Source organism: uncultured Lacinutrix sp., from assembly GCF_947500605.1.
In the GTDB taxonomy this organism is placed as follows: Bacteria; Bacteroidota; Bacteroidia; order Flavobacteriales; family Flavobacteriaceae; genus Lacinutrix.
Map to the genome: position 1 here is coordinate 519,044 of NZ_CANMSJ010000001.1, position 193,152 is coordinate 712,195.

General features: G+C 31.5%; 172 protein-coding genes and 2 tRNA genes (1 of these 174 running past the window's edge). 80 read left to right on the top strand and 94 right to left on the bottom strand.

Features of this window, described 5'->3' with window-relative positions; translation table 11 throughout:
* Positions 1–1,856, bottom strand: the 5' portion of a protein-coding gene (gene katG, locus Q0935_RS02395) for a catalase/peroxidase HPI (RefSeq protein ID WP_299382047.1). It extends 337 nt beyond the left edge of the window; 1,856 of the gene's 2,193 nt are visible here — the first part of the coding sequence; it begins with the start codon at positions 1,854–1,856; the stop codon falls past the left edge of the window.
* Between the two features lie 221 nt (positions 1,857–2,077).
* Positions 2,078–2,590, bottom strand: a complete 513-nt coding sequence (locus Q0935_RS02400; protein WP_299382335.1) for a fasciclin domain-containing protein — start codon at positions 2,588–2,590, stop codon at positions 2,078–2,080.
* Positions 2,591–2,892: 302 nt separating this feature from the next.
* On the opposite strand from Q0935_RS02400, the gene tpx reads away from it, so the two are divergent.
* The 6 genes from tpx to ribB all read left to right on the top strand — a co-directional run bounded on the left by tpx (position 2,893) and on the right by ribB (position 10,738).
* Complete coding sequence (gene tpx, locus Q0935_RS02405; RefSeq protein ID WP_299247263.1) at positions 2,893–3,399, top strand: thiol peroxidase; 507 nt, start codon at positions 2,893–2,895, stop codon at positions 3,397–3,399.
* On the top strand, positions 3,392–3,760 hold the full coding sequence (locus Q0935_RS02410) for a diacylglycerol kinase (RefSeq protein WP_299247262.1): 369 nt from the start codon (positions 3,392–3,394) through the stop codon (positions 3,758–3,760). Before tpx ends, Q0935_RS02410 begins: the two co-directional genes overlap by 8 nt.
* A 96-nt stretch (positions 3,761–3,856) precedes the next feature.
* Complete coding sequence (locus Q0935_RS02415) at positions 3,857–6,304, top strand: DNA translocase FtsK (RefSeq protein WP_299382050.1); 2,448 nt, start codon at positions 3,857–3,859, stop codon at positions 6,302–6,304.
* A gap of 17 nt (positions 6,305–6,321) precedes the next feature.
* Positions 6,322–6,963, top strand: coding sequence for an outer membrane lipoprotein carrier protein LolA (locus tag Q0935_RS02420; RefSeq protein WP_299247260.1), 642 nt, complete (start codon positions 6,322–6,324; stop codon positions 6,961–6,963).
* A gap of 9 nt (positions 6,964–6,972) precedes the next feature.
* Positions 6,973–9,483, top strand: a complete 2,511-nt coding sequence (locus tag Q0935_RS02425; protein ID WP_299382053.1) for an LptF/LptG family permease — start codon at positions 6,973–6,975, stop codon at positions 9,481–9,483.
* 103 nt (positions 9,484–9,586) lie between these two features.
* The gene (gene ribB, locus Q0935_RS02430) at positions 9,587–10,738 is read left to right on the top strand and encodes a 3,4-dihydroxy-2-butanone-4-phosphate synthase (protein ID WP_299382055.1); all 1,152 of its coding nucleotides are present in this window, start codon (positions 9,587–9,589) and stop codon (positions 10,736–10,738) included.
* A gap of 153 nt (positions 10,739–10,891) precedes the next feature.
* Here ribB and Q0935_RS02435 read toward each other — a convergent pair whose 3' ends face one another.
* The 3 genes from Q0935_RS02435 to Q0935_RS02445 form a co-directional block, all read right to left on the bottom strand.
* On the bottom strand, positions 10,892–12,085 hold the full coding sequence (locus tag Q0935_RS02435) for a DegT/DnrJ/EryC1/StrS aminotransferase family protein (protein ID WP_299382057.1): 1,194 nt from the start codon (positions 12,083–12,085) through the stop codon (positions 10,892–10,894).
* A 99-nt stretch (positions 12,086–12,184) separates the two neighbouring features.
* On the bottom strand, positions 12,185–12,649 hold the full coding sequence (locus tag Q0935_RS02440; protein ID WP_299382059.1) for a thioredoxin family protein: 465 nt from the start codon (positions 12,647–12,649) through the stop codon (positions 12,185–12,187).
* A gap of 74 nt (positions 12,650–12,723) precedes the next feature.
* Positions 12,724–13,353: an NAD(P)H-dependent oxidoreductase gene (locus Q0935_RS02445; RefSeq protein WP_299382061.1), complete on the bottom strand. Its 630-nt coding sequence runs from the start codon at positions 13,351–13,353 to the stop codon at positions 12,724–12,726.
* Between the two features lie 90 nt (positions 13,354–13,443).
* Between Q0935_RS02445 and Q0935_RS02450 the strand changes: the two genes are divergently transcribed.
* From Q0935_RS02450 to Q0935_RS02460, 3 genes are all read left to right on the top strand, one after another.
* The gene (locus tag Q0935_RS02450; protein ID WP_055436963.1) at positions 13,444–13,833 is read left to right on the top strand and encodes an acyl-CoA thioesterase; all 390 of its coding nucleotides are present in this window, start codon (positions 13,444–13,446) and stop codon (positions 13,831–13,833) included.
* A 96-nt stretch (positions 13,834–13,929) separates the two neighbouring features.
* Positions 13,930–14,014, top strand: a tRNA-Ser gene (locus Q0935_RS02455).
* A gap of 165 nt (positions 14,015–14,179) precedes the next feature.
* Entirely contained in the window at positions 14,180–14,350 is a 171-nt protein-coding gene (locus tag Q0935_RS02460; protein WP_299382063.1) for a hypothetical protein, read from the top strand.
* A gap of 113 nt (positions 14,351–14,463) precedes the next feature.
* On the opposite strand, the gene Q0935_RS02465 is transcribed toward Q0935_RS02460, so the two are convergent.
* The 4 genes from Q0935_RS02465 to nirK are packed head-to-tail and all read right to left on the bottom strand — an operon-like array spanning position 14,464 to position 18,692.
* Positions 14,464–15,732, bottom strand: a complete 1,269-nt coding sequence (locus Q0935_RS02465) for an alginate export family protein (protein WP_299382065.1) — start codon at positions 15,730–15,732, stop codon at positions 14,464–14,466.
* 10 nt (positions 15,733–15,742) lie between these two features.
* Complete coding sequence (locus Q0935_RS02470) at positions 15,743–16,459, bottom strand: SCO family protein (protein ID WP_299382067.1); 717 nt, start codon at positions 16,457–16,459, stop codon at positions 15,743–15,745.
* Positions 16,460–16,463: 4 nt separating this feature from the next.
* Positions 16,464–17,237, bottom strand: coding sequence for a formylglycine-generating enzyme family protein (locus Q0935_RS02475; protein ID WP_299382337.1), 774 nt, complete (start codon positions 17,235–17,237; stop codon positions 16,464–16,466).
* 9 nt (positions 17,238–17,246) lie between these two features.
* Positions 17,247–18,692: a copper-containing nitrite reductase gene (nirK, locus tag Q0935_RS02480; protein ID WP_299247248.1), complete on the bottom strand. Its 1,446-nt coding sequence runs from the start codon at positions 18,690–18,692 to the stop codon at positions 17,247–17,249.
* Between the two features lie 159 nt (positions 18,693–18,851).
* Between nirK and Q0935_RS02485 the strand changes: the two genes are divergently transcribed.
* Positions 18,852–19,685: a universal stress protein gene (locus Q0935_RS02485; protein ID WP_299247246.1), complete on the top strand. Its 834-nt coding sequence runs from the start codon at positions 18,852–18,854 to the stop codon at positions 19,683–19,685.
* 14 nt (positions 19,686–19,699) lie between these two features.
* Here Q0935_RS02485 and Q0935_RS02490 read toward each other — a convergent pair whose 3' ends face one another.
* From Q0935_RS02490 to Q0935_RS02520, 7 genes are all read right to left on the bottom strand, one after another.
* Positions 19,700–20,338, bottom strand: a complete 639-nt coding sequence (locus Q0935_RS02490) for a hypothetical protein (RefSeq protein ID WP_299247245.1) — start codon at positions 20,336–20,338, stop codon at positions 19,700–19,702.
* 7 nt (positions 20,339–20,345) lie between these two features.
* Entirely contained in the window at positions 20,346–20,789 is a 444-nt protein-coding gene (locus Q0935_RS02495; RefSeq protein WP_299382069.1) for a hypothetical protein, read from the bottom strand.
* A 51-nt stretch (positions 20,790–20,840) separates the two neighbouring features.
* Positions 20,841–21,698, bottom strand: a complete 858-nt coding sequence (locus Q0935_RS02500; RefSeq protein WP_299382071.1) for a universal stress protein — start codon at positions 21,696–21,698, stop codon at positions 20,841–20,843.
* 17 nt (positions 21,699–21,715) lie between these two features.
* A complete protein-coding gene (locus Q0935_RS02505; RefSeq protein WP_299382074.1) occupies positions 21,716–22,564 on the bottom strand; it encodes a universal stress protein in 849 nt (282 codons plus the stop codon).
* A gap of 85 nt (positions 22,565–22,649) precedes the next feature.
* On the bottom strand, positions 22,650–23,489 hold the full coding sequence (locus Q0935_RS02510; protein WP_299382076.1) for a universal stress protein: 840 nt from the start codon (positions 23,487–23,489) through the stop codon (positions 22,650–22,652).
* A gap of 97 nt (positions 23,490–23,586) precedes the next feature.
* Positions 23,587–24,642, bottom strand: coding sequence for a response regulator (locus Q0935_RS02515; RefSeq protein ID WP_299382078.1), 1,056 nt, complete (start codon positions 24,640–24,642; stop codon positions 23,587–23,589).
* A gap of 5 nt (positions 24,643–24,647) precedes the next feature.
* The gene (locus tag Q0935_RS02520) at positions 24,648–26,159 is read right to left on the bottom strand and encodes a PAS domain S-box protein (RefSeq protein ID WP_299382080.1); all 1,512 of its coding nucleotides are present in this window, start codon (positions 26,157–26,159) and stop codon (positions 24,648–24,650) included.
* A gap of 99 nt (positions 26,160–26,258) precedes the next feature.
* On the opposite strand from Q0935_RS02520, the gene Q0935_RS02525 reads away from it, so the two are divergent.
* The 4 genes from Q0935_RS02525 to Q0935_RS02540 all read left to right on the top strand — a co-directional run bounded on the left by Q0935_RS02525 (position 26,259) and on the right by Q0935_RS02540 (position 29,057).
* Positions 26,259–26,681 carry a hypothetical protein gene (locus Q0935_RS02525; protein ID WP_299382082.1) on the top strand — a complete coding sequence of 141 codons (423 nt, stop codon included), beginning with the start codon at positions 26,259–26,261 and terminating at the stop codon, positions 26,679–26,681.
* Positions 26,682–26,720: 39 nt separating this feature from the next.
* Entirely contained in the window at positions 26,721–27,596 is an 876-nt protein-coding gene (locus Q0935_RS02530; protein ID WP_299382084.1) for an RsiV family protein, read from the top strand.
* A 138-nt stretch (positions 27,597–27,734) separates the two neighbouring features.
* On the top strand, positions 27,735–28,208 hold the full coding sequence (locus tag Q0935_RS02535) for a DinB family protein (protein ID WP_299382086.1): 474 nt from the start codon (positions 27,735–27,737) through the stop codon (positions 28,206–28,208).
* A gap of 81 nt (positions 28,209–28,289) precedes the next feature.
* Positions 28,290–29,057: a patatin-like phospholipase family protein gene (locus Q0935_RS02540; protein ID WP_299247224.1), complete on the top strand. Its 768-nt coding sequence runs from the start codon at positions 28,290–28,292 to the stop codon at positions 29,055–29,057.
* An 81-nt stretch (positions 29,058–29,138) separates the two neighbouring features.
* On the opposite strand, the gene Q0935_RS02545 is transcribed toward Q0935_RS02540, so the two are convergent.
* A complete protein-coding gene (locus tag Q0935_RS02545) occupies positions 29,139–29,339 on the bottom strand; it encodes a hypothetical protein (protein ID WP_299382087.1) in 201 nt (66 codons plus the stop codon).
* 123 nt (positions 29,340–29,462) lie between these two features.
* On the opposite strand from Q0935_RS02545, the gene Q0935_RS02550 reads away from it, so the two are divergent.
* Positions 29,463–30,290, top strand: coding sequence for a universal stress protein (locus Q0935_RS02550; RefSeq protein WP_299382089.1), 828 nt, complete (start codon positions 29,463–29,465; stop codon positions 30,288–30,290).
* Positions 30,291–30,308: 18 nt separating this feature from the next.
* Here Q0935_RS02550 and Q0935_RS02555 read toward each other — a convergent pair whose 3' ends face one another.
* The gene (locus Q0935_RS02555) at positions 30,309–30,998 is read right to left on the bottom strand and encodes a Crp/Fnr family transcriptional regulator (RefSeq protein ID WP_299382091.1); all 690 of its coding nucleotides are present in this window, start codon (positions 30,996–30,998) and stop codon (positions 30,309–30,311) included.
* A 156-nt stretch (positions 30,999–31,154) separates the two neighbouring features.
* Between Q0935_RS02555 and Q0935_RS02560 the strand changes: the two genes are divergently transcribed.
* The 10 genes from Q0935_RS02560 (at position 31,155) to Q0935_RS02605 (ending at position 40,433) form a co-directional block, all read left to right on the top strand.
* On the top strand, positions 31,155–33,563 hold the full coding sequence (locus Q0935_RS02560) for a heavy metal translocating P-type ATPase metal-binding domain-containing protein (protein ID WP_299382093.1): 2,409 nt from the start codon (positions 31,155–31,157) through the stop codon (positions 33,561–33,563).
* Entirely contained in the window at positions 33,560–33,802 is a 243-nt protein-coding gene (locus Q0935_RS02565; RefSeq protein ID WP_299382095.1) for a hypothetical protein, read from the top strand. Before Q0935_RS02560 ends, Q0935_RS02565 begins: the two co-directional genes overlap by 4 nt.
* Before the next feature lie 94 nt (positions 33,803–33,896).
* Positions 33,897–34,112 (top strand): cbb3-type cytochrome oxidase assembly protein CcoS, encoded by a 216-nt coding sequence (gene ccoS / locus Q0935_RS02570; protein WP_299247214.1) that lies wholly within the window; start codon positions 33,897–33,899, stop codon positions 34,110–34,112.
* Positions 34,113–34,114: 2 nt separating this feature from the next.
* Positions 34,115–36,316 (top strand): cytochrome-c oxidase, cbb3-type subunit I, encoded by a 2,202-nt coding sequence (gene ccoN, locus Q0935_RS02575; RefSeq protein ID WP_299382097.1) that lies wholly within the window; start codon positions 34,115–34,117, stop codon positions 36,314–36,316.
* A 4-nt stretch (positions 36,317–36,320) separates the two neighbouring features.
* Positions 36,321–36,512: a CcoQ/FixQ family Cbb3-type cytochrome c oxidase assembly chaperone gene (locus Q0935_RS02580; RefSeq protein ID WP_055436867.1), complete on the top strand. Its 192-nt coding sequence runs from the start codon at positions 36,321–36,323 to the stop codon at positions 36,510–36,512.
* 2 nt (positions 36,513–36,514) lie between these two features.
* Positions 36,515–37,477 (top strand): cbb3-type cytochrome c oxidase N-terminal domain-containing protein, encoded by a 963-nt coding sequence (locus tag Q0935_RS02585; RefSeq protein ID WP_299382099.1) that lies wholly within the window; start codon positions 36,515–36,517, stop codon positions 37,475–37,477.
* 40 nt (positions 37,478–37,517) lie between these two features.
* The gene (ccoG, locus tag Q0935_RS02590; protein WP_299382100.1) at positions 37,518–38,939 is read left to right on the top strand and encodes a cytochrome c oxidase accessory protein CcoG; all 1,422 of its coding nucleotides are present in this window, start codon (positions 37,518–37,520) and stop codon (positions 38,937–38,939) included.
* A gap of 147 nt (positions 38,940–39,086) precedes the next feature.
* Complete coding sequence (locus Q0935_RS02595; protein WP_299382102.1) at positions 39,087–39,533, top strand: FixH family protein; 447 nt, start codon at positions 39,087–39,089, stop codon at positions 39,531–39,533.
* The gene (locus tag Q0935_RS02600) at positions 39,533–40,240 is read left to right on the top strand and encodes a sulfite exporter TauE/SafE family protein (protein ID WP_299247204.1); all 708 of its coding nucleotides are present in this window, start codon (positions 39,533–39,535) and stop codon (positions 40,238–40,240) included. The genes Q0935_RS02595 and Q0935_RS02600 overlap by 1 nt, the downstream gene beginning before the upstream one ends.
* Positions 40,241–40,268: 28 nt before the next feature.
* Entirely contained in the window at positions 40,269–40,433 is a 165-nt protein-coding gene (locus Q0935_RS02605) for a hypothetical protein (RefSeq protein ID WP_299247202.1), read from the top strand.
* A 116-nt stretch (positions 40,434–40,549) separates the two neighbouring features.
* On the opposite strand, the gene hemN is transcribed toward Q0935_RS02605, so the two are convergent.
* Positions 40,550–41,914 (bottom strand): oxygen-independent coproporphyrinogen III oxidase, encoded by a 1,365-nt coding sequence (gene hemN, locus Q0935_RS02610; RefSeq protein WP_299382104.1) that lies wholly within the window; start codon positions 41,912–41,914, stop codon positions 40,550–40,552.
* Positions 41,915–42,082: 168 nt separating this feature from the next.
* Here hemN and Q0935_RS02615 point away from each other — a divergent pair, with 168 nt between their 5' ends.
* The 6 genes from Q0935_RS02615 to Q0935_RS02640 all read left to right on the top strand — a co-directional run bounded on the left by Q0935_RS02615 (position 42,083) and on the right by Q0935_RS02640 (position 47,821).
* Entirely contained in the window at positions 42,083–42,511 is a 429-nt protein-coding gene (locus Q0935_RS02615; protein WP_299382106.1) for a DUF2452 domain-containing protein, read from the top strand.
* Positions 42,512–42,543: 32 nt separating this feature from the next.
* The gene (locus tag Q0935_RS02620; RefSeq protein ID WP_299382108.1) at positions 42,544–43,878 is read left to right on the top strand and encodes an exonuclease domain-containing protein; all 1,335 of its coding nucleotides are present in this window, start codon (positions 42,544–42,546) and stop codon (positions 43,876–43,878) included.
* Between the two features lie 90 nt (positions 43,879–43,968).
* Positions 43,969–44,751 carry a DUF3108 domain-containing protein gene (locus Q0935_RS02625; RefSeq protein WP_299382110.1) on the top strand — a complete coding sequence of 261 codons (783 nt, stop codon included), beginning with the start codon at positions 43,969–43,971 and terminating at the stop codon, positions 44,749–44,751.
* 6 nt (positions 44,752–44,757) lie between these two features.
* Positions 44,758–45,087 carry an FUSC family protein gene (locus Q0935_RS02630; RefSeq protein WP_299382112.1) on the top strand — a complete coding sequence of 110 codons (330 nt, stop codon included), beginning with the start codon at positions 44,758–44,760 and terminating at the stop codon, positions 45,085–45,087.
* Between the two features lie 55 nt (positions 45,088–45,142).
* The gene (locus tag Q0935_RS02635) at positions 45,143–46,180 is read left to right on the top strand and encodes a M28 family peptidase (protein ID WP_299382114.1); all 1,038 of its coding nucleotides are present in this window, start codon (positions 45,143–45,145) and stop codon (positions 46,178–46,180) included.
* An 84-nt stretch (positions 46,181–46,264) separates the two neighbouring features.
* On the top strand, positions 46,265–47,821 hold the full coding sequence (locus Q0935_RS02640) for a M28 family peptidase (protein WP_299382116.1): 1,557 nt from the start codon (positions 46,265–46,267) through the stop codon (positions 47,819–47,821).
* A 492-nt stretch (positions 47,822–48,313) separates the two neighbouring features.
* Here Q0935_RS02640 and Q0935_RS02645 read toward each other — a convergent pair.
* From Q0935_RS02645 to Q0935_RS02660, 4 genes are all read right to left on the bottom strand, one after another.
* Positions 48,314–48,389, bottom strand: a tRNA-His gene (locus Q0935_RS02645).
* Positions 48,390–48,484: 95 nt separating this feature from the next.
* The gene (bshB1, locus tag Q0935_RS02650) at positions 48,485–49,201 is read right to left on the bottom strand and encodes a bacillithiol biosynthesis deacetylase BshB1 (protein ID WP_299247186.1); all 717 of its coding nucleotides are present in this window, start codon (positions 49,199–49,201) and stop codon (positions 48,485–48,487) included.
* A 43-nt stretch (positions 49,202–49,244) separates the two neighbouring features.
* Positions 49,245–50,138 carry a 23S rRNA (adenine(1618)-N(6))-methyltransferase RlmF gene (gene rlmF, locus Q0935_RS02655; protein ID WP_299382119.1) on the bottom strand — a complete coding sequence of 298 codons (894 nt, stop codon included), beginning with the start codon at positions 50,136–50,138 and terminating at the stop codon, positions 49,245–49,247.
* Positions 50,139–50,142: 4 nt separating this feature from the next.
* Positions 50,143–51,291 (bottom strand): PLP-dependent aspartate aminotransferase family protein, encoded by a 1,149-nt coding sequence (locus Q0935_RS02660; RefSeq protein ID WP_299382121.1) that lies wholly within the window; start codon positions 51,289–51,291, stop codon positions 50,143–50,145.
* 142 nt (positions 51,292–51,433) lie between these two features.
* Here Q0935_RS02660 and Q0935_RS02665 point away from each other — a divergent pair, with 142 nt between their 5' ends.
* Positions 51,434–51,805, top strand: a complete 372-nt coding sequence (locus Q0935_RS02665; RefSeq protein ID WP_299247180.1) for a hypothetical protein — start codon at positions 51,434–51,436, stop codon at positions 51,803–51,805.
* 57 nt (positions 51,806–51,862) lie between these two features.
* Here the strand turns inward: Q0935_RS02665 and mscL are convergent, their stop codons facing one another.
* From mscL to Q0935_RS02680, 3 genes are all read right to left on the bottom strand, one after another.
* Positions 51,863–52,321, bottom strand: coding sequence for a large conductance mechanosensitive channel protein MscL (mscL, locus tag Q0935_RS02670; RefSeq protein ID WP_299382123.1), 459 nt, complete (start codon positions 52,319–52,321; stop codon positions 51,863–51,865).
* A gap of 26 nt (positions 52,322–52,347) precedes the next feature.
* A complete protein-coding gene (ccsA, locus tag Q0935_RS02675) occupies positions 52,348–55,662 on the bottom strand; it encodes a cytochrome c biogenesis protein CcsA (protein ID WP_367275002.1) in 3,315 nt (1,104 codons plus the stop codon).
* 82 nt (positions 55,663–55,744) lie between these two features.
* On the bottom strand, positions 55,745–56,155 hold the full coding sequence (locus tag Q0935_RS02680; RefSeq protein WP_299382125.1) for a group III truncated hemoglobin: 411 nt from the start codon (positions 56,153–56,155) through the stop codon (positions 55,745–55,747).
* Between the two features lie 60 nt (positions 56,156–56,215).
* Here Q0935_RS02680 and Q0935_RS02685 point away from each other — a divergent pair, with 60 nt between their 5' ends.
* From Q0935_RS02685 to Q0935_RS02730, 10 genes are all read left to right on the top strand, one after another.
* Positions 56,216–56,977 carry a Rossmann-like and DUF2520 domain-containing protein gene (locus Q0935_RS02685; RefSeq protein WP_299382127.1) on the top strand — a complete coding sequence of 254 codons (762 nt, stop codon included), beginning with the start codon at positions 56,216–56,218 and terminating at the stop codon, positions 56,975–56,977.
* A complete protein-coding gene (locus tag Q0935_RS02690) occupies positions 56,964–57,494 on the top strand; it encodes an HAD family hydrolase (RefSeq protein WP_299382129.1) in 531 nt (176 codons plus the stop codon). Before Q0935_RS02685 ends, Q0935_RS02690 begins: the two co-directional genes overlap by 14 nt.
* Before the next feature lie 55 nt (positions 57,495–57,549).
* A complete protein-coding gene (locus Q0935_RS02695; protein WP_299382131.1) occupies positions 57,550–58,458 on the top strand; it encodes a geranylgeranylglycerol-phosphate geranylgeranyltransferase in 909 nt (302 codons plus the stop codon).
* A 2-nt stretch (positions 58,459–58,460) separates the two neighbouring features.
* The gene (locus tag Q0935_RS02700) at positions 58,461–59,054 is read left to right on the top strand and encodes a Maf family nucleotide pyrophosphatase (RefSeq protein WP_299382133.1); all 594 of its coding nucleotides are present in this window, start codon (positions 58,461–58,463) and stop codon (positions 59,052–59,054) included.
* 23 nt (positions 59,055–59,077) lie between these two features.
* Entirely contained in the window at positions 59,078–59,992 is a 915-nt protein-coding gene (locus Q0935_RS02705; RefSeq protein WP_299382136.1) for a septum formation inhibitor Maf, read from the top strand.
* A gap of 33 nt (positions 59,993–60,025) precedes the next feature.
* Entirely contained in the window at positions 60,026–60,556 is a 531-nt protein-coding gene (locus Q0935_RS02710) for a mechanosensitive ion channel domain-containing protein (protein ID WP_299382138.1), read from the top strand.
* Between the two features lie 10 nt (positions 60,557–60,566).
* Positions 60,567–61,646 carry a magnesium/cobalt transporter CorA gene (gene corA / locus Q0935_RS02715; RefSeq protein ID WP_299247163.1) on the top strand — a complete coding sequence of 360 codons (1,080 nt, stop codon included), beginning with the start codon at positions 60,567–60,569 and terminating at the stop codon, positions 61,644–61,646.
* A 150-nt stretch (positions 61,647–61,796) separates the two neighbouring features.
* A complete protein-coding gene (locus Q0935_RS02720) occupies positions 61,797–62,183 on the top strand; it encodes a DUF2306 domain-containing protein (protein ID WP_299247162.1) in 387 nt (128 codons plus the stop codon).
* A gap of 76 nt (positions 62,184–62,259) precedes the next feature.
* Positions 62,260–62,424 carry a Lacal_2735 family protein gene (locus Q0935_RS02725; protein WP_299247160.1) on the top strand — a complete coding sequence of 55 codons (165 nt, stop codon included), beginning with the start codon at positions 62,260–62,262 and terminating at the stop codon, positions 62,422–62,424.
* 39 nt (positions 62,425–62,463) lie between these two features.
* The gene (locus Q0935_RS02730) at positions 62,464–63,579 is read left to right on the top strand and encodes an SDR family oxidoreductase (RefSeq protein ID WP_299382142.1); all 1,116 of its coding nucleotides are present in this window, start codon (positions 62,464–62,466) and stop codon (positions 63,577–63,579) included.
* A gap of 21 nt (positions 63,580–63,600) precedes the next feature.
* On the opposite strand, the gene Q0935_RS02735 is transcribed toward Q0935_RS02730, so the two are convergent.
* Together Q0935_RS02735 and Q0935_RS02740 are read right to left on the bottom strand one after the other, a co-directional pair.
* Positions 63,601–64,383, bottom strand: coding sequence for an alpha/beta hydrolase (locus tag Q0935_RS02735; RefSeq protein ID WP_299247156.1), 783 nt, complete (start codon positions 64,381–64,383; stop codon positions 63,601–63,603).
* A gap of 9 nt (positions 64,384–64,392) precedes the next feature.
* Positions 64,393–65,532, bottom strand: a complete 1,140-nt coding sequence (locus Q0935_RS02740; RefSeq protein WP_299382144.1) for a cysteine desulfurase family protein — start codon at positions 65,530–65,532, stop codon at positions 64,393–64,395.
* Between the two features lie 167 nt (positions 65,533–65,699).
* On the opposite strand from Q0935_RS02740, the gene Q0935_RS02745 reads away from it, so the two are divergent.
* Positions 65,700–66,641 (top strand): hypothetical protein, encoded by a 942-nt coding sequence (locus Q0935_RS02745; protein WP_299247152.1) that lies wholly within the window; start codon positions 65,700–65,702, stop codon positions 66,639–66,641.
* 3 nt (positions 66,642–66,644) lie between these two features.
* On the opposite strand, the gene Q0935_RS02750 is transcribed toward Q0935_RS02745, so the two are convergent.
* Complete coding sequence (locus Q0935_RS02750; protein WP_055436837.1) at positions 66,645–67,208, bottom strand: Smr/MutS family protein; 564 nt, start codon at positions 67,206–67,208, stop codon at positions 66,645–66,647.
* Entirely contained in the window at positions 67,205–67,408 is a 204-nt protein-coding gene (locus Q0935_RS02755) for a hypothetical protein (protein WP_299382147.1), read from the bottom strand. Before Q0935_RS02755 ends, Q0935_RS02750 begins: the two co-directional genes overlap by 4 nt.
* Positions 67,409–67,584: 176 nt before the next feature.
* On the opposite strand from Q0935_RS02755, the gene Q0935_RS02760 reads away from it, so the two are divergent.
* The 3 genes from Q0935_RS02760 (at position 67,585) to Q0935_RS02770 (ending at position 70,156) form a co-directional block, all read left to right on the top strand.
* Complete coding sequence (locus Q0935_RS02760) at positions 67,585–69,435, top strand: T9SS type A sorting domain-containing protein (RefSeq protein WP_299382149.1); 1,851 nt, start codon at positions 67,585–67,587, stop codon at positions 69,433–69,435.
* Positions 69,436–69,510: 75 nt separating this feature from the next.
* Positions 69,511–69,798, top strand: coding sequence for a DUF2752 domain-containing protein (locus Q0935_RS02765; RefSeq protein ID WP_299247144.1), 288 nt, complete (start codon positions 69,511–69,513; stop codon positions 69,796–69,798).
* A gap of 13 nt (positions 69,799–69,811) precedes the next feature.
* Positions 69,812–70,156, top strand: coding sequence for a CCC motif membrane protein (locus Q0935_RS02770; protein WP_299247142.1), 345 nt, complete (start codon positions 69,812–69,814; stop codon positions 70,154–70,156).
* 97 nt (positions 70,157–70,253) lie between these two features.
* Here Q0935_RS02770 and rocD read toward each other — a convergent pair whose 3' ends face one another.
* Positions 70,254–71,534 (bottom strand): ornithine--oxo-acid transaminase, encoded by a 1,281-nt coding sequence (gene rocD, locus Q0935_RS02775; protein ID WP_299382151.1) that lies wholly within the window; start codon positions 71,532–71,534, stop codon positions 70,254–70,256.
* Positions 71,535–71,956: 422 nt separating this feature from the next.
* On the opposite strand from rocD, the gene rlmD reads away from it, so the two are divergent.
* From rlmD to Q0935_RS02790, 3 genes are all read left to right on the top strand, one after another.
* Positions 71,957–73,369: a 23S rRNA (uracil(1939)-C(5))-methyltransferase RlmD gene (gene rlmD, locus Q0935_RS02780; RefSeq protein WP_299247138.1), complete on the top strand. Its 1,413-nt coding sequence runs from the start codon at positions 71,957–71,959 to the stop codon at positions 73,367–73,369.
* A 61-nt stretch (positions 73,370–73,430) separates the two neighbouring features.
* Positions 73,431–73,949, top strand: coding sequence for a DUF6452 family protein (locus Q0935_RS02785; RefSeq protein WP_299382154.1), 519 nt, complete (start codon positions 73,431–73,433; stop codon positions 73,947–73,949).
* Positions 73,921–74,676 carry a DUF6048 family protein gene (locus Q0935_RS02790; protein ID WP_299247134.1) on the top strand — a complete coding sequence of 252 codons (756 nt, stop codon included), beginning with the start codon at positions 73,921–73,923 and terminating at the stop codon, positions 74,674–74,676. The genes Q0935_RS02785 and Q0935_RS02790 overlap by 29 nt, the downstream gene beginning before the upstream one ends.
* Positions 74,677–74,712: 36 nt before the next feature.
* On the opposite strand, the gene Q0935_RS02795 is transcribed toward Q0935_RS02790, so the two are convergent.
* Complete coding sequence (locus Q0935_RS02795) at positions 74,713–75,177, bottom strand: hypothetical protein (RefSeq protein ID WP_299382156.1); 465 nt, start codon at positions 75,175–75,177, stop codon at positions 74,713–74,715.
* A gap of 8 nt (positions 75,178–75,185) precedes the next feature.
* Positions 75,186–76,346: a THUMP domain-containing protein gene (locus Q0935_RS02800; RefSeq protein ID WP_299382158.1), complete on the bottom strand. Its 1,161-nt coding sequence runs from the start codon at positions 76,344–76,346 to the stop codon at positions 75,186–75,188.
* Between the two features lie 91 nt (positions 76,347–76,437).
* Between Q0935_RS02800 and Q0935_RS02805 the strand changes: the two genes are divergently transcribed.
* The 4 genes from Q0935_RS02805 to Q0935_RS02820 all read left to right on the top strand — a co-directional run bounded on the left by Q0935_RS02805 (position 76,438) and on the right by Q0935_RS02820 (position 79,415).
* Entirely contained in the window at positions 76,438–77,169 is a 732-nt protein-coding gene (locus Q0935_RS02805; RefSeq protein ID WP_299382161.1) for a class I SAM-dependent methyltransferase, read from the top strand.
* Between the two features lie 3 nt (positions 77,170–77,172).
* A complete protein-coding gene (locus Q0935_RS02810) occupies positions 77,173–77,847 on the top strand; it encodes a ZIP family metal transporter (RefSeq protein WP_299247128.1) in 675 nt (224 codons plus the stop codon).
* Between the two features lie 289 nt (positions 77,848–78,136).
* Positions 78,137–78,565, top strand: coding sequence for a DUF4268 domain-containing protein (locus tag Q0935_RS02815; RefSeq protein ID WP_055437074.1), 429 nt, complete (start codon positions 78,137–78,139; stop codon positions 78,563–78,565).
* A 34-nt stretch (positions 78,566–78,599) separates the two neighbouring features.
* Positions 78,600–79,415, top strand: a complete 816-nt coding sequence (locus tag Q0935_RS02820) for an alpha/beta hydrolase-fold protein (protein ID WP_299247125.1) — start codon at positions 78,600–78,602, stop codon at positions 79,413–79,415.
* A 146-nt stretch (positions 79,416–79,561) separates the two neighbouring features.
* Here Q0935_RS02820 and Q0935_RS02825 read toward each other — a convergent pair whose 3' ends face one another.
* Positions 79,562–80,737, bottom strand: coding sequence for a dicarboxylate/amino acid:cation symporter (locus Q0935_RS02825; protein WP_299247123.1), 1,176 nt, complete (start codon positions 80,735–80,737; stop codon positions 79,562–79,564).
* 244 nt (positions 80,738–80,981) lie between these two features.
* Positions 80,982–81,428 (bottom strand): peptidylprolyl isomerase, encoded by a 447-nt coding sequence (locus Q0935_RS02830; RefSeq protein ID WP_299382342.1) that lies wholly within the window; start codon positions 81,426–81,428, stop codon positions 80,982–80,984.
* Between the two features lie 395 nt (positions 81,429–81,823).
* On the opposite strand from Q0935_RS02830, the gene Q0935_RS02835 reads away from it, so the two are divergent.
* Positions 81,824–83,038 carry an AbiH family protein gene (locus Q0935_RS02835; protein WP_299382163.1) on the top strand — a complete coding sequence of 405 codons (1,215 nt, stop codon included), beginning with the start codon at positions 81,824–81,826 and terminating at the stop codon, positions 83,036–83,038.
* A 161-nt stretch (positions 83,039–83,199) separates the two neighbouring features.
* Here Q0935_RS02835 and Q0935_RS02840 read toward each other — a convergent pair whose 3' ends face one another.
* Together Q0935_RS02840 and Q0935_RS02845 are read right to left on the bottom strand one after the other, a co-directional pair.
* On the bottom strand, positions 83,200–83,826 hold the full coding sequence (locus Q0935_RS02840) for a hemolysin III family protein (protein WP_299247117.1): 627 nt from the start codon (positions 83,824–83,826) through the stop codon (positions 83,200–83,202).
* A gap of 14 nt (positions 83,827–83,840) precedes the next feature.
* Positions 83,841–84,518 (bottom strand): DUF4294 domain-containing protein, encoded by a 678-nt coding sequence (locus Q0935_RS02845; protein ID WP_299382165.1) that lies wholly within the window; start codon positions 84,516–84,518, stop codon positions 83,841–83,843.
* A 124-nt stretch (positions 84,519–84,642) separates the two neighbouring features.
* Between Q0935_RS02845 and Q0935_RS02850 the strand changes: the two genes are divergently transcribed.
* Together Q0935_RS02850 and Q0935_RS02855 are read left to right on the top strand one after the other, a co-directional pair.
* Positions 84,643–85,731 carry a M42 family metallopeptidase gene (locus Q0935_RS02850; protein WP_299247114.1) on the top strand — a complete coding sequence of 363 codons (1,089 nt, stop codon included), beginning with the start codon at positions 84,643–84,645 and terminating at the stop codon, positions 85,729–85,731.
* A 76-nt stretch (positions 85,732–85,807) separates the two neighbouring features.
* A complete protein-coding gene (locus tag Q0935_RS02855) occupies positions 85,808–86,359 on the top strand; it encodes an NUDIX domain-containing protein (protein WP_299382168.1) in 552 nt (183 codons plus the stop codon).
* Positions 86,360–86,605: 246 nt separating this feature from the next.
* On the opposite strand, the gene Q0935_RS02860 is transcribed toward Q0935_RS02855, so the two are convergent.
* Entirely contained in the window at positions 86,606–87,583 is a 978-nt protein-coding gene (locus Q0935_RS02860) for a WYL domain-containing protein (protein WP_299382171.1), read from the bottom strand.
* Positions 87,584–87,669: 86 nt separating this feature from the next.
* On the opposite strand from Q0935_RS02860, the gene Q0935_RS02865 reads away from it, so the two are divergent.
* The 5 genes from Q0935_RS02865 (at position 87,670) to Q0935_RS02885 (ending at position 93,489) form a co-directional block, all read left to right on the top strand.
* Positions 87,670–88,926 (top strand): flippase, encoded by a 1,257-nt coding sequence (locus Q0935_RS02865; protein ID WP_299382173.1) that lies wholly within the window; start codon positions 87,670–87,672, stop codon positions 88,924–88,926.
* Positions 88,927–88,939: 13 nt separating this feature from the next.
* Positions 88,940–89,632, top strand: a complete 693-nt coding sequence (locus Q0935_RS02870) for a PrsW family glutamic-type intramembrane protease (RefSeq protein ID WP_299382176.1) — start codon at positions 88,940–88,942, stop codon at positions 89,630–89,632.
* A gap of 149 nt (positions 89,633–89,781) precedes the next feature.
* On the top strand, positions 89,782–90,267 hold the full coding sequence (locus tag Q0935_RS02875) for an acetyl-CoA carboxylase biotin carboxyl carrier protein subunit (protein ID WP_299382178.1): 486 nt from the start codon (positions 89,782–89,784) through the stop codon (positions 90,265–90,267).
* A gap of 142 nt (positions 90,268–90,409) precedes the next feature.
* Positions 90,410–91,849, top strand: a complete 1,440-nt coding sequence (gene accC, locus Q0935_RS02880) for an acetyl-CoA carboxylase biotin carboxylase subunit (RefSeq protein ID WP_299382181.1) — start codon at positions 90,410–90,412, stop codon at positions 91,847–91,849.
* Positions 91,850–91,947: 98 nt separating this feature from the next.
* A complete protein-coding gene (locus tag Q0935_RS02885) occupies positions 91,948–93,489 on the top strand; it encodes an acyl-CoA carboxylase subunit beta (protein ID WP_299382183.1) in 1,542 nt (513 codons plus the stop codon).
* Positions 93,490–93,515: 26 nt separating this feature from the next.
* Here Q0935_RS02885 and Q0935_RS02890 read toward each other — a convergent pair whose 3' ends face one another.
* From Q0935_RS02890 to Q0935_RS02925, 8 genes are all read right to left on the bottom strand, one after another.
* The gene (locus Q0935_RS02890) at positions 93,516–94,139 is read right to left on the bottom strand and encodes a MarC family protein (protein ID WP_299382186.1); all 624 of its coding nucleotides are present in this window, start codon (positions 94,137–94,139) and stop codon (positions 93,516–93,518) included.
* Between the two features lie 18 nt (positions 94,140–94,157).
* The gene (locus Q0935_RS02895) at positions 94,158–95,939 is read right to left on the bottom strand and encodes a cytochrome c peroxidase (protein ID WP_299382188.1); all 1,782 of its coding nucleotides are present in this window, start codon (positions 95,937–95,939) and stop codon (positions 94,158–94,160) included.
* A gap of 1 nt (position 95,940) precedes the next feature.
* Positions 95,941–97,389 carry an alkaline phosphatase PhoX gene (locus Q0935_RS02900; RefSeq protein WP_299382191.1) on the bottom strand — a complete coding sequence of 483 codons (1,449 nt, stop codon included), beginning with the start codon at positions 97,387–97,389 and terminating at the stop codon, positions 95,941–95,943.
* Positions 97,390–97,523: 134 nt separating this feature from the next.
* Positions 97,524–99,293: an ABC transporter ATP-binding protein gene (locus Q0935_RS02905; RefSeq protein WP_299382194.1), complete on the bottom strand. Its 1,770-nt coding sequence runs from the start codon at positions 99,291–99,293 to the stop codon at positions 97,524–97,526.
* A gap of 179 nt (positions 99,294–99,472) precedes the next feature.
* Positions 99,473–102,556, bottom strand: coding sequence for a T9SS type A sorting domain-containing protein (locus tag Q0935_RS02910; protein WP_299382197.1), 3,084 nt, complete (start codon positions 102,554–102,556; stop codon positions 99,473–99,475).
* A gap of 109 nt (positions 102,557–102,665) precedes the next feature.
* A complete protein-coding gene (locus Q0935_RS02915; protein ID WP_299382199.1) occupies positions 102,666–105,248 on the bottom strand; it encodes a T9SS type A sorting domain-containing protein in 2,583 nt (860 codons plus the stop codon).
* 121 nt (positions 105,249–105,369) lie between these two features.
* Entirely contained in the window at positions 105,370–106,971 is a 1,602-nt protein-coding gene (locus Q0935_RS02920) for a hypothetical protein (protein ID WP_299382202.1), read from the bottom strand.
* A 103-nt stretch (positions 106,972–107,074) separates the two neighbouring features.
* Positions 107,075–107,521, bottom strand: coding sequence for a DUF1572 family protein (locus Q0935_RS02925; RefSeq protein WP_299247083.1), 447 nt, complete (start codon positions 107,519–107,521; stop codon positions 107,075–107,077).
* A gap of 63 nt (positions 107,522–107,584) precedes the next feature.
* Here Q0935_RS02925 and Q0935_RS02930 point away from each other — a divergent pair, with 63 nt between their 5' ends.
* The gene (locus Q0935_RS02930) at positions 107,585–108,820 is read left to right on the top strand and encodes a multidrug effflux MFS transporter (RefSeq protein WP_299382205.1); all 1,236 of its coding nucleotides are present in this window, start codon (positions 107,585–107,587) and stop codon (positions 108,818–108,820) included.
* Positions 108,821–108,836: 16 nt separating this feature from the next.
* Here the strand turns inward: Q0935_RS02930 and Q0935_RS02935 are convergent, their stop codons facing one another.
* Complete coding sequence (locus Q0935_RS02935; RefSeq protein ID WP_299382207.1) at positions 108,837–109,898, bottom strand: proline iminopeptidase-family hydrolase; 1,062 nt, start codon at positions 109,896–109,898, stop codon at positions 108,837–108,839.
* Positions 109,899–110,012: 114 nt separating this feature from the next.
* The gene (locus Q0935_RS02940; protein WP_299382209.1) at positions 110,013–110,774 is read right to left on the bottom strand and encodes an NYN domain-containing protein; all 762 of its coding nucleotides are present in this window, start codon (positions 110,772–110,774) and stop codon (positions 110,013–110,015) included.
* A 549-nt stretch (positions 110,775–111,323) separates the two neighbouring features.
* Between Q0935_RS02940 and Q0935_RS02945 the strand changes: the two genes are divergently transcribed.
* The 4 genes from Q0935_RS02945 (at position 111,324) to Q0935_RS02960 (ending at position 115,941) form a co-directional block, all read left to right on the top strand.
* Entirely contained in the window at positions 111,324–112,886 is a 1,563-nt protein-coding gene (locus tag Q0935_RS02945; RefSeq protein ID WP_299382212.1) for a YdiU family protein, read from the top strand.
* A 41-nt stretch (positions 112,887–112,927) separates the two neighbouring features.
* The gene (locus Q0935_RS02950; protein WP_299382214.1) at positions 112,928–113,872 is read left to right on the top strand and encodes an aldo/keto reductase; all 945 of its coding nucleotides are present in this window, start codon (positions 112,928–112,930) and stop codon (positions 113,870–113,872) included.
* Positions 113,863–114,384 (top strand): peptide-methionine (S)-S-oxide reductase, encoded by a 522-nt coding sequence (locus tag Q0935_RS02955; protein ID WP_299382217.1) that lies wholly within the window; start codon positions 113,863–113,865, stop codon positions 114,382–114,384. The genes Q0935_RS02950 and Q0935_RS02955 overlap by 10 nt, the downstream gene beginning before the upstream one ends.
* Before the next feature lie 255 nt (positions 114,385–114,639).
* Positions 114,640–115,941, top strand: coding sequence for a patatin-like phospholipase family protein (locus tag Q0935_RS02960; protein ID WP_299382219.1), 1,302 nt, complete (start codon positions 114,640–114,642; stop codon positions 115,939–115,941).
* 96 nt (positions 115,942–116,037) lie between these two features.
* On the opposite strand, the gene Q0935_RS02965 is transcribed toward Q0935_RS02960, so the two are convergent.
* From Q0935_RS02965 to Q0935_RS03045, 17 genes are all read right to left on the bottom strand, one after another.
* Positions 116,038–116,598: a YceI family protein gene (locus Q0935_RS02965; RefSeq protein WP_299382222.1), complete on the bottom strand. Its 561-nt coding sequence runs from the start codon at positions 116,596–116,598 to the stop codon at positions 116,038–116,040.
* 95 nt (positions 116,599–116,693) lie between these two features.
* Entirely contained in the window at positions 116,694–117,278 is a 585-nt protein-coding gene (locus Q0935_RS02970; RefSeq protein ID WP_299382224.1) for a Crp/Fnr family transcriptional regulator, read from the bottom strand.
* A 113-nt stretch (positions 117,279–117,391) separates the two neighbouring features.
* Positions 117,392–118,135: an acyl-CoA desaturase gene (locus tag Q0935_RS02975; protein WP_299382227.1), complete on the bottom strand. Its 744-nt coding sequence runs from the start codon at positions 118,133–118,135 to the stop codon at positions 117,392–117,394.
* A 57-nt stretch (positions 118,136–118,192) separates the two neighbouring features.
* Entirely contained in the window at positions 118,193–118,765 is a 573-nt protein-coding gene (locus tag Q0935_RS02980) for a Crp/Fnr family transcriptional regulator (RefSeq protein ID WP_299247061.1), read from the bottom strand.
* Between the two features lie 38 nt (positions 118,766–118,803).
* On the bottom strand, positions 118,804–120,513 hold the full coding sequence (locus Q0935_RS02985; protein ID WP_299382230.1) for a serine hydrolase: 1,710 nt from the start codon (positions 120,511–120,513) through the stop codon (positions 118,804–118,806).
* A gap of 372 nt (positions 120,514–120,885) precedes the next feature.
* Positions 120,886–122,793: an acetate--CoA ligase gene (gene acs, locus Q0935_RS02990; protein ID WP_299382233.1), complete on the bottom strand. Its 1,908-nt coding sequence runs from the start codon at positions 122,791–122,793 to the stop codon at positions 120,886–120,888.
* Between the two features lie 178 nt (positions 122,794–122,971).
* Positions 122,972–124,867 (bottom strand): acetate--CoA ligase, encoded by a 1,896-nt coding sequence (locus tag Q0935_RS02995; protein WP_299382235.1) that lies wholly within the window; start codon positions 124,865–124,867, stop codon positions 122,972–122,974.
* A gap of 3 nt (positions 124,868–124,870) precedes the next feature.
* Positions 124,871–125,089: a hypothetical protein gene (locus Q0935_RS03000; RefSeq protein ID WP_299247051.1), complete on the bottom strand. Its 219-nt coding sequence runs from the start codon at positions 125,087–125,089 to the stop codon at positions 124,871–124,873.
* 71 nt (positions 125,090–125,160) lie between these two features.
* Positions 125,161–125,526, bottom strand: a complete 366-nt coding sequence (locus Q0935_RS03005; protein ID WP_299382237.1) for a response regulator transcription factor — start codon at positions 125,524–125,526, stop codon at positions 125,161–125,163.
* A 16-nt stretch (positions 125,527–125,542) separates the two neighbouring features.
* Positions 125,543–128,233, bottom strand: coding sequence for a sensor histidine kinase (locus tag Q0935_RS03010; protein ID WP_299382239.1), 2,691 nt, complete (start codon positions 128,231–128,233; stop codon positions 125,543–125,545).
* Complete coding sequence (locus Q0935_RS03015) at positions 128,226–128,420, bottom strand: hypothetical protein (protein WP_299247045.1); 195 nt, start codon at positions 128,418–128,420, stop codon at positions 128,226–128,228. Before Q0935_RS03015 ends, Q0935_RS03010 begins: the two co-directional genes overlap by 8 nt.
* A gap of 174 nt (positions 128,421–128,594) precedes the next feature.
* Positions 128,595–130,361 carry a sodium:solute symporter family protein gene (locus Q0935_RS03020; protein WP_299247044.1) on the bottom strand — a complete coding sequence of 589 codons (1,767 nt, stop codon included), beginning with the start codon at positions 130,359–130,361 and terminating at the stop codon, positions 128,595–128,597.
* A gap of 123 nt (positions 130,362–130,484) precedes the next feature.
* Positions 130,485–130,745 (bottom strand): DUF4212 domain-containing protein, encoded by a 261-nt coding sequence (locus Q0935_RS03025; protein ID WP_055436786.1) that lies wholly within the window; start codon positions 130,743–130,745, stop codon positions 130,485–130,487.
* A gap of 12 nt (positions 130,746–130,757) precedes the next feature.
* Positions 130,758–132,005 (bottom strand): hypothetical protein, encoded by a 1,248-nt coding sequence (locus tag Q0935_RS03030; protein ID WP_299382241.1) that lies wholly within the window; start codon positions 132,003–132,005, stop codon positions 130,758–130,760.
* A 105-nt stretch (positions 132,006–132,110) separates the two neighbouring features.
* Complete coding sequence (locus Q0935_RS03035) at positions 132,111–132,530, bottom strand: helix-turn-helix domain-containing protein (RefSeq protein ID WP_055446300.1); 420 nt, start codon at positions 132,528–132,530, stop codon at positions 132,111–132,113.
* 164 nt (positions 132,531–132,694) lie between these two features.
* On the bottom strand, positions 132,695–133,048 hold the full coding sequence (locus Q0935_RS03040; RefSeq protein ID WP_299382246.1) for a DUF779 domain-containing protein: 354 nt from the start codon (positions 133,046–133,048) through the stop codon (positions 132,695–132,697).
* A 75-nt stretch (positions 133,049–133,123) separates the two neighbouring features.
* Positions 133,124–134,623, bottom strand: a complete 1,500-nt coding sequence (locus tag Q0935_RS03045; RefSeq protein WP_299382249.1) for an aldehyde dehydrogenase family protein — start codon at positions 134,621–134,623, stop codon at positions 133,124–133,126.
* A 172-nt stretch (positions 134,624–134,795) separates the two neighbouring features.
* Between Q0935_RS03045 and Q0935_RS03050 the strand changes: the two genes are divergently transcribed.
* The gene (locus Q0935_RS03050; protein ID WP_299382251.1) at positions 134,796–135,716 is read left to right on the top strand and encodes an AraC family transcriptional regulator; all 921 of its coding nucleotides are present in this window, start codon (positions 134,796–134,798) and stop codon (positions 135,714–135,716) included.
* Here the strand turns inward: Q0935_RS03050 and Q0935_RS03055 are convergent.
* Positions 135,713–137,089 carry a sodium:alanine symporter family protein gene (locus Q0935_RS03055; protein ID WP_299247029.1) on the bottom strand — a complete coding sequence of 459 codons (1,377 nt, stop codon included), beginning with the start codon at positions 137,087–137,089 and terminating at the stop codon, positions 135,713–135,715. The two genes, Q0935_RS03050 and Q0935_RS03055, sit on opposite strands and share 4 nt — an antisense overlap.
* A gap of 63 nt (positions 137,090–137,152) precedes the next feature.
* Here Q0935_RS03055 and Q0935_RS03060 point away from each other — a divergent pair, with 63 nt between their 5' ends.
* Positions 137,153–138,241, top strand: coding sequence for a heparan-alpha-glucosaminide N-acetyltransferase domain-containing protein (locus Q0935_RS03060; protein WP_299382253.1), 1,089 nt, complete (start codon positions 137,153–137,155; stop codon positions 138,239–138,241).
* 90 nt (positions 138,242–138,331) lie between these two features.
* On the opposite strand, the gene Q0935_RS03065 is transcribed toward Q0935_RS03060, so the two are convergent.
* Together Q0935_RS03065 and Q0935_RS03070 are read right to left on the bottom strand one after the other, a co-directional pair.
* Positions 138,332–139,282 carry a phosphoribosylaminoimidazolesuccinocarboxamide synthase gene (locus Q0935_RS03065; protein ID WP_299382255.1) on the bottom strand — a complete coding sequence of 317 codons (951 nt, stop codon included), beginning with the start codon at positions 139,280–139,282 and terminating at the stop codon, positions 138,332–138,334.
* Between the two features lie 168 nt (positions 139,283–139,450).
* Positions 139,451–140,407: a PhoH family protein gene (locus Q0935_RS03070; RefSeq protein ID WP_299382258.1), complete on the bottom strand. Its 957-nt coding sequence runs from the start codon at positions 140,405–140,407 to the stop codon at positions 139,451–139,453.
* Positions 140,408–140,529: 122 nt separating this feature from the next.
* Here Q0935_RS03070 and Q0935_RS03075 point away from each other — a divergent pair, with 122 nt between their 5' ends.
* From Q0935_RS03075 to Q0935_RS03100, 6 genes are all read left to right on the top strand, one after another.
* A complete protein-coding gene (locus tag Q0935_RS03075) occupies positions 140,530–141,384 on the top strand; it encodes an SAM-dependent chlorinase/fluorinase (protein ID WP_299247022.1) in 855 nt (284 codons plus the stop codon).
* A gap of 76 nt (positions 141,385–141,460) precedes the next feature.
* Positions 141,461–141,757: a putative quinol monooxygenase gene (locus tag Q0935_RS03080; RefSeq protein ID WP_299247020.1), complete on the top strand. Its 297-nt coding sequence runs from the start codon at positions 141,461–141,463 to the stop codon at positions 141,755–141,757.
* Between the two features lie 12 nt (positions 141,758–141,769).
* Positions 141,770–142,564: an SDR family oxidoreductase gene (locus Q0935_RS03085; RefSeq protein WP_299382261.1), complete on the top strand. Its 795-nt coding sequence runs from the start codon at positions 141,770–141,772 to the stop codon at positions 142,562–142,564.
* Between the two features lie 36 nt (positions 142,565–142,600).
* On the top strand, positions 142,601–144,994 hold the full coding sequence (gene gldG, locus Q0935_RS03090; protein ID WP_299382263.1) for a gliding motility-associated ABC transporter substrate-binding protein GldG: 2,394 nt from the start codon (positions 142,601–142,603) through the stop codon (positions 144,992–144,994).
* A 124-nt stretch (positions 144,995–145,118) separates the two neighbouring features.
* Entirely contained in the window at positions 145,119–146,237 is a 1,119-nt protein-coding gene (gene dnaN, locus Q0935_RS03095; RefSeq protein ID WP_299247014.1) for a DNA polymerase III subunit beta, read from the top strand.
* A gap of 210 nt (positions 146,238–146,447) precedes the next feature.
* Entirely contained in the window at positions 146,448–146,834 is a 387-nt protein-coding gene (locus Q0935_RS03100; RefSeq protein WP_299247012.1) for a hypothetical protein, read from the top strand.
* 121 nt (positions 146,835–146,955) lie between these two features.
* Here Q0935_RS03100 and Q0935_RS03105 read toward each other — a convergent pair whose 3' ends face one another.
* The 6 genes from Q0935_RS03105 to Q0935_RS03130 form a co-directional block, all read right to left on the bottom strand.
* The gene (locus Q0935_RS03105) at positions 146,956–147,294 is read right to left on the bottom strand and encodes a DUF4870 domain-containing protein (RefSeq protein ID WP_299247010.1); all 339 of its coding nucleotides are present in this window, start codon (positions 147,292–147,294) and stop codon (positions 146,956–146,958) included.
* A gap of 204 nt (positions 147,295–147,498) precedes the next feature.
* Complete coding sequence (locus Q0935_RS03110) at positions 147,499–147,915, bottom strand: DUF6691 family protein (RefSeq protein ID WP_299247008.1); 417 nt, start codon at positions 147,913–147,915, stop codon at positions 147,499–147,501.
* Between the two features lie 4 nt (positions 147,916–147,919).
* On the bottom strand, positions 147,920–148,474 hold the full coding sequence (locus Q0935_RS03115) for a YeeE/YedE thiosulfate transporter family protein (RefSeq protein WP_299247006.1): 555 nt from the start codon (positions 148,472–148,474) through the stop codon (positions 147,920–147,922).
* An 11-nt stretch (positions 148,475–148,485) separates the two neighbouring features.
* Entirely contained in the window at positions 148,486–149,901 is a 1,416-nt protein-coding gene (locus Q0935_RS03120) for a rhodanese-like domain-containing protein (RefSeq protein WP_299382266.1), read from the bottom strand.
* 104 nt (positions 149,902–150,005) lie between these two features.
* Positions 150,006–150,800, bottom strand: coding sequence for a sulfite exporter TauE/SafE family protein (locus Q0935_RS03125; RefSeq protein ID WP_299382268.1), 795 nt, complete (start codon positions 150,798–150,800; stop codon positions 150,006–150,008).
* A gap of 70 nt (positions 150,801–150,870) precedes the next feature.
* Complete coding sequence (locus Q0935_RS03130; protein WP_299382270.1) at positions 150,871–151,503, bottom strand: Crp/Fnr family transcriptional regulator; 633 nt, start codon at positions 151,501–151,503, stop codon at positions 150,871–150,873.
* A 235-nt stretch (positions 151,504–151,738) separates the two neighbouring features.
* On the opposite strand from Q0935_RS03130, the gene Q0935_RS03135 reads away from it, so the two are divergent.
* Genes Q0935_RS03135 through Q0935_RS03145 form a run of 3 tightly spaced genes read left to right on the top strand, consistent with a single transcriptional unit; the run spans position 151,739 to position 156,750 of the window.
* The gene (locus Q0935_RS03135; RefSeq protein ID WP_299246999.1) at positions 151,739–152,158 is read left to right on the top strand and encodes a response regulator; all 420 of its coding nucleotides are present in this window, start codon (positions 151,739–151,741) and stop codon (positions 152,156–152,158) included.
* Between the two features lie 41 nt (positions 152,159–152,199).
* Entirely contained in the window at positions 152,200–154,917 is a 2,718-nt protein-coding gene (locus Q0935_RS03140) for a TonB-dependent receptor (RefSeq protein ID WP_299382273.1), read from the top strand.
* Positions 154,918–156,750 carry a YfiR/HmsC family protein gene (locus tag Q0935_RS03145; RefSeq protein ID WP_299382275.1) on the top strand — a complete coding sequence of 611 codons (1,833 nt, stop codon included), beginning with the start codon at positions 154,918–154,920 and terminating at the stop codon, positions 156,748–156,750.
* A 1-nt stretch (position 156,751) separates the two neighbouring features.
* Here the strand turns inward: Q0935_RS03145 and Q0935_RS03150 are convergent, their stop codons facing one another.
* The gene (locus tag Q0935_RS03150) at positions 156,752–157,528 is read right to left on the bottom strand and encodes a zinc-dependent peptidase (protein ID WP_299382277.1); all 777 of its coding nucleotides are present in this window, start codon (positions 157,526–157,528) and stop codon (positions 156,752–156,754) included.
* A gap of 107 nt (positions 157,529–157,635) precedes the next feature.
* Between Q0935_RS03150 and Q0935_RS03155 the strand changes: the two genes are divergently transcribed.
* Complete coding sequence (locus Q0935_RS03155; RefSeq protein WP_299382279.1) at positions 157,636–158,301, top strand: HAD family phosphatase; 666 nt, start codon at positions 157,636–157,638, stop codon at positions 158,299–158,301.
* Between the two features lie 87 nt (positions 158,302–158,388).
* Positions 158,389–159,588 carry a GAF domain-containing sensor histidine kinase gene (locus Q0935_RS03160; RefSeq protein WP_299246988.1) on the top strand — a complete coding sequence of 400 codons (1,200 nt, stop codon included), beginning with the start codon at positions 158,389–158,391 and terminating at the stop codon, positions 159,586–159,588.
* 53 nt (positions 159,589–159,641) lie between these two features.
* On the opposite strand, the gene Q0935_RS03165 is transcribed toward Q0935_RS03160, so the two are convergent.
* The 16 genes from Q0935_RS03165 to Q0935_RS03240 form a co-directional block, all read right to left on the bottom strand.
* On the bottom strand, positions 159,642–160,442 hold the full coding sequence (locus tag Q0935_RS03165) for a glycoside hydrolase family 16 protein (RefSeq protein WP_299382281.1): 801 nt from the start codon (positions 160,440–160,442) through the stop codon (positions 159,642–159,644).
* Positions 160,442–162,754, bottom strand: a complete 2,313-nt coding sequence (gene bglX / locus Q0935_RS03170; protein ID WP_299382283.1) for a beta-glucosidase BglX — start codon at positions 162,752–162,754, stop codon at positions 160,442–160,444. Before bglX ends, Q0935_RS03165 begins: the two co-directional genes overlap by 1 nt.
* 6 nt (positions 162,755–162,760) lie before the next feature.
* Positions 162,761–164,392, bottom strand: coding sequence for a glycoside hydrolase family 16 protein (locus tag Q0935_RS03175; protein WP_299382286.1), 1,632 nt, complete (start codon positions 164,390–164,392; stop codon positions 162,761–162,763).
* 23 nt (positions 164,393–164,415) lie between these two features.
* Positions 164,416–166,455, bottom strand: a complete 2,040-nt coding sequence (locus Q0935_RS03180) for a PKD domain protein (protein WP_299382288.1) — start codon at positions 166,453–166,455, stop codon at positions 164,416–164,418.
* Between the two features lie 28 nt (positions 166,456–166,483).
* Positions 166,484–167,968, bottom strand: coding sequence for a RagB/SusD family nutrient uptake outer membrane protein (locus tag Q0935_RS03185; protein WP_299382289.1), 1,485 nt, complete (start codon positions 167,966–167,968; stop codon positions 166,484–166,486).
* Positions 167,969–167,971: 3 nt separating this feature from the next.
* On the bottom strand, positions 167,972–171,058 hold the full coding sequence (locus Q0935_RS03190; protein WP_299382292.1) for a TonB-dependent receptor: 3,087 nt from the start codon (positions 171,056–171,058) through the stop codon (positions 167,972–167,974).
* A 239-nt stretch (positions 171,059–171,297) separates the two neighbouring features.
* Positions 171,298–174,120 (bottom strand): LuxR C-terminal-related transcriptional regulator, encoded by a 2,823-nt coding sequence (locus tag Q0935_RS03195; protein ID WP_299382294.1) that lies wholly within the window; start codon positions 174,118–174,120, stop codon positions 171,298–171,300.
* Between the two features lie 143 nt (positions 174,121–174,263).
* A complete protein-coding gene (locus Q0935_RS03200) occupies positions 174,264–174,647 on the bottom strand; it encodes a hypothetical protein (RefSeq protein WP_299382296.1) in 384 nt (127 codons plus the stop codon).
* 20 nt (positions 174,648–174,667) lie between these two features.
* Positions 174,668–175,087 carry a hypothetical protein gene (locus Q0935_RS03205; protein ID WP_299382298.1) on the bottom strand — a complete coding sequence of 140 codons (420 nt, stop codon included), beginning with the start codon at positions 175,085–175,087 and terminating at the stop codon, positions 174,668–174,670.
* 11 nt (positions 175,088–175,098) lie between these two features.
* Positions 175,099–175,518 (bottom strand): GreA/GreB family elongation factor, encoded by a 420-nt coding sequence (locus tag Q0935_RS03210; protein WP_299246970.1) that lies wholly within the window; start codon positions 175,516–175,518, stop codon positions 175,099–175,101.
* Between the two features lie 25 nt (positions 175,519–175,543).
* Positions 175,544–176,848 (bottom strand): Glu/Leu/Phe/Val dehydrogenase, encoded by a 1,305-nt coding sequence (locus Q0935_RS03215; RefSeq protein ID WP_299382301.1) that lies wholly within the window; start codon positions 176,846–176,848, stop codon positions 175,544–175,546.
* A 19-nt stretch (positions 176,849–176,867) separates the two neighbouring features.
* On the bottom strand, positions 176,868–177,005 hold the full coding sequence (locus Q0935_RS03220) for a hypothetical protein (protein ID WP_299382303.1): 138 nt from the start codon (positions 177,003–177,005) through the stop codon (positions 176,868–176,870).
* A gap of 17 nt (positions 177,006–177,022) precedes the next feature.
* Positions 177,023–177,187 carry a hypothetical protein gene (locus Q0935_RS03225; protein WP_299382305.1) on the bottom strand — a complete coding sequence of 55 codons (165 nt, stop codon included), beginning with the start codon at positions 177,185–177,187 and terminating at the stop codon, positions 177,023–177,025.
* Between the two features lie 185 nt (positions 177,188–177,372).
* Positions 177,373–178,701: a sigma-54 dependent transcriptional regulator gene (locus tag Q0935_RS03230; RefSeq protein WP_299382307.1), complete on the bottom strand. Its 1,329-nt coding sequence runs from the start codon at positions 178,699–178,701 to the stop codon at positions 177,373–177,375.
* 9 nt (positions 178,702–178,710) lie between these two features.
* Complete coding sequence (locus tag Q0935_RS03235; RefSeq protein WP_299382309.1) at positions 178,711–179,799, bottom strand: sensor histidine kinase; 1,089 nt, start codon at positions 179,797–179,799, stop codon at positions 178,711–178,713.
* A gap of 21 nt (positions 179,800–179,820) precedes the next feature.
* Positions 179,821–180,267, bottom strand: a complete 447-nt coding sequence (locus tag Q0935_RS03240) for an META domain-containing protein (RefSeq protein ID WP_299382311.1) — start codon at positions 180,265–180,267, stop codon at positions 179,821–179,823.
* A 276-nt stretch (positions 180,268–180,543) separates the two neighbouring features.
* On the opposite strand from Q0935_RS03240, the gene Q0935_RS03245 reads away from it, so the two are divergent.
* Positions 180,544–180,804, top strand: a complete 261-nt coding sequence (locus tag Q0935_RS03245; RefSeq protein ID WP_299246959.1) for a hypothetical protein — start codon at positions 180,544–180,546, stop codon at positions 180,802–180,804.
* 250 nt (positions 180,805–181,054) lie between these two features.
* Here the strand turns inward: Q0935_RS03245 and Q0935_RS03250 are convergent, their stop codons facing one another.
* The 3 genes from Q0935_RS03250 to Q0935_RS03260 form a co-directional block, all read right to left on the bottom strand.
* Positions 181,055–183,016: an OmpA family protein gene (locus Q0935_RS03250; protein ID WP_299382314.1), complete on the bottom strand. Its 1,962-nt coding sequence runs from the start codon at positions 183,014–183,016 to the stop codon at positions 181,055–181,057.
* A gap of 10 nt (positions 183,017–183,026) precedes the next feature.
* Positions 183,027–183,944, bottom strand: coding sequence for a type IX secretion system membrane protein PorP/SprF (locus tag Q0935_RS03255; RefSeq protein ID WP_299382316.1), 918 nt, complete (start codon positions 183,942–183,944; stop codon positions 183,027–183,029).
* Between the two features lie 64 nt (positions 183,945–184,008).
* Positions 184,009–193,152, bottom strand: a 9,144-nt coding sequence (locus Q0935_RS03260) for a gliding motility-associated C-terminal domain-containing protein (protein WP_299382318.1), incomplete at its 5' end; no start/stop codon positions are given.

Below are 193,152 nucleotides of genomic sequence, written 5' to 3' on the forward strand. Positions count from 1 at the left end.
CCACCTACTAAAACAGTTAATTCTGGTACAGATAAAGTTAATAAGTTAGCTCTGTCTACTAATAAATCTTCGGCAGCTATTTTTAAGTTGCTTTTAATATAATTTCTAAACCCATCGGCTAATGGCTCTAAATAACCAAACTGCTCAGCATCTGTTTGTTCTTGTATTGCATCTCCTCTACCTTGAGTAAAATCTACTGTTTGGTTGTATCCTGCATTTTTCAATCCTTTTTCTACACCAACGTTTCCTGCCAATACAATTAAATCTGCCATAGAAACGGTACCGTTAAATTTAGTCTGCACATCTTCTAAAGCTGTTAGTACTTTATTTAATTCGGTTGGATTATTAACTTCCCAACTGCGCTGTGGTTCTAATCTAATACGAGAACCATTAGCTCCACCTCTATTATCTGAACCTCTAAATGTAGATGCAGAAGCCCAAGCGGTAGTTACTAATTGTGATACTGTTAATCCTGTATCAATAATCATAACTTTTAAGTTTGCAATATCTGCTTCGCTTAATGTATAGTTTACTGCTGGAATTGGATCTTGCCATAATAATGTTTCTTTAGGCACTTCTGGTCCTAAATAACGAGATGTTGGCCCTAAATCTCTATGTGTTAATTTGTACCAAGCACGAGCAAAAGCATCTTCAAACGCTTTATGATCTGCATGAAAACGCTTAGAAATCTCTAAATACTTAGGATCTACTTTTAAAGCAATATCCGCAGTCGTCATCATTAAATCTTGTCTTTTACTTGCATCACCTGCCATTGGAGCCATTTTAGCATTAGATGCGGCTGTTGGTTTCCATTGGTGTGCGCCTGCTGGACTTTTTGTTAATTCCCAATCGTAGTTTAATAATACATCAAAATAGTCTGCATCCCAACGTGTAGGATTTGGTGTCCATGCTCCTTCAATACCACTAGTAATAGTGTCGTCTAAAACACCTGTACCATAAGAGTTTTTCCAACCTGTACTCATTTCTTCAATAGAAGCACCATGTGGTTCTTTACCAACATAATCGTCTGGACTTGCAGCACCATGTGCTTTACCAAAAGTATGTCCTCCAGCTACTAATGCAACTGTTTCTTCATCGTCCATTGCCATTCTACCAAATGTTTCTCTAACATCATGTGCAGAACCCATTGGGTCTGGTACACCATTTGGCCCTTCTGGATTTACGTAAATCCATCCCATCATTACCGCCGCTAAAGGATCTTCTAAATCGCCATTTTCGTAACGGTCCTTGTTTTCTCCCCATTCAGTCTCACTTCCCCAATAAATATCTTGTTCTGGTTCCCAAACATCTGCACGACCACCTGCAAAACCAAACGTTGGAAAGCCCATAGATTCTAGTGCGCAGTTTCCCGCAAGAATCATTAAATCTGCCCAAGAAATTTTGTTACCATATTTTTGCTTAATAGGCCATAATAATAAACGTGCTTTATCTAAGTTACCATTATCTGGCCAACTATTAATAGGTGCAAAACGTTGGTTTCCTGCTCCTGCTCCACCACGACCATCTCCAACTCTGTACGTTCCTGCACTGTGCCAAGCCATACGTATCATTAATCCACCATAGTGTCCGTAATCTGCTGGCCACCAATCTTGCGAATCTGTCATAAACGCAGTCAATTCTTTTTTTAAGGCATCGTAATCTAAACTTTTAAAAGCCTCGGCATAATCAAAATCGTCTCCCATTGGATTCGATTTTGAAGCATTTTGTCTTAAAATGTTTAGTTTTAATTCGTTTGGCCACCAATCACGATTTTTAACGCCTCCTCCAGAAGTCTGTTTAACTGTTCCACTTAAAAAAGGGCATTTGCTTGCGTCTCCACTATTACTATGATCCATATTATATGTTTTTTTTCGTTTTAATTTTTGATAAAATTACTCTATTAACAAATTGAATTACTATAAATAAAATTGATTGTTTTTATTTTAACATCAATAATACTTATTGAATTTATAAATATTGTGTCATTAAATTTAAGCAAACCTTACTTATGAAACAAAAAAAGAGTCACTTCTATTTGAAGTGACTCCTTAACTAAACTTAATAAATCCCTAGTGAATTAAGACTTAGGTAATAATACAGTATCAATTACATGAATAACACCGTTAGATTGGTTAACATCTGCGATCGTTACTTTTGCAGAGTTTCCATTTTCATCTGTGATGTAAACATTTTTATCTTTTAACCAAGCTGTAATAGTTCCGCCGCTTACTGTTTTAATTTCAGCTTTACCTTTTCCTTTTTTAATCATTTTTAAAATAGCTTTAGCATTCCATTTTCCAGCAACTACGTGGTATGTTAATACTGCTTGTAATGTTTTCTTGTTTTCTGCCATTAATAAGGTATTAACTGTACCTTCTGGTAATTTTGCAAAAGCAGCGTTAGTTGGTGCAAATACAGTAAAAGGACCTTCGCTAGATAATGTCTCTACTAAATCTGCTGCTTTAACTGCTGCTACTAAATTGGTATGATCTTCAGAATTAACGGCATTTTCTATAATGTTTTTACTTGGGTACATTTCTGCTCCACCAACCATTACAGTTTTTTCATTCATCATTTTACCTTTCTTCATTTTGTCTTGAGAAAATCCACTTATAGATGTTATTACTGCAAGTGTAAATAAAGTCGCTTTTAATAATTTTAATGTTTTCATAATTTTGATTTTTAGTAATTATTATATTGTTTACAGCTCTATAAACGAGATTAAGCTAATGTCGGTTTTAGCAACACTATGCCTTTAACAAATAATTAACGGAAGGCTCTTATTTAATAGAATAGCATTCAGATCTTTGTAATTCTTAAAAAAAATTAAAACAAGTATAGTATTAGCACATATTATTCTTAATTTTATATTTTAATTAAAACTTTATAAAAATGGCTAAAATAACTTTAGGAGGAGCACCAGTTGAAACTGTTGGAAACCTTCCAAAAATAGGAGAAAAAGCTCCAGACTTTACATTAACATTAAGTGATTTATCAACTCAAAAGCTTTCAGATTTTGAAGGAGAAAAGGTTGTATTAAATATTTTTCCAAGTGTAGATACTGGAACTTGTGCTACATCTGTAAGAACTTTTAATAAAGAAGCAGCAGAAATGGAAAATACAAGGGTATTATGTATTTCTAGAGATTTACCATTTGCTCAAGCACGTTTTTGTGGTGCTGAAGGGATTGATAATGTAATGATGTTATCAGACTTTAAAACAGGACAATTTGGTAAAGACTATGGTTTAGAATTTGCTGGTGGTGCTTTTGAAGGTTTACATTCTCGTGCAGTTATTGTTTTAGACGAAAACGGGATTGTAAAATACACAGAACAAGTACAAGAAGTTGGAGACGAACCAAATTACAAAGCCTCTTTGTATGCCCTTTTAGATGAATAAGAAAAAGGACTCTTTTATAGTAAATAGAATTAAAAGTGTAGGCTTCGCATTTAAAGGAGCCTACCTTTTAATTACTACAGAAGCTAGTTTAAAAGTACAATCTGTTATTGGCGTATTAATGACTGTTTTAGGCTTTTGTGTTGGCCTTACAGCAACAGAATGGTGTATTCAAGTTTTAATTATTGCAATGGTAATGGCTCTTGAAGGCGTAAATACAGTAGTTGAGGAAATTGCAGATTTTATACATCCAGAACACCATACAAAAATTGGTTTAATTAAAGACTTAGCTGCTGGAGCTGTTTTTATTATGGCTATTGCAGCAGTTGTAATAGGTTGTATTATTTATATTCCTAAGTTTTAAACACAATTACACAGTAGAAAAAGCGTTATTTATACCCAATAAACAACAATATATCTAATTGAATTTGTTTATTTTTACGCAATCTAAAAACCAACAATGGCGAAAGCAAAATCAAAATCCAAACCTAAAACAGTAAAGAAAAAATTAAGCTTTAAAAAACCTAACCTAATACTAACAAGTCAGCAAAAATTAATTTTTGGTAGTCTTTTAGTACTTTTAGGTGTTTTAATATTTATAGCCTTTTTATCTTTTTTGTTTACTGGTAAGGCAGACCAAAGTGTACTTGGCGAGCTTCCTTCTAGAGTAGTCGAAACAAAAAACTGGGCCAGCCAAAGTGGCGCTTGGATTAGTGATTTCTTTATTCAACGTGGTTTTGGTGTTGCTTCATTTATTTTTTCTGGACTTATATTCTTGTCTGGAATTTATATTCTTTTAGACCTTAAAAAAGAGAAACTTTTCCAACATTGGTTTTGGGGAACTCTAGTTGTAATTTGGATTTCGATTCTTTTAGGATTTACAGGACCACAAACAGGTATTTTAAGCGGTACTATTGGTTTTGAATTAAACAACTTTCTACAAGACTATATTGGTAAAATAGGTATTGTTCTATTATTAATTTTTGGTCTTATCACCTATTTAGCTATTAGATTCGGTTTTACTCCAGAACGTATTGGAGCATTATTAAGAAGTGCTAAAAAAGATATTAAATCTGAATTTAACGAAGCATCTAAGGACGTTATAGTACCTATAGATAATACATTAACAGATGAAGCTGAAGCTTTTAAATCTGCTTTTCAAGTTAAAGAAGATATTCAGCCAACAATTTCTAATCATTCTAAAATTGAAACCAAAGAAGAAAATCCAGTTCAAGAATTAAAAGTAGAAACTCCAAAGGTTGAAAAACCAAACATTAGTACTTCTACAATGGAAATTGAAATTCCTGAAGATGAACCAGAAGTAGAAATTGAGGTCGAAAAAATAATTGAAGAGAAATCTGAAACCGATAACCTTTCAGATAAATTAGTAGCTGATTTTGGGCCATACGATCCTACTCTAGAATTAGGCAATTATCAATTTCCTCCTTTAGATTTATTAAAGAAATATGATAACGAAGGTGTTACCATAAATCAAGAAGAATTAGAAGCCAATAAAAATAAAATTGTAGATACTTTAAATAACTATAAAATAGGCATTTCAAGTATTAAAGCTACTATTGGGCCAACAGTTACGCTATATGAAATTGTTCCAGATGCAGGTGTTAGAATTTCTAAAATTAAAAATTTAGAAGATGATATTGCATTATCGCTTGCTGCATTAGGAATTAGAATTATTGCTCCAATTCCTGGAAAAGGAACTATTGGTATAGAAGTACCAAATACAAATGCAACAATTGTTTCTATGCGTTCGGTAATTGCTTCTCAAAAATTTCAGAATACAAAAATGCACTTACCTATTGCAATAGGAAAAACAATTAGTAATGAGACTTTAGTTATTGATTTAGCAAAAATGCCTCACCTTTTAATGGCTGGTGCAACAGGACAAGGTAAATCGGTTGGATTAAATGCCGTATTAACGTCGTTATTATACAAAAAACATCCTGCGGAAGTTAAGTTTGTTTTAGTAGATCCTAAAAAAGTAGAATTAACTTTATTTAATAAAATTGAAAGACATTATTTAGCTAAACTTCCAGATGAAGCTGAAGCCATAATTACCGACAATACTAAAGTTATTCATACACTTAACTCATTGTGTATTGAAATGGATAACCGTTACGAAATGCTTAAAAACGCTTTATGTCGTAACATTGTTGAGTATAATGCAAAATTTAAAGCTCGAAAATTAAATCCTAACGATGGACACGCTTTTTTACCATACATTGTTTTGGTTGTAGATGAGTTTGCCGATTTAATTATGACTGCTGGTAAAGAGGTAGAAACGCCAGTTGCACGTTTAGCACAACTTGCTCGTGCCATTGGTATTCACTTAATTATTGCAACACAGAGACCTTCGGTTAACGTAATTACAGGTATTATTAAAGCCAATTTCCCAGCACGTATAGCATTTAGAGTATCTAGTAAAATAGATTCACGTACTATTTTAGATGCTGGTGGTGCAGACCAACTTATTGGTCGTGGTGATATGTTATACACTCAAGGAAACGATATGATAAGAGTACAATGTGCTTTTGTTGATACTCCTGAAGTAGAAAAAATAGTAGATTTTATTGGTGCTCAAAAGGCTTATCCAGACGCTTACTTGCTTCCAGAATATATTGGAGAAGAAGGTGGCACGAGTCTTGATATAGATATAGACGATAGAGATAAATTGTTTAGAGATGCTGCTGAAATTATTGTAACAGCTCAACAAGGTTCTGCTTCGTTATTGCAACGTAAGTTAAAATTAGGTTACAACCGTGCAGGACGAATTATAGATCAATTAGAAGCCGCTGGAATTGTTGGTGGTTTTGAAGGTAGTAAGGCTAGACAAGTATTAGTGCCAGATTTGGTTGCTCTCGATCAATTATTAGCAAACGAAGGTCAATAAAAAATTAAAATTTTAAGATGAAAAAAGGATTACTAGTATTAGCTTTAATTATTACAAGTGTAACATTTGCACAGAATGATGCTAAAGCAAAAACGTTATTAAATGAAGTCTCTACAAAAGTAAAAGGCTACAATAACATTGGTATAGATTTTAAATATGTTTTAGAAAATACTTCCGAAAACATAAAACAAGAAACACGTGGTGATGTTACTATGCAAGGTGATAAGTACAAATTAAATATTCTTGGTATTACTAGAATATTCGATGGTAAAAAATTATATACAATTAGCTCTGAAGATGAAGAGGTAACTGTTTCTTCAGATAATGGTGAAGATGAAGGTACTATTACACCTAGTAAGATGTTATCGTTTTACGAAGATGGTTTTACTTATAAAATGGATATCATTCAAAAAGTAAAAGGAAGAAACATTCAATATGTAAAATTGTCTCCTATGGATTCTAATGCAAGCATAAAGTATATTCTTTTAGGCATAGATGCAGAAACAAAACACATCTATAATCTTATAGAGATTGGTAAAAATGGAACTAAAACAACACTTACTGTTAATTCTTTTAAAACAAATGAGCCTATCTCGAAAACCTTGTTTACTTTTGACGAAAGTAAGTACAACGATTACTTTATAAATAAACTAGACTAAGGACAATTAGTGAAAATACTAGATAGATACATATTAACTTCTTATCTAAAAACTTTTATCAGCGTGTTTGTTATACTCATGCTGATTTTTGTATTACAGGCTATTTGGCTTTATATCAAAGAACTAGCAGGTAAAGATTTAGACGTAATAACGGTTTTAAAATTTTTATTTTACATTACTCCTACCCTAATTCCACTAATTTTACCGCTTACAATACTACTAGCCTCGATAATGGTTTTTGGTAATTTTGCCGAAAATTATGAATTTGCTGCAATGAAATCTACTGGTATTTCATTACAACGTGCAATGGCTAGTTTAAGTGTCTTTATATTCTTTTTAAGTATTCTTACTTTCTTTTTTAGTAATAATATAATACCAAGAGCTGAATACGAAAGTTATAATTTACGAAAAAACATAGCTAAAGTAAAGCCCGCAATGGCTATAGCCGAAGGACAGTTTAATCAAATTGTAGATAACTTTAATATTAAAGTAGCTAAGAAAACTGGTGATCGTGGGCAATTTTTAGAAAACGTTGTTATCCATAAAGGACAAGCAAAAAAGCCTGGAAATCATGTTACAATCGTTGCCAAAACAGGTGAACTTGTTAGTGCTGAAGATTCTGAAACTTTAAAACTTATTCTTTTTGATGGTTATTATTATGATGATACACCACCAAACAAGCATAAAGAAAAAGTAAAAAAGCCTTTTGTTAAAAGTGAGTTTCTTAGATATACTATCAATTTAGATTTATCTCAGCTTGGAGGTGTTGATTTAGAAGAAAAGAACACAGATAATAAATATTCAATGCTAGCCATTGGAGATTTAAAATACACTACAGATTCTCTTATTACAGAACGCAAAAATGAGTTCGAGAAATTTGGAACAACCTTATATAATAGAACCAATATTGCTACAGTAAACTTATCTGTCGAAACAAAAAAAGACACTACCTACAATAATAACGTAATAGACCTTTTTAATTTAAAACAAAAAATACAATTACTAGATTATGCTATAAACGCTACTACTAGTACAAAACAAATAGTTACTGCTAAAGAAGCCAATATAAAAGGAAGAACTATTTGGCTTAACAAACATATTATTGCCTTACACGAGAAATTTGCATTAGCAATTGCTTGTATTATTTTATTTTTTGTTGGTGCTCCTTTAGGTGCATTAATTAGAAAAGGTGGTTTGGGATTACCAATGGTTATGGCTATTGTTATATTTTTAAGCTATCACTTTATTGGGATTTTTGCAAAAAATAGTGCCAGAGATGGCTCGTTTAATCCTGTGCTAGCCTCTTGGTTTTCTACACTTATAATGTTGCCATTAAGTATCTATTTAACTTCTAGAGCCACAAAAGACAGAGGTCTACTAGAAACAGATGGTATTTTAGAACCTCTTAAAAAATTCTTTAAAATTAAAACTAAAAAGACAGAGTTTAGTACTAAAGTATTTAATGTAAATTCTGATGATTATAAAGTTATTCAAAGCCTAAATGATAGCAAACTTATTGCTATTGTAAAAGACTACAGAAGTTTCGATTATACTGTAGAACATAAAAACACAGCAATTTCTGTTCTTACTTCAAGAGGTATTACTAGACAGGAACTAAAAATGGCTGGGCATTTAAATAACGATTTCCTTGAAGAAGCGTCTACTTTAAAAAATGATTATGAAGAAGATTCTAAACTAGCCTTTATTCTTTATTCTATAGGCTTAGTATTAATTCTTGGTGGTAGAATATTAATTAATAACAAATTGTCAATTATTGGTAATGCCTTATTCGTAATAGGAATTATTGCTTTTCTAATTTTTATATTCGCACTTTCAAAATCGTTCTCTAAGCACACTAACCTATACAAACACTTAGGTAAAAACAATAGTATTAATGGCGTTCTATTTTCTTTATTAGGTTTTCCTCTGTATTTCATTTTCTATTTTATTCAGAAAAAACAGATTAAAAAAGACTTAAATACAATCGAGTTTGGCAACAATAATAACGCTACTAAAGAAGTTGATGTTTCTAGAGCCGATAGCACAATAATTAAAGCTCCAATAAATCAAGAACAAAAAGCGCTAGTTAAAATTTCAATTGCAACTTTAGCTTTAACTTTAGTTTTAGTTGTATTTCATTTTGTTTTTGCTAATAATAAATTACCAATATATGCTTCGGCTTCAATACAACTAAGTATTGTTTCTCTTATAGTGAGTATTTTCTATTTTATTAAGAATTTACAAATTAGAAAAAACACAATTAAGGGTATTCATAATAACAAATCTATAGAGCAGCCTATAACGGCATCCAATACAGCTAAAAAAGAATTAAAAGCAACTACAAGTAAAAATCTAATTAAACTCTCTTTAGGAGTTTTAATTTTATCTATACTTTTAGTTATTCTTCATTTTGTATTTGCAAACAATAAATTGCCTTTATATGCTTCTGCTTCATTGCAATTAAGCGTTATATCATTTATAGTGTCTGGTTTTTACTTTATAAAAAGTAAATTGTCATAACTATTAAGCTTTGGTATCTCTATTAGTTAATAGAAAAATCAAATCTTGTTTAAAATAAAAAACATAATTAAGCAATATCTTTGCTTTAATAAAAAGTCTTGTAATGATTACTAAAACAGAAGAAAAAGTGACATTTAAATTAAATACAATTCAAGAAGCTATTAACGATATTAAAGCTGGTAAAGTTATTATCGTTGTAGATGATGAAGACAGAGAAAATGAAGGTGATTTTTTGGCTGCTGCTGAATTAGTAACTCCTGAAATGATAAATTTCATGGCTACTCATGGACGTGGTTTAATTTGTGCTCCATTAACCGAAGACCGTTGTAAAGACTTAGGTTTACATATGATGGTAACTAACAATACAGATCCTATGGAGACTGCATTTACGGTATCGGTAGATTTAAAAGGTCAAGGTGTAACTACAGGAATTTCTGCTGCAGATCGTGCATTAACAGTTAAATCTTTGGTTAATAAAGATACCAAACCATTTGATTTAGCAAGACCTGGACATATTTTTCCTTTAGTAGCTAAAGAAGGTGGTGTTTTACGTAGAACTGGACATACAGAAGCTGCTATAGACTTTGCGCGTTTAGCTGGTTTAGAACCTGCTGGAGTTATTGTAGAAATCATGAATGAAGATGGAACAATGGCTAGATTGCCACAACTTGTTGAAGTTGCTAAAAAGTTTGATTTAAAACTGGTTTCTATCGAAGATTTAGTGGCTTACAGAATGGATCATGACTCTTTAATAGAAAAGAAAGAGGATTTTAATATAGAAACTCGCTTTGGAAGCTTTAGATTACGTGCGTACCAACAAACAACTAACGATCAAGTACATATTGCTCTAACAAAAGGTGAATGGTCTACAAATGAAAAAGTATTAACTAGGGTAAATTCTACTTTAGTAAACAACGATATTTTAGGAACACTTACCAATAATGCTGATGAAAAATTAGACGACATGTTTCGTGTAATAAGCAATGAAGGGAAAGGTGCTATACTATTTATAAATCAGCAGTCGCAATCATTAAACTTATTAAAACGTTTAAGTCTTTTAAAAGAGAACCAAACGGAAGGTACAATATCAAAAGCTCCTGCAATTGCTATGGATAATAAAGATTTTGGTATAGGTGCTCAAATATTACACGATTTAAACATACACAAACTAAAATTAATCTCTAACACGCAACAAACTAAACGTGTTGGAATGATAGGTTACGGACTAGAGATTGTTGAGTATGTAGGTTACTAAACACATCTTTTTAACGATATAATTTTATAAGTAGACCCAATAAAATCTTTGAGATTTTATTGGGTCTACTGTTTTAAAGCATATACTATAAAACAAAAAGTCCCTTTTAAACATGTGTTTAAAAGGGACTTTTTAATAATTACTATATCTCTATTAAAGCGCTTTTAATATCGCTTCTTTCATTTTTTCTGCACGAAGCTTAACTTCTTCTTCACTCCAAGATAGTTTTATAAGACATGAAATATTACGCCCAATGTAATGATCACTTTGTGTAAATTCTTTTTCACTTAATACACTTAAAGCATCTTTAATATCTTTAGATAAAGGGAATAAAGATTTAGCATCTTTCAAATGGTTCCATTTTCTAACATAATGCCAATTATTATCAAAATAATTCCAACATGCATCTACTCCACTGTCTTTAAATCCAGCAATAGTTCTTCTTGCAGTTTCTAAATCTGGTAAAAAGAAATTTAAAAAAGCGTAACTTTCTTCTCCTCCTTCAGGCACAGTTCTAAAAGTAACTTCTGGAATATCAGACAACGTATCTCTTAATGTCTTATAGTTTTTCTTCTGAACAGCTAAAAACTCCGGTAAGCGCTTTATTTGAGCTAAACCAACAGCTGCATGTAATTCTGAAATTCTAAAGTTATAACCTAAAAACGGATGTGTTTCTGCTCCTCTATCATTACCTTCATGATCATGACCGTGATCACTAAAATGATCTGCATTTGTGTAATATTCTTTATTGTTAGTTATTACTGCACCACCTTCTCCACAGGTAACTGTTTTTACAAAATCAAAAGAAAAACAACCTAAGTCTCCTATGCTTCCTAATGGTTTATTATTATAACGTCCTCCAATTGCTTGGCAAGCATCTTCAACTAAAAGTAAGTTGTGTTTTTTACAAACCTGCGATAAAGCTGCCATTTTTGCCATACTTCCGCACATTTGTACAACCATAACAGCCTTTGTTTTTGGTGTAATAGCTGCTTCAACTGCTTTAGGGTCTAGACCTAATGTATCATCAATATCTACTAAAATAGGAATTGCTCCTAATAATAAAATAGCTTCAAAACTAGCAACAAAAGTAAATGTAGGCATAATAACTTCATCTCCTGCTCCAACGCCAGCACTTGCTAATGCAACAGAAACCGCAGAAGTTCCATTAGATACTAATTGAACATAATCGCATTCTAAAGTACTTTCTAGTTCTTTTTCTAACGCTTTTGCCTTCCAATGTCCATTTCTCATGCCATCAAAACCATAACGCATTAAAACACCATTATCTAACACATCTTGTAACTCTTCTCTTTCTAAATCTCCAAACCGTTCAAATCCTGGCATAAATCTATATTTTTAGTTGTTCAAAAATACTTCAATTTCTAAAATAAAAAAAGCCTCTTAAAACAAAGTTTAAAAGGCTTTAATAAGAATTTAAAATATTTAATATTTACCTATATGTTCATCAATAAATGTAAAATGTCTATCTGTCTCTCTTAAAAAAGTATAGCCAGATAACTCACCTATTACACTTAAATCCTTTTTTAAGACTACTAAATTAGGGTAACCTCCTTTTTTATTATATTTTTTTACTAAAATTTTGTTTTTCTTTTTCTGTTCAGGAGTAATAATATCTATTCTTCTAGGCATATCTACCATTAGTAAAACAAAATTTTCTGCTTTGGTTTCAAATGCTTCAGTATTAAAAAAATCTTCCTTTAACATCTTACAAGGACTACACCAATCGCTTCCTGTAAAATATATTAATATAGGTTTTTTTGATGAAGCTGATTCTTTTTTTGCCAAATCAAAATCTGTTAACCAATTAAGATTTGAATAATCTTCTTCCTCTTGAGAAAAACCAAGTAAAGAAGCACTCATAAAAAATAAAAAAAACAATTTCTTCATAATGAAATAGAACTTAAAATATTACAATAATAATAAAATATATAACATAACAACAATCTTGCCATGATATTGTGTTACATAATTATAACACTATCACTTAAACTTTTACGAACCTTTTTTAGCTCTGCCATAAAATCATTTTCTGCACGATAACCTATAGGGAGTACTAATATAGATTGTAATCCTTTAGCTTTTAAAGCTAAAAGCTCATCGTACTTTTCTGGATCAAAACCTTCCATCGGGCAAGCATCAACTTCTTCTAAAGCACAAACTGTTAATAAATTTCCTAATGCCAAATAGGCTTGCTTTACAGACCATTCTTTAATTTCCTTTTCCGATTTCTTTTCAAAATCATCAATTAAAAAATTCTTAAACGGGTTTAAAACAGTATTAGGTGTATTTCTAATAGATTTAACTAAACTAAAATAGTTTTCAATAAAAGCTTTATCTATTACTGTTTCAATACAAATCACTAATACTTGAGAAGCTTGAGCTATTTGTTCTTGATTCATTGAACATGAAACCAAGTCCTGTTGCAACTTTTTATTTTCAATAACCAACAATTTTAAAGGTTGTAAACCGTATGATGTTGCTGTTAAATTAAAAGCATTCAAAATAATATCTAATTTTTCTTTAGAAATCATTTTTTCCTTATCAAAAGATTTGGTGGCATAGCGCCATTTTAGAGCTTCTATTGTGTTCATATAAATGTATAATAACTTTATGCAAAAATAGAATTACATTCGCAATAAAGACTATAATGTCTAATAAATTAAAATGATATAACTATAGATATGAAATCTACCGAAGAATTAATCAACGAGTCCGAAACAAGAATCTTTAAAGCCATTTTTCCAAACACAACAAATCACTACAACACATTATTTGGAGGAACCGCTCTATTAATGATGGATGAAGCTTCCTTTATTTGTGCTACTAGATTTAGTAGAAAAAAAGTAGTTACAATATCTACAGATAAAATAGATTTCGAAAAACCAATACCAGAAGGTACAATTATAGAGCTTGTTGCAAGAATTCATAAAGTTGGAAACACTAGTTGTACGGTAAAAGTTGACATTTTTATGGAAAACATGTATAATTATGAAAGAGAATTATCAGTCACAGGATACTTTAAGTTCGTGGCAGTCAGCGCACAAATGAAACCAATCTCAATTTTAGGATAATTTTTTCAAAAAAAACACATTTTTTATTTGATTAGAACTAAAAAGGATACTATATTTGCACCCGCATACAGGCAAATAGTTTGTTGCTTATTAAAAGGAGAGTTGGCAGAGTGGTCGAATGCGGCAGTCTTGAAAACTGTTGAGGGTCATACCTCCAGGGGTTCGAATCCCTTACTCTCCGCTTAAAAGCCCGATATCATTTGATATTGGGCTTTTTTTTATTATAGCTGATAATTTAGCTGACAGTACTTCTACCCTACTTTAATTTTCGCTAGAACTTCATAAAATAGACAAAGAGCCTAAAACGAATTTGTAATAATTGATGCCTCTACCCAAACAACCACCAATGCAGGCAAATAAAATCGGTTTACGCTTATTTATAATTCTTTTCATCACAAGCATTACAGCAGTATTGGCTCAAGATAAGTCTGCCATAAAAGGTAAAATACTTGGTTATGGTAATGAAGCCTTAGAAAACGTCTCTCTAGCTGTTTTACAGCAAAGCGATTCTACTTAAATTAATTCAGCAATTACAGATGTTAATGGAGAATTTAAAATTTACGACCTTCTTAAGGATTCTTTATTACTACAATTAAACTATGTTAGCTATAAACTTCAATAGCATTTAAATTATTCCGCTTTAAGCGTTGTTTTAAATAAACTCGGTTTAACAGTTACCATAACCCAAGCCCAATTGTTAGTATTATCTCTATTACCTGCTTTTAAAACCTCTAATGTTTCTGTTGCAAATAATTGCGAATAGCCTGCTTGAAAGCTAACATCTTTTGTCCAACTGTAACCTAAAACCAAATCTAGTTCGGTGCCTAAAGTATTACTCATTTCCTTTTCTGTACTATCAACTACAGTTGCTGCAGAAGAAAATAAATGAGGCATTAATTTTACCGAAAATTTATCTTTTTTATAAGCTAATGTTGCATTAATATCTATTAAGCCAACTGAGTTAGCATGATTTCCAACATAAAAATAGTCCATTAAACCATTAAATTTATGATTGGTTCCAAACCAAGGATTAAAAGATTTAAGTGTATTACTTTTAGCATCCATATCGGTACCAGAAAGATACTCTGCACCTAAACCTGCTTTAAATTTATTATTAATACTATAATTAGTATTTGCTGCAATATTAAAAGCACTTAGATTTACACCTGCAATTTTTCCTGTTTGAAAATAGATTGAAGCATCGGTATCAATTTTATTTTTATTAAAGGTAACTCTAGAACCAATGGTTTGGTTATAATCTACTCTTTGCTCCTCGCTATCGCTATCATTATAAAATGCCAAACCGTTATTCAAAATTAAAAAACTAAAATCTACAGATTTAAAATTGGTATGATACCATAAGTATTGAAATGCCTTATAGTTATTTATAGCATAATCCGTATTAAACAGTGTTTCAGAATTTTCGTTCATTGCTAAACCAAAATCCAAACGATGTTTTGCATTGGGTTTATAAGTTGCCACTAAAGCATCATGACTTCTGGCTTGTTGCGCCCAACCTACATTACCAAAGATTCTTTGATCGTCGTAAGCAATCTCTTGCCTTCCTAATTTTAAAGACAACTTTGTATCTAATTTTAACTCTGCCCAAGCTTCATGTATAGCTGTTCCATTATTATCTGAAAGTCCCAAAGTAGCAACGTCTCCCCAAACTCTAACATTTTGAAACACAACATAAGCATTTAACTTTTCGCTACCATATTTTAAATTTAAACGTGTACGTTGAGATACATATGTTGCTGCATCAACGTCGTTTGGTCTTAAAGTTTTATAACCATTTCTGTATTCTAGTCGTGGTCTTAATTCAGTAGAAATTTCGAATTCTTGCGCATAAGTAGTCATTACAACTCCTAAGCATAGGATTGTTAATATGGTTTTCATCTTTATTATTTTATTGGGTTAACTCTAAAATAGCGTCTATAGTTTCTTTGTTATTGACACCTAAACCTTCTTGTTGGTGTTTTAATTCTCCTTCTGCATTGAATACACTTATAATATTTGAGTGAGAGAAATCTATGGGTGAAATCTCTTTATATTTTACAGATAATACGTTAGCAAATTCTCTTATACCACTTTCTGTACCTTGCAAAAAAGTCCATTGCTCACCATCCATAGCATTTTCTATAGCAAATGTTTTTAAACGCTCTGGAGTATCTGTTTCGGGATCGATACTTATTAATACAAATTGTAAATTTTTAATGTTATTGTCTGGAACTTTAGCTTCAATACTTCTCATATCTGCTACTAATCTTGGACAAGCCGCTTTGCAAGACGTATAAATCATGACCATTACCAAGGTTTTTCCTTTTAATGCTTTAAGCTGAATATCTTCACCTTCTTCTGTATACCATGTACTCGTTAAATTGAAAATTGATTCTTCAGAAATTTCAGCATTTATCAATTTTTCTGAAGCTTTTTCTATCTGTTTTAAATTCATTTTACAAATAGAACAACTTCCTGGTTCTCTATAAGTTTTATCGCCTTCGCATTGCATAGGACATTGATAAACTGCTAGATCATTTTCTAAACTATTTGAGGTCTCTGTTTTGCACGAAACCAATGTTATGAGCAATAATAACACACTTGTAATTACTTTTAATTGTTTCATTTTTCTATTTTTTAATATCTTGAACACATCTAAATCCTAAGTTTTTCATAGAATATTTGGCTTTTAAACTTCCTCTAATAGCGTAACGCATAAAGGCAGCATAGTTCATTAAATCTGTAGCATTTATAGCCGCGCTTCCGCAGAATAAATTACTATCTTTATCTACATCTTTTCTAGATTCTCCGGTTATTAACACCGAATTAAAATCTAGGGTCCACTCCCAAACCAAACCATGTAAGTCGAAAACTCCCCAAGCATTTTTAGGTGTTTGACCTATACTATTTTCATTAGATCGTGGTGCTTCATACCAAGCCAAAATTTGTTGGTTATAAGATTTTTTAACTCGTGCATCTTTAGTCGTTTCATCTGCCATTGCTACATATTCCCATTCGTCTATTGTTGGTAAACGTTTGTCTTGGCATTCGCAATAAGCTTTAGCAGCAAACCATGAAATGTATGTAATTGGGCTTTCTGTATTAGTAGAATCTTTAAGTTCTAAATTATTTTTCCAATTAGATAAATAGCTTTTATCAGCAAATAATTTTATAACATTAGATTTTTGCCATATCGGAAACGCTTTTACAAATTTTAGGTATTCTTTAGTTGTTACAGGATAAACATCCATTTTAAAATCTTTAACCTCAACTACTGTAGAGTCGCGACCATATAATGGCAAATACCTACTACCCTCTATTAAAACCATGTCTTTAGCCTGTGCAAACAAGTAAGATTGAAACATTAAACAAAGTAAAAACAAGCTAAAGATTTTGGTTTTTATGTACATGTTTTATTTGTTTTTTACGTCTTCAACCATTTTTCTAGTCACTACTTTTTTAGAGTTTCCCCAACTATTATAAACATAAGTCAATACGTTTGCAATATCATCTGGAGAGAGAGACTGTCTCGTCATAACACTATTGTATTTTGCGCCGTTAACAGTAATTTCTCCTGTTAAACCATTAATTACAACACCAATTGCACGGTCCACATCTGCATTTAAATAATCTGACTTTGCTAATGGAGGAAACGCGTTTGGAATACCTTGTCCTTCTGCTTGATGACAAGCAAAACAGGTTTGCATGTATGTTTCTTTACCAAATTTCATTTGTTCTTCAAAAGATTTTGCAGGAATCTCGGACGCTACAATTTCGTTTGTAGTTGGCATATTTTGTATTCCAGGTCCTTCTGGTAAATAAATACCTTCACGTATCTCTCCAGAATATAATTTTTTATCTTTCTCTCCTTCAACTTTTAACATCCCTAAAGCACCTTTATTAAAGGCTCTAAAAATAGAATGATCTACCAAAATAAAAGTTCCAGGTACATCTACTTTAAACTCAACAATAGCTGCGCCTCCTGCTGGTATTAGTGTTGTTTGTACATTTTCATTAATTAAGTCTCCTCCTTCTACATGTACTTTATCAAATATTTCACCAATAACATGAAAAGAAGACACTAAGTTTGGTCCACCATTACCTACATAAAGTCTTACCGTTTCTCCTACTTTAGCGGTAAGCGCGTTATCACCAGTTAAAGCACCAACACTACCATTAAAAACAACGTAATCTGCATTTTCGTCGACCGCTTTTTGCATATCGAAAGGTTGTAGTCCTCGTTCACCATTTTTACCTTTAGTGTAAAAATCGCCTTGCATGATATAATATTCTTTATCTACTTGTGGTAATCCGCCTTCTGGTTCAACTAAAATTAAACCATACATACCATTTGCAATATGCATTCCTACCGGTGCTGTTGCACAATGATAAACAAATAACCCAGGATTTAAAGTTTTAAAAGAAAACGTTTTTTCGTGTCCTGGAGCTACAAAAGAAGACTCCGCTCCTCCGCCAGGTCCTGTAACCGCATGTAAATCGATATTGTGCGGTAATTTATTATCTGGGTGGTTTGATAATGTAAACTCTACCTCATCACCAACGCGAGTTCTAATAAAACTTCCTGGAACAGAGCCGCCAAAGGTCCAATAATTATAAGTTGTACCATCTGTCATGGTTCCTACTTTTTCTAAAATTTCCATATTAACAATTAGCTTTTTAGCTTTTCGTCTTCCTACAGCTGTGGGTACATGCGGTGGTGCTGTTAATTCTGCCAGCATTTCTCTATTTACAGAAATTTCTGAGGTTTCTAAGTGTTCTTCCGTATTGCTCTTTTTACATGATGTAAAAAAAAGCATTCCTAGCAATACACTACTTAGCAATACATTTACTTGTTTCATTTTGGTTATAGTTTTAGTGTTATAAATCTGTATTAATATAAATAGGACAAAAACATCCTTTATATAATCAAATGTAGTAGAGATTCGTTAGATAAAAGGTGACAATTATCATGTTATGAAATAATAATTCTTAATATATTTATGTTAAATAATTTAGGAATGAAAAAGATACTATTACCCACAGATTTTTCAAAAAACTCAAAGAATGCTATCGATTATGCTATGGCATTATGTGAAAAATGGAAATGCACTTTTTATATATTAAACGTGCAAAAACAATCGGGATTTATACTGGACGATTTAATGGCAGCACCGGTAAACTCTTCCATACACAATGCCGTTGCAGATGATAACGAAGAAGATTTAAATAAGTTTATCTCTAAGTTGAAAAAACAAAACATAAATAAAAATTACACTTTTGAATCTCTTTTTGATTTTGATAGTCTTACAGCTTCCATAAACCAAGTTGTAAAAGCCAAAAACATAGATTTAATAATTATGGGTACAAATGGCGCTACTGGTGCAAAAGAAGTAGTCTTTGGTAGTAATACACTAAATACAATTAGAAAAACAGATTGTCCTATTTTAATAATTCCAGAAAATTATAAATTTACTAGCATCGATAGCATACTATTTACAACAGAAAATTGTGAAGATTTTAATGCACATGGCATTAAGCCTTTATTAGATATTATTACTACTTATAAATCTAAACTAAATGTAATAGATATAGACTTTGCTAACTATCCAAATAGTACTAAAAACCATAACAGTGATTTAAAAGCTCTTTTTGGTGCTCAACCTTATACTTATCATTTAATTAAAAAAGTGCCTTACCCAATGGCTATAAATACGGTTACACAGTTGTTTGATTATAATTTACATTCGTTATTTATAGAATCTAAATCTTTTTTAGAACGTTTTATCTATGGTTCTGTTACTAACGAAATTAGTTATAATTCTACTCTACCACTACTCATTTTACGTAAGTAGCGGTAAAGTACAATTTACTCAACCACAAGTAGATTATTCTCTTTCAAGGTTTTAATTAGTGTTTTAGTATAATCTTTAATGTTTCTTTTACTATTGGAAGACTTGGTTACCTCTATGGTGCCTTGCCATAATAATTCGCGTTCTTTTCCAGGACATATACAATACAAAGAAGTTTCTGTAGAATAAACAATATAATGTGCTGGTTCTTTATCAAAAAATAAATTTTGATTTCCATAATAATACTTATCAAAGGTATTATGTTTTCCTTTTTCAACCGCATCGTAAACAGCAATTAAAGGTACTTTGGTTTGCTGTCCAACAACCTTAGTTAACACGATAGCATCAAAACCTGCTTCTAATAATTGAGATTCCAAAGCATTTAACTCTTCAATTGTCTGTTTTCTGTTAGTAAAAGACGTTTCAAAGAAATCTACACTTTTAACAGCATTTACATTTTCTTTATCTAAAGCTTCAGCTACATTTTTTTCAAAACTGCTTCTTAATTCTTTATTTGCTGTCATACCAATTACTAATACTTTACTAGCTTCAAAAGTATAAGTCTCTGGATTTTTATAAGCCTTAATTAATTTACTCGATGAGCAACCAGAACAGAATATTACAATTAAAAATACGGTTGTAATTAATTTATTCATCTTTATATTAATTTAGTAAGCGTTTACTTTTATTCATTTTCATTATCTCTTTTATTAGACCATAAATTTGCTTTTTTAATGTTTTAAATTTTGCATTAAAAGCTATAGTTTCGAACATAACTTTATAATGTCCATCCTTATAATCTTCTAATTCATTTGGCACAATAACATTATCTAATAATGTTTGAAGATTATTTTTATGTTCTTCTACTTTAAAAAGTAATACTTTTAATTCTTTCTGTAATTCAACAAGCGCTGTTGCAATAGCTTTGCTTTCTTCAAAAGTTTTTTCTGAAATTAAATCTATAGTATACTCCTTTATTAATTCGTTTAAGAAATCTAATTCATCTCTTTTAAAGAGAAGATGTGATATAGAAGTAAGCGTATCTTGATGCAGTTCTTCTGGATTGTGAAACTTGATAAACTTTAATTGTGTGTGTCCTTTATTCATAACTTTTATATGTTAAATGGTATCGATGTATAAATTTTGTATAATAAAATATTAAAGGCTTTCAATTCTTTCTTCTGAAGGAATAACTAAAAAAGGCACATTAGTATGATACACCATTTTATTGATAACAGGTGTAAATAATAGGTTTTCGAAAAAGCTATGCTTGTTATGAATCATCACTAAAAAATTAATCTTATTTTCTATCTCGAAGGCCTTTATAACTTCAATTAAATCTTGATCCTCTCCTATATGAAACTCGTGAGCATTATCTATAAAAAAGGCATCTAAAAATACTTTCATACGTTTTTGTTCTTCCTCTAAAGGAAGATGGTAATATGCGTTTAAAAAATGCAATTTTGAACTGTGTTCTTTACATACATCTCTAATAAGATCTAAGTAGCGATTAGATTTTTCAAGTTTATAATCTGTTGGAAATAATATGTTTTTGGGTGTTTCAAACTTAAAATTAGATGGCACAGCAATTACTGGACATTTTAGTTTTTTAATGGCGTACATTGTTTGCGATCCTAAAAACACTTCTTTAGCTCCAGTTGCTCCTTTGGTACCCATTACTACTATATCTATAGCGTTTTTACTTATAAAATCTATAAGTTCTGGAATAAGCAGATTAAAAGCGGATATAGAGGTAAATGTATGCTTACTGTTATGCCATTCTTTGTCAATTGTTTCTTCTAATGCTTTTAAATTTGAATTGGCAGCTTCTTTTTCTATTTCATAAATTTTTAATGCGCTATAACTATCTAACACATTTCCAGAGCTTATAGTTGCAGGTGTATATGTATGAAGAATATAAAATGTACATTCAACATCTTTATAAAATTGTACAGCATACGAGATGGCATTGTATGCATTTTCCGAAAAATCTGTTGGTAATAAAATACGTTTCATCTATCTAGTTTTTAAAGTTATTCTCTGCGTAAATTTTGAAGTACGAGAAATGGAATTTTAATCTCTAAACCTATTTTGTCTATGGTAGAATTGTAAAGTATATCTTCAAGATACGTGTGCTTTTCATTAACCATAACAAGTAAATCTATATCTTGTTCTTTAATTGTTTTATTAATAGTATCTGTAACATTGTCCTCGGGTACTTGTGCAAACAAAAACTTATTATCACTAAAACAACTATTTAAAAAACTTTGGTTATCCTGTTGTCTGTGCGATAAATGTTTCGCTTTAGAGACATATAACATATTAATTGTAGAGACATAATTCTTAGCGATACTACTTACTAGTTTTAACTCTCTTCGCTTAAAAGGAATCATATAATCTGTTGGAAATAATACCTTTTTAGGATGCATATCATGGTATGTAGCCGGAACTGCCAAAACTGGACATTGTACATATTTAATAACTTTTATAGTATTACTACCAAAGGTTACTTTAGGGTTATTTGTTTTTCCCTTTGTACCCATAACTATTACATCTATATTTTCGCTGTCTACAAAGTCATTAATAACATCTACAATACTCCCAAATCTTGATTGCCTGTTGTAAACATGTCTTGGGTTTGGAGAAAGTTCAAGCATTTCTGCAACTACTTTTTGCAATCTTATATCTACATTTTGTTGAACTTTGTCTTTGTATTCTTCTAAATACTCTCTAGACATTTCGATTGTATTCTCGTATACCTCATCTGCAAAGGCATGAACTATCATTATCTCGCTTTTATCATATTTAAATAATTCTAAAGCATATTTAATAGCATTTGTTGCTGTTTCGGAAAAATCGGTGGAGATAAGTATCTTTTTCATATTAGTTCTATTAATAATGATTAATACTCCAAAGCTATAACAGATACTTAATAATTGAAATGATATATATCAGTTAATGAAGACTTTATTCATGTAAAACTAAAAATGGAACATTGGTATGGTAACTCATTTTAACAACAGATGGTTTAAATAAAAGCATTTCGAAGAAATTAAGGTTCTTAGCTATTATTGCAACCATATCTATATGCATAGAATCTATAAACTCTTGCAATCCTTCTTGAAAATTTAAATGATTTACTTTATGGAAGCTACTGCTAGTAACTGTTTTAAAATAGTCTTTTAAATAACTTCTGTTTTTTAATTGAGACTGTGTTAATGCCACTTTTGGGTTTACAATTCTAATCACTTTAACGCTAGAGTTATGCAAGTTAGAAATTGCTGTTAGTGTGTTTAAAACTTTACTTTTATAAATAGAATTATAGTCTGTTGGAAATACAATATTGAAAGGAATAGAAAACTTTGCGTTTTTAGGTATAACTAAAACAGGACATTGAATTTTTGTAATTACAGTTTGAGCATGAGTTCCAATAATTTTATTTTTACTAGCAGAAAAACCTTGAGTTCCCATTACAATTAAATCAATTTCGTACTTATCTACCAATTGCTTTAAACCTTCTGTAAAACTATTTTTTAAATGCTCTATAACAATATTAGAAGCTTTTAGAGAAGAAGTATCCAGCATTTTATCTCTATTATTTTGTAAAGCTTCAATAACTTGATGCTCTGAAGACATCTCACCTGTTATGTAACTATTTATAGCTTCGAATGCTGGTGGTAGTGTACTTGGATGCTCTATATGTGCTAAAATAAAATTAACCTCATCATTACCAAAAAAAGCTTGTGCAAATTGCGTAGCATTCCAGGCATTTTCTGAAAAGTCTGTTGGAATTAAAATATTCTTCATTACTAATGTTAATTACTACATATTTTAAGAAATATGCTGTAAACAAAAGTATTAAGCGCTTTTATATCAAATAATGATAAATATCAGTAAACCAAGATTATTCTACATTTTCTAGTGCTTCTAAATCAAGAATTTTAATGTTACGTCCTTCAATTTCAATAAAATTATCTTTTTTAAACCCTGATAATGTGCGTATTAAACTTTCAGTTGCTATTCCTGCAACACTAGCTAAATCGTATCGAGATATCTTAATAGCTTCTTCTGGTTTTTTATTTAGAACTTTAGCAAATTGAAGAATGGTTTGTGCTGTTTTCTTGCGAACAGAACTATATGCCATTTGCAACAACTGATCTTTAATTTCTGAAATATTCGCTGTTAAAACATTCATAAGTTCTATAGAAACATTTTGACTTTTGCCTAGAACCTCTTTTAAGCGCAGTTTAGATATACTTGTTAATTCTACAGCTTCAACAGCAGTAGCAGATTCTTGATAAGGCATAGTATCTACAAACGAAGTAAAACCAAGAAAATCATCATCCTTATGCAATGCAGTGATTAATTCTTTTCCATTTTCGTCTATTTTATGACTTTTCACAACACCTTTTTTAATTAAATAAACATAGTTAGAATGTGAACCTTCTTCATAAATAGTATCTCCTTTAGAGAATTTATGTGGTAAACCATTGTCATCAAAAAAATTCTTAAGCTCGTTAAGATCCCTTAAACGGTCTTCATTATCAACATCTTTTGTTTGGGAAACTTCTGTAGTTATTTTAGATAAAATTTGAGCTTTTGCTAGCCTACTCTCAATGGCACTTAACAACTCTTCCTCCTCGAAAGGCTTAGTAAGATAATCGTCTGCACCTAAATCCATTCCTCTTCGTATTTCCTTATGTTCGGTTTTAGCCGAAAGAAATATAAACGGAATATGTTTTGTTTTCGGGTTAGTTGATATTGCTTCCAATACACCATAACCGTCTATTTCAGGCATCATTATATCGCAAACTATAAGATCTGGAATATTACACTCTGCTTTCTCAATTCCTATTTTACCATTAGCGGCTGTTAAAACTTTATAGTTAGAAAGCTCTAAAAGCTCTGCGGTGTTTTCGCGCAATGCCAAGTCGTCTTCAATTAACAATAATGTTTGCATAGTATTTATTTTATTATGTTTACAGGAATTGTAACAGTAAAAGTAGTTCCCTTATTCTCTTTACTTACAAATGTAATGTTACCTCCTAAATTTTCTAAATGACTTTTTACAATATTTAAGCCAATACCTGTTCCTTGCGTTAATAGCGCATTTTCTGCTCTAAAATACCTATTAAATAAAAACTTTTGTTCTTCTTCAGGAATACCAATACCAGCATCTATAATACTAATTTTTAAACCTTCTTTCTCAACCCAAACCTTTACTTCTATTTTAGTGTTTTCAGGAGAATATTTTATGGCATTATTCACCAAATTGGTAAGCATTAACTCTAGAATTTTTTCATCGAAATCTAGTACAATATCATCAATTGCGTCTGGATATGTAATAGTTTGCCCTTCTTTTAAGAGCATATTAGCATCGTAAATTACTTCGTTTACTACTTTGCTTAATGAAAATGTTGAGAATTTGTAATTTACTTTTCCACTTTCTAATCGTTCTATAGATAGAAAATCATTAATAATATTATTAAGGTATTTTACTTTATTCTGTATTGTATTTATGTGCTTATCCCTTTTCTCTTGTTGTTCGCTTTTTGTGTATTTACCTATTAATGTAGAAGAGGTTAAAATACCACTTAATGGTGTTTTAAACTCATGAGAAACTAAAGACAAAAATTTAGTTTTAAGTTCGTTAAGTTCTTTTTCTACATGTAAAGCTTCTTGTAATTGTTGCGTGCGCTCTTCTACCGTTTTCTCTAATCTTTCTGTGTAGTTTAGACGTTCTGTTATATCAAGTATAATAGCAATTAATGTGTCTTTGTCGTTTGATCTAGAGCGTTGTAAATGTATTTCTACTGGATATTGGGTACCGTCTTTTCTTTGATGAATGGTATTAAACTTTATTTTAATCTCTGTGCCGTCTAAAAGCGGTTGAATTGTTTCTTTAAACTGAGCTTTATTTAAGTAAGGTTTAATATCTAATGGTGTTAGCTCTCTTAACTCAGCAAGGCTATAACCTATGTTTTTTATTGCTCCTGCATTAACATTTAAAAACTTAAATGTTTTTGTGTCAAATATGAAAATTTCGTTTAAAGATTCATTAAAAATATTAGCCCAATGTTTTAGCTCTTCTTCAGCCTTTTTTCGCACTGTAATATCTATTATCAATGCCATAACAAAATGATTGCCATGAACAGTAAAAGGATTTAAACCGGCTTCTACAGGAAAAGTAGAGCCATCTTTTCTTAATCCATACAAATTTCTACCATGACCCATTTGGCGTTTACCACTATGCTCTAAAAAGGTATCCACTTGCTTAGAGTGATTATGATGGTATTTTTGTGGTATTAAAATTTCTAAAGGCTTGCCTATAAGCTCATTTTCTTCATATCCAAACAAGGCATTTGAAGACTTATTAGTAGCTACAATAATCTGCTTATGATCAACAACAATAATACCTTCTGAAATAGCTTCAGAAAGCGTTTTAAAAACGTTATTCGTTTTTTTGAAAATTTCCATAAGTAAAGATATGTTTTTTTTATCTCTGTTAAATACTGATAAATATCATTTTTATAATAACAAGCTGGTATTACATTTACAGTAAGCAAATTAGTTATAATGACACATGTAAAAAAACCAGATATTTTTTTTTATCAAAGCTTAGGTGAATTGTTTTATGCTGTTGCAGCTTCAGATAATATAGTTAAAGTTGAAGAATATAGTGTACTGTTAAAAATGGTTTTAGAGGAATGGAAAATCTATGAAAACACAAACGAATTCTACAATGAAGCACCTGGATATCAAATAGAATTTGTTTTTAAATGGTTTGATTATGAGCATATGGATGCTCAAGATTGTTTTAAAAATTTCTGTGATTATGCAAGAGCAAACTCCAAACTGTTTACAAAAGATATTATTAAACTTATTCTTAAAACAACAGAGTCTATAGCAAGTGCTTTCGCCTCTAAAAACAAAAGCGAACTTATTATGCTTGGTAAATTACAGATACTTTTAAAAGAACTAAGTTCTAATAACGAATGAGATAACACAGTTATTTAATAATTAAAAAAATATTATAGAATGAAACACCTAATAGTAATTTTAATTTTTACTCTAGTTTTTAGTTGTAAAACGGATAAAAAAGAAGATACAATAGAAATAGTAGAAGATACCATAGAACTTAATCACGAAAAAACAGACTCTATAACTGCAATCACACCAGATATTATACAAGACAAATCTATTGCTATAGAATTAAAACAAAATAAACTTATTGAGAAAAAAGATGAAAGACAATCTCTTGAAGCCTTAATTATTGAAAAAAAATATTTAAAAGAAAAAGAGGGCTATTCTATAGACTTTACCTACCCATTACTTAACGAGAAACAAAATCTTAAATATGTAAATTTTAACGATTATATAAATGATTATTATGTTGATATATCGGGAACCGAAACAGCTATTTTAGAAAGTAAGGCTTTGTGCGATAGTATTGCTCTATTAAAATTTAAAGAAAATAGATTAATTAATTATAAAGTTTATAATGTTAATCACGATTTAATAAGTGTCGTTTTTTACAAAGAAAACTTTTACTCTGGTACACTACATCCTAGTTATTCTTTCGATTGTTTAAATTTTGATTTAAACAGAGGTGTATTCATGACCTATGAAGATTTCTTTTTAGAAGGTACTGAAGCTGAATTCACAACTTTAATAAACGAAGAAATAAATAGTAAAATAAGTAAAGGAGAACTCTTTTACGATTGTTGGGAACTCTCTCAAGACGATTTTTTAGAACATAAAAACAATTTTGTTTTAAACGAAACTTATATAGAGTATTATTTTGATGATTGTATTATGTGTCCATCTTATACTGGAAGTTATTCTGTAGAAATTCCTTTAGTAAAACTACTATCCGTTATTAAGAAATATGATCAAAATCCTTTAGTGTTTTAAATAACTATTAGTGTTAATACTTCAGTAATTAAAGAAATTAACAAGTACATAGATTACGCATTAATGCGTATATTAACTTACTAAAAATCTAGACCGCTATTCTACATAAACTTTAATATAATTTCGAATTAATCACTCATGAAAACAAAAACAACACTTTTATTAGAGTTATGGATTGAAGCTAGAACTAGATTCACTAATCAATTAAAAGCTCTCACTACTGAAGATTTAAGTAAAAAGCTATCACCTTCTCCTAATAGTATTGGTTTTTTAATTAGACATATTGGTGATGTAGAATTACTTTTTGCTAAAAATGTTTTTGGAGCTAGTAATATTCGTGTTATTGCGAAAACTGTTATTACACAAAAAGACACCGGAAAATGGACCAAACTAGACGATCTTAAAACTTATGTTGAGCATTCGTTTAACGAATTAAAGAAAATAGTAGAGTTACAAACCGAAGCCGATTGGGAAGCTATAGTTGAAACTAAAGAGTTTGGAATAAAAACAAAAGCTGAAGCTTTTGGGCGCATTATTTCTCATACCGCATATCATGCAGGACAAATGGCTATTATTAATAAATATGGTAAAACAATAAACCCTAATGCATAACGCATAAAACAACAATATCACCATTATTATTTTTAGATAATATTATTGTGGTCTGTAATGCGTATTTTTAAATTAAAAAAAATGAATATAGGATTAGTTTTATCTGGCGGTGGCATTAGAGGTGTTGCGCATATAGGTGTATTAAAAGCACTAGAAGAACATAACATTACTGTTTCTCATATTTCTGGAACAAGTGCAGGTGCTATTGTAGGCGGCTTATATGCTGCGGGACATTCATGGCAAGAAATTCTACAATTTTTTAAAAATGTTCCTCTCTTTAATTATAAAAAATATGCAAGTAATAAACCAGGATTTATTGATACTTCTAAATTCCATAAAGAATTAACACCTTATTTTACTGAAGACAATTTTGAGACATTAAAGCTTAAATTATATATTACTGCAACCAATTTAATAACTACAGAATTAAAAACATTTAATACAGGTACACTTATAAAAACTATTCTAGCATCCGCCGCAGTACCTGGCATTTTTTCTCCAGTTTTAATAGAAAATGACACATATGTAGATGGTGGTATATTAAATAACTTTCCTGTAGAACCGTTACAAAATGAGTGTTCTAAAATTATAGGAGTATATGTTAATCCTATACAAGATGTTACAACTAAAGATTTAAAGCACTCTTATCAAGTTTTAAATCGTGCTTACGATATTAGTTTTAACAATCAATCCATGTCCAAATTTAATCTATGCGATTTGGTAGTATACCCAACAAAACTTAAAGAATATGGTTTATTTAGCATAAAAAATATAGATACTATTTTTAATATTGGGTACGAAGAAGCAATAAAAGTGCTTGAGCAAGAGAAACAAAAATTAATAATTTAAATATTAGTAATAAACGTTTTCTAAATATTTAATCATTGCCAAAGATTTTTTTTCCTCTTAAACTGGCATAACAAAAAAGATTTAAAAAACAAACTCAAAGTCAAACCCTAAAGAAATCAATTTTTCTCGAACACCCTCTATTACATTATGTGTAGAAAATTCGAAAATAAACTTATGGTTAATTTTATCTACAACTAGATTAGAAATCCCTTTAGTATTCGCTAGACAATTTTTAATAGAAGAATCATTTTTCGATTCTTTTGATATAACTATGGCTTTCATTTAATGCTAATTTTAAATTGTAAACATATATTTAAAAAAAATATTAAAGGATGACTTTTATCATCTTAAGCAATTAACTCTTATCTTAACTTTGACTAAAAATTAATTTAAAACACTAAAACAATGAAAAAAATACTTGTTCCTGTAGATTTCTCAGAATATTCAGAAAATGCTTTAAAAGTTGCATCAGAAATTGCTAAAAAACAAAATGCAGAAATAGTAGCTGTACATATGCTTGGTCTTAGCGATGCAGTAATTACAAAAGAAGAAGATTCTATGGAAGGAATGTTTTTTTTAAAACTGACTCAAAAACGTTTTGTTGAGTTTTTAGACAAAGATTACTTAGAAGGTATTACTATACACCAAACCGTAAAAAACTATAAAGTTTTTAGCGAAATTGATGATGTTGCAAAAGAACACAATGCAGATCTTATTGTAATGGGATCTCATGGTAGTAGCGGTTTAAGCGAAGTTTTTGTTGGTTCTAATACAGAAAAAGTTGTTAGAACAAGTGCAGTTCCTGTTTTAGTTATTAAAGAAGGGAGTAGCTTTAATGCATCAAAAGCTGTTTTTGCATCAGATTATAAACTAGAAAGTATCAACGTGTTTAATAGAGTAACTTCTATATTTAAATTATTAGATATTGATGTTAAACTACTATATGTAAATCTTCCTGGTGAGTACTATTTAAGTACAAATGAAATAGAGCAACGTATTGCTAATTTTATAATACACCTACATGGAGATGAGAAAATATTACCAGAAGATGTTACAATCTATTCTGATTACTCTGTAGAAAAAGGTGTTTTTAATTATGCAAAAAGAATAAAAGCAGATATAATTGGTATTCCAACTCATGGAAGAAAAGGACTAGCTCATTTTTTCTCTGGTAGTATAAGCGAGGATATTGTAAACCACTCTAAACTTCCTGTACTTACAGTAAAAATATAAAACCTTTATTTAAATATTTTAGAAGCCTTCTATTAAACGATAGAGGGCTTTTTTATTTTCTATTTTTATACGCTTACCGTCTGTAGAAATTAATTTTCCTTTTTTAAAAGTAGATAAAGTTCTTATACAAGCTTCTTTAGCCGTACCAACTACATTAGCAATATCCTCTCTTGTAAGTGTTACAGCAATAAAACCATCGCAATCTGTTCCAAAACTATCTTCTAAGTGTATTATAGTCTCAGCACAACGTTGTTTTACGCTTTTTTGAGCCATATTTACTATAACATTATCAGCAAATTTTAAATCATTAGCAATATTTAATAAAACGGCTTTTGTAAAATCTACATTATTATTTATACTGTCTTGAAGGTGTTGCTTAGGTATGTAACAAACCTCCATATCGCTAAGTGCAACTGCACTTAAATTAGTCCTTTCATCTGTAATCACAGAGCGTTGTCCCAAAACTTCTCCACGAGCAGACATTTTTACTATTTGGTCCTTCCCATTATCACACATCTTAAACAGTTTCGATACGCCACTACGTACACAAAAAACACCATTTAGCTTCTCTCCTTCTTTAAAGATAACTTCTCCTTTTTTAATGTTTTTAGAGACTTTACTATCCGAAATTCTCTTCAACTCATCCTTCTTTAGAGCTTTAAGAGAGTTTAATTCTCGTATTATACAGTTTTCACAACGGTTATGCATTCTGTTTCAGTTTTGAGAGTTAAAGATAACAAAATCATTGCCATCATACCTTATGTTTTCAACTTAAAAAACCGCTGTAAACATGATAAAAGTCATGTTTTTAAGCGTAGCTTTTTAACACCTTTGCAACAGGTATAATGAGCAAATAAAATAATTATGGAAAATTGTTTCCATTGTGGCGACGAGTGCAGGACAACTGTAATCGAGCATCACAATAAATTCTTCTGTTGTAACGGTTGCAAAACTGTATTCGATATTTTAAATGATAACGATCTGTCGTATTATTACGATTTAGAACAAACACCAGGTACTACTCCATTTTTTCAAGAAGGGAAATTCGATTTTCTAGAAAACGAAAAAATAACTGCCCAACTTTTAGAGTTTAACGAGCAAGGCACACAAGTAGTTTCATTATTAATACCTACTATTCATTGTAGTTCTTGTATTTGGGTTTTAGAGAACCTCAACAAATTAAATCAAGCTGTAAAAACATCTCAAGTTAATTTCCCTAAAAAAACGGTTAGAATTACTTTTTCTTCGGAAGAATTAACACTTCAAAATCTAGTTATCCTTTTATCAAAATTAGGTTACGAACCTTATATTTCTTTAGACGATGCTACAAAAAAAAGTTCTAAAGTAGATAGAAGTCTTATCTATAAATTAGGTGTTGCAGGCTTTGCTTTTGGTAACATAATGTTTCTTTCGTTCCCAGAATATTTTGAGGTTAACGAGTTTTGGTTAGATAAGTTTAAACCAATTTTTAGATGGTTAATGTTTGCCTTTGCATTACCAGTTGCTTTTTATTCTGGACGCGATTATTTTGTCTCTGCATATAAAGGTTTACGATCTAAAATTTTAAATATCGATGTTCCAATTGCTATAGGTATTTCGGTATTATTTATTCGCTCTTCAATCGAGATTATATTCGATTTAGGTACTGGTTTTTTCGATAGTATGTCTGGTTTGGTCTTTTTCTTACTTCTAGGGAAATTCTTTCAGCAAAAAACATATGCTTTCCTGTCTTTCGAACGCGATTACAAATCCTATTTTCCAATAGCAGTAACACGATTATTAAAAAACAAGACTTCTAAAACCGAAGAACAAGCACAAGTTTACGAGCTTAAAAAAGGAGATAGATTATTAATTAGAAATGCAGAACTGTTACCTGTAGACGCCATTCTAATTAAAGGAAATGCATTAATAGATTATAGCTTTGTAACTGGAGAAGCAGAACCTATTACTAAACAATCTGGAGAACATTTATTCGCAGGAGGAAGACAACAAGCAGGATCTATTGAAGTCGAAGTTTTAAAACCGGTAGAACAAAGTTACCTTACCCAACTTTGGTCTAACGAGATTTTCAATAAAAACAACCAAAGCAGCTTTCAGTCGTTAACCGATAGTATTAGTAGACGTTTTACATTAAGCCTTTTACTAATAGCTGTAATAGCAACTACTGTATGGCTGTTTATAGATGTATCAATTGCTTTAAATGTTTTTACTGCTGTATTAATTGTTGCTTGTCCTTGTGCAATTGCATTAGCAGCTCCTTTTACTTTAGGGAACTTACTGCGCATTTTTGGACGTAACAAACTGTATATAAAAAATAGTAGTGTAATAGAACAAATGTCGCATATAGACACTGTCGTTTTCGATAAAACAGGAACACTTACTACAAGTACAAAAAACACTATTAGCTACGAAGGCATTACACTTACTAAAGAAGAAGAAGCTTTACTAACAAGTACGCTTAGAGCGTCAAACCATCCATTAAGCAGAGCGTTATATGCTATTTTAGACAAAAATAATATTCAAACTTTAGACGATTTTAAAGAAGATGTTGGTCAAGGTATCACAGGCGTAATTAATAAGCAAAAAATTAAAGTAGGATCATTTAATTATGTAGAAAAAGATGCTAAAATTAAAAATAGCCAAATACAACAACGTACAGCAATTCACATTAGTAAAGACAACGAATACAAAGGTTGCTATGTGTTTTATAATGAATACAGAACTGGAGTAAAAGACGTATTTAATACACTTAGTAAGACTGCTAATATTGTTATTTTATCTGGTGATAATGAAGGTGAAAAAGAACATCTTAAAACCATACTCCCAGAACATGCCACTTTACTTTTTAATCAAAAGCCAGAAGACAAACTAAATTATATTAAACAGCAGCAGCAAAATGGCAAAACCGTTTTAATGGTTGGCGATGGACTTAACGATGCTGGAGCTTTAGCACAAAGTAATGTTGGTATTTCTATATCTGAAAACGTAAACATCTTCTCTCCTGCTTGCGATGGTATTTTAGATGCTTCAAAATTTAAAGACATCACTTCTTTTTTATCGCTTTCGCGGAAAGGCGTTACCATAATAAAATATGCCTTTATTTTTTCATTAGTCTATAATTTAATAGGGCTCGGTTTCGCTGTCACAGGTCATTTAAAACCTGTTGTTGCAGCCATTTTAATGCCTTTAAGTTCAATAAGCATTGTAGTATTTACAACTATCGCCACATATTTTGCTGGTAAACAACTGAATAATAAAACCAATGTATCATGATAAAAGAAACATTACAGTTAACACACAAAATAGCGCAATTAGAAGCTGCTACATTAAGTCAAGAATGTAACGGATGCTCCTTAAAGCGCAATTATATAACTAGAGAGTATAACGATTTACGTACCAAATATGAGTCTATAGAATCCTTATTAAAATCTAATTTCATACAACCAAAAGGATATAATATAGCAGAGATTAAACGCTCAATTTCAATTTTAGGATTGTACGTATTAGTATAGTTTCTTAAAAAAATTAACATTTTTTTCAAAACTGATAAAAGTCATCTTTTTAAAGAATCAACAATAGTAATTTTACAAAATAATTCAGGTAGGTATGAGTATTATATACATGTTATTAGCAATAAGCGTTATTGTTGCGCTCGGTTTTTTTGCAGCTTTCATTTTCTCTGTTAAAAGCGGACAGTTTGACGACACTTATACTCCATCTGTTCGAATGCTTTTTGAAGATGAAGTTATAAAAAGTAAAAGCACGAAACCAAACATAAAAACAACAAAAAAACCAATCATATTTAAAGATCAACTAAAGTAACTATGGAATTACAAAAATTTTATTACGATAATAAGATCGTCAGCAAATTTATCATCGCTACACTACTTTGGGGTATTGTAGGAATGAGTGTAGGCTTACTATTAGCCTTTATGTTTCTATTTCCTAACCTTACAGATGGCATCTCATGGTTAAGTTTTGGTCGTTTACGTCCATTACATACCAATGCGGTAATTTTCGCCTTTGTTGGTAACGCCATTTTTGCTGGTGTCTACTACTCTTCACAACGTTTGTTAAAAGCACGTATGTGGAAAGATTGGTTAAGTAATCTAAATTTCTGGGGATGGCAAGCCATAATTGTTGGTGCAGCGATAACATTACCTTTAGGGTATTCTACATCTAAAGAGTATGCAGAATTAGAGTGGCCTTTCGATATTGCTATTGCATTAATTTGGGTTGCTTTTGGAGCAAACTTAATTGGTACAATTTTAAAAAGAAGACAGCGTCACTTATATGTTGCTATTTGGTTCTATTTGGGAACGTTTGTTACTGTAGCAGTACTTCATATTGTAAACAGTATGGAATTACCTGTAAGTGCTTTTAAAAGTTATTCGGCTTACGCAGGTGTTCAAGATGCCTTAGTACAATGGTGGTACGGACACAATGCGGTAGCGTTTTTCCTTACAACTCCATTTTTAGGATTGATGTATTATTTTGTTCCTAAAGCAGCAAACAGACCAGTTTACTCTTATAGATTATCTATTGTTCACTTTTGGTCTTTAATCTTTATTTACATTTGGGCAGGACCACACCACTTATTATATACAGCACTTCCAGATTGGGCACAAAACTTAGGTGTTGCTTTTTCTATTATGCTATTAGCGCCTTCTTGGGGAGGAATGATAAATGGTTTACTAACCTTACGTGGTGCGTGGGATAAAGTACGTACAGATCCTGTTCTTAAATTTATGGTTGTAGCCATTACAGGTTATGGTATGGCAACTTTTGAAGGTCCAATGCTTTCATTAAAAAATGTTAATGCCGTAGCGCATTTTACAGATTGGATTATTGCACACGTTCACGTTGGTGCTTTAGCATGGAATGGATTCTTAACTTTTGGTATGATCTATTGGATGGTGCCTAAGTTATTTAAAACAAAACTATGGTCTACAGCATTAGCTAACGTTCACTTTTGGGTTGGTACTTTAGGTATTATATTATACGCATTACCGCTATACGTAGCAGGATTTGTACAATGGTCTATGTGGCAACAGTTTAACCCAGATGGCACATTAACTTACGGTAACTTCTTAGAAACTGTAACTCAAATTATGCCAATGTATTGGATGCGTGCTATTGGAGGAACCTTATTTATTACAGGTGCTTTAATTGGTGTGTTTAATGTTATCATGACTGCGCGTTCTGGTAGCAAAGTAACAGATGAATTAGCAGAATCCGCACCATTACAAAAAGTAACTAAAAAACGTACTAGTAAAGAGGGTTACCATACTTGGTTAGAAAGAAGACCAGTAAAACTTACCATCTTCGCTACCATAGCAATATTAATTGGTGGAGCAGTACAAATTATACCATCACTATTGGTAGACGATTACATACCCGTAATTTCTAGTGTAAAACCTTATACGGCTTTAGAATTAGAAGGTAGAGATATTTACATAAGAGAAGGTTGTGTTGGGTGTCACACTCAAATGATACGTCCATTTAGACACGAGGTAGAACGTTATGGAGAATACTCTAAAGCAGGAGAATATGTTTACGATCACCCATTCCTTTGGGGAAGTAAACGTACCGGACCAGATTTACATCGAATAGGTGGAAAATATAGTGACAACTGGCATTTAAGTCATTTCTACGATCCACAAAGTGTATCAGAAGGTTCTATTATGCCATCATACAAATGGTTAATTAAAAATGAACTTGATAAAGGTTTAACTGAAACTAAAATGGAAGCTATGGTAACTTTAGGTGTGCCTTATACCGATGAAGAAATAGCCAATGCTCAAGATGCTATGGATAAGCAAGGTACCAAAATTGAAAAAAATCTATACAACGATCCAGATTTTGCTAAAACATACGAAGCAGATAAAAAATATGCTAAGGAAAATGGCGAAGCGTTTATAGAAATGCGTAATCGTGAAGTTGTTGCAGTAATAGCTTACTTACAACGTTTAGGTACAGATATAAAAATTAAAAATGCAGACAACTCTGCCCTAAATAAAAACTAAAGCCATGTTAAAATTTATAAAAGGTAATTTAGAACAAATAGAAGGCGTAGAAATATATCCAATTATATCTCTTTTAATATTCTTCCTCTTTTTTGCAGGTTTATTCTTTTGGGTATTTACTGCCAAAAAAGCACACATTACAGAGGTTAGCAATATTCCTTTAGAAGACGATACTATTAATACCAATAACGAGTAATTATGAGAAGTACAGCATCATTATTAAGACTCTTATTCTTTTTTATACTAGCTATAATATTAATGGAATGGGTCTACACCGGAGACGAATGGGCAATGTTTACCCAACCCATATTTTGGGCAATTATAGGTACAGCAATGCTATTTGCTATGGCTTTCGAAATTTGTGTTGAAGGCTTAAGATATGTTTTATTTAAAACATTAAGCGAAGAGCAACAAGCCAATTATTTAGCTAAAGAAGCCCTAAGGAAAGAGAATCAATTTAAATGGATACAAGACGCCTACACAAAATCTTTAGGTTCTAAAGCCATTGAACAAGAACATGAAATTATCTTAGATCATGATTACGATGGTATTAAAGAATTAGATAACGATTTACCACCATGGTGGAAATACTTATTCTATATCTCAATTGTTTTTGCCGTTGTGTATTGGACACGTTTTGAAATTATTGGTGATTATGATCAAGCCGAAGAATATGAAATGGCTGTAGCCGAAGCTAAAATTGAAATTGCAGAATGGAAAAAAACAGCTAAAGATTTAGTAGATGTAAATTCTGTAGTATTACTTACAGAAGCTGCAGATTTACAAGCTGGTGGAAAAATATTTTCAAATAACTGTATTGCTTGTCATAAAGCAGATGGTGGTGGTGGTATTGGTCCAAACCTTACAGACAAACACTGGATTTTAGGTGGTGGCATTAAAGATGTTTTTAGAACTATTTCTGAAGGTGGACGTGCTGGAAAAGGAATGATTTCTTGGAAATCTGATCTTAAACCAGCAGAAATGGCGCAAGTAGCAAGTTATGTATTATCATTTCAAGGTACAACACCTGCCGAGCCTAAAGCGCCTGAAGGTGATATTTGGAACGATCCTAATGCTCCAGAACAAACAACAGAAACAACCGAAACAATACAAGAAGTAACTTCGGACTCTACAGCAGTAGAAAATACTATAATTAAATAGTTTATAGTTCGCTTTCGCGGAAGCAAAAAACAATATTGAAATGGCAGAACAAGGTCAAGAAAATTTTAGAGACACAATAGGCACGCTTAACAAAGAAGGCAAGCGTGCTTGGGTGTTTCCTAAGAAGCCGGATGGTAAATGGTATACTTATAGAAAATATGTAAGCTATATTTTATTGGCTTTCTTACTATCTGCTCCATTTATTAAAGTTAATGGCAATCAGTTTTTAATGTTCAATGTATTAGAACGTCGTTTTAATATTTTCGGATTTCCGTTTTGGCCGCAAGATTTTCATTTGTTTGTAATAATGATGATTATTGGTTTGGTGTTTATCATCCTATTCACCGTTGCCTTCGGACGTATTTTTTGTGGGTGGATTTGTCCGCAAACTATTTTCCTTGAAATGGTTTTTAGACGTATAGAATATTGGATAGATGGCGATAGAGGAAAGCAAATTCGTTTAGATAAAATGCCTTGGAATGCCGAGAAAATAAAAAAGAGAGTACTTAAATGGATTATCTTTTTTATCATCTCTTTTATTATAGCCAATGTATTTTTAGCCTATTTAATTGGTAGCGATCAATTAATCCGTTATATCTCTGAAGGGCCACTAAATAACATAAGTACACTAATTTCTTTATTAATTTTTACTAGTGTTTTCTATTTTATTTTCGCCTGGTTTAGAGAGCAAGTATGTATTATTGCTTGTCCTTACGGAAGGTTACAAGGTGTATTACTTGATAATAAATCTATTATTGTTGCTTACGACCATAAGCGTGGCGAAAAAGAAGCTGGTCGTGCAAAGTTTAAGAAAAATGAAGACAGACCAACTACTGGTAAAGGAGATTGTATAGATTGTTTTCAATGTGTACATGTTTGCCCAACAGGAATTGATATAAGAAATGGAACGCAATTAGAGTGTGTAAACTGTACTGCCTGTATTGATGCTTGCGACCACATGATGGAAAGCGTAAACTTACAGAAAGGGCTTATTAGATACACCAGTGAAGATGAAATTGAAAAAGAAGAAAAATTCAAATTTACACCACGTTTAAAAGGTTATACTGCTGTTTTAGGAATATTAATTGCTGTACTTATTGGAATGCTTTTTTTACGTAATGATGTTGAGGCAACTATTTTAAGATTACCAGGACAATTATACGAACACAAAGCCGATAATATTATTAGTAATGTTTACACTTTTAAATTAGTAAACAAAACGGTAAACGATATTGAAGACATTTCTTTTAAACTATTATCGCACAAAGGAACTGTTAATTTGGTTTCTCACGACGGTTTTAAAGTTGATGGACAAGGTCTTGCTGAAGGCACACTTTTTATAGAATTAAATGCTAGTGCATTAAAAGGTGATAAAGATAGAGTTGAAATTGGTATTTATAGTGGAGACCAATTAATTGAAACTACTACAACAGCCTTTTTAGGACCAAGAAGTTATAAGTAAACAAATATAATGATGAGGTCCTTACTCTAGTAAAAATGCCCGCGTGAAGGATGGCAGTGGAAATCCCACAGCGAGGCACGAGCGAGGAATTGAAACGTACAGCCTGACCCTTGTGGTCACGCCAAAATATTATAAAATAAAAGAGTTATGAAATGGAATTGGGGAAATAGTTTGGTTGTTGTTATGGCTGCTTTTATGAGCTTTATACTCTATTTTGTATATCTAATGAGTACTACAGAATCTTTTAGTCATGATTTAGTTACTGAGGATTATTATGCTAAAGAAATGCTGTATCAAGATGAAATTGATGCCGAAACGAATACAAACAATTTAACAGAGAGATTTGTAAGTAAAAGAACAGATAATGGTTGGCTATTGGTGTTTCCAAAGGAGCTTGAACTATCTAAAATAAAAGGAAAAGTGTTCCTATACAGACCGTCTAATGAAACGTTGGATTTTAACCTAGAGTTAAATCTAACTTCTTCACATTTGCTCATACCTGACAATAAGATGTTAGGCGGTCGTTGGAACATTACTATCGATTTTATGTACGAAGGTACACCATATTTATATAAAGAACAGATAACGTATTAATGTTAATTTCGGCAATTATATTTGGCTTATTAGGAAGTTTCCACTGTGTTGGCATGTGTGGACCTATTGCCTTTTTATTGCCTTTAGATCGTGAAAACAAAACCAAACGTATTCTACAATTATTAAGCTATCATGCTGGTCGTATTTTAACGTATAGCATCTTAGGTCTTATTTTTGGTGCTGTTGGTAAAAGCTTAAATTTATTTGGTTTACAACAACAACTCTCTATTGGTATTGGTGCGTTAATGATTATTACCATATTAATACCTACCAAATTATTTAATAGGTATAACTTTTCTAAACCTATTTATAAGCTTGTTGGTAAAGTGAAAAGTAAAATGGGAGCCAATTTAAAAAAGAAGAAACCCAGTACATTTTTTACTATTGGGTATCTTAATGGTTTATTGCCTTGCGGACTTGTTTACATGGCCATTTTTGGTGCTTTAGCAACCGGAAGTTATTGGGAAGGTAGTATGTACATGGCCTTATTTGGTTTAGGAACTGTACCACTTATGACTACTGCAATTTACCTTGGTAATTTTCTTACTAAAACCGTAAAACAACGCGTTTTAAAACTGATTCCAGCCTTTGTAGTTATTGTTGGTTTACTGTTTATTGTAAGAGGTTTAGGCTTAGGGATTCCTTATTTATCGCCTTCTAATATGGTTACTGTAGAGCAGGTAAATTCTCAATATAATTGTCACTAAAAAATTAATAATTTAAAATATAACACTAATGGAAAGTTTAATAATACTTATAGTTAATTGGACAATGGGAGCTGTTTTTATTGGCTTTTTTCTTCTTGTATGCCTAGTATTATCTCTTATTGTCTACAATATGGCTAGAAGCGGTAAAAAGAAAAGCGACACCTCTAACGATGAGACTTCCACTGAGCTTTAGTAATTTTACAATTACTAAAACAGCTACAGTATATTTATCACTAAAACATTTTAAACAAAAAAAGGAAAGCTATTATGGCTTTCCTTTTTTATTTAACTCTTCTCTTCTATTCTATTTTAAATAGTCATAGAAAATACTTGTGTTTCTGGTTTGTTTCGTTGCAAACGTCTATCGAATGGTAAGCAAACGTTTCTAACAAATGGTCTCCCTTTTTCTGTAACACGTATTGTTTTAGAATCGATTTCTATTAAACCATCGCTTTCTAGTTCCTTTAATTTAATAAGCACATCTGGAAGCTCGTTAAACATTAATGCTTCGGTTTTCCAAGAGGTTTCGAACTTACACATTAAGTTAAGTATGTGTTTACGTATTATTAAATCTTCTTCATTTAAAATATGTCCTCTAAAAACAGGAATTATACCTTGGTTAACCAGCGCTTTGTAACTTTCGATGCCTTTATCGTTTTGTGCAAAACCATACCAACTATCGCTAATTGCAGATGCGCCTAAACCAATCATTACTTTAGTATTGGTTACAGTATAGCCCATAAAATTACGATGTAGTTTTTGGTTTTCGTGCGCTTTGTAAAGAGAATCTGTTGGTAAAGAAAAGTGATCCATACCTATTTCAAAATAACCAGCTTCAAGTAACATTTCTTTACCTTTTTCGTATTGTAAACGTTTTTGAGTTGCAGTAGGCAAATCTTGATCGTTATAACCACGTTGTCCGTTTCCTTTAATCCATGGCACATGTGCATAACTGTAAAATGCGATACGTTCTGGTTTTAGGGTAATTGTTTTATTAATGGTATTCTCAACATCTTCAACCGTTTGAAACGGTAAACCAAAAATAATATCATGTCCTACAGATGTAAAACCTTCTGCTCTTGAAGCTTCTGTAACTTGCTTTACATTCTCGAAAGGTTGAATTCTATTTATTGCTTTTTGTACTTTTAAATTATAATCTTGAACACCATAACTTACACGTTTAAAATTATAGTCTGCAAACATTTTTAAATGTGCTTCGGTTGTGTTATTCGGGTGTCCTTCGAAACTTAACTCGCAATCTTCACTAAATTTCCCAATTGAGTTTAATGCGTTTAATAATGTTTTTATGTTTTCAGGTTTAAAAAAAGTTGGCGTTCCTCCACCAATATGCAATTCTTTAACGTTAGGCGTCTTGCCAAGAAAACTTCTATAAAGTCTAAATTCTTCGATTAAAGATTCTATGTATGGCACTTCTACTCCATGGTTTTTTGTTATGCGTTTATGGCAACCACAAAAAGTACACATACTCTCGCAAAAAGGAAGGTGAATGTATAAGCTTACGCCATCGGTATCGTTACTTTCGTCAAAGCTTTTTTTAAGAGATGCTTTCCATAATTTTAAGGAAAACGAATCATTATCCCAATAAGGAACTGTTGGGTAACTAGTATACCTTGGTCCTGCTACGTTGTATTTTGCTATTAAAGAAGTATTCATTTTTATAAACTATTTTAAAGCAAATTTATATTGAAATACATGGTTAAAAGATGATAAATATCACCTGAAGACAAATCTGATCTTAAAATGAAGAAAATTAGCAACTCTTAATATATTTCATTCCAAAATTTTAAACTGTTATCTTTACAGAGCTAAAAAAAGAAAAAAATGCCTGACGCAAAAAAACCAGATAACGTTGTATTTAATAAAGAAAAACAGCAATACGATGCTGCTTTAAAACCTTATGGTACAAATGTTGGAGCTCCCGCTATTAAAGTAACAGAAAATATTACTTGGAAAAACAAAAACGTTAACAAAGCCAATAAACAACTTAAAGCTAAATATTTAGAGCTTAAAGCCGAATACGATAAAATGATTGAAGAACTGGAATACAATAACTTGGTATATAATGCTAAGTTTAGTTTTCAGCCAGATCTTGGAGAGGTTTATCATTTATACAAAGACAAAAAAGGACAACCGTTTCTATCTATAATCTCACCAAACGAATGTAATTTCGATTTTGTGGGTAGCTTCTACCTAACATCAGAACACATGTGGAAGAAAGTAGATGAAACAACATCGAATAAACTACAATAACAACTACTAATTTTCAGTTTAAAAATAACGCATTGCAATACACTATAATAGACGTTGAAACCTCAGGAAGAACTAACAGAATTACCGAAATTTCGGTGTTTAAATACGATGGCGATGCTATTGTAGACGAATTTACTTCGTTAGTTAACCCAAACTGTTACATACCAGACCACATTACCGCATTAACAGGAATAGATAATAATACTGTAAAAGATGCTCCAGAATTTCACGAAGTTGCACAACAGGTTATAGATATTACTGAAGGTACTACTTTTGTAGCTCACAATGTAAATTTCGATTATAACGTAATTAGAAACGAGTTTAAAGCTATAAATATAGACTTTACAAGAAAAAAACTCTGTACTATTCGCTTAAGTAGAAAATTATTACCTGGACATAAAAGTTATAGTTTAGGAAAACTTTGTAAAGATTTAGACATAAATATAAACGGACGACATAGAGCAAGAGGTGATGCAGAAGCTACGGTTATTCTTTTTAAAATATTACAATCTCAAGAAAATGCAGAAGCTGTTTTTTCTGAATTTTTAAATAAGAAAAGTAAAGAAGCCACCTTACCTCCTAATCTACCTAAAGAAACTTTTAATGCCTTACCAAATGCTACAGGCATTTATAAACTAAAAAATAAGAAAGGTGAAATTATTTATGTTGGTAAATCTAAAGATATAAAAAAGAGAGTGCTTAGTCATTTCCACAGTAAAACCCAAAAAGCTTTAGATATGGTTAGGGAAACTGCAGATATCGATTTTGAGTTATCTGGTAGCGAACTTATTGCTTTACTAATGGAAGATGCGGCAATTAAACATCATTTTCCTGAATATAATAAAGTCTCTAAACGTGCGCCTAAAGGTTTTTCGCTCTTTAGCTACCAAGATAGAAACGATGTTATGCATATTGCTATTAATAATAGTAAAGCAACACCAAACCCAATAATTACATTTTATAGTTTAAGAGACGCTCGATTGTTTTTAGAACGTGTTTGCGAACAATTTAACTTGTGCCCTAAGTTTTGTCATTTACAAGAAGGTGTAGACGAATGCTCTCACTACATATTAAAAACATGTAAAGGTATTTGTAAAGGGAATGAAGACATTTCAGATTACAATGAGCGTGTTACCAATGCCATTTGCCAAATAGTTAACGACAGCCAAGATATTGTTATAAAAGAAAAAGGCAGGTATGATTATGAAGACGCTTTTGTAATGGTTAAAAATGGTGCTTATTTAGGTTATGGTTTTATAGATAAAAACGAACAAATTATACACGATCACGAACTAGAGCCTTTTTTAATAAAACAAAAAGACAATAGCGACGTACAAAGTATTTTAAGAAGTCTACTTTTAAAATAGAAGTAAAAAAATATTAAATAAAAGCTAAACACAATAATTTAGGCACAGTTCGTGTTTACATTATCTATATTTGAAACTTAAATAATATTTATGAAACATTTTTTTATACTCTTAGCACTTAGTTTTTCTGTATTAACAAGCGCTCAAAACAATGCATTTAAAGGAGGTGAAAACCTTACTTTTACTGCTGGTTATAGCATGTCTGGATTAATGACGGATTTTGCAGAAGTAACAATGGCAACAAGTGATGTAAAAACAAAAAGCGGAACCTTATTACGCTTAAAAACTAAAGCAACTACCTATAGTAAATGGGATAATTTTTTTAAAATTAGAGATCTTTACGAGAGTTATGTTAATCCAAAAACATTAACACCATATTTATACAAGCGCGATATTAACGAAGGCGGACATTATAAATTTGTTAAATACAACTTTAACCATAAAACAAGAACTGTAAAAAGTTTAATTAGAAAAAAAAGTAAAAACTTTGCTTCTGGTTTTTGGGATAAAAACGAAACAGTAAAAATTAGTAGTGGTACTAAAGATATTGTAACAACTATTTACCATTTAAGAACTTTAGACATTAAAAAAGCTAGTGTTGGAGATAGTGATACTTTTCAAGTATTGTTTGACAATAAAGAGATGAGATTTAGGTTTACTTATGCTGCAAAAGAGACTATTAACACTGCATTAGGTAAAAAAGAATGTTATAAATTACGTATCAACCTTATCAACAATAATGCTTTAAAAGGGAACGATAATTTTGTTTGGTTAACTGCAGACGAAAATAAAATTCCTGTTTATGCTAAATTTAAAGTAGCAATAGGCAGTGGAGAATTAAAAATTAAAAGCGCAACAGGTTTAAAAAATTAAAAAATTATGAGATTACTATTTATTATTTTAGGATTAATAAGCGCCATTTTTGCAGTTATTTTATCGGTTTTACCTTTATCTAACTTTGCTTATTTTCCAGCAATCGCAGCATTAATATTTGGAATAATAGCATTTATTAAAACGCGTGAGACAAACAAACCTAAACACACCATTCAACTTATATTCTTATTAACCATCATTTCTTTAGCATTAACGACTTACAAATCTGTTACTGCAACTACAGAAGTTGGAGATACAGAACAACTTGAACAACGTGCTCAAGACTCTGAGGAAGATGCAATTGAGGAATTGAATGATATTGATATTTCTGAATAATTTCTAAATACTTGTAAGAATTTATCTATATATTTGATATACAAATTTATTTAAAATGAAATTCTTACTTATAGTTTCTGCGTTTGCAATCGTTGGTTCATGCGCAGAAACTAAATATAGCACTAAAATTGAAAATTTAGAAAACAGTGTTAAAATAAAAGACAGTGAACTTATTATAGAATATTCAAATTCTATAACTGCTACCGATTTAAAAAGTAGATTAGCAGTATTTGCTTCTGAAGAATTTCAAGGTCGTGGTACCGGAAAAGAAGGTCAGAAAAAAGCAACCGATTATCTAAAAAAATTCTATAAATCGAAAGCTATTGCACCTGCAGTTAACGATTCTACTTATTACCAAACTATACCCGCAGATTTTTTACCAGAAGGAATTGGCACGTCTGAGAACGTGTTAGCTTATATAAAAGGTAGCGAGAAACCAGAAGAAGTCTTAATTATATCTGGACATTTAGACCATCTAGGTGTCGAAAATGACAGTATTCATTTTGGTGCAGACGATAATGGCTCTGGGTCTATGGCTATAACAGAAATTGCTGAAGCTTTTAAACTTGCAGAACTACAAGGTCACTCACCTAAAAGAAGCATTTTATTTTTACATCTTACCGCCGAAGAAATAGGATTACAAGGTTCTAAGTTTTATGTAGAAAATCCTATTTTCGAATTAAACAAAACCATTGCAAACCTTAATATAGATATGATTGGGCGTGTTGACGAAAGACACGAAAACAACCCAAATTACATTTACATAATTGGAGCAGATAGAATTAGTAAAGAATTACAATACATTTCTTCTAAAACAAACGAGGCATTCACTAATTTAGAATTAGATTATAAATATAATGCTGAGAACGATAGAAATAGATATTATTATAGAAGTGACCATTACAATTTTGCAAAACAAAATATTCCTGTAATTTTTTACTTTAATGGAGAGCATCAAGATTACCACAAACCTACTGATACTCATGAAAAAATAAACTATCCGTTATTGGCTAAACGCACAAAACTAATTTTTGCAACAGCATGGCAATTGGCTAATAGAACTCATTTTTTAACCCATAATGAGGAGATTTAAAGCTGTTAAAAAAAATACAACAAATATTAAAGACAATATTTTTTCACGTATTTTTACTTCTTAATCAAACCTTTACACTATTAAATGAAAAAATTACTTTCACTTTTTGCTATTACAGTAGTATTAGCAGCATGTGGCTCTTCTAAAAGCAAGGATGCTACAACAACCACTAAAGCACCTGCAGATCCAACAAAATATGCAGAAACTATTACTTCTCAAGATTTAAAGACTGCTCTTTATATTTATGCTGGAGATGAATTCGAAGGTCGTGAGACTGGTAAAGAAGGTCAGAAAATGGCTGTAGAATTTATTAAAAAGCATTACATAGAAGATGGAATACCTGCAGCAAAAAGCGATGGTAACTATTTTCAAGATGTACCATTAGAAATTATAGCAACTCCGGATGTACAATTAAGTATCAACGGAAAATCTTATAAAAACATAGACGATTATGTATCTGTAGGCTCTTCTAAAGATGCAACTATAAATACAAAAGATATTGTTTTTGCTGGTTATGGTATAGACGACGAAAACTATTCTAATTACGAAGGTTTAGACGTAAAAGGAAAAATTGTTGTTATTCGTTCAGGAGAACCAAAAAATGCAGATGGTAACTTTGTTATTACTGGAACAGACAAAAGCTCTAAATGGTCTAATATGCGTCAAGCATTTGCATCAAAGCAAGAAGCCGCAAAAAACAAAGGAGCTAAAGCACTTTTATTTTATGCTCCAGAAGTATACGCTATGGCTGCCAATCGTTTTGGTCGCTCAAGCGGAAGAATGAATTTAGCAGGTGGTGCAGAAGACATGATGTACATGTTAATTAATACAGATTTAGCAAAAGCCTTAGTTAGCGATATTGACACTAACGAGAAGTCAATGTCTATAAATTCTGATGTAAATATTACTTATAAAAATAATTCTGAAAAAATAAGTTCAGAAAACGTAGCCGCATTTATTAAAGGAAGTGAAAAACCAAACGAGTACATTGTTATTTCTGCGCATTTAGACCACGAAGGTATTAAAGACGGAGAAGTATATAATGGTGCAGACGATGATGGTTCTGGAACTGTAGCTGTATTAGAAATAGCTGAGGCTTTTGCTAAAGCTAAAAAAGAAGGTAATGGACCAAAACGTTCTATTGTTTTTCTTAACGTAACAGGAGAAGAAAAAGGACTTTTAGGTTCTAGACATTATACAGATAATGATCCTATTTTTCCACTAGCAAATACTGTAGCAAACTTAAACATTGATATGATTGGGCGTTTAGATCCTAAACGTGAAAAGAAAAACAGAAATTACTTATACTTAATTGGAAGTGATAAATTAAGTACAGAGTTACACAATATTTCTGAAGCTATGAACACTAAGTACATGAACATAGATTTAGATTACACGTTTAACGACGAAAACGATCCAAACCGTTATTATTACAGAAGTGACCATTACAACTTTGCTAAAAACAATGTTCCAGTAATTTTCTATTTCAATGGTACTCATGACGACTATCACCAACCAGGAGATACACCAGATAAAATTGAATACGATTTATTAGAGAATAGAACACGTTTAGTATTTTATACTGCATGGGAGTTAGCTAATAGAGATGCTAGAATTACAGTAGATAAAGCGACAGAATAGTTTTTGAACGTAAACAATAGATATAAAAAAGCCTTTCAATTAATTTTGAAAGGCTTTTTTAGTTATCAAAATAAAATTCATCTTTATAAGATAAATTGAAAAGACAAAGATGTAATTAATATTAGTCTATCAAAGTTTAAAAATATAGAATTAAAAATATCTGAACTAAGTCTTATAACATATCATTTAAATAGAAATCTACTAGAATATAATGATTGTGACAGTGCTACAATAATTAAAAATCGATTTTGGATAGAAGTTGAGATATTGACTAAAAATAAGGCATTAAAACAAGAGAAAAATAACTAAATCGATATAAAGTATTAATTAAAAAAATATCTACTGAATTAAGGATTGAAAGATCATAAGAATTAATATTAAATGAATCCAATACTCCACTTAACCTATCTAATATTTAATTAAACATTTAGAGCAAACACCTAACTTTAGTAACAAAAAAAGCTTCTCATTTCTGAGAAGCTTTTTGCTTTTGGGTGAAAGACGGGATTCGAACCCGCGACCCTCGGTACCACAAACCGATGCTCTAACCAACTGAGCTACAATCACCATTTAAACACATTTTTGTAATGCGTGTGCAAATGTAAATTAAATCCCTTTTACTACAAAGTTTTTTATTAAAATTTTTAATTTTTTTTTGATTTTTTATTTTAGATCAAACAAGCTATCAACAGCAATATAGCGCTCTACAGTAAAACCTTCGGCGTAATCCACTCCAACTAAGCGACCTAAGTCTTTAGCTCTATAATTAACGCTATCAATAAAGCTTTTACTTGTTATTGGTGTTTCTGGCTCATTACTTTTACTATTAAAGAATTGAGTCTGGTAGGCATCTACAGATTTTTGCTTAATTTCCATAAAATTAGAAATATCGACTACAAAATCTGGTTCAATATTCTTCCATTGTATATAATGATAAACATGCTTTGGTCTCCATTTTTCTTGAATTACACCATCAAGCTTTGTTTCAATTTTAATTAATCCGCTTAAAAAACAAGCATCGCTTACTAGCTTACTTCCTTTTCCGTGATCAATATGTCTATCGTCAATAGCATTACAAAGCACAATCTCAGGTTGGTATTTTCTAAGCATTTTAATTATTTCTAATTGATGCTCTTTATCATTAGTGAAAAAGCCATCTGCAAAACCTAAGTTCTCTCTAATAGACAAGCCTAAAATCTCAGCTGCATTTGCTGCTTCTGCTTTTCGTGTTTCTGCTGTACCTCGAGTACCTAACTCGCCTTTTGTTAAATCTATTACGCCTACTTTTTTACCGTCGGCAATTGCTTTTGCAATAGTTCCTCCTGCTCCTAGTTCTATATCGTCTGGATGTGCTCCAAAAGCTAGTATATCTAATTTCATAGAAAATTTATTTTTCATTCCACAAAAGTGGAAATCGCTTTAATTATTTATTTATCCAATCTTGTTGTTCCTTCTCTGTTAAAAAGGTCCAAGCTACTACTCTACTCTTTTTATTACCTTGACTCATTTCTATTACTTTAACAGTAGTTGCGCCTAATTTTGCTAAAGATTTCTTCATAGACTTAATATTATCTTTACTAGATACTAAACTAGTATACCAGAAACATTGTGTCTTAAATAAAGAACTTTCGTAAAGATAAGTATGTAAAAAGGCCTTCTCTCCGCCTTTAAAACACAATTCGTGTGCTTGGCCCGCAAAATTTCTTGTTACTGCATCTGTAAGCTTGCCTAAACCTTTTAATTTTCGTGTTGTAGCTTCAAAAGCTTCAGCTTCGTCTTTAAAAAATGGAGGATTACAAATGGATACAGAAAATTTATCATTTGAACTTATAACACCTTTAAAAATACTTTCTGCAACAGGTTGGTGCTTTAACTGAATCTCCTTTTTAAGTTTATTCTTAATAATTATTTTTTCAGCGTAAGCGATAGACTTTTTATTAGCGTCTGTAGCCACAAATTTCCAGTTATACTCAGCATTACCAAGTAACGGATAAATACATGATGCTCCTGTACCAATATCTAAAACAGTAATATCTTTACTAATCTTAGATTTTTTTAAAAGGTCTGCAATATGATGTATGTAATCTACACGACCAGGAATTGGAGGACATAAATTAGTGTCTGGAAACTGCCAATACTCTATATTATAATGTTCTTTTAATAACGCTGTATTTAATGCTTTTACGGCTTTAGCATCTGCAAAATCGATAGTTTGTTTTTCGTATTTATTAACGAAAACATGAGCTTTTAATTCTGGTGAAACCTCAATTAGTTTATCAAAATTGTAATCCTCTTTATGTTTGTTTTTTTTATGCAAAATTTTATAATGTGTTTATTGCTTGTTGTATATCCATTTTTAAATCTTTTATTGATTCTATTCCTAGTGAAAACCTAATTAAACCATCGCTTATTCCTACGGCATCCCTTTCTGCTTGACTTAACAATGAATGAGATGTTTGAGAAGGACTTACAACAGTGCTTTCTACTCCTGCTAGACTTAGAGAAGCTTTAATTAGTTTTAATGCTTTTTGAAATTTTTCTGAATCTAATCCATCTACTAATTCAAAAGAAAGCATCGCTCCAAAACCATGCATTTGCGCTTTCGCAAGTTCATGTTCTGGATGTTTTTTTAAACCTGGGTAATAGACCTTTTTAATGGCATCGTTTTTCTCTAACCATTTAGCCATTTTACCCGCATTTTTAGTTTGTTTTTTAACACGAAGTCCCATAGTTTTCATGCTACGCTCTAGCATCCATACTGTGAAATCGCTTAAACTACCTCCAAGGTTTTTAGATACATTCCATATGCGATCCATGTGTTCTTTAGAGCCTGTAACCGCTCCTGCACAAATATCGCTATGTCCACCAAAATACTTGGTTGCAGAGTGCATAATTAAATCTATACCAAAATCTCCAGGTGTTTGGTTTACTGGACTTGCAAATGTATTATCGATACTTGTAAGTATTTTATGTGCTTTTGCTAAATCTGCTACAGCTTTAATATCTGTAATGGTTAACAAAGGATTGGAAGGTGTTTCTAAATGTATTAACTTGGTATTTGGTTGAATTGCTGCTTCAAAATCTGCTACGCTATAACCGTTTGTAAAGGTAAATTCTATATTAAATTTAGGAAATTCCTCTCGTATAAAATTACTTGTACCACCATACAAAGTATTTTGAACGACAATATGATCACCAGATTTTAGGAAGGCTAAAAACATATGACTTAAAGCTGCCATACCTGACCCAAAAATCATTGCCATTTCCTTACGCTCTAAAGCTGCAATTTTTTTTGACAAATATTCTTGATTTGGTGTATTAAAAGAACGTGGATAACGTTTTACATCCATATCTATAAACTCATAAGAGCTTGCTAAATAAATTGGAGATACTGCGCCTTTAAATTGTTCGTCTTTAATTTCTCCAACATGTGTACAAATGGTATTTAAACCTAATTTATTTTTACTCATAACGTAAAGATAGTAATTGTTGCTTTTAAGTTTTAGTACTTATCTATAAACAATATTATTATTCTTAAAATAAGTTAAAAACCAATGGTTTAACAAGGTCTTAACGCAAAACTAAAACCTCTATTTGTATATTAGAAGTATTATGATACAGACAGAAAAAAAAGAAAATACAGCATTTATTAAAGAATCGGTTAATTATTTAAGAAACTTAGGTTTCGAAAATATAAAAGCAGATGTAGAAGGTTATGAAAGTCCAAAATCTTACGTTAAACAAGATGGTGATGTTAAGATTACTCCAGATATAACAGCTACTAAGCGTACTAGGAAATACTATTTTGAAATTAGTTTAAAAAGCGACAAACCGCGTTTATTAAAATCTAAATGGCGTTTTTTAGATGTGTTAAGTAGAATGAATGATCACCGATTTAGAATTATAACTACAAAAGGTCATTATAAATTTACAAATGATGTTCTAAATGATATTAACTTACACAAAACACTAATTAAGCTATAATTTTATAGCCAATTAGAAATTAAACAGCGTATGGATTCCACTACATACGCTGTTTTTTTATGCCTTATTATTAAGCTGTGATTTAAGCAATTTGTTTTGCTCAGCCATTAGCTCATTTAAATCTGTAAGTAATTGAATATCTTTTGGTGTTTTAACTGTTTTATCTTTAGCATCGTGAGATTTATCGCGTAATCTATTCATTGCTTTTACAACAAGAAACACAGTAATACCAATAATTATAAAATCCATAAAAGCTTCTGCTAAAGCACCATATTGCATAACGACTTCGTCTGCTATTACTTTTCTAGTTTCATCAAAAGTTCCTTCTCTAAGAACAATTTTTTTATCTTGAAGGTTAATACCATCAGTTAATAAAGATAAAGGTGGCATTAATACCTTTTTTACTAAGACATCTATAACTTTATTAAAGGATGCTCCAATAATAATACCAATTGCCATGTCCATCATGTTACCTTTTACAGCAAACTCTTTGAACTCTTTAAAAAATGTTGACATACTAAATCTTAGATAATGTTATAAACCTATTTCTTATAATATTTAGCATACATTCTATAAGAAGAAACAGCTAATATAGTTATGAGAACAACTGCTACTCCAATGTACTTATAACTTAAATCCTGTCCAGATTGATAAGAATGTAATCCAGATAAATAGAAATTTACACCAAAATAAGTGAAAATTATAAATCCTAAAGCTATAATTGACATCAAGTTAAAAAACCATCTACCACGTAAACCAGGTACTAAACGTGCGTGTATTACAAAGGCATAAACCATTATACTAATAAGTGCCCATGTTTCTTTTGGGTCCCAGCCCCAATAACGTCCCCAACTTTCGTTTGCCCACATTCCACCAAGAAAGTTTCCAATGGTTAACATTACTAGACCAACAGTTAAAGACATTTCGTTAATAATGGTAAGCTCTTTTATGTTTAAGAGCATTTTCTCCTTATTTTCTTTGTTCGTTAATAGCATTAATACTAGAACTGTTACTCCTAAAATCATAGATAAAGTAAACGGGCCATAACTTGCCACAATTACCGCAACATGTATCATTAACCAATAACTATCTAAAACTGGAGGTAGATTTGCAATTGCAGGATCCATCCAACTTAAATGCGCAACCATTAACAACATAGACGTTACAAACGCTCCTGCTGCTGTAGTTAAATTAGAAGAATGTTTTCCACTAATTAAACTAGAATAAACGGTAGCTAAACTTCTATTTGATGTACTAGAAAGCATTAATCCAAATAACATTGTTGCCCAAGCTACATAAATCATAGATTCGTAACCATCACTCCATGGTGCGTGTCCTGAAATATACCAACGTAAAATTAAACCTATTGTATGTGCTATAAACGATAGTAATATTAATATTTTAAGCGTTACTATTAATAGCTTAAGAAACTTGCTTTTGTCTTTAAAAATTTGGACGATTAATAATACAAATAGTATTGCTCCAAACAACATGTAAGCGTAATGTAGATTTTTAAAGATATCGTACTTATTGTATAAAATTTCTGTATTAATTTTTTCTTCGCTAAGCATGACTTCACTTCCTAGCTTAACTTGATTTCTTTTAAAAGCTTCTAAAATTTTATCAGCTTCAGAAAAATCACCAGATTGCTTTGCATTATTTAAACGGTATAAATAAAGGTTAAAACTTTGGTTTACAAAACTCTGGTAAATAGTATCTTTTATTTGTTCCTTATAATGCTCTTTTCTATACTCGTTAGAAGAAATCCATTTGTTGTTTTCGTCTTCTGGAATAGGAAATATTTTAAGCGAATTACCTTGTACTGTATTATGAAGCAAGTTTACACGCTGGTCTGCTTCACGAAATTCTTTTTGATATCCATTAGGCGCTATTGCTTTGTATGCTTCGTCTAAGTATGGTGCTAATTTGTAATCTCCATTACCCGTAAAGAAATTACCCAAAGTAGCATAACCAACAGATTTATCTACGCCTATAATACTTCTTAAAGAATCGTCTTTTTTAGCTTTTAAATAGATAATTGGTACGTTGTACCAAAATGCAGGACTCTCTTGTACCGAAAGAAAAATTTGATCGGCACTAAAACCTTCGTAAGTATCACTTTTACTTAACTTTCTTAAAAATTCAGAGGCATAAGTATTAACAGGCATCATACGTCCTCCAACATCTTGTATAACCAAACGACCAAACTTATCGGCTTGTTCTTTTGGTACTATATTGGCACGTAAAATAGAATCTACTGCAGCTTTATTTTCTTCGTAAGTGTATTCGTCATGTTCTACTACATTAACCTTTGTTTGCTCTTGTTGAACTACTGCGTGTTGAGAATGGTCGTGACCATCGTCTGCAGAGTGTTGTTCTTGAGCAAAACCTGTAAGAGAAAAACATACTAATAGAATAGAAATAATCTCAGATTTCTTGTCTTTTACTTTATCTAATGCACGTTTTAAATCGGCAAAACGTGTGTTTTTATCAAACAAGATAGCCATCATACCAAAATAAAGCAACATATAACCTAAGTATGTAAACCAAGTTCCCCAATAATCATGATTAACAGAGAGTCTGGTTAATGTTTCATTATTATCGAAACCAGCTTGAAAGAAGCGGTAACCTCTGTGATCTAAAACATTATTCATAAAAATCTTATAATCAAAATCACCTTCTTGTGCATCATTTACTGTAATTGCACTTGAAAAAGCAGAATAACTGTTTTTAGTTCCAGGATATTTATCTGCAACAAAATCATTTAATTTTATACTAAATGGTAATTCTAAAAGCTTAGCTCCAAATCTAAAATCTAAGTCTAAACCTCCAATTTCTAATCTTTCCCATTGGTTTGTAGTACCCATACCACCAAGTAAGTTTACTTTTTTTGTTTCACCATTTGCAGAGACCTTTAATACGATACCATCTTCATCACCTTTAAATAATTTAGATTTTTTTACAATATCAAATTCACCTTTAATTACTGGCTTAGGAAACACCATTTGCATTTTTCCAATAACATATCTAGCACGTAGCACTAATGGCTGTACGCTGTCTTTAACCAACTTACCTTCTGCCATTGTAGCCATTTTAAGGTATTCACCTTCAAAAGGAGAGTCTATAGTTATTCCGTTTTCACCATCTACAATATTAATAGCTCCTTTTTTAGGGTTATTTAAAGTAAAAATAATGTTGTGAATCAGTTGATCTTCACCAGATTTTAAATAATGATTGTGAGGACCGTTATCTCCTGCTTCTACTATTTTTAGATATTCTTCACCATTTTCACTTGGAATGATATCTTTTTCTGCACTAGAAACAAATTTTTCTAAAGACACAGAAACAGGTGTAGTATCGTATGTTGTATTAAACTCTAAAGAGTTGTTTAGTCTTTCAGAGAAATCAACTTCCTTTTCTATACGTAAACGTTGTGGGACATCATTAATTTTATAATCTCCATTTACTAATACTTGAACATATGTTTTTTGAGATAAAAAAGTGTTTTCTGTTTCACCTTCTTGAATTGGCATCATCCCTTCATACCCTATATAACGCGTAATAAAAGCACCTAAAAGAATAAAAACGAAAGCTAAATGGAGTATTAATGTTGCCCATTTTGCTTTTTTATACAAACGGAATCTAAAAATATTTCCAAGAAAATTAATGACAAAAAATACCATAATTGCTTCAAACCACCACGTGTTATAAATTAAGGTTCGAGAATAAGGTGTTGGAGAAGTTTCTTGTCCTGCATCCATAAAAGTACCAACAATCATGGCAGCAGCAAAAAGAATAAATAAAGTGGCTGTTAAACGAGTAGAAAAAAGGATTTTCGTGAGTTTATTTTGCATCATATCAAGGCTCTGTTTAGCTCGTGCAAATATAATCCTTTTTGTTTGTTTTAGTTATCGGATAAATGAGGAATTACTGTTAAAATTACGATAAATCTTTAGCGCGCGCTTCAAAAATTTTTAAGTATAAAAATGAGCCCATTTTTCTAGCACGACGTTTTGCGTTTTCAGCTACATCTCCTTCAAATAATTCGTCTATAGTTTGAATCCAATAATTTAACCAAATCCCAAAATGAAGTTCGGTAATACCATTATTATTGTCCTTATCAACTTTTGCATGCACTTCAAGCGGATTGCCTATATATTTATGCTCTAATTTTCTAGAAAAAAATAAACTAGATTCCCAAAATGTGGTTAAATGATTTAGGTGTTTTTCCCAATCGTTAATTGCATTATTAAAAATAGGTCCTAAAGTTTCATCATTTCTTATTTTTACATAAAATGAATCTACCAATAACGCTAAATCTTCTCGAGTGTTTATATCTTTTTTCTCCATTGTTTACAAAGATACTATTATCATCTTTTTTTTAAGCGTTTGGTTACTTATTTTAGCCGAATGATTTCAGTAGTACTTTTAGGCGCAGGAAATGTAGCCACTCACCTATTTAAAGCTTTTCATGCTTCGGAAGAAGTAGAAATAAAACAATGGTATAATCGTAGTTTAAAGACGATTGATAAGTATAAAAATAAAGTTGAAGTAACAGATGATTTATCGTCGTTGGTTCTAGCAGATATTTATATTCTAGCAGTTAGTGATGATGCCATAGAAGATTTATCTATGCAACTCCCTTTTGAAGACAGATTAGTTGTCCATACATCTGGTAGCACAAGTTTGTATGCTGTAGATATGAAACAAAAACGAGGTGTTTTTTACCCTTTACAAACGTTTTCTAAAGCTGCAGATCTCGATTTCACCGATGTTCCTATTTGTATTGAAGCCTTAAAAAAGGTCGATTTACCAATTCTTAAAAAATTAGCCGAAGCTATTGGTAGTAAAAGCCACAAGGTAAATAGTGACCAACGTCAAGCTTTACATTTGGCAGCAGTTTTTGTAAATAATTTTACAAATCAGCTGTATAGAATGGCACACGAAATTACAGAACAAAATGGTGCAGAATTCGACATTTTAAAACCATTAATAAAAGAGACCGCTAATAAAATAGAATCTCTTTCTCCTTATCTCGCGCAAACTGGACCAGCAATGCGTGACGATAAGAAAACAATAAAAAGACATTTAAAACAACTAGAAAATGAGCAACACAAAGCCGTTTACGAGTTGTTAACCAAATCTATAAAAAAGACACATGGCAGACGATAAAAGTTACAAAGAGTATTTAGTAAACATCAACACCTTTATTTTTGATGTTGATGGCGTATTAACAGACGGCTCTCTTACTATAACAGAAACTGGAGACATGTTAAGAACCATGAACGTTAAAGATGGTTATGCTTTAAAACAAGCATTAAACAAAGGCTATAACGTTTGTATTATTTCTGGAGGAACAAACGAAGGTGTTAAAAAACGTTTAGAAAACTTAGGTGTTTTAGATGTGTTTTTAGGTGCACATAATAAGATAGAACAATTCAATAAATATATTTCAGATAAAAATATAAAGCCAGAAAACGTGTTATATATGGGAGACGACATTCCTGATATTCCTGTTATGGAATTAGTAGGTTTAGCTACTTGCCCACAAGATGCTGTACAGGAAGTGAAACAAGTTTCAAATTATATTTCGCATATAAATGGTGGAAAAGGTAGTGTTCGCGATGTTATTGAACAGGTTTTAAAAGTGAAAAACGATTGGAATACTTATTTTGATGCTTCAATTTAGTATTCTATTTAAGTAGACAAAAAAAATAGACTAACATTAATACCATAGATAAACTTTGAATTTACTAAATCTAATCCGTTGGAAAAATTTATTAATGATTACCGTTGTGCAACTATTAGTTAAATACGCACTATTTCCTGCTTTTGCAATGGACTTGACTTTAAGTCCGTTAAATTTCTTTTTATTAATAATTGCAACTCTGGCTATTGCAGCTGGTGGTTATATTATTAATGATATTTATGATATTGAAACAGATACCATAAACAAGCCAAATAAAGTAATTGTAGGCAAAAAAATAACTGAGAGTTCTGCAAACAAATTATACATACTATTTACTTTTATAGGTGTTTGTATAGGTTTCTATCTGTCTCACAAAGTTGGTAGACCTCCATTTTTTGGGCTCTTTGTAATTATTGCAGCAGCACTTTATGTGTATGCTTCTTATTTAAAACAAATTGCCGTTGCTGGTAATATTATAGTGTCAATATTAGTAGCGCTTAGTTTACTAATTGTTGGAATTTTTGAGCTTATTCCTGCCATGACTATTGAAAACGAAACGGTACAATCTACAATGCTTGAGATATTAACAGATTTTGCCATTTTTGCCTTTCTAATTAATTTTATACGTGAAATAGTAAAAGACATTCAAGATGTAGATGGAGACCACAAAGTTGGTATGCAAACCTTACCTATTTTATTTGGTAAAGCACGAACTTCTAAAGTAACAATGGGCTTAACTTTAATAACTATTGCTATAATTATATACTACATAACTACTTTCTTATATATGCATGTTGCAGCAATAGCTTATTTTCTAATCACTGTTGTTGGACCGTTAATTTACATTGCTATTAAAATGTTTACTGCAGAAACCAATAACCATTTTAAACACATTAGTTTTATGCTTAAAATAGTTATGATTACAGGAATGTTATCGATGGCACTTTACAGAATAATACTATAATTATGCTAAACGAAAAACTTAAGAACAGACATATTATATTGGCTTCTGGCTCACCTAGACGTCAAGACTTTTTTAAAAATTTAGGCTTAGACTTCGAAATAAGATTAAAAGATATTGAAGAAATTTATCCGCCAGAATTAACCCATTATCAAATTAGTGACTATTTAGCCGAATTAAAATCTCTACCTTTTATTAAAGAACTAACAGATAAAGATATCCTAGTTACAAGCGATACAATAGTTTGGCATAAAGACACCGCTTTAGGGAAGCCAAAGGATAATGACGAGGCATTTGCTATGTTAAAGTCTTTAAGTAACGATACTCATGAAGTTATTACGTCTATTTGTATACGCACAAAAGCTTATAAAAAAACAGTAAATGCCGTTACAAAGGTTACTTTTAAAGCATTTACAGACAAAGAACTTTGGCATTATATTACAACATATTCTCCTTTAGATAAAGCTGGTGCTTATGGTATTCAAGAATGGATTGGACAAGTAGGTGTTATTAGTATGGAAGGATCCTATTTTAATGTTATGGGTTTACCAACACACTTGCTTTACGAAACGTTAAATATTATTGCCGACGATTATTAGTATTGTAATTTTGTAAAAAAAACATGATTATAAAAAATAAAATCCTTGCATGTTTAGTTGCTGTTTTTGCATTAATACTATCTTCTTGTACTAATAAAGAATCAAAAAACTTAGACTATTCTAAAGTTGAAACTGAAATAATAACGAGTCCTAAAGCTAAAGCCTTTCAACCTAACAAAAGCTTTAACGATTACTGGTATGCTGGTGAAGCAGAAATTTCGTCTTATAATCTTGAGCAATCTCGTTATGGAGAGACAAGAAATGGGACAGCCGTTCTAATTTATGTAACAGAACCTTTTTTAGCCGATAAACAAGTTAAAGCAGACAACAGTAACCCTTCTAATATAAATATTTTAAAGCTAAATAGAACCAAAAACTTCACCACTGGTATTTATCCGTATTCTATTATGCAGAGTACTTTTTATCCTGTTGCAAATAATCAACATGCAATAAAAGTTAGTTGTTCTATACAAGAATGGTGTGGGCATGTTTACACGCAATTAAATAACCGCAAGCAGTTTGAAATAGACTCTCACTCCTATTTCGAAAATCAAGCAGATAGTAATTTCGCTTTAGATAAAAACAGTTTAGAAAACGAACTTTGGACACAATTACGTATTGATCCTAAAAGTCTTCCAACAGGAAAAATTAACATTATTCCATCTTTAGAGTTTGTGCGTTTAAAACACGATCCTTTAAAGGCATACGAAGCTTCTGCTACATTAAGCACAGGAAACTATACTCTTAATTACCCAAGTTTAAAGCGTAAACTTAGTATTAACTTTAATCCAGAATTCCCTTACGAGATATTAGATTGGGAAGAAAATATAAATGGTGATATTACTAAAGCAACAAGATTAAAAACAATAAAATCTGCTTACTGGAGTAAAAAAAGTAAGAAAGATGAAGTGCTAAGAGAAACGCTTTTATTACAATAACCAGTATCTTATTTCTATTTAAAATCTTATTTAATGTTTTTAAACAAATTTGAACCAGAACTTATAAATACAGTAATTCTATTATCTGTATTTCTTATCATTAGAATAATAGGTAAAATTGCCATTAGAAAAATTGGTGTTAAAAGTGCTATAAATGAAGCTCGTATAAGATTAATCTCTAGATACTTTACTGTTACGCTTTTAATTATATTTCTATTTATAGAAGCTTTTATTGTTGGTGTAGAATTAGATGAAATTTCAATTGTATTCTCTTCTGTATTTGCTGTCATTGGTGTTGGTTTATTTGCCATTTGGTCTATTTTAAGCAATGTCACTTCAGGAATTATTATGTTTTTTTCTTTCCCATATAAAGTAGGAGATAAAATAAAAATCCATGATAAAGATTTTCCTATTGAAGCAGTAATAGAAGATATTCGTGCTTTCCAATTACATCTTAGAATGGATAATGGAGATTTGGTTACCTATCCAAATAATTTAATTCTTCAAAAAGCAGTAACTTTACTTGAGAAAGATGCCATAGAAGATTTTGGCGATTTCCACTAACTATTAAACTATGGCTAAGAGAAAACCTAAAAAACGTACTCAAAATTATAAAAAACAAGTTGGACAGGTTCCAGGAGCGTTAATTTATAGTGGTACCAAAGAATCTTCACAATTATTTATAGAATCTTTCGACTACAATAAAGATACTTTTGTAGAAAAAGAATTAAAATCTGTAGAAGAAGCTTTTCAGTTTAAATCTTCTGGTACTGTAACATGGATTAATCTTAATGGTTTAAACCATATTGATGAAATTGAAAAACTTGGAGCACACTATAACTTACACCCATTAGTCTTAGAAGATATTGTAAGCACAAATCAACGCCCGAAAATTGATGAATATGAAGACTACATATTTATTGTTTTAAAAATGATGTATTATGATGCTGATGAAAATATTATATCTGAGCAAGTTAGTTTTATTTTAGGCGAAAATTATGTGCTATCGCTTCAAGAAGCTGAAGGTGATGTGTTCGACTCTTTACGAGAACGTATTCGCCAAAGCAAAGGTCGTATTCGCGGTTTAGGCTCAGATTATTTGTTGTATGCTTTAATAGATTCTGTAGTAGATCATTATTATGCCATTATTGAAACAATGGGCAATAAAATTGAAGATCTTGAAGATAATTTATTCGAAGGGTTAACTAAAGACGAGATTAGTTCAGAAATACAAGGACTTAAACGTGAAGTATTAAAAGTAAGACGTGCCATTTTTCCGCTACGCGAAATTATAAATCGTATCGATAAAAGTGATAGTAGACTTATTGAAGAAAAAACACTACACTATTTTAGTGATGTTTACGATCATATTATACAAGTGTCAGACACTATAGATATCTATCGTGAAATGATTTGGGGATTAATGGATATGTACATGACTACCATTAGTAATCGCATGAACGAAGTCATGAAAGTATTAACCATTATTGCAACCATTTTTATACCGTTAACTTTTATTGCTGGTATTTATGGAATGAATTTTGAAAACATTCCAGAATTGCATTATAAATATAGTTATCAAATACTTTGGGTTGTAATGATTATTATTTTCTTAGGTATGTTGTATTATTTTAAACGTAAAAAATGGCTATAGTTTAACCTACCTATCATCTTAAAATTTATTTTGGAATTGTTAATAATCACTAACATACATTTGGTAACCATAATACGACAATTCATCCTTTTATAAATGCAAACAATAAATGAGTTAATGATATTTGAGTAATTAATTAAATTACGAAATATGTCTTACAAAATTTTAATGTTTTTGCATTTGTTTACTGTACTTCCTGCATTTATTATAGGAACCATAAGTCTTGTCCTAAAAAAAGGAACGAGATTACACAAAGTATTGGGTAGAATATATATGGTGCTTATGCTGTTTACTGCTGTGGTAACTCTTTTTATGCCAGCTGCAGTTGGACCTACACTTTTTAATCATTTTGGATGGATACATCTCTTTAGCTTTTTAACACTTTATACTGTTCCAACGGCATATACAGCCATTAAAAAAGGAAATATAAAAGCCCATAAACGTAAAATGATATTACTCTACTTTGGTGCATTAATTATAGCTGGTGCGTTTACTTTTATGCCAGGACGTTATCTACATTCAGTATTCTTTGGTTAAACAATTTAATCTTTGTGTTTTAACAAAAGCTTAAAAGTATATAAATGACAAGATTTTATCTTTGTAGAAAAAAACTATGTTTCGTATATTTAAAAGTAAGCTCGATACACTGCAAGATTCTTACAAAAAAACATTAGAACAATGTAATAAAGTGTCTTCTTTAAATGAAAATGAAAAGGATGCAAAACAACTTGAGGCGCAAAAAATATTAGAACAAATAGAAATACTACAGCAACACTAAATATAGTATCTTCGTGCCTAATTTATTTAAAAGGAAATTATGAATTGTTTACTTACCGGAGGAACTGGAATTGTTGGAAGTCACGTAATATTCGATTGGCTTAAACAAACCTTTATTAGTAATTCTCAAGATCATTTATACTTAGTTATTAGAGATAGTCATATTCCTGCAAAAGAGCGCTTAATAAATGTATTAAATAATGCTACAAAACCAGATTATCTAAACAATTACAGTTTAGAGCAATGTCTAGAGAAAATTACAATAATAGCAGAAGACCTTGTAAGTATAAAAAAAGAGACACTTCAGGCTTTTAATTTTTCTACAATTATACACTGTGCTGGTTCTACTAATTTGTCTCACGCAACAAATTCTAAAACTGTAGTACACGAGCAAAATTATGTTGCGACGAAACAACTTTTAGAAAATCTTCCAGAGAGTGTAAACCGATTTATATACATAAGTACAGCCTACTCTTTTGGTATTCAAAACGAAGTAGTAAACGATAGTATTTCTAAATATAACGTTAGTAGTTTTAGAAATCCTTACGAGCAGTCTAAATTCGAAACCGAACAATATGTTATTAAAAAGTGTGAAGAAATTAATATTTCTTCTCAAATTTTAAGACCAAGTATTATTTGTGGCAGACTAATAGATAAGCCCTTTTTTGAAACACCTAAATATGATGTTTTCTATTCATGGCCAATGTTTTTAGATAAATATTCTAAGAAATTTAAAGATGCGTTTAGAATATGGATTGATAAAGAAAGTGGACTAAATATAGTACCTGTAGATTTTGTATCTAAAGCGATATTGTATGCTGTTGAACATCCTGAAATTAAAGAATTAAATATTGTAAATCCAAAACAGGTTTTACACAAGGACTATGTTGGGAAAGTGCTTGAATCTTTTCAAATAAATAATTACGAGTATATAGACCAAATGCCATTAGATCTTAATAGCTTTGAAGCTCTATATTATAAAACGATTGGTCAATTGTTTAAAAACTATATTTCTATTCCAGACTTACAGTTCGATGCTAAACGTATTAAAGAAATTATTAATCAATTAAAATTAGAGACTACACTTGGTGTACACGATAATTTTATGAATTTAATTAACTTTTCGGTAGAAAATAAATTTAAACAGAGTTACTAATTTTTAAAATAGGTTCACTTATTAAGCCAAACTATTTATAAATTTAATACTCTGGATATTAAACGTTTCAGACTGGTCTACATTTACAACATGCCCACAATCTTCTATTACTAATAAAGTAGATTTAATGTGTTTAGCTACTATATTTCTTATAGATGGTAAAAACAGATGATCCTGCTCTCCCATAACATATAGGGTTGGTATTTTTATATCTTTAGCTCTAAAAAAACGTAATAATGGATTTATTTCCGATGTAAGTTTAAACCAACGTACAAACTCTTTTTGGTAAAGTTTTTTTGCTTCATTTACAAACAACGAACGTGACTTTTTATGGTTTTTACGTGGCATAATAATAAACGCAAAAAACTTATAAAGTAACATATAAGGTACTACAGATTTAAAAACAACACCTAGTTTTATTAATACTTGAGAACGGAAATTCAATTTCATAATCGCGCCTCCCATAATCATACTCTGTACACGTTCGGGATGCTTTTCAGCAAGATTTCGTATTAAAATTGTACCTAAAGAAATACCTACAAAATGGCTTTTTTCAATCTTTAAATGGTCTATAACTTCTACAATATCATTAGTAATAGAATCGAAAGTATATTTAGAATTAAATGCATCTTTTAGAGCTGGCTTTGAGTTACCATGACCTCTTAAATCTAAAACTAAAACATTAAACTGTGCACCAAAACTTCTTATTTGCTTAAACCAAATAGAAGAGCTTCCTCCTGCTCCGTGAACAAAAGTCACCCACTCTGTTGCTGTTTTATGTAAATAAGTAGAATAGTTTATCATAAAGCTAAATTACATAAAGTCTTTTAAAACAGCTACAACATAATCAATTTCTGTTATAGTGTTATATTTACAAAATGAAAACCTAAGAGAAGGCTTCTGCATATCGTCATCACATAGTATTTGCGACAATACATGAGAACCTTTACTACTACCACTTTGGCAAGCACTACCTCTAGAACAAGCAATACCTTTTAAGTCTAATTGAAATAGTAATATTGGTGCTTTTTCTGCTGCAATTGGTAAACAAACATTAACAACCGTGTATGTGCTTTTTTCTAAATCTCCCGAACTTCCATTAAAAATTGCTCCTGGAAAAGCTTCAGTTATAGACTTTATAAAATACTCTTTTAAAGAAGTGATATATGCACGTTCTTCGGTTAAATTAGCATAAGTTATTTTTAATGCTTCTTCCAAACCAACAATATTGTGTACCGATTCTGTTCCTGCTCTTGCACCACGCTCCTGCTCTCCACCAAAAATTAATGGTTTGATACCCGAGTGTTTTCTAATAAAAGCAAAACCAACACCTTTTGGTCCATGAAATTTATGTGCACTAACAGCTAAAAAATCAATGTTTATGTCTTGTAAATCTAATTCGTAATGTCCAACAGATTGTACAGTATCACTATGAAATAAAGCATTATTCGCTTTACATAATTCACCAACACGTTTAATATCTAAAATGTTTCCAATCTCATTATTAACATGCATTAGGCTTACCATTTTCTTTTCTGGAGAAAGTAGTAACTCTTCAAGATGTGCATAATTTATATGTCCATCGTCTTCCAAATCTACAAACGCAATGTTTATACCATATTCAAGTTCTAATTGATTTACAGTATATAAAACAGCATGGTGTTCTATACGCGAAGTAATAATTGTTTTTACACCCAAATCTCTAACAGCACTTCTAAGCGCAAGGTTATCTGCTTCTGTTCCTCCAGAAGTAAAAATAATCTCTGAAGCCGAACAATTAAGTTGCTTTGCTACTGTTTTTCTAGCACTCTCAACCATAGATTTAGAGGTACGTCCAAAACTATGCGTAGAAGATGCATTACCATAGCACTCATGCATAACTGTAGTCATTTTCTCTACAACTTCAGTTCTTATTTGCGTAGTTGCTGCACTATCAAAATATACTTGCTTCATTTTTTTGGGAAAACTTTAATACTTATTGCTAATCCTTGTAACTACTGATTTTTAAAAGGAAAAACAACCATTACAAGCCAACAAAAATAAGCCAAATAAAATTAATTACCATAAGCAGCGTTATCATTTACGCAATTCTGTTATTTTTGTTGCATAATCTATAATATATGAGAATTATTTTTTCTTTTTTAGCCTTAGCTTTTCTTTTTACAAGTTGTGATGATGGTGATGTTATTACTGCTGAACTAAGTTTTGGAGATACTTTTGAAACCTGTGGTGATTTAGTTTGTTATAAAATAAAAACAGATCCAAGCGAAACGCTTTCTATAAAACTAAATACAACACTTGCCGATTTAATAGAAACAGAAACAGATCCTACTAATCCCTACTTAAAAGTTTTAGTAAACAATAATCCATCTTTTGCAATTAGTTCTACAAACGTTTTTAATTACAGAACATATGCTAATACTGTTACAGACAATGTATTTTGTAGCGATATTCCTCCTTCTAATCTAGCCATTACAAACGATTATACATCAGATGAAGGTGCTGCAACGTTTATCATAGAATTAATAGAAGATGATAATGATGGTATTCCTGCAGAATTTGAAGATTTAGATGGTGACGGTGATTATTATAATGATGATACTGATGGTGATGGTATACCAAATTTTTTAGATGCTGACGATGATGGTGATAATGTATTAACAAAAACAGAAATTGAATCTCAAACTATTACAACATTAGATGAACTAAACTTAGTTTTAAATACAGATGCTAATTTTGTAAATGGAGACAATCTCCCAAATTATTTAGACCCAGACGATGATGCTGATGGTGTTTTAACAATAAATGAAGAAGGCTTTCTTACTCCAGACTTAGATCCTACAGATGATATTACAGATCCTAGTGTTGGTCCTGATTATTTAAATCCTGATGTAAGTAGCAATGATGCAGGAACACTTTCGTATAGATCTCACACAATAAAACAAAGTTTTGTATTAGAACTAACGATTTCTAATATTACTTTATCAATTTTATCACAAGACTTTATTGAGTTTGGGACTAAAACAACTACAAGTTCTAGAACTGTAACACCATCATTTTAAAACTTAGTCGTGTGGTTTAATGTTTTGATAGATATAAACCTCTGTAGCTCCTTGTCCGTATTTTTTGTAATCGGCGTCGTAAAACTTCACGTTATTATAACGCTTAAAAAGGTACTCTAACTCCATTTTTAGTGTGCCTTCACCAACACCGTGAATAAATACAATTTTTTGTATTTTTTTTTGCATGGCGAACTCTAACTTATGTTTTGCTGTATCTAACTGAATTAGTTTTTTATCATGACTAGTCATGTTTCTTTCAGATTTCACCAAATGATGTAAATGCAAATCGACTTCCATTGTTGGCTGAAAGCGTTCTTTAGGTTTTACTTTAGGTAGTGTTCTTTTTTTATTCGATTCTTTTTCTGAAAGCACTTGATTTATACTCTTACTACTAAAAGCGCTTTTTCTAAGACTATCGCCTTCTTTTTTAACAATTTCATGAGCACTAAAAGACAACTCAAAACCATCTTGATCTTCAATTGTAATTTCAGAATTTGAAATTTTTATAACCACACCAGAAAGTGCTTCGTCTAAAACATATACGTAATCACCAATTTTAAAGCTCATTCTTCTTCGTCTTTAATTTCATAATCATTTTTAGGTTTATTACTTGATAGTTTAGCATTAAGCATAAACAAACCAGACATTAAAGTAAAAATCCCTAAAACCAAAAGTAAAACACTCTGGTTTTCGTTCGCATTAACATAAATAGCAATGCTTCCTCCTAATAAAATAAGCAAATAGCTTATGGTGTTTTTATGTTTCATTTATATATAAAAAAGCAAATATAAACGTTTTCTATAGGAACAAATTGAATGATTTAAAATAAATACGATAAAACGACACTAAAATACTATGAAAATCAACACGTTAACTACATATAATTTTTTATATTTGCATAAGCTCCACATTAAACCTAGTAGTAACCCAAATTAAGAACACTATGAAAACCTACCTTAACACCTTTCTCCTATGCTTTTTATGTAGCTATAGCTTTGCACAACTTTCTGTTAGAAATAACGCTTACGTATTTATAAAAGATGCTTTTGTATATGTTGAAGACGATGTAAAACTAGAAGAAGCTACCACAAGAATTTATCTTAGAGATGAAGCACAATTATTACAAGGAACAGGATCGACTGGTAATTCTGGCGTTGGTAAGCTAAGTGTTTATCAAGAAGGAACCGTTAATAATTATGCCTATAACTATTGGGCTTCGCCTGTTGGTGAAATTAGTGTAAACGATAATATAAACAGAGATTTTATAATTGGAGATGTTTTAAACGATGCTACTGGATTAATCTCTAGCCTTCCTATAACATTAGGCACATCTTATGATGGTACAGCTTCTCCTTTAACAATTTCTCAGCATTGGCTTTATGGTTATAGCCCTGGTGCTACATATAGCGATTGGGATTATATAGGAGCGGGAGCACCTTTAAAACCTGGTTATGGTTTTAGTATGAAAGGCTCTACAGGTTCTACAAGCCAACAATACGATTTTAGAGGTAAACCAAATTCTGGAAATATAACTGTTGATGTTATTGCAACGCAATTTACTTTAGCAGGAAATCCTTATCCATCTGCTTTAGATACTTATGCATTTATTCACGATACAGATAATTCTTCAAAAATGTTAGGAAGTTTATTGTTTTGGGAACAAGATCCAACTGTAAACTCGCATAATCTTTCGGCTTATGTTGGTGGTTATGCAACTTACACTGTTGCAGATATTGGATCAGGTACTCTTCTAGGAACTTATGTGCCTGCTACATTTCAAACACTTGGTAATGATGGATTTCCTGCTTCTGGAGCTGGTACAGTAAGTGACCCATCTAAGAAAGTAAAACGTTATTTACCAATTGGGCAAGGTTTTATGATTGAAGGCGATCCTGGAATTACAGGAACACAATCTGTGACTTTCAAAAATTCACACCGTGCATTTGCTAAAGAATCTGGTACAGAAAGTGAATTTTTTAGAACTTCTAGTTCTAGCTCTAGTTCTAGTTCTAGCTCTAGCTCTAGTACTGTTTCTAACGTTACAGAAAATACTTTTAATGATATACAGTATAATACGGAGGGATTTCAAGTACTACCTCAGAGTGAAGATTTAAGACGTTTTAGACTAAATGTTGATTTTAATAATGAAATTACAAGACAATTAGTACATAACTTTGTTCCTTCGGCTACAACCGGATTCGATTATGGTTTAGAAACTAACAATAGTTCGCCTAATGGTAGAGATGCTTATTTTATAGATGCAACAACAATGGCTTACATTGCACAAGCAAATGTATATGATATTGATTTAAAAATACCTTTAGTAGTTACTATAGATGCAGATATGCCTTTGCGTGTAAGAATTTACGATGTACAGAATTTTAATGACGAACCTATTTACCTACACGATAAAGTAACAGACATTTATTATGATTTAACAGTATTAGATTATAATACAAATCTAGATACAGGAACTTACACCGATCGTTTTGAGATTACTTTTGTAGGAACTACAGAAACACTATCTACAGATGAATTTACAGATTCAAATTTTATGGTATTTCAAAACAATACAATCTCACAATTAGTAGTTGCAAACCCAAATTCTTTAACAGTAAAATCTGTATCGTTAACAGATATTAGTGGCAGACAGATTTTTAAGAAAGTAAATTTAAGTAATACTTCACGTCACGAATTTTCTACTAGAAACTTAAGCGATGGTGTTTATATAGCAACTGTAACTTTAGAAAACAATAATCTAATAAGTAAAAAAGTAGTTATTGCTAACAAATAAGCTGATAACTCAAAAAATAAAAAGCTGCTATTTAAATAGCAGCTTTTTTTATGAATATTATTTACATTTGCCTGTATGATGATATTACAAGAACAATACATGTTACCTTGCTTAAACAAAAGACTATTTGGTTTTGATTGTATGGGTTGTGGTTTGCAACGTAGCCTTTCTTTTTTGTATCATGGAGAGTTTGTAGCTGCTTTTAAAATGTATCCAGCTATTTACACACTTATTCCTTTAGCACTAATAATATTAACCTCTTTTTTTTATAAATTTAAACATATAAATAAAATTATTAATGGACTCGCAATAGCTTCCGTTTTAATTATTATTATTAGTTTTATAGTCAAGAAATTAATTTAAAAAACCAACAAAAATGGAACAACAAAAACTACCAAACGCATTAATAAGTATTATTTTAGGAATAACATCTTTTATTGGTTGCTGCTGTACAAGTGGATTTGGAGGTATCGTTTTATCTGGTATTGCTCTATTTTTAGCAAAAAAGGATGAAAAGAAATACCTTGAAAACCCAGAGAATTATAGTAATTATGGACAAGTAAAAACAGCTAAAATTATTGCAATCATTGGATTGATTTTAGGAGTAATTACAGCTGGTGCGTATCTATATTTAGTTTCAACAGGTCAATTAGATGAGCTTAGAGAAAACTATATGGAGATGTTATCAGAAATGCAAGAAGCACAGCCTGCTGCAGAGTAAATAAAACATTGTTAAAATAAAAAAGCCTTTCAAAATTATTTTGAAAGGCTTTTTCTATTCTATTAGTTAACCTTATTAGCTAACTGTATTGACAATTCTACTTTTCAAATTGTTTTAATGTCTTTGTTATAATAGACACACAATCTAATAATTGCTCTTTAGTCATAACTAAAGGTGGAGCAAAACGTATAATGTTTCCATGTGTAGGTTTCGCTAATAGGCCATTATCTCTTAAAGCCATACAAATATTCCAAGCGGTATCGCTATCTTCTGTATCGTTAATTAAAATAGCATTTAATAAACCTTTACCTCTTACACCATTTACAATATTTGAAGTTTCGATAAATTTAGCTAATTCTGCCCTAAATAATTCTCCTAAAACTTGAGCATTTTCAGCAAGGTTTTCGTCTTTAATTACTTCTAAAGCAGCCATAGCAATAGCAGCTGCAACAGGATTACCTCCAAATGTACTACCGTGGTTTCCTGGTTTAATAACATCCATAATAGCATTATTAGCTAAAACAGCAGACACAGGATATGCACCTCCAGATAAAGCTTTACCTAAAATAAGGATATCTGCTTTAACTTCTGGTGTTCCAGAACAATGTTTATCTTCACATGTACAATTTCCACAAGTTGCTAATAAACGACCTGTTCTTGCAATTCCTGTTTGTACTTCATCTGCAATAAATAAAACGTTATACTTTTCGCATAATGCTTTAGCTGCTGCTAGATAACCTTCCGTTGGTACATAAACACCAGCTTCTCCTTGAATAGGTTCTACTAAAAATCCAGCAATATTATTATTACTAGAAAGTGCTTCTTCTAAAGCTTTAAGGTTATTGTACTCAATTTTTATAAATCCTTTTGTGTAAGGACCAAAGTTTTTTCTTGCAACAGGATCGTTAGAAAAAGAGATAATTGTAGTTGTTCTTCCATGGAAGTTATTTTCACAAACAATTATTTCAGCTTCATTTTCATCAATTCCTTTTACTTCGTAAGCCCATTTTCTACATAGTTTTAAAGCTGTCTCTACAGCTTCTGCACCTGTATTCATTGGTAATAACTTATCGAAACCAAAAGTTTCTGTAGCGTACTTTTCAAACTTACCTAACATATCGTTATAAAACGCACGAGAAGTTAAGGTTAATGTTTTTGCTTGATTTGTCATTGCCTCAATAATTCTTGGATGACAATGTCCTTGGTTTACTGCAGAATAAGCCGAAAGGAAATCGTAATACTTTTTTCCTTCTACATCCCAAACATAAACGCCTTCTCCTCTACTTAATACTACTGGAAGCGGATGGTAATTATGTGCTCCATACTTGTTCTCTAAATCCATCGCTTGTTGCGATGTTAATTGTTCTAAAACTGCCATTTTAAATGTGTTTAATTAATGAATAAAATATCCATTCCTTATCTACCTTTATCCTTTCGAAGAGTCGAAAATTCAGCGTGGGAAAGAAATCATCCCTAAGACCCGCAAATTACTAAATAATTGTTGCTTCTTAAAATGTTATTTTGAAATTTTTACGAACAAAATACTGCTAAGAATTTTAGATCTTTTAATCCATTTAAAAAGTAGTCTTTATCCTTACTCTATTAATTTATAACATCATAACATCAATAACATTTCATCTTTTTAGTAAATTAAATTGTTCACTTTTTCTTCTTAAAACCTCAATAATAATGGACGTTACAAAGCGAATAAAGAACTAGGATATTATTTTTATTTTTAAGTTCTTTAAAAAACTTCATTTTACATTCATTTTATTTATTCCTATTAGTATTTTTGCATCTATGGCAAGAAAGAATAAAAGAAAGCAAGTTTTTACAGAAGTTGAAGTTTTTGATACTGCAGCAAAAGGAAAATCGGTTGCAAAAGCACCAGATGGAAAAGTGATTTTTCTACCAAATGCAGTACCTGGAGATGTTGTAGATGTGCAAACATTTAAAAAGCGTAAAGCATATTACGAAGGTAAGGCAACTGTATTTCATACTTTAAGTGATAAAAGAACAGAACCTGCTTGCGAGCATTACGGAGTTTGTGGTGGTTGTAAGTGGCAAGATATGGCTTACGAGCATCAGTTATATTACAAGCAAAAAGAAGTTACCAATAATTTAATTAGAATTGGACATATAGAATTGCCAGAAATAACACCTATAAAAGCAGCTGCAGAACAGTACTTTTATAGAAATAAAATGGAATTCTCTTTTAGTGATAGCCGTTGGTTAACACTAGACGAAATACAAAGTGACGAAGATTTAGGAGATAGAAATGCTTTAGGTTTTCATATTCCTGGAATGTGGGATAAAATATTGGATGTAAAAAAATGTCATTTACAAGCAGATCCATCGAATGCTATTAGAAATGAAATCAAGAATTTTGCTTTAGCAAATGGACTTGAATTTTTTAATACTAGAAACCAAACTGGATTGTTACGTACTTTAATGTTACGTACATCTTCAACTGGAGATATAATGGTATTGGTTCAGTTTTTTAAAGACGATAAAGAAAAACGTGAGTTATTATTAAACCATGTATCTGAAGTTTTTCCAGAGATAACATCATTACAATACGTTGTTAACGAAAAAGCAAACGACACTATTTACGATCAAGATGTGATTTGCTATAAAGGACAAGACCACATTTTTGAAGAAATGGAAGGTTTAAAATTCAAGATTAATGCTAAGTCTTTTTACCAAACAAATTCTGCACAAGCATTCGAGTTATACAAGCTTACACGTGAATTTGCTGGATTAAAAGGAGACGAACTGGTTTATGATTTATATACAGGAACAGGAACTATAGCGCAATTTGTTGCTAAACAAGCAAAAAAGGTTGTTGGTGTAGAATCTGTACCAGATGCAATTACTGCTGCTAAAGAAAACGCACAATTTAATGGCATAGATAACGTTGAGTTTTATGTTGGTGATATGAAAAACGTTTTTAACGAAGCGTTTATTAAAACACATGGCCAGCCAGATGTTATTATTACAGATCCACCAAGAGATGGTATGCACAAAGACGTTGTTAAACAAATATTAAACGTTGCGCCACAAAAAGTAGTTTATGTAAGTTGCAATAGTGCTACACAAGCTAGAGACTTAGAATTAATGGATGCTGTGTATAAAGTGACAAAAACGCAGGCTGTAGATATGTTTCCACAAACGCACCATGTAGAAAATATTGTACTTTTAGAAAAACGTTAGGTTTTCTACTTTGCTAAAGAGTTAATAATAAATAAGATTACCGCTTTCGCGGAAAGTAAACATGAAAAAAATAACAACCTTACTTCTACTCTTAGTTTGTATTGCTTTTAGTTGCGAACGAGACGATATTTGTCCAGAAGATACGCCTACTACTCCAAGACTTATTGTAGAGTTTAGAGATATTACCTTAACAGATAATACTAAAAACGTTCCTGGATTACGTATTGAAGATTTTGATGATGATACACGTACTCTAGATGAAGATCATAGCATTACAAGTGAAGATCAAATGTTATTACCTTTAAATACCAATGCAAATGAGACTAAGTATCGTGTGTATAGAGATTATGAGAATGACGAGGATGTAATTACAGGTAATCCAGATGTAATAACAATTACATACGAAACTTCAGAAATATATGTTTCTAGAGCTTGTGGCTATAAAACTGTTTTTGAAAATGTAGTATTAACTATAACTCCAGAAACTGGTTCTGATAATTGGATGCTATTTGCTGCACCAGAAAATGAAAACCAATCTGTAATAAATGAAGATGAGATACACTATACAATACGTCACTAGTTGTTTTTTTCTGTTCTGCTGCATATTTGTTAATGCGCAAGAAGAAAAAGAAACACAAATTGTAGACTCAATACAATACATTCAAAAATATGGTCTTAGAGTTGGTACAGATATAGGAAAACTTATTCGTACAGCTACAGACGACGATTATTCTGGATTTGAGATTAATGGTGATTTTAGATTAACAAAAAAACTATTTGTTGCTGCAGAAATAGGTGTTGAAGAAAAAACGACAACTACAGATTTTTTAAGTTCAACTGCCAATGGTAGCTATATTAAAGCTGGTGTAGATTATAATATGTACACTAACTGGCTAGACATGAATAACATGATCTATAGTGGTTTTAGAGTTGGTTTTAGTTCTTTTTCTCAAACTAGAAATAGCTATACTGTTTACAACCAAAACCAGTTTTGGCAACCACAATTTACAAATAACGAACCTCAAGAGTTTAGTGGACTATCTTCAACATGGTTAGAACTAATAATTGGTATTAAAGCCGAAATTGTAACTAATTTATTTATTGGGTTAAATGCACAATTAAAGAGCACAATATCTAATAAGGATTTAGATAATTTTGAAAGCCTATACATTCCTGGCTTTTACAAAACTTACGATAGCGGAAACTTTGGAGTGGGTTATAGTTATACTATTTCGTATTCGATACCTTTATTTAAAAAAGGAAAGAAAGAGGCTGAAATTGAAGAAGTAAAAGAAGAAAAGGAATAAGCACTTTAACACAGGAGCTTTTAGTTAGTTCTAATATTATACAGCTGTATTATTAAAAGAATGCCAAGCAGTATTTATTTTATTGACTTTAAGTAAATAGGGGATTAAAAGTGCTATTTCAAGTCTAATTACAACACCTTGTTCTTCAATTAGAAAAGGCATTACAAACATACTGAATACACAAAAAAAGATTCCAAAAACAGCATCTATCTTCGAAGAGATAATGGCCCAATCTTTTTCAAAAAGTAGACCATAACTTGTAATACCTTTATAAATAAATAGAATTATTATTAGTAAACCTATTAACGAATGTGGATTTGTTTCTTCCAATCCATAAAGCGAAATACTAAAGCTTATATTAAAAAAACCAGCTATTAGTCCAAAAATAGCTAGTCCACCGGTAATCATAAAAAACCAACTAAAAAAACGAATCCACCAAGGTAACAAGGCGCTCCTTCTAAGAGGTACTTGTTTAGCATCTGCTTTATCGGTGTTCTCCATTATGGTTTTTAATTATCCATATACTTGCCTTTCTTACTTCCAGCGTACATTACATACTTAAGTAAACGAGACTCTAGTTTTGCATTCATTAATTTAATTTTACGAGAAGGACGCAATCCTACGTGTTTTATAGCTTCTAAATTAGAAGTAATAAACCAAGCATCTGTATTTGGGTATCCTTGTTTTAAAGTATCTCCAATCTCCTTATAAAAACTCTCCATTTCAATATCTAAACGTTCTCCATAAGGCGGATTGAAAACAATATGCAACTTCCCTTCTCCTCCTCTTTGCGTTTTAAAGAAATCTTCATGCTTAATAGTTATAAACTCGTCTAAATGTGCATTTTTTATATTATCTGTTGCTTTTGCAACAGCACTTGGCGATTTATCGAAACCAATAATTTTATGATGGAAATCTCTAGTTTTTTTCAATAGAGATTCTTCAATTTTTTCAAAAAGATCAACATCCCAATCGTTCCAACGTTCGAATGCAAATTCTTTACGCATTAAATTTGGCGGAATATTACAAGCTATCATTGCTGCTTCAGCTAAAATAGTTCCACTACCACACATTGGATCCATAAAATCCGATTGCCCATCCCAACCAGAAAGCATAATTAATCCAGCTGCAAGAACTTCGTTAATTGGTGCAATATTAGTTGCTGTTTTATAACCACGTTTATGTAACGATTCTCCAGATGTATCTAAAGAAATAGTACAAACAGTACGGTCAATATGTACATTTATCTTTAAATCTGGGAAACGCAAATCTACATTTGGACGCTCACCAGTTTCATCTCTAAACTTATCTACAATCGCATCTTTTGTTTTTTGCGCTATATATAAAGAGTGCGTAAAAACGGTTGAATTAACAGTAGCACTAACGGCTAATGTTCCAGTAGATTTCATGTACTGACTCCAGTCCATTTTATACACATTATCGTATAAATCTTTTTCATTATTAATACGAAACGTTTTAATAGGTTTTAAAATTTTTATTGCAGTTCTTAAAGCTAAATTGGCTTTATACATAAAACCTTTATCTCCAGAAAAACTGACATTTCTAACACCTTCTTTTACGCCCACAGCACCAAGCTGCGTTAATTCTTTTGCTAATATTTCTTCAAAACCAAATAAGGTTTTGGCAACCATATTGAAATTATCTTCCATTCTTTTCGTCTAATAGAATGCAAAAATACTCTATTTTTGTACTAACTAGTAATAAACTAAAATCAGATTCCCATTTTCATGGGAAATAATTATGATAAAAGACGACACAACATGGTATGCTTCATGGTTTAACACTCCATTTTACCATATTTTATATAAAGACAGGGATTATGCCGAAGGCGAAAACTTTATGTATAATCTTACAGAATACTTAAATATTCCTGAAAACGGAAAAATATTAGACCTTGCTTGTGGTAAAGGTAGACATGCTATTTATTTAAATAAAATAGGTTACGATGTTACTGGAGTAGATTTATCTGAAAACAGTATAGAACACGCAAAGCAGTTTGAAAACGATACACTACACTTTAATGTTCACGATATGTGTAAACCATATCACGAACAGTTTGATGCTGTATTTAATCTCTTTACTAGCTTTGGTTACTTCGAAAATGAAGAAGACAACCTTAATACTATAAAAGCCATTAAAGCCAATTTAAACGAAACTGGTTTTGGTGTAATAGACTTTTTAAATAGCGATTTTATTATAGATAATTTAGTACCTGAAAACACAAAAACTGTAGATGGTATCGACTTTTTGCAAAAAAGACGTGTAGAAAACGGTTATATTATTAAAGATATTTCTTTTACTGCCGATGGTAAAGATTACGAATTTCAAGAACGTGTTCGCGCCTTTACTTTAGCAGATTTTGAAGCACTTTTTGAAAAGGCTGGTGTTTATTTACTTGATGTTTTTGGAGATTATAAATTAAATAAATTCCATAAAAAAACATCTCAACGTTTAATACTTATTTTTAAGTAAACTATGCTTGTAAATATTATATTACCTATACTATCTGTTGTTTTAGGCTTCTTTATCGTTTTTGCTTTTAAACCAAATAAAGCTAAGTATTTAAAATTACTACTTGCTTTTAGTGGTGCCTTTTTATTATCTATTACTGTTTTTCACTTTCTTCCAGAAGTGTATCATAGTGATTATAAAAGTGTAGGACTCTTTATTATGATTGGTATTTTACTCCAAATTATATTAGAGTTTTTCTCTAAAGGTGCCGAACATGGCCATGTACATATTAGTAAAAACGAAACAACATTTCCTTGGCTACTGTTTATTAGTTTAAGCATACATAGTGTATTAGAAGGACTACCAATAGATGGGCATACAAATTTAATTTATGGTATCATTATCCATAAATTACCAGTTGCTATTATACTATCGACATTCTTTTTAGCTTCAAAAATGTCTAAAACTAAATCTTTAGCATTCTTGTTATTATTTGCTTTAATGACACCTTTAGGCGTGTTTTTATCGGCTAATTTTAACTTCTTTGAAAACTATCATATTCAAATTTCGGCAATAGTAATAGGTATCTTTTTACATATTTCTACAACTATTTTATTTGAAAGTAACGAAGACCATAAATTTAATATCACCAAACTAGCAACTATTATTAGTGCAATTATAATAGCTTATTTTATATAGCAAATTCCTACGAAAGCAGGGATCTCATATTTTTTTTTATAAATTTGATATTATAGCATTTAGTTTTTATCCGTAATGGATTGAGTATTTTTATCAAAAAAAAGTAATACATTAATATAGTGACTAAATCACTAGATTCCTGCTTTCGCAGGAATGACAAAATAGCCTGAAAACGTTAAGTATCGAGAACAAGCTAATTAACCAAACCTTCTCGATACAAATTGTTTCATGCTGCAACAATTTATTCGAAGTGACAACAGAATAAATTTTTAACCATAAACTTGAAAACGTGTTTAGCAAAGAAGAATCAAGACAAATAAAACAATTATTCTGGACCAGTTTTGGGAAATCTTTTCCAACAAAATGGATTCTATACAATACTAAAATAAAAGGTTTTAGCTTTAAATTTTATTTCGATAATAAAAGTGCACACGTTAGTTTGGACCTAGAAGACGATTTAGAAAACCGTATTAACTATTGGGAAAAACTACAACAAGTAAAATCTATTTTAACTACAGATTTTTTACCAGATGCTATTTTTGAAGAAGAATACTATCTCGATAATGGGAAAGAAATCTCTAGAATTTATGTGCCTTTAGGTTATAAAGTATCTATTCATAATAAAAATACTTGGCAAGAAGTTATGGTGTTTTTAAACGAAAAAATGAGTGCTTTTGAAGCCTTTTATTATGAGTATGAAGATTTTATAAAAGCCTAAATAATTGGTATCTTCGTTTTTTAAAGCATAGAAAATGAAGACACTACTCTATTATTCCTTTTTAGTATTATTAGCTTTTAACTGTACAAATAAGCCAGGAAATAGCGATCCAATACCTAAACACGACAACTTTACAATCAACTCTCAATTCGTAAATGAAGAAAGAGTAATAAACGTATGGGTTCCCGAAAATTATAATGCTATTACAGATTCACTTCCTGTGCTATACATGCCAGATGGAGGTATAAAAGAAGATTTTCCGCATATAGCGAATACCGTCTCTAAGTTAATAGCGTCTAAAAGTATTCCGCCAACAATTTTAGTAGGTATTGAAAACACTGAGCGTGGAAGAGATTTAACTGGCTTTTCTGAAATTAAAGACGATGAGCAATATTGTCCTTTAACAGATGGCGCTAAAAACTTTAGAGCTTTTATTACTCAAGAATTAATGCCTAAAATTGATAATGAGTATAGAACTACTGCAAAAAAAGGCCTTATAGGCGAGTCTTTAGCCGGATTATTTGTAATGGAAACCTTGTTTTTACAGCCCGAAGCTTTCGATTATTATATTGCCATGGATCCTTCCTTATGGTGGAATAATCATTATTTAGAAAGAAAAGCTAGCGATTATTTAAAACAGTTTCCAAACAAAGACATTATACTTTGGTTTGCTGGTTCTGCTGTAGAGGATATTTCAATACACACAAACAACCTTGCTAAGACTTTAGAAAACGATCATCCAAATAATCTAATTTGGAACTACTCTAATGAGCCTAACGAAGAGCACAGCACCATTTTTAGAGCCACAAAAGAAAAAGCTATGATTTGGGCTATGAATAAAAACGAATAGCTAAAAAAGCATTCCAATTAAAAACAAAATAGACTTTTAATAAATAGACTTCACAAAAAAGCCTCAGTAATACTGAGGCTTTTTTGTATTATCACTCCTACTCTCATAGGAAATAGTTTATAAATATTTAAAGTGCCTTCTTAAAACTAAGCAGCAACCTTTTCTTGCGTTAATTTATTTACGACTAAAGAAATAGCGCCATCACCAGTAACATTACAAGCAGTACCAAAACTGTCCATTGCAATGTATAAAGCAATCATTAATCCTAACATTTCATCATTAAAACCTAGCATAGACTGTAAAATACCAACAGCAGCCATAATTGCACCTCCAGGTACACCAGGTGCAGCAATCATAGCGATTCCTAACACAAATATAAATCCTGCAAAAAGTGTAAAACTAAATGGCATACCATGTAAAATCATTAATGCCATAGCACAAGCTGTAATTTTCATAATACTACCAGAAAGATGTATTGTAGCACATAAAGGAATAACAAAACCGGCAATTTTTTCTGAAACACCATTCTTTAAAGCTTGTTCTAAAGTCACAGGAATAGTAGCTGCCGAAGATTGAGTTCCTAATGCTGTAAAGTACGCAGGCATCATAGTTGCCAACAATTTAAAAGGATTCTGTTTTGTAAGTATACCTGCAATAGTATATTGAAGCAGTAATAATAAAATATGTAAGGCAAAAATAACACCTATAATACTAATGAATACAGAAAGTATTGAAAATACTTTTCCGCTAAAAGACATGCTTGCAAATATGCCTAAAATAAATAGTGGTAATAATGGTACAATTACCTTTTCAATTAATTTCATTATAATCTTCTGAAAATCTTTAACCACTAATTTTAAAGTTGATTTCTCTTGAGAAGCAAGACCTAAACCTATTACAAAGGCTAAGACTAAAGAAGTCATAACATCTAATGCTGGTGGAATGGTGATGCTAAAATATGGTAGTAATTCGCGTCCAGCATCGGTAATTTGAGCTGCGTCATTAACATGAGATTCTAGAAGTGCTGGAAATATATTGGATGCTGTAAAATAAGTCATAAACCCAGAAAACAAGGTCGAACCATAAGCAATACCTGCAGTAAGTAATAATAATTTACCAGCTCCTTTTCCTAAATCGGAAATGGCAGGCATTATTAAACCCATGATAATTAACGGAATTGCAAAATTTAAAAACTGACCAAAAAAGGCATTAAAAGTTGCGAATACGCGGTTTAAAGATTCTGGAAAGTACTGACCAAAAACAATACCTAATACTATGGCTAAAAAAACTTTAAATAATAAGTTCGAGAATATACGTTTCATAATATCTACAAATTAATAGAAAGCAGTATTTGCCTTGCTATAGGTTATTTTTAAGCTCGCTAATATACAACCAATCTAAGGATAGAACATTTAATAATATCTCTTTTTTTGAGCTCTAAAATTAATACGTATTTATAATATTCTCTAGACTTATAATTACATTTAATAAAAACAAACTCTATGTAAAAACAAACAGCCCTTACTAATTAAAGTAAAGGCTGTTTTATTATATATTATAATTGCTTTATTCAGCAACTTCTGTTTCCAGAATCTCTACAACTTCAAGATCAAAAATAAGGTCTTTACCAGCTAAAGGATGATTTGCATCTACTACAATACTTTCTTCCTTAACTTCTACAACCAATAAATTCATTTCTCTACCATCTGGAGCTTTAGAAACTAATCCCATACCAACTTCTGGAGCCATATCTTGAGGAAGTTCAGATTTGTTTACTTCATGAAGTAATTCTTTATTAACCTCTCCATAAGCTTCATCTTTAGGAATAGTAATGGTTTTCTTTTCGCTTACTTTCATATCAATTAAACCTTTTTCAAAACCAGGAATTAATCTTCCTTGTCCTAAAACAAATTCTATTGGTGCTTCTCCTTCAGACGTATCAAAAATCTTTCCATCAGATAATTTACCTGTATAATTTACTTTTACTGTACTGTTCTCTTTTACTTGACTCATACTATATTCTTCAATTTTAAAAAATACATTTTGCATAATTATTACACAAAACTATTTTAGTTTAAACTTATAGTTATGGTTTCTGCCAAAATCACGCCAAAATACTAAAATGATGATTTACAAATTGATAACGCAGCCGTTTAAAACAAACAAAAACGTTTGTAATCCTCTTATAGTGGGTAACCGTAACTATTGTCATCAGTTTTAAAATAATTTATTGATACATAATTTAATCAGCAACTATGTCAGTTAAATTAATAATCGTTTTAAAAAGTATGTCAACTCTGCAAAAATGTTAGATTATTTAGAGGTATTAAGTAATTCTATTTGAAGGATTGACAAGCTTTAATTTCAGAAATATTTCAGCTATCTTCGTTTAACATCTTATAAAAACTATGTCGAAAATTTTAATCACAGGGAATGGATTTGATTTGAATATTGGATTACCTACTGCTTACATTGATTTTATCAAAATATTAGAGTATATACAAAAAAATGATACAATTACATTTAATTCAATATTTTCTCTATCTAATAATCATTCTCTAATTAAAGAGAAATTTAATTCTTTTGAATTAAATAACGAGATGATTAATGAACTTAAAAAAGATCTAAGTATTAACGAATGGTTTAAATTCTTTGAAAATGAATTGAAAATTGAAACTTGGATAGATTTTGAAAACAAAATTGAATATGTATTGAATAACATATACTCATCAGTTGACTACTTAAAGGATGATCTATTCAGTAAAGGGTCTTTGAGACTAACTAATATTTATTACCCAAAAACATTATTCAATTCTAATTTTGAAATAATAGAAGTCTTAAAAGTTTTTAATGTAATACAGTATGATCCAAAAGTTCTTCAAAGTATAAGATTAAATCCAGATTATTTAATTAAAAAATATGATTACTTCATAGATGTTGATTTGGATAAAATTTCAAAACATCTTCATACTCAGCTAAATCATTTTAAGAAAATTTTTAATTCGTATTTTGAAATATTCGTTTTTCCTTTTTACAATAATTACAAAAATACTGAGCCAAATTTATATCGTAATATTGACGAACATTACACATTCAATTACACTCCTACTTTTGAGAGATTTTATAATTCTAATATTACAAAATATTTACACGGGAAAGCTGGTTCATCCGAAGATAAAATTGTTCTCGGGATTAATGATATTCCAATGAAGAATGAACATTACAAAAAATATTTTATTCCATTTACTAAATATTTTCAAAAACTAAATAATAATTCAGAATATACTTTTATTAAATGCCTGAAGGAAAATTATTCAAATGATAGAGATATGTTTTTTTTCATTGGACATTCTTTAGATGAATCTGATAAAAATTATATAAATAGTATATTTGATTATATAACAGATTCAAAAGGTAAATTAAAAAAAATTATTATTGTTTATCATAATAAAAAAGCTAAGTCTAAACTAATATTGAATCTATTGAACATTAGAGGAACTAAAAATATACAACTTTTAACAGAGGAAGAAAATCTTATTTTTATCCCTATAGATTCACCAAAATTAAAGCAATATTTAGATCAAGACATTAGCCCAATGTTAGATTCATTTGGTATACGTTAAAAATGCTAACTTAAGACGCATATAAATTAACTACTTGATTAGTTATGACTTACGAACATTCCTGCGGAATATTCTATCTGTGATTTATTTACTAAATTAGTTGTTTAACCACGAAACTAACCATACACAACAACGTTAAAAAAAACTAAAATATCAAACCTCTAAACCACATAAAAGTACACCATTAAAAAGTGAAAAATAGCGCCTGCAAGCACAAACAAGTGCCAGATAACGTGATAAAACAATTTCTTTTCAAGTGTATAAAAAATAATTCCAATAGTATAAGATGCACCACCAAGCATTAATAATGTAATACCTTCTGGTGGCATTGTGTTTTTTAATTCCGAGAAATCGAAAACAATTAGCCAACCCATTACAAGGTACAAGAGTGTAGAAAACACATTAAATCTGCCGGTAAAGAATATTTTTAAAACCACACCAAAGGCGGCAATTCCCCAAACAACAGCAAACAATGTCCATCCTAAACTTTGCTCTAAGTTTATTAATAAAACCGGTGTATAGGTTCCTGCAATAAGCAGGTAAATACTTATGTGATCTACAATTCTAAAAGTATGTTTATACTTTTCATCTTTAACATAATGATAAATTGTAGATGCCGAAAAAAGAACAATTATAGAGATACCATAAACAATAACACTAAATAAGCTATAGCTTGTTTTATCTGTATCTTTAAGTACAAATAACACTAAGGCTATAATTCCTAAAATAGCTCCTACTCCATGTGTAATAGTATTCCAGAATTCTTCGCGTTGAGTTTGTATGCGCATTTAATGTTTCGTTTTTATAGTTCTTTCTTATCGTTTAACCACTTGCTAGTAAGCTTGAAAAAATCTATGTCTAAAGCTGATTTCTGTTCTTCTAAAACACCGTTTTGAAAGTTACGTTGCAGTATATCTTCTATTAAATAATCTTCTTTTACATTTTCTGGATCGAACTCTCTTTTTAGAGAAATATCGAAAAAATAAGCTGTATTATTAAACCAAAAAGCTCTCCAACCGTTACGCAACTCTTTTATTAAAGAAAAAGCAGTTTCTCCTGTTTGCCTATGAATAAGCTTTATAAGAATTTGACCTTCGGTTCTGGTCATTTTTTTTAATTCGGCAGAAAATTCATTTTCAATATATTTTTGAACCTTCTTAGCATAACGTCTCTGCTTTCTTTTAGAATCTAAAGTTTCTAATTGCTTGGTTAACGAATCTAGTCTTTCGGCTGCCATTTTAGCATAAGGATACACTTTTAGCGTTTTTCGTTTTAAAATATAATAACGTCTTCTATTATCTTGACTATTAAATTTAAGTTTATGTAATAGTAAAACTTCTTCAAGATTTATAGCTTCACGAGGTATCGAATCGCCTTCAACAATCATGAATTCAACTTGCGTTGAATCTTGTTCTATTTCTAGAGTTTGTCCGAGAATTAACATCGGAAACACTAATAAAAGTGGTAAAATATACTTCATATTAAAGTTTAAGCTAAAACCGTTCCAAAAAAAAGTTAGCGGTATTATAGCAAAATTAATAATTATACTATTCTTAACTATTAAATAGCAGCGATTATTGTTATTTTAGTAAAAAATTAAAACAATGGCAAAAAAGAGCATACTTAACAAAAAGTCTATGGACTTTTTAGAAAAATATTTAAACAATGCTGCACCTACTGGTTATGAGTGGGATGGGCAAAAAATATGGATGGATTACTTAACTCCGTATGTCGATGAGTTTTTTACAGATACTTATGGAACAGCAGTTGGTGTAATTAATCCAAAAGCAAAATATAAAGTAGTTATCGAAGGTCATGCAGATGAAATCTCTTGGTATGTTAACTATATTAGTGAAAAAGGACTTATTTATGTGGTAAGAAATGGTGGTAGTGATCACCAAATAGCACCTAGTAAAATTGTAAATATCCATACTAAAAACGGTATTGTAAAAGGTGTTTTTGGATGGCCAGCAATACATACAAGAAGTAAAGCTAAAGAAGAGGCTCCAAAACCAAACAATATTTTTATAGATTGTGGTTGTAAAACTAAGGAAGAAGTTGAAGCATTAGGTGTACATGTAGGTTGTGTAATTACGTATCCAGATGAGTTTCATATTTTAAATGAAAACAATTTTGTTTGTCGTGCTTTAGATAACAGAATGGGTGGTTTTATGATTGCTGAAGTGGCACGTTTACTTAAAGAAAACAAGAAAACATTGCCTTTTGGTCTTTACATTACAAACTCTGTACAGGAAGAAATAGGATTACGTGGTGCACAAATGATTACCGAAACTATTAAGCCTAACGTGGCTATTGTTACAGATGTAACACACGATACTACTACTCCAATGATTGATATGAAAGTTCAAGGAGAAGTAGAAATTGGTAACGGTCCAGTAATTGCTTACGCACCTGCTGTACAGCAAAAACTACGTGATTTAATTACAGATACTGCAGACGCTAACAAAATACCTTTTCAACGTGCTGCGTTGTCTAGAGCAACAGGAACAGATACAGATGCTTTTGCTTATAGTAATGGTGGTGTTGCTTCGGCATTAATCTCTTTACCTTTACGTTACATGCATACAACAGTAGAAACTGTACATAGAGATGATGTAGAAAACGTAATTAAATTAATTTACGAAACATTACTTAAAATTGAAGATGGTGAAACATTTTCTTATTTTAAATAACTAGCTAAGCTAGATTTGGCAAATAACAGAATAATAATTAAGCCTCTTTTAGAGGCTTTTTTTAATCTTATAAAGTATGGACGAGTTAATAGACATTGTTAGCAAAGATGGTAAACCAACAGGTGAATCTGCTTTAAAAAGTGAGATCCATAGTAAAGGACATTACCATAATACTGCACACATTTGGTTTTACACCAGAGAAGGCGAAATACTATTAGCACAACGTGCGGCTTCAAAAGTAATCTTCCCGTTACTTTGGGATGTATCTGTCGCTGGACATATTGATGCTGGAGAGACTATTGAAGTTGGTGCTCTAAGAGAAATTAAAGAGGAAATTGGGTTAAAAATAAAAGCATCAGATTTAGAAAAAATTGGTGTTTTCGAGTGTTTCCAAACTTATCCAAATGGTATTAAGGATAATGAATTTCATCATACTTATATAGCTGAATTATTACTACCTGTTTCATGCTTAAAACTACAAAAGGAAGAGGTTGAGGCTTTAAAGCTAGTTAGAATGTTCGATTTTTTTGAACTCCTAGAAAACAGCGAAATTAACGGTCATTTTGTAGCAAGTAACTACGACTATTACAAAAAGGTTTCCGATGCTATTTTAGAAAGAGTAACATAGTTAACACTTACCAAAAAAAATAAAAAACTCAACTTTAAATAAAGTTGAGTTTTTTTTTAATCTACTCACGATAAAAGCATAAGCCCTTGTTGATTAATAGCTTTATCATCTTATGTTATTTACTACGCGAGTATCGAGAAATAAAACAGTCGATATTGGTTAAATACCTCCTCTTATTATTCATATTACAAACATATAATTCAAATGGACAGAATATGTCTGTTTGGTGATATGTTTAAAAAAAAATTAATAATAACCCAAAATAAACGCTAAATGTTCCTTTACATAAGCCTTAACATGAGCCGGACCAACAACCTTAACCCAAAGGTTATACTTTAAAATCTCCATTAAAAACTCATAATTGGGCTCGATATAAATTTTTATTTCGCCCCAAATATTAGCATTCTTATAATCTAAAGATTCTGTTTCGGCAGCTTTAGGACGAGAAATAATTTGTTGAGAATGATGCAATGGATTACTCTCTAAATACTTAAAATGATGATTAGCAACTTGAATATGTATCCATTCTGCCTTACTATCCGTTTTTAAAATACCAATAACATCCTTAAAATAGTTTTCAGGATTAAAGGTTATAGGTTGCTTAACAGCATGTTTAGTTATATTTAAAGACTTGATTCTATCATCTAAACAAAACGCATAAATACCGTATTTATCGTTATGTGCTATTAAATACCAAGCTTTATTAATCTCTTTAATGTGCAACGGTTGAAAGAAACCTGTAATGGTTTCAAAACCATTATCATCATACCAACCATGATAAGAGATTTCTATTAAAAATTGCAATTCTATAGCTTGTATTAAAGGTACCAAGTCTATATAAGAACTTAAAGAGCTTCGTGTAGTAGTAACGTGTGCTTTCCAAGAATGCGCATGATGATGTAAGAGATAAAGTTCTGTTTTTTCATATATCTCCTTTAATGCATCGCTTAATTCGTTACCTTCTAAATAATAACCATAATTACGTTTGTGTAATATTATGGTTTGGTAATAAGACTTTATTTTTTCTAAATCACGCTTAATCGTCTTTTGAGAAAACTGATTTAACTTATCGTATAACGGATCATCAATATTATCTATACGCAAGCGGTTTAACGCATTTTGTAAATCTTCTAACGGCACATAACCATTTTTTTCAATCCCATAAACTTTAGGATTTGAAATAACTCGTGATATATAATAGCGTCGAAGAAACTCTGGTGTCATATTAAAAAAATGAAAAACGAAAGTAATACTAATCTTTGAAACAGCTAACGGAACGGTTTTATATATTTGGACAATAAATACAATTTATGACATCGGTTTTTAGTAAAAAAGACTTTATCGCTACCAAATGGTTTACGCTAGAAAAACTGATTCAGTTTGCTACCGGTGTGTTTATTGTTCCTCAAATTTTTAGTACTTTAGGCACTGTCGATATTGGTAAACTTAAGTTTGTAGAGTCTGTTTTAGGATTATTTGCGCCTTTATTTTTTTTAGGTCTCACTGCTATTTGTATTAGAGAAATTATATTTAATCCAAAACGAAGCGAACAAATTCTAGCCACTGCATTCTATTTAAGACTTGCAAGTTGGATTGCTATATTTATTGGAATTACAATCTACTTTTATGTTATAGAAAGTAGCCCATTAACGAGCTTATATATTATAATTACTTGTAGTTACTTCTTTAAACTTACAGATGTTTTCGAGTATTATTTACTTGCTAAAAAATGGACAAAAATTATATTTATAAGTAAAATATCTAGCCTTATTATTATAGTGTCTTTGCAATATTATGGTGTTAAAAATAATTTGGATGTTAATTATTTTGCGAAGCTTATTGCTTTAGATTTTTTAATTCAAGGCGCTATTTATTACTTCATATTAAAATATAAAAAGCAGTTTTTATTCAAGCAATGGCGCTTTTCTTGGACTTTGGGTAAGTCTCTATTAAAAATGTCTTTTCCGCTTATAGTTTCTAGCGGTTTAATTATGTTTTACATCTCTATCGACGAGTTATTTTTAAAGCATTTTTTAGGAGATCACGCCAACGGAATTTTTGCTACTGTTCAATTTTTAGTGATTGCTTTAAGTTGGAATATTGGCTTTTCAATAATTAACGCATTGTATCCCTCTTTAGCAGAATCTTATAAAGATGATAGTATCCTTTATGCTAAAAAAATAAAAAAACTCTTTAAAATCATGTGCGTATTAGGTCTATTAATTGGCATACTTTATACGCTATTTGGCAACGCTATATTAAATACTTATTTTACTGAAAGCTATGCAGAAGCAAAAAGTCCTCTATTAATATTTTGCTGGGCACCACTTATTATATTTATAGGAATGCTATACGAGAAGCATTTGATTAACACAAACCAACTACAAAAAAATGTCTATCGGTTTATAATTGGCTGTACGTTTAATGTTGTTTTGTGCTATTTATTAATTCCTATTTGGCAAGTTTCAGGTGCTGCAATTGCCGTATTAGTAAGTCATTTTATTACTAATATTGCTTATATCTTTTTAGACCGAGAAAGCAGAAAAGAATTAGTATCTCTTTTTTAATTACTTTTGAATTATGCAACTACTCTTAATGGCACTAGCGCCAATTGTTATTATTATATTTTACATTTATCTAAAGGATAAATACGAGAAAGAACCAATACGCTTATTATTTATATCGTTTTTATTGGGTGCCGTTGTTAGTATTATTATAACCACACTACTCTACTATGCGTTTAATATACTAGTGCCTTTAAAAAATGAACTAAGTATTTGGGAGCAATTTAAACAAGCTTATTTTGTAGTTGGTTTTTCTGAAGAATTAAGTAAATTTTTAATTGTATTACTTTTTGCGCAACGTCGTAAAGAATTTAACGAACCTTTCGATGGTATTGTATATGCCGTAATGGTTTCTATGGGTTTTGCTGCGACAGAAAACATAATGTATGTTATGCAAAGCGGACCAGCAACAGCTTTAGCAAGAGCATTTACTGCAGTGCCAGCGCACGCTACTTTCGGGATTATAATGGGCTACTTTATGGGTAAAGCAAAGTTTGCACCCAACAAATTATACTTAAACTTATTAGGTTTGTATTTTGCTGCTTTGTTTCATGGCACTTACGACTTTTTCTTATTTATAGACTTTGTTCCAGGTATTTGGGTTGGTGCTTTTGTATCTCTCGCTATTGGAATCTTTCTATCTAGAAAAGCTATTAAATACCATCAAAACAGTTCGGTTTTTAAAGACGATTTCGAGCCTATTTCTTAATGAATTTCAAAGGTTTAATGATGTTTTGATTATTAAACGTTTCAAAATACAGTCCATTTACTAATTAACAAATCTTCATAAAATATATTAATCTGTATTATGGATTTCTATATTATACATATATTTACTTGCATTTAAATTGAATAAAAATGAACAAATCCTATAAAGTAAAAGTCAATACTACTACAGAAATTGATATTACCAATAATGATGTTTCAGCTTTAGATACTATAGAAGTTTCTTCGTCTAAATTTCATATTCTTCAAAATAACACTCCTTTTAAAGCCGAAATTATTGAAGGTGATTTCAACAATAAAACATATAAAGTAAAAGTCAATAACAATACTTATTCTGTTTTAATTCAAAACGATTTAGACGAATTAATAACACAAATGGGCTTCGAGGTTGGAGCTACAAAACAGATAAACGACATTAAAGCACCAATGCCTGGGCTTATACTAGACATTAATGTTACCGTTGGACAAGAAGTTAAAGAAGACGAGCCGCTTTTAATTCTAGAAGCTATGAAAATGGAAAACGTTTTCACCTCTCCAAGAGATGGTATTATTAAATCTATATCTGTAAGCAAAGGAGATGCGGTAGATAAAAACGATTTATTAATTGAGTTTGAATAGATACTGCTTGTTCTAATATTTTGTGAAGAAATAAGCAAAATGTATCGAGAACTTGTAATGACTTAAAAATAAGATTTCCATTTTATGGAAATAAAAAACAAATAGATTCTCGTTTTTACGGGAACGATAAATAAATTTATCGATGAAAAAAATACTAATAGCAAATAGAGGAGAAATTGCAATTCGCGTAATGCAAACTGCAAAAAAAATGGGAATTAAAACAGTTGCAGTCTACTCTACTGCAGATAGAAATGCACCACATGTAAAGTTTGCAGACGAAGCTGTTTTAATTGGCGAAGCTCCTTCTAATCAATCCTATTTATTAGGAGATAAAATTATTGAGGTCGCAAAAAACTTACATGTAGATGCTATACATCCTGGTTATGGTTTTCTATCTGAAAATGCAGATTTTGCTGAAGCTTGCGAAAAAAACAACATCATATTTATTGGGCCAAAATCTAAAGCCATTAAAATTATGGGTTCTAAGCTAGCGGCAAAAGAAGCTGTAAAAGCTTATAATATACCAATGGTTCCTGGAACAGACGAGGCGATTACAGACATACCTGAAGCTAAAAAACTAGCAACACAAATTGGTTTTCCTATTTTAATTAAAGCCTCTGCTGGAGGTGGCGGAAAAGGCATGCGTGTTGTAGAAAAAGAAGCAGATTTCACCTCGCAAATGGACAGAGCAATTAGTGAAGCTGTAAATGCTTTTGGTGATGGTTCGGTTTTTATAGAAAAATACGTTACCTCTCCAAGACATATAGAAATACAGGTTATGGCAGATGCCCACGGCAATGTTGTTCATTTATTTGAACGCGAATGCAGTGTACAACGTCGTCACCAAAAGGTTGTAGAAGAAGCTCCTTCTGCAGTACTAACACCAGAATTAAGAGAACAAATGGGAGAAGCTGCCATAAAAGTAGCTAAATCTTGTGATTATCTTGGTGCCGGAACTGTTGAGTTTTTATTAGATAATGATAAAAATTTCTACTTCCTTGAAATGAATACACGCTTGCAAGTTGAGCATCCTGTAACCGAATTAATTACAGGAACAGATTTAGTAGAGTTGCAAATTCGTGTTGCAAGAGGCGAAACACTTCCTATAAAACAAGAAGATTTAAAAATTAAAGGTCATGCACTAGAATTACGTGTTTATGCCGAAGATCCTCTAAACGATTTTTTACCAAGTGTAGGAAACCTAGAAATTTATAAATTACCAGTTGGCGATAATATTAGAGTAGATAATGGTTTCGAACAAGGCATGGATATTCCTATTTATTACGATCCAATGTTGGCAAAATTAATTACCTACGGAAAAACTAGAGAGGAAGCCATTGAGCTTATGATTAAAGCAATACAAGACTATCAAGTAGAAGGTATCCAAACAACTTTGCCTTTTGGTAGTTTTGTTTGCGAACATGATGCTTTCCGTTCTGGAAACTTTGATACACACTTTGTGAAAAAATATTACTCGCCTGAATCTTTAAAAAGTAAGCAGGATGAGGAAGCTAAAATTGCTGCACTTATTGCTGTAAAACAATATATCGAAGATCAGAAGTTATTACGAGTACCTAATTAATTTAAAATATAAGTTGTCTTTCTGTACTTGATACGGAATCCACAATAACATAATATAGATTCTGCAAAATACCGCAGAATGACAAAATTGAAAATAATATGGAATCTAAAATAAAAAATCTTAACGAAAAACTTGCTCAAGCCTATTTAGGTGGAGGACAAGCACGAATAGATAAACAACACGAAAAGAAAAAACTAACTGCTAGAGAACGCGTTATGTATTTGCTAGACGAAGGTTCTTTTGAAGAAATTGGAGCTTTGGTAACCCATAGAACCAAAGACTTTGGTATGGATAAGCAACAGTTTTATGGCGATGGTGTTGTTACTGGTTATGGTACCGTAAACGGAAGGCTTATTTACGTTTTTGCTCAAGATTTCACCGTTTTTGGTGGCTCACTTTCCGAAACACATGCTGAGAAAATTTGCAAGGTTATGGATTTGGCTCTTAAAGTTGGAGCGCCTATAATTGGTTTAAACGATTCTGGTGGTGCACGTATTCAAGAAGGTGTGCGCTCGCTTGGCGGTTATGCCGATATTTTCTATAAAAATGTACAATCTTCTGGTGTAATACCACAAATATCTGCAATAATGGGTCCTTGTGCTGGAGGAGCGGTTTACTCACCTGCAATGACGGACTTTACCATTATGGTAGAAGATACAAGTTACATGTTTGTAACTGGACCAAACGTTGTAAAAACAGTAACTAACGAAGAAGTTACAAGTGAAGAACTTGGTGGAGCAAGTACACATTCTACAAAATCTGGAGTGGCTCACAAAACATCTTCAAACGATATAGAATGCCTAGAAGATGTAAAAAAACTATTAAGTTATTTACCACAAAATAATACCGAAACACCTGCCCTACTTCCTTTTGAATTAAAGGATGAAGTACGAGAAAGTTTATCAACTATTATTCCTGCCAATGCAAATCAACCTTACGATATGCATTCGGTTATCGCAGGTATAATAGATGAAGATTCCTTTTACGAAATACATAAAAATTATGCCGAAAATATTCTAGTTGGTTTTGCACGCTTAGGCGGAAGAAGTATTGGTATAGTTGCCAACCAACCAATGTATTTAGCTGGTGTTTTAGATGTAAATAGCTCTAAAAAAGCAGCACGATTTGTTCGTTTTTGCGATGCTTTTAATATCCCGCTTCTTACTTTAGAGGATGTCCCTGGATTTTTACCAGGAACAGACCAAGAATGGAATGGTATTATTGTACATGGTGCAAAGCTTTTATATGCTTTTAGTGAAGCTACAGTACCAAGAATTACTGTAATTACACGTAAAGCTTATGGAGGTGCTTACGATGTAATGAACTCTAAACATATTGGTAGTGATATGAACTTTGCTTGGCCTAGTGCCGAAATTGCTGTTATGGGAGCAAAAGGTGCTGCAGAAATTATCTTTAAAAAAGAAATTAATGCAGCTGAGGATAAAGAAGTAAAATGGAAAGAAAAAGAAGCAGAATATGCTGAGCTTTTTGCAAACCCTTATAGTGCTGCAGAACGTGGTTTTATAGATGAAGTTATCTTACCAAAAGATACCAGACGAAAACTAATAAAAGCGTTTGCAATGCTTGAAAATAAAGAGGTAGAAAGACCTAAACGTAAACATGGTAATATTCCGTTATAAAATATATTTAATGTTTTAGTTAAGGCTTACAAGCCAAATATTGCTGTAACCGAAGATATAATATACTCTACGCCTATTGCAATAACTATAAAACCTATTATTCTTGAAAGTGCATTTATACCAGAAGCTCCTAAAAACTTCACGATTATATGTGCACTTTTAAGTACTAAGTAAATAGTCAATGTTGCGAGTATAACTGCTCCAACTATAATTCCGATTTCATATGCTTTCTGAAATTCTTGATTATAAGTAATTAACAAAGAAATAGTTCCAGGACCTGCAAGCATTGGTATAGCTAAAGGTGTTAAACTTATAGCTTCTCTACTATGAATATCGTCTTGTACTTTTTGACGTTTCATACCTTTATGTTCTCCAAATTTACCTGTTAATAAAGCAAAACCTGAAGAAGCAATTATTAATCCTCCTGCTATTTTTAAGGCATTTAAACTAATACCGAAAAAAGCCAAAATATACTTACCTGCAAAAAAGGATAATAATAAAATAACAAGTACATCTATTGCAGTCCAAAATGCAGTAATTGCACGTTCTTTTTGTGTGTGATCCATTGTTAATCCTACAAAAACAGGCACTGTTCCTAAAGGATTCATGATTGAAAATAATGCGCCAAAGGCGACTAAAAATAACTCCATTGTTGTTATATATTGTATTTAATTATCGGTTAAGCTATTCATGAAATTAACCAAATCTTTGATTTCATTTTTTGAAAGGTTTAAACTATCTGTTGGTAATGTTTGGTATTCTAAATCAAATCCTAAGCCTGCTCCACCTCCATTATTATAGAATGTAACCACTTCTTCTAAAGAGGTATAAACGCCATTATGCATATAAGGTGCAGTTTTCTCAATATTTCTAATAGTTGGTGTTTTAAAAAATAATTTACGCTCGTTTGTATTGAAAACATGATAGCGCCCAAGGTCTTTACTTACTTTAGAATCTAAATCTGTTGAATTTGGCACACCTAATAATTCCATTTCACTTTCATTAAATGCTGGAGGTACTGTACCATTAAAAACTGGAGCAAAATGACAAGTCGCACATTTTCCTTTGCCGCTAAAAATATTAAAACCATTAATTTCACTTTCTGCAAGAGTGTTTTCTTGATTATTAATATTCCTATCAAATTTAGAATTAAAGGTGTTTAAGCTTCTAATGTATGTAGCTATTGCATGCCTTATTTCTCTATCTGTAGTTTTTTTGTAGAGTGTATTAAAGGTCTTTACATATTCTGGATTCTTGGAAACTGCTTCAGTAACATTTTCTAAATTAGTATGAAATTCATTTTCATTATCAACCACACTTATAATTTGTCCTTCTAAACTTCCAGCTCTTCCATCGTAAAAGAAACTTTGTTGTAGAGATGAATAATTTAATGTTGGTGTATTACGCTTTTGCTTAGGAAAAACGACCATTCCATCAGTAAACGCCTTGTCTTTATGATGACAAGAAGCACAACTCATATCTTTAGTCGCTGATAAATTTTCATCGTTAAACAGTTGTTTACCCAATGCTATTTTTTCTTGTACGTTTTTTACAGGTTTATTACTGTCGCTAAAATAATTTACATTAAACGTTTCTTTAGAAAACAAAGAAGTCATATTATTAGAAAAAGCAAGTTCAAAAGGAAATATTACTTGCCAATCCTGTTGCGTTTTAACTAGGAGCTCTAATTGCTTATGCGTATGGTTTTTGATAAAACTATAGCGATCAAAAACAACAAACTCTTCATTTAAGTCTATAATGGTTTTAGTTATTTCATCTTGCCATACTTTTAAAAGATTTTTATTAATAAAATAATCTTTACTAATTTCTAAAATAGTATTAATAGTCTTGTAAGATAATTGTGCTTCTGCTAGAGATTGTTCTAAAACAGGAGAATCGAAACCTGTAATACCTGTTAAGGCTACACGCGCAATTTGATCTCTAATAAGCCATATTACGTGATGCTTCTTTATATTTAGCTTCGTATTCTTATGTATTAACCCTAAACGATTTTTAGTAGTCTTTACATTTTTTTTAATCTCATTTAAAGCAATAGTATCATCGAATAAAGATTCCTCTAAAACTTGAAATCCTTTAGGTTGTCTTATTTTAATATCTGTAGCGTCTTCCTCTTCAATTTTAAGAATATTTGGTGCATTTAAAAACTTATAATTGTCTTTATCTATAAATGCTAGAATTGGTTCTAATGTTTTAAAAGTTGCTCTTGCTTCTTTATAGTTAGCAATAGCTTCCTCTTTACTTGTAGCAGCTTCTATGGTTTCTAACTGACTAATACATTGTTCTAGTTTTGTTTTATAATGAGTTTCTAATATCGAAAGCGAGTCTACTTCTAAGGTTTCCTTTTCTTGTTTACAACCTAGAAACAAGAATAAAAACAAACACGCACAAAATGTGCGTGTTTTGTTAAGTTTATTATTAAAAAAGAACATACTATCTTTCTAATCCATTTATAGTAAAAAGCATGCTTCCTTCTCCTGTAGCAGGTGTAGCATTTGCATTTGGATCTGTGAAATTATTATTCCATCCATGGTTTTGTGTAATTAAAAGGAATGTTTCATCAACTCCAACAGTTTCAGATATATCTATCATTCCTGTTAGCTCCCAAATACTATTGCTTGTACCATAACCTTGAGCTGCTGCATTATCTTGTCCACATTCTAAAACCGTTTTTAAAACTCCAGTATTTAAATTGTATTGATAAAGTTGAGCATAATGCTGCTTATCTACAGTATCAAAATAACCATTAGGATCTTCTTGAATGTATACGTAGTTTTCTGTTACTAAAATATTATCTGGACTATGAAACATTTTAGCTTTTCCGTTTTCTAAATCTCCATCAAGTACACAAGTAATTGTTCCTACTGAAGATGGATCGTTTTCATTTAAAGTTACTTTATAAACACGTCCATAGCTAGTTCCTTTTCCTACTAATCCTGGCTTTTTTCTTCCTGTAACACAAAAATAGATTTCTCTGTTATTTGCAGCAGAACCTCTTCTCCAATCAATATCTTCTAATCTAGAGAAGCCCATTGCGCCTTTCGTTTTAGCTTCTGTATCTAACATACTAATCTCTGTTTCCTCTAATGGAACAAAATCAATATTATAAGATTGGCCTTCTTCCATATCAACTTCAAAATCTACAGTATCATCTGTAACACGTAAAGCATATAATTGACCTCCAAATAAGTCACCACGATTACCAACATACATTCCTAATTGACCTGAAGGGACTTCGTTATCAGCATGATCATCTCCAATAAATACTACCGTTTTATCTGCATATGCTTCTTTACCAATTACAACAGCATTTTCTGTTGACCATTGACCTAATGTTGGAAGCATTTGTGCAAATGATGAATTACCCGAACTTTTAAAAGGATCTGTTGCAAAAACACCTTTACTTGCTCCTCCCCATTCTCCACCTGATAAATACAATGGTCCGAAACCATGCTCTTGAGGTGTTACTAAAGAACCTGAACATTGTGCTGTAGATGCTGTTGCATTAGCATTTAAAATATACTCACCTTTTACCGGTTTAAAGGTTTCATCTAATTCTATACGTGCAATTGCATAATCTGCTTCTATATTATTTATTAATGTAAATGTACCATCGTCATTTTTTAATAAACCAGCTCCATCTGCCATAGAACCGTAAACAAAATCTGGTGATTGCTCTAATTGATCTTCTGAAGTTAATAGAGGATAAATATTAACATTACTAAACTCTGAAGAGAGATTTAAAAACGATGGCGTTATAGACCTTGCCTTTAACTCTACTAAGTTTACGTTTTCTACATCAACACTATTATCATCTTCTTTACAAGATGCTAAAGCCAAAAGTGATAAAAATCCTAAGGATAATTTAAAATAGTTTTTCATTGTATTTTTTATGGTTTGTTATTTGCTACAAAACAAAACAAACGACATTAATACAATGTATAATTAAAAACATCTAAACATTAAGCTTAGTTTAAGCGAGTGTAAATTGTAAATTTAACATCAATTAATAGTTACTAAATCTTAGCCTGATAAGTGTATAAATCGTAATATCGACCTTTAGCGGCAATAAGATTGTCATGATTACCACGTTCTGCAATTTTACCTGCTTCGATAACCAAAATTTGATCTGCTTTACGAATAGTACTCAATCTGTGAGCAATAACAATTGTAGTTCTGTTTTTTGTTAACTGAGATAAACTTTTCTGAATTAGTGCTTCACTCTCTGTATCTAAATTCGAGGTTGCTTCATCTAAAATAATAACTTTAGGATCTGCTAAAATCGCTCTTGCAATGGCAATACGTTGTCTTTGTCCTCCAGATAGCTTCACTCCTCTTTCTCCTATTAAAGTCTCTAAGCCTTCATCAAATCTATCTGTAAACTCATTTACATACGCTGCTTTAACGGCTGCTTGTAATTGTGCTTCTGTTGCATTTGGTCTTGGAAACATAATGTTTTCGCGTATTGTACCTTCGAATAGGAATTCGTCTTGTAAAACTACTCCTAAATGCTTTCTAAAGCTATTCAGTTTAACTTTAGATAAATCTTTACCATCTATAGTTATCTGTCCTGATTCTGGGTTTAAAAATGTTGCAGATAAACCTGCTATTGTCGATTTACCCGATCCGCTACTTCCTACCAAAGCAATTACAGAACCAGATGGTGCATTAAAATCTATATTATGCAATACCGGTTTTCCTTCTTCATAAGAAAAATTGACATTATTAAATGCAATATCACCTTTAACGTTTTCTAGTTCTACGGTACGGTTTTCGTCATCATCTTCGGCAGCCATATTCATAAGCTCCTCTGTTCTATCTAAACCTGCTAACGCTTCGGTTAATTGACTTCCAATATTACTCATTTGAATAATTGGAGCAATCATAAAACCTAATACTAAGGTGAAGAAAAGAAAATCTCCTGTGGTCATTTCACCTTGAATCATATAATAGCCACCAATTCCCATAATTCCGGTAGTAGCAACACCTATTAAAAATGTTGAAGAACTCGTCATTAAAGCCGTAGCCGTTAAACTCTTTTTTACATTTTGATACAATTTATCTACACCTTTTTCGAAAGCTACATTCTCTTGTTCTTCGGCATTAAAAGCCTTAATGACTCTTACACCTGCCAACGTTTCGGTAAGACGACCTGTAACCTCAGCATTAATTTTTCCTCTGCTTCTAAAAATTGGTCTTATGTATTTAAAGGCTTTTAGTGCAATTATTCCAAAAATGGATAAAGGGACGAATACAAAAAGTGTCATCCATGGATTTAAATTAATTAGTATTACTAGAGATACAACTGCTGTAAATGTACCACCAACCAATTGTACTAAACCTGTACCAATAAGGTTTCTTACACCTTCAACATCTGTCATTATTCTAGAAACTAAAGCACCAGATTTTGTATTATCGAAAAAGCTAATAGGCAACGATAATACTTTCTTTTGTACTTGAGCACGTAACTCTGAAATTAGATATTGCGCTTGTACACTCAATATTTTTGTAAGTAAATAAGAGGTAATTGCTTGCACAGTTATTGCAGCAATTACAATAAGAATAAGCGTCCATAATTTGTTTGAATCTCCACTTGGTACCACATCATCAAGTAATACTTTACTTTGCCAAGGCAGAATTAAACCAGAAATACTTTTAATTATTATTAATACTAAACCAATAAATACCAGTTTACGTCTTGGCCAAATAATGGTTTTAAACGCTTGTTTTAAGGTTACTTTTGGCTTAGCTGTATTTTTAGAATTTTCAGTTTTTAAATGTCGCATATCAAGGAATTATTGCGCAAAGATACGTTTGAAAAAAGCAATAAACTTCTACTAATAAATTAATATTTTGTTAATAGAGAGTAAGTTGTGAATAGTGATCCTTTTTTAATGAATAAACAAAAAAAGTCCTCAAGAAATTATACTCTTGAGGACTTTATATTTAGCATTAACTATGTTAATTACCTAACCATTAACTTTTTAGTTACAACGCCATTTTCATTATTAATTCTAACAAAATACAAACCTGATGCGTATTGAGAGATATCAACTTTAAATTTATTAGTTAAATTAATATCTTTTGAATAATGCATTAGTTTACCTAAAGCATTAAATACTCTAATAGTTGCAGTTTCATTTTTAGTTGAAACAATATTAAAGCTTTCGCTAGCAGGATTAGGATACATTGTAATGTTTTGTTCTAATGCATCTGCTAATACTGAATCTCCAGAACTAAGTGTATTAATATCGTAGCGAGGCGTTCTCCAGACACCACGACCATAAGTTGCTACATATAATTTATTATCAGCATAATTAACTTCTAATTCTGCAACTTTTACATTAGGTAAATTATTAACAAAAGGTTGCCAACTATTATTAGTAGTATTATCTAAATAATATACACCATAATCCATACCTACATATAATCCATCATTTGCATTGTTATCCCAAACGACTGCTAATGCACTAAAATTAGGAAGGTCGTATGCAGATAATGTCCAAGTTGTTCCACCATCTGTAGTTATAAATACTTTACCACTGTCTGCAGAAGCTACAGCAACCTTATTAGGATCTGATGGATGAATAGAAAGAGAATTTACATAACCACCAGTATAAGCAACTAATTCTGTCCATGTTCCAGAACCTGTTGTTGTTTTATAAATTTTATTAAGATATGCAGTATACATAGTAGTTGGTAATGATTTTGCTACTTTTAACTGATTTAAATTAGAATCGAAAACTTGTGAAATAGGTGTCCATGTATCTCCTTGGTTAGTTGATTTATAAACTTGGTTGTAACCACCGTATATAACATCTACAGCTACTGGATCTTGCTCAAAAGGAGTTACCCAATTCCCAGATTTACCATCTGGAGAGTTTATAGCCTGTCTTGTTATTCCTCCATCTAACGATTTACTTAAAGTTCCATTTTGCGTAGTACCATAAATAATTTGGCTATTCGTTTTATCAACAAAACCTTCCATACCATCTCCACCTAACCAGTCTTGCCATACTCCACCAGAAGTTCGTGTAACACTACCATTATCTTGTGCTCCTCCAGTAATTACAACAGAACTTGTTTGACTTATACCAAATGCGTAAAATTGTCTAATTCCAAGTCCTGTAGATATATCTGTAAAGTAACTAGTACTCATAGGTCCTGCACTGTTAGTCGCTTTAAAGATACCACCATCGGTAGTTGTATAAAGTGTACTACCAACAAATTGTAATAAATCTACATCGGCATGAGAGTATCCCAAATTGTTTGATTGTGCCTCTGTAACGCTCCAATTTGTTGAAGGATTAAATGTAACTCCTCCATCAAGTGAACGCCATGTATTAACACCAGCGATATGGACCTCATCTGCATTAGTATGACTTACAGCAATATCCATATCTCTTGGAGCCTGTCCACTTGTTGTATCCTCAGCATCGGTAGCTGATATGCTATAACCAAAATAATTTTTTCCTGCATGATTTAAAGGAGTGAATTGATCTCCACTGTCTGTAGATTTATAAATTCCTTTAAAAGATGAACCGGAAATTCCGTTTGCTTCTAATAAGTAAACAACAGACGGATCGTTCTCTGTTATTGCAAGCATTTTTGCACCAGTTCCAAAAACATTAGGTGTAGCAGACTCAAAACCATCACTAAAGAAAACTGCTGATGATGCATCTTCTACTGAAATATCATCTAAATTAACACCTCCTCCTCCGTAGGTTTCAGAGGTTGTAATTTCGCCTTCAAAAGCAACATAATAATCTGCCGTTGGATTTGGTAAATTTAATGTAATATCTACCCAAGCATTTTGAACAACTGTATAATCTACTAATTGAACCCATGCTCCTGCCTCAGAAGTTTTGTAGTAAACTTTTAATACATCTACAGCTCCAAAATATTCTGGTAATGCGTAAGAAAATTTCAATACAGGATTTATTGCTGTACTAAGATTTAAACTTGGTGTAATTATTTTAGTTTTATCACCAGAAACTGAAGTAGAAGCATTTACTTTTGCAAATAAGCCCAATCTATCTCCTGTTTTAGGTAATATTGTTGTCACTCCAAAATGCTCAAAACCTTTATTTTCAGATTTCCAGTTTAAAATACCACTGACATATTCTGTAGTAAAATTAGGAACTCCATTTGGAGCTTCTAATTTTGTAAATGTATCACCTCCATCTATAGATTTAAACACAGATCTCCCAGAGGCATAAACGACACTTGGATCTGTAGGTTTAAATTCAAAATCATAGCCTCTTTCATTAGCATCTGGATGAATAAGAGACCAAGAAACTCCAGAATTAATTGATTTGTAGAGTCCTCCACTAGCACCTTCTACACTACAATACATTTTTGTAGGCGTATTTGGATCTATTAATATTTTATTAACCTCTCCTGTATTAATGCTACTTGTTACTAAATTCCATGTAACACCTGCATCTATAGATTTAAAAATAGTACCATTATCTGATCCCCAAAAATAAATAGAAGGATTAGTTGGGTGCATTGCTAAAGAATACACTTTCATGTTTATATAATTATCACTTAATGGTAACCAGTTAGCACCTCCATCTGTTGTTTTCCAAACACCTCCAGTTTCGGCACCTACAATAATGTGGTTTTCATTTCCGTTTTCGAAAGCTAAAGAAGTAATTCTACCTGTACCTGGATTCCATCCTGAAGTTGCATTAAAAGAATATGGTCCTAATTGTTCCCAATTTCCAGGATCTGGTGAAGAGGTTTTAGAACTTACTGCATTTTGATTTCGGTAGTTATTATAATTTTCTAACTCATTATAATAATAATTTGTAGATTTTAAAACGCCATTCTCTTTAGTAGAGCGTAAAGCTTGGTACTCCCAACGTTTATATTGTTTGTAACCTGTTCCCTTTCCTTTTCCACTTACTTCAAAATAGGTTTCGGCTGCGTCTTGAATTTCTTGAACTGTGTAAGTTCCTTCCTTTATCATGCTACTATAATCTTTCGATTGCGAAAACATGAATGCTGATGACAACAATAAAGTAATTAAATAAATTTTTTTCATTTATAAAGTTTTTAAAATTATTTTTTATTGAGGGAGTTATTTTTTTCGAATAACAAAAAGAGCCACAGTAGGATGGCTCTAATTATCATTCTGCTAATAATCAATCAATCTACTTGATGATTATCTTTTGTGTGGATACTGTATTTCCGTCAGTCATTCTAACAACATAAATTCCTGTAGCTACATTACTAACATCTAATGTGTTTACACCTGAATTCAATTTTCCGTTTTTAACTAATCCGCCAATAACATTGTACATTTTATAATTAAAATGGTTACTACTATTATTTATTTTAATGTTTAAAACACCTTCATTAACTGGATTTGGATAAACTGAAGGCGCATCTACTGTACTAACTTGTACTTCATCTACACCAAGTGTGTTATTAGAAACACTAATTTCCCATAAACCTCTACCGTAAGTACCAACTACTAATTTGTCTTGTGTATAATTAATTTCGATATCGTTAACCACAACATTAGGTAGACCTTCTCCTAATTTAGCCCAGTTATCTGTTCCTGTTTTAAAATAAACACCTAATTCTGTTCCTAGAAAAAGAATTTCTTGACCTTGGTTTTGCTTTAAAACTACTTGCTTTGTTATAATGTTTGGTAAACCATCAGAAATATTTGTCCAGTTACTACCACCATCAATAGACTTAAAAACTTTTGAACCATCTATATATCCATTTACTGTTGCATATAGTGTATTTGTATTATTTTGATCTAAAGAGATTGAATTCATTTTTGCGGAAGCTTCTGGTTGATTAACAGAGCTCCATGAAGCACCATCATTACTCGATTTTTTCACAGCAGTCTCTCCAATTACAAATAAATTATCTCCAAAAGTCTCTATGTATTCTATTTTACCTGCTCCAGAATTAAGATTACTCCAAGTATCTCCTTTATTAGTAGACTTATAAACATCTGCAAAGCCTCCATAAAGTGTTGTTGGAATTGTAGAATGCATTTTTAATGTCCAAACAAAAGGTGCACCAGCAGTAGGTGTTGTTAAACTTGTTCCCCAAACATCACCTAAGAAACCATTATCTGCTCTAGTTAAGGCTCCATTTTGAGCTCCTAAATATCTAATTTGTGGATTAGAATAATCTATTGCAGTACAAGTACCATCTCCTGCTCCTGCAGTAACCCATGTTGGTGTTCCACCTACCATTTCTAAACTATAACCATCATTATCTTGGTTTCCCATAATAATGTTATCTGTACTAGTTTCTGGTGTTATTGCTACAGAATATAACTGTGTAACTATTACTCCGTTAGATTTGTATTCTACTGTAGGTTTTTCGTCTGCAATATTAGAATAAGTGACAAAATTCAAACCACCATCGTTAACATTCCAAAAAGAATACCCACTATCTAAAGTTCCTATTTCATGAATATCTGCGTGTCCATAAGATCCTTCCGAAGTATTATCAGACCATGAATTGTTTAAAGTTACGTACCAAGTGTTTCCTGAATCGTCTGAATTTATACCATCAACAACACCACTTACAATAAGTCCGTTTTTAACAGCTAAACATTGATTGTATGAACCTTGTGTACTATAACCAGTAGCAAGAACTCCTAAATTAGCAAGTGCAGGAGTTGCAGCTGCTGGATTGTATGTAGAAACTTGACCATTATCATTCTGTACATAAAACACACCTGTTTCGTCTGTAGTTATTGCATGACGTGCAGTATCGTTTCCTTCAGAAATTAAAGTACTCCATGTTGTTCCATTATTAGAAGAGAAAAATAATCCTCCCCAACTGTCTGAACACATAATATTATTACCATTTCTATGAAACTTCCCTAAAACGGCATCATCATAATTATGAGCAAATACATTGGTCCAAGTTGTACCACCATTTGTAGTTTTCTTAATGTATTTATTGGTTCCAACAATTACAGTATTAGCATCTATTACAATTAAATTAGAAGTAATTTCTTTATCTTCTAAACTAAAAGTAAGATCTGTTGGTTGGTATGTTTCCCCAAAATCTGTTGACTTATACACACCAATAGAGTTAATATGTTTTGCATCATAATCTCCAGTAGAAATATAAATAATTCCTGGGTTATTAATATCTGTACTACTACTTTTAATATCGGTAACACCAATTCCCGCAAGGAAATCTAATTTGGGAGTCCAAGTAGTACCATTATTGGTAGATTTCCAAACACCACCAACTGGAGCACTTACAAATAATACATTTTGATTGGCATCTGTAGCATGCTCATATCTTAAGAAATTAGTTAAACGTCCTAATTGAGGATTGTTTGGGTATCCATTTGCATCTGGAACTTCTTGAGGCCCAATATTAGACCAACTCTGTCCGCTGTTTGATGTTTTACTATTCGTGTTATTTAGCTTACTTGCATTTAAGTTCTGATTGACTCTTCCTTTTGCATCAATAATTCCAGAATTATACCAACCAGTAAACGCGTTTGGAAAATTACCATCTACATCTACTCTATCTTTCCAGAAATAAGCCCAACGTTCAAATTGTTTGTGTTTTTTAATTTCGGTTTTAGAAGCATTCTTATTGTACGCACCAAGTTCTTCTCTAACTTGATTTACAATTTCATAATAATTACTGCCTTTTAATGTTGTTGCAGATTTGTAGTCTATAGATTGTGAATGGGACACAATTGTAAAAACTAGCAATAAAAAAGTAATTGTTTTTTTCATTTTTTAGATATTAGTATTTAAATCAATACAAATATCTAATAACCTCTATTTACTACTATTATAAAGGACTACGCACTTACTACGCACTATATAAAAACAGCTACTATTTAGAAAAAAACTATTAAATGGCTCTTGTTTTTGTTTCTTTAAATGTTTCGTTTAGGTATTCTAAAAGAGAAGTGTTTTTAGTGACATCGTCCATTTTTTTTGAAATTCTATAACGTTTACTTTCTACTGCTCTTGTTGAAGAATTTAAAAAAGCAGCAATTTCTTTGTTTTTAAAACCAATGTATAAGTAGTAACAAATAATGATTTCAGAATCGTTTAGTTTAGGATGTAAGCTTTTCATTTGAGTAAAAAACTCAATATTAAGATCGTTTATTAAACCTAAGTAGTTTTCTTCTTTTGCTAAAAATGTTGAAGAATTATGATGAATATTTTTATACAACTCTTTAATTTTAATTTTTTGAGTGTCTACATCCTCTATAGAAGAAATAGCTTTAACTTCTTTTTTTACTTCTGTAATATATTCTTCTAAACCAATAACCTTTGCTTTTAATTTTTCGTGATTGGTTTTTAAAAACGAATACTCTTTATCACTCTTAGTATATTCTATTATTGCTGTTTTAATTTTCTTATACTTAACAATTACAAAAACAATTAAGGCAAATAAAATGACACCCAATAGCATAATGACATACCTATTAATATGTTTTTTTTCTATTTCAGATTCTAGTTTTGATTCTGTTTGAATTAAGTCTTTATTAATTTGAACACTTGCATCTAATGTCTTTTGCATTTGTAAAGCTTCAAAATTTCTTAAAGAGTCTTTAAAGGCATTTTTTAATTCTGAATTTTGAATACGATCATAATAATCAAAATTTAATCTAAAATAATGTCTGGTATCATAATCGTTCATTGCAGATCTTAAACTTCCAAACTTTTTAAGATACACCTCTAGAGAATCCAATATATTGTTTTCATAATAAAAATCTGCAATATCTCCGTATAGTGTTACTACATGTTTTTTATGCAGTGACTCTGGTATCGTTTTATCATTTTTTAATGCTTTTAAAGCATTAAAATACTTATGCGCATTACCTAAATCACCTAAATTTGTATAATTAAAAGTCAACATAAATAAGGCATACATATAGTAATAGCCATCGTCCTTTATATTTTTATAAAATTCTAAATCATTAAGTACAATTGCATTACTTTTATTATAATTCCCTTTATTTAACGCTACATAAGCTGGCATTTGTTTTACTTCTGCCAGACCATTAGTATTATTAGAAAGTGTGTAATATTTTTTAGCCTCGCTTAAATAGGAATACGCTAATACAGAATCTTGTTTTAATAAATAAGTATTATAAAAAAGTTCTAAACTACTCATTCCAGCCACATCGTAGTTCTTTTCTATTTTAGCAAATTTTAAGGCTTGCATAAAATTTTGAAGCAGCAATGCTTGCTCATCAAACTCGTCATTAAGAATTCCTTTTAATCTGTAATAATCTGCTAAACGACCTTCAATATTACTATCAATAGGTTGCGGAATAGAATCTAAATAACGTTTTGCAAGTTTCGGATTTTCGTCTATAGCATTAGAGGCTGCGTCCAAATATTTTACAAAGTCATTTTCATTAGACTGCGCAAAAGCACTTGAAAAACTTAAAGAAAGTATGAAACAATAAAGAATACCCTTAAGGTAGTAATTAAACATTAATTTATTTTATAAAGTGAAAACGTAAATGTAAAAATATTATAATAGAATTTATATTATTAAAGTTGAAAATAGTTCTATTTAACACTCTAAAAAAGCAGTATTATTTATCTAATAATCTTCTATGATAATTTATTTGTCCCAAGTGGTAAGACAGGTGCATTGTTAGGTGTATTAAAAAATATTCTGTAGTCATCGTTTCTTCATTAACACGACGCTTATATTCCTTTTGCAAGTCGTTTTCTAACAAAGAATTTAAAGTGTTTTCAACAACAATAATAGTATCTTTTACTTGTTTAATTAGCTCAGATTTAGGTACGTTTTTAAGAGAAAACTCTAAATCTCTTTGTCTTACATAGCCTGTATTACCTAATGGCGCACCAATAAATGCATTTAGATTACCTACTAAATGCAAACATAAGTTTCCTGATGAGTTTTTAACAGTTTCAGTAGCAATCCAAAGGTTCTTTTCTTCTTTATATGCTTCAATTTCAGTTATTAAAATATTTAAGTCTCTTTTAAAGAGTTTTATTAACGTTTCTACTATCACAATTTAATTTTTTATTAAGATTTGAAACCCAAATATGGCTAATAATTGGATTACTTTTGTAGCATGCAAGATAACCAACCTTTAGTACAAAAAAATCAGACCGTTAAATTTGAATTTATAGCTTTAATGGCCTCTTTAATGTCTATTGTTGCTTTGGCTATAGATGCCATTTTACCTGCAATTTCTTACATAGGTATAGATATTAATAGTCTAGATACTAATAATAATCAATTACTAATTACCATGATTTTTTTAGGGTTAGGTTTTGGGCAGTTATTGTTTGGACCACTATCTGATAGTTTTGGAAGAAAACCAATAGTTTACATCGGTTTTAGCGTTTTTACTGTTGGTAGTATTGTTTGTGTATTATCACCTAGTTTAGAATGGATGATTTTTGGTCGTATTTTACAAGGTATAGGCTTATCTGCTCCAAGAACTATTGCCATAGCAGTTATTAGAGATAAATTTAAAGGCGATTACATGGCTAAAATAATGTCTTTTGTAACTACCTTTTTTATTCTAGTTCCTGTTATAGCTCCTATGATGGGTAAATTTATACTAAACCATTACAATTGGAGAGGCATCTTTTATGTGCAATTAATTATGGCACTAGTAGTAAGTATTTGGTTTTGGAAAAGACAACCAGAGACACTTAAACCAGAATATAAAATTAAGTTTAGTAAACATGTATTTATAGATGGTTTAAAAGAATTAATTAAACACAAAATAACAATGGGTTTCACTGTTATTTCTGGTTTTATATCTGGTGCTTTTATTGTGTATTTAAGTGCGTCCCAAGTTATTTTTGAAAACCAATATGGTTTGGTAGACGAGTTTCCATATATTTTTGCAGGATTAGCTGCGGGAATTGGTTTATCTACTTTTTTAAACGGTTCTTTTGTAATGCGTTTGGGTATGTGGCGTTTATCTTTTATAGCAACTATTGTATTTTGCTTAAACTCGTTAGTATATGTGATTTTATTTTGGAATGCTCCCACAAACCCAGAACTACTAGTTATACTAATATTTATGGCTATTCAGTTTTTTACCATAGGTTTCCTTTTCGGAAACATTAGAGCTATTGCTATGGAGCCTATTGGACATATAGCAGGAATTGGAGCCGCTATTACAGGTTTTGTATCTACAATAATGGCAGTACCAATTGCAAACTTTATTGGTGGCTATTTAAAAGATACTGCTCTACCTCTATTTATTGGTTTTGTTGTTTTTGGTGGAATCTCTCTATTAATTTTTATTAGAATGCGTATTTTACGTAATAGAGAATTGGCTTTAGCATAACAATTAATTAGTAAGATTATTGAATTTCGTATTCTCCTTCATCTACATCTTTAATAAATTGTATTAAACCTTCAAAAAATACTTTCTGGTCGTCGAATTGAGATAAATGGCTTCCATTCGGGCACAATAAAAAACTACCATTTTGTACCTCTGTACTAATCCATTCCATGTGTTCTGGATCCATAGTATCATGTGTTGCACCTATAGTTAATGTTGGTACTTTAATTTCGTTTAAGCGGTCTTTAACATCCCAATTTTTAAGTGTAGCATTACCTTTAATTCCAAATTCACTTGGGCCTTGCATAGTTACATAAACATCAGGATTTAAGTGTTTAAAACTTCTGTTTATAGGTTCTGGCCACTCTTCAACAGGCATTCTAATAACATGTTCTGTGTAATAGTTATTTACAATAAGCTCCATGTATCTTGGGCTACTGTAATCTTCGGCATTTTCGTATTTCAAGATTTCTTTTAAAACTTCAGGATCCATTTTCGGAGCTAATACTTCATCACTATATTTTTGATAATCTGGTATAGAAGCTACCATATTAGAGATTATTAATCCTTTTAAATTTTCTTGATATTTTAAGGCATATTGCATACCTAAAATACCTCCCAAACTTTGTCCGTAAAGATAGAAGTTGTTTTTATCTAAATTTAAAGCAATACGCACCTGTTCTACCTCTTCTACAAAACGATCTAAATCCCAAAGGCTTAAATCTTTTGGCTGGTCGCTGTAGTAAGATCCTAATTGGTCGTAATAATAGTATTCTATGTTTTCCTGCGGAAAGTACCCATCGAAACATTCGTAAATCTCATGTGTCATTCCTGGTCCTCCATGTAACAACAATACTTTCATGGTTGGATTATTACCAACACGCTTAGTCCAAACATTAAATTCTCCTTTTGGTGTTTGAATTGGTATCATTTTTATACCTCCTAGAAACTGATCTTCTTTATTAGGGATTAAATAGTTTTCTGCTGAAGTACTTTGCACTATAACATGCTCTTCAACTTCTTTTTTACAGCTAAAACAGATAGCTATAATTAAACTAAGGTATAAGATTTTGGTTTTCATATAAAAGGTATTAGAATACTAAGTTAAGCAAATAAATAATACATTAAAACTATGTTTATTAGGTTAATAGCAATACAAAACTACTATTTCCATTTTTCCTAAATTAGTCAAAACTTATTTTTTTCGAGCTTTATTTTTCTTCTCAATTAACTTTACATAAATCAGCTTTTTATGTCCTCTAGAATCTTCTCGCCTTTCAATTTCAAAAGCTGTAATAGATTTTATTAACGGAGTTAATTTTTGAAAGCCATAATTTCTAGAATCGAAATTAGGTTGCTTTTTTTGTAGTAAACCACCAACATCTCCTAAAAAAGCCCAACCATCATCATCGGCAACATCATCTATAGTTGCAGCAATAAATTGAATTTCTTTTTGGGTAATTTTATCATAATCGTTTTTAGAAGCTATCGACTTATCTACAGATTCTAATTCGCTTTCCGATGCTTGCTTTTTTAGAATCTCGATATAAATAAACTTATCGCAGGCAACTATAAAAGGATTAGGTGTTTTCTTTTCGCCAATACCATACACTTGCATTCCTGCTTCACGTAGTCGTGTTGCTAACCTTGTAAAATCACTATCACTAGAAACCAAACAAAAACCATCTACTTTCTCTGAATATAAAATATCCATAGCGTCTATAATCATTGCAGAATCGGTAGCATTTTTACCTGTAGTATAACCGTATTGTTGAATAGGCGTAATCGCATTTTCTAACAATAAGTTCTTCCACTTATTTAAATTGGGTTTAGTCCAATCTCCATAAATACGCTTAATTGTTGGGTTGCCGTATTTAGCAATCTCCTCCATCATCTCTTTTACATTAGCAGATGGTATATTGTCTCCATCTATAAGTACTGCTAGTTTTATATCCATAAATTTTAAAAGTAATTGTTATACACACATAAAGATAATTGCTTTAAAGCAAAAAACCACTCTAAATTAGGGTGGTTTTAAAATTTTATAATTTATTTATTATTTTCTTGTTGCTTTTTTAGCTGCTTTAGCTGCCTTTTTTTCTTTAGGAGATAATGCTGCTTCCTTTTTTACGTTCTTTTTAGAATCTTGCGACTTTGCCATGACTTTATGTTTTAATGTTAATTTTTAATTTGATTGAATAAATATAGTGAATGGTTTCGATGTTGGTTAATTTTGAACCGTTTTATTTTATTTGAGGCATAATTAATGACATTAAAACAATGATGACTTTTACTATAAAATCACTTCTTGAAATGAAACTCTAAACCGCACGACCAACTATAAAACAGTAAATAACATAAGCCGTCAAAACGTTATAAATGCGTTAGTTATAAAGACCATTTAACAACTTACAGAAGAAGCCTATTAGGCTGTGGTAATTTGTTCTTATATTAGTACAATTACTTACTAAAAGTAAAAATTGAATAGAAAACAGAAAGCACAAGAATGCAACTAAATATAAAAGATAGATTTAATAAAGAATTACCAGCAGATCCTATTCTTGAAAACACAAGAAGACAGGTTGAAAAGGCTTGTTTCTCTTATGTTACACCAAAGCAAACTGCAAAACCAGAGTTACTACATGTTTCTCCAGAAATGCTTATAAATTTAGGTCTTACTCAAGCAGATGCTAAAAGTGAAGACTTTCTAAACGTTTTTACTGGAAATAGTGTTTTACCAAATACCAAGCCTTATGCTATGTGTTATGGTGGACACCAATTTGGAAATTGGGCTGGGCAATTAGGAGATGGTCGTGCAATAAATTTAACCGAAGTTGAACACAATAATAAACATTGGGCAATACAATTAAAAGGAGCAGGAGAAACACCATATTCTCGTACTGCAGATGGTTTAGCCGTGTTACGTTCTTCTGTTCGTGAGTATTTATGTAGCGAAGCTATGTATCACTTAGGAGTGCCAACAACAAGAGCATTATCGTTATCGCTTTCTGGTGATAACGTTTTAAGAGATATGTTATATGATGGCAATGCTGCTTACGAAAAAGGTGCTATTGTATGTCGCGTAGCACCTAGTTTTTTACGCTTTGGAAGTTACCAATTATTAGCAGCAAGACAAGATAAAGAAACACTTAAAACATTAGTAGATTATACTATTAAACATCACTTTTCGCATTTAGGAACTCCATCTAAAGACACTTATTTACAGTTTTTTGAAACGGTTGTAAACGATACTTTAAAAATGATTGTCGATTGGCAACGTGTTGGTTTTGTGCATGGTGTTATGAATACAGATAACCTCTCTATTTTAGGTCAGACTATAGATTATGGCCCTTATGGTTGGTTAGAAGGTTACGATAATAATTGGACACCAAACACAACCGACAGACAGCATAAACGCTATCGCTTTGGATCACAATTAGATGTTGGACTTTGGAACTTACTTCAGCTTGCAAACGCTTTATTACTTTTAATTGAAGAAGCCGAAGGACTAGAAATTATTTTAAATAGTTACAGAGAAAAGGCAGCAACTCAATATTTAGAGATGATGCGAAATAAATTAGGCCTCTTTAATGCCGAAGAAAACGATGCACAATTAGTATCAAACTTAGAAGAAGCCTTACAATTAACAGAAACAGATATGACTATCTTTTTCAGGAATTTAAGTCGTTTTTCTGCAAAGAAGCCTTCTGAAGGACTAGAAGTTACTACAGATGCTTTTTATGTTTTAGATGAAGTAACCGATGTTATAGAAAAACAATGGAATACTTGGTTTAAAAGTTATGCTGAACGTTTACAAAACGAAACGCTTTCATCTGAAGACCGACAAGCGAAAATGAATAGCGTTAACCCAAAATACGTGTTGAGAAACTATATGTCTCAACTCTCAATAGACGATGCTAATAAAGGTGATTACAAGCTAATAGATGATTTATTTAATCTTCTTAAAAAGCCATACGATGAGCAACCAGAAAATGAGAAATGGTTTGCAAAACGTCCAGATTGGGCTAGAAATAAAGTAGGCTGTTCTATGCTATCTTGTAGTTCGTAAACTTTAGCTTATTAAATAAAATTGATCTCAAAAATTAAAATATGACATTAGGATTAGGAACAGCAGCGCTTGGAAGACCTCAATATATAAATATACGTCAAAAGCATGCTAACAACTCCGATATAGAAACCTTTAGAAAACATAGTTTTTCTGTTTTAGAGAGTGCTTACAATTTAGGCATTAGGTATTTTGACACCGCTCCAGGTTATGGCTTGGCTGAAGATTTACTTTTAGAATGGTTAAAAACCAAAAACGATGCGAGCATTGAAATCGCAACTAAATGGGGATACACCTATGTTGCTAATTTTAATGCTGACGCAGAAGTTCACGAAGTAAAAGAACACAGTTTAGAAAAACTAAACGAACAATGGGAAGTCTCTAAGCAGTTTTTTCCTTATTTAAAAGTTTATCAAATTCATTCTGCAACTTTGCAAACTGGTGTTTTAAAAAATGAAGCTGTATTAAAACAATTAGCATCTTTAAAAAAAGAACACAATTTAAAAATAGGATTAACTACAACAGGAACAAACCAGGTTGAAGTTATAAAAGAAGCCTTAAATGTATTGGTTGATGGTGAACAGATTTTTGATGTGTTTCAAGTGACTTATAATTTTTTAGATCAAAGTTTAAGTGACATTTCTAATGAGTTAGTAAGACAAAACAAATCGATTATTATTAAAGAAGCTGTGGCAAATGGTCGCGTTTTTAAGAATATTAAATATCCTCATTATAAAGCGTTATATACTGTTTTAGAAACTTTATCTGAGAAATACAAAGTCGGCGTAGATGCTATTTCACTAAAGTATTGTGAGCAAACAATTCCTGAAAGTATTGTTTTAAGTGGAGCTAGTAATACCGAGCAATTAAACGAAAATTTAAAAGCGAATTCTTTTTCACTTTCTAAAAATGAAATAGAATTATTAAGCACGTTTAAAACAACTCCAGAATTTTATTGGACAGAAAGAAAAAATCTACAATGGAATTAACCAAAGTCGCTTTTGGTGGTGGTTGCCATTGGTGTACAGAAGCAGTATTTCAGTCTCTAAAAGGTGTAGAAAAAGTAGAACAAGGTTTTGTGGCTTCGGTAGCTGAAAATAGTAGTTTTTCGGAAGCTGTTATTGTACATTTTCAAGCTGAAATTATCGCTTTAAAAACATTAATAGAAGTGCATTTACTAACACATAAAAGTACAAGTAATCATTCTATGCGAAAAAAATACCGCTCAGCAATTTATACGTTTTCACATTCTCAAGAGCAAGAAGCTATGGGTTTACTTGCTGGTTTTCAAGAACAATTTAATAATAAGATTATTACACAAGTGTATCCGTTTTCAGAGTTTAAAGCTTCGGAAGAGGCTTTCCAAAATTACTATTTAAAAAATCCTGCGAAACCGTTTTGCACGCAATTTATTAATCCTAAACTTGAGGTTATTAAAAGAGAATTTTCAGATTATGTGTCATTGCCAAGCACGAAGCAATCTCACGAAACCAAAAACTAATAAACAACAGATTACCTCAGGTTTACTTCGTTCCTCTTAAAGCTCGCAATTACCTATTTTGCATTAAGGATTGAAACGGCATCCTTTTTTATTTTTCTTAAAAAAGATATAGTGTAAAGCCTGACGTTTTGCTTTTTTTTTAAGCAAAAGGTAATGCCCTAATTATTATTAATTAAATTAGATGCAAATAATTATTCGATGCGTTTCCCACTTTCGCGGGAATGACGAATATTTCCGCTAAGGCAGAACATTCTTATGAAGAACAAAAAGAAAATAGGTTTAAGTCTTTCTGGTGGTGGTTATCGTGCTACTATTTATCATTTAGGGACTTTAAAAAAACTAAAGGAATTAGAGATACTTGACAAAGTAGATGTGATTTCTACCAATTCGGGAGGCTCTATTACTGGAGCAACTTATGGTTTACACAAAGATAGTTTTGAAGCTTTCGAGGCTGTAATAAGACAAGGTGTAAAACGCAGCGTTATTAAAGGTGTGTTAGTTTCTTGGCAATTTTTATTGGTTTTTGCTACTACTCTATTTTGGATGCTAACAATACTCTATTTATTGGCAAATGGCTATGCTTGGTCAAGTTTTGGTTTGTTAATTGCCTTGGTTGTAGTGTTCTTATTTTTTCAGTTTAATTTGTTTCCTATTAGTACGCTTAACGAGAAAATGTACAATACGTTTTTCTTTAATGGCAAGACTTTAAACGATTTACGAAAAGATGTACGTTTTGCTATAAATGCTACAAATTTGGAGACTGGACGTTTGTTTACGTTTAGTAATGACACGATGGGAGATTCGGTTTACGATTTTCCTTCGGATGACGATGAGCCAATTAAATTTGAGTCGGATAATTTTCCAATTGCTCGTGCTGTAGCTGCCTCAACGGCTGTGCCTTTTGTGTTTACGCCTATTAAAATAGATAAAGAATTCTTTAGTAATACAGAAGATACAAAGCGTGCAAAACCGCGATTAGTAGATGGTGGTGTTTACGATAACCAAGGTGCACATAAAATTACACAAACCAAAAGTGCTTATGGTAGCCAGATTGTTATTATTAGTGATGCTGGTAATACTATGCCTTTTAAAAACACGTACAGAAATACGTTGACAATGCTTATTAGAACTAGCGATGTGTTTATGAATAGGATTAAAAATCTACAAATGGTACAATACCTATATCAAAACCATAATAACGATAAACGCGAAATTGCATACCAGTCTTTAGGTTGGGATATTGAGGATTCTATACGCAAGTTTATAGATGGTATTGAGGATGATATTATTTTACCTCAGGTTTTAAAACATCATAATATTACGGAAGATGATGTTAGTAATAAAGATTGGGAAACCATTAAAAACAAAGTAAAAGTGAGTATTAATTATAAAGCGATAATTGCTAATGCTAATACCAAAGCGCAACTAGAAATTGCACGACATGTAAAGACTAATCTTACGCCTTTAAAAGACGAACAGATTGAGGCTTTAATAAACCATGCGTCGGTTTTAACCGAAATACAAGTAAAATTGTATTGTGTGAGTTTGTTTGAATAATGAGTTAAAACTATAATATATAAAACGAAAAAAACCAGAACAATTACTGTTCTGGTTTTTAATATTTGCTATTATCTTTATATAAATACAGTTTGCTTAAAACTGTAAGTCTACAACTAGATCAAACTCGTCGTAAATTGCTTTGTCTTTTAAACCATCGAAAAAGCTAGCAGAACCATATCTTACATCAAATTTTGTTCTATCAACTTTTAATGTTGCTGTTGCTTTACTTCCATATACAGATACGTTTACTGTTACTGGATTTGTTTTTCCTTTAATAGTTAAATCTCCTGTAACTGCGTATGAGTTTTTACCTGAAGCTTCTACTTTTGTAAATACTAATTTTGCTGTTGCAAATTTCTCTACTCCAAAAAAGTCATCAGATTTTAAATGTCCATCTAATTTACCTTTGTACTCACCTTCTAAATCTGTAGCACTAATAGTCGTCATGTCTATAACAAACGCTCCTCCTGTTAATACATCGTCTTTAAAAGCTAAATCTCCAGATTGTAAATTAATTGTTCCTTCGTGAGAACCTGTTACTTTGTAACCTTTCCAAACTACTTTACTATCTGCTGTGTTAATAGTTTTGGTTTGTGCCGTAATAGTTGACGTAAATGCTGCAAATGCTATAATTGCTGTTAAAACTTTTTTCATTTTTGTATGTTTTTATATTATGCAGCAAAGATCTCACAACACTTGGACATAAAAGATGATATAGTTTATTAAATAATGTTAATCTAGTTTAACATTTATTTTTCTGTAGCAATCTGGCTCTTAATTTTACTTAAAAACTCTTTAGTAATACCTAGGTAAGAGGCTACCATATATTGCGGAATGCGTTGTTCTATTTCGGGATAACTTTCGTTGAAAACTAAATACCTATCTTTTGCAGACATGCTAAAATTTCTAACAATTCTCTTTTGTGAAGCAACATAGGCTTTCTCGACAATTATACGAAAACAGCGTTCTAGCTTTGGAATTTTAGAATATGTGTCTTCAATAATATTATGCGAAACCTGAATTAACTCTGTGTCTTCAATGCATTGCACGTTAAAATCTGATGGTGCTTGTGAAACAAAACTTCCTAAATCTGAAGTCCACCAATTCTCGACACCAAACATAAGAATGTGTTCCTGGCCTAAATCGTCCACATAAAACATTTTAACACAACCCGAAACTATAAAACATATCTTATTACTTACGTCTCCTTGTTGTAAAATATACTGTCCTTTTAAATATTTACGATAGACCAGTTTTGAAGTAAAATAAGTTTCCTCTTCTTCTGTTAATGTTACTATTTTATTAATGTAAGATAAGAGTGGTTGGCTATTCATTATAATATTTTGATTGCCTAACAAATATAAAAAAAGCCATTACAAATAATGGCTTAATTCTATAGTAATTGGTATTAAATACGATTACTCTTATTTTGAAATATAGTGTACTATTAAGATACTTTTACAGTCGATTTTTTAAGTTTAATCAATCTTAATTTATCTAAAACTACCATAATTAAATATGTAAAATCTACCTCATGCCATTTTACACCAAAATTAGCACGACCAGAATGTGTGTGGTGGTTATTGTGGTAACTTTCTCCCATCATTAAAAAATCGAATGGTAATAAGTTTTTAGAAGTGTCGTTAACCTTAAAATTTACATAACCGTAAATGTGCGCAAACCAATTAATTATAACACCGTGAATTGGTGCCATAAAAAAGGCGATAGGTAAAAATAACCATTGCCACCAAGCTGTTGCAAATACAATAAAAAATACTACATAAGCTGCAGCCCAACCTAATCTAGAAAATTTTGAACTCGCAAACTTATCGAAACCTTCCCATTGTGGAACATTTTTAGTAAACTTATCTGCTACTGCAATTCTTTTGTTATTTATGTCTTGGTAAATGTTTTTTGTACGCCACATCATAGAAAATACAGTTGCATCGTATTTTGGTGAGTGTGGATCTTTTTCTGTATCTGCATAAGCATGGTGCATTCTATGCATTACACCATAACCATAAGCACTTAAATAATTAGAACCTTGAGTTACCCACGTTAAAACAAAACATATTTTCTCCATTACCGGAGACATAGTATAGGTTTGGTGTGCAGCGTAACGGTGCAAAAAGAATGTTTGGAAAAACAATCCTGTATACCAAAGTGTTATTATTAATATTAAAATCATCATAGTTCTTCGCTTTTCGCAAAGGTCTATAGTTCTAATACTTTATACAATGAACCTAAGTTAAGAAATACGTTTTCTAATACGGCTTAATGCTTGTGCTGTAACACCAATATATGAGGCTATATATTTTAAAGGAATTTCTTTAATTAATTTTGGACGCTCTGTGAATAGGTTAAGGTAACGCTCTTCGGCAGTTTCGTTTAAAAGGGATTGTTCTCTTTTAGATTTTATAAGAAATAACCGCTCTGAAGATAAGCGACCAATAACATTACCAGCAAAACTTTTCTCGTAAACCTCTTGTAAATCTTCGTACGAAATACTCCACATTGAAACCTCTGTTAAGGCTTCTAATCTGTATAATGATGGTTTTCTGGTAAGAAAAGAATCGTAAGCGCTTACAAATTCGTTTTTAAAACAAAAACCAAATGTAATGTCTTTTTCCTTTTCTTCCTTCGGAATTAAAAAGCGTGCAATACCTTCTTCTATAAATGAAATATAGTTTTCGGTCTCTCCAACACTAACAATGGCGCTCTTTTTTTTGAAGATTCTATTTTCTAATTTAGATGAAAACAGTTGCCAATCTTCATCAGAAATAGCAACTGTTTTCTCTATGTATTCTCTAATGTTTACCATATTCGCTTATCCATTGCAAATATCGCTATATATTTTAACTATTCTACTCGTTTTCCAGGTAATACTTGTCCGTTTTGAAACAAAGTCATACTATCTATCTTGCCTTTATCATTTGCATTAAATTCTACTTTTGCTTCTACTACTTTTAAGAAAAAGGTATTATAATCTGAAGGGAAAATTTCGAATTGAGGTTGTCCTGTTGCTTGTAAAAACAAACGCCCTTCTTTTGTTGTAATTGTAATTGCAAATGTTGGTGCCAACTGGTATTTACCAGTATAACTTTCTAACATTTCTTTAGATACAGTTACTTCTTTTATATCGACCTTTAAGCTTTTTAAAACATCGCGAGCATTATCGTTTGCAGGATCTAACTCTAAAGATTTCTTATAATTTTGTATTGCTAGTTCTTCTTCTCCGTTTTCTAAATAAGCTTCTGCTAAAGAATCGTAAGGATTTGATGCTTCTGGAAATTCAGCAACATTTAATTTAAAAATCTCTAATGCAATGTCCTTTTTATCTTCTGCTAATAATTGGTAACCCAAAGTATTTAATTCTTCAACTTCAAAATTATAATCGCTTGCTTGTTTGGTTTTAGCTTCTTTATAAAAAGTAATAGCTTTAGTAATACCATTTACTTTTATCTCTTTGGCTAATACTTTAGCAATAGATGGTTTGATAAGTTTTAAAGGATAAGAAGGTACCATTAATTTTATAGCAATAGCATCTACGTTTTCGTTACTATTAGTTAAAACAACAACGCCTCTTTTTGATGCTTTATCTATTGCAGACATTGCGCAATAACCACCTGTTGCTCCATTATGCATTAAAAACATACCGTTTTCTATATGCCAAGCTAATGCCATTTCTGCTCTTTGTTCTTCACTTTTAAATGCCGATTTATGAGCCAATGCCATTGCATTATGTAATTTTGAATCTATAGTGTTTGCGTTAATATTTGCTTGAATGTATTTTACCATATCGCTAACTGTAGAACGTATACCTCCTGCTCCACCAAGTGTAATAATATCCCAATTTTCGGTTTCACTAAGTCCGTCGTGTCCTTTTGCTAATCGGTTTTTCATTGTTTGGGTTAATACTAATCTTGTATCATCCATTTGTAATGGTTTAGCAATATTTTCTATTACTAATTCTTCGTATGTTTTACCGCTTTGTAATTCTAGAATATGACCAAGTAAACCCATTCCTACGTTAGAATATTCTTTCTCGACTCCAATGTCTCTTGTTAATTCGTAATTAGAAATAAAGCTATACAGATTCTCGTAAGTATAATCTTGAAAAGGATTTTTTGCGTTTGCTGGAGACCAGTTATCTGGCATTCTTGGTAAAGCAGATGTATGTGTTGCTAAATGTTTTAAGGTAATTTCCTTTCCGTTTCGGGTTGGTACTTTTACTGTTTTAGGTAAATATTTAGAAATAGGATCGTCTAAACTCATTTCTCCGCTATTTACTTTTAAAGCTAAAAGTGTTGCTGTAAATGTTTTTGAAATTGAACCAATCTCGAAAACAGATTCTTTATTTACAGGTGTACCGTTCTCTTGCGCAGTGTTCCCAAAACTGTAATAATCTACAGTATCTCCATTTATATAACCTACTACGATACCAACATTTATTTGGTTTTCTACTCTAGATTGTATGTACTCTTTTACTTCGTTTGGAATTTTGGAGTCTTGTGCTTTAACTTGAAAACTTAATAGTAATGTTAATGCAATGCATAGTAGTTTTTTCATTTTTGATTGGTTTTTAATGCTGTTATAACAAAGTTAGTTATAAATACTTTATCTGTTTATTTAATGCGACTAACACCCAATTTACTGATGGTATTAACCTAATAACGAATATAAACTGCTAACTAATGTTCAATAAATAAGACGCATACTATTGGTTTATGTTACATTATTAAATAGTAAAACCAAAAAACGCAACCTATTTAGGTTGCGTTTTTTGGTTTTGCATTAGGGATTGTAGTGGCATCCTTTTGCTTTTTCTGCAAAAGATATAACGGAAAGCCCGACACTTTGTAGCTTTAGCGGAAAAGTGTAATGCCCAACTTCTCGATACAATTTTTCGTTTATCAAAATCACTCGAAGTGACGCTATAATCTACAATACATTATCCATAATATCTTGTACACATTCTGGATTTAGCAATGTACTTGTATCTCCTAAATTATCGGTTTCGTTACTGGCGATTTTGCGTAAAATACGACGCATAATTTTACCACTTCGTGTTTTTGGTAATCCGTCTGTAAATTGGATTTTATCTAACTTCGCAATAGGTCCTATTTGCTCTGTAATTAACTGATTAATTTCTTTACGAAGGTTATCGTGTTTTCTACTTTCTCCTGTTTCTTTTAAAGTAACGTAACCATATAGCGCGTTTCCTTTAATATCGTGTGGGAAACCTACAATTGCACTTTCTGCTACTGCTGGATGCTCGTTTACGGCATCTTCTATTGGTGCGGTACCAAGATTATGACCAGATACAATAATTACATCGTCTACTCTACCTGTAATTCTATAATAGCCAACCTCGTCTCTTAATGCGCCATCTCCGGTAAAGTATTTGTTTTCGTAAGCTGAGAAATAGGTGTCTTTATAACGTTGGTGATTTCCCCAAATGGTTCTAGCCATACTTGGCCAAGGAAACTTGATGCATAAACGTCCATCGACCTGATTTCCTTTAATTTCATTTCCATGCTCGTCCATTAATGCTGGCTGAATACCAATAAATGGTAATGTTGCATAGGTTGGTTTTGTTGGTGTTGCAAATGCTATTGGCGTTATCATAATACCTCCAGTTTCGGTTTGCCACCAAGTATCTACAATTGGTGCTTTTTTCTTACCTACATTGTCATCGTACCAATGCCAAGCTTCCTCGTTTATTGGTTCTCCCACGGTACCTAATACTTTTAGGGATGATAAATCGTGCTTTTCTAAATGCTCTACTCCTTCTTTTGCTAAAGCTCTAATGGCTGTTGGCGCTGTGTAAAATTGGTTTACTTTATGTTTTTCTACAATCTCCCAGAAACGTCCGAAATCTGGATAACTTGGTACGCCTTCGAACATAACGGTTGTTGCGCCGTTACAAAGCGGACCGTAAACGATGTAACTGTGTCCGGTAATCCAACCTATATCTGCTGTGCACCAATACACATCTTGTTCTCTATATTGAAATACGTTTTTAAACGTATATGCCGTGTACACCATGTAACCTGCCGTGGTATGTACCATCCCTTTTGGTTTTCCGGTAGATCCTGAAGTATATAAAATAAACAAAGGATCTTCTGCATCCATAATTTCTGGTACACAATCGTGATAAGCTTCATCTAATAAAGGTTGTAACCATTTGTCACGTCCTTCTTGCATATTTATATCTGTATTAATTCGTTTTGCTACCAAAACAGTATTTACGTTTGGACACTCTTCTAAAGCCTCGTCTACAATACCTTTTAAATCGATTGTTTTTGCGCCACGGTAAGAACCATCACTTGTAATTACTAATTTACAATCACTATCGTTAATTCTTGTTGCTAAAGCTGTTGAAGAAAATCCTGCAAATACTACAGAATGTATTGCTCCGATACGTGCACAGGCTAATACAGAGACTGCTAATTCTGGAATCATAGGTAAGTAAATACAAACACGATCTCCTTTACCAACTCCGTTATCTTTAAGTACGTTTGCAAATCTACATACGCGTTCGTGCAATTCGCGATAGGTAATATGAAGTGCTTTTTCTTTTGGACTGTTAGGTTCGAAAATAATAGCTGTTTTATCTCCTCTTGTATATAAATGCCTGTCTATACAGTTTTCTGTGATGTTTAATTTTGCACCTTCAAACCATTTGACTTCAGGCTTAGAAAAATCCCAACTTAATACGTTGTCCCATTTTTTACGCCACATAAAATGCTCTTCGGCAATTTCTTCCCAAAAACTTTCTGGGTTTCTGACGGATTTACGGTAAACTTGGTAATATTCTTCTAAGTGTTTTATGTGATAATTACTCATAATATATTAGTTTAATTTTTGTGTTAAACACTTATATAATCTTAGTGTATAACTAGTTTTTAATATGTTTTGTTTCTTGATACACTTTTTTCTTTTCTCAAAAATCATTCGATGTGACATTATCACTATCTATTGTCTGTTCGAGTAATTCGATTTTAAAAGCATTGTATCGAGATACTTATTTATGAATCCCAATATTATGGGCTTGATATACTGATTTAATTTCGTCTATTATTACAACATCATCTATGGTTGATGGTATATTATACTGCTGCTCGTCTGCGATATTACGCAACAATTTACGAAGAATTTTTCCACTTCTTGTCTTTGGCAATCGGTTTACAACTAATACATCTCTAAAAGAAGCTACTGCTCCAATTTCTCGACGTACATCTCGTATAATTTCTTTTTGAATGGTATCGTTTCCAGAAGATGCTTCGGTTTTTAAAACTACTAATCCTAAAGGTTTTTGACCTTTAAGCTCGCAATGCACACCAAATACTGCACATTCTGCAACAGATTGGTGTGAGGCTACAATTTCTTCCATTTCGGCAGTAGATAAACGATGTCCAGCAACGTTAATAATATCGTCTACTCGACCTGTAATAAATATGTAACCATCTTCGTCTTTATAACCACCATCTCCAGAGAAATAATAACCTGGAAAACGGTCTAGATAACCAGATGTAAAACGGTCTGGATTTCCCCAAAGATTACTTAATGTTCCTGGTGGTAATGGTAATTTTACTACAACGTAACCTTCAACAGAAGATTCTACTTCTTCGCCTTCTTCATTTAAAATTTTAATATCGTAACCAGAAACAGGTAAACCTGCCGAACCTGGTTTTACTTCTCGTAATCCTACGCCAACCATATTGCAAATCATTGGCCAACCGCTTTCTGTTTGCCACCAATGGTCTATAACTGGAACTCTTAGCTTGTCTTCAGTCCAACTTAAAGTAGCCACATCACAACGCTCTCCCGCTAAAAATAAATTTTTAAAGCAAGACAAATCGAAACGCTTAATCATGTTACCGTTTGGATCTTCTTTTTTTATTGCTCTAATTGCTGTAGGCGCCGTAAACATTGCTTTTACATTATGCTCACTAATAACACGCCAAAAAGTAGATGCATCTGGTGTTTTAATAGGCTTTCCTTCAAATAGAATGGTTGTATTTCTATTAATTAATGGTCCGTAAGTAATAAAACTATGTCCTACAACCCAACCAACATCGCTTGCTGCCCAAAACGTTTCGCCTTCGTTTACGCCATAAATGTATTTCATAGAGAATTTTAAAGCCGTTGCATAACCGCCTGTATCTCTAATAATACCTTTGGGAGTTCCTGTAGTTCCAGACGTATATAATATATATGAAGGATGAGTAGATTCTATTGAAATAGCCTCAATTGAAGTTGAGTTTTCTACTAAAGTAGTATAATCTATATCGTAGTTTTTCTTCGGAATTTCAACACCTAATTCTCTATCAAAAACAATAACATGTTCTGGCTTATTTTTAGCTTTAACAATAGCTTGATCGACAAAAGGTTTATAAGGAATAATCTTCTCTATTTCAATACCGTTAGATGCAGTAATGATTGCTTTTGGTTTACAATCGTCTATTCTAATAGCCAATTCATGTGGTGCAAAACCACCAAATACTACCGAGTGTATTACACCTATTCTAGCACAAGCTAACATAGCATATAATGCTTGCGGAATCATTGGCATATAGATAATACAAGTGTCTCCTTTTTGTAAACCTAAACTTTGTAATCCACCAGCTAGTTTTGATACTTCGTGGTGTAATTGATTAAAAGTAATATGCTGTTTTGTATTGGTTACTGGCGAGTCGTAAATAATAGCGTTCTGTTCTCCAAAACCATCTTTTATATGCTTGTCTATACACAGATAACTTAGGTTAAGTTGCCCATCTTCAAACCATTGATTATAGTTGTATTTATCGTGAGACAAAATTGTTTTTGGCATCTTAAACCAGTCTAGTTTACTAGCTTGTTCTTTCCAAAAATCTTCTGGTAAGACGATACTTTTATTATAAAATTCTTGATAAATCATGCCTTACTTATTTTTAGAATTAAGTAAGCCAAACCAATTAGGATTAAGTATTTTTAGCTTGATAAGCACCCAAATAATAACAACAAAACAAAGACCTAAAACTATAGATAGTACAGGACTTGCATTGGTATTATTTTCAAATTTAAACCTAAGGTAAAGCGTAGCAATAATGTAGATACTAATTATAATATCTGACGCTAATGGGTTGATGTGAAATTTCATGTCTTTAAACTTTAATTAAACTTAGTTTGTTTGCACACAAAACCAATTTTAATAAAACTCAAAAAATATTTCTAAGTCACTAGTTCCAATATTTCTGAAACTATTTTTTTTACTGAAAAAGGTTTTGTTAAATACTTATCTGCTCCAAGTTTTAAACCTTTTTCAATATCTGAAGCTTTATTTTTAGCTGTTAAAAACACCACTTTGGTATCTTTTAAACTGTCTGTGTTTTTAATATGTTTTAAGGTTTGATACCCATCTACATTTGGCATCATAACATCCAACAAAACAACGTTAGGAATATGATGTTTTAATATCTCTAAAGCCTCACTTCCATCTCTTGCAATAAACACTTCAAAATCTTGTTTTTTGAAGGTATATTCTAACGACATTACAATATTTGGCTCATCGTCAACAATTAAAATTTTCTTCTTCATACTTTATGACAACAATTTACTTAAAAGGGATGGTAAAAACAAGTATTGCACCATTTTTAACGTCTTTTTTTGCCCAAATTTTTCCGTTATGCTTTTCTACTATTTGTTTTGTAATTGCTAAACCTAGTCCACTACCTTGAGGTTTTCTTGTATTTTGATCTTGTGATTGGTAAAATTTATCGAAAATAAACTTATGGTCTTCCTCCGGAATCCCTTTACCATTGTCTTTTACAGAGATTTCCATCACTTGGTTTCCTAACTTATAATCTATCTCAATCTGTCCTGTTTTTGCAGTACAAAACTTAATAGCATTAGATAGTAAATTTGTTAATACTTGAAGGATGCGATCCTCATCATAATTAGTGTTAAACGCATGCGGATTTTTATTTAAGATTTTAACTTCCTTTTTGGCAGCAATCTGCGAAATACTGCTAATTGCCTTCTGTATTGTTTTCTGGAGGTCTTGGTATTGCATATCTAAATGCAAACGACCCGTTTCAAGTTTTTCGAAATCTAGAATATTATGTATTAACCGCCCTAAACGATCAGAATCTTGAAGAATATTCTTTAAAAACTGTGCCTTTATCTCTTTTGGCATGTCATCCTCTTCATCCATTAATAACTCTGTTGCAGCTCTAATACCTGTAATTGGAGTTTTCAACTCATGCGCTACAGTGTCTAAAAATTCATCTTTTTGCTTGTCTTTACTTATTAATTCTTCATTCGCATCTTTAAGTTTTGAAGATAGCTGAGACAATTCATTCGACTTATCTAAAAGCACTTTATTACTAACGATGTTTTCTTTAGACTCTTCTAAAATCTTCAGTACTTCTACTAAACTAATTTGTTCTTCCTTTACTACGCTGGCAATTAATATTTTGGCTGAAGCCGAACCAATACTTCCTGTTAATAGTTTTTCAGAAAAATTAATTAATCGCGCATCTGCCAATTGTGTGTCTTGTGGTAGTTTGTACTTTGTAAAGAATATAGTTAATGCACGAGTGGCTCTTTTTTCACCTAAGAATCGAATTAACACATTTTTAATATCTGCCACGTAAGCTTCACCTTTCCAAACCAATGCACTATCCTGTAATGTTGAAAAGTTGTTACTATCCACAAACATTTCGGCATAGTTACGCTCTCTATAATTTCCTTTTGAAGTTAATGAAAACACCGAATAACACAACATATTAAAAGTAATACTCCAGAAAAACGCATGTGCTGGCGGACTTAAAAAATCGATACCAAATAAAGCATTAGGTTTTAATGCCTCAATACCCAGTAAACCATATTGTGTAAAATCGTCTGTTCCTGTATAAGCTTGCAATGTAAATGGCAAAATCAAAGTGTAAATAGCGATAAGAAAACCGACAATAATACCAGTTATTGCTGCTTTTGAAGAACCACGATTCCAATATAAACCTATAAAAAATGAAGGTGCTAATTGAGAAATAATAACAAACGAAATTAAGCCAATAGAATACAACGATAACTCCTTAGAAAAGGACACATAAAAAAAATAGGCTGTAATTATGATTGTAAAAATAGATATACGACGAATGTTTTTAATGTATTTTGAATTACGCTCGGGTTGGTTTTTAATGAACTTATCCAGGAAACCATAAGGAATAATTAAGTTGTTACTCACCATAGTTGATAATGCCAATGTAGACACAATAACCATTGATATTACTGCCGAAAAACCACCTAAAAAAACGAGTGTTGCAAAAAAGGAATTTCCGTTTTCGAGAGGTAATAACAATGAGTAGTATTCTGCATTTTGAGTGGAGCCGAAAGTTAATTTTCCTGCCCAAGCAATAAATATAACAAACAGATTAAAGAGTAGTAAATACAACGGAAACAACCAAATAGCCTTTTTTAAATGTTTCTCTCGGTTGTTTTCTAAAACAGAAACTTGAAACTGTCTCGGCAATAAAAAGATAGCCATAAAAGACAATCCTATTAAGAAAAACCAATTAAAACCGTCCTCTACACCACTAAGCGTGGTGAGCTCTTTAAAGTTTTCTGTTGTTGAAATCTGATTGTAAATATCTGTAGTGCCATCAAACAGATAAAATGTAACATAAATACCTATAGCTAAAAAGAATACGAGTTTTAAAACCGACTCGAATGCGACAGTAGCAATGATACCTTTATGTTTTTCGGAGGCATCTGTATTTTGTGTTCCGAAAAAGGTTGCGAAAATTGCTAACAATAAAGCGACGTAAAAAGTAGAATCGTCAATTACAGTCGTAGATACGTAACTACTATCGTCCGACATAATTTCGAAAGTTTCGGACACTGCCTTTAATTGTAATGAAATGTATGGTAAGGTTCCGAATAAGCAAATTATAGTCACTAATGCTCCAAGGAATCTACTGTTTCCGTAACGTAGTGAAATAAAATCGGCAATAGATGAAATTTTATGTTGTTTGGAAATTCTGATAATTTTCCGAAGCACAACAATCCATAAAGGTGCTGCTATAACTGGCCCTAAATAGATGGGTAAAAAATTAATACCCGAATTTGCTGCAATACCTACACTACCGTAATAGGTCCAAGCAGAACAGTACACTGCTAAAGACAAGGTGTAGACATATGGATTGTTAACCCATTTACTTTGTCGTTTTTTTTCACCAAGAAAAGCAATGTAAAACAATACTACTAAATAGATTACAATTATGGTAATTAGTGCGTAGTTATTCATAATGGCGTTTTAATACGATGTATGAAATAACAATAGATAACAACCAAATTGAAAATATAGAAAAGTATAATGTTGGGATACCTAAAATGGCGCCTTCAAAATTAAAAACAAGTATAAATGGTATATTGAAAGTTAAACACAATGCTACCGATAATACAACTAGCTTTTGTTCGTGGCGTTTTTTCATTGATTGGTTTTCTATATTTTAACTTCTCTTTATTCAAAAATGAAGTATTAATTTTACTAATATAAGAAATCAGCACTACATAAATGTAATGCTGATTTGCTAACTAACTAAATTTAAATTAAGTTCAATATTCTTTAGCTTTCGCTGAAAAATATTCAGACAGAACTCAATACTTTAATGGTCTGAAGCTTCGCCAGCTCCTGAAGGTATTCTAATACTTTCTACCATATCTTGTACATCTTGTGGAGGCGCTGGTGTCATGCGTGATACCACTAATGATATTACAATATTTACTGACATTGCAATGGTACCAAAACCTTCTGGAGAAGTACCAAACCACCAATCTTCACTTGTACCACCACCAAACATGTCTAGTTTGAATTTCATCATATAGAACATCATTAAAACAATACCTACAACCATTCCTGAAATAGCACCTTGGCTATTCATTCGTTTATCGAATATTCCTAAAATAATGGCCGGAAAAAAGGAGGCTGCTGCGAGACCAAAGGCGAGCGCGACGACTGCAGCTACAAATCCTGGTGGATTAATACCAAAATATCCTGCAATTAAGATGGCAACAAAAATTGCTATTCTAGCTACTTTTAATTCATCTTTATCTGAAATGTTTGGCTTCAATTGTTTTTTAACTAAATCGTGAGAGACAGATGTCGAGATTACTAATAATAATCCTGCTGCTGTTGATAATGCTGCTGCCAATCCACCTGCCGCTACTAATCCAATCACCCAATTTGGTAAGTTTGCAATCTCTGGGTTTGCCAATACCATAATATCTCTATCGACATATAATTCGTTTTCAGCATCACTTGCATTAGAAACAATACGTTCTCCATTGACTCCTCTTGCTTCTGTATATTCTGGTTTTTTACCTGATAATGAATTACCAGCTACATATTGAATTTTTCCATCTCCATTTTTATCAGACCAAGCAATTAACCCTGTATTCTCCCAGTTTTTAAACCATTCTGGAATTTCTTTGTATTCTTTATTACTAACCGTTTCAATTAAATTAGTTCTTGAAAACACTGCTATTGCAGGCGCTGTTGTATAAAGAATTGCAATTAAAAATAATGCATAACCTGCAGATTTACGTGCATCTTTTACTTTAGGTACTGTAAAGAAACGCACAATCACGTGTGGTAATCCTGCCGTACCTGTCATTAGCGCTAAAGTAATTGCAAAAACATCCCAAGTTGATTTTGTTCCGCTTGTGTATTCATTAAAACCAAGTTCTACATGTAGTTTATCTAATTTATCTAATAAGAACTCTCCACCTTCAACGGTTCCTCCCATTCCTAATTGTGGAATAATGTTTCCTGTCATTTGCATAGAAATAAAGAATGCAGGTACCATAAAGGCAAATATTAATACACAGTATTGTGCTACTTGTGTATATGTAATACCTTTCATACCTCCTAAAAGTGCGAAAGTTAAAACAACTGTCATCCCGATAATTACACCTATGTTAATATCTACTTGTAAGAATTGAGAAAATACAATACCTACGCCACGCATTTGACCTGCAACATATGTAAACGATACAATTAATGCGCAAATTACTGCTACTGTTCTTGCTGTATTAGAGTAATATCTATCTCCAATAAAATCTGGAACTGTAAACTTTCCAAACTTACGTAAATAAGGTGCTAAAAGTAATGCTAAAAGCACGTATCCACCAGTCCATCCCATCAAATAAACAGAACCATCATATCCTGAAAAGGAAATAATTCCTGCCATACTAATAAAGGAGGCTGCACTCATCCAATCGGCTGCAGTAGCCATACCATTTGCTAAAGGTGAAACACCACCACCAGCAACATAAAACTCTTTCGTTGAGCCTGCTCTTGCCCAAATTGCGATTCCAAAATATAAGGCAAAAGTAATTCCTACTAATAACCAGGTCCAAAATTGTACACTCATAATATTTGTTTTTTTTGGTTCCCTTTAAATTTGTAAATATTCTCGATACAATTCCGAAGAAAAATCGAAATCACTCGAACTGACTGTTAAAAATTTAAAGCAAACATTTAGTTATTAGCTCGACTACTCGTCGTAACCGTATTTTTTATCTAGTTTGTTCATTAATCTTACGTATACGAATATTAAAATAACGAATACATATATTGAGCCTTGTTGGGCAAACCAAAATCCTAGTTTAAAACCACCAAGTCTTATTTGGTTTAATTCTTCTCTAAAGAGAATACCGCATCCAAAGGATACAACAAACCATATAACAAGTAATATTGCTAAATACTTTATGTTCTCTTTCCAATACGCCGAAGCGTTTTTTTGTTTTTCACTCATAGTTTGCTAGTTTTATAGATATATCATGGCTTGAAGCGAAATAGTATTCGAATCTAAAGCTCCAAATTCTTGATTTTTATATTCTAAAGTTAATTTTGAATTGTGTCCACTCATATACGCATTTACACCAATGCCTAAAGTAGATCTATCATCTCCTACAGCATCATAACTATGTGTGCCATAACTTACGTAAGGCTGGTATCTTGTTTTAGTTTTATCACCTTTAAAAACATAACCTACATGACCATAAATCATGCTTCCTGTACCATAAGCACTATATAAATAGTTTTTACCGTAATCACTATTTTGGTATACTGCATAAGCAGTAATTGCGCTTCCATTATCACTTAAAGGAGCATCGTAAAAAGCATCTACTGCAAATATTGATACATCTTCACCCTCTAAATTAGGAGTTAAAGCTGTACCTGTATCTATTACAGAGCCTTTAGGATGTAAGAAGAAACCTGCTCCAACATTAAATATTTTTTTACCACCTAAATAACTACCTACTTTATAAGGCAGGAAGTTAGATTCTTGGTCTAAGAAATTATAATCGAAATAACCAGCGTATGTTTTACCAGCATCTTTAGATCCTAAATTAGCACGACCATTATAAACAGCATCGCCTCCTGCAACAGCAGTTCTAGCATCTAAAGACGACACTGATGCATCATTTATAGCGACACGGTATTGAAGTTTATCGAATTTACCTTTTGCAAATACACCTAAGTGACGTGCAAATTGATCGGATAATCCAATAGTTGCCCAAGATTGACGGTTATTGTCTAACGTCATCATGTTAAGCGTACTTTGATTGTTTAATCTAGAAATACCATTAAAGTAATGTAAACCACCACCAACTGTGTGATCTTTACCTAAATTGTATTGTGCCCAAACATCATGAAAAAAGAGTTGAGAACCATCTCCTTTTCCTGTTGGACTTAATGTAGAACTTGTTAAACTATTTAAACCGAAGTGCGTTACAATTAAAAAGTCCTTATTAATTTGTGCAAACATTAATATACGAGCACGACGTAAATTAAAATTTAATTTACTGTTTTCGTTTCCGTTAGCATCAAAAGTATTGTCTGTATTGTAATTGGCTTGGACTTGCGCCCAAGAAATAAGCCGAAAATATTTAGAACCATCTTCGTTAAATTTAAACTTAAGACCTCCAGTGTAATCTGGTGAGCCTTGAGCAGTCATAAATTGAAAGGACATTAAAAAGAGTCCAGCCAATAAAAGGGTTTGTTTTCTCATTGTTTAAAGGATTAATTAGTAGTTAATTAGTTTTGTGTGCACTACAATCTCTTAAAAACAATGTATTAACAAAAAATTAATATATTTTTTTGTTAATTTAATATACTAATCTTTAAAACGCTCCCATTTAATGAGCATGAATTTATCTCCTAACTCTGTAACCACAACACCTGCTCCTTTTATGTTTTCGGCATTACTAAAATAAACAGCTAATTCTGAAGCATTTAAAATCTTGTATGTAGGATGGTAATTAGAATTATATGGACGTTTAATATTATACTTTTTAACCCAATTCATGATACTTACGTGAGAGATTCCTAAAATGCGTTCGATTTCTCTATACGTTAAACCTTCTAAGTATAACTGTAGTGATTTGTTAACGTAGTAGTCGTCTATCTTCTTCCCAATCTTATTTACAGAGAAGAAATAGTTGCACTTTTTACACTTATAACGCTGTCTATCGTTAACAATTCCGCTTTTAATGTAATGGTCTGATCCACAATTAGGACATAAATCTACTGTCATGTATATTAATTTAGCATAAATATATCAATTTAGCAATATAAATAAAAACATATTGTTAAAAAATTAAGAATTATTAATAAAAAAAGCTCTAAAACCAAGATTATATCTGATTTTTAGAGCTTAAATTATTAAAATGAAAATACTATTAACTATACAAGTAAGTGTTAACCATTAAAAAAAGACTCTTCTTCCTTAGTTAATAACCTTGAATGTATTAAAAATCGAAGACCTAGCGGAATCTCTAAAGAGAAACTAGCACCACGACCTTCTGTAACATCTACTGTTAAATGTGTGTGCTTCCAATATTCGAATTGATCCTGATTCATATAAAAATTAACATCATTTAAAGTTCCTAAAAGAATATCACTTTCATCTAAGTACATATCACCTTTTTCGAAAACCATTGGAGCAGAACCATCGCAACAGCCTCCACTTTGATGAAAAATTAAATCGCCATGTTTTACTTTCAATTGTTCTAAAACCTTTGTTGCCGCTTCTGTTATTGTTACTCTTTCCATAGTATGGATTTAAATTAATTAAAAAAAAGCTGAACTACATTTTGTAATCCAGCTCTTCTCGCTATTTAATTTCTATTAAAAGAAACCTAATTTATTTTTATCGTAAGAGATTAACATGTTTTTAGTTTGACGATAGTAATTAAGCATCATCACATGATTTTCTCTACCAAATCCAGATTTTTTATAACCTCCAAATGGCGCATGTGCAGGATATGCATGATAACAATTAACCCAAACACGACCAGCTTTTATAGCTCTTGGTATTTGATATAGTTGGTGCGCATCTCGTGTCCAAACACCAGCACCTAATCCATAAAGTGTATCGTTAGCAATTTCCAAAGCTTCAGCTTCGTCTTTAAATTTAGTAACACAAACTACTGGTCCGAAAATTTCTTCTTGGAACACTCTCATTTTATTATGACCTTCAAGTATAGTTGGTTTAATATAAAATCCGTTTGCTAAATTACCTTCTAATACATTAGCAGAACCTCCTGCTAGTACTTTTGCACCTTCCTCTTTTCCTATTTCTATATAAGATTTTATTTTTTCGTGTTGATCTTTAGACGCTTGCGCACCAACCATTGTATTTACATCGTACGGATTATCTTGAATTATAGCATTAGTTCTTTCTACAACACGCTTCATAAATGCATCGTAAATATCTTCTTGTACTAAAATTCGAGAAGGTGCAGTACACACTTCTCCTTGATTAAATGCAAATAAAACAGCACCTTCTACAGCTTTATCTAAATAAGCATCATCATGATCCATGACAGAATTAAAGAATACGTTTGGAGACTTACCACCTAACTCCATAGTTACAGGATTTAAGTTTTTAGAAGCGTATTGCATAATTAACTGCCCAGTAGTTGTTTCTCCTGTAAAGGCTACTTTATCTACTTTAGAACTTGAAGCTAATGGCTTTCCTGCTTCTGGACCAAAACCATGGACTATATTTATAACGCCCGGAGGAAAAACATCTGCTATTTTCTCCATTAATAAAGTCGTTGTAGATGGTGTTTGCTCTGCAGGTTTTAAAACCACACAATTACCAGTTACTAGTGCTGGCGGTAATTTCCAAGACAACATTAATAGTGGGAAATTCCATGGAATAATCTGACCAATTACACCTAATGGTTCTTTTATATTTAAGGATAGTGTATTTTGATCTAGCTCTGCTGCACTTCCTTCTTCCGAACGAATACAAGCAGCAAAGTAACGCCAATGATCTACTGCCAAAGGAATATCTGCATTTAATGTTTCACGAATAGGTTTTCCGTTATCGCAAGTTTCCATGATTGCGAACTCCTCTAAATTAGCCTCAATAATATCTGCTACTTTATTTAATAACGTCGCTCTTTCTGTTGCTGAGGTATTTCCCCAAGCTTCTTTTGCTGCATTAGCTGCGTCTAAAGCCATCTCTACATCTTCTTTTTGAGAACGCGGATATTTAGCTATTAAACTATTATCGATTGGAGACGTATTTTCGAAATATTGTCCGCCTATGGGTTCTACAAATTTTCCGTTTATAAAATTGCCATATTTCTCTTTAAACACCGGTTTAGAATAACTCATACAAAATCTTGTTAAATTAATAATTAGATAATTTTTTTATATAAAAAATACATTATCTTTATTTTTGATAAAGTTATTTTATCATATTCTAATTATCTTGAACGTATTTATCATAGTTTTGAACATATCTCTTATTTAAGTGTTTATGTATTAAAATTTAGTAATATTGAGTATGAAGTCCATTTTAAATCAACATAGAAATAGTAGAAAACTGACCACTTTAGTGGAAAACAGAACGACATATAATGCTGATTATGCAGAACTTAATATTTTTGAAACTCACGCTTTCGCGGAAAAAGTGTCGTTAACATTTGATTTTCCGGTTATAGCAAGTATGCTTACTGGCAAAAAAGTGATGCATCTTGATGGTTTTGAAGCTTTTGATTTTTTTACAGGCGAATCTGTTGTGATGCCATCTCATAAGGAAATGATAATTGATTTTCCAATTGCTACAAAAAATAGCCCAACGCAATGTTTAGCACTAGGTATTGATGCTTTTAAAATTGATGAGGTTGTTGAAAAATTCAATCAGCAAGTTGCCATTGAAAATGAGAATAAAGATTGGAATTTAGATGAAACTGCTTCGCATTTAATAAACAATACAGATGTTAATCATTTAATTGAGCGTCTAACCTACACCTTTACTAACAATAATAAATCGAAGGATGTGTTGTTAGATTTAATGATTCAGGAATTAATTATTAGGCTTCTGCAAACCAAAGCCAAGTCTTTAATTATAAACGATCCTAACCAAGTATTTAACGATACCAGAATTGGAACTGTTATTAAGTATATAAAAGACAACTTAACGAATAAAGATATTAGTGTGGACTTACTAGCCAAAAAAGCTTACATGAGTACATCTCACTTCCATAAACAATTTAAAAACACATTAGGCGTCTCTCCTATTGATTATATAAATTCTGAAAAGATTAAGTTTTCTAAAAAACTTATTAAAGAATCTAAAGATTTTAGAATGTCGGAAATTGCATTTAAATCTGGATTTAATAATACCAGTTACTTTAACAGACAGTTTAAAAAAATGGAATTAATGACGCCTCAACAATTTAAGGCGTCTATTAATAGAGCTTAAATATTTTTCATTCGCTTAAAATAAGCTTTCGCTTCTTTTACTACTTTTGGTGCTAAAATTAATGTCGCTGTCATTGTTGGTATTGCCATTAATGCAAATATGCCATCTATTAAATTAATCATTAAAGCCAACGAAGTTGTTGCTCCTAAAATAATACTTAAGATATAGAAATAGTTATAGTAATGTTTGTTTTTATCTCCTATTAAAAACGACAAACATTTTCCGCCATAATACGCATAAGAAAATAAGGAAGACACGCTAAACACTACAATACAAAGTAGCAATAAATACCTACCATAAACTGGCATTGCTGCTCCAAAAGCATTGGCTGTTAAACTTACACCATTAGCTTCTGTTGTTTGCCAAACTCCTGTAACTAAAATAGCTAAAGCGGTTAATGTACATACAATTAATGTATCTATTGCTGGACCTAACATTGCTACCAAACCTTCACGAATAGGCTCGTTAGTTTTTGCCGCTCCATGTGCTAAAGGCGCAGTACCAATACCTGCTTCGTTAGAAAAAGCACCTCTACGAACACCTAAAACTATTAGACCGCCTAACAAACCTCCTAAAAAGGCATCACCTTTATAGTTTTCAGCTGCAAAAGCATCTGTAAAAATCAATTTAAAATAGGTCGGGACAACTTCCGCATTAGCGAATAAAATAATAAGAATCAATACAAAATATAACAATACCATACTTGGCACTAGCTTAGATGCCACTTTGCTTATTCTATTTAAACCACCAAGAATTACTATAGATGTTATTACTACTAAAACAATGCCTATTATTAAGTTAGAAGTAAAATTTACTACTATTCCATTTGGCTTTAAAACAATATCGTTAATGGCTTGCGTTAATTGATTGACGTTAAAAACAGGCAATGCTCCTATTAAACCGCAAAGACTAAAAAATACTGCTAATGGTTTCCAATGCTTACCAAGACCTTCCATTATAAAATACATTGGTCCACCTTGTGTTTTGCCTTCACTATCTTTACCTCTGTACATAATTGCTAAACTCGACGTAAAAAATTTTGTAGACATACCAATGATTGCACTAACCCACATCCAAAAAACAGCACCTGGTCCACCAATAGAAATAGCAACTGCAACACCAGCTATATTTCCCATACCTATGGTAGATGATAATGCTGTTGTTAAGGCTTGAAAATGTGAAATTTCTCCAGCATCTTCTGGATTATCATACTTACCACGAAGTACTTGTATAGCGTGGCCTAAATAACGAAATGGTAAAAATCGTGAAAGCACAAGCAGATAAAAACCGCCTCCAATTAGTAAAATTAGTAATGGCAGTCCCCAAACGAATGAGGCAAAATCTGCTATAAAATCGTTTATTAATTTATACACGTAAATTGAGTTTAGACTTTAAATATAACCTATTATCTTTACACTTTTAAATATCTCTTTTATTTGAACCCAAATAGATTATATTTTATAGATGCCGTACGTGCATTTGCTATTTTAATGATGCTTCAAGGCCATTTTATTAGCACACTCTTAGACCCTATTTATAACGATAATACTAAAACCATTTACAACATATGGTATTATTTTAGAGGTATTACCGCTCCAGTATTTTTTACTATTTCTGGTTTAGTTTTTATTTACTTAATATTAAAAGCCAAGGCTAAAGGTTGCGATAAAGCGAGAATAAAAAAAGGCTTAGAACGTGGTTTAATGTTAATTGCCATAGGCTATTTATTACGTATTCCTTTTTTAGGTTGGTTATACGGTAGTTTTAATACTTACTTTTTAATAATAGACGTTTTACAATGTATAGGCTTATCCTTAATACTGCTTATTGTTTTGTATATTTTATCACTTAAAAAAGATCGTATATTATCTGTTGTATTATTAGTTAGTGGCATTTTATGTTTTTTATACGAACCTATTTACAAAGACCTAAATTTTAATCGGCTACCAGAATTATTAGCGAATTATCTAACCAAAGCTAACGGTTCAATTTTTACCATTTTACCGTGGTTTGGATTCGTTGCTTTTGGCGGTTTTTTAGCTACAATATTTTTTAGACATGTACATAAAAAACGGTTTAGATTAATAACTTCTATTTTGTTTTTTATCATCGGTTATTTATTAATAACATGCTCTTCTTGGGCTTTAATGAAGCTTTACTATTTAACAGATGTAGAAATATTTAAGGCTTCTGCATATTATAATTATCTGTTTACTCGCTTTGGAAATGTGCTTTTGCTATTTGGTGTTTTTTATAGCTTAGAAAACTTTTTAAAACAATCTATAATCTCGAAAATTGGAGAGAAAACCCTATCTATTTATTTTATTCATTTTGTTATTATTTTTGGAAGTTTTACAGGCGTTGGCTTAAAACATTTTTTCTACCAAAATCTAACACCAATAGAAGCTGTTATTGGTGCTATACTATTTGTTGTGGTGGTTTGCTTTATTTCTTTTTATTATGTAAAAACGAATGCATTTATTTATAAGCAGATACGTAAACTATATTTTAAATTAAAACGATAAAGTTTAAATGTAAGTTGCTTGTTTTATGAACAAAAAAAACCTCACTAGTTTATACAACAGGTGAGGTTTATCTATTTAATAAAAATACTTTTAAGCTAAATACGCTAAAACATTTTTCTCTATACGTTCTTGAATATTAGAAACATCTGCTTTTACAAATGGTTCTCCCATTATATTCTCGAAAAGTTCGATGTAACGTTCTGAAACTGTTTCAATATACTCATCGCTCATTACAGGAACTGTTTGCCCTTCTAATCCTTGAAAATCGTTAGCAATTAACCATTGTCTTACAAATTCTTTAGACAATTGTTTTTGTGTTTCACCTTTATCTTGACGTTCTTGATAACCATCTGCGTAAAAATAACGTGAAGAATCTGGTGTATGGATTTCATCGATTAAAACAATTTTTCCATCTTTAGTTTTTCCAAATTCATATTTAGTATCTACAAGAATTAATCCGCGAGATGCTGCTATTTCAGTTCCGCGTTGAAATAATTTTCTTGTATAATCTTCTAAAACAATATAATCTTCTTCTGTAACTATTCCTTTTAACAGAATGTCTTCACGCGAAATATCCTCATCGTGATCTCCCATTTCAGCTTTAGTTGCAGGCGTAATAATAGGATTAGGAAACTTATCGTTTTCTTTCATTCCTTCAGGCATTGCAACGCCACAAAGCATGCGCTTTCCTGCTTTATACTCCCTAGCCGCATGACCAGACATATAACCACGAATTACCATTTCTACTTTAAAAGGTTCGCACAAGTGTCCAACAGCGACATTAGGATCTGGAGTTGCTGTTAACCAATTTGGTACTAAATCTTCGGTAGCTTTCATCATACTTGTTGCTATCTGGTTTAGTATTTGCCCTTTATATGGAATTCCTTTTGGCATTACAACATCGAACGCACTTAAACGATCTGTTGCAATCATTACTAATTCTTCGTCGTTTATATTATAAACGGCTCTTACTTTGCCTTTATAAAGACTTTTCTGATTTGGAAACTTAAAATTGGTGTCTGTAATTGTGTTATTAGCCACGAGTGTAATAGTTTTTAGTTGTGTGTTGTGTTACCTATATTTTAGGTGTTGCAAAAATATTGATTAATTTTAAATTTAATATCATTCTTAGCATTTTCAATTAAGAAAATATATAGAATTTAAAATAAAAAATATAGCAAAAAGCAAGTTCCTAAGTTTCAAAAAAAACTATCCTTCGATGTTTTCTATGTTTTTATACGCTGCAATTACTGCTTTTACTAATTTATGACGCACTACATCTTTATCGTCTAAGAAAACCATACCAATACCATCTACATCTTTTAAAACCAATAAGGCTTCTTTAAGTCCGGAAACAGTACGTCTTGGTAAATCTATTTGTCCTGGATCGCCTGTTAGCAAAAACTTAGCGTTTTTTCCCATACGTGTTAAAAACATCTTCATTTGTGCGTGCGTTGTGTTTTGTCCTTCGTCTAAAATCACAAATGCATTATCCAAAGTACGTCCACGCATAAAGGCCAAAGGTGCTATTTGTATGGTACCATTTTCTATGTATTGCGCTAATTTTTCGGGAGCAATCATATCACGAAGTGCATCGTAAAGTGGTTGCATGTATGGGTCTAATTTTTCTTTTAAATCTCCTGGAAGAAACCCTAAATTCTCACCTGCTTCTACTGCCGGACGCGTTAAAATAATTCGTTTTACTTCTTTATTTTTTAATGCTTTTACCGCTAATGCAACACCTGTATAGGTTTTCCCTGTTCCTGCAGGACCAATAGCAAACACCATATCGTTTTTACGCATAAGCTCTACCAACTTACGCTGGTTTGCTGTTTGGGCTTTTATTAGTTTCCCATTTACACCATGCACTATGGTTTCTCCGCTTTTTGCAGTGGTATTATAATCTTCACTACTATTACTTGTTAATACACGTTCTATTGCGTTTTCGTCTAATTTTTTATGTTTAACAAAATGTTTGGTTAACATTTTTAGTTTTCTACTAAACTCGTCTAAAAGTTCTTCTTCACCAAAAGCCTTAATTTCGTTACCACGTGCAACAATTTTTAATTTAGGAAAGTGTTTTTTTAAAAGTTTAATATTTTCGTTTCCAGCTCCAAAAAATTCTTTCGGAGTGATTTCTTCAAGTTGAATTATTATTTCGTTCAAAAGCGTATCGTTTTAATTAAGAATTTCTATTCTATTTTCTTAGTTTTGTTCTTTGTTATAAACTTAAGGAAGTTAGTTAACTTTTAAGACTATTAATCAATAAAAATATCAACAATTACTAAATGGCAATTATCACATTAACTACAGATTTTGGTGAGAAAGATCACTTTGCTGGTGCGATAAAAGGTGCTATTTATAGCGAATTACCAGATGTAAGGATTGTTGACATCTCGCATTCTGTATCACCATTTAATATTCCTGAAGCTGCTTATATTATACAAAATGCATATAGTAGTTTTCCAGATGGCACCATACATATTATTGGTCTTGACTCTGAAATTAACCAAGAAAACAAACATATTGCCATAGAATTAGACGGGCACTTTTTTGTGTGTGCTAATAATGGAATTATGAGTATGATTTGTGCAGAAATAGTACCAAAACAAATTGTAGAAATTAATATTCACGATAAAATTGAAACCAGTTTTCCTGTACTAGACGTTTTTGTTAAGGTTGCCTGCCACATTGCTCGTGGTGGAACTTTAGGTGTTATAGGTAAAAGCATAAGCACTATTAAACCTATAAGAAACCTTGAACCTTATATTAACGATGAAAAAACACAAATTATAGGAAGCATAATTTATATCGATAATTACGGCAACGTAGTTACAAATATTAAAAAGTCATTTTTTGAAAATATACAAAAAGGACGTGCTTTTGAGGTTTCGGCAAGAAGCCACAAGTTTAAAAAAATACACGCTAAGTATAGCGATATTATAAATTTCGATATACCCGAAGAAAACCGAAACGATGAAGGTCGTGGTTTGGTGGTTTTTAACTCGTCTAACTATTTAGAAATTGCCATTTACAAAGGTAATACTGGCAACGTTGGTGGTGCTAGTAGTTTAATGGGTTTAAAACTACGAGATACTGTTACAATTAATTTTGTGAAACCAGTATCGAATGTTCCATTATAAAGAATTACTGTACTTTTAAAAAGTTAAACAAAATTAGATTTCGCTTACGCGGAAATAAATAAAATAGATATAATTTATGTTTGTAAGAATTGTTAAATTGAGTTTCGCCGAAGAAAATATAACACCTTTTTTAGCAAATTTTGAAACGGTAAAAGAAAAAATTCGCAGCTTTGAAGGTTGTCAACGTCTTGAATTATATCGCGATAAACACAATACAAACATCTTTTTTACGTATAGTTATTGGAATACTGAAGACGATTTAAATAACTACAGACATTCCGATTTATTTAAAGGTATTTGGGCAGAAACAAAACCTATGTTTAATGCTAAGCCAGAAGCTTGGAGTGTGGATAAATTGGAGAGTTTAAAATAACAGGATCAATTCATGAACTTCAACAACAAAGTTATATGGATAACCGGTGCCTCTTCTGGAATAGGCAAGCATTTGGCTATAGAATTATCTAATCTGGGTGCAAAACTTATATTATCTTCTAGAAATATTGAAGCATTAGAAATTGTTAAGAACCTATGCAATCAATCATCAGAAATTAAATTAATTACTCTAGATTTAGAAGATTATAATACTTTTAAACTAAAAGTAGAAGAAGCTATTTCTGCTTTTAAAACTATAGATATTCTAGTAAACAATGGAGGTATTAGTCAACGCTCTTTTACAAAAGAAACAAGCATTGACGTAGACAAACGTATAATGGATGTTAATTATCTAGGAACAGTTGCATTAACAAAAGCATTATTACCTCATTTTATAAAAAACCAAAGTGGTCATTTTGTTACAACAACAAGTATAGTTGGAAAAATTGGCACACCCTTACGCTCTAGCTACGCAGCAAGTAAACATGCGTTACATGGTTTTTTTGATAGTTTAAGAGCCGAAATACACATAAACAATATTGCAGTTACTTTGGTTTGTCCAGGTTTTGTTAATACCAATATATCTTTAAATGCATTAACTGGAAACGGTAAAGCACAAAACAAAATGGATAATGCTACCAAAAACGGAATAGCACCAAAACATTTTGCTAGATTAATGGCTAAAGCAATATATAAAAAGAAGCAAGAAGTCTATATTGCTGGCTTTAAAGAAAAATTAGGCGTTTATACAAAACGCTTTTTCCCAAAATTGTTATCTAAAATGATACGCAAATTAAGCGTAACCTAAATTTAGTAGTACTTTTACAAAAACACAAGAATTTAAATGTTAGCACTCTTAAAAAAAGAAATAAACTCGTTTTTCGCTTCACCAATTGGTTATTTGGTGATTGCTATATTCTTATTATTAAATGGCTTGCTTTTATGGCTATTTAAAGGTGAATTTAATGTTCTCGATTATGGTTTTGCAGACCTATCATCGTTCTTTTTATTATCGCCTTGGATTCTTATTTTTCTTATTCCTGCTGTTACTATGCGTAGTTTTAGCGACGAAAAAAAACAAGGTACTTTAGAGCTTTTATTAACCAAACCTATTTCTCATTTACAAATTGTACTTGGTAAATATTTTGGAGCATTTTTATTAATAATTTTAGCACTTATACCTACTCTACTCTATGTTTATACTGTTAACCAATTAGGTAAACCTGTTGGTAATTTAGATGTTGGGAGTACTTTAGGTTCTTATTTAGGGCTACTATTTTTAGTTGCAGCTTATACGGCAATTGGTATTTTCTCTTCTACTTTAAGCGATAATCAAATAGTCGCTTTTATTATAGCCGTTTTTCTATGTTTCTTATTCTATGTTGGTTTTGAAGGCTTAGCAGATATTTTAGGAAGCTTTGTAGAGCAAATAGGTATGGCATCTCATTTTAAAAGTATGAGTCGTGGCGTTCTAGACACCAGAGATATTATCTATTTTTTAAGTGTTACTGCGCTATTTATATTTTTAACCGTAAAACGTATAAATGCAGAAGGCTCTCAACCTATAAAATGGTTACATCTTGCTATTATCCCTATAGCTTTAATTGTTTTAAATGTTACTAGTACAACTATATACAAACGTTTTGATTTGACTTCAGATAGTCGTTATACTTTAAACGAAGCCTCATTAAATGTTATAAAAGATGTCGATTCTCCAATATTGATTGATGTCTTTTTAGAAGGCGAAGATTTTCCTTCAGAATTTAGAAGATTACAAACCGAAACAAGACAATTACTAGAAGAATTTACAGCATATAATAGTAATATAAAATTCAATTTTATAAATCCTATTGAAGACGAAGCTACTCGCGAACGCAACATAGCTCAACTTACAGATCGTGGCTTAACACCAATGCAATTAAGCGTTCAAGATAATGGGAAGCAATCGCAAACTGTAATTATACCTTGGGCTTTGGCAAGCTACAATAACCAAACGGTAGATATTCCTTTAGTTAAATACAAAGTAAATGCCAACCAACAAGAATTGGTAACAAACTCTGTACAACACTTAGAATATGCCTTTGCCGATGGTTTAAGCAAACTTATAAACCCTAAAAAAAGGAAAATTGCAATTTTAAAAGGAAATGCAGAACTTGAAGATCTTAAAATAGCAGACTTTTTAACCACGCTTGGTCAATACTATTACATTGCTCCTTTTACATTAGATAGTGTGGCTACAAACCCACAAAAAACGGCTAAATCTCTAAACACTTACGATTTAGTAATTGCAGCTAAACCTACAGAAGCATTTTCTGAAGAAGAAAAATATGTACTCGACCAATACACTATGAATGGTGGCAAAAGTCTATGGTTAATAGATAAAGTTGTCATGGAAAAGGACAGTTTATTTAATCCTGAAGGCAAGAATATTGCAATTCCTAGAGATTTAAATTTAACAGATTACTTTTTTAAATACGGTGCACGTATTAATCCTTTATTAACGAGTGTTAAGAGTCAGAATATTGGTAGAATAACTTTAGAAACTGGTCAAGATGAAAGCTTAAAGCTTCAACATTTTTTATGGCCCTATTCGCCATTAGCATTAAGCGATGTTAACCACCCAATTACTAATAATTTAAACTTTGTAAAGTTTGACTTTGCAAACCAAATAGACACGCTTAAAAACGACATTAAGAAGACTATTTTACTTAAAACCGATAGACCAAGTCGTCTAGAAGGTACTCCAAAAGAGATAAATCTAAGTTTTGCTTTAACAGAGCCAGATTCTAAGCTTTTTACTAAAGACAGACAAAACCTTGCTGTGCTTTTAGAAGGTGAATTTACATCGGTTTATAACAATCGTGTAAAGCCACTTCAATTAGAAAATGACAAAACAAAAAGCGCCGAAACTAAAATGATAATTATTGCCGATGGAGATGTTATTAAAAACGACATAGACAAAGGTAGACCAACAACTTTAGGGTTCGATAAGTGGACAAAAGAGACTTATGGCAATAAAGAATTTTTGCTTAATGCTGTCAATTATCTTTTAGATGACGACGGACTTATAAACATTCGAAGCAAGGAAGTAAAAGTTGCGTTTTTAGATCAAGCAAAAATTGCTAAAGAAAAAACAAAATGGCAAACCATTAATATTGTGTTGCCTTTACTGCTATTAGGCTTGTTTGGCTTTGTTTTTAACTTTTTAAGAAAACGTAAATACGCTAAAAAAAGTTAAAATTAGCATCACTATTTTTTCGTTTTAATGAAAAAATTCTGTTAATAAGTTTGTTTCTGTTTTAGGCAGTTAAACAATATATTTGTAATAACTAATTATTGAGAATTTAACGACCAATATACATATGAAGTTTATAGTTTCAAGTACATACTTACTTAAGCAATTACAAGTATTAGGAGGTGTAATTAACAGCTCTAATACCTTACCTATTTTAGATAATTTCCTTTTCGATATCGATAATAACGCATTAACTGTTTCAGCTAGTGATTTAGAAACGACTATGTCTTCAACTTTAGATATAGAAAGCGATAGCAAAGGAAGTGTTGCTATTCCTGCACGTTTATTATTAGACACTTTAAAAACGTTTCCGGAACAGCCGTTAACCTTTACTGTTGAAGAAAATAACACTGTAGAAATTAGCTCTAATCATGGTAAATACGCTTTAGCTTATGCAGATGGTGCAGAATTTCCTAAAGCTGTAGCGCTTGAAGATCCTTCTAGTACAACTATAGCCGGACATATTTTAGCAACTGCTATTAGCAAAACTATTTTTGCTGCTGGTAACGATGATTTAAGACCGGTAATGAGTGGTGTTTTCTTTCAGTTTTCTACAGACAACTTAACGTTTGTTGCAACTGATGCACACAAGCTTGTAAAATATACTCGTGAAGATGTTTCTGCTTCTCAAGTTGCAGAATTTATTATGCCTAAGAAACCTTTAACATTGTTAAAAGGTATTTTATCTGCTAGTGAAGAAAATGTAACAATTGATTATAACGATTCTAATGCAAAATTCACTTTTGAGAATACTGTATTAATTTGTCGTTTAATTGATGGTAAATATCCTAATTACGAAGCGGTTATCCCAAAGGAGAATCCGAATAAATTAAGTATTGATCGTACTCAGTTTTTAAACTCGGTAAAACGTGTTAGTATTTTCTCTAACAAAACAACACACCAAATTAGATTAAAAATTGCTGGTGCAGAACTTAATATCTCTGCCGAAGATATCGATTACTCTAATAAAGCAGAAGAGCGTTTAACTTGTGATTATCAAGGAGACGATATGCAAATTGGTTTCAACTCTCGTTTCTTAACAGAGATGTTAAACAATTTAAGTGCAACAGATGTACAATTAGAAATGAGTATGCCTAACAGAGCCGGAATTTTAACTCCTATTGATGGATTAGATGAAGGTGAACATGTAACAATGCTTGTTATGCCTGTTATGCTAAATAGCTAGTAACCTGACTACTAAATATTATATAAAATAGATTTTTCTATAAATAGAAAAATCGCCAATATTATAAAAACGCAACCTCTCGAGGTTGCGTTTAGCTTTATAATACTACTGTAGAACGATTAATTTTGTCTCTAACATAAATTTAATTGATGTTTGTTAATATAATAAATCAATATTTCTGATTTATCACGCTAATTAATCTGAAACAAAATGAAACATCAAATTAAAGTACTATTACTAATCCTGTCTTGCACAACACTATTTAATTGTAGTTCGAATGATGATTCAATTAAAAACATTAACAGTGAAACAGATTTTATTGGGGAATGGTTACGTAGCGATTCTACAGAAGATATTCAATATAAAATGGTTTTTACAAAACAAGTTTTAGAAAGTGATTCTGAAAAAATAGGCTACATTATTAGCAGTGTTACCTATAGTACTGGAGAGGCTACATCTAGTTTAGGTGATTTTAATTGGAACATTAATAACGATGTATTGACTTTAGATAAAGTTGTAACAACTTTTCAATTTTCATCTAATAGAGATGCGTTGCTTTTACCAAGTTTTTCGGAATTAGAATTTATAAAACAATAGTAAATATATTATAGCTATAAATTAAAAAACGCAACCTCTTCAGGTTGCGTTTCTCTTTATCTTAAAATAAAATTCAACTAACTAACAAAATTATAAGATAAAGGTATTTTCTTTTTACTTACTAGTTTATAAAATTATAGCTTAATGGATATGTAGGGTTTTCTCCATTATTAGCTTTAATAGCATTAATAATTGGAAACAATACTGAAACAACTCCCAATACAATAAAGCCTACCAATCCAAGTCCAAATAATAGAATTAAAGGAATACAAATTATAAAGTTTACAATTAAACTTAATTGGAAGTTAATAATTTTCTTTCCTTGCTCGTCTATTTGGTAATTTTCGTCTTTTTTAGTGAACCATATTATTAATGGTACTATTAAACCTCCAAAACCTGTTATTGCGGTTAGCAACTGACTTAAATGAGTTAATACTAATAATTGTCTATCTTCTTTCATAGCGTTTTGATTTAGTGTGTTGAAATAAATTCAACTGATTGATTGATACTTATATGACGCTAGTCTCACAAAAATGTTACAGTTTTATTCAAAAAAAATTATAAAAACAAAAAAACTCATTCTACTCTAAAAATAGAGAAAAATGAGTTTCTGTTAAATAATTATTTTTATAGCTATAATCTAGCTTAGCAACACACTAAAAAATTAATGAGGCAATTTATTTCTTAAAACACCATAAACAAAAGTTCCTATAAGTGCTCCTAGAATTAAAACTAGAATACTTGGTAGCATTGAACCTAATAATACGTACATAGGTCCTGGACAAGCTCCTGCTAAAGCCCAACCTAAACCAAAAATAATACCTCCAGTAATATATCTTGTAAACCCTTTGTCTTTTGAGTTTATTATAATCTCATTCCCACTAAAATCTTTAGATTGATTTCGTTTTAAATACTTAACAACTATAATTCCTAAAACAACCGCAGATCCAATAATGCCATACATGTGAAAGCTTTTAAACTGAAACATTTCGTAGATACGAAACCATGAAGCAACTTCAGATTTAATAAATAATATGCCTAGAAATAAACCGATGCCAAAAAATGATAAAAATTTCTTCATAACTCTAAAAAATTAAAGGGAATATAAGGTGTACCATTATTAGACCACCAATAAAAAAGCCTATTACGGCAATTAAAGATGGTAACTGTAAATTACTTAGACCAGAGATAGCGTGACCAGAAGTACAACCTCCTGCATAACGCGCTCCAAACCCAACTAAAAATCCACCAATTATAATAATAGCAAATCCTTTAACGGTTAATAAGCTTTCTAAACTAAACAACTCTGTTGGTAAAAATGCTGTATTTGTACTATTAATACCTAATTCTTGAAGTTTCGCAACTACATCTGGATTTATTTGAGGAGCTGTAGGAGTTAAAAATTGTAAAGCAACAAATCCTCCAACAATAACACCAGCCACAACATATAAATTCCAAGAATCTTTTTTCCAATCAAATTTAAAAAAATCAGCAAATTTTCCTGCTCCTCCAATAGAACACATGGTTCTTAAGTTTGAAGACATTCCGAATTTCTTACCCATTTTAAGGAGTAGAAACATTGTTAATGTAATTAACGGCCCGGCAACGTACCATGGCCAAGTACTATAGATTATATCCATATTTGGGTTTATTATTTTTTAAGTGTTGATGGGCAAACGAAATCTGAAACAGGAATACCTGCTTTTTTAATAGCTCCCATCCCTCCTGCTACATCTACTAAATTATGAATACCTCTACTTTTTAATATAGAAGCTGCAATTACTGAACGGTAACCACCACCACAATACACATAAAAAGGTTCGTTTTTTGGAAATCCTGATAAATGAGCGTTTAAATCATCTAAAGGTGTGAAGTTTGCATTTTCAACATGTCCTGCAATAAACTCTCCTTCTTTTCTTACATCAAAAACCGGAATAGTAGCTTTTTCTAATCTTTCTTTAAATTCTTCCGCAGAAATAGAAATTAAGTCATCAGTTTCCTTTCCTGCTTCTTTCCAAGCCTCAAAACTACCACCTAAATACCCTAAAGTATTATCGAAACCTACACGAGATAATCTTGTAATAGCTTCCTCTTCGTTTCCTTTATCTACAACCAATAATAATGGCTGTTTTACGTCTGCAATTAATGCTCCAACCCAAGGAGCAAACCCACCTTTTAAACCTATAAATATAGAACGTGGAATGTGTCCTTTAATAAATTCTGACTGGTGACGAACATCTAAAACCAATGCCTCAGTTTCATTTGCTGCTGCTTCAAAAGCTTCTGGAGATAAGGCTTTTGTTCCTTTTTTAATTACTGTATCTATATCTTCGTAACCTTCCTTATTCATTTTTACATTTAAAGGAAAGTATTTTGGTGGAGGTAACAAACCATCTGTAACTTCTTTTACAAATTCAGCTTTAGTCATGTCTGCTCTTAAAGCATAATTCATAGCTTTTTGGTTACCTAAAGTATCCACTGTTTCTTTCATCATGTTTTTTCCACATGCAGAACCTGCGCCATGTCCTGGATATACTGTAACATCGTCTGCTAACGGCATAATTTTAGAACGTAAACTATCGAAAGATAAACCTGCAAGATCTTCCATAGTCATATCTGCAGCTTTTTGTGCTAAATCTGGTCTTCCAACATCACCTAAAAACAAAGTATCACCACTAAATATAGCATGGTCTTTTCCGTTTTCATCTTTTAATAAATACGTTGTACTCTCCATAGTATGACCAGGAGTATGCAATGCTGTAATAGTTACTTTTCCTAGTTTAAACACTTGATTATCTTCGGCTATTATGGCATCAAAAGATGGGTTTGCTGTTGGTCCATAAACTATTGGAGCTCCAGTTTCTTTAGATAACGTTACATGTCCAGAAACAAAATCGGCATGGAAATGTGTTTCGAAAATATATTTAATTTTAGCGTTATTACTTTCCGCTTTAGCGATATAATTTTTCACTTCACGTAAAGGATCTATAATTGCTACTTCTCCTTCACTCTCTATGTAATATGCGCCTTGTGCAAGGCAACCCGTATATATTTGTTCTATTTTCATCTTAATTCTATTTTAAATTTTACCAAAAACTATATTTATTTTGATGCTGTTTATTTTTAATTTTTCAAATTTACTAATGTTTTTAAATAACCAAAGTAACATAGCTATAATACTAACTCCTTTAAAACTATGTAAATTGACATAGCTAATACAAACCAACCAAAGCTCTTTTTTAATTTTTTTCCAGAAACAAATTTAGAAAAATAGCCACCTACTAGAATCCCAATTATTGTTAATAATGAAAATGTTAGTAGAAAAAACCAATCTACGTCTATAGTTTGTACATCTCCACAAAAACCGATTAAAGAGTTTATTGCTACAATAATTAAAGAAGTTCCTACCGCTTTTTTCATATCTAAACCAGCCCAAAGTACTAATGCAGGAACATATAAAAAGCCACCTCCTGCTCCTATAAGTCCTGTAATAACACCAATAATTACACCTTGAATAAACGTTTTGTAATAAGGCTGAGGAACATTGCTTACAGCCTTGCTTTGTTTTGATTTAATCATTGAAAATGCAGCCAAAAACATAATTATTGCAAAAAATATCATAATTGCCATTCCTTTAGACAATGAGAAATCTCCTACAGTAAAAAGTGTTTCGGGTATTGCTGGTACTAAATAACGTCTTGAAATAAAGACTGCAAGAAATGATGGAAAACTAAAGGCTAAACCTGTTTTAAAATCTACTAATCCTTTTTGATGCTTTTGAATAACTCCTACTAAAGACGAAGAACCTACTACAAATAATGAATAGGCTGTTGCAATAACTGGATTAAAACCTAAGAAATAGACTAATAAAGGTACAGTAAGAATAGATCCTCCGCCTCCAATTAAACCTAATATTCCTCCAATAAAGAAAGCGCCTAAATAAGTTACTATTTGTTGTAAATCCATTTTTTAAGAAAAGTTATTGGGCAAATTTAATTAACTTTTTAAGTATTTATTGTAACAATAGTTACAATAACTATAAGTCTAGAATTTTTATATTGTTTCTACTAAGTTTAATTTTACCATTAATTTCAAGCTTTTTTAAGAGTCTAGATATTACAACTCTAGAAGTATGCAAGTCGTTTGCAATGTCTTGATGCGTTACAATAATAACTTCGTTATGGTTAACCATTGCCTTATCTTTTAAATACTTAAACAATCTCTCATCCATTTTTAAAAAGGCTATAGTATCTACAGCTTCTAGCAACTCTGTCATGCGATCGTGATAGCTTTGCAAAATAAACTTTTGCCAAGTTTTATACTTACTTAACCAAGATTCCATTTTTTCTACAGGAATCATTATTAGTTTTGTATCTGTTTCTGCAATGGCTCTAATTTCACTTTTTGAACTCCCCAAACAGCAAGATAATGTCATGGCACAAGTATCACCTTGTTCTATAAAATATAAGATTAATTCATCTCCTTTTTCGTCCTCCCTAAGAATTTTTATAGCACCTTCTATAAGTAAAGGCATCGATTTAATATAGTCTCCAATCTCTATCAGTTTGGTTCCAGGATCTATTTCTTTGTAAATACCGACTTCGTTAATTTCTTGAAGCAAATCATCTTCAAATAAATATCCGTATTGTTCTGTAAGTGCTTTTAACATAACTATTTTTAGTCCTGCAAATTTAAGGTTTTGCCTTCCCTATCGTGCAAAATATTTTATATTTTACGCGATAAACAAATTGCAAAAGCCACTAAGAATACTAATAATAAATTATATAACTCTTAAAAGCTTGTTAAATAAACCACTTAAACGTATTTTACGGTTTTATACCGAAAATTAATTTTGTATATATCTTAATTAATTCTTAAAATATAATATCTGCTATATTTGCTTTATGACAAAAATCATTAAATGTGCTTTACTTATTGACGACGATAAAGTTACAAACTTTTATAATAAAAGAGTTGTTAGTAAACTTGATAACTTTCAAGAAGTAAACACTGTTACTAATGGCCAAATGGCATTAGATTACATTATTAATTCTAAAAACGGTTTATGTAAAAAACCAGATTTAATTTTTTTAGATATTAATATGCCCGCAATGAATGGTTGGGAATTTATTGAAGAGTTTAACAAATTAGATACCTCTTTTACTTCAAGTATTAAAATAGTTATGCTTACTACTTCTAATAGTAAAGAGGATTATGAAAAATCTTTATCTAATGCTACTGTAGATGATTTTATAAATAAACCTCTATCTGTAGACTTGCTATCAAACCTTATAGAAAATCACTTTTCTATAGAAACATATTAATTTAGTTATTATTACTTATTTTTTTAAAACAACTAATATTTGTGACTCCCTTAAAACAATCTAAAAAAACTTATTTACTATTTTTATTTCTATTCTTTACATTAATTAACCTTTTTGCACAAGATAGAGCTACAATTAATGGTATAGTTACTGATGATTATGGTGCTTTACCAGGAGCTACTGTTAGCATTGAAGGCACTACTTATAAAACAACTACAGACTTAGATGGTAGTTATACTTTTAATCTAGAAGAAGGAGATTATGTTGTTGTTGCCTCCTTTGTAATGTACGAAACTAAAGCCAATGCATTAACTGTAAAAGTAGGAGAAACTGTTTTACAAGACTTTAAATTAAAAACCGGTTTTTCTATGGACGAACCAGTGTCTTTAGGAACAAGAGCAAAACCACAATCGTTATTAAAAAATACAGCTGCAGTAGATATTATTTCGCCAGAAGAAATAACAAATGCTTCGCAAATAGAATTAAGTCACCTGCTCCACTACCTAGTTCCTTCTTTTCATTCTACAAACCAAACCATTGCAGATGGAACAGACCATATTGATCCTGCTACTTTAAGAGGTTTAGGTCCCGACCAGGTATTAGTGTTAATTAACGGTAAACGAAGGCACAATAGTGCTTTACTAAATGTTAATGGCACTGTTGGACGTGGAACCGTTGGTACAGATTTTAACGCTATACCGGTAGCTTCAATACAACATATTGAAATTTTAAGAGATGGTGCAACTTCTCAATATGGTTCTGATGCTATTGCAGGAGTTGTTAATATTATTTTAAAAGAACAAATAGAGACCATAGAAATAGATGCACGTTACGGTTTAAATACAGAAGGTGATGGAAAATCTGTTTATATGGGAACTAATTTTGGTTTTAAAGTTGGAAACAAAGGTTTTATTAATGTTACTGGAGAATATAGAAAGAAAGATGCTGTAAATAGAGCTGGTAATTATAATGGAACTGTATATTCTAACAATACAGAGGAAGATGCGTTGCTAATAGCCGAAAATGATTTTTTTAGCACAACAGGTTTCGATAATAAACAAATTATGGAAATTGGAAGTGCCGAAACACAAAATTTATCTGTTTTTTTAAATAGTGAATTACCAATTTCTAATACTGCTCGCTTTTATTTTAACGCAGGAAGAAACTATAGAGAAGGAAAATCTAAAGGTTTTTTTAGATTGCCCAAAGATGAAGATAGAGTTGTTTTAGAACTCTATCCTAATGGGTTTTCTCCTGAAATATTAACAGATATTCAAGATGATGCAATTGTTATTGGTTTTAAAGGTGTAAAAAACAATTGGGATTTAGATTTTAGTCATTCTATTGGAAAAAACAGCTTAGACTATACTGTTAATAACTCCAACAATGCTTCTCTTGGTATTGCTTCTCCTCACACCTTTTATTCTGGAGGATTTGAATACAAGCAAAGTACTTCTAATATAGATATCTCAAGACAATACGATTGGTTAGAAGGTTTAAACGTTGCTTTTGGAGCAGAAATTAGAGTAGAAAACTATCAAATTATTGCTGGAGAAGAAGCTTCTTATATAAATGGAGAATCTACTTATATAGATGAAAACGGAGACGAACAACCAAGAATTCCTGGTGCACAAGTATTTCCAGGTATACAACCAGAAAATGAATTAAGTAGATTTAGAACCAATTCTTCTGCCTATGTTGACTTAGAAACTAACATTACAGATAAGCTTTTAGTTAAAACAGCAGCAAGATATGAGTCTTACAACGATTTTGGTGGACAATTAATTTATAAACTATCTGGGCGTTATGCTTTTAATGATAATATAAGTTTAAGAACTGGATATGCTACAGGATTTAGAGCACCATCTTTACATCAAGTTTATTTTCAAAATATAAGTTCTCAATTTATAAATGGTGAAATTGTACAAGTTGGTACTTTTAATAACGAAAGTGCTATTGCATCTGAAGCTTTTAAAATTGGCGAATTAAAACCTGAATTATCAAACCATTTTAGTGCAGGATTAAGTGGTAAAATAAAAGAGAGTTTTACTTTTACTCTAGACTATTATTACATAAAAATTAAAGATCGTATTGTTTTATCTGGACGTTTTGCCGAAGGATACGAAACCACTTTAGAACCTTTTAATGTTAGTGCTGCACAGTTTTTAACAAACGCCATAGATTCTAAAACTGATGGTTTTGACGCTGCAATAAATTACAGAAAACCTATTGCAAATGGAATGTTTAATGCTTCTTTTGGAGCTAACTTTACAAAAACAAAGGTTGTTGGACCTATAAAAGTATCAGAATCTTTAATTGGCCAAGAAGAAGTACTTTTTAATAGAGAAGAAGTTGCTAGAGTTGAAAGCTCTCAACCAAATTTTAAAATGAATACAAGTTTTTCTTATAAAATTAATGACTTTAAAGTACAACTAAATAACACTTATTTTGGTGAGGTAGAATTTGTACATCCTACAGATGGAGATCAAGCTAATTGGGAATTAAATACATTAACAAATAAGGTAGAAACTAGAGATCAAACCTTTTCTGCTAAATTATTAACAGATTTACTACTATCTTACGATATAAATAATCAAATAAAGTTTACAGTTGGTGGAAATAATATTTTTAATGTATATCCAGACAAACAAAAACACTCTGCTAACATAGATAATGGTAACTTTACCTATAGTAGACGTGTGCAACAATTTGGCGTTAATGGAGCAAATTACTATTTACGAGCGCTTATTAAATTATAAATGAATAACTCGCAATCTAAAATAAGTCTCTTCATACTAAAAACAGCTTTAATATTGCTGTTTTTTCCTTTATTTGGCTACGCTCAAGTTAATAATACTAACCAACAAGTAAAGAGGTTACAACGTGCTATTTTTATATTTAATTTTGCCGAACAAGTAACTTGGCAAAACCAAGACGACAACCATTTAGAATTTAATATTGGTGTTTTAGGTCCGGATCGCACATTTATAGATTTGGCAGCGCTTTCTCAAAAACGTAACATTAACAACAAGAAAGTAAATATCATTAAATTTAATAGTGTAAAAGACATCTCTAATGTGCAGCTGTTATACGTTAATAAATCTTTTAATTTTGATATCAATTATATTCTGAATAAGATATCTAATAAAAACATTCTATTAGTAAGTGAAGATTATAGCTATAAGACTTCAATGATTAATATGGTTAATATAGGAAACACCTTTGAGTACGAAATAAATAATAACTTATTAAATGCTGAGAATTTTACAATAGCAAATTCTTTAAATGAACACAGTATTAGTTCTTCAGAAAAATGGAAGAAGTTATTTAAAACTACAGAAGCTTCTTTAGAAGAAAACAAGAAACTAACAGCAGAAAAACAAGCCGATTTAAAAAACAAAGAGCAAGAAATTGAGAATAATAAAGAAGCTATTGCTTATCAAAAAAATACAATAATAGAACAAAAGGACTCTATAGAAGCTGTACAAAATCTTGCTAATACAAGAAAAAAATGGTTAGACCTTCTGTCTCAAGAAAATAATTTACAAAAACAAGAGCTAAACTCTAAAATAGAAATAGAGCAAGAACTCGAAAAAACTATTTTATCTCAATTAGAAATATTAAAAAATCAAGAGGATAGAATAAATTCTAGCAATACTCTACTCATTAGCCAAGAAGATAGTATTAGGAAACAACAAATCGACATTAAAGCAAATTCAGAAATATTAAAAGGAAAAAATAATACGATAAATACACAACGTAATATTAATTATTTACTTGTTGGTATTATACTACTTGCACTACTTGGAGCTTTTTTATTGTATAAAAACTATAAAATAAAGAAGAAATTATCTCAAACACTTAAAGCTAAAAATGCAGCTATATTAAAGCAATCTCAAGAATTAGAAATTAAAAATAATGAACTTGAGCAATTTGCATATATAGCGAGTCATGATTTAAAAGAACCGTTAATTACCATTTCTAGTTTAATAGATCTTTTAGTTGAAGATTACGGAGAGCAATTTGACGAAGACGGACGTTTAAGTTTAAAGTATGTAAAAGAATCTAGTTATAGAATGCAAAAACTAATTGAAGGCATTCTCTCTTATTCTAAATTAGGGAAGTCTAAAGTGTTTTTAAATATAGATTGTAACAATCTAATTAATATACTAAGAGCAGATTTAGGCAACGTTTTTACCCGTACAAAAACAGAACTCATCACTTCTAACCTACCTATAATTAAAGGAACAGAATTGGAAATACGTTTATTGTTTCAAAATTTAATTAGCAATGCTATTAAGTTTACGAAACCAAATGTAACTCCTAAAATAAAAATTGACGCTAGACAAACACTTATTAATAATGTTAAGTATTGGGAATTTTCTATTACAGATAATGGTATTGGAATTCCTGAAAAACATAAAGAAAGAATCTTCTCTATTTTTCAACGTTTGCATTCTAGAGATCAATACCAAGGTACCGGAATAGGTTTAGCACATTGTAAGAAAATAGTTGAATCTCATGATGGTAAAATATGGTTTGAATCTATTGTTAATGTAGGAAGTACTTTCTTTTTTACAATTCCTGTTTAAGTTAGCGACTGCCTTTAGGTTGTTGAAAACACAACGATAACATTTTATATAATTCGGGATGCTTTTGTTTGAATAACTTTGGTCTTTCAAAAAAATACTCTGAAGCTACAGAGAAAAATTCAGCTTCACTTGTACCACCATATTTTCTAATATCTGAAGCATCATTATTAATAGCTTCCATTTCTTTATACATTAATTCTAGCCAAGGTTCAATAAATTCTTTACCTAAAAAAAACTCAGGTATACCATCTGTTTGCCCATCCATTTTATCTAATAAATGTACAAACTCATGAACTGGCGTGTTGTGTTTATCTGTTTTATTACTAAAAGCTAACCTAATTGCTTTTTTAGACAGAATCATTTGTTTTTCAAACCTTCCTGTACCTACCATTCCTAATATCTTTTTATTTTCATCTTTATCAGAAAACTGTAAATCTTCGTTAAAACTATCTGGATATACAATGATACCAGTTAAGTTATTATAACTCCAATTAGGAAAACCAAATACAGGAATAATTCCGCTTGAAGCAATTAATATTTTATCTAATTCCTCTATTTCAGTATTAACACCATCAATATTTATTTCACTCAAAAAAAGAGACATTCGTTTTCTAAATATTGCTTGGTCTTCTATAGAAAGATTCTTGTAAAAAAGTACTTTATCTATTAATATACTGTGCCAATGTTCAGGTATTTTTTTGGCTTTTTTAGGCTTTGCTTTAGAAAAAGCATAGAATACAAAAATCACTAATACTATAAAAACAAGTGTATAAATCATATTTATTTAATTGTTTTCGCAAAATATTCTAAATATAAGAGAGAAAAAAATATATGTTTAGTTAATAAGTGTGCTGAATAATTATCTTAGCACAAAAACTAAAAAAGATGTTAAAAGCTATATTATTTGATATGGACGGTGTTATTGTAGACACAGAACCACTTCATAAAAAAGCCTATTTCTTAATGTTTGATGCTTTTAATATTAAAGTATCTAATGAATTATATGAATCTACTACCGGACAATCAACCATTAATGTTTGTAGGAATCTTTGCAATATTTTTAGCTTAGAAAACAATCCTGAAGAATTAGTACAATGCAAACGTAAAATTTTTACTGGTCTATTTCATAGCGATCCAAGTCTAAAGCTTATAGACGGTGTTTTAGATTTGATAAAAAATTATCACGAAAATGGATTAACACTAATACTTGCTTCTTCTGCGTCTATGCAGACAATTAACAATGTATTTACACGCTTTGATTTAAATCAATATTTTAAAGCTAAAATTAGTGGTGCAGATTTAAAAGCTTCTAAACCACATCCAGAAATTTTTGAAAAAGCTGCAATGCTTTCAGGATTTTCTAGAGCAGAATGCATGGTTATTGAAGACTCTACAAATGGAATTAAAGCAGCAAAATCTGCCGGTGTTTATTGTATAGGTTATAATAGTTTTCATTCTAAAAATCAAGATTATAGTCTAGCCGATTTAATTGTGAATGATTTCTCTTACGTTTCTTTTGAAAAAATTAATAAACTTTTAGAAGAAAATTAAAAACTCTAATCTGAATTTTTACGTAATTAATCTTGTAAAAACACTTTTTATCGATTAAAAACTGAGTGACTATAATATAATCTGCTTATGATTGAACCACAATTCCCTAATAATGAATACGAAAGACAACGCGCAGTAGAGAGATACAATCTTTTAGATTCTCTACCAGAAGAAAGCTACGATAACATTACTGAAATTATGTGTTATATCGCTAAAACTCCAATTTCATTAATTACATTATTAGATAATGATAGAAATTATATAAAATCTAATTGTGGTTTTCCGCTTACAGAATCTCCTAGAAATATTTCTTTTTGTGGGCATGCTATAAATTCAGATGATGAAATTATGATTGTTGAGGATGCTAGAAAAGATGAGCGTTTTCATAACAACCCATTAGTAGAAAACCATAAAGCAATTTTTTATGCTGGTGTACCATTAGTAAGTCCTGAAGGTTACAAATTAGGTACATTATGTGTTTATGACCACGAACCGAGACAGTTAGACGAAGCTCAAAAAAAGGCATTATTATCAATGTCTAAACAAGTTGTAAGACTTTTTGAGCAACATAAACAAAATAAGGCTTTAAAAGACATTAAAAGTAAACTTGAAAAACGAAACCTAGAATTAGATAAATTTGCTTCAATAGTTTCTCATGATTTAAAATCGCCTTTAGCAAACATAATATCATTAACAGAACTATTAGAACAAGAAAATGATGGTAACCTTAATGAAGATTCTATAACTTATCTTAATTATCTAAAAAGCTCTTCGTCTTCTTTAAAAGATTACATAGATGGTATCTTAAAATATTATAAAAATGATATTTTACATAGCTATAAAAAAGAAAATATAACCTTTAAAGCATTACTCTTAGAGGCACAAAAAGTTGCAATTCCAAAAAACAATATCAATTTAAACTACCCAGATAGTCTTGAAACTATTAATATTAATAAAGCAGTAATACTTCAAGTTTTAGTTAATTTAATAACCAATGCTATAAAATATAATGACAAAAGCACAATAGAAGTATCAATAGGTTTTAAAACTTCGTTTACCCATTATCATTTTAGTGTTACGGACAATGGCCAAGGTATTCCGACAGATAATTTAGATTCTATTTTCGACTTATTTACTACATTAGGTCAAAAAGACAAAGATGGAAATATAGGTACGGGAATAGGCTTAGCTACTGTAAAAAAGTTAGTAGAAAATCAAGGAGGAGAAATTTCTGTAATTTCTACTGAAGGTGTTGGTAGTACTTTTAACTTTAGTATAGAAAAATAAAAAAGTGCATCTATTAAAATAGATACACTTTTTTTGTCTTTATTTTATAAAAACTAAATCTTTAACACTTTCACATAATCAATAATAAACTCTTGAGGGAATATGCTATCATCTACTTCTGGTCCTCCAAAATCACCGCCAATAGCTAAATTTAAAATAATATAGAAAGGTTTATTATAAGGCCATGTAGTATCGTTTTTTATTTCTGGATTAAAGGTATAAACTAGTTTAGAGTCTATAAAAAATTCTATTTTATCTTTAGACCAATTAGTCTTATAAACATGAAACCCTTTTTCAATGTTTTCGTCTACTGTAATTTTTGTGTTTTTAGATTGTCCAAAGCTATCAGGTGTATGTAATGTTGTATGCACTTTGTTAGGTGCTTTACCTACATACTCCATAATATCTATTTCTCCACAAGCAGGCCATCCCTTAGTATCAATATCATTACCCAACATCCATATTGCAGGCCATAAACCATGGCCTAATGGTAATTTCGCTCTCACCTCTACACTACCATATTTAAATTCTACTTTTTGTTTTGTAGTTAGTTTTGCCGATTTATAAACGAATGCATCTTTAGTTGCTTTTATTACTAGATATCCATTTTTAATCGTCGCATTTTCTTTAGAATAAATTTGCCTTTCGTTATTTCCCCAACCACATAGGTTTGGACAACCATCTCCTAATTCGTAATTCCAATATGTTTCATTAAGCGAATCTTCATTAAAATTTTCTTCAAAAATGATGTTTGATTTTTCTAACTCTTCAGTAGTACTTTCTATAGAATTCTCTTCATTCTTACAAGAAAAAGATATAAGTATAACCAATGTAAGTGCTATAAAAGTTCTCATTATAAAGTGAATTTTAATTCAAGATTGGCTTTAGAATCTCCACCAACAAAAACTTTAAAATCTCCTGGCTCTACAATAAATTCATTTTGGTTATTAAAAAATCCTAGCTCTTTCTCTGTGAGAACAAACTCTATATTTTTAGATTCACTAGGATTTAACTCGACTAACTCAAAACCTTTTAACTCTCTAACAGGCCTAGTAACACTTGCATACATATCTCTTATATATAACTGTGCAACTTCTTTACCTCTATAATTACCTGTGTTGGTTAATGTTACAGAAACAGTAACCTCTTTAGAGCCTTTATAAGAGTTTTTAACTTTTATGTTACTGTATTTAAATGTAGTATAACTTAAGCCATGACCAAAAACGTATAATGGTTCATTTTTTTCGTCTTGATAGTGAGACCAAAAAACAACATCTGGTCCTGGTAAACTTGGTCTACCTGTGTTTTTATAATTGTAATAAATTGGTACTTGACCAACATCTCTAGGAAAACTCATTGGTAGTTTACCGCTAGGATTGTAGTCTCCATAAAGTATTTGTGCTATAGCATTTCCACTTTGCGTTCCTAACTGCCATGCCTCTACAATTGCGGGTATATTTTGGTCTGCCCAATTAATTGTTAATGGTCTTCCATTATTTAATACCAGTACTATATTCTTATTTGCTTTATAAACTGCCTCTAATAATTCTTGTTGTACACCTGGCAAACCTAATTCAGTTCTACTACGTCCTTCTCCACTCTGAAAACCATGTTCTCCAAGTACCATAATAACAACATCTGCATTTTTAGCAATAGTAACCGCTTTACCAAATTCTGTTTTGTTAGTTGTGTTAATCTTAACTTCTGTAGTAAAATTAGGTTCTCCAATAACTACATCTGCTCCTTTAGCATAAGTTATTGTATTACCTTTGTAAGCCGAAAGACCTTCTAAAACTGAAACTGCGCTATTATCTTCGGCAGCAATTCTCCAACTACCTAACGGACTTGTTTTATCTGATGCCAGTGCGCCAATAACTGCAATTTTCTGGCCTTCTTTTTTAAGCGGAAGTAACTGTTTTTCATTTTTAAGTAAAACGATAGATTTTTTAGCCATATCTAAAGCTGCATCGTTAAGTGCTTTACTTCCTGTAATTTCTTTTTCACGAGCTTCGTCTAGGTATTTATAAGGGTCATCGAATAAACCTAATTCGAATTTTACTCTTAAAATCCGTCTAGCAGCATCTTCTATTACAGCTTCTTTTACTTTACCTTCTTTTACTAATTTTGCAAGTTCGTTTACATATAAATAAGATTCCATATCCATATCCGATCCTGCATTAGCTGCTAATTCTGCTGCATGATTTCCATCTTTTGCGTGACCATGAGCAATCATTTCTGTTATTGATCCCCAATCTGAAACGATAAAACCATCAAAATTCCATTTTTCTTTTAAAATATCTCTTTGTAAATATTTATCTCCAGTTGCAGGAATACCATTAAGCTCGTTAAACGAATTCATAAAAGTTCTTACACCAGCATCTTTTGCTGCTTTAAAAGGCGGTAATACAACATTATTTAAAGTCGAAATACCAATGTCCGCAGTATTATAATCTCTACCAGCTTCTGCAAATCCATAAGCGGCAAAATGCTTCGCACAAGCTACAATTGTATTACTTGTAGATAAATCTTCTCCTTGAAAACCTTTAACTCTAGCTTCTGCAATTTTAGAGCCTAAATAAGTGTCTTCTCCTGCTCCTTCCATAACGCGTCCCCAACGTGCATCTCTAGATATGTCGACCATTGGTGCAAACGTCCAGTTAATTCCAGAAGCCGAAGCTTCTAGAGCTGCCATTTCTGCCGATGTTTTTATTGCAGTTAAATCCCAACTTGCAGACTCTGCTAATGGAATTGGAGTTAATGTTTTGTATCCGTGTATGACATCGAAACCAATAATTAAGGGAATTCCTAATCTTGATTCTTCAACTGCTATTTTTTGAACACTTCTTACCTCTTTAACACCTCTAACATTTAGCATAGAACCAACATAACCCTTACGAAGATGTTCGTATTTTTTTGCTGCATCTCCTTCTTTTGGAGCTGGACCTGTAAGATCCCAGAAACCATTGTATTGATTCATCTGACCTATTTTTTCTTCCAAGGTCATTTTAGATAGAAGCGCACTTACTTTATCTTCAATTGAAGTTACTTTTGTATTTGCTGTAGATGAATTTATTGCCAAATCTTTATCTATAGAATTATTTTCATTTTTACATGAAATAATTACTATAAAAAGGCAAACTAATAATGGTATTGCTACTTTTTTCATTGTCTATTATTGGTAAACTCTTATGTATTCTATTTCCATTGTGTCTTCAGTAAATGCAGGATCTACTGTTCCTCCAAGACTTCCTCCCATTGCTACATTTAGTATTAAAAAGAAATCGCTATTAAATGGTAAAGAGTCCGAATTAATTACAGTATGAAAGACTTCGTTATCTACAACTATTTTAATAACATCTGGTGTCCACTCTATTGTATAATCATGAAACTCTGAGGTTGAAGTATCAACTGTAATTGAATTACCATCTGCATTTCCTCCAGAATTCCCTGGATAATGTAATGTGCCTAATGTTGTATTTTTATCTTGTCCTGTTTGCTCCATGATATCCATTTCTCCGCAGGCTGGCCAACTTACTGTATCATAATTAGCACCTAATGACCAAATTGCTGGCCATGTACCTTGAGATGCTGGAAGCTTTGCTCTAACTTCTACTCTTCCATAAGTAAACTCATAAAGGTTTTCTGATTTTAATCGCGCAGAAGTATATGAACCACCAGCTGCTTTTGCCGTGATTTTTAAAGATCCGCCTTCTACTATTACATTTTCAGAATTGTTTGTATAAGTTTGAAGTTCTTGATTTCCCCAACCATCCGTTCCTGTTCCTAAATCGTAAGTCCATTTTAAGGGATCTGGTGCGCCATCAACATCAAACTCATCTTGCCATACCAAATTATCATAAATTGATTGTAAACCTTCTGATTCTCCTTCTTCTTCAGAAGTAATAATAAACCACCAATCGAATTCACTATTTCCATCTGTAGTTTTTAAAACCAATTCATTTGGAATCGCACGACTAAAGATTTCATATTTATGATTACCTCCTGTATAATACCCAATAAAACCTAAACCTGTAAGATTAATTGTTTCGGTGCCACCTGGTGCTGTAATTACCCAGTTTTCAGAATAATCATTTAAAGGGTAGTTTTCTATATCTGCTCCATTTGGTGTTTCAGTGTGCGGACCTAACTCGGTAACTAAAGGTTCACGTCCAAAAATAGTTCCAGATGGATCCATAGTTGGATCATCGTTTATGCTATTGGTAATGTGTGTAAAAGTACCATCTGCATTAAAAATGTAACGATCATCGTACATACCAGTTGCAGATTTTTCACCAGGACCTGCTTGATACCATTCGGCTGCAATATCTCCACCTACTGGTCCAAGACCAAAGTGAGCATTTTGTTCAGACTTTATTCTCCATGTTTTAAATCCATCACCAACTAAAGTTGTTAATAAATCTGCTGGTGGCGCGTAAGTTGCTAATACTTCTACTTCTAAAGTTGTACTTGTAGACACACCTCCAGTTCCATAAGCAACAACGGTTACAGTATAAACATTGACACCTAAGTCTGAAAAAGTAAAGGCTGTAACTCCTGAAGGTGCATTTTGTACTGCAGCTCCAAAGCTATATTTATAACTTAAAGCATTATTTGCAGTAGCAATAAAATTTACCAAACCGCTTCCATCTCCATTTGGATTAGAAGTATCTTGACCTACTATTTCTGCTGTTACAATAATATTTGATGGTGCTACTATATTACCAAAAGTTTGATCTTCTTCTTGACAAGCAAAAAAGAAAGTTACCACTAGTGTTAGTAAGCTTATTTTGAATATTTTATTCATAATCTTATCTTTTAAATTGATTATTAGTTCTTCAATTCTAATTCATCGTAATAATAAACCGAATCGTCACCAGCTACTCCAAAATCGAAGAACATTACCACCCTATCGTAGTTAAATGCCTGTGCACTACTAACGTCAAATTCTAATTCTTCCCAAGTGTTTGTAGTTGTTGTACTCATATCAACTTCAAAAAATTGAGAATCATCAGCACTATTTTCAATTTTCAATCTTACTACAGCTCCATTTTTTGGAGACCATGTTTTAATACTTATTTTATTATAAGTAGTTAAATCTAATGGTGAAGCAGTGTCAAAAAATCCTCCTGCCCAAACTTCTGAACCTCCTGTTTTTGAAAATTCAGCGACGTTTCCTGTTGTATTTATTCCAGACATATCTGGATTAGCTATTACTTGAATATCTGCCATGTTTCCAAATGTTACAAATGTTGGTGCAGTACCTTCAAAATCCTGAAAACCAAGAGATCCTCCTCCAGTACCTCCACTAGAAACAAGCTCTACTTCATCGAAATAATATAAAGAGTCGTCACCTGCAACGCCAAAGTCGAAAAAGATTACAATTCTATCATAATTAAAAGCAGACGCTGCAGATACATCGAAAACTAAAGTTTCCCATTCGTTTATTGTAGTTGTTGTTAAATCTGTTTCGTAAAACTGTGAGTTATCTGCACTGTTTTCAATTTTAAACCTAACTGTAGCTCCTAATTTTGGAGACCATGTTTTAATACTTATTTGATTACATGATGATAAATCTAAAACAGATGCAAGATCAAAGAATGTTCCTGCCCAAACCTCTGAACCTGCTGTTTTAGTAAACTGTGCAACATTTGCTGTTGTATTAACACCAGACATATCTGGGTTTGCAACAGCTTGAGTATCTGCAATATTTCCAAAAGAAGTAAATGCAGGTGCAGCTCCTTCGAAATCTTGAAGCACTTCGCATGTTGTTCCACCTGCTGTAGATGGTGCTTTATAATAATAGATGTTATCTAAAAAGATTGTTCCTGATCCTACAAACTTAAATTGAATTAAATCGTTTATTGTTAAACCTTGATCTGTGAAATCGGACAAAGGAATATCGAAACTATTCCATTCACTTGGATTTAATGTTTTTGTTACTTGCTGCTCTCCAGAAGCCGCACTTATAGGATAAATTTCAACTTGAGTAGCATCTGCCGTCCAAACATCGATATGTAATGTCTCCATTGCTGAAGCATCAATAGTTTCTCCATATTGAATCCCTTGATAATTTAAATTACCATATTTAATTACTAAATCTCCAGCAACATCAACCTCTTCAAAAACTGTTTGTTGTCCCCAATCTGGATAAAAATCTGTACCAGCAATATCAGTATAAGCAGCGCTATAAATAGAAATTACATCTTCAGGTTGTCTAGCAGGTGCGGTTGGTGCAGCTACTAGAGGTGCTAATATTTCTGTAACTTCAAAATCTTCAGAATAAGAAATAGTATCTACAGAACCACTAAAAGCAGTAACTGTTATAGTGTAAACTCCTGCATCTACATAAGTAAATGAGACTATTTCGTCTATATTAGACATCATTACTGTTTCTGCTGGGTCACCAAAATTAACTTCGTAAGAGATTGCAAAATCTGCAGTTGCCATAACGTTTACTTGTTTTGAAATAGCCGCATCATTTTCTATTGTTACAATTAAATTTTCTGGTGCTTGAAACGAAACTACTATAGTTTGCGCTACTGTAGTTGTTTTACCATTAATACTAGAGGCAGCAATTACAATTTCGTATGAGCCTTCTTGATATGTATGTTGTGCGCTTTCTCCGGGATTTAAAACTCCAGAATCTTCACCAGAACCATCACCATAATTTACTCTAAAATTGGCAACATTTTCTCCTGTTGGTGTTATTGTAACTAATCCAGAATTATCTTGATCAATAGTAATTACTGCAGCAACATTTGTTGGAGCAGGTAATGTGCTTACATCTGGTATATCATCTTCTTGTACGCAACTAACAAAAGCTGTGATTACTAAGAATAAACTAAGTATGTATTTTAAATTTTTCATGCTATTTCCTATTTAGTTTTTATTTTTATTAATACATTGGATTCTGTGCCCAACGATTACCTGTTAATTCTATTTCTATTTGTGGAATTGGAAACACTTCATGCTTTCCAGGCATAAAACCATCAATTTCTTGAGCTGCACGACCTGTTCTAACTAAATCGAAAAAACGATGCCCTTCACCTACTAATTCTATTCGACGTTCATGGTAGATAGCATTTGTTAATGCGTTACCAGTAACAGATACATTATGATTCATATCACCAAAACCACGTTGTCTTACTCTGTTTAAATAGTTTTGCGCTCTATCGTCTGCTATAGATCCTCTATTAAGAGCTTCGGCAGCCATTAGTAAGACATCTGCAAAACGAATTGCTCTATAATTATTTGGGTTTGTTAAGTTTTGATCACCAATATTAGAATCACCTTTACGCGCTATATACTTTCTATTAAAATATCCCGTATGCTCATTACCTATTCCATAGGTAATTCCTGTTTGTGCAGCCCAAGCTTCTATATCTAAAATGGCTGTATCTATTCTAGGATCATCATCTTCAAACTCATCAAATACTTCTTGCGTTGGGACATTAAAACTAAATCCTGAATCAAAAATATCACCTTCAGAACCTGGATCTGCACTATAATTACGAACACCATTAAAACCAACTGCAACATTACCTTCGCTACATTGTAAACAATCGAAACCAGCACCTTCAAGATCTGTATACTGTACTTCGAATACAGATTCTACGGTGTTTTCATTATCGTTTTCAAACAATGTGCTGTAATCTGTAACTAAATCGTGTGGTCCATTGTTTATTAAATCTTCTAAAACCAATGCAGAAGCTCCAAACTTATCTTGATATAAATATATTTTTCCTAATAGTGCCTGTGCAGAACCTTTTGTTATTCTACCTGCTTGCGTTTGTGTGTATGGCAAATTTTCTATTGCACTAATTAAATCTAATTCTATTTGTGCGTAAACTTGTTCCTTTGGTGTTCTGTCTACATCAAACTGGTCTCCAAAAAGAAAACGTTTATCTACCACTAAAGGCACATCTCCAAACCATTTCACTAATTCGAAATAGTAATATGCTCTTAAAAATCGAGCTTGAGCAAGTACATTTGCTTTACCACTAAAATCTATTTTATCTTGAAACTCTAAAATGTAGTTTGCGCGATTTACACCAGCAAACATCCAGCCCCAAATAGAACGAAGTTGCTCGTTACTAGATGTATGTATCATATCATCTACTTGTTGTATTCCAGGAACATCTGTTGCGCTTGCTCCGCCTGCTAACGTATTATCTGAAGCTATTTCTCCTAACATTACATTTAAGTATGTAGATTGTAACAAATCGTAAGCTCCAATTAAAGCATTTTGATAATCTTCTTCTGAATTAAAATAGTTTTCTGAACTTTCATTTTGAGATGCAACATCTACAAAATCATCACTACATGATATCGTGGTAAATACTGAAACTACTAAAAGTGCTATGTATTTTATGTTCTTCATTTTTTAAAATTTTACGTTTGTTCCAAATAAAAATGTTCTTGGGTTAGGATAAAAACCATTATCTATACCACTTCCAATAGGAGCTCCATTAGACGATGTAGGATCGAAACCGCTATATTCTGTTAATGTAAACACGTTATTTACAGATATATATAGTCTAATATTATTTAAACCAATATTTTTAAGTTTATCTTGGCTAAAAGTGTAACCTACTTGCATGTTTTGTGCTCTAATAAAAGAACCATCTTCTACGTAGTAATCTGAAAATACTAAGTTAGCTGTTGCATTATTACTAACTCTTGGGTTAGTATTTGATGTTCCTTCACCAGTCCACCTATCTAGAGCATAAGATGTTAAATTAGTTTTAAGGCTATTTCTATCGTAATTCCTAACAATATCGTTTCCTACAGATGCAAAGAAGTAGGTTTGAAAATCGAAATTTTTATAATCGAAAGATAGGTTTAAACCCATTGTGAAATCTGGAATAGGATCACCAATAAAAGTTCTATCATCGGCATCGATAACACCATCTTGGTTAATATCTACAAATCTTATATCACCAGCTTGAGCATTAGCTCCTAGCCCTAATTGAGATGGATGTGCATCTACCTCTTCTTGGTTTTGAAAAATACCATTTGTCTGCATACCATAAAACACACCAATTGGTTGCCCTATTTGCATTCTTGAAGGTGGGTTAGCTTGGCCAATACCAAAACTACCTCCTACTTCATAACCAATACTGTTATTAACTTTTAAAACTTCGTTTTCTAATGTTGCTATGTTGTAGCTAATATTAAATTTGAAATTATCTGATAATTTATCTTTATAAGAGATTTGAAATTCTAATCCTTTATTCTCTATTGTACCTGCATTAACTATTGGGCTACCAGAACCTGGAGCTGCACCTCCTAATATTTGAGAACTTTCTACAGGTAACAATAAGTTTTCTGTAGTACGCTTAAAGTAATCTGCTGTAATATCTATTTTATTAAAAAGCTTCGTTTCAAAACCTATATCGAAAGCTTTTTGCTCTTCCCATTTAACTTCTGGGTTAGAAATTCTACCAGTTCCAACACCTTCTTGAATTGTATTATCGAAAACATAAGTTCCCTCTCCACTTAATACAGATTCGAATGCAAAAGCCGCGATTCTATCGTTTCCAAGAATACCATAAGAACTTCTAAACTTTAAGAAATCTATAGTGTTACTGTTTTTTAAGAAATCCTCGTCTGAAACTACCCAGCCTACCGAAGCAGATGGAAATACTCCAAATTTATTTTTTGGTCCAAAAGCTGAAGAACCATCGCGTCTTACAACACCTGAAAACAAATATTTTCCTTTATAGTTATATTGTAGTCTACCAAAATAAGATAGCAGTCTTGAATCAAACACACGATTACTTATATCTTTAGACCTATAATTATCTATAATAATTTCTGCATTTTCTATTTCAGCTTCAGCAAAAACAGTTCCTAATGGTAACCTTCTACCTGTTAAGCTATAATAATCTGCTGTAGACTTAAATACAGATGTCCCTAAAGTTGCTTTAATATTATGAATCTCATCATTAAGAGATTTTTCATAATTAATAAAAGCATCAAAAGTATAATCTCTAAAAAATTTAATTTCATCATTAAATGAAATATTAGAAATATGAGAAGGATCGTCTGGATTGTTTGGAATAGCATTATCGAATACAGAACCATTTCCGTATTCTACATGCGGAAAGAAGCTTTTTTCTCTTACCTCAGAGTAATTCCATTGATAATTTGCTTCAGCACTAAAACCGTTTAAAAACTTATAATTTAAACCAAAAACACCACTTATTTTATCCACTTTAGTAGAATTAAAAGTGTTTTCTATTTGTTTTAAAGGATTAACAACTTCTATAGGATAGTTTTCTGATGATGTAAATTCACCATTCTCGTCTCTAGGTGTATCAGTTGGTGCAAAATTTACTGCATTAAACAATACTGAACCTAAACCATTTTCGGGTAAAGATTTTCTTGTTGTTCCTGTATATATAAGATTTGCTTTTAAATTTAAATCTTCTATAATTTCTAAACCATAGTTTGCTCTTGTTGTGTAACGTGTAAAGTTTGATTTACTACCTCCAACAATACCATCTTGAGTTAATAAAGACGCTCCAAATGAATATACAGATTTTTCTGATCCTCCACTTGCTGTTATAGAATTACTAAATATTGGAGCGGTTTCAAAAATTTCGTCTTGCCAATCTGTACCTTTATTTAATCCAAAGGTATTTGGAAAAGGCAATTCGCTACCACTAGCTGCGGCTGCTTCATTTTTAATAAGTGCATATTCTGTTGCATTTAATAATGAAATTTTACGTGTTGTTTTTTGAAAACCAGCATAAGCATCATAATTAAAAGACAATGCCTTATTTTTTCTACCTGTTTTGGTTGTAATTAATATAACACCATTCGCTGCTCTTACACCATAAATACCTGCTGTTGCATCTTTTAAAACAGTATAACTTGCTATATCACTTGGGTTTACAACGCTTAAATCTTCAATAACGTTACCATCTACTAATATTAAAGGTCTATTATCTCCATTTGTAGAGATCCCTCTAATTCTAATATCTGAAGCACTACCAGGAGCACCAGATTGAGATGTTACATTTACACCAGCAACTTGCCCTTGTAATGCTTGTTCAATTCTGGTTGGTTTAAGCGCTTCTATAGTTTCACTTGAAACTGTAGACACTGCACCTGTAACTTCTTTTCTTTTTTGTGTACCATAACCTATTAGTACAACTTCTTCTAATTTGCCTACATCTCCCTCTAGAGATACATTAATAGATGTCTGGTTGTTTACTGCAACTTCTTTAGTAGTATAACCAATGTAAGTAAATTGAAGTATTGCATTTGAAGGTACATTTTGAATAGTGTAATTACCATCAAAATCTGTCGAGACACCATTGTTTGTATTCTTAACAATAATGTTTACACCGGGAATTGGATATCCATCTGTAAGATCTTTAACGGTACCCGAAACACTAATAGATTGCGAATAAGATAGGTATCCTAAACACAAGGTTAGTAATAAGGTGATTTTTATTCTCATAAACTTAGTTTTATTGTTTTCTCAAATTTAGAATAGAATATTAAAGAATTGTTAAAAATAACCGCAACAAAAAACATACATCGTAAATTTAAACACAAAAAAACAACAATTTAATACTTGAGAATAGAAATACTGTACACTAAGCCAATAAAATAGAATAAGAATTTTACACTCTGAAAACTAGCAAGTTGCCAAAATGTTGTGGTAATGTATAGGTGTTTAAATTTAATGTAGTATACTTATAGCTCGATGATGTAGTTCGCTAAACTTGTTTCGTGAGGCAAATTCATTTTTTTACGCAAACGATATCGTTTTACTTCTACACTTCTTGGTGAAATATTTAATAAAGGAGCTATTTCTTTAGAAGATAGATTTAGCCTAAGATAAGCACATAATTTAAGATCATTAGGTGTTAAAACACTATGTTGGGTTTTTAACTTCTTTAAAAAATCTTTATCGGCATTATTAAAGGCTTCTTGAAAAAACTTCCAATCATCTGTAGTGTTTATATTCTTATCTATTATTTTAATTACAGACTTAATGTTAGCATCGGAGTCTTTAGTTTTAAGCTCTGTTTTAATACTGTTTAAGAACTCATTCTTTTTTATTAAACTCATAGTAGAAATTGCAAGTTCCCTACTCTTACTATCTATATCTTGTTGTAATTGTTGATTTTTAAACTGCATTTGCTGTTGCTTATTCTCCAACTCTTTACGTTCTAGATCTCGCTGTGCTTTACCTAACAATTTCTCTCTTTGTTTTTTATGGTAATTATTATAAAAATAATGCAACAAAAGAATTAATAAAATAAAACCTAATAGATAAATTGCTATTGCAACATTAGAAGCATACCAAGGTTTATTTATATAAAACTGATAGCTTATTGTATTTTTTGATACATTTTTACCTAATCGACCTCTAACATTAAAAGTATAATCTCCTGAAGGTAAATTTCTATATAATACAGTAGCATCATCTGTCCAATTGCTCCATTCATCATATATACCGAGTAATTGGTGTTGATACTCCGCTACTTTAAACTTATCGAATTGGGTTAAACTGTATGTTAGTTCAATATTGTTTTCGTTAGGCTTTAAATCGGCTTTTTCTTTTAAGCTTAACATTTTTGGTTTTCCATTTCTAACACTACTTGCAATTGTTTTAAGTGCAATAAATTCTGAAGCGTTATCAAATTTATTTATATCAATAATTAAATACCCAGAAGTTGTACCAAGAAGATACTCATTATTCTTTATATGTATAATATTCTCGTAACTAGTAATATTATTTCTCAAGTTTTTAGGTAACGCTATTTTATTTATTTCTGGTTTATTAGATAACTTACCGGGTTTTATACGAATTATCTCTGTCTTTGTAAATCCCCAAAGTGTATTTGATTCTAAATCATTAATTAATTTTCCAGATGAGTAGTTTATTGGACTAAAAGACTTGCTAAGCAAGCTATCTTTAGCAAATTTATCATCATTAGGTTTATACTTATAAAAACCTTCCCTATGCACGTAATACACACTATTGTTATACTTAAATAAACTTGAGTGTAATCCTTTATTTATAGCTTTTACCTCTATACTTTTTGCTTTTGTAAAGGAATCGTCTATCTCTATTTTATAGACTCCTTTATATTCATGACTAACAAAAACAGTTCTATTATTTATCAATTCGAAGAAACGAGAAGATATATCGAAACCTTCAATTTTATTTTTAAAACGCCAATTGCCATTATATTTTTCTAAAATATTTAAACCATTATAATTCCCTTGTAATAAAAAATTAGGTTTATTTTTTATAGTTTTTATAGACCATGCTCCTTGAACATTAGACATTTTTAAGGCCTGATCTTCTTCTACTATATAGGTTCCAGAATTATGACCACAAAACAATTGTTTATCTATTATTTGCAAACACCAAACTTGACCTTGAGTCCCTTCTATAAATGTAAATGGTTTTGTTGCATTATTTAAACTTCTATAAAACAATCCTTGATTTGTACCTAAATATAAATTACCGTTATAGATTGCTGATGCATATACAGAACCTAGCTGTCCTTTAGAATCATTAAAAATTTTTATTGGTGAATTACTATTAATACAATTGATGCCATTATCTAACCCTAACCATATATTACTATCATTGTCTTCGAAAACGGATAAGACTGTATTATTGCTTAAACCTAAATTTTGATCTATTTTATGTATCAATATTCCATTTTTATCAAGAAGAAGCACTCCATTAGAAATAGTACCAATAGCAAAACCTCCATTCTTAAGCACAATACTACTGTACACACTATAATTAGCTAGAGTTTTATTAATATTTTTATCCCATGGAGATAAAACACCATTGTTAAACTCAAAAAAACCATTATTCTCTGTTTGTACTAAAAGTTTGTTTTTATAGTTAAAGATATTTATTATTAATTGGGTTTTAGTAATACTATGGTCAATAAAAATCTCTTTCTTACCATTAACAATTTTGTAAATACCTTTATTTATATCTTGAAAATAGATAGTATTATCTACTTTAAATAACTTAGTTATAGTAGATTTTGATTCGATTACTGTAAAAGTAAAATCTAAAGTATTGTATATATAAATACGATTAAGAGACCTAAACAACAACCAATTATCTAAGTTTACAATTTGCCAAAATTGTTCATCTTCTATTAAAGAAATGCTTTCGTTTTTAGAAAGAGAAGTATATTCTAAAATTCCTAAGCCATTTTTTTTCCAATAACCAAATTCCATGTAGCATCCCGTATAAATTTTATCCTTAACTACTTTTACTGAACGTAAAATGGTTTCGTTAGGAGAATTATAACGTGTCCATTTAGCACTATTATATTCTAATAAACCTACATTATTTGCTACATATATTGTTTTATCCTGAGCTTGAGAAATAGCCCAGTTTTGGTTTTCACCATTATATTGTTGTGGTGTAAATACATTTATTGGTGGTAATTCTTGAGCATTTATTCGAGAGAAAAACAATACAAAAATTAACAACACCAAACATGTATGGTCTTTTTTAAGTTTTATAAACATAACAAAATCTTGTTATGCAATATACAATTTTGTATGGTTCTTTAATGTAAACTATTTATAATCACACTGAAACAAAAAAAGATGTTAGATTACATTAATCTAACACCTTTTAATCCTTTATTAAAAACAAGGAAAGTTTACAATTAGTCTCTTCTAAATTTTTTAAGCAACGTGTAAAACTGGTTTTTGAAAATATTAAATCTCTCTATTAATAATACATAGCTATCTCTCCTTTGTTCATGGACTTTTAGTCTATTTAAATCATATTCAGTAGTACCATATTCAAGCTCTCTATTAAGCTCTTGCTCATATTTACATAAACTTGCCATTAACATTACATTTTTTCTACGCATTGCAAGAATTGTACTAGACACCGAAACGTTTTTTATTAATTGCTTTTCTATAACACTTAAGTGATCTAGTTCTGTATTAAAAGCCTCTAAAACGTTATGCCAAGAACACACCTCGTTTAAATCTTTTTTAATACATAGTCGTCTATGTAAATCTATTTTATGTAATGCTATCAAGTTTAAGTTATTATTATAAATTAGTTAGACTTTACAAATGTAAACCTCCCTTGTACTTTACTAAAAAACTCATCTTTAAGTCTTCTATACTTATCTAAATGATACAAGTAGCTTCTTCTATAACTTTCGTGTTCTGTTATATACACCATATCGCACTCTGTGTCTTCACACTCCACAATATTTAATCTAGAATTTGAGTACTTGTTAAGTGCATTAAAAAGTATTTCATTTTCAACTTGTTTTTTTTCGAATCTTACTACAACACTATTATCATCTAATTTATCATTAAGTTCATTTTTACAAACATTAATAAGGTTTGTTAGTTCTTTTTTAATGTATTTTAAATGATTTATCCAATTGTCAAGCTCCATAGTATTTACTTTATGCGTAACATCTACATTAGTATCGTGATTGAATATTTCTAAATTTTCTGTTTTCATAATATTAAGTTTTAAATAAGTATATCTAATCCCTTTAGTGTGTCTTCTCTTTTAACGTCGACAATCTCAAGTTTTTGTTTACCACCAGGAAAATCCCAATCCACAATATCTTCTTTAGAATAACCTAAAAGAGCTGCTCCCATTGGTGCTAAAACAGAGATTTTATTTAACGATAAATTTTTGTCTTGCGGGATAACTATTTGCAACATTCTTTCCCAGCCTTTATCCGACTTTACGGTTACAATACTATTAAACCTAACTACATCTTTAGGTACCTCCTCTTCATCTGCAATAGTTGCCGTTTTTAGTTCTTCGGATAATTTAAATAAAGACTTTTGCACTTCATGATCATCTGCATAACCCGAAATATTAAGTATGCGTTTTAAATATACATACTCCTTTTTTTCTAAAATTAAACTTCCATACTTCATAATATCTTTCTTAACAATTAATAAATCAAGGAAAAATCCCTCTTTGTATGTATGCTTTTTCAATACGTTGTATTGCTATACAAAACGCAGCTGTACGCATATCTACACCTTCATTTTTAGAGTAATCGAAAACCTTATTAAAAGATTCTTTCATCTTTTTATCTAATTTAGCCATTACTTCATCTAGCTGCCAAATTTCTCCATTTCGGTTTTGTAGCCATTCAAAATAACTACCAACAACACCACCAGAATTACATAAAATATCTGGAATAATAGAAACACCTCTTTCTAGAAGAATTTTTTCTCCTTCTACATTTGTTGGTCCGTTTGCTCCCTCAGCAATAAGTTTTGCTTTTATTTTAGAAGCATTCTCTTTAGTTATTTGGTTTCCTAATGCAGCTGGAATACAGATATCACAATCTAAAGTGAAAAACTTATTTTTATCTACAGCTTTTGTATCTGGAAAATCTACAATGCTACCATCGTTAATACGAGTGTAGTTAAAAAGATCTTCTACTTTAATTCCTTTTTGGTTTTCAACACTTCCAAAAGCATCTTGAACACCTACTAAAATTGCACCATCTCTTTCTAAGAAATGAGATACCCAATAACCAACATTACCAAAACCTTGAACAATAAATGTTTTGCCTTTTAAGTTCGTTTCATTTTTTTCTGCCCAAAATTTTATTGATAAATACACACCATATCCTGTTGCTCTATCTCTACCTTCTAATCCTCCACTTCCATCTGGTTTACCTGTAACAACGTGTTGATTTGCTGTACGCTCTGCAGGTGGACGTGTACTCATATATGTATCTGCAATCCAAGCCATAGTTTGGCTACTTGTATTAACATCTGGTGCAGGAATATCGTGCTCTGGCCCAATATTATCTGCTAAAGCAAACGTAAAACGTCTTGTAATACGTTCTAATTCAGATTGTGAGTATTTAGAAGGATCAATTTTAATTCCTCCTTTTCCACCACCATAAGGCAATCCTGCCAACGATGTTTTCCATGTCATCCACATTGCTAATGCTCTAGCAGCATCAATATCTACAGTAGGATGGTAACGTAAACCTCCTTTGTATGGTCCTAATGCATTATTATGTTGTACTCTATATCCTGTAAAAATCTCTACATCTCCATTGTCCATTTTTACTGGAAAATTCACAAGGATTTCGTTATTGGTAATGCTTAAAATTTTTCTAATATTTGGATGAAGGTTAATATGGTCTGCAGCACTATTAAACTGCTCCATTACATTATCCATCATACCTCTTACTGGCACTTTTTTAGTTGCTTTTTTTATATTCGCTGTTGCTATTGTCATTATAAATGATTTTTTTATTTTATTTGAAATATCTATTTGTAATTGATCTCTCGTTATACTTTTCTGTGATATATTTTTTTCTTGAAGCTTTACTACTCTCGTTTTTATCTATTGCAATTCGAGGCGAAAATGCCGAAATTAATGTGTCGAAAATCATAATTTTTATTATTAATATTAAACTAATTCTAGTTCACGTTCTGGATGCTTTACATTCTCTGTAATAGCTTCGTGCGGCCTAATTTCATCAAACTCACTACACGACCAGACTTTCTCTTTTTGTGTTGTTAATGCACACGAATTGCTATTTATACAACTCGGGCAAATATTAAAGTGATTCATATTAAAAACTTTTAATGTTATATACATACCAAAAAGCAATGCGTGTGCCAAATCATTAAAAAAAAGGCGTAAAAACACAGAAGCCCTTTTAAATAAAGGGCTTCTAATAATAAGATAAAATTAATATGATTTATTAATATGGGATATAATTACCCAACCGAGTAAAAATGTACCACTAAAAAAGGTTAGTCTGAAAGTTTTTGACGAATAGTTTTACGGTCAATTCCTAGAATTTCGGCAGCTTTAGTTTTATTGTTTCCTGTTGCTCGTAATACTTTTTCTATGTATTGTTTTTCTATGGTTTTTAATGGCAGTAAATCACCTTCTGTAAAATTTAAAGCATATTTTAAATGTTCTGGCAAATGCTCTACATCAATAACTTTATCGCACATAATTACAGCACGTTGGATAACATTTTCAAGTTCTCTAATGTTTCCTGGCCAATTGTAACGTTCTAAAACGGTTAGCGTTTCTGGAGTAATTTTAATGTATCTATCCTTATACTCTACTCCATATTTAAATAAGAACTTATCTACTAACAAAGAAATGTCATCTTTTCGTTCTCTTAAAGGTGCAATTTCAATTTCTACAACTGTAAGTCTATAAAACAAATCTTCTCTAAAGGTTTGTTTTGCAATCATTTCTCTTAAGTTACTATTTGTGGCCGCAATAATACGTACATCTATTTTTTCAGCCTTTGTAGCTCCAACCTTAACAACTTCTTTTTCTTGTAACACACGCAATAAACGCGATTGCACAGTTAAAGATGCATTACCAATTTCGTCTAAAAAAATAGTACCTCCATTTGCTGCTTGAAAGAGCCCTTCTCTATTAGTTTCAGCTCCTGTAAATGCTCCTTTTAAATAACCAAACAACTCAGCTTCTAAAAGATTTTCTGGTATTGCACCACAGTTTACAGCTATAAATGGTGCTCTAGAAAACTTACCTTGGTAGTGTATTGCTCTTGCTACCAACTCTTTTCCAGTACCACTTTCTCCTTTAATAAAAATAGTAGCCTTATTATCTTTAACACGTTCTATAACCTGAATAACGTTATTTATTTTTTCAGAATTACCTATAATTTCTCCGTAGGATTTATTTTTCTCTACCGGTGGTTTTTTAGATTCTACTCCTTTTTTTTCTGAAGAATTTAAAGAATTATCTAAAGCCGATTTTAATTCATCTTTTGTAAATGGTTTTGTTAAATAATCTACCACTCCAGATTTAATGGCTGCTAAAGAATCTTGAACCGAAGGGTAACCTGTAACAACCAACTTTGGTAATTTAGGATAATGTTCTGATACAAATTTTATAAGCTCAGACCCATCTACTTCTGGCATTTTTAAATCTGTTATTAACAAATCTATGCTAGTATCCCTTAAAATAGTAACAGCTTCTTTAACAGAAATAGCTTTAAAAACATGATAATTCCATGATTGTAAATGGCGCTGCAACAATTCTAGAATGTTTACATCGTCGTCTACAATAAGTATATTTTCTTTACGTAATTGCATAACTATATATTATTTAGGAAGTGTTACTGTAAAAATAGCACCTTTATTTTTATTGTTTTTAGCTGTTATAGTTCCTTTGTGTGAGGACACAATACCATGCACTACACTTAAACCTAAACCTGATCCATCACCAATGGATTTAGTTGTAAAAAATGGTTGGAAAATTTTATTTTGAGCGTCTGCTGTTAAGCCTTTTCCTTCATCTCTAATTTTAAGAACAATCTCATTTTTTAATGTTTTAACCTCTATTGTTACCAAACCATTAACAGGCGAAAAATAGATAGCGTTTATTAATAGATTAAAAATAATTTGAGTTAATTGTATTGGATCTGCTTTAAGCCACATCTCCTCTTCTTCAATTTTTATAATATATTTTACTTGCTCTTTTCTAAAGGTTGCATCTAATAAATTAATAGCATTTTTAACGTTAGGAACAATATTTACACGTTTCATTTCTTGAGGCATTTCGCAAGCAAAAAACATTAATTTTTTAACAACTTCTCTAGAGAAAATTGCATTTTTAATAATTTTATCTACATCATTAGTTTGCTTATTATTAGTCGTTAAATCTTCTTTTAATAATTCGGCAAAGCCTAAAATATTGGCTAAAGGTGTATTGAGTTCGTGAGCAATACCTGCAGTAATTTCTCCTAAAATACCTAATCTATCGGCACGTTCCATTTGCCTCTTTAGAGACGTTTCATTTTTCTGAATTTCTAAACGCTCCAACAGATTTCCAATTTTCATGGCAATATTATCAAGGAGCAATTGCTCTTCGGTTAAAAAATCTTCAGCTTTAAACCTACTGCTTTCTAAATTTGCAATTAATTGCCCTTTAACTTCATTAAAAAGAACTATTTCTGAACTAATTTCAATTGTACTTCCTGCTCTTTTGTGTGTTGAAATACTGTACATTTCTGTATTAATATCAACTTCGGTTTCGGCAGGAAATTGGAATCCTTTTTTTATACTAAAAGCAATAGCCTTAAGCGTGTCTTCTATAAGTTCTTCATTTGTATTTACAATAATTGAAGATACTTCGTATAGACATGTAAGTTCTTTTATACGCTCTTTTAATGCTTGCTCTGTTGTATTCATTAATATAATATTGAGTAAAAATTAGTTCATATAAACAGCTTCAAAAACAGCCAAAGGAGCTCTCTTTCCTATATTTAAAGATAAAACATCATCTTTAATAGTGTAATGATCTGCTAAGTTGAAAACTTTTAAAAATTCAGTTTCGTTTACAACAACATCTGGACATGCCATAAGTGTAGATAGTACGTTTGTAAAACGAATACTATTTCCTTTTTCTAAAGTAAATGTGCCTCCAAAAGTATTACATCCAGCAAATCCTTTTAGTCTATTATCCTCAGATTTTAAAATGAAGTAAGTTTCGCGTGTTTGATTTTCTACCATAGTAACTTCTCTACCGTTTAAGGTTTTTAGCTTCCAATATTTTTCGGTTATGGTATCACTTATTACTTCGCTATTTGTCTTTTTTTCAGAATTACAACTCATAATAGATATCATGATTATTGCTAATAATATTATTCTTGTTTTCATAATATTGTTTTAGTTTACTTATATCTACAAATTTACTTTTACTTATTATATAGCCAATCAAAAAACTATAAAGTATCTCAATATTACTATTTGAGATTTATATAAAATGTTCTTTTAATGATAAATCTTAGAAATCACATTGCTTATATCAAATTTAAACAATCATTTCGTCGTGTTTATTTACGTTTAATCGTAAAGCATTATTTTTAAGGTTTCAAAAAAATTGCTCGTTTTTAAATAAAGTAAATTTAGCTTTTACCTAAAAGCAATCATTTAATGTTAGACAAAAACATAAACAAAACAGAACTCACAAAAATTATTAGAACCTTAATTGCTTTTATAATTGTAGATGGAAAAACATTTGTAGCCGATGAACAAAAAGAGGCTTACATAAAACAATACATCTTTACGTTGTCTAAATCTTTAAATGGTACAAACAATTTTATAAATGTAAATACGCTTTGGGAAACTATGGAAAAAGATATTTTAAATTTCACCAAAATAGAAGCGAATACAAATACCACTAATCATGGATAAGAACTCGTTTATTATAATAACTATTATCTTTATAGTATTAGTTTTTCTTTGTTTTAAAATTTTAAAAGCCATCGCAAAAATTAAAAGAATGCGATCTTCTGGGTCAAGTAGTTATAACAACTCCTTTTTTTATAAAGCGGTTAAAACTATTTTTCTTAGAGATTTACCAGACTAATTTATATTCTTTTTTTAATAAAACAAAAAACCATCTCAATGAGATGGTTTTTGTTTTATACTATTTAATGTATCTCTACATTCTAATAATTATAAATTCTGATCTTCTGTTTAATTGATGTTGTGCCTCTGAACAAGGTACACCATTTTTACAGTTATTTACTGTTTGCGTTTCACCATAACCAATAGCACTTAAAATTCTTTCGGCACTAATACCTTGAGCTACTATATAGTCTCTAGCTTCTTTGGCTCTTCTATCTGACAACTCTAAATTGTAATCGTCTGGCGAACGAGAATCTGTATGTGATTCTATATTGATAACCATGTTTGGATATTGGTTCATCATTAAAACTACTTTATTAAGTTCTATTGATGCATCGTTTCTTATAAATGATTTATCTAAATCGAAATAAATAATTCCAATTTTAATTTTCACTAAACCTCTATCTTCAAAAATGCCTTCGTCTTTAATTTTTAATCCAAGTGGTACAATTATTTCTTTTCCATCCTTAGAGGTCATGAAAGGTTTTTCGTTAGGATTATAACCTACTTTAATTACTTTAACATCGTATCTTGTATTGCAGTTTAAATTACTTTTAAAAGCATAGTTTCCATTAAGGTTAGTTTGAGTTTCTGCTAATTCTTTTCCACTCTCATCGAATAGTTTAACTGTTGCACTTGCAATACGTTCTCCAGTTATTGTATTAGACACATAACCTGTTACTGATGGATCGCAAATACTTTCTCCTTCTTTCTTTTCTAAAGGATTTCTATCAAACGAATAAATATCATCATCGCCTTTACCTCCAGCTCTATTAGAACATACAAATCCTAAATTAGTATCTTCATCTACTATATAACTAAAATCGTCTAATTGACTATTTAAAGGTGCTCCAAGATTAATTGGGTTCTCAAATACATCATTATATTTAGATTCAAAAACATCTAAACCTCCAAGTCCTAAATGCCCATCGGATGCAAAATATAATTTGTTATTTGTTATATAAGGAAACATTTCGCGTCCTGCAGTATTTATTTTTGGTCCTAAATTACGTGGTTGAGAATACTCATTATCATCTAAAACATCAACTACGTAAATATCTGTTGCACCAATAGATCCAGGCATATCTGAAACAAAATATAATTGCTTACCATCTTTACTTACTGTTGGATGACCAACAGAATAATCATCGCTATTAAATGGTAGTTCTTTTATGTTATGCCATTCTACTTTTTCGTTTAAACTAACATTTAAATCTGCACTATATAATTTTAAGTGATTAACACCTTCTCCATCTCGTCCTAATTTTCCATTATAGTTATTACGTGTAAAATAGACTTTCTCTTCGTTTGGTGAAAATGCTAAAGTTGCTTCATGGTACTTTGTATTTATTTCTTCTGAAAATTCATTTAAATATTCTACATCTGTATCTGTAGCATTAATTCTTCCTAATTGAAAATTTAAAAATGGTTGCTCATTCCAATTGTAAGTTCTTTTGTGATAATAAGAAGTATCAATAGCAGACGAATACACTAATCGATCTCCATAATACATAGGTCCGAAGTCAGAATTATTAGTATTAATTGATAGGTTTTTAAGAGTGAATTGCGCTTCTAGATTTAAAATATCTTCAATTGTCGTATCCTTTTGCGCATACTTATTAGCTCTAGCATCTTTTTGCAAAGTACGAGTAGAAAATTCTTTCATCCATTTTTTAGCTAATTTGTGCTGTCCCATACCTTCTAATGTATGAGAGAATCTAAAAATGTATTCTGGATCTACAGTCTTTAAATAATCTGACATTAAAATATCATACCATTTATTAGCCTTTTCCATATCTGTATTAAAATAATAGGCATCTCCAGCTTTTTGTAAAACCTCCATAGAATTGTCTCCTCTATCAATAGCTCTTTCGTATTCTGAAGCTGCTTCAATGTACTGCATTCTTTCAAAAAGACGATCGGCTTTTTTGTACTTGCTTTGAGCAAAACCGACTGTACTTATAAAAATTAAAATTATAGTTATAATGTTTTTCATATTAAATATTTTAGAAAAATCTTGGAGATTTTAATTTAGCAGTTTTAGATATTAACTCGTAACGTAACATTAATTCATGACTACCGCTAGTTACTTTTTGTAATTCTGTATTAGTATAATCGTAAGCATAACCAATTAATAGTTTTGGCGAGATTTGAAAACCTGCTAAGCCGCTAAAAGCATCATCCCATCTGTAAGCGACACCTAATCTTAATTTTTCATGAAACATAAAGTTGGCAGATAAATCTGCAATTACAGGAGATCCTGTAACATGTTTAAAAAGAAATGCTGGCTTAAATTTTAAAGTTTCGCTTAAATCCATAACTAAACCTCCAATTACAAAAAGGTGCAATCTTTCGGCTGCGACAGATTGTTGTATATCATCATAATGTTGGTCTGTAAAAAAGTTAGGAATAGAGACTCCTAAATAACTCTTCTCTCCATGAAAATAAATACCAGCACCAACAGTAGGCAGTATTCTACTAATGTTTTCTTGAAATAGATTATCATTACTTGTTTGTCTTCTACCGCGTGACCAATCTATATCAAATAGCCTTGCTCCTCCTTTAATACCAAAAGATAATTTATGAGTTTCTGAAGTTTTTATAGAGTAAGAAAAATTGGCATCAAAATATGTTTCATGCGATGGTCCTAATTGATCATTTACAATAGAAATACCCAAACCAACGTTTTTACCTATTGGCGAATCGAAACTTAAAGTTTGCGATTTTGGAGCTCCATCAATACCAATCCATTGTGATCTATGAACTCCTGTAACAGTAACATGACCTCTAGAACCTGCATAAGCAGAATTAACAGATAATGTATTGTACATATATTGTGTAAACTGAGGATCCTGCTGTGCATAAGTTGCACTTCCTCCCAAAAGCAAACACATTGTAATTATTAAGTTTAAGTTTAATCTCATGTTATAATTTATTTTAAAGGCGATTTTACTCGCCTTCATTTTTTTATTTATTTTTTGAAAGAATCTATCTGTTTATATACAACCAACCTGCTTTTGCATTAGAGCCATCTCCTAAATCTAATAAGTAATAGTAAGTTCCGACTGGTAGTTGTTCATCTTTTTTCACAGTTGCTCTTCCTTCTGAAATACCTATGAAATCATTTTTATACCTGTACTTTTCATAAACTATATTTCCCCAACGGTTATAAATACGAAGTGTATTGTTTGGATAATTATGTAAGCCTTGAATCACGAAGTTATCATTATCACCATCACCATTTGGAGAGATTTCATTAAAAATAACTAACTCACTTTGTGTATCTAATAACGTTATTGTTGGATCATCTGGATCTGCATCATTATTTACATCTATATCTGAAGGATTGTTTGGATCATCAGATATATCACTCACTATGTTTCCATTAATATCTTGACCTGTAGCTGTTGCAGTATTTTCTACCATTCCTGCTTGAAGATCTTCAATAGTTAAGCTATATATCGCAGTAAACGTTGTATCATCTGTTTCTCCAACTAATAAGTTAATTGGTCCACCATCAACAGCTACTAAATCATCATTTATAGTAATATCGAAAAGATTAACATTTCCTGTATTTATTACTGTGAATGTGTAATTAATAGTATCTCCTTCATCTACAATATCATTATTATTTGCATCTACATATTCTGCTTCTTTTAATACAGATAGCCTTGCTATTTCAAATTCTGTAACTGTTGGATCGTCTCCCGCTCCAGTATCGTCTGCTGGGTTTGCACTATCCGAGATATCTGTTACTGCTTGTCCCATTGCATCTGTACCAACTACAATTGCTGAATTAATAATAACGCCATTTTCAATATCAGCTTGTGTTAACGTATAGTTCGCAATTACAATTCCTGTTTCGTTAGGTTGTAATGTTGAAGGTGTTACTGGTAAGTTAGCTATACCAATTGTAGAATCATCAATCATTACACCACTTATAGTTACATTTCCATTGTTGGTAACAGTAAATGTATATGCAATTTCATCACCAGCTTCGACTAAATTATTACCATTAACATCAATAATTTGTCCACCTTTAATTAAAGAAAGAGTTGGCATTTCAGCTATTGTAAACACTACTGTATCAGTATCTGATACGTCATTATCGAAAGGATCATTACCTATTGCTGTTGCTGTATTGGTTACGTTTCCTGCATCAATATCTGCTTGTGTTAAGTTATAGGCTGCAATAACATTTCCAGTATCAGAAGGTGTTAACACATCAACTACTCCTACAATACCACCTAGTAATGGATCGTTAATTACAACATCTGTAACTGTTGTATTTCCATTGTTTACAACTACAAAATTATATTGTAATTGATCTCCAAAATCAACCTCTCCATTTCCGTTAGTATCTAAATACACAAATGTTTTAGTCAATTCAATTACTGGATTTTGTTGTAAAAATACTTCTGTATCATTATCTGAATCTCCATCTTCATCCGAATCTATTAACGGATCGTTAGTTGGATCTCCATCACCATCAGAATCTACACCACTTGTTGCATAATCTCTATCATGAGAAACATCTCTTACTTCGTCGCAATCAATTCCTATTGGATCTGCTACAACAAAAGCTGTATTTATTATGTAACCTGTGTCTATATCTGCTTGAGTAATTGTATAAGTTTGAGTTGCAGTTAATGATTGTCCTACAAGTATCTCTTCAAATTCTCCAACAAATCCTCCAAGTAATGCATCAAATATTTCTGCATTTAATAACGTTACATTTCCTGTATTTACTGCTGTAAATTCGAAAGTAATGATATCTCCTGGTACTGGGTTAGAAACGTTTCCTGAAAAAGAAATATCTTCCTTATACAAAGTGATGTCTGGCATACAACCAAAATCTACTATTGTTGGATCATCTGGGTTTCCATCTCCATTAGAATCTACATTTTCATTATTATTTGGATCATCAGATATATCTGTTATTGGAGCTCCGTTTGGTGCTTCACCTAAAACAGTTGCAGTATTTTCAACCATTCCTGCATCAACATCAGATTGTAATAATGTATATGTTGCATTATAAATCCAGATTTCATCTAAATCTAAGACTGTATCAACATTTATATCTCCTGAAACTGGACCTGCAATAATACCTCCTAATAATGGATCATTTAAACTAACATTATTAATAGTTGTATTACCTGTGTTTGTTAAAGTGAAAGTATAATCGATAGTATCACCTGCTTGTAAACCATCACCTCCATCAACTAATATTCCTGTTTTATTCAAGTTCATACTTGCATCTTGAGGAATATATGTATTTGTTGGATCATTATCATTTCCTGTATCATCGGCTGCATTTCCGGAATCCGAAGCATCGGTTACTGCTGCTCCACTTGGATCGGTTCCATTGGTTGCTGCTTCGTTGGTTACTATTCCTGCATCGATATCTGCTTGTGTTAAGCTGTATGTTGCTGTGAATTGTAATACATCGCCTGGATTTGCATCAAAATCATCTGCTTCACCGTCTAAATCAAAACCACCTCCTGTATATACTGGTGTTGGTGTTGTTCCTGTTCCTGAGAACGTTGTTTCTACTACTGTAATATCATTTACTGCAGTGTTTCCTGTGTTCTCAACAGTATAAGTATAGGTAATTGTATTTGTTGCTAAATCTAATACCGAACTTTTGATTAATGTTAACGCTGCACTTAATGGTAATGGCGTTACGGTGTCATCATCATCTGCTCCTGTTTCATCCGCTGGATTTCCAGAATCTGAATCGTCACTTACTGGATTTCCGTTTGGATCTTCTCCTTCAGCTACAGCTGTATTAATAACTTCGCCTGCATTAACATCCGTTTGAGTGATCGTATAACTTGCACTTAAGGTCTGATTTGCCATTGGTGCTAAACTTGCAATCGTGCCAACTAATGTTGGTGTTAAATTACTATCTGTTACATCAATACTCGTTACTGTTACGTTTCCGGTATTTGTTACTACAAATGTGTAGTTAATAGCATCGCCTGGACTTACAAATCCGTCTCCATTGGTATCTACATATGAACTTGTTTTTACTAAGCTTAATACTGGTGTAGATAAGATTGGTAAGTTTGTTGGATCATTAGTATCATCTGCATCAGCATCACTGTTTCCTGGCTGACCTTCGTCATCATTTGGATTCGTACTATCTGATGTATCTGTTACTGCTGTTCCGTTTGGATCTGTTCCATTTGCTGTTGCTGTGTTTTCTACAGTTCCTGCATTAACATCGGCTTGTGTAATAGTGTATACTGATGTGATTGTTGCTGTTTCGGTTGGTTGTAATGTTGATGGACTAACCACTGCATTACTTAATCCGATAGTAGCATCTGTTACACTTATATTCTCTATAGTAGTACTTCCTGTGTTTTCTACTGTGAAGGTATACGTTACATCGTCTCCTGCTCCTAATAAACCATCGCCATTAGTATCTGCTAAAGCACTTACGCCTTTAGTTAATGCGATACTGCTTGCTGTTGGTAATGGACTGTTTGTTGGATCGTTATCAGCTCCTGTATCATCGGCTGCATTTCCAGAATCCGAAGCATCGGTTACTGGTGTTCCGCTAGCGTCTGTTCCACTTGCTAAAGCTTCATTACTAATAGTTCCCGCGTTGATATCATCTTGTGTGATAACATAACTTGCTGTGAACGTAATAATATCTCCTGGTAAAGCATCAAATGAATCGCCATCTAAATCTAAATCGGCGCCACCAATACTGTATAGTGGTGTTGGTGTAGCTCCGGTTCCTGTAAAAGTTGTTTCACCAACTGTTACATCGTTTACCGTTACGTTTCCTGTGTTTTCTACGGTATATACATAATCGATTTGATCATTTACATCTAATCCAACTGGTGCATTATCAACATAAGTACTTGTTTTTACTAATGTTAATTCTGGTGTTGCTGGAATTGATGTGTTTGTTGCATCATTATCTGCTCCTGTATCATCCGCTGCATTTCCGGAATCGGAAGCATCGGTTACTGCTGCTCCACTTGGATCGGTTCCGTTGGTTGCTGCTTCGTTGGTTACTATTCCTGCATCAATATCTGCTTGTGTTAAGCTATACGTTGCACTGAATTGTAATATATCTCCTGGATTAGCATCGAAGTCATCCGCGTCACCGTCTAAATCAAAACCACCTCCTGTATATACTGGTGTTGGTGTTGCTCCTGTTCCTGAGAACGTAGTTTCTGCTACTGTAATATCATTTACTGTAGTGTTTCCTGTGTTCTCAACAGTATAAGTATAGGTAATTGTATTTGTTGCTAAATCTAGTACCGAACTCTTGATTAATGTTAACGCTGCACTTAATGGTAATGGCGTTACGGTGTCATCATCATCTGCTCCTGTTTCATCCGCTGGATTTCCAGAATCTGAATCATCACTTACTGTATTTCCATTTGGATCTTCTCCTTCAGCTACAGCTGTATTAATAACTTGTCCTGTATTAACATCGGCTTGTGTGATCGTGTAACTTGCACTTAAGGTCTGATTTGCCATTGGTGCTAAACTTGCAATCGTACCTACTAATGTTGGTGTTAAATTACTATCTGTTACATCAATACTCGTTACTGTTACGTTTCCGGTGTTTGTTACTACAAATGTGTAGTTAATCGCATCGCCTGGACTTACAAATCCGTCTCCATTGGCATCTACATATGAACTTGTTTTTACTAAGCTTAATACTGGTGTAGATAAGATTGGTAAGTTTGTTGGATCATTAGTATCATCTGCATCAGCATCACTGTTTCCTGGCTGACCTTCGTCATCATTTGGATTCGTACTATCTGATGTATCTGTTACTGCTGTTCCGTTTGGATCTGTTCCATTTGCTGTCGCTGTGTTTTCTACAGTTCCTGCATTAACATCGGCTTGTGTAATAGTGTATACTGATATGATTGTTGCTGTTTCGGTTGGTTGTAATGTTGATGGACTAACCACTGCATTACTTAATCCGATAGTAGCATCTGTTACACTTACATTCTCTATAGTAGTACTTCCTATGTTTTCTACGGTGAAGGTATACGTTACATCGTCTCCTGCTCCTAATAAACCATCGCCATTAGTATCTGTTAAAAGACTTACGCCTTTAGTTAATGAGATACTGCTTGCTGTTGGTAATGGACTATTTGTTGGATCGTTATCAGCTCCTGTATCATCGGCTGCATTTCCAGAATCCGAAGCATCGGTTACTGGTGTTCCGCTAGCGTCTGTTCCACTTGCTAAGGCTTCATTACTAATTGTTCCTGCATTGATATCGTCTTGTGTGATAACATAACTTGCTGTAAACGTAATGATGTCTCCTGGTAAAGCATCAAATGCATCGCCATCTAAATCTAAATCGGCGCCTCCAATACTGTATAATGGTGTTGGGGTAGCTCCGGTTCCTGTAAAAGTTGTTTCACCAACTGTTATATCGTTTACCGTTACGTTTCCTGTGTTTTCTACGGTATATACATAATCGATTTGATCATTTACATCTAATCCAACTGGTGCATTATCAACATAAGTACTTGTTTTTACTAATGTTAATTCTGGTGTTGCTGGAATTGATGTGTTTGTTGCATCATTATCTGCTCCTGTATCATCCGCTGCATTTCCGGAATCTGAAGCATCGGTTACTGCTGCTCCACTTGGATCGGTTCCGTTGGTTGCTGCTTCGTTGGTTACTATTCCTGCATCGATATCTGCTTGTGTTAAGCTGTATGTTGCTGTGAATTGTAATACGTCTCCTGGATTGGCATCAAAATCATCTGCTTCACCGTCTAAGTCAAAACCACCTCCTGTATATAATGGTGTTGGTGTTGTTCCTGTTCCTGAGAAGGTTGTTTCTACTACTGTAATATCGTTTACTGTAGTGTTTCCTGTATTCTCAACAGTATAAGTATAGGTAATTGTGTTTGTTGCTAAATCTAATACCGAACTTTTTACTAACGTTAACGCTGAACTTAATGGTAATGATGTTACGGTGTCATCATCGCCTGCTCCTGTATCATCTGCTGGATTTCCAGAATCTGAATCGTCATTTACAGTGTTGCCGTTTGGATCTTCTCCTTCAGCTACAGCTGTATTAATAACTTCGCCTGCGTTAACATCGGCTTGTGTGATCGTGTAACTTGCACTTAAGGTCTGATTTGCCATTGGTGCTAAACTTGCAATCGTGCCAACTAATGTTGGTGTTAAATTACTATCTGTTACATCAATACTGGTTACTGTTACGTTTCCGGTATTTGTTACTACGAATGTGTAGTTAATAGCATCGCCTGGACTTACAAATCCGTCTCCGTTGGTATCACTATAAGCACTAGTTTTTACTAATTCGAAAGAAGGATCGCAAACTATAATTTCAGCTGTTGTTGAATTTACACAACCTGTCGTTGCATCTTCAAAAATATATTCTATAGTATATGTACCTGCCGATAAAACTGCTGGATCAAAAGATGTGTTAGATACACCATTGATAGTAATATCTGTTGTTGGTCCTCCTGTTGTGAAATCTGGAGCTACTATTGTAGTTAAATCTAAAGCTCCGTCTCCAACACAAATATAAGTTGGAGCAGTTATTACTGGCATTGGTAAAGCATCAATTGTTAAATTCATAACATCTGAAACTGATGTTGTACAACTTCCAATACCTGTTACTGTTTTTGTTAATTGAACTACTGAAGCAGATTGATCTGCTGTTCCTAAAGTATAAACTGGTGCTTCAGCAGAGGCATCATCAAAAGTTCCATCGCCACTCGTTGTCCATACTATAGTTCCTGAAGTTGATGTTGCAACTGTACTTGCTGTACTTAAATCGAAACTACCACCATCTGCACAAATAGATTCATCTGAACCCGCATTTACTTCTGGTGTTGGATCTACTGTTATTGTAATCGTTACTGAGTCGCCTGCACAACTTGCTAATCCGGTTGGTGTAACTACATAAGCTACTGTTAATGATCCGCCTGTGGCATTTGTATACGTATCGTTTGCTATTTCATTACTTGGTAAGCCTGTACCTGCAGTAGCATTACTTGCTCCTGCTACTAAACCTGCACTTGATGTTACACTTACTAGTTCCCAATTAACTGCTGCTGCACTTGTTGGTAAAACTTCTAAGCTTACACCTATTGCTTCGTCACTACAAACTGTTGTATCTAAAGCTGTAGAAACTACTGGCTCTGGATTTACTGTGACTACAACATTAAATGGTGTACCAACACAACTCTCTGGTGCAGCTCCTTCTGGCGTTACAGTATAAGTTATAGTTACTGCGTTTGCTGTAGTATTGTTGTAAGTATCTATAATGTTTGCGGCACTTCCTACTGTTCTATTTGCGCCTGCTGGTACATTCGCGGCATCTGATGATGCTACTGTATAAGTAAATGTACTTCCTGGTGATAGAACTGATAAATCATAATCTAAAGCTTCATCTGAACAAACTGTTTCTGTTTGATTTGAGATGTTATTTGGTGCTGCATCTATAGTTAAGACAACTGCTGTTCGTGTTAAACTTGAACAATTATCTGCTGTTGTAATTGATTCTGCATAATAAGTAATTGTTCCAACTGTATTTAATGTAGGTGAACTGACTAAGTTTCCTGCTGCAGCCGCATCATACCAAGCTGTTGATGTTCCTAAAGCGGTAGTTATGGCATCATTTGCATCTAAAGTTTGTACTGGTGATGCTTCACATTCTGTGATATCTCCTGAACTTGTTGGTGCTGTTGGTGCTTCTATTATAGTTAAAACTACTGCTGTTCTTGATTCTGAAATACAACCAGTAACACTATTACTTGCTTCTGCATAATAAGTGATTGTTCCAACTGTATTTAATGTTGGTGTTGTGATTACTGTTCCTGCTGTTGCTGCATCGTACCATGTTAAGGTATCGCCATCTACTAATGTAGCTGTTGCTGTTAACGTTTGGATTGGACTTGATTCACATTCTGTAATATCACTTCCGGATGTTGGTGCAGTTGGTAGACTATTTACAGTAACATCTCTTGTTGCTGTGTCATCTGGACATCCTCCTGTTCCTGTTATTGTATACGTAATCGTAGTTGTTCCTTCGGAAACTGGTGTAACTAATCCTGATACACTGTCTATTGTTGCAACACCTATGTTTGAACTTGTATAGATTCCTCCGGCATCTCCATCACTACTTATTGTTGTTGTTCCTGTTGAACAAATTGCTTGAACACCTGATAATGTTCCTGCATTTGCTGCTGTGGTTACAGTAACTTCTGTTGTTGCTGTATCATCTGCGCAACCTCCCGTTCCTGTTATTGTATATGTAATAGTGGTTGTTCCAACTGAAACTCCTGTTACTACTCCTGATGCTGAATCTACTGTTGCTACTGCTGGTACTGAACTTGTATAAATACCGCCAGTATCTCCATCACTACTTATTGTTGTACTTCCTGTTGAACAAATTGCTTGAATACCAGATAGCGTTCCTGCATCTGCTGCTGTAGTTACAGTAACATCTATTGTTGCTGTGTCATCTGGACATCCTCCAGTTCCTGTTATTGTATACGTAATAGTCGTTGTTCCTGCTGAAACTCCAGTTACTAATCCTGACGCACTGTCTACTATTGCAGCAGCTGTATTAGAACTTGTATAAATTCCTCCGGTATCACCATCACTACTTATTGTTGTTGTTCCTGTTGAACAAATTGCTTGAACACCTGATAACGTTCCTGCATTTGCTGCTGTAGTTACAGTAACTTCTGTTGTTGCTGTGTCATCTGCGCAACCTCCCGTTCCTGTTATTGTATAAGTGATTATTGTTGTTCCAACTGAAACTCCTGTTACTACTCCTGATGCTGAATCTACTGTTGCTACTGCTGGCACTGAACTTGTATAAATACCGCCAGTATCTCCATCACTACTTATTGTTGTACTTCCTGTTGAACAAATTGCTTGAATACCAGATAGCGTTCCTGCATCTGCTGCTGTAGTTACAGTAACATCTATTGTTGCTGTGTCATCTGGACATCCTCCTGTTCCTGTTATTGTATACGTAATCGTAGTTGTTCCTGCTGAAACTCCTGTTACTAATCCTGACGCACTGTCTACTATTGCAGCTGCTGTATTAGAACTTGTGTAAATACCACCGGTATCACCATCACTACTTATTGTTGT

What these genes read in the sequence shown, in the direction of transcription:
- Q0935_RS03080 (WP_299247020.1), top strand. Translation starts at nt 141,461, where the DNA reads ATGTTTGTAAGAATTGTTAAATTGAGTTTCGCCGAAGAAAATATAACA.
- Q0935_RS03190 (WP_299382292.1), bottom strand. Translation starts at nt 171,058, where the DNA reads ATGAGAATAAAAATCACCTTATTACTAACCTTGTGTTTAGGATACCTA.
- Q0935_RS02785 (WP_299382154.1), top strand. Translation starts at nt 73,431, where the DNA reads ATGAAAAAAATAACAACCTTACTTCTACTCTTAGTTTGTATTGCTTTT.
- Q0935_RS02865 (WP_299382173.1), top strand. Translation starts at nt 87,670, where the DNA reads ATGACATCGGTTTTTAGTAAAAAAGACTTTATCGCTACCAAATGGTTT.
- Q0935_RS03110 (WP_299247008.1), bottom strand. Translation starts at nt 147,915, where the DNA reads ATGAAGAAATTTTTATCATTTTTTGGCATCGGTTTATTTCTAGGCATA.
- Q0935_RS02515 (WP_299382078.1), bottom strand. Translation starts at nt 24,642, where the DNA reads ATGCAAACATTATTGTTAATTGAAGACGACTTGGCATTGCGCGAAAAC.
- rocD (WP_299382151.1), bottom strand. Translation starts at nt 71,534, where the DNA reads ATGGCAGTTTTAGAACAATTAACATCGCAACAAGCGATGGATTTAGAG.
- Q0935_RS02550 (WP_299382089.1), top strand. Translation starts at nt 29,463, where the DNA reads ATGAAAAAAATACTTGTTCCTGTAGATTTCTCAGAATATTCAGAAAAT.
- Q0935_RS02930 (WP_299382205.1), top strand. Translation starts at nt 107,585, where the DNA reads ATGCAAGATAACCAACCTTTAGTACAAAAAAATCAGACCGTTAAATTT.
- Q0935_RS02985 (WP_299382230.1), bottom strand. Translation starts at nt 120,513, where the DNA reads ATGAAAAAACTACTATGCATTGCATTAACATTACTATTAAGTTTTCAA.
- Q0935_RS02960 (WP_299382219.1), top strand. Translation starts at nt 114,640, where the DNA reads ATGAAGAACAAAAAGAAAATAGGTTTAAGTCTTTCTGGTGGTGGTTAT.
- Q0935_RS02810 (WP_299247128.1), top strand. Translation starts at nt 77,173, where the DNA reads ATGCTTGTAAATATTATATTACCTATACTATCTGTTGTTTTAGGCTTC.
- Q0935_RS02805 (WP_299382161.1), top strand. Translation starts at nt 76,438, where the DNA reads ATGATAAAAGACGACACAACATGGTATGCTTCATGGTTTAACACTCCA.
- mscL (WP_299382123.1), bottom strand. Translation starts at nt 52,321, where the DNA reads ATGTCAACATTTTTTAAAGAGTTCAAAGAGTTTGCTGTAAAAGGTAAC.
- Q0935_RS02870 (WP_299382176.1), top strand. Translation starts at nt 88,940, where the DNA reads ATGCAACTACTCTTAATGGCACTAGCGCCAATTGTTATTATTATATTT.
- Q0935_RS02850 (WP_299247114.1), top strand. Translation starts at nt 84,643, where the DNA reads ATGGCAAAAAAGAGCATACTTAACAAAAAGTCTATGGACTTTTTAGAA.
- Q0935_RS02605 (WP_299247202.1), top strand. Translation starts at nt 40,269, where the DNA reads ATGGAAAGTTTAATAATACTTATAGTTAATTGGACAATGGGAGCTGTT.
- Q0935_RS03085 (WP_299382261.1), top strand. Translation starts at nt 141,770, where the DNA reads ATGAACTTCAACAACAAAGTTATATGGATAACCGGTGCCTCTTCTGGA.
- Q0935_RS02690 (WP_299382129.1), top strand. Translation starts at nt 56,964, where the DNA reads ATGGCAGACGATAAAAGTTACAAAGAGTATTTAGTAAACATCAACACC.
- Q0935_RS02965 (WP_299382222.1), bottom strand. Translation starts at nt 116,598, where the DNA reads ATGAAAAAAGTTTTAACAGCAATTATAGCATTTGCAGCATTTACGTCA.
- Q0935_RS03000 (WP_299247051.1), bottom strand. Translation starts at nt 125,089, where the DNA reads ATGAAATTTCACATCAACCCATTAGCGTCAGATATTATAATTAGTATC.
- Q0935_RS03005 (WP_299382237.1), bottom strand. Translation starts at nt 125,526, where the DNA reads ATGAAGAAGAAAATTTTAATTGTTGACGATGAGCCAAATATTGTAATG.
- gldG (WP_299382263.1), top strand. Translation starts at nt 142,601, where the DNA reads ATGTTAGCACTCTTAAAAAAAGAAATAAACTCGTTTTTCGCTTCACCA.
- ccoS (WP_299247214.1), top strand. Translation starts at nt 33,897, where the DNA reads ATGAGTATTATATACATGTTATTAGCAATAAGCGTTATTGTTGCGCTC.
- Q0935_RS02760 (WP_299382149.1), top strand. Translation starts at nt 67,585, where the DNA reads ATGAAAACCTACCTTAACACCTTTCTCCTATGCTTTTTATGTAGCTAT.
- Q0935_RS02980 (WP_299247061.1), bottom strand. Translation starts at nt 118,765, where the DNA reads ATGGTAAACATTAGAGAATACATAGAGAAAACAGTTGCTATTTCTGAT.
- Q0935_RS03130 (WP_299382270.1), bottom strand. Translation starts at nt 151,503, where the DNA reads ATGTTAAAAGCACTTACAGAACAATACGGATATTTATTTGAAGATGAT.
- Q0935_RS03135 (WP_299246999.1), top strand. Translation starts at nt 151,739, where the DNA reads ATGACAAAAATCATTAAATGTGCTTTACTTATTGACGACGATAAAGTT.
- Q0935_RS02840 (WP_299247117.1), bottom strand. Translation starts at nt 83,826, where the DNA reads ATGCGCATACAAACTCAACGCGAAGAATTCTGGAATACTATTACACAT.
- Q0935_RS02750 (WP_055436837.1), bottom strand. Translation starts at nt 67,208, where the DNA reads ATGAGCTTTAAAATTGGTGATTACGTATATGTTTTAGACGAAGCACTT.
- Q0935_RS02530 (WP_299382084.1), top strand. Translation starts at nt 26,721, where the DNA reads ATGAAACACCTAATAGTAATTTTAATTTTTACTCTAGTTTTTAGTTGT.
- Q0935_RS02490 (WP_299247245.1), bottom strand. Translation starts at nt 20,338, where the DNA reads ATGAATAAATTAATTACAACCGTATTTTTAATTGTAATATTCTGTTCT.
- Q0935_RS02790 (WP_299247134.1), top strand. Translation starts at nt 73,921, where the DNA reads ATGAGATACACTATACAATACGTCACTAGTTGTTTTTTTCTGTTCTGC.
- Q0935_RS03105 (WP_299247010.1), bottom strand. Translation starts at nt 147,294, where the DNA reads ATGAAAGAAGATAGACAATTATTAGTATTAACTCATTTAAGTCAGTTG.
- Q0935_RS03175 (WP_299382286.1), bottom strand. Translation starts at nt 164,392, where the DNA reads ATGAATAAAATATTCAAAATAAGCTTACTAACACTAGTGGTAACTTTC.
- Q0935_RS02975 (WP_299382227.1), bottom strand. Translation starts at nt 118,135, where the DNA reads ATGATGATTTTAATATTAATAATAACACTTTGGTATACAGGATTGTTT.
- Q0935_RS03120 (WP_299382266.1), bottom strand. Translation starts at nt 149,901, where the DNA reads ATGAAAATAGAACAAATATATACGGGTTGCCTTGCACAAGGCGCATAT.
- ccoN (WP_299382097.1), top strand. Translation starts at nt 34,115, where the DNA reads ATGGAATTACAAAAATTTTATTACGATAATAAGATCGTCAGCAAATTT.
- Q0935_RS03185 (WP_299382289.1), bottom strand. Translation starts at nt 167,968, where the DNA reads ATGAAGAACATAAAATACATAGCACTTTTAGTAGTTTCAGTATTTACC.
- Q0935_RS03230 (WP_299382307.1), bottom strand. Translation starts at nt 178,701, where the DNA reads ATGCAATTACGTAAAGAAAATATACTTATTGTAGACGACGATGTAAAC.
- ribB (WP_299382055.1), top strand. Translation starts at nt 9,587, where the DNA reads ATGATTACTAAAACAGAAGAAAAAGTGACATTTAAATTAAATACAATT.
- rlmD (WP_299247138.1), top strand. Translation starts at nt 71,957, where the DNA reads ATGGCAAGAAAGAATAAAAGAAAGCAAGTTTTTACAGAAGTTGAAGTT.
- Q0935_RS02920 (WP_299382202.1), bottom strand. Translation starts at nt 106,971, where the DNA reads ATGTTTAATTACTACCTTAAGGGTATTCTTTATTGTTTCATACTTTCT.
- Q0935_RS03240 (WP_299382311.1), bottom strand. Translation starts at nt 180,267, where the DNA reads ATGAAAACAAGAATAATATTATTAGCAATAATCATGATATCTATTATG.
- Q0935_RS02710 (WP_299382138.1), top strand. Translation starts at nt 60,026, where the DNA reads ATGTTTTTAAACAAATTTGAACCAGAACTTATAAATACAGTAATTCTA.
- Q0935_RS02505 (WP_299382074.1), bottom strand. Translation starts at nt 22,564, where the DNA reads ATGAAAAAGATACTTATCTCCACCGATTTTTCCGAAACAGCAACAAAT.
- Q0935_RS02410 (WP_299247262.1), top strand. Translation starts at nt 3,392, where the DNA reads ATGAATAAGAAAAAGGACTCTTTTATAGTAAATAGAATTAAAAGTGTA.
- Q0935_RS03010 (WP_299382239.1), bottom strand. Translation starts at nt 128,233, where the DNA reads ATGAATAACTACGCACTAATTACCATAATTGTAATCTATTTAGTAGTA.
- Q0935_RS02585 (WP_299382099.1), top strand. Translation starts at nt 36,515, where the DNA reads ATGAGAAGTACAGCATCATTATTAAGACTCTTATTCTTTTTTATACTA.
- Q0935_RS03125 (WP_299382268.1), bottom strand. Translation starts at nt 150,800, where the DNA reads ATGGATTTACAACAAATAGTAACTTATTTAGGCGCTTTCTTTATTGGA.
- Q0935_RS02940 (WP_299382209.1), bottom strand. Translation starts at nt 110,774, where the DNA reads ATGGATATAAAACTAGCAGTACTTATAGATGGAGACAATATACCATCT.
- Q0935_RS02855 (WP_299382168.1), top strand. Translation starts at nt 85,808, where the DNA reads ATGGACGAGTTAATAGACATTGTTAGCAAAGATGGTAAACCAACAGGT.
- Q0935_RS02770 (WP_299247142.1), top strand. Translation starts at nt 69,812, where the DNA reads ATGGAACAACAAAAACTACCAAACGCATTAATAAGTATTATTTTAGGA.
- Q0935_RS02735 (WP_299247156.1), bottom strand. Translation starts at nt 64,383, where the DNA reads ATGATAAACTATTCTACTTATTTACATAAAACAGCAACAGAGTGGGTG.
- Q0935_RS02915 (WP_299382199.1), bottom strand. Translation starts at nt 105,248, where the DNA reads ATGAAAAAAACAATTACTTTTTTATTGCTAGTTTTTACAATTGTGTCC.
- Q0935_RS03160 (WP_299246988.1), top strand. Translation starts at nt 158,389, where the DNA reads ATGATTGAACCACAATTCCCTAATAATGAATACGAAAGACAACGCGCA.
- Q0935_RS02435 (WP_299382057.1), bottom strand. Translation starts at nt 12,085, where the DNA reads ATGCCAGGATTTGAACGGTTTGGAGATTTAGAAAGAGAAGAGTTACAA.
- Q0935_RS02955 (WP_299382217.1), top strand. Translation starts at nt 113,863, where the DNA reads ATGGAATTAACCAAAGTCGCTTTTGGTGGTGGTTGCCATTGGTGTACA.
- Q0935_RS03025 (WP_055436786.1), bottom strand. Translation starts at nt 130,745, where the DNA reads ATGAGTGAAAAACAAAAAAACGCTTCGGCGTATTGGAAAGAGAACATA.
- Q0935_RS02720 (WP_299247162.1), top strand. Translation starts at nt 61,797, where the DNA reads ATGTCTTACAAAATTTTAATGTTTTTGCATTTGTTTACTGTACTTCCT.
- bglX (WP_299382283.1), bottom strand. Translation starts at nt 162,754, where the DNA reads ATGAAAAAAGTAGCAATACCATTATTAGTTTGCCTTTTTATAGTAATT.
- Q0935_RS03180 (WP_299382288.1), bottom strand. Translation starts at nt 166,455, where the DNA reads ATGAAAAATTTAAAATACATACTTAGTTTATTCTTAGTAATCACAGCT.
- Q0935_RS02445 (WP_299382061.1), bottom strand. Translation starts at nt 13,353, where the DNA reads ATGAACACAATAGAAGCTCTAAAATGGCGCTATGCCACCAAATCTTTT.
- Q0935_RS02890 (WP_299382186.1), bottom strand. Translation starts at nt 94,139, where the DNA reads ATGGAGTTATTTTTAGTCGCCTTTGGCGCATTATTTTCAATCATGAAT.
- Q0935_RS02600 (WP_299247204.1), top strand. Translation starts at nt 39,533, where the DNA reads ATGTTAATTTCGGCAATTATATTTGGCTTATTAGGAAGTTTCCACTGT.
- corA (WP_299247163.1), top strand. Translation starts at nt 60,567, where the DNA reads ATGGCTAAGAGAAAACCTAAAAAACGTACTCAAAATTATAAAAAACAA.
- Q0935_RS02910 (WP_299382197.1), bottom strand. Translation starts at nt 102,556, where the DNA reads ATGAAAAAAATTTATTTAATTACTTTATTGTTGTCATCAGCATTCATG.
- Q0935_RS02705 (WP_299382136.1), top strand. Translation starts at nt 59,078, where the DNA reads ATGATTATAAAAAATAAAATCCTTGCATGTTTAGTTGCTGTTTTTGCA.
- Q0935_RS02895 (WP_299382188.1), bottom strand. Translation starts at nt 95,939, where the DNA reads ATGTTCTTTTTTAATAATAAACTTAACAAAACACGCACATTTTGTGCG.
- Q0935_RS02745 (WP_299247152.1), top strand. Translation starts at nt 65,700, where the DNA reads ATGAGAATTATTTTTTCTTTTTTAGCCTTAGCTTTTCTTTTTACAAGT.
- Q0935_RS02945 (WP_299382212.1), top strand. Translation starts at nt 111,324, where the DNA reads ATGCAACTAAATATAAAAGATAGATTTAATAAAGAATTACCAGCAGAT.
- Q0935_RS02415 (WP_299382050.1), top strand. Translation starts at nt 3,857, where the DNA reads ATGGCGAAAGCAAAATCAAAATCCAAACCTAAAACAGTAAAGAAAAAA.
- Q0935_RS02555 (WP_299382091.1), bottom strand. Translation starts at nt 30,998, where the DNA reads ATGCATAACCGTTGTGAAAACTGTATAATACGAGAATTAAACTCTCTT.
- Q0935_RS02875 (WP_299382178.1), top strand. Translation starts at nt 89,782, where the DNA reads ATGAACAAATCCTATAAAGTAAAAGTCAATACTACTACAGAAATTGAT.
- Q0935_RS02545 (WP_299382087.1), bottom strand. Translation starts at nt 29,339, where the DNA reads ATGAAAGCCATAGTTATATCAAAAGAATCGAAAAATGATTCTTCTATT.
- Q0935_RS02465 (WP_299382065.1), bottom strand. Translation starts at nt 15,732, where the DNA reads ATGAAAACCATATTAACAATCCTATGCTTAGGAGTTGTAATGACTACT.
- Q0935_RS02495 (WP_299382069.1), bottom strand. Translation starts at nt 20,789, where the DNA reads ATGAATAAAGGACACACACAATTAAAGTTTATCAAGTTTCACAATCCA.
- Q0935_RS03225 (WP_299382305.1), bottom strand. Translation starts at nt 177,187, where the DNA reads ATGAATCACTTTAATATTTGCCCGAGTTGTATAAATAGCAATTCGTGT.
- Q0935_RS02540 (WP_299247224.1), top strand. Translation starts at nt 28,290, where the DNA reads ATGAATATAGGATTAGTTTTATCTGGCGGTGGCATTAGAGGTGTTGCG.
- Q0935_RS02755 (WP_299382147.1), bottom strand. Translation starts at nt 67,408, where the DNA reads ATGAAACATAAAAACACCATAAGCTATTTGCTTATTTTATTAGGAGGA.
- Q0935_RS03165 (WP_299382281.1), bottom strand. Translation starts at nt 160,442, where the DNA reads ATGAGAACTTTTATAGCACTTACATTGGTTATACTTATATCTTTTTCT.
- Q0935_RS02900 (WP_299382191.1), bottom strand. Translation starts at nt 97,389, where the DNA reads ATGAAAAACTATTTTAAATTATCCTTAGGATTTTTATCACTTTTGGCT.
- Q0935_RS02995 (WP_299382235.1), bottom strand. Translation starts at nt 124,867, where the DNA reads ATGATTTATCAAGAATTTTATAATAAAAGTATCGTCTTACCAGAAGAT.
- Q0935_RS02765 (WP_299247144.1), top strand. Translation starts at nt 69,511, where the DNA reads ATGATGATATTACAAGAACAATACATGTTACCTTGCTTAAACAAAAGA.
- Q0935_RS02500 (WP_299382071.1), bottom strand. Translation starts at nt 21,698, where the DNA reads ATGAAACGTATTTTATTACCAACAGATTTTTCGGAAAATGCATACAAT.
- Q0935_RS03115 (WP_299247006.1), bottom strand. Translation starts at nt 148,474, where the DNA reads ATGGATATAATCTATAGTACTTGGCCATGGTACGTTGCCGGGCCGTTA.
- Q0935_RS02400 (WP_299382335.1), bottom strand. Translation starts at nt 2,590, where the DNA reads ATGAAGAAAGGTAAAATGATGAATGAAAAAACTGTAATGGTTGGTGGA.
- Q0935_RS02630 (WP_299382112.1), top strand. Translation starts at nt 44,758, where the DNA reads ATGAGATTACTATTTATTATTTTAGGATTAATAAGCGCCATTTTTGCA.
- Q0935_RS02580 (WP_055436867.1), top strand. Translation starts at nt 36,321, where the DNA reads ATGTTAAAATTTATAAAAGGTAATTTAGAACAAATAGAAGGCGTAGAA.
- acs (WP_299382233.1), bottom strand. Translation starts at nt 122,793, where the DNA reads ATGAGTAATTATCACATAAAACACTTAGAAGAATATTACCAAGTTTAC.
- Q0935_RS02510 (WP_299382076.1), bottom strand. Translation starts at nt 23,489, where the DNA reads ATGAAGAATATTTTAATTCCAACAGACTTTTCAGAAAATGCCTGGAAT.
- Q0935_RS02640 (WP_299382116.1), top strand. Translation starts at nt 46,265, where the DNA reads ATGAAAAAATTACTTTCACTTTTTGCTATTACAGTAGTATTAGCAGCA.
- Q0935_RS03035 (WP_055446300.1), bottom strand. Translation starts at nt 132,530, where the DNA reads ATGACAGTAGATTTATGTCCTAATTGTGGATCAGACCATTACATTAAA.
- Q0935_RS02970 (WP_299382224.1), bottom strand. Translation starts at nt 117,278, where the DNA reads ATGAATAGCCAACCACTCTTATCTTACATTAATAAAATAGTAACATTA.
- Q0935_RS03235 (WP_299382309.1), bottom strand. Translation starts at nt 179,799, where the DNA reads ATGAATACAACAGAGCAAGCATTAAAAGAGCGTATAAAAGAACTTACA.
- Q0935_RS02485 (WP_299247246.1), top strand. Translation starts at nt 18,852, where the DNA reads ATGAAAAAGATACTATTACCCACAGATTTTTCAAAAAACTCAAAGAAT.
- Q0935_RS03150 (WP_299382277.1), bottom strand. Translation starts at nt 157,528, where the DNA reads ATGATTTATACACTTGTTTTTATAGTATTAGTGATTTTTGTATTCTAT.
- Q0935_RS02740 (WP_299382144.1), bottom strand. Translation starts at nt 65,532, where the DNA reads ATGAAGCAAGTATATTTTGATAGTGCAGCAACTACGCAAATAAGAACT.
- Q0935_RS03195 (WP_299382294.1), bottom strand. Translation starts at nt 174,120, where the DNA reads ATGTTTATAAAACTTAAAAAAGACCATACATGTTTGGTGTTGTTAATT.
- Q0935_RS03030 (WP_299382241.1), bottom strand. Translation starts at nt 132,005, where the DNA reads ATGAGAAAACAAACCCTTTTATTGGCTGGACTCTTTTTAATGTCCTTT.
- Q0935_RS03205 (WP_299382298.1), bottom strand. Translation starts at nt 175,087, where the DNA reads ATGAAAACAGAAAATTTAGAAATATTCAATCACGATACTAATGTAGAT.
- Q0935_RS03050 (WP_299382251.1), top strand. Translation starts at nt 134,796, where the DNA reads ATGAAGTCCATTTTAAATCAACATAGAAATAGTAGAAAACTGACCACT.
- Q0935_RS02660 (WP_299382121.1), bottom strand. Translation starts at nt 51,291, where the DNA reads ATGAGTAAAAATAAATTAGGTTTAAATACCATTTGTACACATGTTGGA.
- Q0935_RS02595 (WP_299382102.1), top strand. Translation starts at nt 39,087, where the DNA reads ATGAAATGGAATTGGGGAAATAGTTTGGTTGTTGTTATGGCTGCTTTT.
- Q0935_RS02470 (WP_299382067.1), bottom strand. Translation starts at nt 16,459, where the DNA reads ATGAAACAATTAAAAGTAATTACAAGTGTGTTATTATTGCTCATAACA.
- Q0935_RS03220 (WP_299382303.1), bottom strand. Translation starts at nt 177,005, where the DNA reads ATGATTTTCGACACATTAATTTCGGCATTTTCGCCTCGAATTGCAATA.
- Q0935_RS03040 (WP_299382246.1), bottom strand. Translation starts at nt 133,048, where the DNA reads ATGGAAAGAGTAACAATAACAGAAGCGGCAACAAAGGTTTTAGAACAA.
- Q0935_RS03155 (WP_299382279.1), top strand. Translation starts at nt 157,636, where the DNA reads ATGTTAAAAGCTATATTATTTGATATGGACGGTGTTATTGTAGACACA.
- hemN (WP_299382104.1), bottom strand. Translation starts at nt 41,914, where the DNA reads ATGAATACTTCTTTAATAGCAAAATACAACGTAGCAGGACCAAGGTAT.
- Q0935_RS02845 (WP_299382165.1), bottom strand. Translation starts at nt 84,518, where the DNA reads ATGAAGTATATTTTACCACTTTTATTAGTGTTTCCGATGTTAATTCTC.
- Q0935_RS02450 (WP_055436963.1), top strand. Translation starts at nt 13,444, where the DNA reads ATGAAATCTACCGAAGAATTAATCAACGAGTCCGAAACAAGAATCTTT.
- Q0935_RS03245 (WP_299246959.1), top strand. Translation starts at nt 180,544, where the DNA reads ATGTTAGACAAAAACATAAACAAAACAGAACTCACAAAAATTATTAGA.
- Q0935_RS02820 (WP_299247125.1), top strand. Translation starts at nt 78,600, where the DNA reads ATGAAGACACTACTCTATTATTCCTTTTTAGTATTATTAGCTTTTAAC.
- Q0935_RS02800 (WP_299382158.1), bottom strand. Translation starts at nt 76,346, where the DNA reads ATGGAAGATAATTTCAATATGGTTGCCAAAACCTTATTTGGTTTTGAA.
- Q0935_RS02520 (WP_299382080.1), bottom strand. Translation starts at nt 26,159, where the DNA reads ATGGAAATTTTCAAAAAAACGAATAACGTTTTTAAAACGCTTTCTGAA.
- ccsA (WP_367275002.1), bottom strand. Translation starts at nt 55,662, where the DNA reads ATGATGCAAAATAAACTCACGAAAATCCTTTTTTCTACTCGTTTAACA.
- Q0935_RS03045 (WP_299382249.1), bottom strand. Translation starts at nt 134,623, where the DNA reads ATGAGTTATTCTAAACCGGTGTTTAAAGAGAAATATGGCAATTTTATA.
- Q0935_RS02680 (WP_299382125.1), bottom strand. Translation starts at nt 56,155, where the DNA reads ATGGAGAAAAAAGATATAAACACTCGAGAAGATTTAGCGTTATTGGTA.
- Q0935_RS02615 (WP_299382106.1), top strand. Translation starts at nt 42,083, where the DNA reads ATGCCTGACGCAAAAAAACCAGATAACGTTGTATTTAATAAAGAAAAA.
- Q0935_RS03250 (WP_299382314.1), bottom strand. Translation starts at nt 183,016, where the DNA reads ATGAAAAACATTATAACTATAATTTTAATTTTTATAAGTACAGTCGGT.
- dnaN (WP_299247014.1), top strand. Translation starts at nt 145,119, where the DNA reads ATGAAGTTTATAGTTTCAAGTACATACTTACTTAAGCAATTACAAGTA.
- nirK (WP_299247248.1), bottom strand. Translation starts at nt 18,692, where the DNA reads ATGAAACAAGTAAATGTATTGCTAAGTAGTGTATTGCTAGGAATGCTT.
- Q0935_RS02825 (WP_299247123.1), bottom strand. Translation starts at nt 80,737, where the DNA reads ATGAAACGTATATTCTCGAACTTATTATTTAAAGTTTTTTTAGCCATA.
- Q0935_RS02885 (WP_299382183.1), top strand. Translation starts at nt 91,948, where the DNA reads ATGGAATCTAAAATAAAAAATCTTAACGAAAAACTTGCTCAAGCCTAT.
- Q0935_RS02830 (WP_299382342.1), bottom strand. Translation starts at nt 81,428, where the DNA reads ATGAGTCAAGTAAAAGAGAACAGTACAGTAAAAGTAAATTATACAGGT.
- Q0935_RS02860 (WP_299382171.1), bottom strand. Translation starts at nt 87,583, where the DNA reads ATGACACCAGAGTTTCTTCGACGCTATTATATATCACGAGTTATTTCA.
- Q0935_RS02665 (WP_299247180.1), top strand. Translation starts at nt 51,434, where the DNA reads ATGATACAGACAGAAAAAAAAGAAAATACAGCATTTATTAAAGAATCG.
- tpx (WP_299247263.1), top strand. Translation starts at nt 2,893, where the DNA reads ATGGCTAAAATAACTTTAGGAGGAGCACCAGTTGAAACTGTTGGAAAC.
- Q0935_RS02625 (WP_299382110.1), top strand. Translation starts at nt 43,969, where the DNA reads ATGAAACATTTTTTTATACTCTTAGCACTTAGTTTTTCTGTATTAACA.
- bshB1 (WP_299247186.1), bottom strand. Translation starts at nt 49,201, where the DNA reads ATGAAATTAGATATACTAGCTTTTGGAGCACATCCAGACGATATAGAA.
- Q0935_RS02700 (WP_299382133.1), top strand. Translation starts at nt 58,461, where the DNA reads ATGCTAAACGAAAAACTTAAGAACAGACATATTATATTGGCTTCTGGC.
- Q0935_RS03145 (WP_299382275.1), top strand. Translation starts at nt 154,918, where the DNA reads ATGAATAACTCGCAATCTAAAATAAGTCTCTTCATACTAAAAACAGCT.
- Q0935_RS02795 (WP_299382156.1), bottom strand. Translation starts at nt 75,177, where the DNA reads ATGGAGAACACCGATAAAGCAGATGCTAAACAAGTACCTCTTAGAAGG.
- Q0935_RS03020 (WP_299247044.1), bottom strand. Translation starts at nt 130,361, where the DNA reads ATGAGTGTACAATTTTGGACCTGGTTATTAGTAGGAATTACTTTTGCC.
- Q0935_RS02635 (WP_299382114.1), top strand. Translation starts at nt 45,143, where the DNA reads ATGAAATTCTTACTTATAGTTTCTGCGTTTGCAATCGTTGGTTCATGC.
- Q0935_RS02730 (WP_299382142.1), top strand. Translation starts at nt 62,464, where the DNA reads ATGAATTGTTTACTTACCGGAGGAACTGGAATTGTTGGAAGTCACGTA.
- Q0935_RS02525 (WP_299382082.1), top strand. Translation starts at nt 26,259, where the DNA reads ATGACACATGTAAAAAAACCAGATATTTTTTTTTATCAAAGCTTAGGT.
- accC (WP_299382181.1), top strand. Translation starts at nt 90,410, where the DNA reads ATGAAAAAAATACTAATAGCAAATAGAGGAGAAATTGCAATTCGCGTA.
- Q0935_RS02440 (WP_299382059.1), bottom strand. Translation starts at nt 12,649, where the DNA reads ATGAAGAAATTGTTTTTTTTATTTTTTATGAGTGCTTCTTTACTTGGT.
- Q0935_RS02835 (WP_299382163.1), top strand. Translation starts at nt 81,824, where the DNA reads ATGTCGAAAATTTTAATCACAGGGAATGGATTTGATTTGAATATTGGA.
- Q0935_RS02420 (WP_299247260.1), top strand. Translation starts at nt 6,322, where the DNA reads ATGAAAAAAGGATTACTAGTATTAGCTTTAATTATTACAAGTGTAACA.
- Q0935_RS03255 (WP_299382316.1), bottom strand. Translation starts at nt 183,944, where the DNA reads ATGAGATTAAACTTAAACTTAATAATTACAATGTGTTTGCTTTTGGGA.
- Q0935_RS02560 (WP_299382093.1), top strand. Translation starts at nt 31,155, where the DNA reads ATGGAAAATTGTTTCCATTGTGGCGACGAGTGCAGGACAACTGTAATC.
- Q0935_RS02935 (WP_299382207.1), bottom strand. Translation starts at nt 109,898, where the DNA reads ATGAAAACCAAAATCTTATACCTTAGTTTAATTATAGCTATCTGTTTT.
- Q0935_RS02565 (WP_299382095.1), top strand. Translation starts at nt 33,560, where the DNA reads ATGATAAAAGAAACATTACAGTTAACACACAAAATAGCGCAATTAGAA.
- Q0935_RS03100 (WP_299247012.1), top strand. Translation starts at nt 146,448, where the DNA reads ATGAAACATCAAATTAAAGTACTATTACTAATCCTGTCTTGCACAACA.
- Q0935_RS02535 (WP_299382086.1), top strand. Translation starts at nt 27,735, where the DNA reads ATGAAAACAAAAACAACACTTTTATTAGAGTTATGGATTGAAGCTAGA.
- Q0935_RS03015 (WP_299247045.1), bottom strand. Translation starts at nt 128,420, where the DNA reads ATGAAAAAACGCCACGAACAAAAGCTAGTTGTATTATCGGTAGCATTG.
- Q0935_RS02685 (WP_299382127.1), top strand. Translation starts at nt 56,216, where the DNA reads ATGATTTCAGTAGTACTTTTAGGCGCAGGAAATGTAGCCACTCACCTA.
- Q0935_RS03075 (WP_299247022.1), top strand. Translation starts at nt 140,530, where the DNA reads ATGGCAATTATCACATTAACTACAGATTTTGGTGAGAAAGATCACTTT.
- Q0935_RS02905 (WP_299382194.1), bottom strand. Translation starts at nt 99,293, where the DNA reads ATGCGACATTTAAAAACTGAAAATTCTAAAAATACAGCTAAGCCAAAA.
- Q0935_RS02460 (WP_299382063.1), top strand. Translation starts at nt 14,180, where the DNA reads ATGCAGGCAAATAAAATCGGTTTACGCTTATTTATAATTCTTTTCATC.
- Q0935_RS03215 (WP_299382301.1), bottom strand. Translation starts at nt 176,848, where the DNA reads ATGACAATAGCAACAGCGAATATAAAAAAAGCAACTAAAAAAGTGCCA.
- Q0935_RS03210 (WP_299246970.1), bottom strand. Translation starts at nt 175,518, where the DNA reads ATGAAGTATGGAAGTTTAATTTTAGAAAAAAAGGAGTATGTATATTTA.
- ccoG (WP_299382100.1), top strand. Translation starts at nt 37,518, where the DNA reads ATGGCAGAACAAGGTCAAGAAAATTTTAGAGACACAATAGGCACGCTT.
- Q0935_RS02950 (WP_299382214.1), top strand. Translation starts at nt 112,928, where the DNA reads ATGACATTAGGATTAGGAACAGCAGCGCTTGGAAGACCTCAATATATA.
- Q0935_RS02725 (WP_299247160.1), top strand. Translation starts at nt 62,260, where the DNA reads ATGTTTCGTATATTTAAAAGTAAGCTCGATACACTGCAAGATTCTTAC.